183 protein-coding genes, 2 tRNA genes and 2 pseudogenes (1 of these 187 cut by a window edge) are annotated in these 230686 nt (G+C 68.6%); 97 read left to right on the top strand and 90 right to left on the bottom strand.

The genetic code is table 11. The annotated features are described in order from the left end of the window. On the top strand, positions 1-135 hold the end of the coding sequence (locus VSR71_RS05730) for a thioredoxin family protein (protein WP_342912942.1). The gene continues 396 nt to the left of window position 1, outside the view; only the last 135 of its 531 coding nucleotides appear in the window; the start codon falls outside the window, past its left edge; it ends in the stop codon at positions 133-135. Positions 136-163: 28 nt separating this feature from the next. Here the strand turns inward: VSR71_RS05730 and VSR71_RS05725 are convergent, their stop codons facing one another. Then, the gene (locus tag VSR71_RS05725) at positions 164-667 is read right to left on the bottom strand and encodes a M23 family metallopeptidase (RefSeq protein WP_342913126.1); all 504 of its coding nucleotides are present in this window, start codon (positions 665-667) and stop codon (positions 164-166) included. A 299-nt stretch (positions 668-966) separates the two neighbouring features. Between VSR71_RS05725 and VSR71_RS05720 the strand changes: the two genes are divergently transcribed. After that, positions 967-1290 (top strand): zf-TFIIB domain-containing protein, encoded by a 324-nt coding sequence (locus tag VSR71_RS05720; RefSeq protein ID WP_342912941.1) that lies wholly within the window; start codon positions 967-969, stop codon positions 1288-1290. A gap of 57 nt (positions 1291-1347) precedes the next feature. On the opposite strand, the gene VSR71_RS05715 is transcribed toward VSR71_RS05720, so the two are convergent. Further along, complete coding sequence (locus VSR71_RS05715) at positions 1348-2982, bottom strand: hypothetical protein (protein ID WP_342912940.1); 1635 nt, start codon at positions 2980-2982, stop codon at positions 1348-1350. Positions 2983-3150: 168 nt separating this feature from the next. Here VSR71_RS05715 and blaOXA point away from each other — a divergent pair, with 168 nt between their 5' ends. Together blaOXA and VSR71_RS05705 are read left to right on the top strand one after the other, a co-directional pair. Next, positions 3151-4002, top strand: a complete 852-nt coding sequence (gene blaOXA, locus VSR71_RS05710; protein ID WP_342912939.1) for an OXA-1206 family carbapenem-hydrolyzing class D beta-lactamase — start codon at positions 3151-3153, stop codon at positions 4000-4002. 407 nt (positions 4003-4409) lie between these two features. Further along, positions 4410-5126 carry a hypothetical protein gene (locus VSR71_RS05705; protein WP_342912938.1) on the top strand — a complete coding sequence of 239 codons (717 nt, stop codon included), beginning with the start codon at positions 4410-4412 and terminating at the stop codon, positions 5124-5126. Between the two features lie 3 nt (positions 5127-5129). Here the strand turns inward: VSR71_RS05705 and VSR71_RS05700 are convergent, their stop codons facing one another. Beyond that, positions 5130-5471, bottom strand: a complete 342-nt coding sequence (locus VSR71_RS05700; RefSeq protein ID WP_342912937.1) for a hypothetical protein — start codon at positions 5469-5471, stop codon at positions 5130-5132. 216 nt (positions 5472-5687) lie between these two features. Here VSR71_RS05700 and VSR71_RS05695 point away from each other — a divergent pair, with 216 nt between their 5' ends. The 9 genes from VSR71_RS05695 (at position 5688) to VSR71_RS05655 (ending at position 15840) form a co-directional block, all read left to right on the top strand. After that, positions 5688-6950: an ROK family protein gene (locus VSR71_RS05695; protein WP_342912936.1), complete on the top strand. Its 1263-nt coding sequence runs from the start codon at positions 5688-5690 to the stop codon at positions 6948-6950. Continuing rightward, the gene (locus VSR71_RS05690) at positions 6937-8538 is read left to right on the top strand and encodes a sugar ABC transporter ATP-binding protein (protein ID WP_342912935.1); all 1602 of its coding nucleotides are present in this window, start codon (positions 6937-6939) and stop codon (positions 8536-8538) included. Before VSR71_RS05695 ends, VSR71_RS05690 begins: the two co-directional genes overlap by 14 nt. A 230-nt stretch (positions 8539-8768) precedes the next feature. Further along, positions 8769-9800: an ABC transporter permease subunit gene (locus VSR71_RS05685; RefSeq protein ID WP_342912934.1), complete on the top strand. Its 1032-nt coding sequence runs from the start codon at positions 8769-8771 to the stop codon at positions 9798-9800. A gap of 26 nt (positions 9801-9826) precedes the next feature. Continuing rightward, positions 9827-10813, top strand: coding sequence for an ABC transporter substrate-binding protein (locus VSR71_RS05680; RefSeq protein WP_342912933.1), 987 nt, complete (start codon positions 9827-9829; stop codon positions 10811-10813). A gap of 58 nt (positions 10814-10871) precedes the next feature. Further along, a complete protein-coding gene (gene zwf, locus VSR71_RS05675) occupies positions 10872-12362 on the top strand; it encodes a glucose-6-phosphate dehydrogenase (RefSeq protein ID WP_428979352.1) in 1491 nt (496 codons plus the stop codon). Between the two features lie 11 nt (positions 12363-12373). Further along, positions 12374-14032, top strand: a complete 1659-nt coding sequence (gene pgi / locus VSR71_RS05670) for a glucose-6-phosphate isomerase (protein ID WP_342912932.1) — start codon at positions 12374-12376, stop codon at positions 14030-14032. A gap of 21 nt (positions 14033-14053) precedes the next feature. Continuing rightward, a complete protein-coding gene (locus tag VSR71_RS05665) occupies positions 14054-14977 on the top strand; it encodes a carbohydrate kinase (protein WP_342912931.1) in 924 nt (307 codons plus the stop codon). A gap of 143 nt (positions 14978-15120) precedes the next feature. Continuing rightward, on the top strand, positions 15121-15474 hold the full coding sequence (locus tag VSR71_RS05660) for a DUF6516 family protein (RefSeq protein ID WP_342912930.1): 354 nt from the start codon (positions 15121-15123) through the stop codon (positions 15472-15474). A 3-nt stretch (positions 15475-15477) separates the two neighbouring features. Continuing rightward, the gene (locus VSR71_RS05655; protein WP_342912929.1) at positions 15478-15840 is read left to right on the top strand and encodes a MarR family transcriptional regulator; all 363 of its coding nucleotides are present in this window, start codon (positions 15478-15480) and stop codon (positions 15838-15840) included. Positions 15841-15881: 41 nt separating this feature from the next. Here the strand turns inward: VSR71_RS05655 and VSR71_RS05650 are convergent, their stop codons facing one another. Together VSR71_RS05650 and VSR71_RS05645 are read right to left on the bottom strand one after the other, a co-directional pair. Beyond that, positions 15882-16595, bottom strand: a complete 714-nt coding sequence (locus VSR71_RS05650) for a hypothetical protein (protein ID WP_342912928.1) — start codon at positions 16593-16595, stop codon at positions 15882-15884. A 344-nt stretch (positions 16596-16939) separates the two neighbouring features. Next, complete coding sequence (locus VSR71_RS05645; RefSeq protein ID WP_342912927.1) at positions 16940-17911, bottom strand: tripartite tricarboxylate transporter substrate binding protein; 972 nt, start codon at positions 17909-17911, stop codon at positions 16940-16942. Between the two features lie 413 nt (positions 17912-18324). Here VSR71_RS05645 and VSR71_RS05640 point away from each other — a divergent pair, with 413 nt between their 5' ends. Then, complete coding sequence (locus tag VSR71_RS05640; protein ID WP_342912926.1) at positions 18325-20214, top strand: cytochrome-c peroxidase; 1890 nt, start codon at positions 18325-18327, stop codon at positions 20212-20214. A gap of 607 nt (positions 20215-20821) precedes the next feature. Continuing rightward, positions 20822-22165 carry a nucleobase:cation symporter-2 family protein gene (locus VSR71_RS05635; protein WP_342912925.1) on the top strand — a complete coding sequence of 448 codons (1344 nt, stop codon included), beginning with the start codon at positions 20822-20824 and terminating at the stop codon, positions 22163-22165. A gap of 115 nt (positions 22166-22280) precedes the next feature. Here VSR71_RS05635 and VSR71_RS05630 read toward each other — a convergent pair whose 3' ends face one another. Both VSR71_RS05630 and VSR71_RS05625 read right to left on the bottom strand, forming a co-directional pair. Beyond that, positions 22281-23609 carry an MFS transporter gene (locus tag VSR71_RS05630; protein WP_342912924.1) on the bottom strand — a complete coding sequence of 443 codons (1329 nt, stop codon included), beginning with the start codon at positions 23607-23609 and terminating at the stop codon, positions 22281-22283. A gap of 71 nt (positions 23610-23680) precedes the next feature. Continuing rightward, a complete protein-coding gene (locus tag VSR71_RS05625; RefSeq protein ID WP_342912923.1) occupies positions 23681-24850 on the bottom strand; it encodes a M20 aminoacylase family protein in 1170 nt (389 codons plus the stop codon). Between the two features lie 128 nt (positions 24851-24978). Between VSR71_RS05625 and VSR71_RS05620 the strand changes: the two genes are divergently transcribed. Beyond that, the gene (locus VSR71_RS05620) at positions 24979-25938 is read left to right on the top strand and encodes a LysR family transcriptional regulator (protein ID WP_342912922.1); all 960 of its coding nucleotides are present in this window, start codon (positions 24979-24981) and stop codon (positions 25936-25938) included. Positions 25939-26029: 91 nt separating this feature from the next. Here VSR71_RS05620 and VSR71_RS05615 read toward each other — a convergent pair whose 3' ends face one another. Further along, positions 26030-27007 carry a tripartite tricarboxylate transporter substrate binding protein gene (locus tag VSR71_RS05615; RefSeq protein ID WP_342912921.1) on the bottom strand — a complete coding sequence of 326 codons (978 nt, stop codon included), beginning with the start codon at positions 27005-27007 and terminating at the stop codon, positions 26030-26032. A 31-nt stretch (positions 27008-27038) separates the two neighbouring features. Continuing rightward, positions 27039-28538: an argininosuccinate lyase gene (argH, locus tag VSR71_RS05610; protein ID WP_342912920.1), complete on the bottom strand. Its 1500-nt coding sequence runs from the start codon at positions 28536-28538 to the stop codon at positions 27039-27041. Positions 28539-28629: 91 nt separating this feature from the next. On the opposite strand from argH, the gene VSR71_RS05605 reads away from it, so the two are divergent. After that, the gene (locus VSR71_RS05605) at positions 28630-29541 is read left to right on the top strand and encodes a LysR substrate-binding domain-containing protein (protein WP_342912919.1); all 912 of its coding nucleotides are present in this window, start codon (positions 28630-28632) and stop codon (positions 29539-29541) included. 11 nt (positions 29542-29552) lie between these two features. On the opposite strand, the gene VSR71_RS05600 is transcribed toward VSR71_RS05605, so the two are convergent. Beyond that, entirely contained in the window at positions 29553-31064 is a 1512-nt protein-coding gene (locus tag VSR71_RS05600) for a PQQ-dependent sugar dehydrogenase (RefSeq protein ID WP_342912918.1), read from the bottom strand. A 72-nt stretch (positions 31065-31136) separates the two neighbouring features. Then, positions 31137-31688: a MarR family winged helix-turn-helix transcriptional regulator gene (locus VSR71_RS05595; RefSeq protein WP_342912917.1), complete on the bottom strand. Its 552-nt coding sequence runs from the start codon at positions 31686-31688 to the stop codon at positions 31137-31139. A 94-nt stretch (positions 31689-31782) separates the two neighbouring features. Here VSR71_RS05595 and VSR71_RS05590 point away from each other — a divergent pair, with 94 nt between their 5' ends. From VSR71_RS05590 to VSR71_RS05560, 7 genes are all read left to right on the top strand, one after another. Beyond that, on the top strand, positions 31783-32769 hold the full coding sequence (locus VSR71_RS05590) for a Bug family tripartite tricarboxylate transporter substrate binding protein (RefSeq protein WP_342912916.1): 987 nt from the start codon (positions 31783-31785) through the stop codon (positions 32767-32769). Positions 32770-32788: 19 nt separating this feature from the next. Beyond that, the gene (locus VSR71_RS05585) at positions 32789-34348 is read left to right on the top strand and encodes a sulfatase-like hydrolase/transferase (protein WP_342912915.1); all 1560 of its coding nucleotides are present in this window, start codon (positions 32789-32791) and stop codon (positions 34346-34348) included. Positions 34349-34405: 57 nt separating this feature from the next. Then, the gene (rocF, locus tag VSR71_RS05580; protein WP_342912914.1) at positions 34406-35326 is read left to right on the top strand and encodes an arginase; all 921 of its coding nucleotides are present in this window, start codon (positions 34406-34408) and stop codon (positions 35324-35326) included. A 166-nt stretch (positions 35327-35492) separates the two neighbouring features. Beyond that, positions 35493-36017 carry a host attachment protein gene (locus VSR71_RS05575; protein ID WP_342912913.1) on the top strand — a complete coding sequence of 175 codons (525 nt, stop codon included), beginning with the start codon at positions 35493-35495 and terminating at the stop codon, positions 36015-36017. A 740-nt stretch (positions 36018-36757) separates the two neighbouring features. Continuing rightward, complete coding sequence (locus VSR71_RS05570; protein ID WP_428979351.1) at positions 36758-37954, top strand: AI-2E family transporter; 1197 nt, start codon at positions 36758-36760, stop codon at positions 37952-37954. 130 nt (positions 37955-38084) lie between these two features. Further along, positions 38085-38300 carry a hypothetical protein gene (locus VSR71_RS05565; RefSeq protein ID WP_342912911.1) on the top strand — a complete coding sequence of 72 codons (216 nt, stop codon included), beginning with the start codon at positions 38085-38087 and terminating at the stop codon, positions 38298-38300. A 126-nt stretch (positions 38301-38426) separates the two neighbouring features. After that, positions 38427-38636 carry a DUF3079 domain-containing protein gene (locus VSR71_RS05560; RefSeq protein WP_342912910.1) on the top strand — a complete coding sequence of 70 codons (210 nt, stop codon included), beginning with the start codon at positions 38427-38429 and terminating at the stop codon, positions 38634-38636. On the opposite strand, the pseudogene VSR71_RS05555 reads toward VSR71_RS05560, so the two are convergent. Next, positions 38633-38777: pseudogene (locus tag VSR71_RS05555) on the bottom strand (glutathione-dependent formaldehyde dehydrogenase); the annotation flags it as partial. The gene VSR71_RS05560 and the pseudogene VSR71_RS05555 overlap by 4 nt on opposite strands. 124 nt (positions 38778-38901) lie before the next feature. Here VSR71_RS05555 and gabD point away from each other — a divergent pair. Continuing rightward, positions 38902-40350: an NADP-dependent succinate-semialdehyde dehydrogenase gene (gabD, locus tag VSR71_RS05550; protein WP_342912909.1), complete on the top strand. Its 1449-nt coding sequence runs from the start codon at positions 38902-38904 to the stop codon at positions 40348-40350. 96 nt (positions 40351-40446) lie between these two features. Here gabD and VSR71_RS05545 read toward each other — a convergent pair whose 3' ends face one another. From VSR71_RS05545 to VSR71_RS05535, 3 genes are all read right to left on the bottom strand, one after another. Then, on the bottom strand, positions 40447-41292 hold the full coding sequence (locus tag VSR71_RS05545) for a hypothetical protein (protein WP_342912908.1): 846 nt from the start codon (positions 41290-41292) through the stop codon (positions 40447-40449). A 68-nt stretch (positions 41293-41360) separates the two neighbouring features. After that, on the bottom strand, positions 41361-41753 hold the full coding sequence (gene flhD / locus VSR71_RS05540; RefSeq protein WP_342912907.1) for a flagellar transcriptional regulator FlhD: 393 nt from the start codon (positions 41751-41753) through the stop codon (positions 41361-41363). After that, positions 41750-42556, bottom strand: a complete 807-nt coding sequence (locus VSR71_RS05535; protein WP_342912906.1) for a helix-turn-helix domain-containing protein — start codon at positions 42554-42556, stop codon at positions 41750-41752. The genes flhD and VSR71_RS05535 overlap by 4 nt, the downstream gene beginning before the upstream one ends. 241 nt (positions 42557-42797) lie before the next feature. On the opposite strand from VSR71_RS05535, the gene VSR71_RS05530 reads away from it, so the two are divergent. Beyond that, on the top strand, positions 42798-44777 hold the full coding sequence (locus VSR71_RS05530) for a PAS domain S-box protein (protein ID WP_342912905.1): 1980 nt from the start codon (positions 42798-42800) through the stop codon (positions 44775-44777). A gap of 135 nt (positions 44778-44912) precedes the next feature. Further along, positions 44913-45893 carry a tripartite tricarboxylate transporter substrate binding protein gene (locus VSR71_RS05525; protein WP_342912904.1) on the top strand — a complete coding sequence of 327 codons (981 nt, stop codon included), beginning with the start codon at positions 44913-44915 and terminating at the stop codon, positions 45891-45893. Positions 45894-45923: 30 nt separating this feature from the next. Here VSR71_RS05525 and VSR71_RS05520 read toward each other — a convergent pair whose 3' ends face one another. Further along, the gene (locus VSR71_RS05520) at positions 45924-46784 is read right to left on the bottom strand and encodes an IclR family transcriptional regulator (protein WP_342912903.1); all 861 of its coding nucleotides are present in this window, start codon (positions 46782-46784) and stop codon (positions 45924-45926) included. After that, entirely contained in the window at positions 46781-47716 is a 936-nt protein-coding gene (locus VSR71_RS05515; protein WP_342912902.1) for an IclR family transcriptional regulator, read from the bottom strand. Before VSR71_RS05515 ends, VSR71_RS05520 begins: the two co-directional genes overlap by 4 nt. 321 nt (positions 47717-48037) lie before the next feature. On the opposite strand from VSR71_RS05515, the gene VSR71_RS05510 reads away from it, so the two are divergent. From VSR71_RS05510 to VSR71_RS05495, 4 genes are all read left to right on the top strand, one after another. Then, the gene (locus tag VSR71_RS05510; protein WP_342912901.1) at positions 48038-48997 is read left to right on the top strand and encodes an MBL fold metallo-hydrolase; all 960 of its coding nucleotides are present in this window, start codon (positions 48038-48040) and stop codon (positions 48995-48997) included. A gap of 63 nt (positions 48998-49060) precedes the next feature. Continuing rightward, positions 49061-50779: an FAD-dependent oxidoreductase gene (locus VSR71_RS05505; RefSeq protein ID WP_342912900.1), complete on the top strand. Its 1719-nt coding sequence runs from the start codon at positions 49061-49063 to the stop codon at positions 50777-50779. Positions 50780-50822: 43 nt separating this feature from the next. Further along, on the top strand, positions 50823-51053 hold the full coding sequence (locus VSR71_RS05500) for a DUF2783 domain-containing protein (RefSeq protein ID WP_209755434.1): 231 nt from the start codon (positions 50823-50825) through the stop codon (positions 51051-51053). Between the two features lie 161 nt (positions 51054-51214). Further along, complete coding sequence (locus VSR71_RS05495; protein ID WP_342912899.1) at positions 51215-52609, top strand: MFS transporter; 1395 nt, start codon at positions 51215-51217, stop codon at positions 52607-52609. A 66-nt stretch (positions 52610-52675) separates the two neighbouring features. Here the strand turns inward: VSR71_RS05495 and VSR71_RS05490 are convergent, their stop codons facing one another. Further along, entirely contained in the window at positions 52676-52984 is a 309-nt protein-coding gene (locus tag VSR71_RS05490) for a hypothetical protein (protein ID WP_342912898.1), read from the bottom strand. A gap of 181 nt (positions 52985-53165) precedes the next feature. Between VSR71_RS05490 and VSR71_RS05485 the strand changes: the two genes are divergently transcribed. Beyond that, positions 53166-53387, top strand: a complete 222-nt coding sequence (locus VSR71_RS05485) for a DUF2188 domain-containing protein (RefSeq protein ID WP_209755439.1) — start codon at positions 53166-53168, stop codon at positions 53385-53387. A 192-nt stretch (positions 53388-53579) separates the two neighbouring features. Further along, the gene (locus VSR71_RS05480; protein WP_342912897.1) at positions 53580-53717 is read left to right on the top strand and encodes a hypothetical protein; all 138 of its coding nucleotides are present in this window, start codon (positions 53580-53582) and stop codon (positions 53715-53717) included. Between the two features lie 18 nt (positions 53718-53735). Here the strand turns inward: VSR71_RS05480 and VSR71_RS05475 are convergent, their stop codons facing one another. The 4 genes from VSR71_RS05475 to VSR71_RS05460 all read right to left on the bottom strand — a co-directional run bounded on the left by VSR71_RS05475 (position 53736) and on the right by VSR71_RS05460 (position 56260). After that, on the bottom strand, positions 53736-54062 hold the full coding sequence (locus VSR71_RS05475; protein WP_342912896.1) for a hypothetical protein: 327 nt from the start codon (positions 54060-54062) through the stop codon (positions 53736-53738). 99 nt (positions 54063-54161) lie between these two features. After that, positions 54162-54440 carry a BON domain-containing protein gene (locus VSR71_RS05470; RefSeq protein WP_342912895.1) on the bottom strand — a complete coding sequence of 93 codons (279 nt, stop codon included), beginning with the start codon at positions 54438-54440 and terminating at the stop codon, positions 54162-54164. Between the two features lie 15 nt (positions 54441-54455). Continuing rightward, positions 54456-55019: a BON domain-containing protein gene (locus tag VSR71_RS05465; protein ID WP_342912894.1), complete on the bottom strand. Its 564-nt coding sequence runs from the start codon at positions 55017-55019 to the stop codon at positions 54456-54458. Between the two features lie 98 nt (positions 55020-55117). Further along, positions 55118-56260 (bottom strand): flavodoxin family protein, encoded by a 1143-nt coding sequence (locus VSR71_RS05460; protein ID WP_342912893.1) that lies wholly within the window; start codon positions 56258-56260, stop codon positions 55118-55120. A gap of 266 nt (positions 56261-56526) precedes the next feature. On the opposite strand from VSR71_RS05460, the gene VSR71_RS05455 reads away from it, so the two are divergent. From VSR71_RS05455 to VSR71_RS05445, 3 genes are all read left to right on the top strand, one after another. Further along, complete coding sequence (locus VSR71_RS05455; protein ID WP_342912892.1) at positions 56527-56661, top strand: hypothetical protein; 135 nt, start codon at positions 56527-56529, stop codon at positions 56659-56661. Then, positions 56658-57236, top strand: coding sequence for a nicotinamide-nucleotide amidohydrolase family protein (locus tag VSR71_RS05450; RefSeq protein WP_342912891.1), 579 nt, complete (start codon positions 56658-56660; stop codon positions 57234-57236). The genes VSR71_RS05455 and VSR71_RS05450 overlap by 4 nt, the downstream gene beginning before the upstream one ends. An 81-nt stretch (positions 57237-57317) precedes the next feature. Continuing rightward, on the top strand, positions 57318-57656 hold the full coding sequence (locus VSR71_RS05445; RefSeq protein ID WP_342912890.1) for a hypothetical protein: 339 nt from the start codon (positions 57318-57320) through the stop codon (positions 57654-57656). Between the two features lie 85 nt (positions 57657-57741). Here the strand turns inward: VSR71_RS05445 and VSR71_RS05440 are convergent, their stop codons facing one another. The 3 genes from VSR71_RS05440 to VSR71_RS05430 form a co-directional block, all read right to left on the bottom strand. Further along, on the bottom strand, positions 57742-58371 hold the full coding sequence (locus tag VSR71_RS05440) for a diguanylate cyclase (protein ID WP_342912889.1): 630 nt from the start codon (positions 58369-58371) through the stop codon (positions 57742-57744). Positions 58372-58410: 39 nt separating this feature from the next. Further along, positions 58411-58848, bottom strand: coding sequence for a PA2169 family four-helix-bundle protein (locus VSR71_RS05435; protein ID WP_342912888.1), 438 nt, complete (start codon positions 58846-58848; stop codon positions 58411-58413). Positions 58849-59006: 158 nt separating this feature from the next. After that, positions 59007-59291 carry a hypothetical protein gene (locus VSR71_RS05430; RefSeq protein WP_342912887.1) on the bottom strand — a complete coding sequence of 95 codons (285 nt, stop codon included), beginning with the start codon at positions 59289-59291 and terminating at the stop codon, positions 59007-59009. A 319-nt stretch (positions 59292-59610) separates the two neighbouring features. Here VSR71_RS05430 and VSR71_RS05425 point away from each other — a divergent pair, with 319 nt between their 5' ends. The 8 genes from VSR71_RS05425 to treY all read left to right on the top strand — a co-directional run bounded on the left by VSR71_RS05425 (position 59611) and on the right by treY (position 80781). After that, positions 59611-63018, top strand: a complete 3408-nt coding sequence (locus tag VSR71_RS05425; RefSeq protein ID WP_342912886.1) for a maltotransferase domain-containing protein — start codon at positions 59611-59613, stop codon at positions 63016-63018. Positions 63019-63038: 20 nt separating this feature from the next. Beyond that, on the top strand, positions 63039-66401 hold the full coding sequence (gene treS / locus VSR71_RS05420) for a maltose alpha-D-glucosyltransferase (RefSeq protein WP_342912885.1): 3363 nt from the start codon (positions 63039-63041) through the stop codon (positions 66399-66401). Next, entirely contained in the window at positions 66398-68683 is a 2286-nt protein-coding gene (glgB, locus tag VSR71_RS05415) for a 1,4-alpha-glucan branching protein GlgB (RefSeq protein WP_342912884.1), read from the top strand. Before treS ends, glgB begins: the two co-directional genes overlap by 4 nt. A gap of 11 nt (positions 68684-68694) precedes the next feature. Next, complete coding sequence (gene glgX, locus VSR71_RS05410) at positions 68695-70935, top strand: glycogen debranching protein GlgX (RefSeq protein WP_342912883.1); 2241 nt, start codon at positions 68695-68697, stop codon at positions 70933-70935. Further along, the gene (malQ, locus tag VSR71_RS05405; protein WP_342912882.1) at positions 70932-73199 is read left to right on the top strand and encodes a 4-alpha-glucanotransferase; all 2268 of its coding nucleotides are present in this window, start codon (positions 70932-70934) and stop codon (positions 73197-73199) included. Before glgX ends, malQ begins: the two co-directional genes overlap by 4 nt. Before the next feature lie 103 nt (positions 73200-73302). Beyond that, positions 73303-75846, top strand: coding sequence for a glycogen/starch/alpha-glucan phosphorylase (locus VSR71_RS05400; protein ID WP_342912881.1), 2544 nt, complete (start codon positions 73303-73305; stop codon positions 75844-75846). A gap of 250 nt (positions 75847-76096) precedes the next feature. After that, a complete protein-coding gene (locus tag VSR71_RS05395) occupies positions 76097-78109 on the top strand; it encodes an alpha-amylase family glycosyl hydrolase (RefSeq protein WP_342912880.1) in 2013 nt (670 codons plus the stop codon). Further along, complete coding sequence (gene treY / locus VSR71_RS05390; RefSeq protein ID WP_342912879.1) at positions 78109-80781, top strand: malto-oligosyltrehalose synthase; 2673 nt, start codon at positions 78109-78111, stop codon at positions 80779-80781. Before VSR71_RS05395 ends, treY begins: the two co-directional genes overlap by 1 nt. 183 nt (positions 80782-80964) lie before the next feature. On the opposite strand, the pseudogene VSR71_RS05385 reads toward treY, so the two are convergent. Beyond that, positions 80965-81489, bottom strand: a pseudogene (locus VSR71_RS05385) (malto-oligosyltrehalose synthase); the annotation flags it as partial. A 492-nt stretch (positions 81490-81981) separates the two neighbouring features. Between VSR71_RS05385 and VSR71_RS05380 the strand changes: the two are divergent. The 3 genes from VSR71_RS05380 to VSR71_RS05370 all read left to right on the top strand — a co-directional run bounded on the left by VSR71_RS05380 (position 81982) and on the right by VSR71_RS05370 (position 83090). After that, entirely contained in the window at positions 81982-82353 is a 372-nt protein-coding gene (locus VSR71_RS05380) for a BON domain-containing protein (RefSeq protein WP_342912878.1), read from the top strand. A gap of 37 nt (positions 82354-82390) precedes the next feature. Beyond that, positions 82391-82624 carry a hypothetical protein gene (locus VSR71_RS05375; protein WP_342912877.1) on the top strand — a complete coding sequence of 78 codons (234 nt, stop codon included), beginning with the start codon at positions 82391-82393 and terminating at the stop codon, positions 82622-82624. Positions 82625-82688: 64 nt separating this feature from the next. Next, complete coding sequence (locus VSR71_RS05370; protein WP_342912876.1) at positions 82689-83090, top strand: hypothetical protein; 402 nt, start codon at positions 82689-82691, stop codon at positions 83088-83090. A gap of 118 nt (positions 83091-83208) precedes the next feature. On the opposite strand, the gene VSR71_RS05365 is transcribed toward VSR71_RS05370, so the two are convergent. The 4 genes from VSR71_RS05365 to uvrA form a co-directional block, all read right to left on the bottom strand. Beyond that, positions 83209-83973 (bottom strand): BON domain-containing protein, encoded by a 765-nt coding sequence (locus VSR71_RS05365; protein WP_342912875.1) that lies wholly within the window; start codon positions 83971-83973, stop codon positions 83209-83211. Between the two features lie 7 nt (positions 83974-83980). Continuing rightward, positions 83981-84895, bottom strand: a complete 915-nt coding sequence (locus tag VSR71_RS05360; protein ID WP_428979350.1) for an endonuclease/exonuclease/phosphatase family protein — start codon at positions 84893-84895, stop codon at positions 83981-83983. 114 nt (positions 84896-85009) lie between these two features. Further along, positions 85010-85363, bottom strand: coding sequence for an endonuclease (locus VSR71_RS05355; protein WP_342912873.1), 354 nt, complete (start codon positions 85361-85363; stop codon positions 85010-85012). A gap of 106 nt (positions 85364-85469) precedes the next feature. Then, positions 85470-91367, bottom strand: a complete 5898-nt coding sequence (gene uvrA / locus VSR71_RS05350) for an excinuclease ABC subunit UvrA (RefSeq protein WP_342912872.1) — start codon at positions 91365-91367, stop codon at positions 85470-85472. Between the two features lie 356 nt (positions 91368-91723). On the opposite strand from uvrA, the gene VSR71_RS05345 reads away from it, so the two are divergent. The 3 genes from VSR71_RS05345 (at position 91724) to VSR71_RS05335 (ending at position 94340) form a co-directional block, all read left to right on the top strand. Further along, entirely contained in the window at positions 91724-92686 is a 963-nt protein-coding gene (locus VSR71_RS05345; RefSeq protein WP_342912871.1) for a chromate resistance protein ChrB domain-containing protein, read from the top strand. A gap of 22 nt (positions 92687-92708) precedes the next feature. Beyond that, entirely contained in the window at positions 92709-93908 is a 1200-nt protein-coding gene (locus VSR71_RS05340) for a chromate transporter (RefSeq protein ID WP_342912870.1), read from the top strand. A gap of 90 nt (positions 93909-93998) precedes the next feature. After that, complete coding sequence (locus tag VSR71_RS05335) at positions 93999-94340, top strand: YciI family protein (RefSeq protein WP_342912869.1); 342 nt, start codon at positions 93999-94001, stop codon at positions 94338-94340. Positions 94341-94715: 375 nt separating this feature from the next. On the opposite strand, the gene VSR71_RS05330 is transcribed toward VSR71_RS05335, so the two are convergent. Genes VSR71_RS05330 through VSR71_RS05285 form a run of 10 tightly spaced genes read right to left on the bottom strand, consistent with a single transcriptional unit; the run spans position 94716 to position 105124 of the window. Continuing rightward, complete coding sequence (locus tag VSR71_RS05330; RefSeq protein ID WP_342912868.1) at positions 94716-95540, bottom strand: SDR family oxidoreductase; 825 nt, start codon at positions 95538-95540, stop codon at positions 94716-94718. A gap of 54 nt (positions 95541-95594) precedes the next feature. Beyond that, positions 95595-96374 (bottom strand): enoyl-CoA hydratase/isomerase family protein, encoded by a 780-nt coding sequence (locus VSR71_RS05325; RefSeq protein ID WP_342912867.1) that lies wholly within the window; start codon positions 96372-96374, stop codon positions 95595-95597. A gap of 51 nt (positions 96375-96425) precedes the next feature. Next, the gene (locus VSR71_RS05320) at positions 96426-97622 is read right to left on the bottom strand and encodes a lipid-transfer protein (protein ID WP_342912866.1); all 1197 of its coding nucleotides are present in this window, start codon (positions 97620-97622) and stop codon (positions 96426-96428) included. A gap of 20 nt (positions 97623-97642) precedes the next feature. Further along, positions 97643-99199: an AMP-binding protein gene (locus VSR71_RS05315; protein ID WP_342912865.1), complete on the bottom strand. Its 1557-nt coding sequence runs from the start codon at positions 99197-99199 to the stop codon at positions 97643-97645. A 51-nt stretch (positions 99200-99250) separates the two neighbouring features. Next, the gene (locus VSR71_RS05310) at positions 99251-99727 is read right to left on the bottom strand and encodes a Zn-ribbon domain-containing OB-fold protein (protein ID WP_342912864.1); all 477 of its coding nucleotides are present in this window, start codon (positions 99725-99727) and stop codon (positions 99251-99253) included. A gap of 4 nt (positions 99728-99731) precedes the next feature. Then, positions 99732-100256, bottom strand: a complete 525-nt coding sequence (locus VSR71_RS05305; RefSeq protein ID WP_342912863.1) for a Zn-ribbon domain-containing OB-fold protein — start codon at positions 100254-100256, stop codon at positions 99732-99734. A gap of 12 nt (positions 100257-100268) precedes the next feature. After that, the gene (locus VSR71_RS05300; protein WP_342912862.1) at positions 100269-101468 is read right to left on the bottom strand and encodes a thiolase C-terminal domain-containing protein; all 1200 of its coding nucleotides are present in this window, start codon (positions 101466-101468) and stop codon (positions 100269-100271) included. Positions 101469-101522: 54 nt separating this feature from the next. Then, positions 101523-102692: a thiolase family protein gene (locus tag VSR71_RS05295; protein WP_342912861.1), complete on the bottom strand. Its 1170-nt coding sequence runs from the start codon at positions 102690-102692 to the stop codon at positions 101523-101525. A 28-nt stretch (positions 102693-102720) separates the two neighbouring features. Then, positions 102721-104292 carry a class I adenylate-forming enzyme family protein gene (locus VSR71_RS05290; protein WP_342912860.1) on the bottom strand — a complete coding sequence of 524 codons (1572 nt, stop codon included), beginning with the start codon at positions 104290-104292 and terminating at the stop codon, positions 102721-102723. A gap of 46 nt (positions 104293-104338) precedes the next feature. Next, positions 104339-105124: an enoyl-CoA hydratase/isomerase family protein gene (locus VSR71_RS05285; protein WP_342912859.1), complete on the bottom strand. Its 786-nt coding sequence runs from the start codon at positions 105122-105124 to the stop codon at positions 104339-104341. Positions 105125-105413: 289 nt separating this feature from the next. Here VSR71_RS05285 and VSR71_RS05280 point away from each other — a divergent pair, with 289 nt between their 5' ends. The 3 genes from VSR71_RS05280 to VSR71_RS05270 all read left to right on the top strand — a co-directional run bounded on the left by VSR71_RS05280 (position 105414) and on the right by VSR71_RS05270 (position 111371). Beyond that, positions 105414-108104 (top strand): LuxR C-terminal-related transcriptional regulator, encoded by a 2691-nt coding sequence (locus VSR71_RS05280; protein WP_342912858.1) that lies wholly within the window; start codon positions 105414-105416, stop codon positions 108102-108104. 129 nt (positions 108105-108233) lie between these two features. Then, the gene (locus tag VSR71_RS05275; protein WP_342912857.1) at positions 108234-110507 is read left to right on the top strand and encodes an acyl-CoA dehydrogenase; all 2274 of its coding nucleotides are present in this window, start codon (positions 108234-108236) and stop codon (positions 110505-110507) included. Positions 110508-110993: 486 nt separating this feature from the next. Further along, entirely contained in the window at positions 110994-111371 is a 378-nt protein-coding gene (locus VSR71_RS05270; RefSeq protein WP_342912856.1) for a RidA family protein, read from the top strand. Positions 111372-111596: 225 nt separating this feature from the next. Here VSR71_RS05270 and VSR71_RS05265 read toward each other — a convergent pair whose 3' ends face one another. The 3 genes from VSR71_RS05265 to ribA form a co-directional block, all read right to left on the bottom strand. Next, the gene (locus tag VSR71_RS05265) at positions 111597-112946 is read right to left on the bottom strand and encodes a serine hydrolase (protein WP_342912855.1); all 1350 of its coding nucleotides are present in this window, start codon (positions 112944-112946) and stop codon (positions 111597-111599) included. A 74-nt stretch (positions 112947-113020) separates the two neighbouring features. Next, on the bottom strand, positions 113021-113503 hold the full coding sequence (locus VSR71_RS05260; protein WP_342912854.1) for a MarR family winged helix-turn-helix transcriptional regulator: 483 nt from the start codon (positions 113501-113503) through the stop codon (positions 113021-113023). Between the two features lie 201 nt (positions 113504-113704). Further along, complete coding sequence (ribA, locus tag VSR71_RS05255; RefSeq protein WP_063240605.1) at positions 113705-114301, bottom strand: GTP cyclohydrolase II; 597 nt, start codon at positions 114299-114301, stop codon at positions 113705-113707. A 258-nt stretch (positions 114302-114559) separates the two neighbouring features. Between ribA and VSR71_RS05250 the strand changes: the two genes are divergently transcribed. Further along, complete coding sequence (locus VSR71_RS05250) at positions 114560-115090, top strand: riboflavin biosynthesis protein RibA (RefSeq protein ID WP_342912853.1); 531 nt, start codon at positions 114560-114562, stop codon at positions 115088-115090. Between the two features lie 24 nt (positions 115091-115114). Here the strand turns inward: VSR71_RS05250 and VSR71_RS05245 are convergent, their stop codons facing one another. After that, a complete protein-coding gene (locus VSR71_RS05245; protein WP_133094482.1) occupies positions 115115-115585 on the bottom strand; it encodes an Lrp/AsnC family transcriptional regulator in 471 nt (156 codons plus the stop codon). A 151-nt stretch (positions 115586-115736) separates the two neighbouring features. Between VSR71_RS05245 and VSR71_RS05240 the strand changes: the two genes are divergently transcribed. After that, positions 115737-116099 (top strand): AsnC family transcriptional regulator, encoded by a 363-nt coding sequence (locus VSR71_RS05240; protein WP_342912852.1) that lies wholly within the window; start codon positions 115737-115739, stop codon positions 116097-116099. A gap of 9 nt (positions 116100-116108) precedes the next feature. Here the strand turns inward: VSR71_RS05240 and VSR71_RS05235 are convergent, their stop codons facing one another. Beyond that, positions 116109-117026, bottom strand: a complete 918-nt coding sequence (locus VSR71_RS05235; RefSeq protein WP_342912851.1) for a LysR family transcriptional regulator — start codon at positions 117024-117026, stop codon at positions 116109-116111. A 132-nt stretch (positions 117027-117158) separates the two neighbouring features. Here VSR71_RS05235 and metE point away from each other — a divergent pair, with 132 nt between their 5' ends. Then, the gene (gene metE / locus VSR71_RS05230) at positions 117159-119534 is read left to right on the top strand and encodes a 5-methyltetrahydropteroyltriglutamate--homocysteine S-methyltransferase (protein ID WP_342912850.1); all 2376 of its coding nucleotides are present in this window, start codon (positions 117159-117161) and stop codon (positions 119532-119534) included. Between the two features lie 87 nt (positions 119535-119621). Here the strand turns inward: metE and VSR71_RS05225 are convergent, their stop codons facing one another. Next, positions 119622-121040, bottom strand: coding sequence for a DUF1254 domain-containing protein (locus tag VSR71_RS05225; RefSeq protein ID WP_342912849.1), 1419 nt, complete (start codon positions 121038-121040; stop codon positions 119622-119624). A 264-nt stretch (positions 121041-121304) separates the two neighbouring features. Next, positions 121305-121682, bottom strand: coding sequence for a short-chain fatty acid transporter (locus tag VSR71_RS05220; RefSeq protein ID WP_342912848.1), 378 nt, complete (start codon positions 121680-121682; stop codon positions 121305-121307). Positions 121683-121907: 225 nt separating this feature from the next. Here VSR71_RS05220 and VSR71_RS05215 point away from each other — a divergent pair, with 225 nt between their 5' ends. Both VSR71_RS05215 and VSR71_RS05210 read left to right on the top strand, forming a co-directional pair. Beyond that, positions 121908-123617: an MBL fold metallo-hydrolase gene (locus tag VSR71_RS05215; RefSeq protein WP_342912847.1), complete on the top strand. Its 1710-nt coding sequence runs from the start codon at positions 121908-121910 to the stop codon at positions 123615-123617. 74 nt (positions 123618-123691) lie between these two features. Further along, positions 123692-123768 (top strand) — tRNA-Arg (locus VSR71_RS05210). 102 nt (positions 123769-123870) lie between these two features. Here the strand turns inward: VSR71_RS05210 and VSR71_RS05205 are convergent. Continuing rightward, complete coding sequence (locus VSR71_RS05205) at positions 123871-124791, bottom strand: hydrolase (RefSeq protein WP_342912846.1); 921 nt, start codon at positions 124789-124791, stop codon at positions 123871-123873. Positions 124792-125060: 269 nt separating this feature from the next. Here VSR71_RS05205 and VSR71_RS05200 point away from each other — a divergent pair, with 269 nt between their 5' ends. Beyond that, positions 125061-125300 carry a hypothetical protein gene (locus VSR71_RS05200; RefSeq protein ID WP_342912845.1) on the top strand — a complete coding sequence of 80 codons (240 nt, stop codon included), beginning with the start codon at positions 125061-125063 and terminating at the stop codon, positions 125298-125300. A 107-nt stretch (positions 125301-125407) separates the two neighbouring features. On the opposite strand, the gene VSR71_RS05195 is transcribed toward VSR71_RS05200, so the two are convergent. From VSR71_RS05195 to VSR71_RS05165, 7 genes are all read right to left on the bottom strand, one after another. Then, positions 125408-125494 (bottom strand) — tRNA-Leu (locus tag VSR71_RS05195). 130 nt (positions 125495-125624) lie between these two features. Continuing rightward, positions 125625-126911 carry an amidohydrolase family protein gene (locus tag VSR71_RS05190; RefSeq protein ID WP_342912844.1) on the bottom strand — a complete coding sequence of 429 codons (1287 nt, stop codon included), beginning with the start codon at positions 126909-126911 and terminating at the stop codon, positions 125625-125627. 102 nt (positions 126912-127013) lie between these two features. Continuing rightward, positions 127014-127736 (bottom strand): TetR/AcrR family transcriptional regulator, encoded by a 723-nt coding sequence (locus VSR71_RS05185; RefSeq protein ID WP_342912843.1) that lies wholly within the window; start codon positions 127734-127736, stop codon positions 127014-127016. After that, positions 127736-128434, bottom strand: a complete 699-nt coding sequence (gene upp, locus VSR71_RS05180; protein WP_342912842.1) for a uracil phosphoribosyltransferase — start codon at positions 128432-128434, stop codon at positions 127736-127738. The genes VSR71_RS05185 and upp overlap by 1 nt, the downstream gene beginning before the upstream one ends. A 99-nt stretch (positions 128435-128533) precedes the next feature. Then, positions 128534-129844 (bottom strand): URC4/urg3 family protein, encoded by a 1311-nt coding sequence (locus VSR71_RS05175; protein WP_342912841.1) that lies wholly within the window; start codon positions 129842-129844, stop codon positions 128534-128536. Continuing rightward, positions 129841-131079 carry a GTP cyclohydrolase II gene (locus VSR71_RS05170; protein WP_342912840.1) on the bottom strand — a complete coding sequence of 413 codons (1239 nt, stop codon included), beginning with the start codon at positions 131077-131079 and terminating at the stop codon, positions 129841-129843. The genes VSR71_RS05175 and VSR71_RS05170 overlap by 4 nt, the downstream gene beginning before the upstream one ends. Before the next feature lie 235 nt (positions 131080-131314). Continuing rightward, complete coding sequence (locus VSR71_RS05165) at positions 131315-132424, bottom strand: acyltransferase (protein WP_342912839.1); 1110 nt, start codon at positions 132422-132424, stop codon at positions 131315-131317. A 180-nt stretch (positions 132425-132604) separates the two neighbouring features. Here VSR71_RS05165 and VSR71_RS05160 point away from each other — a divergent pair, with 180 nt between their 5' ends. From VSR71_RS05160 to VSR71_RS05150, 3 genes are all read left to right on the top strand, one after another. Continuing rightward, positions 132605-132985 (top strand): BrnT family toxin, encoded by a 381-nt coding sequence (locus VSR71_RS05160; protein WP_428979349.1) that lies wholly within the window; start codon positions 132605-132607, stop codon positions 132983-132985. Further along, positions 132868-133155, top strand: coding sequence for a BrnA antitoxin family protein (locus tag VSR71_RS05155; RefSeq protein WP_342912838.1), 288 nt, complete (start codon positions 132868-132870; stop codon positions 133153-133155). Before VSR71_RS05160 ends, VSR71_RS05155 begins: the two co-directional genes overlap by 118 nt. Before the next feature lie 251 nt (positions 133156-133406). Then, a complete protein-coding gene (locus VSR71_RS05150) occupies positions 133407-133715 on the top strand; it encodes an amino acid ABC transporter permease (RefSeq protein WP_342912837.1) in 309 nt (102 codons plus the stop codon). Between the two features lie 84 nt (positions 133716-133799). Here the strand turns inward: VSR71_RS05150 and VSR71_RS05145 are convergent, their stop codons facing one another. Beyond that, positions 133800-134696 (bottom strand): hypothetical protein, encoded by an 897-nt coding sequence (locus VSR71_RS05145; RefSeq protein ID WP_342912836.1) that lies wholly within the window; start codon positions 134694-134696, stop codon positions 133800-133802. Positions 134697-134890: 194 nt separating this feature from the next. Between VSR71_RS05145 and VSR71_RS05140 the strand changes: the two genes are divergently transcribed. The 8 genes from VSR71_RS05140 (at position 134891) to VSR71_RS05105 (ending at position 143012) form a co-directional block, all read left to right on the top strand. Further along, entirely contained in the window at positions 134891-135454 is a 564-nt protein-coding gene (locus tag VSR71_RS05140; protein ID WP_342912835.1) for an HdeD family acid-resistance protein, read from the top strand. A 288-nt stretch (positions 135455-135742) separates the two neighbouring features. Then, complete coding sequence (locus VSR71_RS05135) at positions 135743-137482, top strand: glycosyltransferase family 39 protein (RefSeq protein WP_342912834.1); 1740 nt, start codon at positions 135743-135745, stop codon at positions 137480-137482. Positions 137483-137501: 19 nt separating this feature from the next. Next, a complete protein-coding gene (locus tag VSR71_RS05130) occupies positions 137502-137873 on the top strand; it encodes an EamA family transporter (protein WP_029049238.1) in 372 nt (123 codons plus the stop codon). A 95-nt stretch (positions 137874-137968) separates the two neighbouring features. Beyond that, entirely contained in the window at positions 137969-139141 is a 1173-nt protein-coding gene (locus VSR71_RS05125; RefSeq protein ID WP_342912833.1) for a DegT/DnrJ/EryC1/StrS aminotransferase family protein, read from the top strand. Continuing rightward, positions 139120-140115: a glycosyltransferase gene (locus tag VSR71_RS05120; protein WP_342912832.1), complete on the top strand. Its 996-nt coding sequence runs from the start codon at positions 139120-139122 to the stop codon at positions 140113-140115. The genes VSR71_RS05125 and VSR71_RS05120 overlap by 22 nt, the downstream gene beginning before the upstream one ends. Further along, on the top strand, positions 140115-141044 hold the full coding sequence (locus tag VSR71_RS05115; RefSeq protein ID WP_342913124.1) for a formyltransferase: 930 nt from the start codon (positions 140115-140117) through the stop codon (positions 141042-141044). Before VSR71_RS05120 ends, VSR71_RS05115 begins: the two co-directional genes overlap by 1 nt. Then, positions 141041-142093 (top strand): bifunctional UDP-4-keto-pentose/UDP-xylose synthase, encoded by a 1053-nt coding sequence (locus tag VSR71_RS05110; protein ID WP_342912831.1) that lies wholly within the window; start codon positions 141041-141043, stop codon positions 142091-142093. Before VSR71_RS05115 ends, VSR71_RS05110 begins: the two co-directional genes overlap by 4 nt. A 13-nt stretch (positions 142094-142106) precedes the next feature. Continuing rightward, positions 142107-143012: a polysaccharide deacetylase family protein gene (locus tag VSR71_RS05105; RefSeq protein WP_342912830.1), complete on the top strand. Its 906-nt coding sequence runs from the start codon at positions 142107-142109 to the stop codon at positions 143010-143012. 172 nt (positions 143013-143184) lie between these two features. Here VSR71_RS05105 and VSR71_RS05100 read toward each other — a convergent pair whose 3' ends face one another. The 4 genes from VSR71_RS05100 to VSR71_RS05085 form a co-directional block, all read right to left on the bottom strand. After that, a complete protein-coding gene (locus tag VSR71_RS05100; protein ID WP_342912829.1) occupies positions 143185-145590 on the bottom strand; it encodes a heavy metal translocating P-type ATPase in 2406 nt (801 codons plus the stop codon). A 71-nt stretch (positions 145591-145661) separates the two neighbouring features. Further along, positions 145662-146072, bottom strand: a complete 411-nt coding sequence (locus VSR71_RS05095; RefSeq protein WP_063240632.1) for a VOC family protein — start codon at positions 146070-146072, stop codon at positions 145662-145664. Between the two features lie 131 nt (positions 146073-146203). Further along, positions 146204-147655, bottom strand: a complete 1452-nt coding sequence (locus VSR71_RS05090) for a heavy metal sensor histidine kinase (protein ID WP_342912828.1) — start codon at positions 147653-147655, stop codon at positions 146204-146206. Further along, positions 147652-148353, bottom strand: a complete 702-nt coding sequence (locus tag VSR71_RS05085; RefSeq protein ID WP_209754424.1) for a heavy metal response regulator transcription factor — start codon at positions 148351-148353, stop codon at positions 147652-147654. The genes VSR71_RS05090 and VSR71_RS05085 overlap by 4 nt, the downstream gene beginning before the upstream one ends. A 217-nt stretch (positions 148354-148570) precedes the next feature. Here VSR71_RS05085 and VSR71_RS05080 point away from each other — a divergent pair, with 217 nt between their 5' ends. Next, on the top strand, positions 148571-149023 hold the full coding sequence (locus VSR71_RS05080; RefSeq protein ID WP_342912827.1) for a hypothetical protein: 453 nt from the start codon (positions 148571-148573) through the stop codon (positions 149021-149023). Between the two features lie 88 nt (positions 149024-149111). Here VSR71_RS05080 and VSR71_RS05075 read toward each other — a convergent pair whose 3' ends face one another. Beyond that, complete coding sequence (locus VSR71_RS05075; RefSeq protein ID WP_342912826.1) at positions 149112-149426, bottom strand: H-NS family nucleoid-associated regulatory protein; 315 nt, start codon at positions 149424-149426, stop codon at positions 149112-149114. 281 nt (positions 149427-149707) lie between these two features. On the opposite strand from VSR71_RS05075, the gene VSR71_RS05070 reads away from it, so the two are divergent. Further along, positions 149708-149977 carry a hydroxyquinol 1,2-dioxygenase gene (locus VSR71_RS05070; RefSeq protein ID WP_342912825.1) on the top strand — a complete coding sequence of 90 codons (270 nt, stop codon included), beginning with the start codon at positions 149708-149710 and terminating at the stop codon, positions 149975-149977. Positions 149978-150025: 48 nt separating this feature from the next. Here VSR71_RS05070 and VSR71_RS05065 read toward each other — a convergent pair whose 3' ends face one another. Next, a complete protein-coding gene (locus tag VSR71_RS05065) occupies positions 150026-150913 on the bottom strand; it encodes a 3-keto-5-aminohexanoate cleavage protein (protein WP_342912824.1) in 888 nt (295 codons plus the stop codon). Next, a complete protein-coding gene (locus VSR71_RS05060) occupies positions 150910-151887 on the bottom strand; it encodes a 3-hydroxyacyl-CoA dehydrogenase family protein (protein WP_342912823.1) in 978 nt (325 codons plus the stop codon). Before VSR71_RS05060 ends, VSR71_RS05065 begins: the two co-directional genes overlap by 4 nt. 215 nt (positions 151888-152102) lie before the next feature. Here VSR71_RS05060 and VSR71_RS05055 point away from each other — a divergent pair, with 215 nt between their 5' ends. The 5 genes from VSR71_RS05055 (at position 152103) to VSR71_RS05035 (ending at position 158272) form a co-directional block, all read left to right on the top strand. After that, complete coding sequence (locus VSR71_RS05055) at positions 152103-153047, top strand: LysR family transcriptional regulator (RefSeq protein WP_342912822.1); 945 nt, start codon at positions 152103-152105, stop codon at positions 153045-153047. Next, complete coding sequence (locus tag VSR71_RS05050; RefSeq protein WP_342912821.1) at positions 153044-155284, top strand: cation:proton antiporter; 2241 nt, start codon at positions 153044-153046, stop codon at positions 155282-155284. Before VSR71_RS05055 ends, VSR71_RS05050 begins: the two co-directional genes overlap by 4 nt. 477 nt (positions 155285-155761) lie before the next feature. After that, entirely contained in the window at positions 155762-156796 is a 1035-nt protein-coding gene (locus VSR71_RS05045) for a tripartite tricarboxylate transporter substrate binding protein (RefSeq protein ID WP_342912820.1), read from the top strand. Positions 156797-156914: 118 nt separating this feature from the next. Next, positions 156915-157952 carry an NAD(P)-dependent oxidoreductase gene (locus VSR71_RS05040; RefSeq protein ID WP_342912819.1) on the top strand — a complete coding sequence of 346 codons (1038 nt, stop codon included), beginning with the start codon at positions 156915-156917 and terminating at the stop codon, positions 157950-157952. A 143-nt stretch (positions 157953-158095) separates the two neighbouring features. Continuing rightward, a complete protein-coding gene (locus VSR71_RS05035) occupies positions 158096-158272 on the top strand; it encodes a glycine zipper 2TM domain-containing protein (protein ID WP_029046952.1) in 177 nt (58 codons plus the stop codon). 109 nt (positions 158273-158381) lie between these two features. On the opposite strand, the gene VSR71_RS05030 is transcribed toward VSR71_RS05035, so the two are convergent. Continuing rightward, entirely contained in the window at positions 158382-159206 is an 825-nt protein-coding gene (locus VSR71_RS05030; RefSeq protein ID WP_342912818.1) for a glycosyltransferase family 2 protein, read from the bottom strand. Between the two features lie 27 nt (positions 159207-159233). Beyond that, the gene (locus VSR71_RS05025; protein ID WP_209754437.1) at positions 159234-159494 is read right to left on the bottom strand and encodes a phosphopantetheine-binding protein; all 261 of its coding nucleotides are present in this window, start codon (positions 159492-159494) and stop codon (positions 159234-159236) included. Between the two features lie 386 nt (positions 159495-159880). Here VSR71_RS05025 and VSR71_RS05020 point away from each other — a divergent pair, with 386 nt between their 5' ends. The 9 genes from VSR71_RS05020 to VSR71_RS04980 all read left to right on the top strand — a co-directional run bounded on the left by VSR71_RS05020 (position 159881) and on the right by VSR71_RS04980 (position 169890). Next, positions 159881-160516, top strand: coding sequence for an acyl carrier protein (locus tag VSR71_RS05020; protein WP_428979357.1), 636 nt, complete (start codon positions 159881-159883; stop codon positions 160514-160516). A 19-nt stretch (positions 160517-160535) separates the two neighbouring features. Then, positions 160536-162263, top strand: coding sequence for an AMP-binding protein (locus VSR71_RS05015; protein WP_342912816.1), 1728 nt, complete (start codon positions 160536-160538; stop codon positions 162261-162263). Then, positions 162257-163234, top strand: coding sequence for an acyl-CoA synthetase (locus VSR71_RS05010; RefSeq protein ID WP_342912815.1), 978 nt, complete (start codon positions 162257-162259; stop codon positions 163232-163234). The genes VSR71_RS05015 and VSR71_RS05010 overlap by 7 nt, the downstream gene beginning before the upstream one ends. Beyond that, positions 163231-163926, top strand: a complete 696-nt coding sequence (locus VSR71_RS05005) for a LolA-related protein (protein ID WP_428979348.1) — start codon at positions 163231-163233, stop codon at positions 163924-163926. Before VSR71_RS05010 ends, VSR71_RS05005 begins: the two co-directional genes overlap by 4 nt. Then, on the top strand, positions 163923-166427 hold the full coding sequence (locus VSR71_RS05000) for an MMPL family transporter (RefSeq protein WP_342912814.1): 2505 nt from the start codon (positions 163923-163925) through the stop codon (positions 166425-166427). Before VSR71_RS05005 ends, VSR71_RS05000 begins: the two co-directional genes overlap by 4 nt. Further along, positions 166424-167308 carry a polysaccharide deacetylase family protein gene (locus tag VSR71_RS04995; RefSeq protein WP_342912813.1) on the top strand — a complete coding sequence of 295 codons (885 nt, stop codon included), beginning with the start codon at positions 166424-166426 and terminating at the stop codon, positions 167306-167308. Before VSR71_RS05000 ends, VSR71_RS04995 begins: the two co-directional genes overlap by 4 nt. A gap of 52 nt (positions 167309-167360) precedes the next feature. Next, entirely contained in the window at positions 167361-168563 is a 1203-nt protein-coding gene (locus VSR71_RS04990) for a beta-ketoacyl-[acyl-carrier-protein] synthase family protein (RefSeq protein WP_342912812.1), read from the top strand. Positions 168564-168572: 9 nt separating this feature from the next. Continuing rightward, entirely contained in the window at positions 168573-169409 is an 837-nt protein-coding gene (locus VSR71_RS04985; protein ID WP_342912811.1) for a beta-ketoacyl synthase chain length factor, read from the top strand. Between the two features lie 70 nt (positions 169410-169479). Beyond that, on the top strand, positions 169480-169890 hold the full coding sequence (locus tag VSR71_RS04980) for a 3-hydroxylacyl-ACP dehydratase (protein WP_428979356.1): 411 nt from the start codon (positions 169480-169482) through the stop codon (positions 169888-169890). 42 nt (positions 169891-169932) lie between these two features. Here VSR71_RS04980 and fahA read toward each other — a convergent pair whose 3' ends face one another. From fahA to VSR71_RS04960, 4 genes are all read right to left on the bottom strand, one after another. Continuing rightward, on the bottom strand, positions 169933-171195 hold the full coding sequence (gene fahA / locus VSR71_RS04975) for a fumarylacetoacetase (protein WP_342912810.1): 1263 nt from the start codon (positions 171193-171195) through the stop codon (positions 169933-169935). Between the two features lie 25 nt (positions 171196-171220). Beyond that, the gene (hmgA, locus tag VSR71_RS04970; protein ID WP_342912809.1) at positions 171221-172540 is read right to left on the bottom strand and encodes a homogentisate 1,2-dioxygenase; all 1320 of its coding nucleotides are present in this window, start codon (positions 172538-172540) and stop codon (positions 171221-171223) included. 43 nt (positions 172541-172583) lie between these two features. Beyond that, positions 172584-174293, bottom strand: a complete 1710-nt coding sequence (locus VSR71_RS04965) for an FAD-dependent oxidoreductase (RefSeq protein ID WP_342912808.1) — start codon at positions 174291-174293, stop codon at positions 172584-172586. Between the two features lie 458 nt (positions 174294-174751). After that, positions 174752-175138: a helix-turn-helix transcriptional regulator gene (locus tag VSR71_RS04960; protein ID WP_342912807.1), complete on the bottom strand. Its 387-nt coding sequence runs from the start codon at positions 175136-175138 to the stop codon at positions 174752-174754. Positions 175139-175475: 337 nt separating this feature from the next. Between VSR71_RS04960 and VSR71_RS04955 the strand changes: the two genes are divergently transcribed. The 3 genes from VSR71_RS04955 (at position 175476) to VSR71_RS04945 (ending at position 177595) form a co-directional block, all read left to right on the top strand. Further along, a complete protein-coding gene (locus VSR71_RS04955) occupies positions 175476-176081 on the top strand; it encodes a TetR/AcrR family transcriptional regulator (protein WP_342912806.1) in 606 nt (201 codons plus the stop codon). 183 nt (positions 176082-176264) lie between these two features. Then, on the top strand, positions 176265-177251 hold the full coding sequence (locus tag VSR71_RS04950; RefSeq protein WP_342912805.1) for an alpha/beta fold hydrolase: 987 nt from the start codon (positions 176265-176267) through the stop codon (positions 177249-177251). 14 nt (positions 177252-177265) lie between these two features. Then, positions 177266-177595, top strand: coding sequence for a DUF2917 domain-containing protein (locus VSR71_RS04945; RefSeq protein WP_342912804.1), 330 nt, complete (start codon positions 177266-177268; stop codon positions 177593-177595). Between the two features lie 125 nt (positions 177596-177720). Here the strand turns inward: VSR71_RS04945 and VSR71_RS04940 are convergent, their stop codons facing one another. The 8 genes from VSR71_RS04940 to VSR71_RS04905 all read right to left on the bottom strand — a co-directional run bounded on the left by VSR71_RS04940 (position 177721) and on the right by VSR71_RS04905 (position 189941). After that, positions 177721-178062: a DUF3325 domain-containing protein gene (locus tag VSR71_RS04940; RefSeq protein WP_342912803.1), complete on the bottom strand. Its 342-nt coding sequence runs from the start codon at positions 178060-178062 to the stop codon at positions 177721-177723. Continuing rightward, a complete protein-coding gene (locus VSR71_RS04935; protein ID WP_342912802.1) occupies positions 178046-179668 on the bottom strand; it encodes a PepSY-associated TM helix domain-containing protein in 1623 nt (540 codons plus the stop codon). The genes VSR71_RS04940 and VSR71_RS04935 overlap by 17 nt, the downstream gene beginning before the upstream one ends. Further along, positions 179665-179988 (bottom strand): iron uptake protein, encoded by a 324-nt coding sequence (locus tag VSR71_RS04930; RefSeq protein ID WP_342912801.1) that lies wholly within the window; start codon positions 179986-179988, stop codon positions 179665-179667. Before VSR71_RS04930 ends, VSR71_RS04935 begins: the two co-directional genes overlap by 4 nt. Positions 179989-180057: 69 nt before the next feature. Further along, positions 180058-182253 (bottom strand): TonB-dependent siderophore receptor, encoded by a 2196-nt coding sequence (locus VSR71_RS04925; RefSeq protein ID WP_342912800.1) that lies wholly within the window; start codon positions 182251-182253, stop codon positions 180058-180060. Between the two features lie 178 nt (positions 182254-182431). Continuing rightward, positions 182432-183847, bottom strand: a complete 1416-nt coding sequence (locus VSR71_RS04920) for a lysine N(6)-hydroxylase/L-ornithine N(5)-oxygenase family protein (RefSeq protein ID WP_342912799.1) — start codon at positions 183845-183847, stop codon at positions 182432-182434. Positions 183848-183871: 24 nt separating this feature from the next. Further along, positions 183872-184945 carry a GNAT family N-acetyltransferase gene (locus tag VSR71_RS04915; RefSeq protein ID WP_342912798.1) on the bottom strand — a complete coding sequence of 358 codons (1074 nt, stop codon included), beginning with the start codon at positions 184943-184945 and terminating at the stop codon, positions 183872-183874. Between the two features lie 53 nt (positions 184946-184998). Next, positions 184999-186699, bottom strand: coding sequence for a cyclic peptide export ABC transporter (locus tag VSR71_RS04910; RefSeq protein WP_342912797.1), 1701 nt, complete (start codon positions 186697-186699; stop codon positions 184999-185001). Then, entirely contained in the window at positions 186696-189941 is a 3246-nt protein-coding gene (locus VSR71_RS04905) for an amino acid adenylation domain-containing protein (protein ID WP_342912796.1), read from the bottom strand. Before VSR71_RS04905 ends, VSR71_RS04910 begins: the two co-directional genes overlap by 4 nt. Before the next feature lie 278 nt (positions 189942-190219). Here VSR71_RS04905 and fhuF point away from each other — a divergent pair, with 278 nt between their 5' ends. After that, on the top strand, positions 190220-190951 hold the full coding sequence (gene fhuF, locus VSR71_RS04900) for a siderophore-iron reductase FhuF (RefSeq protein WP_342912795.1): 732 nt from the start codon (positions 190220-190222) through the stop codon (positions 190949-190951). A 21-nt stretch (positions 190952-190972) separates the two neighbouring features. On the opposite strand, the gene VSR71_RS04895 is transcribed toward fhuF, so the two are convergent. The 4 genes from VSR71_RS04895 to VSR71_RS04880 all read right to left on the bottom strand — a co-directional run bounded on the left by VSR71_RS04895 (position 190973) and on the right by VSR71_RS04880 (position 210671). Beyond that, a complete protein-coding gene (locus tag VSR71_RS04895; RefSeq protein WP_342912794.1) occupies positions 190973-197041 on the bottom strand; it encodes an amino acid adenylation domain-containing protein in 6069 nt (2022 codons plus the stop codon). Positions 197042-197076: 35 nt separating this feature from the next. After that, complete coding sequence (locus tag VSR71_RS04890; protein WP_342912793.1) at positions 197077-200184, bottom strand: amino acid adenylation domain-containing protein; 3108 nt, start codon at positions 200182-200184, stop codon at positions 197077-197079. Beyond that, positions 200177-209470 (bottom strand): amino acid adenylation domain-containing protein, encoded by a 9294-nt coding sequence (locus VSR71_RS04885; RefSeq protein WP_342912792.1) that lies wholly within the window; start codon positions 209468-209470, stop codon positions 200177-200179. The genes VSR71_RS04890 and VSR71_RS04885 overlap by 8 nt, the downstream gene beginning before the upstream one ends. Positions 209471-209597: 127 nt before the next feature. Next, positions 209598-210671 (bottom strand): TauD/TfdA family dioxygenase, encoded by a 1074-nt coding sequence (locus tag VSR71_RS04880; RefSeq protein WP_342912791.1) that lies wholly within the window; start codon positions 210669-210671, stop codon positions 209598-209600. Positions 210672-210935: 264 nt separating this feature from the next. Between VSR71_RS04880 and VSR71_RS04875 the strand changes: the two genes are divergently transcribed. From VSR71_RS04875 to VSR71_RS04860, 4 genes are read left to right on the top strand one after another with little or no spacing between them, the layout of a single operon-like run. Beyond that, positions 210936-211142: an MbtH family protein gene (locus VSR71_RS04875; RefSeq protein WP_116321790.1), complete on the top strand. Its 207-nt coding sequence runs from the start codon at positions 210936-210938 to the stop codon at positions 211140-211142. Further along, a complete protein-coding gene (locus tag VSR71_RS04870) occupies positions 211139-211963 on the top strand; it encodes a thioesterase II family protein (RefSeq protein ID WP_342912790.1) in 825 nt (274 codons plus the stop codon). The genes VSR71_RS04875 and VSR71_RS04870 overlap by 4 nt, the downstream gene beginning before the upstream one ends. Continuing rightward, positions 211950-212687: a 4'-phosphopantetheinyl transferase family protein gene (locus tag VSR71_RS04865; protein WP_342912789.1), complete on the top strand. Its 738-nt coding sequence runs from the start codon at positions 211950-211952 to the stop codon at positions 212685-212687. Before VSR71_RS04870 ends, VSR71_RS04865 begins: the two co-directional genes overlap by 14 nt. A 54-nt stretch (positions 212688-212741) precedes the next feature. Further along, positions 212742-214166, top strand: a complete 1425-nt coding sequence (locus VSR71_RS04860; RefSeq protein WP_342912788.1) for a diaminobutyrate--2-oxoglutarate transaminase — start codon at positions 212742-212744, stop codon at positions 214164-214166. A gap of 541 nt (positions 214167-214707) precedes the next feature. Here the strand turns inward: VSR71_RS04860 and aliA are convergent. Genes aliA through badH form a run of 4 tightly spaced genes read right to left on the bottom strand, consistent with a single transcriptional unit; the run spans position 214708 to position 219172 of the window. Beyond that, positions 214708-216348, bottom strand: a complete 1641-nt coding sequence (gene aliA / locus VSR71_RS04855; RefSeq protein ID WP_342912787.1) for a cyclohexanecarboxylate-CoA ligase — start codon at positions 216346-216348, stop codon at positions 214708-214710. A 51-nt stretch (positions 216349-216399) separates the two neighbouring features. Further along, positions 216400-217551: a cyclohexanecarboxyl-CoA dehydrogenase gene (gene aliB, locus VSR71_RS04850; protein WP_342912786.1), complete on the bottom strand. Its 1152-nt coding sequence runs from the start codon at positions 217549-217551 to the stop codon at positions 216400-216402. A 31-nt stretch (positions 217552-217582) separates the two neighbouring features. After that, positions 217583-218365 (bottom strand): 2-ketocyclohexanecarboxyl-CoA hydrolase, encoded by a 783-nt coding sequence (gene badI / locus VSR71_RS04845; protein WP_342912785.1) that lies wholly within the window; start codon positions 218363-218365, stop codon positions 217583-217585. 39 nt (positions 218366-218404) lie between these two features. Then, positions 218405-219172, bottom strand: a complete 768-nt coding sequence (gene badH, locus VSR71_RS04840) for a 2-hydroxycyclohexanecarboxyl-CoA dehydrogenase (RefSeq protein ID WP_342912784.1) — start codon at positions 219170-219172, stop codon at positions 218405-218407. Between the two features lie 139 nt (positions 219173-219311). Between badH and VSR71_RS04835 the strand changes: the two genes are divergently transcribed. Together VSR71_RS04835 and VSR71_RS04830 are read left to right on the top strand one after the other, a co-directional pair. After that, entirely contained in the window at positions 219312-219833 is a 522-nt protein-coding gene (locus VSR71_RS04835) for a MarR family transcriptional regulator (RefSeq protein WP_342912783.1), read from the top strand. A gap of 239 nt (positions 219834-220072) precedes the next feature. Then, positions 220073-220366: a GYD domain-containing protein gene (locus VSR71_RS04830; protein WP_342912782.1), complete on the top strand. Its 294-nt coding sequence runs from the start codon at positions 220073-220075 to the stop codon at positions 220364-220366. Positions 220367-220455: 89 nt separating this feature from the next. Here the strand turns inward: VSR71_RS04830 and VSR71_RS04825 are convergent, their stop codons facing one another. Together VSR71_RS04825 and VSR71_RS04820 are read right to left on the bottom strand one after the other, a co-directional pair. Then, entirely contained in the window at positions 220456-221892 is a 1437-nt protein-coding gene (locus VSR71_RS04825; protein ID WP_342912781.1) for an aldehyde dehydrogenase family protein, read from the bottom strand. Then, positions 221889-222815 (bottom strand): NAD(P)-dependent oxidoreductase, encoded by a 927-nt coding sequence (locus VSR71_RS04820; RefSeq protein WP_342912780.1) that lies wholly within the window; start codon positions 222813-222815, stop codon positions 221889-221891. The genes VSR71_RS04825 and VSR71_RS04820 overlap by 4 nt, the downstream gene beginning before the upstream one ends. A 361-nt stretch (positions 222816-223176) precedes the next feature. Between VSR71_RS04820 and VSR71_RS04815 the strand changes: the two genes are divergently transcribed. Beyond that, positions 223177-224481, top strand: a complete 1305-nt coding sequence (locus VSR71_RS04815; protein WP_342912779.1) for an MFS transporter — start codon at positions 223177-223179, stop codon at positions 224479-224481. 58 nt (positions 224482-224539) lie between these two features. On the opposite strand, the gene fdhF is transcribed toward VSR71_RS04815, so the two are convergent. From fdhF to oxlT, 3 genes are all read right to left on the bottom strand, one after another. After that, the gene (gene fdhF, locus VSR71_RS04810) at positions 224540-227362 is read right to left on the bottom strand and encodes a formate dehydrogenase subunit alpha (RefSeq protein ID WP_342912778.1); all 2823 of its coding nucleotides are present in this window, start codon (positions 227360-227362) and stop codon (positions 224540-224542) included. A 9-nt stretch (positions 227363-227371) separates the two neighbouring features. Further along, on the bottom strand, positions 227372-229093 hold the full coding sequence (locus VSR71_RS04805; RefSeq protein ID WP_342912777.1) for an NADH-ubiquinone oxidoreductase-F iron-sulfur binding region domain-containing protein: 1722 nt from the start codon (positions 229091-229093) through the stop codon (positions 227372-227374). Positions 229094-229273: 180 nt separating this feature from the next. Further along, positions 229274-230593 (bottom strand): oxalate/formate MFS antiporter, encoded by a 1320-nt coding sequence (oxlT, locus tag VSR71_RS04800; protein WP_342912776.1) that lies wholly within the window; start codon positions 230591-230593, stop codon positions 229274-229276. Between the last annotated feature and the right edge of the window lie 93 nt (positions 230594-230686).

The following is a 230686-nucleotide window of genomic DNA, read 5'->3' as shown; positions in this document are numbered from 1 at the left end:
TGGCGCAACCAGTACTGGCCGGCGCTGTATCTTGTCGATGCCAGCGGCAATGTCGTCTACAAGCACTTCGGCGAAGGCAACTATGCCCAGACCGAAGCGGCCATCCAGAAGGCCCTGGCCGACGCCAAGCCCTGACCCGTCCGGCGCGCGGCGCGGTGCCCGGCTAGCGGCGCTGCGCGCTGGCCGTCGGGGGCAGCTTCAGCAGCGGATACGGGTTGATCGCGCCTGCGGCGGCATAGATGCCGTAGTGCAGGTGCGGCGGCGTGCCGCGCGCGTTGCCGGTGGTGCCGACGTAGCCGAGCACCGTGCCCGGTGCAACGATATCGCCGGCGCGTATCGCCGCGTAGTCGTCGAGGTGCGCGTAGTAATGCATCTGCCGGCCCGGTCCCATTACCCAGACCACCTTGCCGCCGAGCGAATTGGTGCCGACGCGCGAGACGATGCCTTCCGTGGCCGACAGCACCGGCCGGCCGCGCGGCGCGAAGATGTCGATGCCTTCATGCTTGCGCCCGCCGGAGCGTGCGCCATGCCAGGTATCGCGCAGCGCGCGCGCGGCGACGCCTTGCACTGGGACCGGCAGCGCGGTCGGCGCAGGGCGGGCCGCCAGCCGCGCTGCATAGATGGCGCGTTCCAGCTGGGGCTGCAGCCATGGCCATGCGGCCCACAGGGTCGCCGCCACCACCGCCACCACCGCCAGCCCTGCCAGGCGACCGGGCAGCGGCCTGCGGCGCGGCGCATCGCCGTACCGTGACGATGCGGGCGAGGCAGACGAGGCGGACGGGTCCGGACCCGGTCCGCGATGGGGATCGAATTGAGGCATATCCGCTTCGACGGCGGCGCGGCCGACAAATTCCGCATGCTGCCACGTGGCGTGCACGCCTCCGCGCCGGTGGCTGGTGCAAACCGGCGAACCATTGCCGGGCAGGCTGGTCATACTCGACTTATCGACAGCTACGAGGAGAAGGCATGGATTGTCCGGTGTGCCCGCAAACGCAACTGGTGATGTCCGAGAGACAGGGCATCGAAATCGACTATTGCCCGAAATGCCGCGGCGTATGGCTGGACCGCGGCGAACTCGACAAGATCCTGGAGCGTTCCATCGCCGCCGCACCCGCGGCACCCTCACCCCAGGCCGTGGCGCCGGCAGCGCCGCCCCAGCAGGGCTACGGCGACCGGGACCGTGGCCATGAATGGGGGCGCGCTCGCGACCATGACCGGGACCGCTATCACGACGAACGCCAGCAGAAGCACTATCGCAAGAAGAGCATCTGGCACGAGCTGTTCGACTGAACGGCGGCTGCGCGCAATACCGCGCATCACCATACCCCAGGAACGCCGGCGGCCCCGCTATCCTTTGCGCCGCCGGCGCGCAATCTCCCCCGCTGCGTCGCGCAGTTCCGGCGGCAGCGCGCGGATCTCCGCCGCAAAGAATGCCCGCTCGGCCGCGCGCAGCGCGGGCAACTGCGCGGCCAGCCGCTCCACCGCTGCGCAGGCTTTGGCCGTTGCCCCTTGCTCGTGTGTCAGGTACCAGGCCGACTCCAGCAACAGGTTGGCCAGCTGCAACGGCCCCAGGCTGACATGACCCGCGTCGTGGTCCTCCAGCGCAAAGGCGGCCACGGCAGACCAGCGCACGAAACCTTTGGCCGGAGCAAACGGCGCGTGGAAGGGGCGCAGCGCGTCAATGGCATCGGCTACGGACAGCGGGCGCTGCCGGCGAAACGCAGCCACGCTCTCCCCTCCCTTGCCCGCACCGGCATCGCCGGGCGCATCCGGCCCGCAGCTGCCGCGCGCAATGCGCAACAGGAAGATCGCGTTCCACGCGGTGCCGCCGCCCACCCCGAAGCGGTCGCAGATCCATTCCGACAATCCCAGCCAGCGCATCGCCTGGCGCTGCACCGCGCCGGCATCGAGCGCGCGGGCGGGATCGACCAGACCATGGCGCCAGAACAGCCACAGGCACAGGCCGATATTGGCCGCGGCATGTTGTACGGCGTCGACCGAATCGGCTTCGTAACCGGCTTGCAACGCCGCCGCGAAGGCATCGAGGGCACGTTGCGCCGACAGCGCCGGCGCCACGCCGCCGGCGCTGTCCTTGCCCATCGCACCGGACTTGAACAGCAACCCCTCCAGGTTCAGCACCTCGAAGCGCAGGCGCGGGTTGTAGCGCACCGCCGGGGATAGCTCCGGATCCGCGCGCAGCGCGGCCAGCCCGGCGCTGGCGCCATCGTGGTCGCCGCGCGTATAGCGGGCCCAGGCGCGCACCACGTGCGCCATCGCCGCGAAGGTGGGCATGGCGGCGCCGGGGCTGCCTGCCCGGGACAGCCGGTCAAAACGCGCCAGTGCTGCGCGGCTGTGCTCGAGGCTGCCGCAGCGGCGCCAGGCCAGGCTTTCCTTCAGCAGCGACAGCGCCTGCTGGAACGGATCGCCGGCGCTGCGCTGCGCCGCGCGGAACGCTTCGGCCACGGCGGTGCCGTGCGCGCCGGCATAGCCGTCCTGCGCGCTGCGCATGGCCTGCGTCAGTTCGCTCCAGAAGGCCATGTCGCGCATCACGTAGGCCGCGCCGTCCGGCATGCCGGACACTGGCGCCGCCGCCTCGGCAAAGCCGAGCTGCCGGGCCAGCGCCGCCGGGCCCAGCGTGCGGCCCTGCGCGACGAAGCGCAGTTGCCGGGCCTGCGCCGCCGTCATCCAGAACGGCCCGCGGCTGCGCTGCGCGGGGTTGGCCGTTGCCGGATCGCGTTGCCGGTCCGCGCCCCAGCCCAGCGTCACGCCCCACCGGGCAAAGTCCCCGAAGGCGCGCGATACCAGCATGCGCAGGTTGGCCGCAGCCGGAAAGGCGCTGCGCACGGCAGCCGCTGTCACGTCACCGCCGCTGCGCTGCGCATGCCAGGCGCGCGCCAGCAGCCAGACCGACTGGAAGCGGGCGGGCTCGCCATTGACGCGATAGGGCGCGCAGACGTCGATGCAAAGCAAGGCGGCGGGCATGGGCTGAAGCAGTAGCAGGCTGGGGGTCGGAGGCGGTGCAGCGCCGTCATGTTACGCAAGTTACAGCGTGCGCGGTTGGCGTGCGTGGGACGCTCTCCTATGCTGCGCACCACGGTCCGGGCCCGGATTGCCATCAGAAGATTTCCATCAACCCAATACGCTACTGCCATGCCTATCCGAATCGCCCGTTTGCTGTCCCCGATGGCCGTGGGAATCGCCCTGCTCACTTCCGCCCTGCCCGCCGCCGCCGCACCACAAGCCGCACCACAAACTGCACCGCTCGATGCGGAAGCGCTGTTCCGCCAGGCCGGCACCACCGGCACCATCGTCATCCACGACCTGCGCCGCGATCGCATCCTGACCTACAACGCTGCGCGCGCGGCCACGCCGTACTCGCCTGCGTCGACCTTCAAGATCATGAACTCGCTGATCGGCCTGGACAGCGGCGCCGTGGCCGACATCGACCACGACACGCTGCCGTGGGACGGCAAGGTCTGGCTGGTCGGCGGCAAGGCTGTCCTGCCCGAAGCCTGCAATGCCGACGTGCCGCTGCGCGTGGCCTTCCCCAACTCGTGCGTGCCCGCCTACCAGGCACTGGCGCGACGGGTCGGCAGCTCGGCCTACCAGCGCTACCTGACCGCCTCGCATTACGGCAATGCCGACAGCTCGGGGCCGGTCGACCGCTTCTGGCTCAATGGCAGGCTGCAGATCTCCGCCTACCAGCAGATCGATTTCCTCAAGGGGCTGGTGCAGCGAACGTTGCCGTTCTCGCCGGCCGCGTTCGATGGCGTGGACCGGCTGACGGTGATGGAACGCACCGCAAGCTATACGCTGCACGGCAAGACCGGCTGGGCCGATTCCGCGCAGCCGGCGGTGGGATGGCTGGTGGGATGGGTAGAGCGCGGCGGCGACAACTACCTGTTCGCGCTCAATCTCGACCTGATCAGACCCGAGCACGCCAAGGCGCGGATGGAGATCGCGCGCGCGGCGCTGCGGCAGGCGGGGGCGCTGCCGGATTGAGGGCACCTGAAGCGCGGCCGATCGGCGGCGGCGTTGTCGCCCGTCATGTCGGCCAGTAACTGCCAATTCCGATTTCACATTCAGATACTTCCGACGCACGTTTGCTCTTTCGGCCAGTAGCTTTGCCGGGGCGGAGGCGCAGCCAGCGCCTGCCGCAGGCAACTGCAACGGGACCCACAAGAGCCGTCCCACACACGGAGGTAAATCGAATGAAGACATTGGCAATGGCGGCAGCCGTTCTGTCAGCGACCTCACTGCTGGCCGCATGCGGCGGCGGTGACGACGGGACCAGCGAGACGCCGGCGAAAACACCGCCATCAGAGACAGCGCCGGCACCGGCACCGGAACCAGCGCCAGCCCCGTCACCCTCGCCCTCCCCAGCGCCGGATCCGGCGCCGACCGGCGAGTTGCTGCCGAGCCTGAGCGCACCGCAACCGGGCTCCACCGCCCTGGTCGGCAACGGCAGCGAAGGAATCTGGTCCAGCTTCGGCAACGCTACGCTGGTGGACGGCAGCGGCAGGTTCGTCAGCACGGCACTGCTGAGCGTGCTCGGCGGCACGTTCCAGTTCTCCGGTTCGACGTGGACGCTTGGGCCTGACACGGTCGTCGAGAACGGGTTCGTGAACCTTGCGACAGGCTCCGGCACCATTACGCCCGCCAACCGCCTTGACGGCAGCTATGCCACCACGCCGGGCGGGGCCACCAGGACCCTTGCCGCCACCTACGACCCGGCCAATGCCCTGGCCGTCGAACAGTCGTCAATCTCGGGCAGCTGGAAACAGAATGGCTTTGCCATGCAGATCGATGACACCGGCAACCTGACCGGGACCTACACGAGCGGCACGCGCGTCTGCGATCTCAAGGGCACGGTCGTGCTGGCGACGCCCGGATCGGCCAGGAACCTGTATGCAGTCAATGTCGAGCCGACCGAATCGACCCAGCCGGGCAACACCGGCTGCGCGTTGTCCACCCGCGTCCAGCACAAGGGATATGCCGCGATCCGTTTTGCGCCGGTGGATGGCGCTACGCTGGTCAACAGCGACACGCGCTACCTGCGCACGCTGCTGATGGTCGCCCGCACGGGCACCGGCGGTTATTTCATGACGCAGATGGCCAGGCAGTAGGTCTCAGGGCACCGTCCCGCCGAGCTGCCGCAACAGCTTCTTCACGATTTCATCGTGCAGCGCCAGCGCGGCAGCGAGCGTCGGTGCCCCGTAGCTTTCGTTGTCCTGCTCGCCCATCCCAGTCACGCGGGTCACGAACAGCGGCGCGTCGCCTGATGCCTGGGCCAGACCGCGAAAGCGCGTGGTCACCACGCCGCCGCTGTCCTGCAGCAGCGTGCGGCGAAACACCGGATCGTTCTCGGCCATCCAGCGTTCCCATTCCTCACGTGCCGCCTCCACCGGCCGGTTCTTCAAGTCCAGCACGAAGTAGCGGCTCCATTGGCCAGTTTCGGTGCGGGCCTTCATCTTTTCCCCTGCGTTCGGTAGTCCGGTCTCTACGCTAGCCAGCCACGCGCCAGCGCGCAAGCGAAGTGCCCCGTGAACCACACCGAGGCTGCGACAACGCTTCATCCTGCGGGTTTTCCCGCAGTTGAGTTCTGACGCCGAGTATTCTTTAATTCAATCTGAATTAATTAATACAGAGCCGGCGCCCTAACCCGCCGGCCACAGGACGGAGACAACATGACCGCATCCAAGGCAGGCCGTGGCGTGAATTCCGCCAGCTTGCGCCTGTACAACGAACGCGCGCTGCTGTTGGCATTGCGCCGCGCCGGCGAGGCGTCGAAGGCCGATCTGGCGCGGACGGCACAGCTGACCAACACCGCAGTGGGCAGCATTGTGCAATCCCTGGCCGACGAAGGCCTGGTCGAGCAGGCCGGCCGCCGCACCGAGGGCCAGCGCGGGCAGCCCGCCAGCCTGATCCGGCTCAAGGCCAAAGGCGCATTCGGGATTGGCGTGAGGCTCGACCGCGCCAGCATCGAGACCGTGATGGTGGACTTCGCCGGCGAGCTGCTCGCCAGCCATGCACACCAGCTGGTCCTGCCCCATCCCGAGCAGGCGCTGGAACTGGTGCGACGCGATATCGAGGCGATGCGCGCCCGGCTCAGCCCTGGCGAGCAGAAGCGGCTGCTGGGAATCGGCGTGGCGCAGCCTTATAACCTCGGGGCATGGCTGCGCGAGCTCGACGTGCAGGGCGAGGACTTCCAGGCGAGCTTCCGCGCCTGGGATGAAGCCGACTTCGCCGCGATGCTCAACGCCGTCACCGGCCTGCCGGTGTTCAGCGAGAACGACGGCACCGCGGCCGCGGTGGCCGAGCTGTTCTACGGGCGCCACCACGCGCAGCATTTCCTCTATGTGTTCCTCGGCCCGGCCATCGGCGGCGGCGTGGTGCTCAACGGCGACTGCGTGCGCGGCGTTTCCGGCAATGCCGGCGATATCGCCATGATGCCGGTGCCGCCCAGCACGCTGCCGTCAGCACCCGCACCTGCCGGCAGGCGGCGTGACCTGCTGTTGTCGCGCGCCTCGCTCAATGCGCTGACGCGCCACCTGCGCTACCACGGCGTGGCGGTCGACGGCCATGCCGACCTGCAGCGCCAGGCCGAGCTGGGCCATCCGGCGGTGGCGCAATGGATCGACGACTGCGTCGACGCGCTGGCGCCGGCGCTGCAATCGGCGCTGGCGGTGCTGGACGTGCCGCTGGTGATCTTCGACGCAGACATCGACGGCGGGCTGGTGCCGGCCCTGATCGAGCGGCTGCAGCGGGCCCTGAACGACAGTGCCCCTGAAGCGCGCACCCCCGCCACCGTGGTGCGCGGCTGCTTCGGCGCCAATGCCGGCGCGGTCGGCGCCGCGTCGCTGCCGATGTTCATGAACTTCTCGCCGCGTGCCGAGCTGCTCAAGGGCGCCTCGGCCATTGTCCCGGAGGCCCGCCATGCCATGGTCTGAAGCATCGCGCACCCTGCCCCAGCCCCAGCAGCAGCGCCCCAATGGCGCAGCCGCTGCCGCGCCGCTGCTGGCGCTGCGCAATATCTCCAAGACGTTTCCCGGCGTGAAGGCGCTCAGCAACGTGCAGCTGACCGTCTATGCGGGCGAAGTCCATGCGCTGATGGGCGAGAACGGCGCCGGCAAGTCGACGTTGATGAAGATCCTGTCCGGCGCCTACACCGCCGATCCCGGCGCCGAGTGCCGCATTGCCGGCGAGCCGGTCGCTTTCGGCGGCCCGGCCGCGGCACGCGAGCATGGCATCGCGGTGATCTACCAGGAGCTGAGCCTGGCGCCGAACCTGAGCGTGGCGGAGAACATCTACCTCGGCCGGCATCTGCACCGCCATGGCATGGTCGACCGCGCCGCGATGGCCAGCGCGTGCGAAGCCACGCTGGCACGGCTCGGCGCCGACTTCACGCCGAACACGCCGGTGCACACGCTGTCGATCGCGCAGCGCCAGCTGGTCGAGATTGCGCGCGCGGTGCATTTCGAGACGCGCATCCTGGTGATGGACGAGCCCACCACGCCACTGTCCACCCGCGAAACTGACCGGCTGTTCGCGCTGATCCGCCAGCTGCGCGCCGAAGGCATGGCGATCATCTACATCAGCCATCGCATGGCCGAGATCGACGAGCTGGCCGACCGCGTCACGGTGCTGCGCGACGGCTGCTTCGTCGGCACGCTGGAGCGCGACAACCTCACCCGGGCCGCGCTGGTCAAGATGATGGTGGGCCGCGACCTGTCCGGTTTCTACACCAAGACCCATGGCGAGACACGCCGGGGCGAGATCATGCTGTCGGTGCGCAATATGTCCGATGGCCGGCGCGTGCTGCCGTGCAGCTTCGACCTGCGCGCCGGCGAGGTACTGGGGCTCGCGGGCCTGGTCGGCGCCGGCCGTACCGAGCTGGCGCGGCTGATCTTCGGCGCCGATGCGCGCAGCGGCGGCGCGGTGTTCGTCGCCGGCACGCCACTGGCGATTTCGAGCCCGCGCGAGGCGATCGACGCCGGCATCGCCTACCTGACCGAGGACCGCAAGCTGCAGGGGCTGTTCCTGGACCAGAGCGTGCACGAGAACATCAACCTGATCGTGGCGGCCCGCGACGCGCTGCGCGGCGGCCGGCTCAATCGCGCCAGCGCGCGCCAGCGCACCACGCAGGCAATCCGCTCGCTCGGCATCCGCGTGGCGCATCCGCAGGTCAACGTGGGCGCGCTGTCGGGCGGCAACCAGCAGAAGGTGATGCTGTCGCGGCTGCTGGAAACGCGGCCGCGCGTGCTGATCCTGGATGAGCCGACGCGCGGCGTGGATATCGGCGCCAAGGCGGAGATCTACCGGCTGGTGGACGAGCTGGCCCGCTCGGGCGTCGCCGTGCTGCTGATTTCCAGCGAGTTGCCGGAGGTGGTCGGCCTGTGCGACCGCGTGCTGGTGATGCGCGAAGGCGAGCTGGTCGGCGAAGTGGCCGGCTGTGCCGACGCGGCTGGCATGCAGGAACGGATCATTGCGCTGGCGACAGGCGCGGGTGGGGACATTCAACACAGCACACTGCATTGACGATGCCCGCGGTTTGCTCCCCTCTCCCAAGAAGTGGGAGAGGGGCCGGGGGAGAGGGCAGGCGTGTGGCAAGCATGTCGACGCTTCACTTTGTGGATGCTCCGGCCCTCTCCCCCACCCCTCTCCCGCAAGCGGGAGAGGGGAGCAAGCAATCGGTTCGCCATCGCAAGAAATAGAACGTAGTACGCACGTCAGCCCACGCAGGCACGACGTTCCGACAAGGAGACACCATGCGCAACCCCTTCCACCCCAGCGCCCACGCCACAGCCGCGGTCGCCCCATCCACCGGCCCCGCCCTGCCCGGCGCCGCCGGCCGCGCCACCACGCAGGAACGCCTGCGCGCGCTCGGCATGCTGCCGGTGCTGGTGCTGCTCTGCTTCGGCTTCACGCTGCTGACCGACAACTTCGCCAGCCTGCAGAACCTGTCGATCATCGCGCAGCAGGCGTCGATCAACCTCGTGCTGGCGGCGGGCATGACCTTTGTGATCCTGACCGGCGGCATCGACCTCTCGGTGGGGTCGATCCTGTCGGTGTCAGCGGTGGTGGCGATGCTGGTATCGCTGATGCCGCAGCTGGCGGCGCTGAGCGTGCCGGCGGCGCTGCTGTGCGGGCTGCTGTTCGGCCTGGTCAACGGCGCGCTGATCGCCTTCATGAAGCTGCCCCCGTTCATAGTCACGCTGGGCAGCCTGACCGCGGTGCGCGGCCTGGCCCGCCTGGTGGGCAATGACAGCACCGTCTACAACCCCGACATCTCCTTTGCCTTCATCGGCAACGGCGACCTGCTGGGCGTGCCCTGGCTGGTGGTGATCGCGGCGGCCGTGGTGGCGGTGTCGTGGCTGGTGCTGCGCCGCACGGTGCTGGGCCTGCAGATCTACGCCGTCGGCGGCAATGCCGAGGCGGCGCGGCTGTCGGGCATCAAGGTCTGGGTGGTGCTGCTGTTCGTCTATGCCGTGTCCGGGCTGCTGTCAGGGCTGGGCGGCGTCATGTCGGCGTCGCGGCTGTACGCGGCCAACGGCCTGCAGCTGGGCCAGTCCTATGAGCTCGATGCCATCGCGGCGGTGATCCTGGGCGGCACCAGCTTCGTCGGCGGGGTCGGCTCGATCGCCGGCACGCTGGTGGGCGCGCTGATTATCGCGGTGCTGTCAAACGGGCTGATCCTGCTGGGCGTGTCGGATATCTGGCAATACATCATCAAGGGGCTGGTGATCATCGGCGCGGTGGCGCTGGACCGCTACCGGCAAAAGGGCTCGGCGCGGACCTGAGCCACGCCCTGACAGGAGACACACCGATGTTCAAGCCGCTTTCCTTTTCTTTTCTCAGCGCACTGGCTGCGGTCGCAGTGGCCGCGCTCTGCGCGCTGCCGGCCGCCGCGCAGTCGTCGTCGCAGCCTGCCGCACAAGCCCCGCAGCGCCAGCTCAAGAAGGTCGGCGTAACGCTGGGCTCGCTCGGCAACCCGTACTTCGTCGCGCTGGCGCGCGGCGCCGAAGCCGCGGCCCGCCAGGTCAATCCCGACGTGAAAGTCACCGTGCTGTCGGCGGACTATGACCTGAACAAGCAGTTCACCCATATCGACAGCTTTATCGTCGCCAAGGTCGACCTGATTCTGATCAACGCGGCGGATGCGCGCGCGATCGAGCCCGCGGTGCGCAAGGCGCGCAAGGCCGGCATCGTGGTGGTCGCCGTCGACGTGGCCGCCGCCGGCGCCGATGCCACGGTGCAGACCGACAACACCCAGGCGGGCGAACTGGCCTGCGGCTTTATCGCCGAGCGGCTCAAGGGGCGCGGCAACGTGATCATCCAGAACGGGCCGCCGGTGTCGGCCGTGCTCGATCGCGTCAAGGGTTGCAAGGCCGTGCTGGCGCGGCACCCTGACATCCGCATCCTGTCCGACGACCAGGACGCCAAGGGCTCGCGCGAGGGCGGCCTGAACGTGATGCAGCTGTACCTGACGCGCTTTCCCAAGGTGGACGCGGTCTTCACCATCAACGACCCGCAGGCCGTGGGCGCCGACCTGGCCGCGCGCCAGCTGAACCGCCGCGGCATTTTGATCGCTTCGGTCGACGGCGCGCCCGATATCGAGGCCGCGCTGAAGGCCGATACGCTGGTGCAGGCCTCGGCCAGCCAGGACCCGTGGGCGATCGCCCGCACCGCGGTGCAGCTGGGCGTCGGCATGATGAACGGCCAGCGTCCCGCCGCCCCCACCGTGCTGCTGCCGTCGACGCTGGTGACGCGCGCCAACGTCGGCCAGTACAAGGGCTGGGCCACGCCGCGATGAGCGGCAGGCACCCGCCACCTTTCCAATCCCTTTGCCGAACGCACCAATTCCTCCCGACATGATGGACAGCCTTTCCGCCGCGGCTCCGGCCGCTGCCCACGCGCCCGAATTCGACTTCGTCCTGTTCGGCGCCACCGGCGACCTGGCGCGGCGCAAGCTGCTGCCGGCGCTGTTCGATGCGCACGCCGCCGGCGCGCTGCACCCGCGCGGGCGCATCCTGGCGCTGGGCAGCCAGCCGCTGTCGCACGACGCCTACGTGGCCATGCTCAACGACGAGGTGCTGCCGGCGCTGGCCGGCAATGCCGCGGCGTGGCAAGGCTTCCTGGAGCGCATCGTGTACCTGCAGGTCGATGCCAACGCCGATGCCGGCTTCGATGCGCTGGCCGAACTGGTCAACGCCCGCGCCGCGCCGGTGGTGGTGTGCTACCTGGCGACCGCGCCGCACCTGTTCGCCGCCATCTGCGCGCAACTGGCGCGCGTGGGGCTCGCCGGCGAGCGCAGCCGGGTGGTACTGGAAAAGCCGCTCGGCCATGACCTGGCCTCGTCCGAAGCCATTAATGCCGAAGTGGCACGCCATTTCGCCGAGGACCGGATCTACCGCATCGACCACTACCTCGGCAAGGAGTCAGTGCAGAACCTGATGGCGATGCGCTTCGGCAACGTGCTGTTCGAACCGCTGTGGCGGCGCGAATGGGTGCGGCAGGTACAGATCACCATTGCCGAGGAGCTGGGCGTGGAGCGCCGCGGCGGCTTCTACGACGGCATCGGCGCGCTGCGTGACATGGTGCAGAACCACCTGCTGCAGCTGCTGTGCATGGTGGCGATGGAGCCGCCCACCAGCCTGTCGGAAGACGCCATCCGCGACGAGAAGCTCAAGATCCTGAAGGCGCTGCGTCCGATCCGCACCGAGGACGTGGCCGAGAAAGTGGTACGCGGCCAGTATTGCCGTGGCGCCGCGGGCGGCAACCCCGTGCCCGGCTACGCCAGCGAGCCCGGCATCGCCCCCGACAGCCGCACCGAAACCTTCGTCGCCATCCGCGCCGAGATCGCCAACTGGCGCTGGGCCGGCGTGCCGTTCTACCTGCGCACCGGCAAGCGCATGCAGTCGCGCGTGGCAGAGATCGTGATCCACTTCCACGACGTGCCGTACCCGCTGTTCCCGCATCCGCTGGGCACCATGGCCGGCAACCGGCTGGTGATCACGCTGCAGCCGGAGGAAAGCATCCGCCTCTACTTCCTGACCAAGCAGCCGGGCGACACGCAGGCGCTGCTGCCCGCGTCGCTCGACCTGCAGCTGACCAGCGCGGCGCCGCGCGTGCGGCGCGTGGGCGCCTATGAACGGCTGCTGCTCGACGTAATCCGCGGCCGGCTGGGCCTGTTCGTGCGCCGCGACGAGCAGGTGCAGGCCTGGCGCTGGGTCGCGCCGATCCTGCAGGCGTGGGAAAACACCACCGCGCCGCCCAAGCCATACACCGCCGGCACCTGGGGGCCGGCGGCCTCCAGCGCCCTGCTGTCGCGCGACGGCCAGGCCTGGCACGAAGAAATGTAGGAGCCATCGACATGACCACCACCCTTCCCGCCTGGCAAGCGCTGCGCGCCCATGCCGAGACGATGCGCCACACCCATATGCGCGACTGGTTCGACGCCCCGCATGGCCTGGCGCGTGCCGACCGCTTCACCGCCGAGGCCTGCGGCCTGACGCTCGACTACGCCAAGAACCGGATCAGCGGCGAGACGCTGCAACTGCTGCTCGAGCTGGCGGCACAGGCACGCGTGTCCGAGCGGCGCGATGCCATGTTCGCCGGCGAGCCGGTCAATACCACCGAGCGCCGCGCCGCCCTGCATATCGCGCTGCGCGCTTACCCGGAGGACGGCTACCGCGCGCTTGGCGTGCCGGTGGGCGCTGACGTCGCCGCGGTGCTGGGCCAGATGGAACGATTCGCCGATGCCGTGCGCAGCGGTGCCTGGACCGGCTTTGACGGCCGCGCGATCACCGATGTGGTCAACATCGGCATCGGCGGCTCTGACCTGGGGCCGCGCATGGTGTGCCGTGCGCTGGGTAGCGCCGACAGCGCCAACAGCGCCAACAGCGCCGGGCCGCGCATGCATTTCGTCGCCAATGTCGACGGCAGCGACCTGGCGCGCACGCTGGCGCCGCTGGACGCCGCCACCACGCTGGTGATCGTCTGCTCCAAGACCTTCACCACGCTGGAAACCATGGCCAATGCCTGCACCGCGCGCGACTGGTTCGTGCAGCAGGGTGCGTCGCGCCCGGACCTGGCGCGCCATTTCGTGGCGGTCTCGACCAACCGCGACGCGGTGGCCGCGTTCGGCATCGACCCGGCCAATATGTTCCCGATCTGGGACTGGGTCGGGGGACGCTTTTCGCTGTGGTCGGCGGTGGGCCTGTCGATCGCGGTGGCAGCGGGCTTCGCGCGCTTCCGCGAACTGCTCGACGGCGCGCGCGCGATGGACCTGCATTTCGCCAGCGCGCCCGCGGCGCAGAACCTGCCGATGCTGCTGGGGCTGCTCGATGTCTGGTATCGCAGCTTCCTCGGCGCCGGCAGCCGCTGCGTGGCCCCCTACTGCGAGCCGCTGGAACTGTTACCTGCATTCCTGCAGCAGCTGGAGATGGAAAGCAATGGCAAGTCGGTGCGGCTCGACGGCGGCAGCATCGAGGCAGGCTCGGCCCCGGTGGTGTGGGGCACGACCGGCACCAACGGCCAGCACGCCTATTTCCAGATGATGCACCAGGGCTCGCAGCTGGTTCCGGTCGACTTCATCGCCACGCTGGAGCCGGTCAGCGACCTGCCCGGGCACCATGCCAAGCTGCTGGCCAACTGCTTCGCGCAGGGCGAGGCGCTGCTGCGCGGCCGCACCGCGGAAGAAGTGCGGTCGGAAGGCGTCAGCGATGAAGCGCTGGTGCCGCACCTGGTGTTCGAAGGCAACCGGCCCAGCAATACCTTGCTGCTGCGGCGGCTGGATCCGTGGCACCTTGGTGCGCTTCTCGCCCTGGCCGAGCACCGGACCTTCGTGCAGGGCGCGCTGTGGCAGATCAATTCCTTCGACCAGTGGGGCGTGGAACTGGGCAAGAAGCTGGCCGCACCGATCCAGCGCGAGCTGGAAGGCACGGCGGCGGCGGCCCCGCACGATGCCTCCACCGCCGCACTGATCCGCCGCGCGCAGGCCGCTCTGGCCCCGCAAGGCGCCGCGGCCTGAGCTTTCCGCCGGAGATTCCCGATGTCCACGCCTACCTCCCTGCCCCGCTATGTGGTCTTTGGCGAGGCGCTGACCGACATGGTGCGCCAGCCCGACGGCAGCTGGCTGGGCCTGCCTGGCGGCTCATGCTGGAACGTGGCGCGCACCGGCGCGCGGATGGGCATTGCCACCGCGTTCGCCGGCGCCGTCAGCCAGGACCTGTTCGGCGACGACCTCGCGCGCGCCAGCGCCACGGCCGGGCTCGATGCGCGTTTCCTGCAGCGCGTGCCGCGCTCGCCCTTCCTTGCCTTCGTTGCCTCGCGCCATCCGCCGCAGTATTTCTTTGTCGGCGACGACAGCGCCGACCTGCACTTCGATCCCGCCGCGCTGCCTGCCGGCTGGCGCCAGGCCGCCGAAGTCGTGCATTTCGGCTCGATCAGCCTGGTGCGCCAGCCGCTGGCCGCACGGCTGTGCGAAGAGGCCGCGCAGGCCGCTCAGGCCGGCAAGCGCATCGCCTTCGATCCCAATTTCCGCGACCTGATGCGCATACCGGACTACGCGGCCGTGCTGGCGCATATGCTGCGCCTGGCCAGCTACGTAAAGATCTCCGACGAAGACCTGGCAGGACTGTTTCCCGGCCTCGACACCTCCACTGCACTGGCACAGGTACGCTCCATGTCGCCCGACGCTACCGTGATGCTGACGCGCGGTGCCGACGGCATGACGCTGCTCAAGGGCAGTGGCACGGTCGAACAGCCTGCGCTGCGTGTCGAAGTCGCCGACACGGTCGGCTGCGGCGATGCCGCGATGGGTGGGTGGATGGCCGGGGTGTTGTCGGGCGCGGCGCACGATCTGACTGCGCAGGCGCGACTTGCTGCGGCAGCCGCGGCAGTAGCAGCGACGCGGGCCGGGGCTTATCCGCCGTCGCGCGAGGAAGTCGAGGGCTTGATCGCAGAAGCACGGTAGGCACTGCTCGCCGTCGCAAGAAACGAACCATCGGACTGGCAAAGTGTTGCGCTAAGCCTGACCGCAATGCCGCGCGCAAGGAGCGCCGGCCAATTTAGTTGCGATCCGGCGCTGGACTCTTATCACACTGTGATAGCATACCAATGCGCGACCCTGGCCTCGACACATTGCTGGATCTGAATGGCACCCGCTTCGTTCTCGACGAAGCGGGCATTTGCTGGGTGAAGTTCGATATCAGCGTCTGCGCTGTATCGCCTGAACGCCCGCACGGTCTCAGGTATTGCCTGACCCTGCATGATCGTAGTGGCCGGCGCTTGCTTGGTTTCGATAATGCTCATGGCATCCGTGACCGATGCGGCCGCGCCCCACGTACGCGCATCGCATACGATCACCAGCATGTGGGTGCCCGCGTTCGGTTTTATCGCTACAAGGATGCGTCCAGCCTGCTGCAGGATTTCTGGACTGAAGTTGACAAGATCCTGCGGCTCAAGGAGTGAACAATGACCAGAAAACTCAAGATCGGCATCGCGTCACTGGAGGATTTCAAAGCCCGGACCATGGCCATTGCCCGCGGAGAACTCAAGCCCGGGAAGAATGAGCCCAAGGTCTGGTTTCAGTCGCTGGACGTCCTTGCCAAAGTGCTGTCGCCGGCCAACCGCCACCTGCTTGCCCTGATCGCCGAAGTCAATCCGGAATCGCTCGAAGAGCTTTCCGAACGCACCGGACGTGCCGTGTCGAACCTGTCGCGAACGTTGCGTACGATGGAAAGCTATGGCCTGGTTCACTTCGAGCAAGGGCCACGCCGCAAGCTCGCTCCACGCGTCGACTATGGCGGCATAGAGCTCGAGCTGGCCTTTCATTGAGCGGGCGATACCCATACCCGCTCCCTGGCCGGCTCCGCGCGCTACGGCAAGAACGCCGGCGACAACAACCGCAGCCCGATCGTAAAAAACCGCTCGCCGGTCCCGCCGCCGAACACATTGCCATAGGTGGTATCGACCTGCATCCGGTCCCGCACGACCCAGAAGCGCAGACCCGCCTGGAACGATGGCTTGCCGCGGTTCTCGCCGAAGGTCTCGGCCACGATGGCCACGCGTGGATGTACCTGGGTCTCGGTGCCGACACCCCAGGTCATGCGCGTCTGCCCCGCCTCGGTATCGCGGTTCGCGCCGACGTTGAGGTGCGCCAGGAAGCGGTCTTCGGCAAACGAGAACGACACCGGCAGGTTGACATAGACGTTGCCAAACAGCTTGCGCTGTTCCGCGGTCGGATGATGGATCACGCCGGCGGTAAAGGCGACGCCGTAGCCGCCGGTTTCCAGCGGCCGCAACAGCGTCTTGCCCTGGAACTGCACGTTGGTGAAATCCGTGCCGCCGTCCACACGCTGCAGCGACCCGCCCAGTGTCAGTTCGAGATTTCCCGTCGGGTTGCAGCCCGGCAACGCCCAGAACTCATTGCCGCTGGACTGCACTTGCATCCACGATTCGAGCTGGCAGGACTTGGGATCGACGATGCGGGCATCGTCGGTAATCAGCGGCCGCGCGGCGAGCGCGGGGCGGCAGGCGGCGGCCAGCAAGGCCACCGCAGCGAGACGGACAAAGATTTGGGGCCATGCCATGGCAACCCTCCTGGACACATGCAGGGACACGGCCGACGACGATACACGACGGTCGTGACACGATTTCGATGGACAGGAAAGGGACGCCGCCGGCCCAGCGACAGCGCGCGCTGCTCGCGCGCCCCCCGGGATTGACGCCATGGAAACCACTGCAGGCAGCGTTGCCGCGCCTGCAGCCACAAGACTGCAGTTGCTCAGCAAGCCATGGCGGCCCGGGGAGATCCCCTTCCGCGGGAATGACTGGAACAACTGTCCACGGATAGCTCCGCTTATCAGAACGGGGCGCAGTGTAATGCCTGCGTTGGAAGCGGGTCAACCACCCGCGCCATGGATTTCGTGGCCGGTCAGGAACCCGCCTTGTAGTTGGTTTCCTTGACGATGCGGGCCCAACGGGCCGTATCTTCGGCGATGGTGGTGGCGAACTGCTCCGGCGTGCTGCCGACTGCCTCATAGTCGATCGCCGCCAGTTTCTCCTTCATTTCCGGCAGCGCGACGATACGCGTCACCTCCTGGTTCAGCCGGTTGACGATCTCCTTCGGCGTCCCCGCCGGCGCCAGCAAGCCGGCCCACGAGTTGAACGCCATGCCGTCGAAGCCGGCCTCCTGCATGGTCGGCACCTGCGGCAGCGCCGGCGATCGCCTGGAGGCGAACACCGCCAGCGGACGCAGCTTGCCCGCCTTGATCATCGCCATCGAGTTGAATGGGTCGATGGTCATGTCTACCTCGCCCGACACCACCGCCTGCATCTGCGGGCCGGTGCCCTTGTACGAGGCGCTGACCACATCAGGAATGCCCGCGCTTGCCTTGAAGCTCGCGGCGATCAGCTCGATCATGCTGCTGCCTGCCGACAGGCTCAGCGGCCGGGTCCTGGACTTGGCCAGCGCCACGAACTCCTGCACCGTCTTCGCCGGCACCGACGGGTGCACCACCATCACGAAGCCGATATTGCTGATCAGCGAGATCGGCGCAAAGCTCTTCAGCGGCTCGTAACCGGCCTTGTACAACAGCGGGCTGAGCGTCTGCGCGCCGGCCGTGTTGAGCAGCAGCGTGTAGCCGTCCGGCGCCGCGCGCGCAACGATATCGGTGCCGATGATGCCGTTGGCGCCGGGGCGGTTCTCCACCACCACTGGCTGCTTCAGCGCCTCGCCCAGCTTCTGCGAGATCAGCCGCGCCACCACATCCGTGGCGCCACCGGGCGCAAACGGTACCACCATGCGGATCGGCTTGCTGGGATAGGTGTCGCTCCAGGCCAGCGTGGGCAGGGTGCCCAGCACGGCGGTGCACAGCAGCGCGCGGCGGCGCAGGTTGACGTTCATGGGGCTGTCTCCGGTTTGCGGACTGTGCCAGCACAACGCACGGCTCCGCTTTTATTCACAAAGGTAAATCAGATTTTATGTCCATGAATTTCGTCGTCAACTGAGGGTATGTACGGACGAAGCGCGCCACGGCCAAAGCAAAAACCTGGCCAACCACCCTGATTCAAGCTGGGTGTCGCTTCCCACTCCCAGCTTGAATCCCACCCCGTTGGCCATCGCAACGATGGCGCAGCGCCAGGCAACTCCCCGTCTCGCCTTTTGCGACAACGTTTTCCAGCGCATGACCGCGCCATCCCGGCGAACTGGCGAGCGCCATAAGTGGCTATCAGGCCTATGTGCGGCACCTCACATGGCCATCCTGGCTGCCGCACTAAGCCGTCGCGCGCACTGCACGCCCAGGTAGTTGTGATCCATTGGCGGGTCTGCGTTCGCTCAAGACCGTTACGGTCCCCGGTCCGCCTGCCGAAGTCCTGGACGAATTCGTCAAGGACAAGGCGGCCGCCATCCAGCTCGGCAAGGCGCTGTTCTGGGACATGAAGGTGGGCAGCGACAACAAGACCTCTTGCGCAAGCTGCCACTTCCATGCCGGTGTCGACAACCGCATCACGAACCAGCTCTCTCCAGGCCTGCTGGGCGGCGATAAAACCTTCCAGCTGGGCCGGCCAAACTACACCTTCAAGCCGGAAGACTTCGGGTTCACCAAGCATGTGCAGGTGAACCAGCCGCAGCCGCAACTCTCGAACGTCAATGAGGTTTCCGGCTCGCAGGGGGTATTCACGGCGAACTTCGTTGAGTTCGGCACAGGCAGCACGGGCGATGTCTGCGCCAATGTTTCCGACGACATCTTCCACGGCGGCACGGGCTTCAACATCAACGGCGTCAACACGCGCCAGGTGACCGGGCGCAATACCCCTTCTGTCATCAATGCGGTATTCAATTTCCGCAACTTCTGGGACGGGCGCGCCAACAACATGTACAACGGCGGCGACCCGTTTGGCATGCGCAATCCGGAAGCCCTGGTGTGGAAGAACGAGGGCGGCGTGGTGAAGCAAGCCAAGTTGGCCATTCCAGGCGCCTCCCTGGCGTCGCAAAGTGACGGCCCTCCCCTGAGTTCGGTCGAAATGAGTTGCAATGGACGGTCATTCATGAAGCTCGGCAAGAAGCTGCTTGGCCAGCGGCCGTTGTCCGGCCAGGTCATCGCGGCTGACGACAGCGTACTTGGCCCGCTGGTGTTACTGCGCAGCAAGGATCAGGTACCGACCTACTCCGAGATGATCAAGAAGGCGTTCCGCTCCCAGTACTGGAACTCGCCGACGCTGTTGAAGATGTCGGCTGCGGATGAGGCGAAGTTCGCCACGATGGATCTGTTGCCTCCGCGCCAGTTCAAGCGCGGTACCGGGAAATTCGAGGTAAGCCAGATGGAGGCCAACTTCGCGCTCTTCTTCGGCCTCGCCGTTCATCTTTACGAATCCACCCTGATTGCCAACGACACGCCGGTGGACCGTTACCTCGAGGGCCAGACCACAGCCCTGAATGAGCAGCAGTTGCGCGGCGCCAGAGTCTTCACCGGGGCCGGGCGTTGCGGCTTCTGTCACTCGGGTGCTGAATTCACTGCCGCCTCATTCTCCAGCGTGACCAGGCAGCGACTCAGGCGGATGCCGATGGGCGATGGACTGGAAGCTGTCTATGACAACGGCTTCTACAACATCGGCGTGCAACCGACCGCAGAGGATCTCGGCGTAGGCGGGATAGACCCGTTCGGCAATCCGCTTTCCGAAACGCGGATGGCGCAACAGGGTAAGACCCATTTGCTGGGCAACGGCTTTGATACCACTAAGGAGACGGCGGTGGGCGCTAACGAGCGTGTGGCTGTTGACGGTGCCTTCAAGGCACCAGGTCTGCGCAATCTGGAGTTTACCGGCCCGTATTTCCATAACGGCGGCAAATCCACCCTGATGCAGGTGGTCGACTTCTATAACCGCGGCGGCGATTTTGCGGACGTCAACACGGCTAACCTGGACCGGGGCATCAGGCCGCTCGGCTTGACAGAGTCGGACAAGCAAGACTTGGTGGCTTTCCTGCTTGCCCTGGGTGATGACCGCGTGCGCTATCGCAAAGCGCCGTTCGACCACCCCTCGCTGTGCTTCCCCCAAGGGCATAAGGTCAGCAATACCGGGGCCTTGCTGCAGGACGGAAGCACCGGGAACGGCGTGGACAACACGGAATGCATTGGCGCAGTGGGCGCTGGCGGCGCGAGCAGCGGCCTCAAGCCGTTCCTCAACCTTGATCCGTTCCAACGCTAGCGGAGAGCGTGTTGGGGGTCCATCCCGTGGGGTCGGGGCGGGATGGACTGCTGTCAGGCGTCGAGCCTCCAGCATGGCGTGGATAAAACGGGCCGGTCGCGCCAACAGTGGCAAGCAGGTCTTAACAATCCGGGCCAGTCCATTGTCGCCATAAATTGTCGAGGACGGCAACTCAATTTCATTGAACGACAATCCGGCAAGAAAATGTCCAATGCCGTGGCGCAGCCAGACCGGCGCTGACATTGTCACTGCAGATATATGTCGGCGTCGATTATCGATTTTCAGAACAGACTACCGGCATTGCCCACCCTGTTCACCCGCGATTCTCATCACCTCTCAACAAAAGCGGGCTTCGATTATTATCGACCGACAAACTCTTTCCGGACGATTCCTATATACACCAATTCGCGCACCAATAGCATCACGGCGTCGGAATAATCAAATGGATTGATTTTCTATTTACTTTCCGGATAGCATGCCGGGCGCGGCGCGGAAGCCGCATCGACGCTTCCGCGCTCACGCATTGCCCCTCCCGGCGGCAAACGCCGGCCGGCCCGGAACAAACGAAAAAGGTGGAAACATCCACCCGCATAAACAGGAGACGTTAATGGCACCTTTGCTGTTCAGGGTGGAAGACCGTCCGCCGCGCATCACCACCGTGCTGCTGGCGCTTCAGCATTTGCTCGCCGCTCTCGGCGGCATTATTGCGGTGCCGCTGGTGATCGGCGGGGCATTAAAGCTGCCGACCGCGGAAATCATTGCGCTGGTGAATGCCGCCTTGATCGGCTCGGGCGTGGTGACCATTATCCAGTGCAAGGGCGTGGGGCCGGTCGGCATTCGCCTGCCGTGCGTGATGGGCACCAGCTTTTCCTTCGTTGGCGCTGCCATCAGCGTTGGCGCCGAGCACGGCGTCGCCGGCATCCTGGGCTCGGCGCTGGTCGGCTCGCTGCTGATGATCGTCGGCAGCCATTTCATGCCGACCATCCGCAAGCTCTTCCCTCATACCGTCACCAGCGTCGTCGTCACCATGATCGGCCTGTCGCTGATCCCGGTCGCGGTGGACTGGGCCGCCGGTGGCCGCGGCAGCCCGCAGTATGGCGCGGTCGGCAACCTGGCGATCGCGGCTTTCGTGCTGGCGCTGGTGGTCGCGTTGGTGCAGTGGGGCAAGGGCATGATCTCGGCCTCGGCGATCGTGATCGGCATGCTGGGCGGCTATCTGCTTTGCCTAGCGCTGGGGCTGGTCGATTTCACGCAGATGCGCAATGCGCCGGTGCTGGCGCTGCCGCAGCCGCTGCATTTCGGGTTGACGTTCCCGGTGTCGGGCATCGTTGCGATGGCGATTGCCTACCTGGTGACGACGGTGGAATCCACCGGCACCTTCATGGCACTGGGCTCGGCCACGCAGACGCCGATCACGGGCAACAAGCTGTCGCGCGGCATCCTGTGCGACGGCTTCGGCTCCGCCTTTGCCGCGCTGATTTCGAGCCCGCCGCTGTCGACCTTCGCGCAGAACGTCGGCGTGGTGTCGCTGACCGGCGTCGCCAGCCGCCACGTGGTGGCGCTGACCGGCGTGATGCTGCTGCTGGCCGGGCTGTTCCCGGTGCTGGGCGCGCTGGTGGTGACGATTCCGCAGCCGGTACTCGGCGGCGCCGGCCTGATGATGTTCGCGATGATCGTCTCGGGCGGCATCAACATGCTGAGCCGGATCGAGTTCACGCAGCGCAATACGCTGATCGTGGCCGTATCGATCGGCTGCGGCCTGGCGGTGACCTTCCGCCCGGAACTGCTGTCCAAGCTGCCGCTGTTCGTGCAGGAGGTGTTCGGCTCGGGTATCTCGGTGGGATCGCTGGTGGCGGTGACGCTGAACCTGGTGCTGCCGGGCGGCAAGGCTGAACATGCCGAGGAGGCGCAGCACGAGGACGTGGCGCAGGCTTCGGGCGAACTGGCCTGAACGCATCCGCGGTGACGATGCTGGCGGGCGAGCCCACTTTGGGGCGCAGACCGCCAGCATCGCATGTGGTGCAACGGCAGTCCGGTGTCAATACTGAGCGCTCGGGGCGCTTGCCTCAATCCAGCCGCTTTCCCGCCGTCTCGGGCACCATCGCCAGCCCGGCCAGCGATATGACGCCGCAGCCGATCACATACAGCGCCGGCGCGCTGGCATTGCCGGTCAGCTCGATCAGCCAGGTGGCGATCAACTGTGCGAAGCCGCCAAACACCAGCACGCCGATGCAATAGACGATCGACAGGCCGCTGGCGCGGATGCGGCGTGGGAACAGCTCGGTGATGAGCACCACGCTAGGCACCACGTTCAGCACCAGCGGCAAGGCCAGCATCGCGACCACGGCAAGCAGCGTGCCGAGCGATGGCCTGGCGTTGAGCAGCAGGAAGGCGGGATAGACCAGCGCCAGCATGGCGACGCGAGACCACAGGATAGCGGGCTTGCGGCCGATGCGGTCGGACAGCCTGCCGGCGTACGCGGCGAATGCCACCTGCACCAGGGCGGCGACACAGCCTGCGCTCATGCTGAGCCCGAGCGGGATCTTCAGCACAGTCGCAGCGTAGCTGGTCATGTAGTGCAGCACGATATAGGTCGCGGAGGTGCCGCCAATCGTCAACAGAACGCCAGCTACCACCACGCGGCCGTGTCCGCGGAAAATCTCCGCCAGGCCGGCGCCTTCGTGGCCCGGCGCCGCTCCAGCGGCCGGCGCTTCGGCAGTTTCCTCCAGGTGGCGGCGGATGTAGAGGCCGAGCGGAATGACCAGGATGCCGATCGCGAACGGCACGCGCCAGCCCCAGCTTTGCAGCGCGTCCGGCGACAAGCCGTTGGTCAGCGACAACCCCACCACCGCACCGAGCAGCACGCTGATACCCTGGCTGAACAGCTGCCAGCTGCCGTAGTAGCCGCGGGATTGATCGTCGGCGTACTCCATCAGCAGCGCTGTCGACGCGCCGACTTCGCCGCCCAGCGCAAAACCCTGCAGCAGCCGCGCCAGCACGATCAGCATCGGCGCGGCCAGCCCGGCCTGTGCATAGGTGGGCGAGACCACGAACAGCAGCGAGCCCAGCCCCATCAGCCAGAGCGTCAGCGCCATGGCCGGCTTGCGTCCGACCCGGTCGGCGTAGAGCCCGATCAACAGGCCGCCGAGCGGGCGCGCGACGAAGCCCACGCCAAACGTGGCCAGCGACAGCATCAGCTGGCCGAGGCTGCCGCTGACAGGAAAGAACAGCTTGCCGATCAGCACCGCGAAGAAGCTGTAGACGGTGAAATCGTAGAACTCAAGGCCGTTGCCGATAGTAATGGCGGCAATGGCGCGGCGACGCGGCACGGCGCGGCCGGCCGGCTGCGCCGCGATAGCGCTGTCCAGCGGCTGCGCTGGCAGGGAAGTGGACATTCGGTGTCTCCGTGGATGAGGTGGTGCCGGCCTTGAGGGCCGGTCATTGTCGTTGGTGGCTGAGGCGCGGCTCAGCGCAGGTAGCGCTCGACCAGCCGGACCCAGTAGGTGGCGGCAAGCGGCAGGCATTCGTCGTTGAAGTCATAGCCCGGGTTGTGGACCATGCAGCCGCCCTCGCCGTCACCGTTGCCGACAATCAGGTAGCAGCCAGGACATTCCTCCAGCATGAAAGAGAAGTCTTCGCTGCCGGTCAGCGGCACCATGTCGCCGATCAGGCCGCCCTCGCCCAGCCACTCGCGGGCAACCTCGCGCGCCAGTTCCGTGGTGGCCGGGTCGTTGACCAGCACCGGGTAGCGGCGGTCGTAGTGCACCTCGGCACTGGCACCAAAGCTGTCCGCCTGGGCATGCGCCAGCGCGGTGATGCGCGCCTGCAGCAGGTCGCGCACTTCGGCCTTCAGGGCGCGCACCGACAGCCGCAGCTCGGCACTCTCGGGAATCACGTTGGACGCCTTGCCGGCTTCGATCGCCCCGACGGTCACGATAGCCATGTCAAGCGGGTTCACGTTGCGCGACACCACCGACTGCAACGCCATGACCATCGACGCGCAGGCCACCACCGGATCGACCGCCCGGTGCGGAACCGCGCCATGGCCGCCACGCCCGGTCACGCGGATGGTGACGGTATCGGAGGACGCCATGAACGGGCCGGGCAGGAAGCCGAACTTGCCGGTCGGGTGTCCGGGCATGTTGTGCAGCGCGAACACCGCATCGCACGGGAACAACCGGAACAGGCCCTCCTTGACCATCTCGCGCGCGCCGCCCATGCCTTCCTCGGCCGGCTGGAAGATAACGTGCAGCGTGCCCCGGAAGGACTTGTGCCCGGCCAGGTAGCGCGCCGCGGTCAGCAGCGTGGCAGTGTGGCCGTCATGGCCGCAGGCGTGCATCTTGCCGTCAATCTTGCTGGCATACGGCAGGCCAGTGGTTTCACGGATCGGCAGCGCATCCATGTCCGCGCGCAGGCCGATGGCAGGGCCGTCGCCGTGGCGCAGCGTGCCGACCATGCCGGTGCGGCCCAGGCCGCGATGCACGGCATACCCCCATGCCTGCAGGCACTCGGCAACCAGGTCGCTGGTGGCGAATTCCTCGAAGCCCAGCTCGGGATGGGCATGGATGCGGTGGCGCAGGTCCACCATCTCTGCTTCGATGGCGCGGATGCCGGGCAGGACGGGATCTGGATGCATGGGGTCTCCGAGGTGTTTTTGGGGCGATTGCGGGGATTGCGTGCGGCGATCTTAGGCATCGACCGCTCGTGCCGATAGCCACAAAACTGTTATCCTGACAACCACTGGTTGTCACCCAGGAATCCACCATGTCGATGAAGCTGCACCAGATCCAGGCGCTGGTCGCCGTTGCCGATGCCGGCAGCATCCGCGCCGCCGCCCGGCTGGCCGGACTGTCGCAGGCAGCGGTTACCAAGGCGCTGCGCGAGCTGGAAAGCGAAGCCCGGCTGCCCCTGCTCTCGCGCACCGCCAGCGGCGTGGCGCTGACCGAGGCGGGGCAGCGGATGCTGGGCCATGCCCGGCTGGTGGTCGGGCAACTCGCCCGCGCCAGTGAGGAACTGGCCACCCTGCGCGGCGAGGGTGTGGGACGGCTCAGTATCAGCGTCACGCCGTGGATCATGCTGACGTTCCTGCCGCGCGCACTGCTGCGTTTTCGCGAACGCATGCCTGGGGTGCAGGTGGAAATCTTCGAAGGCCTGACCGCAGTGGCGTTGCCCCGGCTGCGCGAAGGCACGCTTGACTTTGCCGTGGGGCCATTCACGGCCGCGATGTCCACGCAGGAATTCGAGTGCGAGCCGCTGCTTGCATACACCTCTTGCGTGATCTCCCGGCGCGGCCATCCATGCGCGCAGGCGCGCTCGCTGCAAGCGCTGCTGGAACAGGACTGGGTCGTCAACTACACCACGGCCAGCTATGAGCCGTTCATGCGCAACCTGTTCTGGCAGCATGACGCACGGATTGACCCGGCGCGGCTGCATTGCGCGCACTCCACCGCGCTACTGCTGGAGTTGATCCGCAATGCCGGCATGATCAGCTACTGCCCGCGGCCGCTGCTGCTGACCGAGCCGATGCGAGGCTGGGTCCACGCCATTGCCCTGGCCGAGCAGTTCGAAACCAGCCGGCTCGGCATCATCACGCGCCACAACGCGGTGCGCAGTCCCGCGGCGCAGTGCTTCACCGATTGCCTGCTGCAGGAGATCCGTCGCCGCGCGCGCTCGGCGGCGCAAAAGGACAGCGAGTTGTTCGACGAGCTGGAAGTTTTGTACTGAGCGTCGGACCTCGCGGCAGGGAGGCAGGGAGGGGGAATGGCCGGATCTGTGCGATACACGCATCCGGCCCCGCGTGGCCCTCGCTGCGGCTTCAATCCAGCGTGATGTTCGCCTTCCTGATCACCTCGCTCCAGCGCTGGGTCTCGACGCGCACCAGCGCGGCATATTCGGCGCTGGTGCCGGGCATCGGGATGGCACCCTGCGCTGCAAGGCTCTCCGCAGTCTTCTTCTCTTTCGCGATCTTGTTGATCTCGAGCGAGAGCCGGTCGACGATGGCCTTGGGCGTTCCCGCCGGTGCCAGCACGCCGGACCAGGAGTCGACCACCAGGTCAGGGATGCCGGCCTCGGCCATGGTGGGGACATCCGGCAACGAAGCCACCCGGCGCGAACCCGCGACCGCAAGCGCGCGCATCTTCCCGCCCTGGATTTGCGGCAGGACGTTAGGCAGGTTGACGAACATCAGGTCGATCTGCCCCGACATGAGGTCAACCGCCGCCGGGCCCGCGCCCTTGAACGGCACGTGCTCGAAACTGGTGCCGGTCTTGTGCTGGAACAGCTCGCCGACCATCTGGTTGACGCTGCCGTTACCTGCGGAGCCCATGAACAGCGGCTTGCCGCCAGACTTGGCGTAGGCAACGAGATCCTTCACGGTCTTCGCGGGCACCTTGTTCGAGACCACCAGCACGTTCGGCACAGCGGCGAACAGCGCCACCTGGACAAAGTCCTTGTTTGCGTCGTAGGGCAGCTTCCTGTAGATCAGCGGGTGGATGGACTGGTGCCCCGACGAAGCAAGCAGCAGCGTATAGCCGTCAGGCGGCGACTTGGCGACCAGGTCCGCCCCCAGCGTGCCGCCCGCGCCGGGCTTGTTCTCCACGATGACCTGCTGGCCCAGCGTCTCCGACAGGCGCTGCGCCAGCACGCGGCCAATGAGGTTGACGGTGCCGCCGGCGGGGAACGGAACGACGAGGCGGATCGGCTTGTCCGGATACGGGGCGGAGGCGGCGGAGGCAGCCGTGGCGACGCAGGCAGCGCTAACACCCGCAATCAGTAATCTGGCGATTAGCTTCATGGTGCTTGGGCAGGAAGAAGGATGGATTGGATCAGGCCGCTGCCAGGGCGGCGATGTCGCGCTTCATCTGGTCGCGCGCCGCATCGAGGCGCTGCCGTAGCGACATCACGGAAGCCAGCACAGTCTCAAGATGGGCCTGTTGACGCTCGATGGCAAGTGCCACTTCGGACGGCGCTGGGCCGCCGTTGCGGCGTGCATTGACGCTCTCGACGGGATCCAGGTACTGGCGCAATTTGTCCTCGGGCCATTCTATGGCGCGGCCGATCACGTCCACCGCGGCGCGGTCGAGCATGGTGCTGGTCACTTCGCCGGCAGACTGGCCGGCATCGAGGGCAATCCGCACCAGGCCTCCCACGACATGGTGAGCGTCGCGGAACGACAGTCCCGCGTCGGCGACGAGCCCGTCGGCCAGGTCCGTCGCCACTGAGAAGTCGAACCTGACCCGTTGCAGCATGGATTGCCGCCTCGGCTCCACGCTGCCGACCACCAGCTCGAACAGCGACAGGCAGCGCGCCGTTTCCTCGCAGCACTCCCAGAAGCTGCGGATGCTCTCGCGGCTGCTGTCGCCGGTGTGCGTGAAGTGCGTTCCCTTGACCGCAATCAGCGCGGTAGTCAGCAGCCCGACCACATGGGCGCTCTTGCCGCGCAGGTATTCGAGCACGGCGGGGTTCTTCTTCTGCGGCATGATGCTCGAGGTGCTCGCCACGCGGTCGGGGAAGGACAGCAGGCCGAATTCCGGCGTGGACCATACGTAGAAGTCCTGCGCCACCCTGCCCCACGTCAGCGCGACGATGGCCATGGCGGACATGGCTTCCCAGGCGAAGTCGCGCGATGCCACCGCATCCAGCGTGTTGTGCACCAGCGAACCGAAGCCGAGCGCGGCCGCCGAGACGCGCCTGTCGATCGGAAAACGCGTGCCGGCCAGCGCGCCTGCACCCAGCGGCATGGCGTCGATCCGCGCCAGCGACGCGTGCAGACGGTCCATGTCCCGCCCCAGCGCCTCGGCCACGGCGCTCAGGTAAAAGCCGAAGGTGATCGGCTGCGCCGGCTGCAGGTGCGTGTAGCCTGGCATGACCGCATCGGCGCATTCACCGGCGCGTTGCAGCGCCACCCTGCGAACGCTGCCCAGCGCCTCGATGGTATCGAGCACGATGCTGCGGGTGCGCATCCGGTCGATCGTGGCCGCGATGTCGTTGCGGCTGCGCGCCATGTGCAGGCGTCCGCCGATGTCCCGGCCGCTCACCTCCATCAGCCGCGCTTCATAGTTGAAGTAGGGATCCTCGCGGGCGGGATCCAGCGTCACTGCGTCAGGGCCTTCGGTTTCCATCTGCTGCAGGCCGCCGGCCAGCCTGCGCGCGACCTCGGGCGACACGAGGCCGGTCTTGTGCAGCATCAGCAGGTGCGCCTGGTTCACCTCGGTGAGGTAAGGGAATTGCCTGGTGAAGTCACGCGCAAGGCGCGGACCGTAAATGTGCTCGCAGATTTCTCGGGCAAGCGGCTCGTTGAGCCGGCGGCTGACTTTGGATTCCATGGTTCGTAGTGCGTTGTGTGATGAACCCAGTATCGAAGCCAGCCGCATACCGGTCAAATGACAGTTTCAAGGGGTCGCATGCATTTTTGATATGGGCATCCGGCAATGCCTGTACCATGCCGGCATGAACTTCAAGCAGATTGAAACCTTTCGCACCGTCATGCTGACCGGCTCCATGACCGTCGCGGCGAAGCAGTTGCATACCTCGCAACCGAATGTGAGCCGCGTCATCGGCAAGCTCGAAGCGGAGCTCGGCTTCGAGTTGTTCGACCGGCTGCCGGGGCGCGTGGTGGCGACCAAGGGCGCCGAAGCGCTGTTCAAGGAGGTGGAGCGCGCCTTTGTCGGACTGGACAGCCTGAGCGACTCGGCGCGCGCGATCCGCGACGCCGGCGCCGGCACGCTGCGCGTGGCGGCCGCAGCGTCGATAGCGCTGAGCGTGCTGCCTCTGGCGGTCCGGCGGTTCAGCGAAAAGTACCCGCAGGTGCGCATCGTGTGCGACACCAGCGAGTCCTACGTGATTGCCAACTGGATCGCAACGCAGCACTGCGACATCGGCTTCGTGTCGAACATCTCCGACAAGCCGGGGGTTGTGGCATCCGTCATCCATACCGAAAGCGCGGTGTGCGTGGTGCCGGCGCGCCACCGGCTGGCGAAGAAGAGGCGGCTCGTCCCGGAAGACCTCGCCGGCGAGCGCTTTATTTCCTTGCCCGGCGGCAGTTCGTCTCGACATGCAATCGACGCCGTGTTCCGCGACGGGGACCGCATCATGGCGCTAGAAACGCCCTTCGCCGCGACGATCTGCAGGATGGTCGGCGAAGGGCTCGGCGTGAGCCTGGTGAACCCCATCGTCAGCCGGACCATGAAGTACCCGGGCGTGGCCGCCATTCCGTTCAAGCCCGATATCCCGTTCCGGAGCTATATGCTGCGCGCGCAGCTGGCGCCACGCGACACGCACGTCAACCATTTCGTTGCCTGCATGCGAGCCGCCTTCGACGCCGTGTGACCGAGGGCGGCTTACTGCCCGCCGACGGTCGCATCGATGCGATACACGGCACCACTGGCCGCCGACGTCCCGCCGTCAGCCAGTACATAAAGCGCCTGCGCGGCATCCACTCCGAAGGAATACACGTTGCCGGGGATCGTGACGTTCCAGTCGACCTGCTCGGCCGCGCCACCGTCGCGGAACACGAAGCTCGACAGCCTGCCGGTGCACAAGTCTGAATGGAAATAACGGCCTTGCAGCGCAACCAGCGCATTGCCCCGGTACACATAGCCGCCGACGATGGCGCAGCGGCCGGCATCGTGGCCGTACTCGAATACCGGCAGCGTCAGCCCGGCCGTATCGCAGGTAGCGGCGCCCACGCACGCGGCGCCTTCCATGCGGTCCCATCCGTAGTTCAGCCCGGCGCTGGTGGCCTCGGCGACGTCGACTTCCTCGCGCTGGTCCTGGCCAACGTCCGCGATATACAGCCGTCCGGAATCGAATGAAAACCGCCACGGATTGCGCAATCCGAATGCCCAGATCTCGCCCCGCCTGCCGCTCTGGCCGGCAAACGGATTGCCGGAGGGAACGCCATAAGGCTGCCCCGACGCGCCGCTGACATCGATGCGCAGCACTTTACCGAGCAGCACCCCGAGATTCTGCGCATTGCCGGACGGATCTCCGCCACCGCCGCCATCGCCGGTGCCGACATAGAGCATGCCGTCCGTGCCGAACGCCAGCTGGCCGCCGTTGTGGTTCTGGAAGTTGCTGTGCGGGATCGACAGCAACACCGTGCCCCTGGCGTCGGCAATGTCGGGATTGCCCGCCGACACCTGGTAGCGCGCGATGGTAATGGCGCCGTTGTTATCCGTGTAGTAGACGTAGAAGCGGCCGTTGCTGGCATAGCCGGGATCGAATGCCATCGACAGCAGGCCGCGCTCGCCGTCGGTGGTGGTCAGCGCATCGATATCGAGGAAGGGCGTGCCCAGCAGCGCGCCGTTGCGCACCACGCGGATGCGCCCGGCGCGCTCCACGATGAACAAGCGCGCGTCGCCCGCGGGCGCGGTGAGATAGATCGGCTCGGCCAGGCCGCCGGCGACTTGCGTCAGCGACAGGCGCACCGACTGTGGCGAGCCATAGACGACGTTAGCCGTGGCGCCACCGCCGGCGCCGACAGTCACCGACTGGGCCGGCGGCTGCGGCTGGTATTGGCTGGTGCCGGCGAGCACGTCGGCGGCGCTGACGGTGTAGGTGCCGGTGGCAAGGTTGGACAGGGTTGTCGACTGGGCGACGGACTGGCGGTATTGACCCGGGCCAGTCACCGTGAGCGACGCCGGAGTGCCGGACGGCAGGCCGGTTACCGTCAACGACAGCGATCCCGGGCCGCCGCCGCTACCGCCGCTACCGCCGCTACCGCCGCTACCGCCGCTACCGCCTGAATTGCCGGAACTGCCCCCATCGCCGCCGCCACCGCCGCACGCCGCCAGACCGAGGCAGCAGGCAAGAAACCATTGGCACAGCGAAGATCGTAGTGAGACTGACATGATGCACTCCTGCCACCCCGGCGCCTGCTGCCACGCAAGAACCGCTCCATGCCATGGCAAGGTTTGCCTGTCTTACCCCTTGCCGCCCCGCCAGACCTGCAGCGGATCCCAGCGCGGCGCGGCGCCTTCCGGCTGCGGCAGATCCTGCGCTTCTGCCATCATGGCCTCGGCCCGCGCCTGCAGCTTGTCCAGGCAGCGTGACAGCACGCGCGCTTCCTCGGTGCTCAGGCATGCCGCCAGCTCGCGGTTGAAGGCGCGCGCCTGCGCAAAGGCGCGCCGGTAGACCGCTTCACCCTCTTCCGTCAGCGTGAATGCGGCGGCGCGCCGGTCCTGCGCACGCGCCTCGCGCCGCACCAGTCCGCGCTCGACCAGCGCGTGCACGGCGCGGCTGGCAAGCACCTTGTCCAGGCCAGCACTTTGCGCCAGCTCGGTCAGCCGCGTACCCGGCTGCTCGCCCAGGAAGGCAATCATGCGCCATTCGCGCCGCGTCACGCCGGCCGTGGCGCGCAGGTGAAGCCCCGCGGCCCCCAGCGCCACGCGGTTCAGGTGATAGACCCGGTAGTTGATGAAATCGCCCAGCCGCCTGGGCCGCTGCAGCCGGCTGCCGCCGTCGTCGTGTGCCATGCCCTGCCCGCGAATTAGTTGACTTTGTCAATTATATCGACGGGTGTTAGCGTGCCACCCATACCAAACGACAACCCGGAACCGAGGAGACACCGTGAGCCCCCGCAACTGCCTTTCCCGACTTGCCGCCTGCCTGGCGGCCACTGCCACCGCCTTCACCGCCTGGGCGCTGCCCGCCGGCGCGCAGTCGGAGCGCCCGCTGCGCATCCTGGTCGGCTACCCTGCCGGCGGCACCGCCGACCTGGCTGCGCGCCTGGTCGGAGACAAGCTGCGCGAGACGCTGAACCAGAACGTGGTGGTGGAGAACAAGCCGGGCGCCGGCGGCCGGCTGGTGATGGACTATGCCCGCACCCAGCCTGCCGACGGCCATACGCTGGTGGTGGCCAATTCGGCCGTGATGACGATCGCACCGCTCGTCTACCGCAAGCTCAACTACGACATCCAGCGCGACTTTGTCCCGGTGGCGCAGGCGGCCAACTTCCAGCTGGCCCTGGCCACCGGCCCGGGCAGCCCGGCGCGCTCGCTCAAGGATTATGTGGCATGGCTCAAGGCGGGTCCGCAGAACAACTCCTACGCCTCGCCGGCGCTGGGCAGCATCCCGCATTTCTTCGGGCTGATGATCGGCAAGCAGGTCGGCGTGGAGATGCTGCATGTGCCGTTCAACGGCTCGGCGCCGCTGATGAGCGCGCTGGTGGGCGGGCAGGTGCCGGCCTCGGTCGATACGCTGGCCGACCTGACCGAGATGCACCGCGCCGGCAAGGTGCGCGTGCTGGCCACTTCCGGCACGCAGCGCTCGGTGGCGCTGCCCGATGTGCCGACCTTCACCGAGCTGGGCTACAAGGGCATCGAGGGCGAAGGCCGCTACGGCGTGCTGGCGCCCGCCGGCACGCCGCGGCCGGTGCTGGACAAGCTCAACGCCGCCATCGTCAAGGCAGTGACGTCGCCCGACGTGCGCGACAAGTTCCTGAAGCTGGGGCTGGAACCGGCCACCGGCACGGCTGACGCGTTTGCCGGCCTGCTGAAGGCGGACGCCGCCAGGTGGGCGCCGGTGGTGAAGGCCTCCGGCTATACCGGCGACTGACAAGCCGCAGCGAGCCACCATGCCGATCCGCAACACCCTGTTCATCATGTGCGACCAGTTGCGCCGCGACCACCTGGGCTGCTATGGGCACCCCACGCTGCGCACGCGCAATATCGACGCGCTGGCCGCGCGCGGCGTGCGTTTCGACCGCGCCTTCGTCACCTCCGGCGTCTGCGGCCCCAGCCGCATGAGCTTCTACACCGGCCGCTACGTCAGCAGCCACGGCGCCACCTGGAACCGCGTACCGCTGTCGGTCGGCGAAGTCACGCTGGGCGAATACCTGAAGGACAGCGGCCGCGCGCTGGCGCTGGCGGGCAAGACCCACGTGATGCCCGACAACGCCAACCTCAGGCGCCTGCACCTCGACGGCGGCACCGAGCTGGAGGCCTTGCTGCGCAGCGGCCATTTCACCGAGGTCGACCGCCACGATGGCCATCATGCCGAGCCGCGGGGCGCCTATGCGGACTGGCTGCGCCGGCACGGCTACGACAGCGCCGACCCCTGGACCGACTACGTCATCAGCGCCGAGAACGCGCAAGGCGAGATAGTTTCCGGCTGGCACATGCGCAATGCCGGCCTGCCCGCGCGCGTGGCCGAGCCGCATTCCGAGACGGCTTACACCGTCGACCAGGCCATGCAGTACATCGGCGCGCGCGGCGACGAGCCGTGGGTGCTGCACCTGTCGCTGGTCAAGCCGCACTGGCCCTACCTTGCCCCCGCGCCCTATCACGCCGCATACAAGCTCGACGACTGCCTGCCGCTGCGCCGCCACGCCGCCGAACTGGAAGACCCGCACCCGGTGCTCTCGGCGTACCGCACGCAGGAAGAATGCGCCAATTTCATGCGCCAGGAAGTGTCGGATACGGTGCGCCCCGCCTACCAGGGGCTTATCCAGCAGATCGACGACCGCCTCGGCCTGCTGTGGGACCAGTTGGAACGCCTTGGCCGCTGGCAGGACACGCTTATTGTCTTTACCGCCGACCATGGCGACTTCCTCGGCGACCACTGGCTGGGCGAGAAGGAGCAGTTCTACGACACCGTGCAGAACGTGCCGCTGATCGTCTACGACCCCTCGCCCGAGGCCGATGCCACCCGCGGCAGCGCGCCGCAGGACATGGTGTCGGCGGTCGACGTGGTGCCGACGGTGCTCGATGCGCTGGGCTTGCCGCCGGCCGGCCATCGCATCGAAGGCCGCTCGCTGCTGGACCTGACCCGCTCGCGCGATGCGGGGCAATGGCGCGATTTTGTCGTTTCCGAGCTCGACTACGCCTACCGCGGCGCACGGGTCGCGCTCGGCCGCCATCCGGGCGAATGCCGGGCCTGGATGGTGCGTGACGCACGCTGGAAATACGTCCACTGGCAGGGCTTCCGGCCGCAGCTGTTCGATCTGGAAGACGATCCGGACGAGTACTTCGACCTGGGCGCCGACCCGGGCCATGAAACCGTGCGCAACGCCATGCGGCTGCGGCTGCTGGACTGGTTCTGCACGCTCAAGCCGCGCGTGACCGTGACCAACGAGGAGGTCGCGGCCAAGACCAACGTGTACAAGCAGGCCGGCGTGTTTTTCGGCGTGTGGTGAACGCGGCGGGTACGGAACCTGCAAACGCATGGGCGTCCGCATTCACCGCACCCCGCCATGAAACCTGTCACGCTGATTGGTGCCCCCACCGACGTCGGGGCCGGCACGCGCGGCGCCTCGATGGGCCCCGAGGCACTGCGCGTCGCCGGCCTGGCGCAGGCGCTGGCACGCAACAACCTGCTGGTCGAAGACACCGGCAACCTGGCCGGCCCCGCCAATCCGTGGCAACCGCCGCAGGACGGCATGCGCCACCTCGACGAAGTCGTGGCGTGGAACCGCGCCGTCTATGACGCGTGCCTCGGCACGCTGCAGGCGGGCCGGCTGCCGCTGCTGATGGGCGGCGACCATTGCCTGGCGATCGGCTCGATCAGCGCCGCGGCGCGCCACTGCCGCGATACCGGCAAGACCCTGATGGTGCTGTGGCTCGATGCGCACGCCGACGCCAATATCGGCACCACCACGCCCACCGGCAACATGCACGGCATGCCGGTGGCCTGCCTGTGCGGACACGGCCCCGCGCCGCTGACCACGCTGGCCGGCCCGGCGCCGGCGGTGGAGCGCAGCGCGATCCGGCAGATCGGCATCCGCAGCGTCGATGCGGAGGAAAAGCGCCGCCTGCACGAACTGCAGCTGGCCGTGTTCGACATGCGCTACATCGACGAGAACGGCATGCGCTACACCATGCAACAGGCGCTGGCCGGCATCGACGCGCAGACGCACCTGCACGTCAGCTTCGACGTGGATTTTCTCGACTGCGTGATTGCGCCTGGCGTGGGCACCACGGTGCCGGGCGGGCCGACCTACCGCGAGACCCAGCTCTGCATGGAAATGATCGCCGACACCGGCCGTCTGGCATCGCTCGACGTGATGGAGCTGAATCCGGCCTGCGACGTGCGCAACCAGACCGGGCAACTGGCCGTGGACCTGGTCGAAAGCCTGTTCGGAAAATCGACGCTGTGGCGTCCACCGCCTGCCTGAAAAAGTTGCACGGCGTGCCTGTCGATACTGCAACGCCATGCCCCATGCGGCACCCCGGGGCCCGCGAGGCGCGCGAACCGGCGCCGCCGCGGGCCGGCGGCCGGTGGCGTACCCCTTGCAACACCGGTAGTCAGGCCCACTGTTCGGGCCGGCAACCGGAGCGATCATGAAGAACATCTGGATCCTGGTGGCGGACGAATCCGTTGCCCGTGTCTTCGCCTCGCATGCAAACGCCGCCCCGCTGGCGGTGGTCGAAGAAATTACCGATGCCGCCGCGCACGCCGACCGCGCCGACCTGCGCCGCGACGCCTATGGCCGGCGTGGCCACGCCGCGTCGCAGGGGGATGCTGGCCATCCCGGCGCGCATCAGGTCGGCCCGTCCACGGTTACGTCGTCCGCGGGCGAGGACGAACTGCACCAGGAAGCGCAGCTGTTCGCGCACCGCGTCGCGGATTTACTCGCGGACGCCCGCAACAAGCAGCGCTATGAAGAACTCGTGCTGATCGCGGCGCCGCGCTTCCTCGGGCTGCTGCGCAAGACCTTGCCTGCTTCCGTTACCGACTTGGTGACGCGCGAGATCGACAAGGACTTTATCCACGTGCCCAACAACGACCTGCAGCAACGGCTGGCGGACGAGGGCGTGGTACCTGCGCGCCGTGACGAGCGCGTGAATACAGGAAGGGATCGCTAGAAGGGGCGCTCAGTCCTGCAAGCGCGCCAGGGAAGCGGCCGCCGCACGTGCGTGCGGGCGGCCGCGCGAGCGTGCGGGCGTTCAGCGCGCCGTGCCCGAGCCGCTGGTCGAGCCGCTGGAGCCGCTGGACGTGCCGGCAGGGCTGGTGGTGCTGGTCGCGCCGGACGTGCCGGTCGAAGTGCTGGAACTCGGCGAGCCATAGCCGCTGCGGCTGCGTTGCTGTTCAGACACCGAGCCCGAACCCGACATCGATCCCGACCCGCTGGTGCTGCCGGTTGCGGTGCAGCCAGCCAGGATGCCGAGCGAGGCGAGCAAAGCAGTGCCAATGCGTAGCGTCGTTTTCATATGATCCTCCGTCTTGCAGGTTGCGACCGGGCCTTGCATCGATCACCGGCCGGCGAGCGCGCTGGAATCGCCGCTCCGCTGCGTTATCACGCAACTGACGTACCAGTAGCCGGCGGCGAAGCCGGCAATGGGCCTGCCGTTGCCAACCCTGCGCCGGGAAAGGACCTGTCTGCGGGCTTGCTGCAGTAGGAAGTGCGCGGCGCGCGTAAAACTTACCGCGCGGCCCGGGCGCTGGTAGTGCAGCGCTTACAGAAAAACGCTGCCGCACACGCCGGGCGTATCCATACGCCGGCCTGCCGCCCTTGTCTGACACCAGCAGTCGGCGGCGTCCGACAGCCGCGCGCCACCAGGCAGCTATCTTTCAAAGACAGCCCTTTATGCCGAAGCGCCCGGCTATGTTGCCCGTACCCGACTCCACTCCTCCGATGCCACATGCCGAGCCGCCCGCCCCCGCCGAAGTAGCCGGGCCGGCAGCGCCGCCCGACGCCCCGATGGTGGCGGTCGCGCCTCCCAGCGTTTCCGCGGCGCTACAGCGTGCCAGTACGGCGCTGGTCGTGCTGGCCGCGCTGTTCTCGCTCTATGCCGTGCATCTCGCCCGCGATTTCCTCGTGCCAGTGGTGATCGCGATCGTGCTCGCTTATCTGCTCGACCCGCCGGTATCCGCGCTGCAACGGCTGGGCATGCCGCGCGTGGCGGCCGGCACGGTGGTGCTGCTGGCATTGCTGTGCGCGCTGCTCAGTGGCGCCTATCTGCTGCAAGGCCAGGTGGAGTCCATCGTCAACAGCCTGCCCGAGGTAGCCAGCAAGCTGTCGCGCTCGGTCGGCGCCCTGCTGAGCGGCGACGATTCGATGTGGCAGAAAGTCCGGCGCGCCGCCACCGTGCTCAGCGGCGCCGGGCAGCCGCCGCCGCCGCGCGTGCCGCATGTGGTGGTGGACCATTCGGGGGACCAGCTCAACACCATGCTGCTGGCCGGTTCGGTCAGCATCTTCACGATGGCCGGCCAGGCGGTGGTGGTGGTGTTCCTGCTGTATTTCCTGCTGCTCGCGGGCGATACCTTCAAGCGCAAGTTCATCAAGATGGTCGGCAATACCATCTCCGAAAAGAAGATCAGCGTGCACATGCTGGACGAGGTCAACCGCTCGATCCAGCGTTACATGGGCATGCTGCTGGTGACCAATGCGGCGCTGGGCGTCTGTACATGGATGCTGCTGAAATGGCTGGGAGTCAATAACGCGGGCAGCTGGTCGATTGCCGCGGGGGCGCTGCACCTGGTGCCCTATTTTGGCGCTATGGCGATCGCGGTGTGCCTGGGCATGGTGACGTTCATGCAATTCGGCACGCTGGGCATGGCCGCGGCGGCCGCGGGCGGCTCGCTGTTGATCGCCACGCTGATCGGCTCGCTCGTCACCACGTGGATGATCGGGCGCATGGCCAGGATGAATGCCGTCGCGGTGTTCGTGGCGTTGCTGCTTTTCACCTGGCTCTGGGGCGTGTGGGGGATGCTGCTCGCGATCCCGCTGATCACGATCGCCAAGGTCGTGGCCGATCACATCGAAGGACTGGAAGTGGTGGCGGAGTTCCTTGGCGAATAGTCAGTTCGCTTTCGCACGCGCCGGCCCAACACCGGCCCGGATCCGCGCTTCACCCCAGCACCTATACTCAATCCACCGATGCTGCACCACAGCATTTTCCTGCTGCGGAATTCGTGCTGGAGGAACCAACATGCCTTTGTGCGACCTTTGCCTGTCGCAGCTGGACCGGCCGGGCCATTTCCCCCCACATGCGCGCCTGCTGAAGTCGGCGACGCTGCTCACCACCAGCGGCCAGAACGCTTTCGTGTATCGCTGCGGCGATTGCGGCGAAAACCTGCTGCTGGCCTCGGCCGACGGCGAGGCGCCGGACCGGTGGACACGACTGGATGCCGATGGCTGGCGCTGAAGATGGAAGCGGCGGTGGGCAGGTCAGCCGTTGCCCTTCGGGCTGCCTTGATCTGGGGCAAATCTGCATTGGATCGCTGCCCGGATAATTTTGCTCAAGCCGCCCTTTCCGCCGACCAACCACGCCATGGCCAAGAAATTTCCGTTGCACCCCACCCATCCCGAGCGCGTCTGCTGGGGTTGCGACAAGTACTGCCCGACCGACGCCATGGGATGCGGCAACGGCTCCAGCCGGACGCAGCACCCCATCGAACTGCTCGGCGACGACTGGCTCGACTACGGCGACTGGGGCATCGAGGCCCCGGACACTGCTGCGCGCGAACGCGCTCCGGCCTAGCCGACGCGCATCACCACTTTCACGCACCCGTCCTGCTTCTCCCGGAACGTCTGGTACATCCCCTTCCTCCGGCGTGCAACGATGGCTGATCACGAATGAGGGATCGAATTCGCCTTGCTGGATGCAGCGCAGCAAATCGTCCGGGCACGCGCGGCAGGCTCCCGGACGATTTGCACGCGATGGCGGCAAGAACTACAACGCGGGCGGGATTAAAATCGCCTTCACGGCTACTCTGCCTTTCCCCCACAGCCCCCACGGAACCATCATGCTGAACCTCCAGGATTCTTCGCTGCTGCGGCAGCAGTGCTATGTCGACGGCCGCTGGATCGATGGCGAGCGCCGCATCGACGTGACCAACCCCGCCACCGGCGAACGCGTCGGCCAGGTGCCGCAGCTGGGCGCCGATGAAACCCGCCAGGCCATCGAAGCCGCCAATCGGGCCCTGCCGGCCTGGCGCGCGCGCACGGCCAAGGAACGTTCGGCGCTGCTGCGCAAATGGTTCGAGCTGATCCTGGCCAGCCAGGAAGACCTGGCGCGCATCATGACCGCCGAACAGGGCAAGCCGATCGCCGAGGCACGCGGCGAGATCGCCTATGCGGCCTCGTTCATCGAATGGTTTGCCGAAGAAGGCAAGCGGGTCTATGGCGACACCATTCCCGCACCGGCCACCAACCAGCGCATCGTCGTCACCAAGGAGCCAGTCGGCGTGTGCGCGGCGATTACGCCGTGGAATTTCCCGGCGGCGATGATCACGCGCAAGGCCGGCCCTGCGCTGGCGGTCGGCTGCACGATGGTGCTCAAGCCCGCGTCGCAGACGCCGCTGACCGCGCTGGCGCTGGCGGCGCTGGCCGAGCGTGCCGGCATTCCGGCCGGCGTGCTGTCGGTGGTGACGGGCTCGGCGAGTGCGATCGGCGGCGAAATGAGCAGCAACCCGCTGGTGCGCAAGCTGACCTTCACCGGCTCGACCGAGGTGGGCCGCGTGCTGATGGCGCAGACCGCATCGACCATCAAGAAGGTTTCGATGGAGCTGGGCGGCAACGCCCCCTTCATCGTGTTCGACGATGCCGACCTCGACGCCGCGGTGGAAGGGGCAATCGTGTCGAAGTACCGCAACGCCGGGCAGACCTGCGTTTGCGCCAACCGCATCTATGTGCAGGCAGGCGTGTACGAGGCCTTTGCGAAGAAGCTGGTGGCGGCGGTCGCCGCGCTCAAGGTCGGCAACGGCATGGATGACGGCGTGCGCATCGGGCCGCTGATCGACGACAAAGCCGTGGCCAAGGTAGAGGAACATATCGCCGACGCCGTGGGCAAGGGTGCGCGCGTGCTGCATGGCGGCCAGCGCCACGCGCTCGGCCATTCGTTCTTCCAGCCAACGGTGCTGGCCGATGTCGCGACCGGCATGCTGGTCGCGCGCGAGGAAACCTTCGGGCCGCTGGCGCCGCTGTTCCGCTTCGAAACCGAGGATGAGGTCGTGGCCATGGCCAACGATACCGAGTTCGGCCTGGCCAGCTACTTCTACGCGCGCGACCTGGGCCGCGTCTGGCGCGTGTCGGAACGGCTGGAGTACGGCATGGTGGGCGTCAATACCGGGCTGATCTCGAACGAGGTGGCGCCATTCGGCGGCGTCAAGCAGTCGGGCGTCGGCCGCGAGGGTTCGCACTACGGCATCGACGATTACCTGGTCATCAAGTACACCTGCATGGCCGGGATCTGACCCCGTGGCGGCGCCTGGCGCGACCAGCGCGCGCTGAACGCACTAGTCGCACTAGTCGCACTAGTCGCACTAGTCGCACTAGTCGCACTAGTCGCACTAGCGTCCGCCCCGCGACCCTGCCGTGCTGCTCTCGCAGCCGGGGCCACAGGGCTGTTCCGGCGAGCACGCCAGGCGGAAGCGCTCGATCTGCTGGCGGAAGCGCTGCATCTGCTCGAACTGGTAGCGCGCATGCTCGGCGCCGTATGGCTTGCCTAGCTCATGCAGCGCACAGTCGGCGTCCCGCGACAGCGCATCGAGCGCCTGTGCCAGCGCCCGCCCTTCCACGCTGCGATGGCGGCGCAGGCGCCACGACAGCGCTTCCTGGCCCTGGCCGAACAGGCTCTGGTCGAGATGGCCAAGCCGGTCGGCGGTGGCTTGCGCATCATGAAGCGCCGCCAGGTAGGCACAGACGGCCGACAGCCGCTGGTTGATCTCGCCGCCGCGGTACAGCAGCTCGCCGGCGCACTTGCGCAATCGCTCCGCCGCGCCATGCTCGCCCGCCGGCGGGCCGTCGGGCACATAGGTGCCGAGCGGCCGCACCGACAACACCAGCCCCGGTGGCAGCACGCTGGTACACAGGCTGGCCAGCTGGCGCTGCAGCGCGCCATCGAGCTCGCAGCAGGCCACCACGTCGGCCTCGATGTAGAAGTCCAGCGACGCCTGCCGGCCCTGCCCGCTGTACACCACCGTGCGCACCGGCTGGTGTCCGGCCTGTACCAGCACGCGAAGCGCGGCCTCGATGCAGCGCTGCGCGATGCCGTCGCCCGGCAGCGCGCGGAACAGCGCGTGCGCGTAGGGCATGCCGGTGATTTCCGTGCGGGTCGGCAGGAACGCGCCCGGCTGGCTGGGGTTGCCGGACAGTCGCAGGCTGGTCTCGACGTAGCTCGGGGCAGTACACGTCATCAATAACTCCATGGTTGATTGCTATGCCCGTGCGGGCGGTGGCGGGGCGCGCAAGTGCCAGGCTGGCATCAGCGCGTCCCGCCGGCAGGCTGCGAGGCCATCACGATCGCCGCATGCATGCCCCGCAGCGGATGCCGCGCCTCGGCCTCCGTCAGCGATGCCAGCACCTTGCAATCGTCCAGCCGGAAGCGGCACAGCAGCAGGTTCGAGCGCGCCAGGGCCACCATCTGCGCCGGGGCCAGCGCGGCCAGAGCGCGCCCCAATTCCTGCCGCATGCCAAGCCGGAACAGTCCCTCGGCTTCGTGCTCGCGCAGCAGGCGCTGCGCCAGCATCAGGTATGACAGGTTCAGCTGCTGGATCTCGCGCAGGATGTCAGCTCCTGCAACGCCGCGGTCCGCCGCGCACGGTGTCGTGCCTGCGCTCGCATCCGCGGCGTCGGCGTCCTCTGGCTTGCGCGTCATTGGATGGGTGTCGTCCCAATGGCGGTTTCGGCGAAACCGGCGGCGGTGTCCTGGGCGGGCCGCGTCGAGATTGCCGGGCGTTCTGCGATGGCGCGCAACGCGGGCTTGTTCAGTAATTCGACGCAACGGCGCCGCACGCGGATCAGCCCGATCCCGGCCAGCCGCGAGAACTGGCGGCTGACCGTCTCCAGCGTCAGGCCGACATAGCTGCCGATTTCCTCGCGGCTCATGCGCAGGATGAACGCCGACGATGAAAAGCCGCGCGCCGCGAAACCGTCGGCCATCGACAGCAGGAACGTCACCAGCCGCTCCTCGGCGGTCATCAGCGCCAGCATGGTCTGCATGGCCCGCGCGCGCTGGGACAGGCAGTCGAGCGCCAGGAACAGCGGTATGGCCAGCGCGGGCGCTGCGGCCGTGGTGGCACTGTCCAGATCGACCGCTATCATGCACAGCCTGGTATCTTCCAGCGCCGTGGCATACGACGCGTAGCGAGCGCGCACGAGGCTGTCGAGCCCGACCAGTTCACCCGGAAAATGGAAGCCAACCACCTGTGTGCGCCCGTCTGCGGTGGTGACATGGGTCTTGACCGTGCCGACGCGGATCGCATAGAGCGCAGTGACCGGATCGCCGATCAGGTACAGCGGCTGCCCCTTGCGCAGCCGGATGCTGCGCTGCGGCTGCGGACCGGCAGCGGGATGCGCATGCCGTGCCAGGCCGGCGCCGTGGCAGCCATGGGCGTGGGGGCAACTGTCGCAGCAAGGCAGCGCGTCGGGCGGCGCGGACCAGTCTCTGGTCGGTGGCAATTGCATTGTTTCGTGACAAAGATTGACGGCGTATAAAAGCTGTGACCGATTTTATGGATCGTGCACCGCGTAACAATCTGTATCTTCCGAATCGTCGTCGCGAAGGTTCGGACCACTCAGGCGCCGCAGCCGCCTGCTTGGGCGCGGGGCGCGGTATCCTTATGTCATGCGCAGCGCCGCGCGGCGGCGCTCGCTTCCGGACATCGCCGGCAAACCGGCAGCAGCGAACCCAGATTTCGCCATGAAAAAAGCCCCCGCCGGCGCCGACGGCCCGGCCGCACACGCGTCACTTCGCAAGTCGCAGGGCAATGCCCCCGGCGACGCGACTCCCGACGCACCCTACCGGACCCTGGTCGAGTCCGTGCAGGACTACGCCATCTTCACGCTCGACGTGACCGGGCATGTGTCGAGCTGGAACAAGGGCGCGGCGCGCATCAAGGGCTATACCCGTGAAGAAATCCTGGGCAAGCACTTCTCGACCTTCTACACGCCCGACGCCGTGGCACGGCGCTGGCCGGATGCCGAGCTCAAGGCCGCCGCCGAGTTCGGGCGCTTCGAGGACGAAGGCTGGCGCGTGCGCAAGGATGGCAGCCGCTTCTGGGCCAATGTGGTGATCACGGCCCTCAAGGATCCGGACGGCAAGCTGATCGGCTTCGGCAAGGTGACGCGCGACATGACCGCGCAGCGCCGCACCGCCGAAGCGCTGCGCCAGAGCGAGGAAACGCTGCGGCTGCTGGTAGAGGGCGTGAAGGACTACGCGGTCTTCATGCTCGATCCCGCAGGCATTATCGTCAGCTGGAATTCCGGTGCCTCATACATCAAGGGCTATCGCCGCGACGAGATCCTGGGCCGGCATTTCTCGGTGTTCTACCCGCCCGACGACATTGCCGCCGGAAAGCCCGCGCGGCTGCTCGAACAGGCCCGGCGCGGCGGCCGCGTCGAGGACGAAGGCTGGCGCGTGCGCAAGGACGGTTCGCTGTTCTGGGCCAATGTCACGCTGACCGCCGTCTACGACGAATCGCGCGCGCTGCGGGGCTTTGCCAAGGTCACCCGCGACATGAGCGAGCGCCGGCGCCACCAGGAGCTGGAGCGCTCCAGCCAGCGCATGAGCGAATTCCTGGCCACGCTGTCGCACGAGCTGCGCAATCCGCTGGCGCCGGTGCACAGCGCGCTGGCGGCGATGCGGCTGGCGCCCGACGACCCGGCGCTGGCCAACAGGAGCCTGAGCCTGATCGAACGCCAGGTCACGCACCTGAGCCGGCTGGTCGACGACCTGCTCGACATCGGCCGCATCAACTCCGGGCGCATCGAGCTGCGCACCGCGCCGCTTGAATTCAACGAAGTGATTGCGCTCGCCACCGAGGCGGCACGGCCATCGCTCGAGGCAAAGTCGCAGCACGTCGCGGTGCAGACCCACGCCGCCGCGATCCCGATGCACGCGGACAAGATCCGGCTGGCGCAGGTGATGCAGAACCTGATCCTGAATGCGTCGAAGTTCTCGCCGGCTCAGACCACCATCAGCATCGTCACCGCCGTACAAAAACGTACCCTTCTGGTACAGGTGATCGACCAGGGGCGCGGCATCGCGCCGCAATCGCTGGAAGACATCTTCAACATGTTCGTGCAGGAAAGCCGCCCCGGCACCGATGCACATGGCGGCCTCGGCATCGGCCTGTCGCTGTGCCGCGCGCTGGTGGAACTCCATGGCGGCACCATTGCCGCGGCAAGCGCCGGGCCGGGCATGGGCAGCACCTTCACGTTGCGGCTGCCGCTGCCGGTGGCGCAGGAAACCGCCACGATGCAGCCCCCGGGGCAGGCCGCGGCCGGCGGCCATGCCAGCATCGTGCAACAGGCACAGCGCATCCTGCTGGTCGACGACAACCGCGATGCCGCCGACAGCCTGGCGATGCTTCTGGAAATGTGCGGCCACGACGTGACCATTGCCTACGACGGCGCCGAAGCGCTGCACGTGGCGCCCCGCTGCCGCCCGCATATCGCGCTGATCGACCTGGCCATGCCGGGCATGGACGGTTTCGAGGTGGTGCGCGCCATGCGCGGCGTGGCCGGCACCGATCAGACCCGCTATGTCGCGCTGACCGGCTTCGGCCAGCCTGCCGACCGGCAGCAGAGCGAGCGCGCGGGGTTCGATGCGCACCTGGTCAAGCCGGTGGAGCTGGAGACGCTGTTCGGCACCATCGCGCGCCTGCAGCGGCGCGAATAAGTTCCGCGCGACCGCCCCGCTGCGATCTGCGCAGGCGGCGGAAGGCCACCTTCGCCAAAGCCAAACCCGCGCCGCCGCGCGCTGCGACACACTGAGGCCCGTTCCATCGCCAGAAAACACATGAAGGAGACAGCGATGCAGGGTTGGATCAGGCGTGCAGCCAGCGGGCTGCTGTTCGCACTCGCCGCCACGGCGGCAGGCACGGCACTGGCGGACTACCCGGACAAGCCGGTCCGGCTGGTGGTGCCCTTCCCGCCCGGCGGCGCGACCGACCTGCTGGCGCGCGAGATCGGCAATGCCCTGTCGGCGCGGCTGCAGCAGCCGGTGGTGATCGACAACCGGCCCGGCGCCGGCGGCAACCTGGCTGCCGTCGCCGTGGCGCGCGCGCCCGCCGACGGCTACACGCTGCTGTTCGGTACCTTCGGCTCGCTGGCGGTCAACAAGAGCCTCTACGCCAGGCCCGGCTACGACCCGCTCAAGGATTTCGCCCCGGTCGCATCCGTGGCCTACCTGCCCAACGTGCTGGTGGTGCATCCCTCGGTGCCGGCGCGCAACGTGCAGGAACTGCTGGCGCTGGCGCGCAAGGAGCCGGGCAAGCTGACCTATGGCTCGTTCGGCAACGGCTCGTCGTCGCACCTGGCGGGTGAGCTGTTCACCCATCTCGCCGGCGTCGATATCGCGCATATTCCGTACAAGGGCAGCGCCGCGTCGATGACCGACCTGATCGGCGGGCGCATCACGATGATGTTCGACAGCGTTTCCACCGCGTTGCCGTATATCCGCGACCACCGCGTGCGCGCGCTGGCGGTGACCACGCAGAAGCCCTCGGAACAGTTGCCGGGCGTGCCTACGCTGGCCGCCGCGGGCGTGCCCAACTACGAACTGACGGCATGGTTCGGCGTGGCGGCGCCGGCCGGCACGCCCAAGGCAGTCGTCGACCGGCTCAACGGCGAGATCGTTGCCGCGCTGAAGCAGCCGGAGTTGTCGGCGAAGCTCGCGAGCCAGGGCACGGTGCCGTTCCCGGCCACGCCCGCGCAGTTCGGCAGCTATATCCGCGCGCAGTACGAGAAGTGGGACGGGCTGATCAAGTCCGCCAATATCCGGCTGGACCAGTAAGCGGCCAGTAAGCGGCCAGTCAGCTCCCAGTCAGCCGGCCGCGCCGCGCAACGCGCCGAAGCGCCACGACAAGCGCCGTGCCGCCTGCCGCACCAGCGCGGCGGGCGCGCCTTCGGTGCCGCTGTCGAAACTGCCGCTCGACCCCATCACCGCGATCACCAGCGCCAGGCTTCCGGTATGGTCGAACACCGGCGCCGCCAGCGTATCGATGCCCGGCACCGGGTGGCTCAGCGCGTTGTCGATCTGCGCCGCGCGCACCTTTGCCAGGCGGGCGGCGTAGTCGGCCGCAGGCATTCCGTCTTCCCCCAGCACCTGCCCGACGGCAGCGCCGGCCATGCGCAGGTAGTCGGTTTGCAGCAGCCCGGCGAGCACGTTGGCCGGCAGGTGCGCGGCCACGGTGCGGCCGATCGCGGTGTGGACCAGCGACAGCACCGTGCCGACGCGCAGGCTGACATGCTGCGGCCGCGCCGATTCCTCAAGCCTGACCACGGTCGGACCCATCGGGCCCAGCACCGCCATGGCCACGCTCAGGCCGGTGGTGCCGGCAAGCTCGATCACTTCAGGCTCGGCCTCGCGCGTCGGCGACAGCCGCTGCAGCGCAACCAGTCCGAGCTCCAGCCCGAGCGGACCGCACAGGTAGTTGCCGGCGGCGTCGCGCGCGAGCAGCCCGGTCTTCTGCAGGCTGACCAGGTGCGGGAATGCCTTGGCGGCGGGCATGCCGGCAGCCAGCGCGAGGTCGCGCAAGGCCAGCGGACGGCCAGCGGCGACCAGCGCGCCCAGCAGCTGGCCGGTGCTGTCCAGGGACTGGATGCCGCGCTGCGGCTTGCCGCCGTCGGCGTCGGCATCCGGGCTGGCGATGCCGGCCGGGTCGGGTATGCGGTTCGGGGTCATGCCTGGTTTTCCTCTTCGGCGCCTTCCGCACCTTCCGCACCTTCCGCACCTTCAGCACCTTCAGCACCTTCAGCACCTTCAGCACCTTCAGCACCTTCAGCACTTTGCGCACGCAGGGTCGCTGCGATATCGGCCGCTGCCGCCATCAGCGCCCGTGCGGCGGTGCCGTTCCAGTCGACGTCGATGGCGCCGGTCGAGCCGACCAGCGTCAGCACCAGCCGCAGCGCCCCGGCAGCGTCCAGCACCGGCACGCTGAGGCTGCTGACCGCGGGGCTGGGCGTGTCGATGCTGCGCTCGATGCCGCGCTCGCGGATGACCTGCAGCGTGCCGCCGAAGTCCTGCAACTGCGCCGCCAGCTGCGCTTCCGTGGCGTCCGGCTGCTGCGCGCGCCACAGCGGCTGCCACTGCGCCGGTGGCCGGAACGCGCAGTAGACGCGGCCGGTGGCGGTGGCCGCCAGCGCCATCACCGTGCCCACGTGCAGGTTCACATGCAACGGCGCGCTGGCGGGCACGTAGCGCACGATGGTCGGCCCCTGCGGCCCGGCGATGCTGATCGCCACGCTGAAGCCCGACGACCGCGCCAGCGCGTCGACGCGCGGCAGCGCGGCGCGGTAGGCCGGATCCTGCTCCAGGCGCAGCATGCCCAGCTGCAGCGATAGCGGGCCGGGTTCGTAGCGGCCGGAGACATGGTCGCGCTTGAGCAGGCCCAGTCGTGTCAGGCTGACTAGGTAGGCGTGCGCCTGCGCCGGCGCCAGCTGCGCGGCCTCGGCCAGCGCGGCCAGCGGCATCGGTACGCGCGCCGCCGCCAGCGCGGCCAGCAGCCGTCCGCCGACTTCCACGCTCTGAATGCCGCGCTGGGCCTTGTCAGCCTTTTCCGGCTTCCCGTCCCTTTCAGCCTTGCCGGCCGCGCCGGTTGCCTTGCCCCTGGCCATTGCCACCCTGTGTGATCGGAAAACCCGGATATTAATCGAACGCCTTCCGCGCGCCCTCGAATCGGGGTAAACCCGCAACCCAATCAGCCGCTCGATCCACTTGCCTCGTGGTGCCGCTAATTTGTTTTAGACAAATGAATTAGCTATTGATTAATTTGGCGGACTTTCCTAAGATGGCACTACCCCGTCGCAACACGCAGGCATCGCCGCGTGGAAGACCCATAGAAACGGGGGCGAGACAGCCCGTGCCGCCAGACCCGAACTGCGGCATGCCCGCCATGCGCACGTGCCGTCTTGCTCCCCCTCACAAAGGAAGACGCCATGTCCAAGGCATTTGCATCCCAAGCCGACCTCGAAGCCAAGCAAGTCACCTTTACCCAGCTGTCCGAGAACGCCTGGGCCTACACCGCCGAGGGCGACCCCAATTCCGGCGTCGTGATCGGCGACGACGGCGTGCTGATCGTCGACACCACCGCCACGCCGGCGATGGCGCAAGACCTGATTGCGCGCATCCGCACCATCACCGACAAGCCCATCAAGTACGTGGTGCTGTCGCACTACCACGCGGTGCGCGTGCTGGGCGCATCGGCCTACTTCGCCGAAGGCGCGCAGCAGATCATCGCCAGCCGTGGTACCTGGGAAATGATCGTCGAGCGCGGCGAGGCGGACATGAAGTCCGAGATCGAGCGCTTCCCGCGCCTGTTCGCCGGCGTCGAGACCGTGCCCGGCCTGACCTGGCCGACGCTGGTATTCGAGAAGGAAATCACGCTGTTCCTCGGCAAGCTGGAAGTCCGCATCGCCCACCTGGGCTCTGGCCACACCAAGGGCGACACCGTGGTCTGGCTGCCGCAGCAGAAGGTGCTGTTCTCCGGCGACCTGGTCGAATACGACGCCGCCTGCTATTGCGGCGATGCCCAGCTGGAAGAATGGCCCGCCACGCTCGACGCGCTGCAGGCGCTCAACCCCGAGAAGCTGGTTCCCGGCCGCGGCCCCGCGCTGACCACGCCGGAAGATGTGAAGAAGGGCCTCGCCTATACCAAGGACTTCGTCACCACGCTGTTCCAGTCCGGCAAGGAAGCAGTGGCCGAAAAGCTCGACCTGAAGGCCGCGATGGCGCATACGCGCCAGGCCATGGACCCCAAGTTCGGCCATGTCTTCATCTACGAGCACTGCCTGCCGTTCGACGTCTCGCGCGCCTATGACGAGGCCAGCGGCATCCGCCACCCGCGCATCTGGACCGCGCAGCGCGACAAGGATATGTGGGCCGCGCTGCAGGACTGAGCGGACGAAGACCCATAACAAGTCGGGCAACGAAGCAACACAGAGTGGGATGGAGAGACAGGCATGAGCAGCATCGACTACCAACGGATGTCGTTTGAGTACCAGCCCTGCGCGGAACAGCGCGGGACGCAGGCGGATGGCCCGGTCCATCCTGTCGTGGTGGTGGGGGCCGGTCCGATCGGGCTTGCCACCGCCATCGATCTGGCGCAGCGCGGCGTGCGCGTGGTGCTGGTCGACGACGACTGCACGCTGTCCACCGGTTCGCGCGCCATCTGTTTCGCCAAGCGCACGCTGGACATCTTCGACCGGCTGGGCTGCGGTGAGCGCATGGTGGACAAGGGCGTGAGCTGGAACGTCGGCAAGGTGTTCCTGCGCGACCAGCAGGTGTACAGCTTCGACCTGCTGCCGGAGAGCGGCCATCGCCGCCCGGCGTTTATCAACCTGCAGCAGTACTACGTCGAGGGCTTCCTGCTGGAACGCGCGCAGGCGCTGCCCAATATCGAGATCCGCTGGCACAACAAGGTGGTCGGCCTGGAGCAGCGCGCGGACGGCGCGGTGCTGACCATCGAGACGCCCGAAGGCTGCTACCCGCTGGCCGCTCGCTACGTGGTGGCCGCCGATGGCTCGCGCAGCCCGATGCGCAAGCTGCTCGGCCTGGACAGCAAGGGCCGCACCTTCCGCGACCGCTTCCTGATCGCCGACGTGAAGATGGAAGCCGACTTCCCCAGCGAGCGCTGGTTCTGGTTCGACCCGCCTTTCCACCCCAACCAGTCGGTGCTGCTGCACCGCCAGCCGGACAATGTCTGGCGCATCGACTTCCAGCTCGGCTGGGACGCCGACCCGGTGCTGGAGAAATCCCCCGAGCGCGTGATTCCGCGCGTGCAGGCATTGCTCGGCAAGGACGTCAGGTTCGAGCTGGAATGGGTCAGCGTGTACACCTTCTCGTGCCTGCGCATGGACAGCTTCCGCCACGGCAATATCCTGTTCGCCGGCGACTCGGCGCACGGCGTATCGCCGTTCGGGGCGCGCGGTGCCAACAGCGGCGTGCAGGATGCCGAGAACCTGGCGTGGAAGCTGGCCTACGTGCTGCAGGGCCACGCTGCCGACAGCCTGCTCGATACCTACGCCAGCGAGCGCGAATATGCCGCCGACGAGAACATCCTGAACTCGACCCGCGCCACGGACTTCATCACGCCCAAGAGCGCCGTCAGCCGCGTATTCCGCGATGCGGTGCTGACGCTGTCGAAGCGGCATGCCTTTGCCCGCGGCCTGGTCAACAGCGGCCGACTGTCGGTGCCAGCCGTGCTGCACGGCTCGCCGCTGAACACCGGCGACGCCGATGACGGATATGCCGGCGGCATGGTGCCAGGCGCGGTCTGCGCGGACGCGCCGGTGTCCGGGCCGCAGGGTGCCGGCTGGCTGCTGTCGCACCTGGGGCAGGATTTCACCGTGCTGCTGTTCGGCAATCCCGATGCCATCGACGCCGCCACGCTGGCCGACCTGTCCGCGCTCGGCCAAGGCAACGTACCGCTGCGGCTGGTCTACGTCACGGACGCGGCGCAGCCGGCGATGACCTGTTCCAACGCCACCGTGCTGCGCGACGACCAGGGCCTCGCCGCCGCCCGCTACGGCGCCGCGCCCGGCACCTGCCACCTGGTGCGGCCCGACCAGCATGTGTGTGCGCGCTGGCGCCGTGCCGACCCCGCCGCGATCCGCGCCGCGCTGGCGCGCGCCACCGGCGCCGGCCTGGCCGCGCCGGCCCCTGACCGCATCGCCGCCTGAAGCGGACCGCATGCCGCAACGCACTCGAACAGGAGCCGACAACATGCCCGCCACCCTCAATACGCAACCCAACCTCACCCGGCCCGACGATTTCTACGAAGCGCTGATCGAGATGCACCGCGATCTCGACGACGCCCAGAGCCAGGCCGCCAACGCGCAGCTGATCCTGCTGCTGGCCAACCATATCGGCGACCACGACGTACTGCTGGCCGCGCTGCAGGCCGCGCGCGAAGGCGTGGCCGACATGCCGGGCGCCGCAGCGCCGGCAGCCTGACACGGCACGGGCGCGGCCAGGCCGCGCCCCGCTCCGCTCTTTCCCTGGCCTGACCCAGCTCCGCCAGACAGCGCGCAACAGACGCGCCCGGCGGCGCCATTCCTGGCTGCAACCCACCCCGACGCAACACCCGCAGCCACCACCATACGGAGACAAACAGCATGAGCCATCCGGTCTCAGGGGATCTTGCGTCCCTGCATCTGACGCCCGCCAACACCACTGCCCTGCCAGCGCTGCCGGCGCGAGAGGAAGACGCGCTCTACCGCAAGGTGTGGCTGCGCATCATCCCGTTCCTGTTCGTCTGCTACGTGGTCTCGTTCCTGGACCGCATCAATATCGGCTTCGCCCAGTTGCAGATGAAGCAGGACCTTGGCTTCAGCGACGCCATGTACGGGCTGGGCGCTGCAATTTTCTACGTCGGCTACGTGCTGTGCGAGGTGCCGAGCAACATGCTGCTGGCGCGCTTCGGCGCGCGCCGCACCTTCACGCGCATCATGGTGCTGTGGGGGCTGGCCTCGGTGGGCATGATGGCCGTGTCGACACCGGCGCAGTTCTACACGCTGCGATTCCTGCTGGGCGTGTTCGAGGCGGGCTTCTTCCCCGGCATCGTGCTGTACCTGACCTACTGGTTTCCGGCGCGGCGCCGCGCCGCGGTGATGGCGATATTCTTTGCCGGCGTGGCGGTGGCGGGCGTGCTCGGCGGCCTGGTCTCAGGCTGGATCATGCGCGACATGGCCGGCGTGCTCGGCCTGCAGGGCTGGAAGTGGATGTTCGCGATCGAAGGTGCGCCTGCGGTCTTGCTCGGGCTGATTGCCGCCCGCTGCCTGGTGGACGGTCCGGAACAGGCCCGCTGGCTCGGCGCCGGCGAGCGCGCATATCTGATCCGCGCCGCCGCAGGCGAGGCGGCCAGCGCCGCCGATGCAGCGAAAGACGGCCATTCGCTGCAGGCGCTGCGCCGGGTGCTGCGCAACCCGCGCGTGTACCTGTTCGCGTTTATCTATTTTTCGCTGACTTGCGGTTCGCTCGCGCTGAGCTTCTGGATGCCGCTGATCATCCGGGATTTCGGCATCACCGACGTGATGTCGGTCAGCCTGTATTCGGTGGTGCCCAATGCCGTCGGTGCGGTCGGGCTGATTCTGATCGCGCGCCATTCCGACCGCACCGGCGAGCGCCACCGGCACTTCCTGCTGTGCACCGCAGGCGGCGCGCTGGCACTGGCCGCGCTCACGCTGCATCCGTCCAGCCTGGCCATGATGCTGGCGATCCTCTCGGTTGCGGCGGTGCTGATCTTTGCCGCGCTGCCGGTGTTCTGGTCGCTGCCGCCCAGCTACCTGCCCGCTGCGGGGGCCGCGGCCGGCATCGCCATGATCAGCAGCGTCGGCATCACCAGCGGCATCGTCAGTCCGTGGGTGATCGGGCAGATCAAGACCCGCACCGGCAGCCTCGACCATGCGCTGTTGCTGCTGGCGGCGCTGCTGCTCGCCAGCGGGCTCGCAATGTGGCTGGGCGTGCCGCGCCAGCCCGTGCAAGGGTCCCGCCAGGCCCGGCAGGATTAACCTGCAGGAAGGGCCTGCAGCGGGGTTCGTCAAACCGGAAGGTCCGCACCCGCACGGGTGCGGCGTTCAGTGGGACCGGCCGCAGGGAATGACCTGCGCGATCTCCTCGTGCATTACCTCGACCACATCGTCGATCTCCAGCCCTTCGGCCGTCACCAGCACGTCCTGTCCGCGGCCGATCGCGTAGACCACGCCGCGCCAGCGGCCGGGCTCCACGGCCTCGCACAGGCGGATATTGAATTCGGTGTCCTGGTCCTGGCTGTACACGGTCACCAGGTCGCCAATCTGGGGAGCCTGTACCGCTTCTCCGTCGAACGCCCGGGCCACCACGGTTACCGGCGACTGCGTCAGCCCCCTGGCAAATCTCGCACGCATGGTCCGCTCCTCTAATGCGATCCAAGTCCAGCTTACAAGAGGGGCGCCAAATAACCAGAAATTTCCATGAAAAAGTCGGGCTTGCTGCCCTCCGCGCAGTCCGGCCTGTCAGACGCTGCCGGATAGACAGCCGCCGTACATCGCCCACAATAAAGGCATGGACAGCCAAGGAGATAGCAAAATGGGCACGAGCATACACGTTGTGCCGCATCGGGATGGCTGGGATGTCATCCATGAAGGCGCCCGCTACGCGGAATCCCACCACGCCACCCAGGAAGAAGCCATCGCCGCCGCGACCACGCAGGCGCAGCGCGAGCATGTTGAACTGCTGGTCCACGGCCGTGATGGCCAGATCCGCTCGCGCAACAGCTTCGGCCACGATCCACGCACCATACCGGGCTAACCCCGCGGGCTAACCCGGCCTCGCCGGACAACGCTTCCGGCGCCCCACCCTGCGCAGGCGCATCCATACCACCGCACCGGGACGAACTGCAGGCAGCAGCCGCCATCGCAGCCGCGGCGGTGCCGCTGCCGCAGGTCGATGACCCCGCCCAGAACCCCTTCTCCGGACCCTTCCCCAACTCACTCTCGAGGATTGCAGAGCCACTATGCGCGCGCGGCACTGCCGCGGCAGTTCGATGCGCTGCTGTGGTTCGACCGCACGCGTGCGGTCCCGGCCTTGCCGGCCAGCCCGGCGCCGGGCGCGCCGGAGACCTGGCCGTCCGGGCTGTAGCGAGGGCTATAGCGCGGGCTATAGCGGCTGCTTGCGGGATTTCGGCGCCTTCGGCTCTGACGCCGGATAGTCATACCGCTGCGCCGACTGCGGCCCCTCGTTCACCGCTGGCGATGCCGGCGTGGCGGGCGTGGCCGGCGTCGCGCGGCCGCCGCTGGTGGATGGCGATGCAGGCGTGGCCGGCGTAGCCGGCGTGGCGCGCCGCGTATCGCCCTGCCCCGGCATGACATCGGACGCGGAAGTTCCTGGGGCACGGGTGTCGGCGCCTGGCCGCGTGGTCGTGGTCTGGGCCCAGGCCGGAACGCTCAGCAGCGCGGCCAGTGCAAAGCTTGCAAGATGCTTCATGGAATCTCCTTGTTTCCGTGGATAGCCGGCCTCATTGGACAGCCGGCCGCGAGTCCGTGGCCGATGCGAAAGTCGTGCCATGCGGCGCTCGCTGGCGCCTCACCCGCCGGTACGGTCCGGCGCCACGCTGGCGTGGTTGATCACCTCCCGAACGCCACCGGCCGATCGAATGCTGGCCTCGACCGCCGCGCGAGCCTCCTGCGTGCCGACCGCGCCTTCGATGGTGACGCGCCCGTCTGCGACATTCAGCGCGATCTCGCTGACATCGAGGCCGCTGTCCCACAGCCGCGCGCACAGCGCGGCCTGCAGTTCGACGTCAGCGGCGGTGACTGCGTTGCCGCGCGGATTGGCTGGCTGCGTATTGGATGAATCCTGCATGCGTGGCCCCCGGCGTCAGTACATGCGCATGCCGTGGCCCGGATGCGCAGCCGTAGCCTCGCCCCGCGCCACGCGCAGGTGGTTCACCACCTCGGTGACGCCGTAGATCTCGTCCGCGATATCTTCGATCCGGTACTTCTGCTGGCGATGCGGCACGCAGCCCTCCAGTGTGACCACGCCCTGCTCCACCCGCACCTCGACATCTTCCACCTCCAGCCGGGCGCTGCGCGCAAGCTGCTCGCACAGGTCTTCCAGGATGCGCGCGTCGCTGCGCTGGTAGTTGCGCGGGCCTACGGGGCGTACCGAGCGCGCCTGGCGCGGTCCACCGCGATACAGGTCCATGCGCTCGTTGTAGCCGGTAAATTGCCGGTAAGGATCCCGCCCCCGCGGCGCTTGCCGGCCGCGTGCGTCTGATGGGTTGACGGACTGCCAGCCCTGCGAGCCCACGAACTCGCCGGGGTCCACCGGCTCGTCATAGTCGTAGACGCCATAGGCGCCAACGTAGTGGCTGCGCATATCGGTTTCCGGCACGGCGTTTTCGTGCCAGGGTGGTCCGCGCCGGTTGTCTCTACGGTCCATTGTCGTCTCCGCTTTCCGTGCCGGTCATTGCAGCGCCGCTATCTGAGGCGCCATCATCTGCGGCGCCACCATCTTCGGCGCCACCATCTTCGGCGCCGTTACTTCTGCCGCGGCGGCACCAGGCCGCGGTCGGGATCGCTGAGCTTGCCGGCGCGCAACTGCTGCACCGCGCACGCCAGCGCACGCGCCACGTTGTCCACCTCGCCGAATACGCCCTCATCCTGGTCGAGTTCCACATGGCTGGTGGCATAGGGCTTGTAGTAGCCGATGAACCGGTCCAGCCTCGCCTGCGGGCCGGCATCGATCAGGCCCATCCAGTCGAGCCAGTCTGACAGCGCGCGGCGCACGCCTTCGATGCCGGCCACGTCGCCGTGGACCACCAGCCCGTAGGTACGGCCTGCCAGGTGCTTGGGATAGTCCCACCCCGCCAGCTCGATCGCCTTGGCACGCACCGCGTCCTTGCCCTGCGTGCTGGTCGGATCGGGGTTGCCGCCGTCGGCGCAGACCAGCCGGTCCATCATCAGCTTGAGCGGGCTGCTGGCCTGGTACCAGTAGACCGGCGTGACGATCAGCACGCCATGGCAGCCGGCCCAGCGCGGATAGATGTCGTTCATCCAGTCGTTGACCTGGCCGAGCGCGTGGTTGGGGTAGCAGCTGCAGGGCCAGTGGCATAGCGGCATCGAGGTCGAGACGCAGCCCTTGCACGGATGGATGCGCAGATCGGCATCCGAGGTAAGCAGGCTCAGGTCGAGCATATCGATCTCCATGCCCTGCGCTTCCAGCGTTGCCCGCGCGCGCTGCGCCAGCCGCCATGACTTGGACATCTCGCCGGGGCAGGTGTAGTCGTTGCGCGCGGCGGCACAGACCAACAGCACGCGCGAAGGCGTGGCAGGGTCAGCCTGCCGTTGCTGCGCCACGCGGACCGCCTCGCTGGCCGCGCGCCATTCGTCGGACAGCTCGTAGTCCGGATCGGCGTAGCCGGGCCCGGCCTTGTGCTTCAGCGGCGCCTTTCGGCCCTCGTGATAAGCCTCCCACGCAATGCGCTCAAGCCGCACCAGGGCGTCGTCCTCATCCCGGTACGCGGGGTCGGTGAAGCGCGCCATGAAGCGCTGCCGGAAAGTTTCGCGCGGCAGCGGCTCGCTCACCTGGCCCTTGCGGACATCGCCGGGATCACCGGGATAGCGCTGCTTGCGGGGTGCATCCGGCGCCGGCTGGTTCGGCTTGCGCGTCGGGTCTGGCATAGGTGTCTCCGTGGTCGAGTCGCCGTGAACTCTGCGATGTGTGTGCTGGTACAGGACATGCAAGATAGGCGCCATCGTTCAGCGCCGTGTATAGCGCCCGCGGCCACGCAGCTTTTACAAGGCCGCTGCTGGCGCTGCATGTACTTTTTTCCTCGCTTGAGGGGCTGGCGCGACGCTGTGACGACCGCTGTGCGGAGCCTCGCGGGTACCGCCGCGCTGGCACGGAAACTGCCGCCGCTGCCATCAATTCCTTTCCGGATGCCGTCATGGACGTCATGGAAATCCTGGTCGATGTGATGCGCAGCGCCGTGGGCGAAGGCGATGACCTGCAGGGGTGGCAAGGCGCGTTGCGCGCCGCGGTGATATTCGCCGGTACGTGGTGGCGGAGTTCGCGCCGATGATCCAACGCGACGCAATCGCAGCCTCGGGCGATCACCGCAGCGTCGCCCTTTATCTAAGGCGCCACGGCATCCATGTGGTGACTGCGGAGTCCTGTACCGCTGGCCTCATTGCCTCGCGCATCGCAGAAGTGCCGGGCTGCGGCGATGTCCTGTACTGCTCCATCGTCGCGTACTCACCATCGGCGAAGGAGCAGTTGCTGCGCGTGCCGACGGAAACCATCCGCCGCTACGGGCTGACCAGCGAAGAAGTGTCGCTCGCGATGGCGCTCGGCGCGATGCAGCTCACCGGCGTCGACCTCGCGCTGGCGAACACCGGCGTGGCCGACGACGGCGGCGACGGCGACATCCCGGCCGGCACGCAATGCTTTGCATGGGTCTTCCGCCGACCCGGCCATGCCGGCCGCTCCCTTCTGGCAGCGCCGGCGGGCGCGGCGCACTTCACGGAGACCCGGCGCTTTCCCGGCGAACGCAATGCCGTACGGGAAGCCGCGGCGGACTGGGCGCTGGCCCGGATCTGCCATTACCACGAACTGGCGCGCCGCGGCGAAGGCAACCGCACCGCGGCGCACGACTGAATTGCCGGACACGCCCCCGGGCGCAACGGCATATCCGAGGGCCCTGGGCCCGACCGACGTAGTCTTGCAATGGAGACCATCATGAAACGCACCCTCGCCACCACGGCACTGGTCGTCGGCACCGCGCTCTGCCTGCCGGCCTTCGCCCAACAGGCTCCGGCCTCGCCTACCGCGCCGAATCCGAGCGCGCCGCCGATCGAAGGCGCCGGCGCCTCGCGCAACCAGCCGGCCGCCACCGACATGACCACGACGCCGACCGACACCACCAAGGACACCGCCAAGCCGAAGTCGAAATCCGGCAAGCAGACCAACACCGCCCGCAGCAAGAAGCCGCGCGAACAAGGCACGCCGCCGGCACCGACTGCCGATGCTCCGAGCGGCCCCAAGGGCGACACGCCGGACCCGGCGGTCAAGAAGTAAAGCGCATGCCGTTGCGCACGCATTAAGCATCGAACGCGATCGCGGCGGGCCTTCCGCGGACGGGCTCCCGCCCGACCGGTGCTGCTCAGATATCCCCGCGCAGCGCCCGGGTCGCCTGCGCCAGCGCGGCGTCACGCTCGCGCTTGCGCCAGCGGTGGCAGCGCCACAGCTCCTCCAGGTAGGGCAGGCCGGCGAGCAAGGCGACCGCGATGAGCAGTCCGCCCAGATAGCCCGGCGGCAGCGCGACGGGCTTCCACGCCAGCGCCAGGCGCGCCGGCTCGCTGCCCGCGCCGAACAGCGCCAGGAACTGGCCCCAGTACATCACCACCACGTAGGAGGCGGCAGCCATTGGCAGGACTTCGAGCAGGCTGTGCATGTGCTGCTCGACCGGCGCGATATGGCGGCGCTTGCTGGCGTACTGCACGTCCCACCACGCCGTGGCCTCGTGGATCACGAGCGCCACCAGCACGACGGCGATCATCAGCGCATTGACCTCCAGGAACAGCACCATCAGCAGCGGCAGGCCGACCTCGGCCAGCATCAGCATGTGCAGCAAGGATTCGCGCACGCCCGCGTTGCGCTCGATGTGCGTGACGCGGTGGCACAACCAGTCGCCTGCGCCGGCCAGCAGCCACAGCGGCACCAGGCCGTACATCAGCACCAGGCGCGCGGCATGCTCGAAGGCTTGCAGGTCGGCAGAGGCGGCAGTGGGCATGGTGGGAGGGTGTCCCGACGATGTTCCGGCAGCAACCGGTTACGCGCGCGCCGCCTGCGCACGGTATTGCTCGCGCAGCACGCGGAACAGCTCATGGCTGACCTGTACGCCGCGATACTGGCGCCGCACTAACGCCCGCACGCGCGAGCCCAGCACGTGCGCACGCAATGCGCGCGCGTAGCGCCGTTGCACCGCCTGCTCGCCCTTGCTGACGGCGTGCAGGATGGCGCGGTCCGAGCGGTGCTTGCCAGCCCGGCCGCGGCATGCCGCCGCCGGCATGGCTTCCGGCACCTGCCCGAGTTCCAGCAGGCACCCCTGCAGTTCCTGCGCCGCCAGCGCGAAGGCATTGGCGCGGCTGGTCAGCAGCGACTTGAGATGCGGGTTGGCGGCGGCGTGTGCCGCGCGCCGGCAATCGTCCTCGCCCTCGCGCGAGATCGCGATCAGCGCGTTGAGCACCAGGATCTTTTTCTTTGCCATCGCACACCTGCCTGGTCCGCGGCCGGACCCGTAGAGTCATCGATCGGGACCGCCGAGGCCGGCGGTTGCTGGCGGGCGCCCCGCACATGGCGCATGTCGGTGCGGGACAAGGATAGCGGCTCGGCGCCTGCGCTACCAGTGCTGGCTACCAGTGCTGGCTACCAGCGCTGTCGCGCGCCGCCAAAGGCCCGGCGCGATGACGCCTGCCAGGCCTTTCGTGCTTCGCGCATGCCGCGCAGGTTCATGACGACCAGCGCCAGCTGCAGCACGATCAGCGCATACGCATCGCCGTGCCATCCCCACGCGATCCACAGCACATTGCTCGCCAGGAACACCCAGAAGCCCGCGCGACGCCGTCCAATGGAGCGCGATCCCACCAGCCAGGTGGCCAGCACCGTCACCACCATCGCCGGCCATTGCGCGGCCTCCAGCCACCAGTCCATGCACGTTTCCCCGGTTGTCCATCCAAACCTTGTGGCAAGAAGCGTACCGGGCCGTGCGCCTGCGCAACGCCGCATGCCTGGCGAAGGGCCGCTTCTTGCCATTGGTCATGGCGTACCCGGTACTTTTTACAAGCGGTATCGTCAGGCGCACATTGCCATTCGCCGGAAATCCTTTGGTGCGGCGCGGCTCCACCGCATATCTTTTATCGAGCGGGCGCGCTGGCACGCACTTCGCATGGGTGTGCCATCCCACCCGGCTGGCCCTCTGGCGCCGGATGGGTGATTGTTGCTCCGCCGGAGCTGAAACCGGGAGGATTTTGTGCGGATCTGCCAGATCGACCTGACCGGGACCCCGGACGCCGACGAACACGCCTTGCAACGCGTGGCGGCACTGGGCTTCGACCACGTACTGATCGGCGGCTGGCCGCAACTGTCCGGGACTGACACGCTGGCGGCGTGCGCCCGGCATGGGCTGGCGCCGCTGCTCGACATCTCACTGGACCGCTACAGCGCCGATGGGGAAGGCGCTCCCGATCCCGACTGGATCGACGCCGCGGCCCCCGCCTTCGCCCCGCACGAAACCGACAACCATCTGCCCGGCGCACGCCTGCGCTGGCATGACCCGCAAGTCGCCAAGGCACTGGTGCAATGGTGGGCCGCGCGGCTGCGGCTGGCATGGGCCTCGGGCGCAGCCGGCTTCTGCTGCCGCGCCCCGGCACGCGTGCCCGGCAGGCACTGGGCCGCGCTGGCCGATACCCTGCGCAACGACGCCGCGCCGCCCGAAGCACGCGGCACGCCGCTGCTGCTGGCATGGACGCCCGGCCTGACCCCCGCACAGCTGGACGACCTTGCCCCGGCCGGCTTTGATGGCGCCTTCTGCTCGCTGCCGTGGTGGGACTTCCGCAGCGCCTGGCTGACCGAGGAAATCGCGCGGCTGCGCCGCTTCGGCCGCGTGCTGGCGCCTCCGGCGCTGACGCCTGCCAGCCAGGATGCGCTGAGCGCACGCCGTGCGCTGTGGACCGCGGCCGCCATCGGCGACGGCATCCTGGTGCCCGCGGGCTTCGAAACCGGCGGGACGCTGGCGCGCGACCCGCTCGCCCCGGATGGCAATAGCCAGGACGGGGCACCTTACGACATCACGCATGAACTGCTCGAAGCGACCACCTGGCTCGCCTCGCGCGACCCCGCGCCGGCGCTGGCGGTGCGGCTGCTGAGCGGGTCCGAGGCACCATTGACGGTGCTGGCGCGCCTGCCCGCGCCGAACGGCCTGTGCGCGGACCCCGCCACAGGCAACGGCTTTGCCACGCCCGATGACGCCGCGGCGTTGATGGTGGTGGTCAATCCCGACCCGATAGAGCCCGGTACGCTTGGCGCCGACCGCGTGCTGAGCGCGCTGCCGCATGCCAGTGCCCACCTCGAAGCCACGCCGGGCGGACCCGGCGGCACGCTCGACGCCAGCCACCGGCTCGATGCGTTGGGGTCGATCACGCTGGCACCCGCCGACATCCGCCTGTTTGAAGCGCCGCCGGTGCCGCTGACCCGGCCCGGCCTGCCGCGCGCCGACGCGCGCGCGCCGCACGGGCACGAGACCCTGGCCGCGACCGGGCTGGGCAGTGTGGTCGCCGCCATGGAAGCGCCGCGCGTCGCCATCGAGCGTGTCGAACCCGCGTGCGACGACGGCCGTTTCGCGGTTCGGCGCATCGTGGGCGAGCGCGTGGAAGTCAGCGCCGATATCTGGATGGACGGTCACGACAAGCTGGCGGCGGTGGTGCTGTGGCGTGCGCCTGGCGAGACGGACTGGCACGAAACGCCCATGCGGCACGTGATCAACGACCGCTGGCAGGGCAGCTTCCCGCTGGTGGCGCTGGGCCGGCACGAATTCACGGTCGAGGCCTGGCGCGATCCCTATGCCAGCTGGCTCGATGAAATCGGCAAGAAGCGTGCGGCAGGCCTCAACGTCAGCCTGGAGACCGAGGAAGGCGCCCGGCTGATTGCCGACGCGCTGCTGCCGCCCGCAGGCAGGAACGGCAAGAAAGGAAGCAAAGGTAATGGCCGGAAAAATGGCCAGGCCTCGCCCCCGGACAGCGAACTGTCCGCCATCGTCGATGAGCTGACCGCCGCCGCGGGCGACGACGAAAGGCGCCTGGAACTCCTGCTGTCCACACGCACCGCGGCCACCATGCAGGCCCACATGGCCACGCCGGCCGGCCGGCAGTTCGCCTCGCGCCACCCGGTGGCGCTGCCGGTGGAAGCCGACCGCCTTGCCGCCCGCTACGCCAGCTGGTACGAGCTGTTCCCGCGCTCGCAAAGCAACGACGAGCAGCGCCACGGCACCTTTGACGATGTCATCGCGCGGCTGCCGGCCATCCGCGCGATGGGTTTCGACGTGCTCTACTTCACGCCCATCCACCCGATCGGCCGCACGCACCGCAAGGGCCGCAACAACAGCCTGCGCTCTGAGCCCGGCGAGCCGGGCAGCCCCTACGCCATCGGCGGCGAGGAAGGCGGGCACGATGCGTTGCATCCGGAGCTAGGCACGCTCGACGATTTCCGCCGGCTGTGCGGCGCCGCCGCCGCGCACGGGCTCGAGATCGCGCTCGACTTCGCGATCCAGTGCTCGCCCGACCACCCGTGGCTGAGAGACCACCCCGAATGGTTCGCGCACCGCCCCGACGGCTCGCTGCGCTACGCCGAGAACCCACCCAAGAAGTACGAGGACATCGTCAACGTCGACTTCTACGCCGCGCCGCCCGCCGGCGCCGCGCTGTGGCAGGCGCTGCGCGACGTGGTGATGTTCTGGGCCGACCACGGCGTGCGCATCTTCCGCGTCGACAATCCCCACACCAAGCCGCTGCCGTTCTGGGAATGGATGATCGCCGACGTGCGCGCGCACCACCCCGACACCATCTTCCTGGCCGAGGCCTTCACGCGGCCGAAGATGATGGCAAGGCTCGCCAAGCTGGGCTTCAGCCAGTCGTACACCTACTTCACCTGGCGCAATACCAAGTGGGAGCTGACCGAGTACCTGACCGAACTGACGCAGAGCCCGCTGCGCGAATTCTTCCGCCCGCATTTCTTCGTCAATACGCCGGACATCAATCCCTATTTCCTGCACCACGGCGGCCGGCCCGCGTTCCTGATCCGCGCCGCGCTGGCCACGTTGCTGTCCGGGCTATGGGGCATGTACAACGGCTTCGAGCTGTGCGAGAGCGCGCCCTTCGTGCTCGACGGCAAGGTGCGCGAGGAATATCTCGACTCCGAGAAATACCAGCTGCGCGCGCGCGACTGGCACCAGCGCGGCAATATCGTCGCGGAGATCTCTCGTCTTAACGAGATCCGCGCCGGCCATCCCGCGCTGCAAAGCCACCTGGGATTGCGCTTCTACCATGCCGGCAGCGATGCCGTGCTGTGGTTCGCGCGCTTCGTTCCCGGTAGCGACTACCTGTTCGGCGACGACGTGCTGCTGGCCGCGATCAACCTGGACCCGCGCAACGCGCACGAGGCCGATATCGAAATGCCGCTGTGGGAATGGGGCCTGCCCGACCATGCGCGCGTGGCCGTGCATGAACTGATGCGCGGCCAGCGCTTCGAGCTGCAGGGCAAGCACCAGCGCATCCGCCTCGACCCCGCGCAACTGCCCTTCACGGTGTGGCACGTTCGCCCGCTGGACCGGCCGGCGCCGCGCCCCGCCGCCGCCCCGGCATCGACGGACCCGCATGGCGCCTGACCGGCATACGTGGAGACACGATGAAACGCCTCACCGAAACCGCCAGCGCCGCGCTGCTCAATGCCGACCCGCTCTGGTACAAGGATGCGGTCATCTACCAGCTGCACATCAAGTCGTTCTTCGATGCCAACGGCGACGGCGTGGGCGATTTCGCCGGGCTGCTGGCCAAGCTCGACTACCTGGTCAATCTGGGCGTCGACACCATCTGGCTGCTGCCGTTCTACCCGTCGCCACGCCGCGACGATGGCTACGACATCGCCGACTACCGCAACGTCCATCCCGACTACGGCACGCTGGCCGAGGCGCGCCGCTTAGTCACCGCGGCCCATGCGCGCGGGCTGCGCGTGATCACGGAGCTGGTCATCAACCACACCTCCGACCAGCACCCGTGGTTCCAGCGCGCACGCAAGGCCAAGCCCGGCTCGGCCGCGCGCAGGTACTACGTCTGGTCCGACCATGACCAGTCCTACGCCGACACGCGCATCATCTTCTGCGACACCGAGAAATCCAACTGGAGCTGGGACCCCGTCGCCGGCGCGTACTTCTGGCACCGCTTCTACTCGCACCAGCCGGACCTGAACTTCGACAACCCGCAGGTGCTCAACGAAGTACTGTCGGTGATGCGCTTCTGGCTCGACATGGGCATCGACGGGCTGCGGCTGGACGCGGTGCCGTACCTGGTCGAGCGCGAAGGCACCAGCAACGAGAACCTGCCCGAGACGCACGCCGTCATCCGCAGCATCCGCGCGCACCTGGACCAGCACTTTCGCGGCCGCATGCTGCTGGCGGAGGCCAATATGTGGCCGGAAGATGCGCAGCAGTACTTCGGCCTGACGGGGCCCGAGCCGGAAGGCGACGAATGCCACATGTGCTTTCACTTCCCGCTGATGCCGCGCATGTACATGGCCATCGCGCGCGAAGACCGCTTCCCGATCACCGACATCATGCGGCAGACGCCGGAGGTGCCGCCCAACTGCCAGTGGGCCATCTTCCTGCGCAACCACGACGAGCTGACGCTCGAGATGGTGACCAGCAGCGAGCGCGACTACCTGTGGGAGGTCTACGCCACCGACCGGCGCGCGCGCATCAACCTGGGCATCCGCCGCCGGCTGGCGCCGCTGATGGAGCGCGACCGCCGCCGCATCGAGCTGATGAACAGCCTGCTGTTCTCGATGCCCGGCACGCCGGTGATCTATTACGGCGACGAGATCGGCATGGGCGACAACATCCACCTGGGCGACCGCGACGGCGTGCGCACGCCGATGCAGTGGTCGCCGGACCGCAATGGCGGCTTCTCGCACGCCGACCCCGAGCGGCTGGTGCTGCCGCCGCTGCAGGGCCCGCTGTACGGCTACGAGGCCGTCAACGTGGAGGCGCAGGCGCGCGACCCGCACTCGCTGCTCAACTGGATGCGCCGCATGCTGGCGCTGCGGCGCAAGCATCGCGCGTTCGGGCGCGGCACGCTGCGCTTCCTGTTTCCCGGCAACCGCAAGATCCTCGCGTACCTGCGCGAGTTCGAGGGCGAACACATCCTGTGCGTCGCCAACCTGTCGCGCGCGCCCCAGGCGGTGGAGCTCGACCTGTCCGCCTTCAACGGGCGCGTGCCGGTCGAGATGATGGGCGCCACGCCCTTCCCCGCGATCGGCACGCTGACGTACCTGCTGACGCTGCCGCCGTATGGCTTCTACTGGTTCGTACTGAGCGAGGAGGCGCAGCCGCCGTCATGGCATGTGGAGGCGCCTGAACAGATGCCAGACCAGATCACACTTGTGATGCAGAACATCGGCCGCCCCGAGCTGACCGATGCGTCGCGCCGCGCCCTCGCCACCGAGGTGCTGCCCCACTACATCGGCCGGCGCCGCTGGTTCGGCGGCAAGCACGAGCGCATCGAGCGCGTCGGCATGGCGTACCTGCTGCCCTTCACACGCGGCAGTAATGGCGAGGAAGTCTACCTCGGTGAAGTCGAGGTGGCGCTGTCCGGCCGCACCGAGCGCTACCAGTTGCCGGTGGGCATCCTGTGGGACCGCGAGAGCGCCGACGGCGTGTCGCAGCTGGCGCACGGGCTGTCGATGGCGCGCGTGCGCCAGGGCAGCCGCGTGGGGCTGGCCACCGACGGCTTCGTGGTCGAACCGTTCGCGCGCGAGGTAGTGCAGGCGCTGCGCAAAAGCGTGGAGCTGCAGGCCGGCCCGGACCGGATCCGCTTTCGCGCCGAACCGGGACTGGCCGCGCTGGAACTGGAACGCGACCCGATCGAGTGGATGTCGGCCGAGCAGTCGAACAGTTCGCTGTCGTACAACAATGCCGCGGTGCTCAAGCTGGTGCGGCGCCTCTCCGGCGGCATCCATCCCGAGGCCGAGATGACGCGATACCTGACCGCGCAGGGCTATGCGCACGCGGCGCCGCTGCTGGGCGAGGTCGTGCGCACCGGCGCCGACGGCGTGCCGCATACGCTGATGCTGCTGCAGGGCTACATCCTGAACCAGGGCAACGGCTGGGACTGGACACTGGACTACCTGGGGCGCGCCATCGACGATGCGCTGCCGGCCAAGGAAAGCGAAGACGAGTTCGCCGAGGCCATGAACGGATACGCCGCGCTGGCGGGCACGCTGGGGCGGCGCCTGGCCGAGCTGCATGCGGTGCTGGCGCGCCCGACCGACGACGAGGCATTCGCGCCGGTGCCTGCCACCGAGGCCGACGCGCGCGACTGGGCCGCGCAGGCGCTGCAGGCGCTGGAACGCGCGCTGGCGCTGGTCGACAAGCGCGCCGACAGCGTCCAGGGCTCGGTGCGGCAGGCGTTCGAAGCCGACGTGCAGACGCTGACGGCCGCGCGCGGCGCGCTGCCCGCGCTGGTAGAGCAGCTGGCCGCGGCGGCGCCCGGCAGCCTGCAGACGCGCTTCCACGGCGACTTCCACCTGGGCCAGGTGCTGATCGCGCAGAGCGACACCTACCTGGTCGATTTCGAGGGCGAGCCGGGCATGCCGCTGGACTGGCGCCGGCGCAAGACCTCGCCGCTGCGCGATGTGGCCGGCCTGCTGCGCTCGCTCGACTATGCCGCCGCCACGGTCGGCACCGACCGCCAGGAACGCACCCATACCGAGCTGCCGCCGCAACTGGCCGAACGCCGCGCGCTGCTGCTGGAGCGCTTCCGCGCCACCGCCAGCGAAGCCTTCCTGCATTGCTACCGCCAGCATATGGAAGCTTCGCCCGCACCCTGGGTCGACGCGGACCAGCTGCAGCCGCTGCTGGACCTGTTCCTGCTCGAACGCGCCGCCTACGAGGTCGACTACGAAGCCGCCAACCGCGTGGCGTGGATCGATTTGCCGGTGAGCGGACTGGCACGCCTGCTGCGCAAGCTGCTGGCTCAGCCGGGAGGCCAGCCATGAGCCCCACGACCACCGCAACCCACGACACGCCGCGCACCGGCATGCTGCCGCAACATGAACTCGATGCACTGCTCGGCGCGCGCCACCACGACCCGTTCGCGGTGCTGGGCCCCCACCGTGACGGCGGCGGCGACGGCGACGGGCTGCTGGTGCGCGCCTGCCTGCCCGGCGCCGTGGCGGTGCAGCTGGCCGCCGCCGACGGCGCCACGCTGGCCGAGATGGAACGGCTGCATCCCGGCGGCATTTTTGCCGCGCGCCTGCCCGGCAACGCGCGGCGCGCCACGGCAACGGACTACCGCATCCGCGTGACCTGGCCGGACGGCACCGAGCAGTGCAGCGCCGATCCCTACGCCTTCGACCTGCTGCTGGGCGAACTGGACCTGCACCTGATCGCCGAGGGCCGCCACTTCGAGCTGGGCGAGTGCCTGGGCGCGCAATGGCAGCGCGTGGACGGCATCGAAGGCGTACGTTTCGCGGTGTGGGCGCCGAATGCGCGGCGCGTGTCCGTGATCGGCGAATTCAACGGCTGGCACCAGGCACGCCATCCGATGCGGTTGCGCCATCCCAGCGGCATCTGGGAGCTGTTCGTGCCGGCCGCGCTGGGTGCCGAGCCCGGCAGCCGCTACAAGTACGACCTGCTCGACCCCGACGGCACCGAGCTGCCCGACAAGGCCGACCCGCTCGCGCTCGCCACCGAAGCGCCGCCGGAGACCGCCTCGGTCGTCACCGCGCCGGGCCAGGGCGCGCCGCCATTCGCCTGGCACGACGACGACTGGATGGCGCGCCGCAAGGCCGCCGATCCCTACGCCCTGCCGATGTCGGTCTATGAAGTCCATGTCGGCTCGTGGCTGCGCGCCGCCAACGACAGCCGCCACGGCTGGGACATCCTGGCCGAGCGGCTGGTGCCGTACGTGCAGGAACTCGGCTTCACGCATATCGAACTGCTGCCCATTACCGAACACCCCTTTGGCGGCTCGTGGGGCTACCAGCCGCTGTCGCTGTATGCGCCGACCGCGCGGCTGGGGCCGCCGCAGGCCTTCGCCGCCTTTGTCGACCGCTGCCACCAGGCCGGCATCGGCGTGATCCTGGACTGGGTGCCGGCGCACTTCCCGACCGACCCGCACGGGCTCGCACGCTTCGACGGCACCGCGCTCTACGAGCACATGGACCCGCGCGAAGGCTTCCACCAGGACTGGAACACGCTGATCTACAACCTCGGCCGCAACGAGGTGCGCGGCTTCCTGCTGGCCGGCGCGCTGCACTGGCTGGAGCACTTCCATGCCGACGGGCTGCGCGTGGACGCGGTCGCTTCCATGCTCTACCGCGACTACAGCCGCGAGCCGGGGCAATGGGTGCCGAACCGCTACGGCGGCCGCGAGAACCTGGAAGCGGTCGCGTTCCTGCGCGAACTCAACGCCGTGGTCCATGAACGCTGCCCCGGTGCGCTCACCATCGCCGAGGAATCCACCGCCTGGCCCGGCGTCACCGCCAGCGTGGCCAGCGGCGGGCTGGGCTTCGACTTCAAGTGGAACATGGGCTGGATGCACGACACGCTGCGCTACCTCGGGCATGAGCCGGTACACCGCGCCTGGCACCACCAGGACATGACCTTCGGGCTGGTCTATGCGTGGTCCGAGGCCTTCGTGCTGCCGCTGTCGCACGACGAGGTCGTGCACGGCAAAGGCTCGATGCTCGGCAAGGTGCCCGGCGACCACTGGCAGCGCTTTGCCGGCCTGCGCGCCTACTACGGCTTCATGTGGACCCATCCCGGCAAGAAGCTGCTGTTCATGGGCAGCGAGCTGGCGCAGTGGCAGGAGTGGAACCATGACGCCGAACTCGACTGGGCGCTGCTGGACCACCCCATGCACCGCGGCATGCACGCGCTGGTGCGCGACCTGAACCGGCTCTACCGCGAGCTGCCGGCGCTGCACGCGCTCGACCACAGCCCCGAAGGCTTCCAGTGGGTGGTCGGCGACGACAACCACAACAGCGTGTTCGCGTGGCTGCGCCGCGCCGCGCCGGGCAGCCGCGAAGTCGTGCTGGTGGTGGTCAGCATGACGCCGGTGCCGCGCCGGGGCTACCGGCTCGGCGTTCCCTTTGCCGGGACCTGGCAGGAATGCCTGAACACCGATGCCGAGTGCTACGGCGGCAGCAATGTCGGCAACGGCGGCACGGTGACGGCGGTGGATGTGCCCTCGCACGGCCAGCCGGCCTCGCTGGCGCTGACGCTGCCGCCGCTGGCCACGCTCGTGCTGCGGCTCGACCATGCCGAGGGTGAATAAGGCGCAACGACATGACCCGACCCTTCGCGGACCGGCTGCTGCCGGGCAGGCCGTACCCCCTGGGCGCCCACTGGGACGGGCTGGGGGTCAATTTCGCGGTGTTCTCGGCGCATGCTTCACGCATCGACCTGTGCCTGTTCTCCGAGAATGGCCGCAAGGAACTGGCACGCATGCCGCTGCCGGAATGCACCGACGAGATCTGGCACGGCTACCTGCCCAACGCTGCGCTCGGCACGCTGTACGGCTACCGCGCGCACGGCCCCTACGATCCCGCGCACGGGCACCGCTTCAATCCGCACAAGCTGCTGCTGGACCCGTACGCGCGCCAGTTGAGCGGCCCGGTGCGCTGGGCCGATGTGCTGTTCGGCTACCGTCTGCAGAGCGCGCGCGGCGACCTGACCCCGGACCGCCGCGACAGCGCCCAGAGCATGCCCAAGGCGGTGGTGATCGACGAAAGCTTCCACTGGGGCGACGACCGTCCGCCCGCGGTGCCGTGGCCCGCCACCGTCATCTATGAAGCCCACGTGCGTGGCCTGTCGATGCTGCGCGACGACCTGCTGCCCAACCTGCGCGGCTCGTTCGCCTCGCTGTGCGACCCGCGCTTTATCGACCACCTGGTGCAGATGGGCATCACCACCGTCGAGCTGCTGCCGGTGCATGCCATCCTGCAGGACCGCTTCCTGCTGGAGCGCGGGCTGCGCAACTACTGGGGCTACAACACCATGGCGTACTTCGCCCCGGAACCGGCCTACCTGGGCACCGGCCAGCTGCAGGAATGCAAGGTGGCAATGCGGCGCCTGCATGCGGCCGGCATCGAAGTGATCCTGGACGTGGTCTACAACCACACCTGCGAGGGCAACGAGCTGGGGCCGACGGTATCGTGGCGCGGCCTGGACAACGCCAGCTACTACCGCCTGATGCCGGGCGACGAGCGCCACTACATCAACGACACCGGCTGCGGCAACACGCTCAACCTGTCGCATCCGCGCGTGCTGCAGATGGTGATGGACTCGCTGCGCTACTGGGTGCAGTGCTACCACGTCGATGGCTTCCGTTTCGACCTGGGCAGCACCCTCGGGCGCGAGGGCAACGGCTTCGACCAGGGCTCGGGCTTTTTCGATGCCCTGATGCAGGACCCGGTGCTGAGCCGCGTCAAGCTGATCTCGGAGCCGTGGGACCTGGGCCCCGGCGGCTACCAGCTCGGCAACCACCCGCCCGGCTTTGCCGAGTGGAACGACAAATTCCGCGACACGGTGCGCCGCTTCTGGCGCGGCGATGCCGGCAAGCGCGGCGAGCTGGCCGCGCGGCTGGCCGCATCGGCCGACCTGTTCGACCGGCGCCACAGGCGCCCGTGGGCCAGCGTCAACTTCATCACCGCGCACGACGGCTTTACGCTGGCCGACCTGGTCAGCTACGGCAGCAAGCACAATGAGGCCAACGGCGAGGACAACCGCGACGGCACCGATGACAACGCCAGCGCCAACTGGAGCCCGGACGGCAGCGTTGAGGGCCCGACCGACGATCCGGAGATCCTCGAGCGCCGCGGCCGCGTGGCGCAGGCCCTGATGGCCACGCTGCTGCTCGCGCAAGGGACGCCCATGCTGACCGCCGGCGATGAATGGGGCCGCACCCAGCACGGCAACAACAACGCCTACTGCCAGGACGACGAGATTTCGTGGCTGCACTGGAAGCAAGCCCAGACGCCTGGTGCGCAGCCGCTGCAGCACATGGTGCGACGCCTGCTTGCGCTGCGCCGGCGGCTGCACGCGCTCACCGGCGACCGCTTCGCCCATGGGCGCCACGAGCCTGCGCGCGGCATCGCCGATATTGCCTGGTTCGATACCGACGGCAAGCCGCCCACCCCGGAGGAGTGGGCCGACCCGGAGGTCCGCACGCTGGCGCTGCGCCGCGCAGCGCCGCCGCCGCAGCCTGAACGCCCGCTACTGGGCTCGCTGCCGGAAGAGGAGGAAGATGAAGACGTTGCGCGCACGGTGCAGGTGACACTGCTGCTGCTCAACGCCGGCGAGGCCGAAGCGTCGTTCCTGCTGCCGGAGCCCAGGTTGGCCTGGACCCTTCTGTTCGACAGCAGCCGGCCCGAAGCCACCGAAGCCGAGCTTGCCGGCGAGCCGGTGAGCGAAAGCCAGGTGGTGCCGGGCCATTCGCTGGTGCTGCTGGCTGCCCCGGCGCGCAGCCGCGAGAACCCGCACCAGGAGAGCCCGCCGCTGGGCGCGCCGCAGGAGACACAGGAATGACCCGACGCACGCACCGCGGCGCCGCGCCACACCCCGCGCCACACCTCACGCCACTGCAGAAGCTGGCGCTGCGCGCGGACCTGCAGCCGCATTGGACGGATGCCTGGGACCAGCCCCGGACCGTCTCCGACGGCGCGCTGCGGCGCGTGCTGGACGGCCTTGGCCTGCCCTGCGCCACGCCCGCCCAGTGCGAGGCCTCGCGCGCCTGGCTCGCGGCCGATGATGCCGCCCACACGCTGCCGCCGCTGGTCACTGCCCAACGCGGCCAGCCGGTGGCGGTGCCGTGGCCGCACACGCTGCCGCAGCGCGCGTACCGGCTGACGCTGGAAGATGGCGCCATCGTGAGCGGCACCGCGGTTCGCGCGCACGCGGACGGCAACCCCGCCGGCACAATGCTGCTGCCGCCGATCGACGTCTGCGGCTACCACCGGCTCGAACTGGGCGATGCGCAGACGGTGCTGGCGGTGGCACCGGCGCGCTGCTATGGCGTAGCGGACGCGCTACGCCACGCCGGCCGCGCTGCCGTTGGCGCCGGCGCACGCCCATGGGGGCTGGCGGTGCAGCTCTACAGCCTGCGCCGCGGCGCCGACTGCGGCATGGGCGACCTGACCGCGCTGGCCCGGTGCTGCGCCAGCGCCGCCGCCCTGCACGCCGACGTGGTCGCGATCAACCCGCTGCATGCCGGCTTTGCCGCGCTGCCGCAGCGCTACAGCCCGTATGCGCCCTCCAGCCGGCTGTTCCTGAACCCGCTATACGCCGATCCCGCTGCGGTGTTCGGCCAGCAAGCGCTGGACGCGGCCATCGCGGCGCTCGGCATCGGCGAGCGGCTGGCGGCGCTGGAAGCGCTCACGGAGATCGACTGGATCGCGCTGGCGCCGCTGCGCTACGCGGTGCTGCACTGGCTCTGGCAGCGGCGCGAGACGCTGCTGCCGCGCGCGGCGCTTGACGACTGCGCCGCCTTTCGTGCCCGCGGCGGCACGGCACTGCATGCGCACGCCTGCTATGAAGCGATCCAGGCGCAGCGGCTCGCCACGGCAAGCAATGGCATGAACCACGCCGCGGCGCCGGACTGGCGCTGCTGGCCGGTCACGCTGCGCTCGCCCGCCGACGCCGCGGTGGCAGCCTTTGCCCGCGACCACGCCGACGACGTGGCCTACCATGCCTTCCTGCAATGGCTCGCCGCCGATGGCATGGCGCGTGCGCAGCGCGCCGCGCACGACGCCGGCATGGCGATCGGCGTGGTCTGCGACCTGGCGGTCGGCGCCGACCCGGGCGGCAGCCAGGCATGGACCCGCCAGCAGGAGATCCTGGCCGGCTTCCATGCCGGCGCGCCTCCGGACCTGTACAACCCGCTCGGCCAGGACTGGGGCGTGGCGGTGTTCTCCCCGCGCGGCCTGCGCCGGCAAGGCTACGCCGCCTTCCTTGAAATGCTGCGCGCCAACCTCTCGCATTGCGGCGGGCTGCGCATCGACCACGTGCTGGGCCTGGCGCGGATGTGGCTGGTGCCCGCGGGCGCATCCGCCAGCGACGGCGCCTACCTGCGCTACCCGCTCGAAGACCTGCTGCGGCTGGTGGCGCTGGAATCCTGGCGACACCGCGCCATCATCATCGGCGAGAACCTCGGCACCGTGCCCCCCGAACTGAACGCGGCGCTGGCCGCTCGCGGCGTGCTCGGCATCGACGTGCTGTGGTTCCAGCGCGAAGAAAAGAGCACGGTGAACACGGCAAGCGCGGTGAGTACGGCCGAAGCCGAGGCAGCGGCCGATCCGGCGCCGTTCCAGCCACCCGCGCAGTGGCCGCCCGAAGCCATTGCCACCACTTCCACGCACGATCTGCCCACTGTCGCCGGCTGGTGGGCCGGACGCGACCTCGAATGGCGCGACCGGCTCAAGCTGCTTGCGCCCGGCGAAACCCTGGCGCAGACCCAGGCAGGCCGCGCCCGCGAGCGCAGCGCGCTGTGGCGGGCGCTGAATGACGCCGGGCTGTGCCACGGCCCGGAGCCCGGCCCGGCGCACGCACCGCTGGATGCCGTGCTGGCCTGGCTGGGCAGCGCGCGCACGGCACTGCGCGTGGTGCCGCTGGAAGATTTGCTGGGCGAGGCCGAGCAGCCCAACCTGCCCGGCACCACCAGCGTCCATCCCAACTGGCAGCGCCGGCTCGAACCCGACGTACGCGCGCTGGCCGAAACGCCGGCGCTGCGCGCCCGCGCCCAAGCCGTTCGCAGTGGCCGCCACGGCACCCTGCATCCGCCGCCGCGCAGCTAGCCGCCATCGAGGTGGCGCCTACCCCACCCGCGCCGCGATCCGGGCGCGCACTGTTCCCTCATCCGCTAAGCTTGACCCACCAGCATGCGCAGGAGGTTCCGCCATGAAGGAAGTGACCCGGCCCGAGCACGCCGACGACACCCGTACCGCCCTGTCCGGCGCCAGCCTGCGCCGCGCGTTCCTGGACCACGTGTTCCATACCCAGGGCAAGCTGCCCGGCCACGCCAGCCAGAACGACCTCTACCAGGCCGCCGCGCATACCGTGCGCGACCGCCTGGTGCAGCGCTGGATCAGCACCGCGGAAGCGTACCTGGGCCAGCCTTCGCGCACCGTGGCCTACCTTTCGGCCGAATTCCTGATGGGCCCGCACCTGGGCAACAACCTGATCAACCTCGGCATCTTCGACGAAGTGCACGAGGCCATGGCGGCGGCGGGACTCGACCTCGACCGCATCCTCGAGCAGGAAGTCGAGCCGGGGCTCGGCAACGGCGGCCTGGGCCGGCTGGCGGCGTGCTTCATGGATTCGCTGGCGACGCTGGAGATCCCGGCGCTCGGCTACGGCATCCGCTACGAATACGGCATCTTCCAGCAGACCATCATGGACGGCATGCAGGTGGAGAAGACCGATACCTGGCTGCGCAACGGCAACCCGTGGGAGATCCAGCGCTCCGAATGGGCGGTGCAGGTGCGCCTGGGCGGCCACACCGAGCACTACACCGACGACCGCGGCCACTACCGCGTGCGCTGGGTGCCGGCCAAGACCGTGACGGGCGTGCCCTTCGACTCGCCGATCCTGGGCTACCGCGTCAATACCGTGAACACGCTGCGGCTGTGGCGCGCCGATGCCACCGAGGCCTTCGATTTCCATACCTTCAACCGCGGCGACTATCTCGGCGCGGTGAGCAAGAAGGTGACGTCGGAGAACCTGACCAAGGTGCTCTATCCCAACGACGAAACCGCGCAGGGCAAGGAGCTGCGGCTGGAGCAGCAGTACTTTTTCGTCGCCTGTTCGCTGCAGGACATGCTGCGGCTGCTGGCCGTCGACGGCATTCCGGTGACGCGCTTCCACGAAAAGTTCGCGGTGCAACTGAACGACACGCATCCGGCGGTTGGCATCGCCGAACTGATGCGGCTGCTGGTCGACGAGAACGACCTGACATGGAACGAGGCCTGGGACATCACCCAGCGTGCCTTCGCCTACACCAACCACACGCTGCTGCCCGAGGCGCTTGAGCGCTGGCCGCTGCCGCTGTTCCGCCGCGTGCTGCCGCGTCACCTGGAAATCATCCTGGAGATCAACGCGCGCTTCCTGGACGAGGTGCGCATCCGCTTCTACGGCGACGAATCGCGGCTGTCGAGGCTGTCGCTGATCGACGAGCACGGCGAGCGCCATGTGCGCATGGCCAACCTGGCGTGCGTCGGCAGCCACGCCATCAACGGCGTGGCCGAGTTGCACTCGCGGCTGATGCGCGAGGACGTGCTCAAGGACTTCCACGCGATGTGGCCGGAGAAGTTCACCAGCATCACCAACGGCGTCACGCCGCGGCGCTGGCTGGCGCTGTCCAATCCGAGGCTGACGCGGCTGGTGACGGACGCGATCGGCGATGGCTGGATCTCTGACCTGGAGCGCATCCGCGTGCTCGAGCCTTATGCCGACGACGCCGGCTTCCGCCGGCAATGGCAGGCGATGCGGCGCGCCAACAAGGAAGACCTGGCGCAGCTGATCCGCGACACCACCGGCGTGGTGGTGGACCCGTCGTCGATGTTCGATGTGATGGTCAAGCGCATCCACGAGTACAAGCGCCAGCATCTGGCGGTGCTGCACGTAATCGCGCTGTACCACCGCATCAAGTCAGACCCGGGCGCCGAGATCCAGCCGCGCACCTTCCTGTTCGGCGGCAAGGCCGCGCCCGGCTACGAATACGCCAAGCTGATGATCCGCTTCATCACCTCGGTCGCCGACGTGATCAATCGCGACCCGCAGGTGCGCGACCGGCTCAAGGTGGTGTTCCTGCCCAACTTCAACGTCACCTACGGCCAGCGCATCTACCCGGCGGCGGACCTGTCCGAGCAGATCTCGCTGGCGGGCAAGGAAGCCTCCGGCACCGGCAACATGAAGTTCGCGATGAACGGCGCGCTCAACATCGGCACCATGGATGGCGCCAATATCGAACTGCGCGAGGCGGTCGGCAACGACAATTTCTTCCCCTTCGGGCTGACCGCGCCCGAGGTCTATGCGCTGCGCGCGAGCGGCTACGATCCGGCCGCCTACTATCACAGTAACCCGCAATTGCGCGCGGTCATCGACCTGGTGCAGCAGGGGTTCTTCTCGCGCGGCGATCCGATGTTGTTCCGCCCGCTGTTCGATCCGCAGGCGGGGCACGATCCCTACCTGCTGCTGGCGGACTTCGCTTCCTATATGGAATGCCAGCAGATCGTCTCCGACGCCTTTGCCGACCCGGATCGCTGGCAACGCATGTCGATTCTGTCGTGCGCGCGTTCCGGACGTTTTTCGTCGGACCGCGCCATCCGCGAATACTGCGAGCGCATCTGGAATGTCGAGCCGGTGCCGGTGCGTTTGCTGCACCGTGCCAGCGGCGCGCCGTGGCAGGTTGATCCGGGCGCACGGGGTCCGCGCGCCGCATAGCCATGCACGCGCAAGCACACTCGAGACGGGCAAGCAGTGTGCGGTATCGCATGCGCGGGGCCCCGCATGCCGGGCAGTACTTTCTACAATCGCCCATGTAACAAAGCTGTCGGCCCGGCCGCCCGCCTGCCCGCGCGCTGCGCCGCAAAAACGCCGTTCTGCTGGCATGGAGTTCGCATTGCGCTAGGGCCGCCGCAAGGCAACTTTCCAGTCCGCAGACTCAGACGCCAGCCGATGGCAGGAGCCGAATTTGAACGCGAACCCGTTTCTGCTCGCCCCGGGTGCCAGGTCCGTCCTGCCAAGCCTGAGCCCGCTCGATTGCTTTGCCGCGCCGTCTTCGCGCGCCTTTTCCTCCAATGACGAACAAGCCCCGGACTACTTGTTCGGGCCGGCCTGGCTGCCCGACGGGCGCGTGCGCTTCCGCCTGTGGGCACCCGATGCGGCTGCGCAAGGCCACGCCGTGCGGCTGGAGATCGCGGGCCTGGGGCCGGTCCATATGGCGGCGGGGCCCAATGGCTGGTTCGAGGCGATCGTGCCGTGCTGCGAAGGGGCGCGCTACTGGTTCCGTCTCGACGACGGCACCACCGTGCCCGACCCGGCCTCGCGCTGGCAGGCCGACGACGTGCACGGCCCGAGCATGGTGCCGGCGCGCGACGCCGCCGCGGCGTTTGCATGGACCTGCCCCGACTGGCGCGGCCGGCCGTGGCATGAAGCCATCGTCTATGAAATGCACGTCGGCCTGTGCGGAGGCTTCGCGGGCGCCGCGCAGCAATTGCCGCGGCTCGCCGCGCTGGGCTTCACCGCCATCGAGCTGATGCCGGTGGCGGAGTTTCCCGGCGGACGCAACTGGGGCTATGACGGCGTGCTGCCGTTCGCGCCGGAGTCCAGCTATGGCACCCCGGACGAGCTGCGCGCACTGGTCGACCGTGGGCACGCGCTCGGGCTGATGGTGCTGCTGGACGTGGTCTACAACCACTTCGGGCCAGAGGGCAACTACCTGCACCGCTATGCCAGTGCTTTCTTCCGCTCGGACCGGCAGACCCCGTGGGGCCCGGCCATCGATTTCCGGCGCCCGCAGGTGCGGCGCTTCTTCACCGAGAACGCGCGCTACTGGCTGGAACAGTTCCGCTTCGACGGACTGCGGCTCGACGCGGTCCACGCCATCGAGGACGAAGGCTGGCTCGCGGCGCTGCCTGGCGAATTGCGCACCATGCTGGCCGATGGCGCTGGCGGCGAGCGCCACCTGCACCTGGTGCTGGAGAACGACGACAACGACGCCGCGCTGCTGGCACAGGGCTTCGACGCGCAATGGAACGATGACGCACACCATGCGCTGCATGTGCTGCTGACCGGCGAGGACGACGGCTACTACCGCGACTACGCCGGACCCGCCGGCGCCGGCGGCGCCGCGGTCGAAGCGAGCGATGCGGGCGATGCGGGGGGCCGGCCCGCGCTGCGCCATCTCGCGCGCGTGCTGGCCGAAGGCTTCGCCTACCAGGGCGAGCCGTCGCTGCACCGCTCAGGCGACTCCACCGCCGCCACCGCCACCGCCGCCGTATGCCGCGGCCAGCCCAGCGCGCATTTGCCGCCCGCCGCCTTCGTCAGCTTTTTGCAGAACCACGACCAGACCGGCAACCGCGCCTTCGGCGAGCGGCTGGCCAGCCTGGCCGACCCGCGCGCGCTGCGGGCCGCGGTGGCGCTGCAGCTGCTGTGCCCTCAGGTGCCGTTGGTGTTCATGGGCGAAGAGACCGGGGCGCGTGAGCCATTCCTCTACTTCACCAGCCATCCGCCGGAACTGGCCAGGGCTGTGCGCGACGGCCGCCGCCGCGAATTCGCCGCCAGCGCGGCCTTCGGCGACGATGCGCGTGCCGCCGCCATCCCCGACCCCAACGACCCGGCCACCTTCGAAGCGTCGCGGCCGTCGCTGGCGGACGACGCCGACTGGGCCCCTTACTACCGCGAGCTGCTGTCGATCCGGCGGCGCGAGCTGCTGCACCGGCTGCCGGGCTGCCAGTCCGCCGGCGTCGATATCCTCGGCCCCGCGGCGCTGTGCGCGCGCTGGCGCCTGGTGGACGGCATGGAGCTGAGCCTGTGGCTGAACCTGGGCGACGAAGCGGTGCCCGCCAGCCACCCCTGCCGCGACCAGCACATGGCGCTGCACGAGAGCACGCCCGGCGCTGCCGCCGAACTGTCCTCGGGCATGCTGTCGCCACTGGCCTGCGTCGCCACACTGTGCGAGCCCGCCGCGGCGCGCCCCAGGTAATGCCGGCCACGGCAGCCACCGCGCCTGCAGCCGCGCGCGGCCTGCCGCACGCCACCGCACGGCTGCAGCTGCATCCTGGCTTCACCTTCGCCGATGCCGCCGGCGTGGTCGACTACTACGCCGCGCTTGGGGTCAGCCATCTGTACCTGTCGCCGGTCTGCGAGGCCAGGCCGGGCTCCACGCACGGCTACGACGTCACCGACTTCACCCGCGTGCGCGCGGAACTGGGCGGCGAGGCGGGCCTGAAGGCGCTGGCTGCGTGCGCGCGCAGCGCCGGCCTGGGGCTTATCGTCGATATCGTGCCCAACCACATGGCGGCGGACTGCACCCATAACGGCTGGTGGCGCGACGTGCTGGCCCACGGACGCGCCAGCGCCCATGCCGGCTGCTTCGATATCGACTGGACGCCGCGCGACCCGGCACTGCATGGCAAGGTCTTGCTGCCGATCCTTGGGCAGTCGTACTGGGATGCGGTCGTCGCCGGCGAACTGCGGTGGGTGCCGGCCAGCGGCGACCAGCCGGCCCACGTACGCTACTTCGACCATGTGCTGCCGCTGGCGCCGGACAGCCCTGACGCAGAGGCCACCGCCAACGCCGGATGGTACGACACCGCCCAGCACGCCGGACGCACCCGGCTGCACGCGCTGCTGGAACGCCAGCACTACCGGCTGGCCTGGTGGCGCACCGCGGCCGCCTCGCTGAACTGGCGCCGCTTTTTCGAGATCAGCGACCTGGTCGGCGTGCGCGAGGAAGACCCGCAGGTCTTCGACGCAGTCCATGCGCTGCCCCTCCGCCTGCTGCGCGAAGGCTGGATCGACGGCGTGCGCGTGGATCACGTCGACGGGCTGGCCGATCCCGCCGGCTACTGCCGCCGCCTGCGCGCCGAGCTCGACCGTCACGCCGCCGCGCGGCCGCCGCTGCTGCCGCTGCAGCGCCCCTGGCTCGTGGTCGAGAAAATCCTCGGCAGCGGCGAACGGCTGCCGCCGGACTGGCAGGTCGACGGCACCACCGGCTACGACTTCATGGACGACGTGGCAGCGGTGCTGCACGACGAGGCTGGCGAAGCCGCGCTGACCGCGCTGTGGGCCATGACCAGCGGCGACGCGCGCCCGTACGCCGCGCATGTACGCGCGGCCCGTTGCCTGGTGCTGCGGCGGCACCTCGTCGCCGAATGCGACGGCGTGACCGCCCTCCTGCACGCCACCGCGCAGCAGGAGCCGGGCACGCGCGACCTCACGCCGGCGGCGCTGCGGCATGCGCTGATGGCGCTGATGGCGGCCGTGCCGGTCTACCGCAGCTACTACGACGCGCAGCCCTCCGCGCGCGACGCCGCCGCCGCGCATGCCGATGACGCCATGGTCGATCAGGCGCTGCAGTCCGCGCGTGGCAGCCTGGCGCCGGACGAAGCCGTGGCGCTGGCATTCATCGCCGGCTGCCTGCGCACGCAGGCAGCGCCGGAGAGCGACACCGGCGTGCTGCGCCGCCGCCTGCAGCAGCTGATGCCGGCACTGGCGGCCAAGGCCGGCGAGGACACCGCCTTCTACCGCTATGGCCGCCTGCTGTCGCGCAACGAGGTCGGCAGCGACCCGGCGCAGCTGGCCATGCCGCCGGCGCAGTTCCACGCCCGCATGGCGGCGCGCCGGCTGGCCAGCCCGCATGCGATGCTGGCCACTGCCACGCATGACCACAAGCGCGGCGAGGACGCACGCATGCGGCTGGCCGTGCTGAGCGAGCTGCCGGGCACTTTCGCCGACGCGGTTGCCGCATGGGAACGCGACTGCGCCTCGCTGGTGGCCACGCTGCCGCGCGCGCCCGACGCGGCTGACCGGCTGATGCTGTACCAGGCGCTGGTGGGGGCATGGCCGATGGAGCCGATGGACCATGCCGGCGAGGCGATGCCGGTACCTGAAACCCTGCTGGCGCGGATTTCCGCGTGGCAGGTAAAGGCCATCCGCGAAGCCAAGCGCCATGGCAACTGGACCTGCCCCGACGCCGGATACGAAGCCGCATGCGAGGCATTCCTGCGCGGCATCGCAGCGGCGTGGCCGCAAGGCGTGCTGGCGCAGATCGGCCGCTTCGCCCAGCGCATTGCCACCGCCGGTGCCGTCAACAGCCTGGCGCAGGTGCTGGTGCAACTGACCGCCCCCGGCATTCCTGACCGTTACCAGGGCACCGAAGGCTGGGACCTGAGCCTGGTCGATCCGGACAACCGCCGGGCGCCAGATTACGGCCGGCTGCAGGCGCGGCTGGCGTGCGGCGCGGGCTGGGCGCAATGGCTGGCGCACTGGCGCGACGGCCGGCTCAAGCAGCAGCTGGTGCGCCATGTGCTCGCGGCGCGCAGCGCCGACCCCACGCTGTTTGCCGACGGCCAGTACAGCATGCTGGCCGCACAGGGCACGCTGGCGCAGCAGGTGCTGGCGTTTGCGCGCAGCACCGACTCGCGCCAGGCCATCACCGTGGTCACGCGGCTGTCCGCGGCGCGGGTCGACCCGGCGTTGCCGCGCATTCCGCCGGCGTGCTGGGGCGACACCACGCTGAACCTTGGCGCGCCGCAGCCCGGCCGCTGGATCGACGCGCTGACCGGCCACCGGCTCGAAGCGCCCGCCGGGCGCCTGCGGCTGCGCGACGTGCTGGGCGGGCTGCCGGTGGCACTGCTGCTGCGCGAGCCCTGAAGCCGCGCGTCACAAGCTGGGCATTTGCCGAACCGGGGCTCGCGAAGCGATCGGGGTCAGCGGCGGGCGCGGAGTGCCCGGCGCCGCATACGGTCCAGGCTGTCCATGCGGTCCATGCGGATCCTGCAGCCCGTGCGGATGATGCGGGTCCGCCTGCCCATGATGGAATGGCTCCGCTCCCGGAGGCGGGTCGCGCTGCGCCTGGCTGGGCGAGGCGCTGCGGTCCTGCGGCAGGTAGGGCCGGATCACGACGGCGACGTAGTCGTCTTCCTTCGGCGTCACCACGATATAGGCAAGCCCGGACATGACCAGCCCCACTTCTCCGAGTTCGGTGGCAATGCGCGCCACGATAAAGCGCTGCAGCAGCAGCGGGTTGACGCTGTCGTCGATCGCAAGCGCCGCGGTGCAGATGGTCAGGAAGCAGCGCTCGACTTCGCGGCAGACCACCACCACTTCATCGAGCGCATAGCCGGAACGGCTGGCACGCACCAGGACCGAAACGCCGGAACTCGGCGCGGCTCGGTGCCAGCCGGGCTTGATCTTGAAACTGGGCAGCGTCAACCCCGAGCCCGTGTCCTGCGCGACCGTATTGAAGCGCTGGGCGAAGTCCAGCGGGGTGATCGCGAGCAGCTGGCGTTCGACCGGCGCTGAGGAAACCGACACTGACGAAGCCAGGATGACGGTGGACAGGATGCTGGCGAAATTCATTTCAACCCTCGCAACAGGATGTGCCGCTCCCCCCGGCCGGCTGCGCTGATAGGCCCGTTGGCACGCGGCAAACGGGGCCGCCGCGGCGTAGGGCCGGCGTGGCGGGTTGTGCTCGGCGGCACATGCCGTACGCCAGTTGTGGCCAGCATTGCTTTCACTATAGACAGGTCCGCACGCAAGCACACGACGGTACGCAAGCGGCGCGCCACCGGTCCGCGTGCCTGCGCCGAGGGCGGTCCTGCCGGCACCATTTACGCTCGCCGCGAGACACATGCACTTTCTGCAGCTACTGTAAAAAGTACGGCGCCCGCCGTCAGCGAAGCGACGCCGGATGGTCCGCCACGCTGCGGCGCAAGGCGCACAACAGGTACCGCATGCACTTCCGTGGCGGCGGGAACGGAGCTTGCAGGTCTGGGAGCAGGTGCGGGCAACGTTGCGCAGCCCGCCGCTCATGCAGTACGGTGCGCCGTACAGGAGGACAGGAGGATCGCCATGAAATTACGTACTCGCTCCCGCATTCGCCGCCTGGCGCTGCCGCTGGCGGTACTGGCCATGGCAGTTGCGCCGGCAGTGTCCGCCGGCCCCGCCGATTCCCCGGCGGCCCCATCCTCGACGGGCCGCACCGCCGCGCCGCGCGACACCGAGATCGCCAGCGACCGCGCCATTACCTCGGAGGTCCGGGCACGCCTGGCGAACGCCCGCACGCTCGACCCGGCAAAGATCCGCGTGTCGACCATGGACGGCGTCGTCAAGCTCGAAGGCTCGGTGCGGGACGACAAGCAGCGCGTCATGGCCATGGAGCTGGCGCGCTCGGTACGCGGCGTGACCGCGGTATCCGACGAACTGCGTGCCGGTACGGATTAACGACGCAGATACCGGCATGAATTGCCCTGGAGACGCCATGAGCACCCATCGCCAACCCGACCATGACACCACCCGGCGCCGCAGCGAGCCACGGCCTGACCCGCACAAGGGCGGGCCCGACACCGAGCACGAGCGCGGCAAGCCGGGACGCGACCGCCGCCACGACGTCGAGCACGAGCACGACATTCCCGACGAGAACGGCGAGCCGCCTTCCGTCAAGCGCCAAGGCGGCAATCCGGAGGAAAGCGAACCCCCGGTGGAGAACACCTGAGCGCTGCCGCGAGGCCACACTGGACCGCGCGGGAATGACCCAGGCAGAGCCTCAAGGAGAGAGCATGAGCAAGACCATACGTACCGGCGCCCGCCACGGGAACCGTGTCGGCAGCACCAGCGGCACGCGGCGCGACGGCGCGCAAGCTTCCGCCGGCGGCGACCGCCCGCGCGACAAGACCGCGACGGGCGCCGCGCGGGCGCAGGCCGGCAATATCCCCAGCACGCTGGATCCGGACCTCGAGCAAGAGACCAGCGACATCGAAAACCACATGGAGAGCGAGATCCGGCAGCGCGACGAAGAAGCGCACATGCCGCCGGAAGACGAAATCCCGGAAGAAGAGATTGCCGACGAAGTGGTGCGCGCGGCCGAAGGACTTCCGGCCGAGGTGCCGGTCGACAAGGCCGACCGTACCGACGATCGCGAAGAGCACCCGCCGCACCCGCCCCGGCGCACCGAGGACTAAAGCACAGGCCAACCTAAACCCGGCCCAACGGAAGAACGGCGGCGGCGCAGAAAACCTGCGCCGCCGCCCGCGCCCTCGTCCTTCCGCTGCGCCCTTATTCTGCAGCGTTCCCCCGGCCTTATTCCGAAGCCAGCAACCCGTAGCGCTGCACGCGGATGTGGTTGATCACGTCCTGCACGCCGAACACGCGCTCCGCAATGTCTTCGATATCGTATTTGGTGCGGCGGTCGTTGACCTTGCCTTCCAGCGTCACCACGCCCTCCTGCACGCGGACTTCGACGTCGCTGACATCGAGCTCGTCATCGCGCGCCAGCCGGTTGCAGACCTCGTCGTGAATGCGGTCGTCGTCGCGCCGGTAGTTGCGTGGGCCGGCGGGACGGCGCTGCGAGGCAGTGTCCCACTCGTTGCCGATGTCGCCATACCCGCGCGCTTCGCGCTCATAGCGCTCGTCCTGCCAGCGGTAGCCATAGCGCTCAGGCTCGCCATAGCCCCCGCCAAAGTCCCTGCCATAGCCACCATAGGCGCCATAGCCACCATCGCGGTCATCGCGCTCGTAGCGGCCGCGGCCCCCGCCCGCCGGCCTGCGCCGCGACCACTCATCCTCGTAGCGGCCGTCGTCACCGCCACTGCCGGCATAAGTGCGCTCGGCCGGCCAGCGCCATTCTTCGACGTACAGCCCATACCACTCTTCATCGCCTGGCGTCACGTCCTGGGTCTGGTCGCGCGGCAACCGCTCTGCGGCATTGCCGTAGCGGCCACCGCTGAGTTCTCGCTGGCGCCGGTTGCGCGACTGGGCCGGAATGCCGCTGTAGCCCTGTTCGTTGCCGCCATACTGCTTGTCGGCGCGCCTGCGCAAGTAGTTGTCGTCGCTCTGTCTCATCATCGTGCTCCTATGTTTGCCGTGTGCTTGCCGATGCTTCGGTACGGCTCCCCGGGGCCGCGGCGGCGGAAGACGCTTCTGCCAGCGGCACCTCAAAGCAGGCCAGCAGCGGCAGGTGGTCCGAGGCAACGCGCGCCAGCGGCGAGCGGTGGCTGGCCACCGACACCAGGTGCGCGCGCGGCGAAACCCAGATCCGGTCCAGCGCGAATATCGGCATGCGCGAGGGAAACGTCGCCGTGTGCGGAGTATGTTCGAAATACGCGTGCAGCCAGCGCAGCGGACGTCCCCACAAGAACCACTCGTTGACGTCGCCCAGCAGGATGGTGGGCAATGGCGGCGCCGCGGCCACGTAGTTCAGCAGTTGCTGCACCTGATGGCGCCGTTCGCCGGGGCGCAGGCCCAGGTGGGTGGCAATGACGCGCAGCGCGCTGGCGTGCCCCGATGCGGTACAGGCAAGCGTGACGTCGATCGCGCCACGCGCCTCGCAGCCCTTCACCGTGAGGTCGATCTGGTTGACCGCCTGCGGCGCGAAGCGCGTGAGCAGCGCATTGCCAAAATCCGCATTGCCGCGCACGCGGGTAAAGCCCGACACCACGTGCATGCCGGTGTGCCCGGCCAGGTATTCGAGCGTGTGGTCGTTGCTGCTGCCCGACTCGACTTCCTGCAGCGCGACGATATCGGCGCCGAGTTCTTCCAGCACCGCGGCGATCCGGTCGGGCCGGTAGCGGCGGTCGGTGCCGACGGCGCGATGGATGTTGTAGCTGACCACCGTCATGCGCGCGAGCCCTGTGGACGGCACGGGGCCGCAGTGCAGGGCCTCTCTGGCATCCGGCACGCTCAGCTGGTCGTTGGCCGCTTGCGCGCTGTGGAGTCCACGCGCTTGCGCAGGAATTACAAGAGGCGGTAAGTCCGGTTGCATTCGCATTTTGCCGCGACCTCCCGACTGGGAAGGCTGGAAAGGCCCTTGCCCGTGCGGCGGCATGTTGCCGCGCACGTGGCAAGCGGCCGTTGCGAAAATCGCCTTGTCAGGCGCTCGAGATCAGGCACCGTCCAGGAACTGGCTGCGCGGGCCGAGTCGGCGGCCCAGTTCCGGGCTGACCCAGCGCGTCCCTTCCATGTACGGATCAGGCGCGCGCTGCATGGGTTGGGTGGCTATGCCAGGCTGCGCCGGCACGGTAGAAGGCTGGGCCTCGGGCGCGGGCGCGAGGTCCTGGCGCGTAGGAGCGTTGGCGCCCTGCGTGTATGGATCGAATTTGTCGGTGCTGCGCGCGCCTTGCGAATAAGGATCATAGGTGCCGCGCGGCGTGCCGGGCGTCATCTGCGCCATGGCGGGAATCGCAGCGGCGGCGAGCGCGACGGCGGCGAGGAGTCGGCTGGGTCGGATATGCTTCATGGTTACCTCCGTTCAGGGCGCGATGTGCGCGCCAGCAACCATGAGCAAGCGAAAGGCGTGCCCGTGCCGGTGGCCCGGTCTACACCCCTCGCTCGCGGCAAGCGGCTCAGGCCATGCTGACCTTGCCCCGCGCGCCGGCCTGCTGCGTGCCGGCCTTGCCACGCGCCAGCACCGGCACCAGCGCCGCGCCGGTATGGCTGGCCTGGATCCGCGCCAGCGACTCCGGATCGGCTGCGCCGACGATGGTGCCGCCGCCCGCGCCGCCTTCCGGCCCCAGGTCGATGATCCAGTCGGCCTCGGCGATCACGTCGAGGTCATGCTCGATCACCACCACGCTGTGGCCGCCGTCGGTCAGGCGGTGCAGCACGCGGATCAGGCGCGCCACGTCGGCCATGTGCAGGCCGACGGTGGGCTCGTCCAGCACGTACAGCGTATGCGGCGCCTTCTGGCCGCGGCGCGTGATGTCGTCGCGCACCTTGCTCAGTTCTGTGACCAGCTTGATGCGCTGCGCCTCGCCGCCTGACAGCGTCGGCGACGGCTGGCCCAGCGTCAGGTAGCCCAGCCCCACGTCCTTCATCAGCTGCAGCGGGTGCGCAATATTGGACATCGATGCAAAAAATTCCACCGCTTCGTCGATCTCCATGGTCAGCACATCGCCGATGTTCTTGCCGCGCCAGGTGACAGCGAGCGTCTCGGGATTGAAGCGCTGTCCGTGGCAGACGTCGCATGGCACTTTCACGTCCGGCAGGAAGCTCATGCCGATGGTACGCACGCCCTGCCCTTCGCACGCGGGGCAGCGGCCGTCGCCGGTGTTGAACGAGAAGCGCGACGCGGTATAGCCGCGCGCACGCGCCTCCAGTGTATCGGCGAACAGCCGGCGGATCGTGTCCCATACGCCGATATACGTGGCCGGGCACGAACGCAGCGTCTTGCCGATCGGGGTCTGGTCGACTTCAAGCACGCGGTCGATCGGTTCCCAGCCGGTGATGGCGTCGCAGCCATACCAGTCGTGATCGACCTTGAGCGGCGTCCTTGCCACCGACTTGCCCGCCTTTGCCTCCTTGGCCTCTTCCTTCGCCGCATTGCGCGCGCGGCGCGTGGCCGGCGACGACAGCACCGAACGGCCTACCGCGTCGAGCAGGTTGGTCATCAGCACGTCGCGCGCCAGCGTCGACTTGCCCGAGCCCGACACGCCGGTGATCGCCACCAGCCGCGACAGCGGGATACGCGCGGTCACGTTGCGCAGGTTATGCAGCGAGGCGCCGTGCACGGTCAGCCATTGCGCCGGATCCGCCGGCTTGCCGGCCGCCCCCGGCTGCACCGGGCGACGCGCCTGCAGCGGGTGGATGATCGGCTGCGCCAGGAACTGGCCGGTGGTCGAAGCCGGCGCCGCGGCAAGCTCCGCCACGCCGCCCTGCGCCACCAGCGTGCCGCCGCGCTTGCCCGCCCCGGGGCCGATGTCGATGATGTGGTCGGCGCGGCGGATGGTGTCTTCGTCATGCTCGACCACCACCAGCGTGTTGCCCTTGTCGCCCAGCTTGCGCAGCGCGTCGAGCAGGATCTGGTTGTCGCGCGGGTGCAGGCCGATGGTGGGCTCGTCCAGCACGTAGCAAACGCCCTGCAGGTTGCTGCCGAGTTGCGCCGCGAGGCGGATGCGCTGGGCCTCGCCGCCGGACAGGCTCGGCGCGGCGCGGTCCAGGCTCAGGTAGCCCAGTCCCACTTCTTCCAGGAACTGCAGCCGGCTGCCGATCTCGCTGACCACGTCGCGCGCGATCTCGGCGTCGCGGCCGGCCAGGCGCAGGCCGTCGACCCAGCGGCGGGTATCGGACACGGTCCATTGCGCCACGTCGACAATGGCCTGCGTGTCGAACGTGACCGCGCGCGCCACCGGGTTCAGGCGCGTGCCGTGGCAGTCGGGGCATGGCGCTTCGCCCACGCCTTCCGGTTCCAGCTCCTCCGACGGCAGGCTCTGCTCGCGGCCGCGGTTGTCGTCGGCCAGCACAGTATCGTCGAACGCCGCGCGCTGCTCGCGCGTCAGCGCCAGGCCGGTGCCGACGCAGCTGCCGCACCAGCCGTGCTTGCTGTTGTACGAGAACATGCGCGGGTCGAGTTCCGGATAACTGGTGCCGCACTCGGGGCAGGCGCGCTTGGTCGAGAACACCTTGACCTCGCCCACGTGCGCGGTGCCGCCGTTGCTCATGGCATGGTCCAGCCCATCGAGCGGCGCGAGCAGGTGCATCACGCCCTTGCCCGCTTCCAGTGCCTGCGCCAGCAGTGCGCGCAGTTGCTGCTCGTTCTCGGGCGTGATGACCAGGTCGCCGACCGGCAGCTCGATGGTGTGCTCGCGGAAACGGTCCAGGCGCGGCCACGGATCGACCGGCAGGAACTCGCCATCGACACGCAGGTGCGTATTGCCACGCGCCTTGGCCCATTTGGCCAGGTCGGTATAGACGCCCTTGCGGTTGACCACCAGCGGCGCCAGGAATCCGACGTGCTGCCCGCGATGGTCGCGCAGCAACTGCGCGGCGATCGATTCCGGGCTCTGCGACGTCACCGGCGCGCCGTCATGCACGCAGTGCTGGATGCCCAGCTTGACATACAGCAGGCGCAGGAAGTGCCAGACTTCGGAGGTGGTCGCCACCGTGCTCTTGCGGCCGCCGCGCGACAGGCGCTGCTCGATCGCGACGGTGGGCGGGATGCCGTAGACCGCATCGACCTCGGGCCGGCCCGCCGGCTGCACGATCGAGCGCGCATAGGCGTTGAGCGATTCCAGGTAGCGGCGCTGGCCTTCGTGGAACAGGATGTCGAACGCCAGCGTCGACTTGCCCGAGCCAGACACGCCGGTGACGACGTTGAACTTGCCGTGCGGGATATCGACGTTGAGCGACTTCAGGTTGTGCTCGTGCGCGTTGACGATGCGCACCACGTCCTCGCCCTCGATCTCGCGGCGCGCGCGGCGTGCCTGCAATACCGCCTGCAGCGGCACGCCTTCGGATTCGGCGCCGGCGGCACGTTCGGCGGCAAGCGTGCCGGCTTCGCCGAGCGCGGCGTCATAATGGATCAGCGCCTGGCCGGTATGCGACCCGGCGCAGCCCTTCACGTCTTCGGGCGTGCCGGTGCAGACCACGCGGCCGCCGGCATCGCCGCCTTCGGGGCCCAGGTCGATCAGCCAGTCGGCGGCGCGGATCACGTCGAGGTTGTGCTCGATCACGATCAGCGAATGGCCGCTGTCGAGCAGCTTGCCGAAGGCCAGCATCAGCTTGGCGATATCGTCGAAGTGCAAACCCGTGGTCGGCTCGTCGAACATGAACAGACGGCGCGGCAGCGTGTTGCCGCGGGTGCGCGACGGCGTGGCCTGCGCGGCTTCGGCAAGGAAGCCGGCCAGCTTCAGGCGCTGCGCCTCGCCGCCCGACAGCGTCGGCACGGGCTGGCCCAGCTTCATGTATTCGAGGCCGACATCGACAATGGGCTGCAGCACGCGCAGCACCGCGGCATCGGCGGCGAAATAGGACGCCGCTTCGCTGACGGTCAGTTCCAGCACGTCGGCAATGCTGAGCGCGCGCGGCGGCTGCCCGGCGATGGCGCGCTCGATCTTCACCTCCAGCACTTCGGGACGATAGCGGGTGCCGTCGCAATCCGGGCAGCGCAGGTAGACGTCGCTGAGGAACTGCATCTCGACGTGCTCGAAGCCCGAGCCGCCGCAGGTCGGGCAGCGCCCGTCGCCGGAGTTGAAGCTGAACGTGCCCGCGGTATAGCTGCGCTGCAGCGCCATCGGCGCCTTGGCGAAGATCTTGCGTATCTCGTCGAACGCGCCCACGTAGCTGGCCGGGTTGGAGCGCGCGGTCTTGCCGATCGGCGACTGGTCGACGAACACCACGTCATCGACCAGGTCCGCGCCGGTCAGCTTGCGGTACGCCCCCGGCGCTTCCGTCGCCTTGCCGAAATGCCGCGCCATCGCCGGATGCAGCACGTCCTGCAGCAGCGTGGACTTGCCCGAGCCGGACACGCCGGTCACGCACACCAGCCGCTGCAGCGGGATCTCGACGGTGACGTCCTGCAGGTTGTGCTCGGTCGCGCCTTCCAGCACGATGCGCGGCAGCGCGTCGTCGACGGGGCGGCGTTGCCAGTGCGAGGCATCGGCCACGCGGCGGCGCCCGCCGAGATAGGCACCGGTCAGCGTGTCGGCATTGCGGATATCGGACGGCGTGCCGTCGAAAATGATGTTGCCGCCGCGCTCGCCCGGGCCGGGGCCCATGTCGATCAGGCGGTCCGCGGCGAGCATCACCGAAGGATCGTGCTCGACCACCACCAGCGTGTTGCCCGCGTCGCGCAGCCGGTGCATGGCCTCGACGATGCGGTTCAGGTCGCGCGGGTGCAGGCCGATGCTGGGCTCGTCCAGCACGAACAGCGTGTTGACCAGCGAGGTGCCGAGCGCGGTGGTCAGGTTGATGCGCTGCACTTCGCCGCCGGACAGCGTGCGGCTCTGGCGGTCCAGCGTCAGGTAGCCAAGGCCGACGTCGCACAGGTACTTGAGCCGCGTGCGCACTTCGGCCAGCAGGAGCTTGAGCGCGTCGTCCAGCATCGCGCTGGGCAGCGTCAGCTCGTCGAAGAAGCGGCGGATGCGCTCGATCGGCAGCAGCATCAGGTCGTGCACGGTCAGGCCCGGCAGCGCTTCAAGCTGGCTGCGGTCCCAGTCGACGCCGCGCGGCAGGAAGCGGCGTTCCGTGGCGAGCACGGCGTCGGCATTGTCCTTCGAGCCGAGGCGCCACAGCAGCGATTCTGTCTTCAGGCGCGCGCCGCCGCAGGTTTCGCACGGGGTGTAGCTGCGGTACTTGGACAGCAGCACCCGGATGTGCATCTTGTACGCCTTCGACTCCAGATAGCTGAAGAACCGCATCACGCCGTACCACTGCTTGTTCCACTGGCCGTTCCAGTCGGGCGAGCCATGGACGACCCAGTGGCGCTCGGCCTCGGTCATGTCGGCCCAGGGCGTGTCGCGCGGGATGCCGGCCTTGCCGGCGTAGCGCATCAGGTCGTCCTGGCACTCTTTCCAGGCCGGGGTCTGCATCGGCTTGATCGCGCCATCGCGCAGCGACTTGCGCGCGTCGGGAATGACCAGCCCGAGGTCGACCCCGATCACGCGGCCAAAGCCCCGGCAGGTTTCGCAGGCGCCGTAGGCGGAGTTGAACGAGAACAGCGCGGGTTGCGGGTCGGCATAGCGCAGGTCGCTTTCCGGGCTGTGCAGGCCGGTGGAGAAGCGCCACACCGGACCATCGTCGCCATCGGCCAGCACATAGATGTTGACGCGTCCGCCGCCGCGCTTGAGCGAGGCTTCGATCGCCTCCACCACGCGCACCTTTTCGGCGTTGCCGATGCGGAAGCGGTCGGCCACCACGTCCAGCAGCTTGCGCGCCCCGGTGGGCGACTGCACCACGCGCTGCGCCTGCACGCGCGTGTAGCCGCTGACGGAGAGCCACTGCTGTACCTCTTCCTCGGTCGTCGATTCCGGCAGTTCCACTGGGAACGTCACCACCAGCCGCGCATCGTGGTGCGGCTGCCCTTCCGACGTGCGCGCCAGCAGTTCGGCGTAGATCGTCTCCGGCGAATCGTGGCGCACCGGCAGCGCGGTCTGCTTGTCGAACAGTTCCGCCGCGCGCGCATACAGCAGCTTCAGGTGGTCGTTCAGCTCGGTCATCGTGCCAACCGTCGAGCGCGAGCTGCGCACCGGGTTGGTCTGGTCGATGGCGATCGCCGGCGGCACGCCGTCGACGCGCTCGACCTGCGGGCGATCCATCCGGTCCAGGAACTGGCGCGCGTAGGCACTGAAGGTTTCGACGTAGCGGCGCTGGCCTTCGGCATAGAGCGTGTCGAACACCAGGCTGGACTTGCCCGAGCCGGACGGCCCGGTCACCACGGTCATCTCGCCGGGGCGCAGGTCGAGGTCGACATCCTTGAGGTTGTGCTGGCGGGCGCCGCGAATGCGAATCAGCTGCTTGCTCGACACGTTTTTTTCTTTCGGATCAATGCGTTAAGGGAGGGACAGGCGTGGACGCGGGGCGGCGAAGGCTCAGGCGGGCCTGGAGCAAACCACCATAGCACAGCGGTCGGGCAGGTTCGGGAAGGTGTAGCCCATGCACTGTACATCCATACAGTATAACAGTTTGGAAAAGAATTCGTATCGGTCTGGAACAGGCAGTGCCGCCACTGGCTTGCCGCTGCCTGAGCCTCCGCCGCCAGATCGGCAGCGTCGCGGCTGTCGACAATAGCCAGGCCATCCCCACTCCTGACCGGCTCCCAAACTTTTTTTGTAGAGATATCTACATTATTGAAGTATGCGTTATGGGCTTTTAAGATGCGCTCATGACCGCCTCCCCTGATTCCTGGGCCCTGCTGATCGTCACACTGCCCACCTCTGGTGCCACCGCTCGCATGCGCATCTGGCGCGCGATCAAGACTCTCGGTTGCGCCGCGCTGCGGGACGGTGTTTATCTTCTGCCCGGGAAGGCGGAGCAGGTCGGCCAGTTGCGCCAGCTCGCCGACGAAACTCGGCAGGAAGACGGCCAGGCCTGGCTTTTGCAAGTCAGTGCCACGAATCTGGAAGAAGAAACCGCGTTCCGGACCTTGTTCGACCGCAGCGCCGACTATGGCGAACTGCAGGCCACCCTGTCCGAAGCGCGTAACGCGCTCTCCGATCAGGACCGCGCCGAACTCAGTCGACTGCTGCGCCGCCACGGGCGCGCATATGAAGCGATCCGCAGGATCGACTTCTTCCCCAATGAGGCTTCGACCCGCGCAGAAGCGCAGTGGCATGACTTGCGCCGAGCCGTCGAGGCACTTCAGTCGCCAGGCGAGCCCCAACCCCTCACACGAATGATCCCGCGCCGCGATGCCGCCCAGTATCAGGGGCGGCGTTGGGCCACGCGCCGCAACCTGTGGGTGGACCGCGTGGCGAGCGCCTGGCTGATCCGGCGCTTCATCGATCCCCATGCGCGGTTCCTCTGGCTGGAGAGCCCGGCCGACTGCCCGGACGACGCGCTGGGCTTCGACTTCGATGGTGCGACCTTCACGCACGTGGGCGATCGCGTTTCATTCGAAGTGCTGCAGTCGAGCTTCGGCCTGGAGACCAACCGCGGATTATGCCGGCTCGGCACTATGGTCCATGCGCTGGACGTTGGCGGCATCTCGGTGCCTGAATCCAGCGGCTTCGAAGCCATGCTGGCCGGTGCACGCGCGCGCCTGCAGGATGACGATGCCGTGTTGGCGGAAATCAGTTCGGTGCTGGATTCGCTCTACGCGCATTTCTCGGCAAACACGAGATCCTGACTTCAACCTCTCCGGTATCCCCATGCCTCGTACGCAACAAGCCGCCGTGACATCGCAGCAACCCGAGCAGCCTGGCTACACGCTCTCGCACCTCGTGGCCTACTTCCTCCGGCTGGGCACACTTGGATTCGGGGGCCCCGTAGCACTGGCCGGCTATATGCACCGCGACCTGGTAGAACGACGGGGATGGATCAGCGACGGCGACTACAAGGAGGGGATCGCGCTGGCACAACTGGCGCCGGGGCCGATGGCGGCGCAACTGGCCATCTACCTCGGCTATGTGCACTACCGCATCGCAGGCGCGACGCTGGTTGGCCTGGCCTTCGTTCTGCCGTCCTTTCTGATGGTGCTGGCGCTGGGATGGGCCTATGTGCGCTTTGGCGGGCTGTCCTGGATGCAGTCGGTGTTCTACGGCGTGGGTGCCGCCGTCATCGGCATCATCGCCATCAGCGCGTATAAGCTGACCACGAAGAGCGTAGGCAAAGACAAGCTGTTGTGGGCGATCTACCTGACCCTGGCCGCGGTGACGGTCATCACGGAATCCGAGATCGCCTGGCTGTTCCTGGCCGCCGGCGCGTTGGTCTGGTTCTGGCGCGCCCCACCCAAGTGGCTGCGCCAAAGCGGCGTCAACGCCCTGGCCGTCACTCAGGTGCCGGCCGCGAGCGGCTTGTTCAGCGCACTGGACTGGTCGCTGCTAACGCAACTCGGCGTATTCTTCGCCAAGGCAGGCGCCTTTGTATTCGGCTCGGGGCTCGCGATCGTGCCATTTCTCTACGGCGGCGTAGTGACTGAATACCACTGGCTCAACGAAAAGCAGTTCGTCGATGCGGTAGCCGTCGCCATGATCACACCCGGCCCCGTCGTCATCACGGTCGGATTTATCGGTTACCTCGTGGCCGGCGTGCCTGGCGCCTGTGTGGCGGCATTGGCAACCTTCCTGCCATGCTACCTGTTCACGATACTGCCTGCTCCTTACTTCAAGAAGTACGGCAAACTGCCCGCCATCCTGGCCTTTGTCGATGGGGTCACGGCGGCGGCCATTGGCGCTATTACCGGTGCTGTGATCGTACTGGCCAAGCGTTCGATCATCGATGTTCCAACCATCCTGCTGGCGCTTGGCACGGCCGCGCTGCTGCTGAAGTTCAAAAAGCTGCCTGAGCCGGTCATCATCACCGGCGCCGCGCTGATCGGCCTGGCCGTCTTTCCGGTGCTGCACCACTGATCCTCCACGGGAGCAAGCTGGCGACCGTCCCGTGGGGAGCCGAATATCCGATGATGGGGCAGCCACCGACCTCAACCGAAGGACCGAACGATGACGAAATACCTTATCTCCTTTCCTGGAACGGCGATGAAAGTCCCCGCCGAGGACTTTGCCGCCGTGGGCGAAGCTGCGCGCGAGGTCATACGCGAGGCGAAGGCTGCAGGCGTGTACGTGTTCGGTGGTGGTATCAACGCGGACGTCGCGCCACTCATGGTCGCCTCAGACGGCACGGTCACAAACGAAACCTATCCTCAGACGAAGGAGTTCGATGGCGGCTTCTGTGTCCTGCAGCTCCCGTCGCGCGAAGCCGCCATCCTGTGGGCTGCAAAGATCGCCAAAGCTTGCCGCTGCTCGCAGGAACTCCGCGAGTTTGGGTATGACCCCGAGAGCTGACGGGCAGGGCCTTTTCCTCAGTCGGTGGATCCGAACCAACCGCCAGTTCTGTCGTGCGCTGGCGGAACGCTGGACCTTCGTCGGAAAGCGGCCGCGACGCGGTGCAAGCCGTTCGCTGGCGGCACCTTTGATGCCCTATAACTAGCAAACACAAGTGGGGCGTGCGCTCCGGGACCCGGAATGCAACCTGCCCGGTCCGGCGTGCTGCTATCGGTATGGCTGGAGGGAAGGACACATGTCTGAAACAAGCAAAGTAATCCTGGTCACAGGGGCTAAAGGGCGCCGGTCGAAAATCGTCATCATTTCCGCTATTACCTCCGTGCAAGCCCTACCTCAGAAAACGCTTGCGCTGCGGAAGTCGCCGGAGAGTGCCCTTCAGGCCGGCTTTCCAGTCGCCGCTGCCGCACGGCCCGCCGCTTCGAGTGGCGGCTTGACGCTCTCCAGGGCACCACCGCCGTCGCACGGCACAAGCGCGCCCGAGATGTACCCCGCATAGGGCGATGCCAGGAACAGCGCAAGATTGGCGATATCGTCCAAGGTGCCAAAGCGCTGCATCGGCACGCTGGATTGCGCGGCGGCGCGCTCCGCCTCGGTGGGCGCCATCAACCGCCGGAAGCCCTCCGTACCCTCGATCGGCCCTGGCGAGATCGAGTTGATGCGGATGCCATCACCGCCCCATTCGAGCGCGAGCACGCGCGTCAGTTGGTCGACCCCCGCCTTGGCGGCACTGGCATGCGCCTGGTAGCGCATCGGCACGAACGACTGTGGCGCCGTGATATTGATCACCGCCGCGCCCGGCTTGCGCAGGTGCCCATAGGCCTGGCGCAGGACGTTAAAGGTGCCGACGAGATCGATGTCGACCACCACGCGAAAGCCGTTCGACGACATGTCCTTCGCCTCGCACAGGAAGTTGCCGGCGGCGCCAGAGACCACTACATCGACAGGGCCGAAGCGTTCGACCGCTTCGGCGAACGCCCGGCCTACCGCATCGAAATCGCGCACATCGGCGCAGACCCCAAGGACCGGCCCGCCAAACTGCGCGAGCTGCCGGTGCGCGGCATCGACGTTCTCCTGCTTGCGGCTGGCCACGGTCACGCTGGCGCCTTGCCTGGCGAACGCCTGGGCGATGCCGAAGTTGATGCCGGTGGTGCCGCCGAACACGAAGACGTGGCGGCCGGTGAAATCGAGATTGACTTGCATTGACTTACCTCGTGAAGAACGCCACCAGGGCCGGAGCGGCCTGGCCTCCCGTTGTCATTTGAACCTGGGTGGCCGCCTTTCGGTAAAGGCGGCAATACCCTCGGCGGCATGAGCGCCGGCAGCGGACTCGACCATCAGGCTGTGCTCCAGATCGAGCTGCGCAAGCAGTGTTCGTTCGTGCGCGCCGTCGACCAGTTGCTTGATCCGCCCCAGCGCTGCGGTCGCGCCGAGAGCCAGTGTTTCAGCCAGCGTATCCGTACGTGCCAGGAGCTCCGCATCCGGGACCACCTCGCTCACGATCCCCATCTCCAGGCATTGCCGGGCCGAAAGCACCCCATTGGTGAAGAAGAGTTGCTTGGCGCGCATGGCACCCACACGGCGTGCCAGGAACCACGACGAGCCGGCATCCGGCGTGAGCCCGATGGCGGAATAGCCGCCGCGCAACTTCATCGACTCGGCCGCCAGCACGATATCCGCGCAAAGTGCCAGGCCAATGCCGCCGCCGCCGACCGGCCCGTTGACGGCGCTGATCACCGGAACCGGCAAGGTTGCGAGCTTGTACAGCGCCGCATGCAGCGGGCCAAGCAGTTCGTCGAGCATGGACGGCAGGCTCGCGCCGGCGTGGAGGAAGGCGTCGATGTTCCCACCGGCGCAGAACTGCCGCCCCACAGCACGCAGCACGACCGTGCGTACCGCCGTGTCGGCTGCCAGCTCGTCGATGCACCCGATCAGCGCGCGCGCCGCCTCGGTGTCGATGGCATTGCCCCGCTCGGGCCGGTTCAGCGTAATGGTGGCGACGGCACCTTGCCGCGTCAGAAGGACGGGTTGGTCCATGTCAGGCTCCCGGAGATGATGGCCAGTGGTCGAGATAAGCCGATCCGCGGCTCAGCCCTGGCGCTGCAGGATCGCGACGGATACCGCAGTGCCCAACCCGCCGTTGTGCTGCAGCGCCGTGCGGGCGCCCTCGACCTGCCGCTGGCCGGCGCTGCCACGCAATTGGGTGGCGAGCTCGGTGATCTGCGCCAGCCCGGTCGCGCCCAGCGGGTGCCCCTTGGACAACAAGCCACCTGACGGACACACCACCACCTGGCCGCCGTAGGTGTTGCGACCCTCGACAACGAACCGCTCAAGGTCTTGCTCTTCGCAGAAGCCCAGGCATGCGTAGGTGAGCAATTCGTTGCTGACGAAGCAGTCGTGCACTTCCGCCACGTCAATGTCCTGCGGCTCCACGCCGGCCATGGCGTATGCGCGGTCGGCCGTGCGCCGCGCCGCGCCCCGGCTCAGCGCATCGGGCACGTTGGGCGGATCGAGGTCGGCAGAAATATCACTGCCTATTTCGTGCGCGAGGATCGCCACATCGGTACGCAGCCCGTGGCGTCGCGCAAACGGCTCGCTGCACACGATCACGGCGGCGGCGCCACAGCTCGGCGGGCAGGCGTAGAGCTTGCGCAGGCGCCCCCAGACCGTGGGGGCGGCCAGCACCTCTTCGACTGTGAGCGGGTCGCGGAAGATCGCGTAGGGATTGTGCCTGGCATGCGCGCGCGCCTTGACTGCAATGCGCGCGAACACCTCGTCCGGGATATGCAGTTCGCGCGCCGTCCATTCGAGCTGCGAGCCGAACATCATCAGCGCTGGCGGCAACGCGCGTTCCGCTTCGCCAAAGCCCATCGCCGCCGCCACGCTCTCGCGGTGGCGCTCCAGCGGATCGGCATGGCCTGGAAACACCCGGTCCAGCGCGCCGGGCTGCATTTGCTCAAAGCCGACCGCAAGCGCGCATTCCGCCGCGCCCGCCAGCACTGCCTGCCGCGCCAGATACAGCGCCGAAGAACCCGACGCACAGTTGTTGTTGACGTTGGTGATCGGGATGCCGGTCATGCCGACCCGGTAGAGCGCGCGTTCCCCCGAGCACGAGTCTCCGTAGACGAAGCTCGCGAAGGCCTGGTCCACCAGGCTGTATTCGATGCCGGCATCGGCCAGCGCCGTGCGCACCGCGTTTTCGGCCATCACGTCATAGGGGTCGCTCTGGCCGGGGCGCCGGAACGGCACCATCCCGACGCCGGCGATCAGTACATTGCTGCTCATGGATCTCCTCGTCCCTGTCATCAGATGCTGCGATTCTGCGCGGTCCAGTACGGCGTGCGCAGGTCCTTCTTCAGCACCTTGCCGTTGGGGCTGCGCGGCAGGGTGGCGACGAAATCCACCGACTTCGGTGCCTTCACGCTGCCCAGCCTTTCCTTGCACAGCGCAATCAACTCCTCGCCGCTGACGTCCATGCCCGGGTTCAGTTCGACCACGGCCTTGACGGCCTCGCCCCAGGTGGCGTCCGGCACGCCGATCACCGCACAGTCCTGCACCGCGGGGTGGGCCCAGATCACCTGCTCGACTTCACTGGGGTACACATTGAAGCCCCCCGTGATGACCATGTCCTTCTTGCGGTCCGTGATGCGCAGGTAGCCGTCGCCATCGATGTGCCCGATGTCGCCGGTGTGCAGCCAGCCGTCGACGATCGCCTCGGCCGTCTTCTCCGGCGCCTTGTAGTAGCCCTTCATCACCAGGTCGCCGCGCACGCAGATCTCGCCGGTCTCGCCGGTGGCAAGCGGCTCGTTGCGCGCGTTCATGATCGCCACGCGCACCAGCGGGCCTGGGCGGCCGCACGACAGCAGCCGGGCTTCGCCGGCGATCTCGCCGCCGGAGAAGTTTTCCTCGGGCCGCTTGATCGCGATCGATCCTGGCGCCTCGGTCTGGCCGTAGGCTTCCATCATGACCGGCCCGAACACCGCCATCGCACGGCGCAGCTTTTCGGCCGACATCGGCGCCGCGCCGCAGATGAAGTACTTCAGCGAGGAGTAGTCGTGCTCCCCGATGCCCGGCATGTCGAGCAGCCGATAGATCACGGTCGGCGGCAGGAAGAACTCGCTGACCCGGTGCTTCTCTATTGCCCCGACCAGCGCGGCAGGATCCGGCTTGGTCAGTACCACCACCGTGCCGCCACGCGCGGTACACGGCAGCGACAGCACACCCGCCGTGTGCGTCATGGGCGCGGCGGCCAGGTTCACGATCTTCTCGTCCGCGCGGTAGCTGCAGGCGATCATGAACTGCGCGCAGAAGGCCTGGAAGCTGCGATGGGTGTTCATCACTCCCTTGGGCAGCCCCGTCGTGCCCCCGGTTGGCATCACGGCGATCGTGTCATCCGGCTCGTACGAAACCTCCGGCCTGGTCGCCGGTTGCCCCGCAATCCAGTCCGGGAGTCCGCTCGCGCCTGGCACGGCTTCTTCGATGCAGACATAGAGCCTGACCTTGGGCAGCTTCGGGCGCATTGCCTCTACCACGGGCGCGAACGCCTTCTGGAAGAACAGCACTTCGCAGTCGAAGCCGTCCAGCAATTGCTGGTTCTCTTCCGTCGAGCCGCGCGGATTGACCGGCATCCACGCCATGCCGGCTCGCCACAGGCCCAGCGTGCAGGTCCACGCGGTGGGATGGTTAGCGCCCAGCACCGCGCCGGTCTTGCCGCGCCCCATGCCCTCCGCGAGCAGCGCGTGTGCGATGCGGCATGAGAGCTTGCCCACCGCCTCGAAGGTGAACACCTCGTCATCCATCACGTAGGCCACAGCATCGGGATCGATCTGCCAGCCGCGGTCGAAGAAATCGATGATCGCCATATCTTGTCTCCTGAGGCCCGGCTTGCGCGCCCGAGCGCCGCCGGATCTCGATCAGGCACTGTCGCCGACCGGTTTGAAGTAGCGGATGTCCCAGATGTTGCCCATGCGCTCGTCCGCCAGCACCGCGCACACGCGCATGCCGGTCTTCACGGCCTCGGTGTCGACTTCGCCGAGGTAGTGCATCAGGGCCGTATCGGCACCATCGAGGCGGATGAGCCCCAGGACATATGGGCGGACCACCGGTTGCAGCATCCCGGGCTCGCGCACGATGGTGTAGGACACCAGCGTGCCGGTGTCGCTGACGTCGACCCAGTCGCGCAGTTCGGCAAAGCACTCGGGGCAGGACAGCCGCGGCGGCACGTAGGTACGCGCGCAGGCGGTGCAGCAGGTCGCGGTGATCCTGCCGTGGTCGCGCAGCGCGGCGAAGAAGCGGCCGTTGGTCTCGCCCACGTCGTAATTGATGTCGGCATAAAGCACCGGCTGGCGCAAGATCGCGGGTTCCGCGTCTTCCAGGTATGCGGGATACATGGCCTTAATCTCCTTGTGTTGTGGCAGGTTCTCGCACCGGCTCCCAGTAGAGGATGTCGGTCATCAACCCCTTGCGCTCGGCTTCGGGCCGGAACACGGCGCGTACGCGCATGCCGTTGTGCACCTTGCTCGGATCGGTTTCGCCGATGTAGTGCCACAGGAAGCCGGCATTGCGGCCCGGCGAATCGACCATCAGCACGCCGACTGGATAGGCGCTTGACTGCACCGACAGATCGTTGGTGTCGATGAATGGCATGTTGAACGACATGAAGCCCGCCACCGTGGCCTCGGGCCCCATCTCCACCCATTGCGGATCCTCGAAGTTCTCGCCATGGCAGACGCTGCAAACGGCCTGCGGCGGCAGCATGCTGAAGCCGCAATGGCGGCAGACCATGCCCATGAGGCGGCCGTTGTCGCGCATTTCGCGGGAGAACCTGCCATTGAACAGGCCCAGCGGGTACTCCATGAAGAAGGGCGTGCGCAGGCGCGTCGGCGGCACGGGAAGGGTTTCGGGTTGCTCGGTGCTCATTGCCTATCCTCCTTACTTGTCCTTGGACAGCAGCATCAGCGGCGTCCAGCCGGTGCCGCCAAAGCCGGTGGCCAGGCCCAGCCTGACATCGCGCGGCACCTGGTGCTCGCCGGCATCGCCGCGGATCTGCAGGGCCAGTTCGCCATAACGCAGCAGGGTCGAGGGAACCCCCGGGTTGGTACACGTGACCCCGCCCGATGGATTGATGGGCAGTTCGCCGTCGATATCGGTCGCGCCGGTGCCCATCAGCTTCCAGGCCTGGTTCGGCTCGCACAGGCCCATGGTTTCCATCCACACCAGTTCTGCCCAGGTGCAGGGCTCGTACATCTCGACCACATCGAGCTGTTTGGCGGGATGCGTGATGCCGTTGCGCTTGTAGAGCACTTCGCACGCCTTGGCCAGGCTCGGCAGCACGCAACGCTCCCTGGGGGCGATGAAGTCCTGCAGCGCGGCCCAGTGCTGCGCGGAGTGGATGGTGACCATGTCCTTCACCCATACCGGCTTTCTGGTGAGCTTGTGCGCCACGTCCTCGCTGGCGAAGATCATCGCCGCCGAGCCTTCCGTGATCGGGCACATATGGAGCTGGCGCATCGGCGCCGTCAGCATGGGCGAGTTGAGCACGTCTTCCACGGTCAGGTGCTCGCGCAGATGCGCATAGGGGTTCTTCAGCGCGTTGTTGGCGGCCTTGACCCGGGCGATGGCAACCGCTTCCTCGGTGCAGCCGGACAGCTTTACATAGGAGCTCGCCATCAGAGAGAAGGTCCCCACGGCGCCCACGCTGCACCATTTTTCGGTGAGCGCGTGCAGGCCGGAATTGATCGCCGCCTGCAGGAACGGCCCGCGCGGCAGCGTGCCTGGCGGCGGGCCGACGAACTTCGCCGTTGCCGACACCAGCGCAACGTCACAGGCACCGGCTGCGATATGGTGTACGGCCGACAGCGCCGCCGACCCGCCCACGGTGCCGCCAGTCTCGATCTTGACCACGGGCTTGCGGCGGTGCCCGACCCAGTCGGCCAGCTCCATTTCCGATTCAGCGGTTCCCGACACGTAGTCGATGTCGGCCAGCACGATCTCGTCGACCTGCTTCATTGTGATCTGCGCATCTTCCAGTGCCCGCCGCACGGCCTGGTTGGCCAGCTCCGCCTTGCTCAGCGGGCTACGCGCCATCATCTCCGTCTGGCCAAAGCCGACGATTGCCACTCTGCGATTCATACAGTTTCTCCGTTGCCGCGACGTCTTGCGTCGTCCCGCGTCACCTGCCGGACCTCAGGGCGTGGTGCCCAGGACCATGACCTGCTGCAATTGCCCGCAAGGCCCGGAAGCCAGATGCGCAAGCCCCGTGCGGGCACCGTCCACCTGGCGTGTGCCCGCCTCGCCGCGCAGTTGCAACACGATTTCGGCAATACGGCCCATGCCGATGGTGGTATGGGAACAGCCGGACAACGCGCCACCGGAAAGGTTGACGGGCTGATGGCCACCGCGGTTGCTCATGCCGGATTCCAGCCAGCGGCCGCCCTGGCCGGCGTCACACAGGCCTAGCCCCTCGTAGGTCATCAGCTCCTGGTAGGAGAACTCGTCGGTCACTTCGAGCAGATCGATCTCCTTGCGCGGATCGCTGATGCCGGCCATGCGGTAAGCCTTCTTCGCCGCGATCGTCAGCACCTCGGATTCCGCGAGGTCGCGATCCCCCAGGTAGTAGCCGTCGCAGCAATTTGCCTGCCCCTTGATCCAGACGGGCTTGCTGGTCAGTTGCCGGGCCCGCTGCTCGCTGGCCAGCAGCATCACGATGGCGCTGTCGCCGAACGCACGCGTCTGCAGCGCCGTGATCGGATCCGACAGGGCTTTCGAGCCGAGCACGTCGGCAACGCTGTAGTCGCCCGCCCGCAGCGCCAGCGGGTTGTCCTTCGCGTGGCGCAGGTTCTTCACCGACACCCCCGCGCATTGCTCGGGAGAGACTCCGTACTTCTCCATGTAGCGGTTTGCCTGCAGGGCGGCGGCCTGCAAGTTGTCGAGACCGAGCGGCCGGCAGAAGAAGGGATCGAAGACCTTGTTCTCGATTGCATTACCCGCGCTGCGACTGGTGGAGTCGTGGCATACAGCGACCACGAGCACCGTTTCAAACTCGCCGGAGGCGATCTGCCAGGCCGCCTCAAGGACGCCGACGGCGCCGTCCTGGTCGATCTTTTCATCGGGACGCAGGTTCGCGCCGGCAACGTCCACCACCAGCGAGGCCGAGAATGGCCGCGCGATGCGCGAGTGTTCGTGGCAGATCAGGCTTGCGTCGATCCCGCCCTTCTCATAGGCCGGCAGGAACCGCAGGCCGGTCTCCTGAAGCACCGGACGGATTGCCTGGTAGGCCAGCTCCTCGGGCGAACACGCCCGATTCTCGTTGTAGTTGACTTGTGCCATCGAGACGATGGCGACACGGTTTGACATGCTCATCTTGTTGCCCTCGAGCTGTTGGCTAGTTCACCTTGCGCTGCTGATCGGCCCAGTATTTGTCGCGCACTTGCCGGCGCAGCACCTTGCCGATCACCGTCATCGGGAGCTGGTCAACGATGGTCACCGTCTTCGGCGCCTTGTACCCGATGCGCTCTTTGCAGAACGCGACGATCTCGGCCGGATCGGCCACATGGCCTTCCTTGAGCACCACCTCGGCGTGCACGGATTCGCCCCACTCGGCATGCGGCACGCCCACTGCCGCCGACATCAGCACGGCGGGGTGCGCATTGAGCGCGGCCTCGACCTCGATGGCGTAGACGTTGAAGCCGCCGCTGATGATCATGTCCTTCTTGCGATCGACGATGTACACATAGCGGTCTTCGTCGATGTAGCCGAGGTCACCGGACTTCCAGAAGCCGTCCTGGAATTCGGCTGCAGTCGCTTCCGGATTCTTGTAGTAGCCCTTGATCACGCCTGGTCCGCGGATCCAGAGTTCGCCGGTCTCGCCGACCGGCAGTTCGTGGCCTTGTTCGTCCATCACCACGATCTCCGTTTCCGGCAGCGCGATGCCGGTAGAGCTCAGGTGCCGGTTGCTCTGGCCGGGCGCACACAGGTGCTCCGCCTTGCTCAGCACGGCCACGGGTGCCAGCGCTTCGCTGCTGCCATAAGCCTGGATGAAGATGTTGCCGAACTTCTCCTGCAGCAGCGCGAGCTTGGCCGGACTCATCGGCGCCGCCGCATAGAGGATCGTGCGCAGGCTGGACAGGTCAAATTGCTCGTGCAGGCCAAATTCCAGGAAGCGGTAAAGGATGGTCGGCACGAGGTGGCTGGACGTGATCCGCTCGTTCTGGATATTGGCGCAGAACTGCTTGAGATCCGAAGCGTTCATCGTCACATGGCAGCCGCCCTTGAAAGCAAGCGTCGTGGCATAGGCCGCGGACCCGTGGCTCAGCGGCGTAATGCTCAGGTGACGGGCGTCGTAGCCGAACATGTCGTCCGGCATCGAATAGAAGTAGCGGTGCAGCGCCAGCCAGTTGTTCAGCGTGTACATGCAGCACTTGCCGCGGCCGGTGGTGCCGCCGGTGAAGCGCAGGAGCATCGGTTCGTCGGCGTCCAGCTCGATATGCGGCTCCGCGTCCGACACGCCCTCCAGCAGGTCCCAGAAACAGGACACACCATCGCGGGGCGCCGCGAGCGGATCCATGCACACGATCCGGATGCCGCGCTGGCGCAGCGTGTCGTAGTACTTGTCCAGCAGTGCGGTTTCGAGGAGTACCACCTTGGGCTCGACCCAGTCGATCTGCCAGAGGTGTTCGTCGAAGGTGTCCCGAAAGTTGCACCATGCCGCCTTCACGTCCGCCTTGGCCAGCGTGCAGAAGGTCAGCAGGCTCATATTGTCGTTGTCGAGGATGGTCAGGTACAGGTCGCCCGCTCCAAGGTTGAGCCGCTCCTTGATCATGCGAGCGATCTGGTTGGTGAGCCGGTGCAATGCCAGATGCGTATAGCGGCGATTGCGCTCGATATTGACCAGGGCTTCGCGCTGCCCGAAGCGCGAGGCGGCATTGAGCGACCACCTCGAGAAGTCGATCTTCATCTTTGTCTCCTTTAGTTCTTGGCCTGCCCTGGGGCAGTTTGGATGGTCAAATGCCGCGGAACGCCGGCGGGCGCTTCTCGCTATAGGCAGCGAGACCCTCGCGGAAGTCATGGGACCGCGTGTGCTGCTGGCACACCAGCAGCTCGTCGCGCAGCGCGGCATCCCGCGACAGGTCGACCGAGCGGTTGGCCACTTCCTTCATGCGGCGCAGCACGAGACTGCTCCTGGCCGCCATCCGCTCTGCCAGCGCCGCCACCGCCGGCAGCAGTTCCTCGTCGGGCAGCACCTCGTTGAGCAGGCCCCAGGCCTGCATCTGCGCCGCGTCGGCAAGGTCTCCCGTAAACAGCAGCTGCTTGGCCCGGCTGAGGCCGACGCGGCGCGGCAGCACCGCTGCGCCGCCACCGCCAGGAAACACGCCGAAGTTGGCATGGCCGTCGCCGATCCTGGCGCTCGCCGCGCCGACCAGGATGTCGCAGCACATCGCCAGTTCCAGCCCGCCTGCGATGGTCAGCCCGTTGATGGCAGCGATGACTGGCTTGGGCATGTTGCGCAGCAGCGAAAGCGTGGCCAGCGTGCGATCGGCGAAATTCGGCTCGCCTGGCGCGGTGTGAAGGCCGGCGAGCAGCGCCTTGAGATCGGCGCCGGCGCAGAACGCGCGGCCGGATCCGGTCAGCACCAGTACGGCCTGGCCCGCGTCGGCCTGCACTGCGGTGAGCGCATCATGAAGCTCCTCGAGCATGCGCTGGTTCACCGCATTCAGCTCGGCGGGCCGGTTCAATGTGATCCACGCGACTGGCCCCCGCTGTTCATGGATAATGGTTTCGTAGTGCATTGCGCTGTCTCCTTGCGAGGCGAGATGGCAGCGTCCCAGCGTGCCCCGGCCGCCCGGCTTCGGTCGAGTCCGGATCTGGCTGTCCCTTCGCTTCTGGTTCAATGATGGGATGCCGGCCGGGTGGGCGCACCACACTTATCGGGTGTAATCGGGTGTGACAGGGCCAGAGCTGTGCGCCGAAGATCCATCGTGCGGGGTCGCGCGAGGGAAACAGCCTCCAGGCGGCCGCTTAGACCTTCCGCGGCACTTCCGATAAGATGCCGTTCGCATGTCAGCAGGAGACCCTGGCTTGGCCCCCGATCGCCTTCTCATCCCTACCAAGTTCGCGCCGCCGCGCATCAGCCCGCAGTCAACGCCGCGGGCCAAGCTGCTGGCGCGGCTGCGGGATTCGCGCGACAGCCGGCTGACGCTGGTGTGCGGCAGTGCGGGCTTCGGCAAGACGACCTTGCTGGCCCAGTGGCGCCAGCAGTTGCTCAAGGACGGGGAACTGGTCTGCTGGCTGTCCCTGTCACCGGACGAGCGGCACTTGCCGCAGTTCCGCGCCTATCTGACCGGCGCACTGCAGCAGGCAGGACTGCCGGTCGATGACGGGACTGCCCTTGCCTCTGAGGTGCGGGCCGATCTGCCGGTTGCAGGACTGGTCGCGACCATCATTGACGCGGTGTGCCAGCGACGCCAGGAGGTGTTCCTCTTCATCGACGACTATCATCACGTCGACGACAGCGACACGCATGCGCTGATCCAGGGTCTGGTGGATCACGGGCCCGAGACCCTGCACCTGATCCTGGCCTCGCGGACCCATCCACCGCTTGCCATCAGCCGCCAGCGCCTGACCGGGGAGCTGTCGGAGATCTCCTTCCCCGACCTGCCGTTCGATTTTGCGGAAACGCAGGACTTCCTGGCCAAGCACCTCGGCGACGTGGTGCCTGACGATGCGCGCCTGATCCACGACATCACCGACGGGTGGCCGGTTTGCCTGCAGATGATCTGCATCCGGCTCAAGCGCAGCCCGGCCAAGCGGGACGTGCTGTCTCAGATGCTGCATCGGCGCACGGATCTGCAGCGGTATCTTTCCGAAGACGTGGTGCGCCATCTGGCGCCAGACGTCTCCGACTTCATCGAGAAGCTCTCGGTCTTGCGCCGCTTCAATGCCGATCTGGCGCAACACGTCACAGGCAATGCACGGGCCCCCGCGCTGCTCGACCAGATCGAGCGTGAAAACCTCTTCCTGCTGCCGGTCGAGCTCGACAGCGCCCTGCCCTGGTACCGCCTTCATCCGCTGTTCGCCAGCTTCCTCCAGGACCGGCTGCACCAGCGCGATCCTGCGCTGGTGCGCGAGATCCATGCGCGGGCCAGCCAGTGGTTCGAGCAACGCGGCCTCCTGATTGAAGCGCTGCGTCACGCCTATCACGCGCACGACACCGAGGCCGCCGTGCACCTGGTCGAGCGGGCTGACCTGCCGATCCGCAGCATGAGCTTCTTCAGCACGCTGCAACACTGGATGGACGAACTCCCATCCGATGTGCTGCTGGACCATCCCCGGCTGCTGCTCCTCGGCTGCTGGGCGCTGGTGGCCGCAGGCCGCTGGCGCGACGCGCAGGGCTGGCTTGAGCGGCTGGAGAAGACGCCCGGCACGCTGGCGCCGGAGCATGCCTTGCACGTGCTCTACCTGAGGGCCAGCATCGCGCTGCAACGCGACGACACCGAAGCCGCATTGGCCCTCGTGGCGCCGTCGGACTTCGAAAGCCTGGCCGATCGCTTCCTGCGCCAGGCGCACCTGGCTGTGCTCAGTTTTTCCTATTGCGCGGCCGGGCGGTACGAGGACGCCCGCTCGCTCCACGAGCACATCGCACGTTTGCCACGCTCCGAGCTTCAGGACGACATGGCCCTGGTGGCCGAATCGACACTGCTGCTCAGCCACCTGCTCGAGGGCAACAATCGCGAAGCCATCCGCACCGGCAGCGCCCTGGTGGCGCGCGCCGAGGCAGCGCACGGCCGGCGGTCGGTGTCCGCCGTCAACAGCGCGGCATTCCTCGCCAACGCGTATTACGAGGCCGACCTGCTGGCCGAGGCAAACGACGTGCTGGCCAACCGGCTGGATTTGCTGCGTCTCTCCTCGCCCGAGCCGATGACGCTTGCAATCATCGTCCGCAGCCGCCTGATGGCGGCACAGGCATCGGCAGCGCAGGCACTGCACGCGCTGAGCGAGGAGGAAGTCCGCTGCCGCGAGCTGGCATTGGATCGGCCTTTAGCCTATGTGCTGGCCGGACAAGCGCGGCTGGAGCTCCAGTTGAACCATCAGGATGCCGCCCGGAAACTGCAGACCGAACTTGACCGATTGGCCAGCCGCTATCGCGATGGAACCGGTTTCCTCGCTGAGATCGAGGCGATCGCGGCCCTGACCGGAGCCCGGTTGGCGCTGGCCAGCATGGACTGGAACGAAGCGCTGGCGCGCGCAGAAACGCTGCGCAGCTACGGTAAGGCATACGGGCGGCAAAAATGCGTGGTGCAGGCCGACTTGCTGGCGGGTACCGCTCTTGCAGAAATGGACGAGGCCAGCGAAGCCATGCGCCTTCTGCGGGCTGCTGTCGAAACAGCCCAGAGGCTAGGGCTCGTTCGCACGTTGCTCGATGAAGGCGAGCGCGTCCGGCAGGCCTTGCAGCAACTGCAGCCCACCCTTGGCCCCGGCTCCGGTGGCGACTATCTGGTCGAGGTCCTGCGCCGCCGTGTCGCGGCGCATACGGCGGTTCAGCAGGCCGGTGAGCCCGACGCGCAGGCGAACGGCCCCGAGCTCAAGCCGCGCGAGATTGAAATCCTGCGCCTGGCCGCGCAGTCCATGTCGAACAAGCGGATCGCACTAACCCTCAACCTCACGTTGGACACAGTGAAGTGGAACATGAGGAACGTGTTCGAAAAGCTGGGGGTGCCGAGCCGCTACGACGCGGTGATCGCCGCGCGCAGGCGTGGCCTGATCGACTGACGGCGCGGTCACTCCATCGCCCGCCCGACACCCGGAAAGTGTGGTGACTGTATGGCAGCGGCGCACCAGAATCTCCTGGCAAGGCATCCATCACGGCCGCATCGCGGCTGATGCCGCACAGGAGACATCATGACCCAGGCGCAAACGACATTCCCCTCCGCAGCAATGCTGCCAAGTGACGAAGAGCGGCTGATGCTGCAGGAGAGCCTGCGTCGCCTGCTCGCGCGGAGGTGGCCCGCCGAGCGGGCCGTGGAGCTTGCCGCAGACCCGCAGGCGCTGACGTCGATCTGGCGAGACCTGGCGGAGCAAGGCCTGACCAGCTTGGGGAGCAATCCGCAGGAAGGCGGCATGCAAGAAATTGCCGTGGCGCTTGAAGAACTGGGGCGCGCCGCCTGCCCGGCGCCGCTGATCGGTGCCGCACTTGCCAATCTCGCCCTGTCACCGCATCTGCCCGGGCGTCCCGCCTCCGACGAGTCGGCAGCGCTGCTGAGCGCGCTGCATCGCGGCGACGCCAGCGTGAGCTTCGCTTTCGGCGGCTTTGATGGCGACCGGCAGGCTGGCGGCGCGCGGGTCACCAACGGCAAGCTGCACGGGCGCATTGCCTTTATCGAGGCAGGAGCGCATGCCACCCACCTGCTCGTTCTGGCCGAGCCGGGGCCGGTACTGGCCATCGTACCGCGCGGCGCGGTCGGCCTGAGCGTGACGGAAACACCTGGGTTGGCGGCACCACCGCTGGCAGTGGCAAGCTTCGATCACGTGCCCGCGCCAATGTTGCCGCTCCCGACCGGGCTGGCCGAAGACCTGCGTCGGATCGGCGCGCTTGCGCTGCTGGCGCGCGCGCTCGGCGCCGCCCGGCAAGGCTTCGACACGGCCGTTGCCTATGCCAAGGATCGGCAGCAGTTCGGTCAGCCGATCGGGCGCTTCCAGGCGATACAGCACAAGCTTGCCAACTGCCTGATGGCGCTGGAGGCCGCACGACTGATGCTCCACAACGCTGCCAGGACGCATGACCTCGGCTCCGGGAACTGGCGGATCCTCGGCGCGGCCGCCCGCGCCTTCGCCGGCCCCGCGCTGCGTCAGGTATCGCTCGAAACGCATCACACCTTCGGCGCCATCGCTTACTCGGAGGAACATGAGGCGCCGCGGCATTTCCGGCGCACGCATGCGGATCTGGCCCGCCACGGCGGCGTACGCCAGGCGCGTGAGGAGCTCGCCGGGGCGCTGCTCGAGCACGGCGCGATGCTTCCCGAGCACGATCTCGGCCCGGCCGGAAATGCGTTCCGCGATGAGGTACGGGCCTGGCTGAAGGAAAACTGGTCCGGCGATTCGCCCAGACACGAACCAGACCATGCCTACGAAGAGTGGGGCTACGACACCCGGTTCACCAGGCTGTTAGGCAGCAAGGGCTGGAACACGATGAGCTGGCCCAGGGAGTATGGTGGCCAGGGACGCACGCCCTACGAGCAACTCGCATTCATGGAAGAGATCCAGCAAGCCGGTGCACCCATGGGCGGCCGCGGAGACATCCAGGCGCATGCACTGATGGCGTTCGGCACGGCCGAGCAACAGGCCGAGTTCCTGCCCAGGCTCGCCCGCGGCGAGATCACCTTCTGCCTGGGCTACAGCGAACCAGGGTCGGGCTCGGACCTCGCATCGATGCAGACGTCCGCCGTGCGCGACGGCGACGAGTGGGTCATCAACGGCCAGAAAATCTGGACCACGGCCGCCGAAAAGGCGGACTACATTTGGCTGGCCGCCCGCACCGACCGGAATGCAGTGCGGCCTCACGCGGGCCTCAGCATCTTCATCGTTCCAATGAACAGCCCGGGCCTCACCGTCAGACCATCGATGGCGATGTACGGTCACACGTTCTGCCAGGAGTTTCTGGACAATGTCCGGGTGCCCGCCGGTGCGTTGGTCGGGAAAGTCAACGACGGCTGGACAATCCTGACATCGGCGCTTGCAACGGAGCGCATGATGATGGGAAGCTTCATCGCCAATGCCCGTGCGGAGTTCGAACGACTGGTTCGTTGCGTCCGCGACAAGACGGTGCTGGCCAATGATGGGGCGGTTCGCGACCGCATTGGCGCTCTGGCGGCCGAAGTGGAAGCCGGCCGGCAGTTGTTCATGAAGAGTATCGCCATGGCCGAGCAAGGCAAGGTCCCCACTCATGAAGCGGCCATGAGCAAGGCCTTTATGGGCGAGTTGATGGAACGCCTGGGCCAGGCGGCGCTCGATATCCTCGGCACCGGAGCCACCTTGTCCGAGAACGCCGAAGGCGCAATCGCCAGCGGCAGGTTCGAACAGTTGCTACGGTACGCGATCCTGACTGTCATCGGCGGCGGCACTGCGGAAATTCAGCGAAACCTGATCGCCCAGCGTGGGCTGGGGTTACCTCGCTGAAGACCGGATGCAGATGCCCCCTTCAGCCCACGCAAGTTCCCCGTGTCATTGCCTCGTGCTATGAGCGTTTCCGGCTTCACTGGAGCAATCCCAAGCCTGGCTCATTGTGTCGTAACCCCCCTTACGCTAGGCTATCCTTGGCCTTTCATGGAGCGCCTTGCAATATGCGTCTCAGATCCGTGCAAGTACTCGCCGCCCTGACCCTGCTGGGCGCTTGCGCCTCGAACACCGACGGCACTCAGCCCGGGAAGTCGGCCTTAGGCGAGCGCCCTGGCGTGCCAGTCGGCCCCACGCGTGACTGCCAGGCAGAGGCCGACGCGCTTCTCGGGGCCGCGCCTCTGTCTGTTGTGCGGGCCGTATTTAATTCCTGCACGGCGGAGAACCAGGGTAGCGAGCCAGGCAAGTGAGGTCTTGGCCTATTCGTTCTGAAAGCGCCTGCTTGATCGAAGCACGGATGGGAGAGTGCATTTTAGGGAGGTGACTCAAATGACGATGGAGCATTTTGCTGAGAGCAATCCGGGCACACGAACCCTGCCACGCTCGCTGGCGGTGAAGGCCGGCGACTTTGTGTTTGTGTCCGGCCAGGTAGCCAGAGATGACGACGGCAGCATCGTTGTTGGCGGGATAGAAGCTCACACACGTCGGACGCTGAAGAACGTCGCCAATGTACTCGCCCTCGCGGGTTGCACGCTCGAGGACGTCGTGAAGACAACAGTTTGGCTTGAAGACGCTAGCGACTTTGATCTATTCAATCGCGTTTATGGAGAGTTCTTCCGGGAAAACAAGCCATCACGGTCGACGTTGCAGGGGAAGAACATGGCAGGCACCAAAGTGGAAATCGAGGCTATTGCTTATAAGCCTTGACACTCGACCGACTGCATCAGGTCGGCTATCGCCGGACTAGGCGCTAGCCGAATATCAAACGAACAAGCCGCAGTTTCACTGCAAGGGACGGTCGCCGACAAAGCCCAAGGACTCTTGTGCCGTCGTCACGCACCTCGTTCCAGCCTTGCCAAGCGGAAACACGGGGAAAACCAGGAGACCAGAATGCCCGGGGCGGCGCTGCCACGCTGCCACCCCGGCATTCCATTACCGCGACAACGTCTCCGCCAGCGCCCGGAACGCGCGGAACGTGATCGGGTTGTTGGCAGCGTTCGCCGCCATCGGATGCGACGCATAGCGGACGATCGTCATCTCGGCCTTGGGATCGATGTAGATGCGCTGCCCATGGATGCCGGCTGCCTGGAACATGCCGTGGCTGTCATGGGACACCCACCACATGTCGCGGTAGCTCCAGCCCGGCAGCACGGCGCCGCTGCCCGAGCGTGCGAACTGCCCGCGGTCGCCGCCGCGGCGGATATCGGTCACGACCGATGCCGGGATGATCTGCTTGCCATTGAAGCGCCCGTTGCCGCGGATGGTCTCGCCGAAGCGCGCGAGGTCGCGCAGCGTGGTGTTCAGGCCGCCGCCGCCCGATTCCGTGCCGATGCTGTCGACTGTGAAGTAGGCATCCTGCTCGGCGCCCATCGGCTGCCAGATCCGTTCCGACAGCAGCCTGGCCAGCGACTGGCCCGAAGCGCGGCGCACGATCCACGCGAGCACCTCGGCATTCACCGTCTTGTAGGCAAAGACATCGTCGTGTCCGCCTTCCTTCTGCAGCGTCTTCAGGAAGTCGTAGAACGTTCCCGGCCCGTTGTATCCGGCAGGCCGGGCGAGCATGCCGCCCGCGCGCGCATAGTCCCAGACCTCGGCCTTGGGATTGGCATAGTCCTCCGAATAGCGGACGCCGACGGTCATGTCCATAACCTGGCGCACCGTGGCATCGCCGTAGGCGGTGCCGGCCATTTCCGGCAGGTAGCGCGTGACCGGCGCCGCCGGATCGAGCTTGCCGTCGGCGGCCAGCATCGCCGCCAGCGTGCCGACGAAAGACTTGGTCACCGACATGGCGATATGGGACGTGTGGCCGTCCAGTACGCCGAAGTAGCGCTCATAGACGACCTTGCCCTTGTGCATGACCAGGATGCCGTCGGTATAGGTCAGCGCCAGCATCTCTTCGAAGGTCCGGTGCGTGCCGTCCGCATCGGTGAACGGCACCGAGCCGATATCTCGCTCTGTGCGCGGCAGCGGGCTGGGCGGGCCGCTGCCGCGCCAGACCGACGCGGTCGGCACCAGTTCGCGGATATGCGAGAACAGCCAGCGATTGCGCGGGAATTTCTCGGCGCCCGGCGCGTGGGTGATCTGCTTCTCGGGCGGCGGCGGAAAGCCTTGCATCCAGCCTAGCCGGACCGGGTCGCTTTCCAGCGCGGCGACCAACGCCGGCGCCGCGGGCGCGGCGGCGCGGCCCGCGTCCTGGCTCCAGGCCGGCAAGGCGGCGGCGCACAGGGCGCCGCATGCGATGGCGCGCCATTGGCGGCGCTTCCGGATGTGGTTGGGCAGCATGTCGTCTCCTCGTTGTTGTGTTGTTGTGTTGTTGTGTTGTTGTGTTGTCGTGCCGTTTTGCGCTCGCCGCCCTGTTATTTAGCCGGCGGCTCGATACCCCGCTGATGCGCCTCGAGCGCCGTGGTCAGCTTGCCGATGCACCGGTCCAGCGTCTGGATTTCGGCTTCGGTCAGAATCGACAGGAACATCTTTTCCAGGACATCGCCGCGCTGGTAGGTCTGAGCGACCAGCGCCGTGCCGGCCTGGGTCAGGAACAGGTTCAGTTGCCTGGCATCGGCCGCGCCCACCTCACGGCGCAGCAAACCCCGCTTCGCCAGCGCGGTGACGAGCTTCGAAGTCACCGTTTTCTCCAGCAGCACCAGCTCGATCAGGCGCGTCAGCGTCAGGCCGGGCTCCAGTCCGGCAAAACGCAGCACGCGCAATTCCCTCAGGCCGATGCCGAATTCCTGCTCATAGAACCCGGAGGCAGAGTCCTTGGTCATTTCACAAAGGCGGTTCAGCCGGAACGTCAGGTATTCCAGGATCGAGCCGGTGGTGGTGTTTGCGGAGTCGGGCATCAGGGCAAAAAGCTTGCGGACGGCGAACAGATTCTAATGGCAATAGTTGCCGTCGGCAACCAATTAGCCGCAGTTCCTCCCGCGCAGTGCCCGCTTGCGGATCAACCCGGAATCATGTGAGGAAAAAAGCCCGTCCACGCAGTCGTGACAGGCCCCCGAGGGTAGCCGGGCGGCTACCCGGCAATCCACGGCCAGCCGCCATCAGTCGAGCAGGTGCCCCATGCGCGTGCGCTTGGTCGCGAGATATTTTTCGTTCTCGGCGTTGGACGGCACGATGTGTCGCAGTTGCTCGTTGACCCTGATGCCAGCCTTTTCCAGCGCGGCGGCCTTGAGCGGGTTATTGCTCATCAGCCGCACCGACGTGACGCCCCACTGGTGCAGCAGGTCGGCCGCAAAGGCGTAGTTGCGCGCGTCGATGGCCTGGCCCAGCGCCAGGTTGGCGTCGACGGTATCGAGCCCGCCGTCCTGCAGGCGGTAGGCGCGGATCTTCTCCGCCAGGCCAATGCCACGGCCTTCGTGGCCGCGCAGGTACAGCAGGATGCCGCGGCCTTCGGCAGCGATCTTTTCCATCGCCAGTTCCAGTTGCGGGCCGCAATCGCAGCGGCAGGAACCGAAGACATCCCCGGTCAGGCATTCGGAGTGCATGCGGATCAGCACGTCGTCGCCTGTCACCTCGCCCACACTGAGGGCCAGATGCTCGATGCCTGAGTGGGCGCCCTTGAAGGCGTGTGCCGTGAAGTCGCCAAATCGCGTCGGCAGGCGTGCCGAATCGATCAGCTCAATTTCTGTGTCGTTCATACCGGAATTCTGTTCAATGGGCGCGGGGCGGCCCGGCACCGGCGACATTATGAGCGGAATTGCGCGTTCGCGCTTGATTCGGACATGGAACGCACCGTTGCGCTTCGTCGCCATCTTCGTCGGCATATTCCTACAGCAGGGTGCGCAACAGACTTATGCAGCCGCCTTAGTGCAGTTCCTAGACTGGAATAGAGGGACGGAAGCCAGGCGCCGCCACGACATGGCGGATACTCGGCGTCGCCTCCTCAGGAGTTCGCCATGACCCGGAATCCACTGATCGGCGATGAAGCCAGCACCGGGATTGCCGCGTTGTTCGATACCAAATCGGCAGCGAACAACGCCGCCGAGCGGGTGTGCTACGAGGCGCACCTGAAGCGCGGCCAGGTCCGGCTGGTTCATCCTTACGAAGCACAATTCGGGCGCAAGCTGGAGCCCGACAACGACGCCATCGTGCGCACGGTGGTGCGTTCGCATCTGATGATGGGTGCCCTCGGGGCGGTGATCGGCCTCGCGGTGGTCGGCATCCTGCACCGGCAGGAGATCGATGCCGTGGTCCAGAACGCCGGCCCCGCCGCCGGCGCGGCGATTTTCATCGGCATCGTGCTTGGCATGCTGCTGGCCGGCCTCGTGACCGCCCGCGCCGACCGTCAACTGGTCATCACGCCGGTGCGCGAGGCGGTGCAGCATGGCCGCTGGGCACTGCTGGTCCATCCCTCCTCCTCCCGGCAATGCGACGATGCCATGCGCGCGCTGCGCAACACCACGACGGAAGTGATGCGGACGGCATAATACCCTGCTGCGCCGGCTGGCGGCTCAGGGTTCGACCGAGGGCTCGCGCTTCAGTGTGCGCAGCACGAAGGTCGAGCGGCTGTGCCGCAGCCCGGGCAGCTTGTACAGCTTGTGCCGCAGGAACTCCTCATAGCCTTGCGTGCCCGCCACCGCGACCTTGATCAGGTAGTCGTAGTCGCCGGTGAGCAGGTAGGCCTCCATCACTTCCGGCAGCTCCGCCAGCGCCTGGCCGAAGCGGTACAGCATGTCGTCGTCGTGGCGCTCCAGGGTGACCTCGATCAGGACCGTATCCGGCAATCCCAGCGCCTTCTGGTTCAGCAGTGCGGCGTAGCCTTCGATGACCCCGCTTTCCTCGAGTGCGCGCACCCGGTTCCAGCAGGGTGTGGCGGAGAGGCCGACCTGCTCGGCCAGTTTCGCGTTGGACAGGCGGCCGTCGCGCCGGAGTTCGCGCAGGATGCGGCGGTCAGTGTCGTCGAGCTTGGGAGGTTGCACCATGGTCTGCGGCGTTTTTGGAAGAACAATCTACATATTCTGCCATATGTAGATGATCCTTTTTCATTTCTACCAATACCGCAGAAAATTAGGAAGCTCATTTTGCGCTCCGGCTGGTAAATTGACCAACCAGTAGATCCGCCGGAAACACCACATGCCTGCCACCCGCCTTCCCGCACTGCGCCTTTCCCTTCAACTCGACGGCACCGACCCGTTCGGTGCGATGGAGTGGGTGTTTGCCAGCGCCCGCCGTACCGGGCTGGCGCCCGAACAATTGCGCTTCGACCCGGCCCGCGTCGAATCGGCAAGTCAGCCAGTGCTCCATGCCACCTTGACCGCGGCCGATGCGAGCCTGCTGTGGCTGTTCCTGCGCCGGCTGGAAAGTGGCATCGACATGGCGGTGCTGGGCGCGGACGTCGACGATCCGGACAGCGAGGCACAATGCGAGCCGACTCCCGCTCCGCGCACCGTTGCCCCGCAGGTCCGCAGTGACGCAGGATTGGCACTGCCGGCCTAGCCGGCCGCGCTATGCCGGCAGCAGTTCGATGCCATCGAGTTGCGCGGCGCACGTATCCCGCACGATCGCGACAAAGTCCGCCACATAAGGCCGGCGCGCCAGCGGTGCCGGCACCGTGGCATAGAGCTCGCTCCACAGCCCCCTAGCGCCGATCCGCTTGGCCAGCACGTAGTCGTGGTCGACGTAGTTCTTCACGCCCCAGTTGGGCAATGCGGCCACGCCGCGCCGGCTCGCCACCAGTTGCAGCACAGCCACGGTCAGCTCCGCAGTGCGCCGCTGCAGCCGGATGCCGGCTGGTTCCAGCACTTCGCGGATCAGGTCGATGCGCTGCTCCGGCACCGGATAGGTGATCAGCGTCTCGCCGGCCAAGTCGGCGGCTTCGATGCGGCGCTTGTTGCGCAGCCGGTGCTCGTTGGCGATGACCGCCAGGATCTCGAAGCGGAACAGCGGTGCCACCTCGAGCCCGCGCCGCACGGCCGGCTGCGAGCCGATCACCATGTCGGCGCGGCCTTCGCTGAGCAGCGAGATCGGGTCGGCATGGAAGCCAGCCACCAGGTCCACCTCCACCTCGGGCCAGCGGCGGCGGAACTCATCCATCACCGGCATCAGCCAGTCGAAGCAGGTATGGCACTCAAGCACCACGCGCAGTTCGCCGCGGGTGTCGCCTTTGAGCCGTTCGATATCGCGGTCCGCCGCGCTGACCGAGGCCAGCACCTCGCGCGCCAGTGCCAGCAGGCGTTCGCCCGCCGGCGTGAAGCGCAGTCCCTGCCGGGTCCGGTCGAACAGCGGCAGACCGTAATGCGCTTCAATCGCCTTGATCTGGTGTGACAGCGCCGACTGGCTGACATGCACGCGCTCGGCCGCGGTGGCGAGCTTGCCGGATTCGGCAATGGCGACCAGCGAGCGGAAATGGCGGACCTCGATCATGCCCGGGCCGGGGCGCGGGCCCGCCTCTCTGTCGTATGAAATGCATTCATATGTTGTTTAAAACTTGTCGCTTGATTCATTTTACGGGGAAACCGACACTGTGCGCCAGTCATCTTCCGGAGCAAGTTCCCCATGGCACGCACCCATATCCTCGGCTTTCCCCGCATCGGCGAACGCCGCGAACTGAAATTCGCGCAGGAGGCCTTCTGGCGCGGTGAAAGCAGCGAAGCCGCGCTGCGCGAAGTGGCCGCGCAACTGCGCCGCCGCCACTGGCAACTGCAGGCCGAGCACGGCCTGGACACCGTGGCCACCGGCGACTTCGCCTACTACGACCAGATGCTCAGCCTGACCGCGCTGCTGGGCGCCTTGCCGCGCCGCTTCGGCTTCGAGCCGGCGCAGCTGACGCTGACGCAGTATTTCGAGCTGGCGCGCGGCAACCGCGAACAGCCGGCAATGGAAATGACCAAGTGGTTCGACACCAACTACCACTACCTGGTCCCCGAACTGGATGCCGACACCACCTTCGACGGCGGTCCGGCGTGGTTCTTCGAGGAAACCGACGAAGCGCTGGCGCAAGGCCTGCGCGCGCGCCCGGTGCTGGTGGGCCCGGTCACCTACCTGTGGCTGTCCAAGAGCCACGTGGCCGGCTTCGACCGCCTCTCGCTGCTGCCGAAGCTGGTACAGGCCTACCGCCGCATCCTCGGCCAGCTGAAGGCGCGTGGCATCGAGTGGGTACAGATCGACGAGCCCGCGCTGTGCCTGGACCTGGAGCCCGCATGGCTCGACGCTTTCGACAGTGCCTACGCCGGCCTGCGCGACGCGGGCCCGAAGCTGCTGCTGGCGACCTACTTCGACACCGCCGCCGACCACGCCGCGCGCGCCGCCGCGCTCCCGGTCGACGGCTTCCATATCGACCTGGTGCGCGCACCGGGCCAGCTGGCCGCATGGCAGGCCGCGCTGCCGGCGCACGCAGTGCTGTCCGCCGGCGTCATCGACGGCCGCAACATCTGGCGCACCGACCTGCGTCGCGTGCTCGACACGCTGCGTCCCGTGCACGCGGCGCTCGGCGAGCGCCTGTGGCTGGCGCCGTCCTGCTCGCTGCTGCATGTGCCGGTGTCGCTGGAGCATGAAGTGCGCCTCGATGCCGAACTGAAGTCGTGGCTGGCCTTCGCCACCGAGAAGCTCGGTGAACTGCAGCTGCTGGCACGCGCGCTCAATGAGGGCGATGCCGCGGTCAGCGCGCAGCTGGCGGCGTCCGACGCCGTGCAGGCCTCGCGCCGGCAATCGCGCCGCGTGGTCAACCCGCGCGTGCAGCAACGCCTGGCCGGCGTGACCGCCGACATGGCGCGCCGCGCCAGCCCGTTCGCACAGCGCATCGAGCGCCAGCGCGAGGCGCTGCAACTGCCGCTGCTGCCGACCACCACCATCGGTTCGTTCCCGCAGACCGCGGCCATCCGCCAGACCCGTGCGGCTTTCAAGCGCGGCGACATCGGCGCGCTGGAGTACCTGGAGCGCATCCGCGCCGAAATCGCGCTGGCCGTGCGCAAGCAGGAAGCGCTGGGCCTGGACGTGCTGGTCCACGGCGAGGCCGAGCGCAACGACATGGTCGAGTATTTCGGCGAGCAGCTGTGCGGCTACGGCTTTACCGCGAACGGCTGGGTGCAGAGCTATGGCTCGCGCTGCGTCAAGCCGCCGGTGATCTACGGCGACGTGTACCGTCCGGAGCCGATGACGGTAGACACCACCCGCTACGCGCAGTCGCTGACCGAGCGGCCGATGAAGGGCATGCTTACCGGTCCCATCACCATGCTGCAATGGTCGTTCGTGCGCGACGACCAGCCGCGCGCCACCACCGCACGCCAGCTCGCGCTGGCCATCCGCGACGAAGTGTGCGACCTGGAACAGGCCGGCATCCGCGTGATCCAGATCGATGAACCCGCGCTGCGCGAGGGCCTGCCGCTGCGCCGCGGCGACTGGGACGCGTACCTGGACTGGGCAGTCACCGCTTTCCGCCTGTCGGCGAGCGGCGTCAGGGACCAGACCCAGATCCATACGCATATGTGCTACGCCGAGTTCAACGACATCCTGCCGTCGATCGCGGCGCTGGACGCCGACGTGATCACCATCGAGACCTCGCGCTCGGCAATGGAACTGCTGGAAGGCTTCGGCGACTTCGACTACCCGAACGAGATCGGGCCCGGCGTCTACGACATCCACTCGCCGCGCGTGCCGTCGGTGCAGGCGATGGAGCGGCTGCTCGACCGAGCCTGCGAAGTGGTGCCGCCGCAGCGGCTGTGGGTCAATCCTGACTGCGGCCTGAAGACGCGCGGCTGGGAAGAAACCGAGGCGGCGCTGGCCAACATGGTCAGTGCGGCGCGTGCGCTGCGCGAGCGCTGGTCCAGCCCCGGCACGATGGCGTGGAAGCGGGTCGGCAAGCCGGCCGGCCATGTCGCCGCGGCGCCCGCAGGCGGCACCGCCTGCACCGCGTGCGCGACGCACGCGCACTGATCAACCCGCGCAACCCGCGCAGTCAAACAATAAAGGCCGCATGCCATCAGGCATGCGGCCTTTATTGTTTGCCAGGGCAGCGCCGCGTCAGTTCATGCGCATCACCGCCGGCGGCATCCAGCTGCCGTCGAGCAGCGCCTGCTCGGGCCAGTACGCGCGCAGCATCATGTTCAGTCCATCGGGCGGCGCCGGCAGCCAGTTGGCGGCCCGGGATCCCGCCGGGCGTTCGTGCTGGATATAGATGTCGAGCGAGCCGTCGCGGTTGTAGCGCAGCCGGTCGCGGCTGCCGATGGCGTAGCGCTGGATCGGGTTGGGAATAAACGCCTGGCGGTCGTTGTAAAGCGTCAGCGACCAGAACGCCCGCGCCGGCGGCAACTGATCCTTGTCGAAGTGCAGCACGTAGCGCGCCCCGCCCTGCAGCGGCGTGCCATTGGCATCGGTGCGTGTCGACGCGTAGATCGCATCCTCCGGCAGGTTGGCGCCCAGCCCCACCCACGCGGTCACCGCGCGGCGGGCGTAGTTGGTGCCATAGTTGCCGAGATCGCGGTGCATGACCCAGCCGTTGCCCGCATCGGCATTGCCCTTGCGCGCGCCCTGCGCTATCGCCGCCAGCGCCGCGGTCGCGCCCTCCTGCACCGCGCGCGCGGTCGACGGTTCCATCACCGTGGTCTTGAACGGCACGCCGGGGCTGATGCCCATGCGGCGCAGTTTCTCCACCATGGCGCTGTCGGCCTGCGCCGGCAGATTGGCCGGCAGCAGCGCGGCGAAACGCGTGAAAAAGGCCTGTGCGTCCATTGCCGCGACCTGCTCCACCGGCGAACTCTGCGTGTCGACCGCAGCCGCGCGCGGCGCGGGCCGGTCAGGCACGCGACGGACGCCGCCCCACGCGGACAGCGGCGTCAGCCGGTACTGGTCCTGCAGCCGGTGCACGGCCGGAAGCTCCTTCGTGCCGTTGACCTGGGTACGGCCGATCAGCCAGACCATCGACGTCGGCGAGCGGATTTCCTGCACGCCCTTGGGCAGCGTGCCGCGCCAGTCGGGCCCGGTAATGGCGAAATTGCCGCGACGGGTACCGGTGGTGCGCTTGCCAGGCGAGGCAAACACATTGGTCCACGCATCCATCAGCGGCATCAGGTAGTAGCGCCCCTGGGTGTCGGGCACGGACAGGATCACCGGCTCGCGAGACAGGTCCAGCCACGCCGACGAATACAGCGTATCGGCATTGGGGCTGACCACGTCGGTGAAGCTGGCGTCCGGGAACGTGCGCTTGTGGGCGAAGGTGTTGACCGGCGTGCGCAGCGTCATCAACTCGCGCGTCACGTCCATCAGCACCAGCGGATAGGCATAGGTGAAGACCTCGGCCGACAGGGCCTTCATGGCCTGGTCGGACGGCGGCTGTTCGGCGGCGGCGGCCTGGACTGTGGCTGTATCCGGCGCGCTGGCGCAGCCAGATAGCATGACGGCGAGCGTGACCGCGCTCGCCATAAGACGAAATGAAGGCTTCATGACCCCGTTCCCAATTCTTGCGACCTGTCCGGGCGTTGCGGCTATGACTGCCGGCATGTCGTCCCAGAGGCGCATGTGTTTGCTCCCGCATCTTGTGCCTCACCTTGCGCCGTGTCAATTCCTAGCACGCAGGTGAGCGAGGGCGATCACACTAAAGGTGGTTGCTGGTGTGAAACATGGATGATAAAGCACCGCCACAGCGGGAGGGAATCACCCGATCGGAAGCCGGGATCAGTGCTCGATCCCCGCCTCGGTAGCCAGCGCTCAATACCGCATCTGCACATCGTCAACCTTGCCCGTGCGCCCGTTGTACAGGCAGGCATAGTGGAAACCGATCGCCGACGAGCTGTCGTCGGGCTCGAACACACCTTCGCCATTGACCGAAGTCTGCGCGTTCGGACGCGGGTAGTACTGCTCGCGGTCGGACATCAGCATCACGCTGCCCGGCTGCGGATAGCGGCGCTTCAGTGCGTCGGCGACGGCCGGCTCACAGGCGACGGAGGCCGCCCTGGACACGGTCTGGGCATCGACCGTGATGCGCGTGGTGGCGGGCGGGACGGGGCGCGGCGCGGTTTGCGGCGGCGTCTCGCAGGCGGCCAGCAGGCACGCCAGCGGCAGGCACAGGATTGAAGCTCGGATCACGCGGACCTCCCCCAACGGAAGCGCGCACTGGCGCCCTCCCAAAAAGTGAAGCGGAGCTATCAGATTAATGCCTTCCAGCGGAAAAGCCAAAGCCGGCCGTCCCGGGCAGCCCCCAGGCGCCTCCGGATTTGCCCGCGATTGCGAATCTGGCAACGCGGCTACACTATCGGCTCCCGGCGCCGGCGCGCAGCGCGCGGCGCCGCAAGACACCACGATGCCGACACAATGACAACCACAGAGACAAGCGGCGCACGCCCTGCCACCACCGCCATTCCCGCGCCATTGCTGCGTAACGCCGCCAGCCTGCTGGTCGTGCGCGACGCGCCCGCCGGCATGGAAGTCCTGCTGGTCCGCCGCGTCGAGCGCGCCAACGACCGCAGCAGCGGCGCCTACGTGTTCCCCGGCGGCACGCTCGACGCCCTGCACGACAAGGCGCTGCACGCGCATGCCCACGGCCTCGACGATATCGCCGCGAGCGAGCGCCTCGGGCTGCCGTCTGGCGGACTGGACTTCTATGTTGCCGCGGTACGCGAATGCTTTGAAGAAGCCGGCCTGCTGTTCGCCTATGGCAGCGACGGACGCCTGCTGCCCCCCGATGCCCTCGACGCCGAACAACAGGCGCTGCTGCGCGCCGCCGTGCAGCGCGGCGGACCCGGCCTGGCGCATGCCTGCGAGCAACTCGGGCTGCGGCTGGCAGCCGACCGGCTGGCCTACCACAGCTACTGGCTCACGCCGCCGGGCCTGCCCAAGCGCTTCGATACGCGCTTCTTCGTCGCCATCGCGCCGCAAGGCCAGGAGGTAATCGCCGATGGCAACGAGATCGTCGAACACCGCTGGATCCGCCCGGCCGAAGCCGCCGATCCCGCCAGCGGCCTGCCGATGATGCACGTCACGCGCCGCACGCTGGCGGCGATCGCGCAATTCGAGAACGCCGAGGCCTGCTTCGCGTACGCGGCGCAACAGCGCGGCATCGCCTGCATCATGCCGCGCCTGGCCACCGGCGCCGCGGGCGTGCGGCCGGTGATGCCCAACGAGGCGTGCTATGCCGAGATCGGCCGCATCGATCCCGAAGGCCTGCACCATGGCCGTTACGAGCTGTGCCCCGGGTTGCCGGTGCAACTGTCCGAGCGCGTCTGGCGCGTGACCGCGAACAACGGCAGCGTGATGACCGGCCCCGGCACCAACACCTACCTGGTCGGCGGCGGCGCGCGCAACGAATGGGCCGTGATCGATCCCGGCCCCGACGACGCCGAACATGTGCGCGCCATCCTGGCCGCGGCGCCGGGTCCGATCCGCTGGATCTTCGCCACGCATACGCATCTCGACCATTCGCCCGCGGCCGCCGCGCTGCAGGCCGCCACCGGGGCGACCGTGCTGGGCCGCGGCGCACCGGCGGGCCAGTGGCAGGACGCGAGCTTCGCGCCGCAGCGCGAACTCGCGCACGGCGAGCGCATCGCCATCGGCGACGGCTGCACGCTGCGCGTCTGCCATACGCCGGGCCACGCGTCGAACCACCTGTGCTACCTGCTCGAAGAAGAGAAGACCCTGTTCACCGGCGACCACGTGATGCAGGGCTCGACGGTGGTGATCGGACCGCCTGACGGAGACATGCGAGCCTACCTCGATTCGCTGGCCGCCTTGCAGGAAGAAGACCTGGACTGGCTCGCTCCCGGGCACGGCTTCCTGATCGCGCGCCCGCAGGACGCGATCCGCCTGCTGGTCCGCCACCGGCTGCAGCGTGAAGCCAAGGTCGCGGCCGCGCTGCGCGAACTGGGGCCCGCGCCGATCGAAGCGCTGGTGCTGCGCGTCTATGACGACGTGCCGCCGCGCATGCACCCGGTCGCGCAGCGCTCGCTGCTGGCGCACCTGCTCAAGCTGCGCGATGAAGGCAAGGCACGCGAATCGGACGGGGACTGGTCGGAGGTGACGGCATAAGGCGGCGCCGCAAAAATTTTTTCGCGGACCCCTTGCGCAATCCCGAAATTCCGCTACAATTCGGCCTCTCGTGTGCGGCTGTAGCTCAGTTGGATAGAGTACTTGGCTACGAACCAAGGGGTCGTGGGTTCGAATCCTGCCAGCCGCGCCACCTATGCAGAAGGGAAAAGGGCTTCCGGAAACGGAAGCCCTTTTTTCATGGCGGCGAGGATGCGCCCCATCCTGCGCGCAAGCGCTCGCCGGCACTCTGAAACTACCACCGGTACCTCGCGCCGACCGTACCGCCCGGATTGCGCCCCGCCCTCACCTTGAACCACAGCTTCACGCCGGTTGCCGTGTTGCCGTGCGCGCCGATGTTGAACGAGAACAGTCCGCGCAGCAGGTCGGCATCGATCTTCGTGCCATTGATGTTGATGCTTTGCTTGCGGCTCTCCTGCCACCAGTCGGCCTCGACGAACGGATAGATGCCGGCCAGGCGTGTCGGCTGCGCGCCATAGAGCCGTACGCCGATGCCGGTCGCGCTGGAATCGCCGGGCATGCCCTGCGCCTGCACGCCGCTGACCGGCGACATGCCGGGCTGATAGGCCAGCTGCAGTCGCGGCTGGATCGTCAGGCCGCCTGCGCGCGGCACCACTGCATCGACCGCCAGCGCCATGGTGCGCACGCGGCTGTCGACAAAGCCGCCGGCGCTGGTGACATCGTCCATGTGCAGCGTCAGGCGACGCGGGCGATCGGCCACGGCGACAAGATCGCGTTCCACCGCGGCCAGGCCCGGCGCGTCATCGTCCGGCCCGGCTCCCCTCGCCAGCGGCAATGACGGCGGAGGCTCCGGTGCTCGCGTCGCATAGTCGATAGTGACTGTTTCGGGGGCACTGCTGAAGAATGCGGCCGCAGCGGCGGGCATGTCGGCGCCGGCCACCAGCGTCTCGGGTGCCTCGGCGACCGGCGCTGGCGCGGCCTGCAGCGGCTGGTCCCAGCCGGAGACGCCCTGGCTGTCGGCAATCCTTTCCGGAACCGCATCATCCGCGTGGGCCAGCGCACACATCAGCACGGCCAGGATGCTGCAGCATTGCAGGTGGTGCAGGATCGGACCCGGATGCGCGGCACACGGGTGCCAACCGGGGCAAGACCCCGCCTCCTCCCTCTCGCTCGATGATGACAAGACCATAGTCATGGCAACCACCTTCGGACGTTATATCTGCCTGCCCGATGAGCTTGAGCATAGGTCAATCCGACCGCTTGCGTAAGCGTGGAATGTTGGCGAGCGCGCGGTGGCAATGGGCGCGCGCGGAAGGACAGCGACGCGCGCGGCTGCCCACTTGCGGATCGCGACATGGAAGCGATCCGCCAGGCCATCGAAAGCATGTTCGACGTCGTCGACAACTGCAGCTCGTCATCGCCCGGCCCTACGCCGACACGAATCCCCAGTTTTTCGGACAGGGCATGGCGATGATCGACAGCCTGGTCGCGCAAGGACGCGTGTCGGGCCATTACTCGATGACGCCCGAGGAACTGACGAATCGCTACGTGCGCACGCTGGAGCCGCTGGAGCGGCTGCGCCGCGTGTTCCTGGACGAGGTAGTCGCGCATTTCGCGGCCGATGCGGCGATGTACCGGGCCAAGGCGGAGGGGCGCAATTGCGTGCGCGAAGCGCAGAGCGAAGAAGGGGTACCGGCGGCGTGAGCCCGCGGGCGGAATTTTGATCGGCGGGACATCTGCGACCGGGACCAACGACGGAGTCCGACGCCGTAAACGACGAAAGGCTCGCTTGCGCGAGCCTTTCCGAATATTGGTGCCCAGAAGAGGACTCGAACCTCCACAGTGTTGCCACCGCTAGGACCTGAACCTAGTGCGTCTACCAATTCCGCCATCTGGGCTTCGTTTCGCTGCATTGCTGCTGCGATGCGAAGAACGAAATTATGCAGCCCGCACCCGACGCTGTCAACACCCTCAAGCAAAAATCTTCGCAGTCATGCTGCATGAAGCTGCCGCAAACCCGGCGCAAACCTATTCAGTGCTACCCCCGCGCATGAAATCCACCTGCGCCGGGCGCCCGGGCAATTGCAAAGCCGCCGTCGCCGGCGGCGTACTGGCGATGGTCTTGCCGGCACGCAGCACGCGCAGCCGCGTGGCGCGCAGCCGGATCGCCTCGACCGGCTCGCGCGCCTGCAGCAGCACCAGGTCGGCCCGGCAGCCCGGCGCAATGCCGTAGCCGTCGAGGCCAAGGATTTGCGCCGGCGTCGCGGTCACCGCGGCAAAGCAGGCACGCATAGCCTCCTGCCCGGTCATCTGCGCCACGTGCAGGCCCATGTGCGCGACCTCGAGCATGTCGCCCGAGCCCAGGCCGTACCACGGGTCCATCACGCAGTCGTGGCCGAACGCGACCGGCACGCCCGCCGCCAGCAGTTCGGGCACGCGCGTCATGCCGCGGCGCCTGGGGTAACTGTCGTGCCTGCCCTGCAGCGTGATGTTGATCAGCGGGTTGGCGATCGCCGCGACGCCGGCCTCGCGCATCAGCGGGATCAGCTTGGACACGTAGTAGTTGTCCATCGAGTGCATCGAGGTCAGGTGCGAGCCCGCCACGCGGCCATGCAGGCCGAGCCGCACCGTCTCGCTCGCCAGCGTCTCGATATGGCGCGACAGCGGATCGTCGCTTTCGTCGCAATGCATGTCGACGCGCAGCCCGCGCTCGGCCGCCAGCTCGCACAGCAGCCGCACCGATTCCGCGCCCTGCGCCATGGTGCGCTCGAAATGCGGGATGCCGCCGACCACGTCGACCCCCATGTCGAGCGCGCGCGTCAGGTTCTGCATCGCGTCGGGCGCGCGCAGCACGCCGTCCTGCGGGAACGCCACCAGTTGCAGGTCGAGGTAAGGACGCACGCGCTCGCGCACGTGCAGCAGCGCTTCCACCGCGAGCAGGCGCGGATCGCAGACGTCGACGTGCGAGCGGATCGCCAGCAGCCCGCGCGCCACGGCCCAGTCGCAGTAGGCCAGCGCGCGTTCGACCAGCGCTTCCTGCGTCAGCATCGGCTTGAGTTCGCCCCACAGCGAAATCCCTTCGAGCAGCGTGCCGGACTGGTTCACGCGCGGCAGCCCGTACGACAGCGTCGAGTCCATATGGAAATGCGCGTCGACGAACGGCGGCGCCACCAGCTGGCCGCCGGCATCGATTTCCTCGGCGGCCCGCGCGGCCAGCGCGGGTTCCACCGCGGCGATGCGGCCATCGGCAATGCCGATATCGATGCCGGTGCGCCCGTCGGGCAGGTTGCAGTGCCGCAGGATCAGGTCGAGCATGGCGTCTCTTGACAGGAAGGGTTCAGACGAAAGGCACGGCGCATGATCGCATGGCCGCGCGAGGCGCAGGCATCGCGCGTGCGGAGGGTACGGACGAGGCGCTCACCCCTGCCCGTCAGCCAGCACCTGCATGGTCATGGCCTCGGGCGCGAGGCCGCAGCCGCGCAGCAGCAGCGCCACCAGGTGTTCGGTCGCCTGCGCATAGTCCTGCCGCCCCAGCCGGCTCACGCCGAGCACGGCGCAGACCTGCGACTCGAAATCGGCATAGGTCTGCGTTGCGGCCCAGATGGTGAAGAACAGGTGTTGCGGGTCCACCGGCGCCATCTGGCCGCTGTCGATCCAATGCTGCACCACCGCGGCCTTGCGCGCCACCAGTTCGCGCAATGCATGGCGCAGGATCTCGCCGATCTCCGGCGCTCCGTGCAGCAGCTCGTTGGCAAATACGCGCGAGGCATCGGGATGGCTGGCGGACAAGCGCATCTTGGCGCGGATGTACTGCTCCAGCGCCACCTGCGGCGGAAGTTCGGCGCGAATGATATCGGTCTCGGACAGCCACAGCTGCAGCGTGTGGGCCAGCACGGCACGGTACAGCGCCTGCTTGGTGCGGAAGTAGTAGTGCAGGTTCGACTTGGGCACGCCGGCGCGCGTCGCGATCTCGGCCATGGTGGCGCCGGCAAACCCGGCGCGCGCGAACACGTACTCGGCCGCGCGCATGATCATGGCCTGGTTCTCCTGCCGGATGCGGCCGGCGGGACCTTCGTGCGCAAGCTGCGCGCCTTGCATAGGCAGCGGCCGGCGCGATGGGGCGCTGGCGCGCGGGTCCATCAGCGTGTGCCGTAGAGGCGGTCGCCGGCATCGCCCAGGCCGGGCACGATATAGCCGTGCTCGTTGAGCGTCTCGTCGATCGCGGCGGTGACGATCCCCACTTCGGGATGCGCGGCACGCAGCGCGCGCAAGCCCGGACGCGAGGCGATCAGGCACACGTATTTCATGGTGGTGACGCCCGCCTCCTTCAGCCGGTTCAGCGCGGCAATGGCCGAGTTGCCGGTGGCCAGCATCGGATCGACCACGATGACCATGCGCTCCTGGATATCCTCCGGCATCTTGAAGTAGTACTCGATCGGCTCAAGCGTCTCGGGGTCGCGGTACAGCCCGATATGGCCGACGCGCGCCGCCGGCAGCAGCTCCAGCATGCCGTCGATGAAGCCATTGCCGGCACGCAGGATCGACACCAGGCACAGCTTCTTGCCCGCCAGCACGCGCGACTGCGTCGGCGCGATCGGGGTGCGGATGGCGATGGTCTCCATCGCCAGGTCGCGCGTGGCTTCGTAGGTCAGCAACTGGCTGATCTCGCGCACCAGGCGCCGGAAATTGTCGGTGGTGGTTTCCTCGCTGCGCACCAGCGTGACCTTGTGCTGCACGAGCGGATGGTTGACGACCAGCACGCCGGGCATGCCTTCGGCGTCGTCGTCGCGGGTGGCTACAACGGGAACAGCAGCGGGAACAGCGGACATGTCGTTCATGGGGAGGCTCCTGATGCCATGTTTGATGCCACGTTATCCAACGCAAACCTTGCCGATTGCGGACGCAATCGCGGCGGGCGCACGGGGCGCCCGCCGTGCTCAGAACACGGTGCCGTCGCTGATGATGCTGAACGGCGGCGCACCGCCCGGACGCCGCTTGGCGGCAATGCGCCGGCCCGCGGCCCAGGTGCCGCCTTCCAGCACGCGTGCCAGCGGGAAGTCGGCTTCCGCCAGCCCCAGCGCCTGGCGCACGCCATCGGCCACCAGGTCCAGGCCAGTCACGGTCAGCGCGCGCCATTCGACGATCACGGGCTCCTCCACCGCATGCGGCTCGGCGGCAAAGGACGCATCGCGCGGCACCATCAGTTCGAAGTCGAACAGCAGGCCGCCGTTGCGGTATTCGGGCAGCCCGGTCAGCGCATCCAGCCCGGTGACCGTCAGGCCCGCGTCCTCCAGCGGCTCCAGCAGCGAATAAGTCAGCCACTGCGTGAGCTTGTGGAATGGCACCAGCCCGCCGGGCGCGGCCGGATGGCGCCAGCAGTCGCCCAGCGACACACCCTCGATCACGATGCGCCCCGGCCACACCGGTCCCAGACCCACCAGCAGCGTGCGCAGCAGGAAGCTGGCATCGAGCCGGTCGTTGACCGCATGCGCCTTCAGGTAGTCGAACAGGTTGCCCAGCCGCGCGGGCCGCCCGAACAGCGCCGGCGTTGCTTCCATCACCTCGCCCAGCCGGCGCAGCAGCCCGGCGCGGCCTTCGAGTCCCACCAGCGGGTTGTGCTGCGCCACCTGGAAGGCGTGGGCGATGCTGTCGGCATCGATGCGCTGCAGCCGCTCGGCATCCGCGCGCAGCGGATCGCCGGGCGCCGCGGAGAAGCCCCCGCGTGCGAACAGGACGAAGCTGGCCACGCCCAGCCCCTCGGAGCGGGTCAGCACCAGGTCACTGGCCGGATCGCGGTAGCGCCAGTCGGGGCCAGCACCGGCGTCGAGCAGTACGCTCGGGATCACCAGGTCGATGCCGATGCGCGCGCGCTCTTCGCGGTGCTCGGGGCCGCTCAGGCCGGCGCGCTCACACAGCACCTGCCAGCGGTCGACGCCGCCGCTCTCGAAGTGGCGCCAGCGGCTGTGGTAAGGCACCTGGAGGTCCGGATAACGCTGCCGGATGGTGCTGGCCACGTAGTCTGCGATCGCGTGGACGCGGTCGGGGTGCCAGGTAAACAACTCGGACGCGCCACTGTCCACATGCTCGGTGACCGCCGCGCAATGCGTGCGCACCGCTTCCGCGCACAGCAGCGCGGAAGCGGGATGCCCTTCCGGCACCGGGCTGAGCCAGCCCCCGCCCGGACGCATTTCCTCGCCTGCTCCCCGACGGTCCATGCCGCCACGATCCTCTTCGGGATACATTGTCATTCGTTCAACCCCCTGCCCTTTGCCAGGGCCAGTTCATCGGCATCCGGCGGCGTATAGTGCGTAAAGTAGCCGGCCGCCACCTTGGCGTCGATCTCGACACGGGCGTCCGCCGGGATCAGGGCTTCGGGGATCGCCACCTGCTCGACCACCTCGATCCCCTGCGCCACCAGCGCGCCATGCTTCATGTTGCTCATCGACGCCCAGCGGTCGATGCGGCGGATGCCCAGCCAGTGGAACACATCCGGCATCAACTCCTGGAAACGCATGTCCTGCACGCCTGCCACGCATTCGGTGCGGGCAAAGTAAGTCTCGGCGCGGTCGCCGCCGGCCTGCCGCTTGCGGGCGTTGTAGACCAGGAACTTGGTCACCTCGCCCAGGGCGCGGCCTTCCTTGCGGTTGTAGACCACCAGCCCGACACCGCCCTGCTGCGCCATCTCGATGCACACCTCGATGCCATGTGCCAGGTACGGCCGGCAGGTACAAATGTCTGACCCGAACACGTCGGATCCGTTGCATTCATCGTGCACGCGGCACGCCACTTTTGTCTCGGGCTTGCCGAGTTGAGTGACGTCGCCGAAGAAGTACAGCGTCATGCCGCCGATGGGCGGCAGGAACACTTTCAGGTCGGGCCGCGTGACCAGTTCCGGGAACATGCCGCCGGTCTGCTCGAACAGGCCGCGCCGCAACGCGCTTTCCTTGATGCCGAAGCGCGCCGCCAGTCCCGGCAGGTACCAGACCGGATCGACCGCCGCCTTGGTCACGCGCACGTCGCCATTGGCATAGAGGATGCTGCCATCGGGCGTCAGCCGGCCCGCGGCCATCGCCGAGAGCAGCTCGGGCATGTTGATGTGCGCGCGCGTGATCGCAATGGTCGGGCGGATATCCACGCCCGCGGCGATGCGGTCCGCGAAGACGGAGGAAACGAGGTGGCCCCAGGGATCGAGCGAGACGATCTTTTCCGGATCGGCCCATTGCGGGTGCGGGCCGATCGACTCGGCGGGAGCGGTATCGGTCAGGTCGGGACGATGGTCTCGCTGCAGCGCCCCGGAGGCCACCGCCAGCGCGCGATAGATGGCATAGGCGCCGGCATGGGTGCCGATCACGTTGCGCTGCGCGGGATTCGCCAGGCTGGCGATCACTGGTCCGCGTTCCGCGGCGGTGGGTGCACCCCAGTGGATCGGCTCGGCCGGCTTGTCGCGGCGCGCGTGCGAAGTGAGGACGATATGGTCGGACATGGCACCCTAGCTTCCCGATGGAATCCTGACCAAACGGTCAGGTTTACGATTCCATACTAGGCAACGTCCATGCCATCGCCCAATGCCTGTTTACGCGAGTTCTGCCGTGCTCTGTATGGCGCCGTACGCAAGCGCAATGGCATACATGCACGCAAGGCGTGCCGGCAGCATGACATCGCTGGTGCGCGCGCACCGGCAGGAGGCATGCTGCCGGTGCGCGCAGGGGTTGCAAGCCTTACACAGTGGGACGGCTCGCCGAGCTGCGCGAGTCGGACAGCCATGCCCACGCCGCGCGCAGCGCCGCCAGCGGGCTTGCGCTTTCCACGTAGCGATGGAACAGCGCGCCGGCAACGTTGCTCAGCGCCCACGCGGCCGCCATGCCCAGCGCATTCAGCACCGGCTGTCCCGGCGCAAGGTTCGACACCAGCGCATTCACCAGCAGGCACACCGGGAAGTGCACCAGGAAAACCGAATAGGAAATGCGGCCGAAGAAGCCGACCACATGGCCGCGCGGCCAGCGCTCCATCCAGCCGCCGCGGCGGGCCACCGCCAGCAGCAGCGCGGTGGCCAGCGCCACGGCGATACGCAGGCGGAAATCGACGATCAGCGCGGCCAGCGCTACCGCGCCGAGCACCAGCAGCGGGATCGCCGATCGGCCCGGGTTCGAGGCCCACCATGCCAGCGTGCCCATGCCATAGGCGCCGAAGAAGTACACCGCCCAGATATCCCAGGCGGCATCGCGGTTGAACCAGAACAGCGACGCGACCGCCAGCAGCGCGACCACGCCGATGCCGGCAGCAGCGCCCGGCTGCGCGTGGCGCGGCGCCAAGGTGCGGGCGGCCCAGAGCGCCACCAGCAGCAGGCCGAACAGCTGGAGGTCGATCGCGACATACCAGACGCCGGCCGAGAGCGCATCGACATCCAGCACGTTATGCAGCAGCGTGAGGTGCGCCAGGAACTGCGTCAGCTGCGGAGGTGCCGGGATCGATTCATGGCTCATCCACTGCCGCGCCAGCGCGGCGCCCGCAATGCTCAGCAACAGCGCCGCGGCGAACGGCACCACCAGCTTCAGGTAACGGCGCCACAGCATCGCCAGCGGATGCTCGCGGATTTCCAGGCGGCCGTGCGGCGCCAGGCTGCGCGCCGCGAGGAAGCCGCTGATCACCAGGAACACCTGGACCGCGATGCGGGCATAGTCGTACAGCCAGTCCACCAGCCCTGGGGCGAGGCGGTATGCCGTGTCGGACATCGGGCCGTAGAAAGCGAGATGGTGCAGCACGATCAGCTGGGAGCTGACCGCCTTGAGCGCGTCGATGCAGGGCAGGCGTGACGGACGGGGGCTCATTGTTCTTGGAATATGACAAAGGGCACGGAAGGCGGGATTCTACCTGTTTGCCCTGATTGACATGTGGCGCAATATCCACAAATTGCAGATTGGTTACATTCTTCCCTAAGGACCAGAGTTAGATTTGTAGCTACGAAAAAACTCTTGCGCCCCAGAATATCCGTAGCTACGATTATTCGTATGGACATCAGCTTTGATGCAGCCAAGGACACCACGAATCTTGCCAAACACGGCTTGTCGCTACGTCTGGCCGCTCAACTGGACTGGCCAACGGTCATGGCGGGAGTTGATGCCAGACGGGATTACAGGGAGGTCCGCGAAATCGGCTTCGGCGTGATTGCCGATCGCCTCTATTGCGTGGTGTTCACCCAGCGCGGGGATGCGATGCACATCATCAGCCTGCGCAAGGCCACGCAAGGCCAATCAACGCGAGGTACGAAACTATGTCGAGCAAACCTAGGATCGTCATGCCGACCGACGAAGAGGACGCGGCAATCAACCGCGGTATCGCGGCCGATCCGGACACCTATGAAGTGTCGACCAATGAGATGGCGGCGATGAAGCCACTTGGCCAACGCGGCCGGGGCCGGCCAAGACTGGGCACGACCAAGGAGCTGGTCAGTATTCGTTACGATGCCGAAGTTCTTGAGGCCTTCCGTGCGAGCGGAGAAGGCTGGCAGACACGGATGAACAGCGCACTAAAAGACTGGCTTCGCACGCACAGGCCGTAAGGTGCGTAGCGCGCCCCTTCGCCCGGGTACACCCTTGAATCTTCGCCGCACCGAGTAACCCCAGTGACACCCGCAAGGCCCCGACCGCAACCGGTCCGGGGCCGCAATTCAGGGTTTCCATGAGCGTGCCGCGCCGGGCAAGCCCCAAGTTGACAGCGACAAACAATGTTGGCGACACTGGCCCGAGCCATCCCCGCGTGGGATAGGCCACATACTCGACCGCCGGACGGCGGCATTTCTCAGGAGAAACCATGAACAAGTTTGTCGCGACCTCGATCGCGCTCTGCCTCGGCGCTGCCTCGCTTGCCGTTCACGCGCAGGGTACCGGCAAGAAGCAGTTCGATCCGTATTCCCAGGGTGCCAAGTCGGGCGAGAAGTTCGACCCATACTCGCAGGGTGCCAAGGCCGGCGACAAGTTCGACCCGTACAGCCAGGGCGCGAACAAGAGCACGCGCAGCGACCTGAACCCCGCCGCACCGGCCACCGAGCCGAAACCGGCCAAGAAGTCGACCAAGCAGAAGGCCAAGAAGAAGGCCGCTCCGGCGCAAGCCACCAGCTGAACGGCAACGGCTCCGGCAAAAAAACCCGCCTCGGCGGGTTTTTTGCGCCCTGCGCGCAAGCCAAAAAGCCGGTTCAGAACCTGTTCAAGGCGCCTGCGTGTCGCGCTCCAGCGCGGTGACGTCGATGCGCTGCACATTGCCATCCTGCCGCACCTCGGTGCGCAACACGAAGGCATCGGACGGGCAGTACCAGTCGGTCACATGCATCACCGAGGGTTCGACCTGCACGACTTCCTCGCCCACGATCACCGGCCCCAGTGACGTGCGCTTCTCATAGGTAATCGGCAGGCACTCCTTGCGTCCCATGACGGTCTCGATCATCTGGCGGCGGCCAACCTGGCGCGAACCGATATGGATCGATGCATGCTGCGCGCGCATGGAGCTGACCACTTCGTCGGAGCCCAGGGGGTAGACCTTGAGCGATACGCTGGACTGGAACATCTCGCCATCGAGCGTGCTGCCTTCGCGCAGGTCCATGCCGGCGTAGTTGAAAACGCCCTTGCCCCGAAACGAGGCTTCACCGTACATGCGCGCATAGCGCGCGCGGGCATTGATGATGGCATGCTGGCTTTCGATGCTGGTCTGGTCATTTGGCGTGCGCCGGTCGATCACGACCTCGTGCACCTGCTCCATGATCACCGGCGGCCCCATCAGCGCCGACATCGCGGACTTGGAACTGACCGTCAGTTGCGCGCGGCACCCGGATGCGCTGCGACCCACGTCGCGCAGCGTCATGCGGATCGACATCGGCAGCGCGCCGTCGCCCTCCATCTGCACATGCGAGCCGGAGCGGAACCACGGCGCGTTGCAGAGCACCGCCGCTGCCGACGCGGCCATCTGCGTGACCTGCGTGGCGGCGCTGACCGCGTTCGCCGCTGCACCAGTGGACGAGGCCTGCTGCGCCGCCGCCGGCAGGGCCAGCAACAGGCCTGCCAGCGTGGCGAGGTTTGCAAGCCGGTATTGCTGCGCCTTTGTCTTCACATGAATCCCTGTCTAGAATGTTCTGGCGCCCCCGATCGCGCCCGGCCTGCCAGACGTCCCCTGGCCATTCAGATTATTCGTGTTTTTCGTGCAAGTGGCTATCTCGCGGACCCTTGGCGGTGGCTTGCGCCACCGTCTGCGACCGCCGGGCTGTTCCCGTGTACCGGCCCGCGCGCGGGCCCAGAGGAGGTTCCATGCTTCAGTACTACGCGAAACTGTGGTGGGTGGTCGCCCTGCGCGGCCTGTTTGCACTGGTATTCGGCGTCTGCGCGTTCTTCGCGCCGATCGCCACGCTGGCCGCGCTGGTGATCGTGTTCGGCGCGTTTGCCGCGGCCGACGGGCTGATGGCGCTGGTCATGGCCATCTCCGGCAAGGACCGCGAGACCAGCGACCGCTGGATCCTTGCGCTGCAGGGCCTGCTCGGTCTCGGCGTGGGCGCGCTGACGTGGTTCAGCCCGGCGATCACCGCGCTGTCGCTGCTGGTCTATATCGCGGTCTGGTCGCTGGCCACCGGCGTGCTGCAGATCGTCGCCGCGATCCGGCTGCGCAAGGAGATTCCCAACGAGTGGTGGCTGATCCTGACCGGCCTGGTCAGCATCGCCTTCGCCTTCCTGGTGCTGTGGCAGCCGCTCGCCGGGGCGCTGGCGGCGCTGTGGATGATCGGCGCGTGGGCCATCGTGTGCGGAATCCTGCTGATCGGCGTTGCGTTCCGCCTGCGCCGCGCGCGTCCCGCCGCGGCAGGCATCCAGACGGCCTGAACTCCATCCAGCGGCCCACCGGCGCCCGCCCGCCGTCAGATCGCGGCGACTCGGGGGCCACCCCGCCGCCGTGCTACCATTGCCCGCCGCGCGTGGCCCTGCCCGCCTGCGGCGTCCCGGGCGCCCGGCAACGGCCATCGGCGTGGCCATCCCGCATGGTTTTCGGCTTGCCTCGGCCAGGCAGCCGGCTGGCTGTCCACCAAATGACGGCGCGATGCGTTGTGATGGCTTACCGTCGTCGCGCACCCACGCAAGACCATCCCAATCCGTCGTTTTTCCAGGAGTTCTATGCGTAGTTCATCGACCTCGCGGTATGCCGGGCTGTCCGTTGGTGCCACCACCACCAGTGCTGTCTTGCTGGTCAGCCTCGCCATCCTGCTGGTCTGGTTCGGCACGCTCGACATGCGCCACCTGCTGCGCTCCGACGAGGGCCGCTACGCCGAAATCGCGCGCGAGATGTTTGTCACCGGGGACTGGGTGACGATCCGCTACCACGAATTCAAGTACTTCGAGAAGCCGCCCTTCCACCTGTGGGTGACCACGCTGGCCTATACGCTGTTCGGCGTCGGCGACTGGCAGGCGCGCCTGTGCGTGGCGTTGTCCGGCCTGCTTGGCCTGAGCGTGACCATGCTGGCCGCGGCGCGGTGGTATGGGCAGCGCGTGGCGCTGCTGGCCGGGCTGGCGCTGCTGGCGGCGCCGATGTGGAATGTCGCCGGGCACTTCAATTCCCTGGACATGACCCTGGCCGGCGCGATGGCGTGCGTGCTGGCCTGCATGATGATCGCGCAGCACCCGGACGCCACGCCGGCAGCGCGCCGCAACTGGATGCTCGCATGCTGGGCCGCCATGGGCGTGGCGGTGCTGGTCAAGGGACTGGTCGGGCTGGCGCTGCCCGGGCTGGTGCTGGTGGTCTATACCCTCGCCACGCGCGATCTTGGCCTGTGGCGCAGGCTCCATCTGCTGGCCGGCACGGCGGTGCTGCTTGCGGTCACCGTGCCGTGGTTCTGGCTGGTGTCGGTGCGCAACCCTGAATTCCCGCACTTCTTCTTTATCCACGAGCACTGGCAGCGCTATACCTCGCATGTCCACCAGCGCGACGGCGCGATCTGGTTCTTCGTGCCGCTGTTGCTGGCCGGATTCCTGCCCTGGCTGGGGCTGGCGCCACAGATGTGGCAGGCGGTGCGCGAGCGCGCCGGCGTCGCGCGCGGCACTTCGCCGCGGCCTTTCCAGCCCGCGCTGCTGGCGGCGCTGTGGGCGGTGGCGATCTTCGTGTTCTTCAGCCTGTCGGGTTCCAAGCTGCCGGGCTATATCGTGCCGATCTTCCCGGCGCTGGCGCTGCTGGCAGGCGTGGCGCTGGATACGGTCACGGAACGCGCGTGGCGCTGGCAGGTCAACGCCGTGATTGCGCTGAGCGTGATCGGGCTGCTGGCGTGCCCCTTCGTTGCCATGCTGGACAAGCCGAGCACGCCCAATGCCGTGTACCGCGAATTCACCCTGTGGATCGCCATTGCCTTTGCCATCATGCTGGCCGGGGCCGTGGCTGCGCGGCGGCTGCTGCGTACGCGCGGCGTATTCCCGAGCATCGTGGTGTACGCGCTGGCGATGTTCGCCTGCTGCACGGTGGCGCTGCGTGGCCACGAGGCGATGGGACGGCCCAGTTCCGGCGCGGACCTGGTGCCGGCGATCAATGCGGTGCTGACGCCGCAGATGCCGCTGTACAGCGTGGGCATGCTGGACCATACGCTGCCGTTCTACCTGCGCCGCACCGCCATCATGGTCGCGCATCGGGACGAGCTGGAATTCGGCATCGGGCAGGAGCCGCACAAGTGGATCCCGACCATCGACGGCTTTATCTCGCGCTGGCAGGACGGCCAGCGCGCCGTGGCGATCATGATGCCCGAAACCTACAAGATGCTGGCGGCGCGCGGCGTGCCGATGCACCGGATCGCCGGCGACCGCCGGCGCGTGGCGGTCGCCAACTTTGCACTGCCGGGCGAAGGCCCGCGCGCGCCATCCCAAGGACAGTAACCCTGCACGACCCGGCGCCATGACGCTTTCGACTTTCCTGTTTATCGTTACCGGCGTGCTGCTCAATGCGGCCGCCCAATTGCTGCTCAAGGCCGGCGTCAACGCCATCGGCGCAATCACGCTGGATCGCGGCACGCTGCTCGTCACGGCACTGCGCGTGCTGACGCAATGGCCGGTGCTGGCCGGCCTGACGCTGTACGTGGTCAGCGTCGGCGTGTGGATCGTGGGGCTGTCGCGCGTGGACGTGTCGGTCGCCTACCCGATGCTGTCGCTCGGCTACGTGGTCAACGCGCTCGCTGCCTGGTGGCTGTTCGGCGAGATGATCGGCCCCTTGCGCGTGGCCGGCATCCTGCTGATACTGGCTGGCGTCTTCCTGATCGCCCGATCCTGAGCGGGCCGCCCTGCTTGCCTGCCCCACCTCGCCGACCGGGACCGATTCTTTACGGATTTTTCGCCGATTTTTCGTCGATTGTCGTTTTTTAGACCATGACCGCTCCTGCTTCCGACTTCCTGCCCTTTGTCCGGCCTGAGATCGATGCCGCCGCCATTGCCGACGTCGGCAAGGTGCTGGCGTCCGGCTGGATCACCTCCGGGCCGAAAATGCAGGCCTTCGAGGCCGCGCTGTCGGACTTGTTCGGCGGACGCCCGGTGCGCACCTTCGCCAACGGCTCGGCGACGATGGAAATCGCGCTGCGCATTGCGGATATCGGCCCCGGCGATGAAGTCATCACCACGCCGATCACCTGGGTCGCCACCGCCAACGTGGTGATCGCGGTCGGCGCGCGCCCGGTGTTCGTCGACATCGACCCGCGCACGCGTAACCTGGACCTGGACGCGGTCGAGGCGGCGATCACGCCGCGCACGCGCGCGATCATGCCGGTGTACCTGTCGGGCCTGCCGGTCGACATGGACCGGCTCTACGCCATTGCCTCGAAACATGGCCTGCGCGTGATCGAAGACGCCGCGCAGGCCATCGACTCGCGCTGGCAGGGCCGGCGCATCGGTGCCTTCGGCGACCTGGTCAGCTTCAGCTTCCAGGCCAACAAGAACATCACCACCATCGAGGGCGGCTGCCTGGTGATGAACACGCCGGAAGAAGCGGTGCGCGCCGAACGACTGCGGCTGCAGGGCGTGATCCGCACCGGCATGGACGGCATGGACGTGGAAGAACCCGGCGGCAAGTTCAACCTCACCGACGTCAATGCCGCCGTGGGCCTGGCCCAGCTCGGCAAGCTCGACACCATTACCGCGCGCCGCGCCGAACTGGCCGAGGCCTACTTCCGCTGCGCCGCCGACCACGGCCTCGCCGGGCTGGGCATCGAACTACCGCAGCCGCTCGATGCGCAGGCGGCCACCACCAACTGGCACATGTTCCAGGTGGTGCTGCCGACCGGGCGCCTGCAGGGCGGTCCGGCGCAGGCGCGCCAGCAGGTCATGGAAGCCCTGCGCGAGCGTGGCATCGGCACCGGCGTGCACTACCCGCCCATCCATCTTTTTTCCTACTACCGCTCGCTCGGCTGGCGCGAGGGCATGCTGCCGCATGCCGAACGCATCGGGCGCGGCATCGTCACGCTGCCGCTTTTCCCCGCGATGCAAGCCGCCGACGTCGAGCGGGTCTGTGCAACCCTCAGCGAAACATGCAAACGTCTCTCCAAATGAGCCCGGTCGAGGTTTCGGTAGTCATCCCGGTCTACAACGAAGAAGACGGGCTGCAAGCCCTGTTCGACCGCCTCTATCCGGCGCTGGATGGCCTTGGCGACTCATACGAGATCATCTTCATCAACGACGGCAGCACTGATCGCTCGGCGGCGCTGCTGGCCGCGCAGTTCCACAAGCGCCCGGACGTGACCCGGGTGGTGCTGTTCAACGGCAACTTCGGCCAGCATATGGCGATCCTGGCGGGCTTCGAGCATACCCGCGGCAAGATCGTGATCACCCTCGACGCCGACCTGCAGAACCCGCCGGAAGAAATCCCGCGCCTGGTTGAAGCGATGCGCGCGGGCCACGACTACGTCGGCACCATCCGCCGCCAGCGCAACGACACCGCGTTCCGCCGCTACGCGTCGCGCGCGATGAACCGGCTGCGCGAGCGCATCACCAAGATCCGCATGACGGACCAGGGCTGCATGCTGCGCGCCTATGACCGCAACGTGATCGACACCATCAACGCCTGCCGCGAGGTCAACACCTTTATCCCCGCGCTGGCCTACACCTTCGCGTCGAATCCCATCGAGATCGAGGTCGGCCACGAACAGCGCCATGCGGGTGAATCGAAGTATTCGCTGTACCAGCTGATCCGCCTGAACTTCGACCTGGTGACCGGCTTCTCGATCGTGCCGCTGCAGTGGTTCTCGGCAATCGGCACGATCCTGTCGCTGTTCTCCGGGGTGCTGTTCGTGATGCTGCTGCTGCGCCGCTTTGTGCTGGGCTCGGAAGTACAGGGTGTGTTCACGCTGTTCGCCATGAACTTCTTCCTGATCGGCATCCTGCTGTTCGGCGTGGGCCTGCTGGGCGAGTACGTCGGCCGCATCTACCAGGAAGTGCGCGGCCGCCCGCGCTACCGTATCCAGGCGGTGCTGGAAAAGGCTGACCCTGTGCACGCCACACCGGTCCGCACGGGCCTGGAGCCATGATGCGCGCCGTCGTCTTCGGCTACCACAATGTCGGCGACCGCTGCCTGCGCGTGCTGCATGCGCGCGGCGTGGAAGTGGCGCTGGTCATCACGCACCGCGACCGTCCCGACGAGAACATCTGGTTCCGGCGGGTTGCGGATACCGCCGCTGAGCTGGACCTTCCCTTTATCTACGGCGAGGATCCCGCCGATCCCGCGATCGCGCAGGCAGTGCGCGATGCGCGTCCGGACGTGATCTTTTCCTTCTACTACCGCGCGATGATTCCGGCGGCAGTGCTGGCGCTGGCCCCTGGCGGCGCCTTCAACATGCACGGCTCGCTGCTGCCGAAGTACCGCGGCCGCGTGCCGGTGAACTGGGCAGTGCTGCACGGCGAGACCGAAACCGGCGCCACGCTGCATGCCATGGAGGCCAGGCCCGACGCCGGCTATATCGTCGACCAGACTGCCGTGCCGATCCTGCCGGACGACACCGCCGGCGAAGTCTTTGAAAAGGTCACGGTGGCCGCCGAGCAGACCCTGTGGCGTGCGTTGCCGGCGATGATCGCCGGGCAGACGCCGCAGCGGCCCAACCGGCTTGCGGAAGGCAGCTATTTCTCCGGGCGCAAGCCGGAAGATGGCCGCATCGACTGGAACCAGCCGGCTGCCAGCGTCTACAACCTGATCCGCGCGGTCGCGCCGCCCTACCCCGGCGCGTTCACCGAGGTAGCCGGACAGCGCTTTATCGTGGCGCGAGCGCGCCGCCTCCAGCCCGGCAGCGCCGCCGCCGGCTTGCCACCCGGCCTGCATGCGCATGACGGCAGGCTCCTTGGCCTGTGCGGAGATGGCGGCGCGGTGCTCGTGACCGAATTGCTGGCGCATGACGGGGCGCCGGTCACGCCCGATGCCTTTTCCCATATTCTCAGAAAACAAAGCAACGAGGAAAACCGATGAAAAAGGTCCTGATTCTCGGCGTCAACGGCTTCATCGGCCATCACCTGACGCGCCGCATCCTGGAAACCACGCCGTGGGAGGTCTACGGCATGGACATGAACACGGACCGCCTGGGCGATCTGGTCGACCACCCGCGCATGCACTTCTTCGAAGGTGACATCACCATCAACAAGGAGTGGATCGAGTACAACATCCGCAAGTGCGACGTGGTGCTGCCGCTGGTCGCCATCGCCACGCCGGCCACCTACGTGCGCCAGCCGCTGCGCGTGTTCGAGCTGGATTTCGAGGCCAACCTGCCGATCGTGCGCGCCGCGGTCAAGTACGGCAAGCACCTGGTGTTCCCGTCGACCTCGGAGGTCTACGGCATGTGCAGCGACGAGGAGTTCGACCCCGAAGCCTCGCCGCTGGTCTACGGCCCGATCAACAAGCCGCGCTGGATCTACGCCTGCTCCAAGCAGCTGATGGACCGCGTGATCCACGCCTATGGCATGGAGCAAGGGCTGAACTACACGCTGTTCCGGCCCTTCAACTGGATCGGCGCGGGCCTGGACTCGATCTTCGAATCGAAGGAAGGCTCGTCGCGCGTGGTGACGCAGTTCCTCGGCCATATCGTGCGCGGCGAGCCGATCAAGCTGGTCGACGGCGGCGCGCAGCAGCGCGCGTTTGCCGATATCTCCGACGGCATCAGCGCACTGATGCGCATCATCGAAAACCCCAACGGCATCGCCAGCGGCAAGATCTTCAATATCGGCAATCCGGCCAATATCCATTCGGTGCGCGAACTGGCCGAGATGATGCTGAAGATGGCGGGAGACTATCCCGAGTACGCCGACGAAGCGCGCAAGACGCAGATCGTCGAAACCTCGTCGGGCGACTTCTACGGCAAGGGCTACCAGGACGTGCAGCACCGCGTGCCGAAGATCGACAACACCATCGAAGAGCTGGGCTGGAAGCCCGAGGTCAGCATGGAGCAGTCGCTGCGCCGCATCTTCGAGGCGTATCGCTGCAAGGTGGTCGAAGCCCGCACGCTGGTCGACTCGGCCAACTGAGCGCGCACCGCAGATGGCACGCATTGCCCTGAAGGTCGACGTCGACACGCTGCGCGGCACGCGCGAAGGCGTGCCGAAGCTGTTGTCGATGCTGGACGCCGCGCAGGCACAGGCCACGTTCCTGTTCAGCCTCGGGCCCGACCATACCGGCTGGGCGCTGCGGCGCGTGTTCCGGCCGGGCTTCCTGAAGAAGGTGTCGCGCACCTCGGTGGTTTCGAACTACGGCTTGCGCACGCTGATGTACGGCGTGCTGCTGCCGGGCCCGGACATCGGGCGCAAGGGCGCGGCGGAAATGCGCGCGGCCCGCGCCGCCGGCCACGAGTGCGGCATCCACACCTGGGACCACGTCTACTGGCAGGACAACGTGCGCGAGCGCGACGCGGTCTGGACCCGTCGCCAGATGCAGCAGGCGTTTGCGCGCTACACCGAGATCTTCGGCGAAGCGCCGCCGACGCATGGCGCGGCGGGCTGGCAGATGAACGAGGATGCGTTCCGCCAGATCGACGACTGGGGCATGGCCTATGCGTCGGACGGGCGCGGCACGGCGCCTTATATCCCCACCATCGACGGCGTGCCGTGCCGGCACGTGCAGATGCCGACCACGCTGCCGACGCTGGACGAACTGATCGGCACCGACGGGCTGACCGAAGACAATGTCCATACCGCGCTGCTGCAGCTGACCGCAGGCCCGGGCGACCATGTCTTTACGCTGCATACCGAACTGGAAGGCGGCAAGCTGGCGCCGGTATTCGAGCGGCTGCTGGCGGGGTGGCGCGAGCAGGGGCACGAACTGGTGTCGATGGCGGCGTGGTATCGCGGGCTGGAGCGAACCGGGTTGCCGCAGTTGCCGGTCACGTGGGGGGAGATTCCGGGGCGGAGCGGGGAGTTGATTATTCAGCCGCAGGTTGTATCGCGCTGAACCGTAGCCAACATCGTATGTAGCAGGCTCCCCTCTCCCGCCCGCGGGAGAGGGGTGGGGGTGAGGGCAAGAGTATCCACGAAGTGCAAGCTTGTCGTGCTTGCCATGCGCCTGCCCTCACCCCCGGCCCCTCTCCCGCAAGCGGGAGAGGGGAGCAGACCGTCAGCAGTGGTTACGCTTCGCGCCGCGATCCCACCCGCAGCCCATTGAACACCACCAGCAGGCTCGCTCCCATATCGGCGAACACCGCCATCCACATCGTCCCCAGCCCCATCACCGTCAGCGCCAGGAACACCGCCTTGATGCCCAGCGCCAGCGTGATGTTCTGCACCAGGATGCGCGAGGTGCGGCGCGACAGCCGGACGAAATCCGGGATCTTGCGCAGATCGTCGTCCATCAGCGCCACGTCGGCGGTCTCGATGGCGGTGTCCGTGCCGGCCGCGCCCATGGCGAAGCCGATATCGGCGCGCGCCAGCGCCGGCGCATCGTTGATGCCGTCGCCGACCATGCCGATGCGGCCGCCGCGCGCATGCGCGGCGTCGGCCAGCGCGGCGATGCCGTCGGCCTTGTCCTGCGGCAACTGGTTGCCGCGCGCCTCGTCGATACCGACCTCGGCCGCGATGGCCTGCGCGGTATGCGGATTGTCGCCCGACAGCATCAGCGTCTTCACGCCTAGCGCATGCAGTTCGGCAATCGCCTGCCGGCTGGTCTGGCGTACCGTGTCGGCCACCGCGAAGAGCGCCAGCGCGGTGGCGGCACCATTGCCTTCGACGCGCGCCAGCAGCACCACGGTCTTGCCTTCGCGCTCGATCGCTTCCAGCCGCGCCTCCAGCGCCGGCGAGCAGGCGCCGAGGTCATGCACCAGCCGGTGGTTGCCGAGCCGGTATTCCACGCCCTGCACCGTGCCGCGCGTGCCGCGCCCCGCCAGCGCCTCGAAATCGTCCACCGGCAGCGTCGCAATGCCCTCGCCCGCCGCCGCGGCTGCCACCGCGCGCGACACCGGGTGGTCCGAGCGCGCCGCCAGGCTGGCGGCAATGGCGCGCGCCTGCGGCGGCGCGTCGGCCAGCAGCGCATGGCCGGTCTGCACCGGCTTGCCGTGCGTGATCGTGCCGGTCTTGTCCAGCGCCACCCAGGCCAGGTGCCGGCCCTGCTCCAGGTAGACCCCGCCCTTGACCAGGATGCCCCGGCGCGCTGCCGCGGCCAGGCCGCTGACGATGGTCACCGGCGTGGAGATCACCAGCGCGCACGGGCAAGCGATCACCAGCAGCACCAGCGCCTTGTAGATCCAGTCGGCCCAGCCGCCGCCGGCCAGCAGCGGCGGCACCACCGCCACCGCCACGGCAATCGCGAAGACCGTGGGGGTGTAGATGCGCGAGAACTGGTCGACGAAGCGCTGCGTCGGCGCGCGGCTGCCCTGCGCGGCTTCGACCGCGTGGATGATGCGCGCCAGCGTGGAGTCGCCGGCCGGTGCGGTCACGGTGTATTCCAGCTCGCCCGACTGGTTGATCGAGCCGGCGAAGAGCGGATCGCCCTCGGCCTTGTCGACCGGCACGCTTTCGCCGGTGATGGGCGCCTGGTCCAGCGCCGACTGGCCGCGCACGACCGTGCCGTCCAGCGCCACGCGCTCGCCGGGGCGCAGCCGCACCAGCGCGCCGACGGCGACGCTGGCCGCCGAGACGGCTTCCCAGCTGCCGTCGTCGCGGCGCACCGTCGCCTGCTCCGGCGCCATCGCCATCAGCCCGCGGATTGCATTGCGGGCGCGGTCCAGCGAGGCGGCTTCGATGCGCTCGGCCAGCGCGAACAGCACCATCACCATCGCCGCTTCGGGCCATAGGCGCAGCAGCAGCGCGCCGGTAACGGCGATGCTCATCAACGCATTGATATTCAGGTTGCCGTTGCGCAGCGCGATCCAGCCCTTGCGGTAAGTGGTCAGGCCGCCCAGCGCCACCGCCGACAGGGCCAGCGCGGCCGGCAGCCACGGCAGGCCGAGCGCCAGCCATTCGGTCGCTTCCGCGCCGACCGCGGCCACGCCCGCCAGCGCCAGCGGCCACCACGGCTTGCGCGCGGTGGTCTCGGGCAGCACCTGCTGCGCGGCTTCGGCATCCAGCGGCACCGCCTGCATGCCCAGGCCGCGGATGGCAGCGACCACCGGCTCGGGCGACGGCAGCGTATGGTGGACCGTCAGCACCCGCTGGATCAGGTTGAACTCCAGCGCCGCCACGCCGGCCATATTGCCCAGCTTGTTGCGGATCAGCGTTTCCTCGGTGGGGCAGTCCATCGCGTCGATGCGATAGGCGGCCGTGCGGGCGCCGGCCGGCACCTCTACCGGCTCGGCCGGCGTGGCCGGCGTGGCCGGCGTCAGGGCAATCGTCGACGAGCAGCCACCGCCGCAGCAGGCGTGCGCCGCGGCGGCCGCAGCGGCCTGCGAAGGACCGTGATCGTGATCGTGGGCATGAGCGTCGCCATGATCGTGATCATGGGCGTGATCGCGCCCATGCTCATGGCGGTGTCCGGAGTGATCGTGCCCCGGGCGCGCATGATCCCGGGGCAGTGCGTCTTCAGGTGACGTGCGAGCCATCTCTTGTTGTTCGCGTGGTTTGACCTGATGACATTGAAGACCCTGTAGCGGCTACAGAGTCAAGCGGGCTCTCAGTGCTCGCAATTGACCATCCACGACATGCCGAAGCGGTCAACCAGCATGCCGAAGCCTTCGGCCCAGAACGTCTTCTGGTACGGCACCACCACCTGCCCGCCTTCGGCCAGCCCGTTGAAGATGCGCTCGCCCTCTTCCTTGCTGACCGCGCCGACCGACAGGCTGAAGCCGCTGAAGGCCGGCCGCTCGCCGGGGCGGCCGTCGGACGCCATCAGCTGGGTCTCGCCGAACTGGATATTGGCGTGCATCACCTTGTCCTTCCAGTCTTCCGGGATCTGCATGCCCTGGTCCGGCGGCGCCTCCTTGTAGCGCATCGCGAATGTCACCTGCGCGCCCAGCACCTTGCCGTAGAACGCCACGGCTTCGTCGAAGCGGCCGCCAAAATCCAGATAGGGTTGCACCTGCATGTCACTCTCCTTGTGGGTTGTGATCCTGGTTGCGTATGGATGCGCCGGCCGGAGTTGCCGCTGCCGGCACGCGCGCCATTATGCGCGCGTGCCGGGCACATGCAAGCGCGGCGGGCCCGCGGCGGGCCGGTTCAGGCCACCGTGGCGGGAGCCTGCACCGCGGCGGCCGAGGTTTCGGCCGGAAATTGCAGCGAGAACACCGTTTCGCCGTCGACGCTGCGCACGGTCACGCTGCCGCCGTGCAATCGCATGATGGTGTCGACGATTGCCAGCCCGAGGCCGGTCGAGGTGGCGGAATTGCGGCGCGACGGGTCCGCGCGGTAGAAGCGGCCAAAGATATGCGGCAGGGTGTCCGGCGGGATCGCCGGTCCCGCGTTGCTGACGCGGATGCAGGTGTTGGCCGCCCCGCCCGGCGCGGGCACGCGCGTGGCATCCAGCCGCACCGTGGTTCCCTCGGGCGCGTGTCGCAGCGCGTTGTCGAGCAGGTTGGTGACCGCGCGCCGCAGCAGCGTCTGGTCGGCCTGCACCAGCGCGTGACCGCCAACCGCCAGCGTGACGTCGCGGTCGGCCGCGACCGCCTCGAAATACTCGGCCATCTTGTCGAGTTCTTCACGCGCGTCCAGCGTGCGCACGCCCAGCGCCACCTGCGCATGGTCGGCGCGCGCGAGGAACAGCATGTTCTCGATCATGCGCGCCAGCCGTTCGTACTCTTCCAGGTTCGATTCGAGCAGCGTCTCGTATTCCGCCGCGCCGCGGCTTTGCGCCAGCGTCACCTGGGTCTGGCCGATCAGGTTGCTGATCGGCGTGCGGAAATCGTGCGCCAGGTCGGCCGAGAACTCTGACAGCCGCGAGAAGCTGTCCTGCAGCCGCGCCAGCATGTCGTTGAGCGCGGCCGCCAGCTCGCGCAGCTCGGCGGGCGCACTGCCCACATCGAGCCGCGTGGCGAGCCGGCTGGTAGTCACCGCGGCCGCGTCGGTTGCCATGCGTCGCAGCGGCCGCAGCCCGCGCCGCGCCAGCACGAAACCGAGCCCGGCCGCCACTGCCGCGCCGCACAGCGTCGCCCACAGCAGCCGGTAGCGGTATTCGCGGATCAGCGCCACGCGGTAGCCGGCATCGCGCAGCACCACGATCTCGACCGCCTTGTCGGAATCGCCGAGCTGGCCAAGCGCGGCAATGCCGCGCGAGGCCACGCCGTTGCGCGGATGCCAGGTCTGCAGCATGTCCTTCTCGGGCTGCGTGCCGGCCGGCAGCACGCGCAGCGGCGGCACGGTCTCGTTGCGCGGATTGAGCGTGACCAGCGGCTCGCCCTGCCGCGAGCGCACCACCAGGATCAGCCCTTCATGGCCCATGGCGATATCGGCGAACCGGTGTGTATCGGCGCGGATCTCAGCCTCGCTGCGCACTTCGCGCAGCAGGTGGCGCACCAGCAGCACCTCGCCGACCAGCTCGCTTTCATCGCGGCCCTCCAGCTGCGCCGACAGCGCGCTGGACAGGTAGGCAGCCACGCTGACCAGGATCGCGGCCGTGGCCAGGCCGTATGCCAGCGCCAGCCGCGTGGTCAGGGACGACGGCAGCCGCATCATGCCGCGGCAGGCCCGAAGCCATCGCTGTCCTCGCCATCATCCAGGACATAGCCCATGCCGCGCCGGGTATGGATCAGCTTGCGCGGAAACGGGTCGTCGACCTTGGCGCGCAGGCGCCGGATCGATACGTCGACCACATTGGTGTTGCTGTCGAAGTTGACGTCCCACACCTGGGACGCGATCAGCGAGCGCGACAGCACCTCGCCGCGGCGGCGCGCCAGCAGGTACAGCAGCGCAAATTCCTTGGAAGTCAGGTCGATCTTCTGGCCCGCGCGCACCACGCGGCGGCGGATGGCATCGATCTGCAGGTCGGCCACTTCAATGAATTCGCTCTCGCGCAGCGGCCCGCGGCGCAGGATGGTGCGGATGCGCAGCACCAGCTCCGCGAAGGCGAACGGCTTGACCATATAGTCGTCCGCACCAAGCTCCAGGCCCTTGAGGCGGTCGGACAGCTCGTCGCGCGCGGTCAGGAACAGCACCGGCGTGTCGCGCTCGCGGCGCAGCTCGCGCAGCACCTGCCAGCCGTCCAGGTTCGGCAGCATCACGTCCAGCACGATCAGGTCGTAGGGGTGCTCGCGCGCATGGGCCAGGCCGTCGACGCCGTCGCGCGCCAGGTCCACCACGAAGCCGGATTCGGTGAGGCCCTTGAGCAGGTAGTCCCCCGCCTTGGGTTCGTCCTCGACAATCAGGATACGCATGTGTCAGTCACTTTCCGGCGGCACCAGTGCCGCCATGGCGTAACGCTAGCCGAGGATGGCCGGAAATGGGCAAAGATTTCAGAAATGTCATCGCAAAGACGGCTTTTTGCGGGTAAAAGCCAGTAAAATGCGCGGTGACCGCCGGCCTGGCCGATGGTTCCCCCGCGCGCCGCGCGCTTTCCTGTCTGCTTTCCGCCCCCTAGCCTTCGCCCGCCTGATGAAACGCCTGCCGCGCCTGAGGCGCCTGCCGAATTCCCTGCTGCTGTCGCTTGCCCTGCTCGCGCTGCCCGTGTCCGGTGCCGCCGCGGCCGTGACGACCGTCTGCAGCACGGTGCAGGCCGCCGGGATGTCGCTCCCGGAACGGCATGCAGCGGCCAAGATGGAAGCCGAGGCCGCACTGGGCGGCGGCAGCGCAGGCAGTTGCCTCGGCGGCGCCGTGCAGGTCATGGCGGAACCCGGCGGACAAGGCGTGCCGCTGCAATGGCAGGACGCCGGGTCGCCGCAGCCATCGGACGACGACACTGCAACGCTGCCGGCGCAGCCCGCCGCCGCGGCAGGCGAACTGCCGGAACTGCCCCCCGAGGTGATGGCCCACTGGGCGCATATGGCCCCGATGGCGACACCGGCGGCATTCAACGATCTGCTGCTGCCGTTCGCCACGCGCTGCTGAAGCGCCACGCCGCGCCTGGCGGCCGCCTGATAGCACTCTGACTGCTACCCGTTGGCCACCACACAGCCCCCGGCACCGCGCGTGCGGCTTATTCGACGCGGAAGAACTCGATCGATTGCCCCGCATTGACCGCGCGCTGCAGCCAGTCGGGGTATTCGCCCTCGCCGTCCCAGCTCTGCCCCATGGCATTGCGGTAGAGCGGACGCGGTGCGCCGTTGGCCTTGGCGCTGGCTACATTGGCGCCGGTCTCGGGCGCGGCCTTGCGAGAGGATTCCACGGCGGGCGCCGGGACCTTGTCGAAGCATCCCGCGGCGACCAGGTCGTCAAGCGTCAGCGCATGACGGTCCATTTGCTCGCGGATCCACGCCACCGCAGCGAGTTTGGCTGAATCAGACTCGGACATGACTATCGTGAGAGGCCCGCTGCATTTCCGCGGGCAATGAAGACCGGCGATGGAACCGCTGGCCGGTCGGATAGCCATGATTCTACAGCCTTGCTGGCGCTGCCGGCGTTTTGCGCGCGACGGCGCGGCGCATTTCCTTGCAATTGCCCTGCGCTTGCCGCGCAGGCCAATGCTGCATGACGGCAATGTCATGCGGGCGTCATGCTGGCGTGGATGGCCAGTGCCTAGACTTCTCTCTACCGCCACCCGTCCCGGGCTGGCACTCTTACGGAGAAGCATCCATGCAAGCACTCAGGCAAGTCTTTGTCGCCACCGCACTGGTTGCGACCGTGGTCGGCACTGCGCAAGCTGCACCGCGCAGCGTCGATCCGTTCAGCGACGGCGCGCACAGCGTCACCGGCACGCGCAGCGCCTTCACCGACGGCGCGCGTACGGCCACCGGCACCCGCAGCAGTTTTACCGATGGCGCCCACACCGGCACGCGCAGCACCTTCACCGACGGCGCGCACAACCCGAACGGCCCGCGCGACAGCTTCAGCGACGGCGCCTGACCTCCGCCGCCCGCCACGCGGCCGCCACGCCGCGCACGCGGGACAGCATCAGCGCACCGCGCCGTAGATCCGGCGCGCATCCGCGGCGTCGGCGATCGGCCGGCCCAGCGTGAGCCCGCCCTGCACGGCCTGCGCCACCAGCGCGGCGTTGCCGGGCGCGCGGCTGCCGTCGCGCAGCAGCAGATTGTTCTCGAAGCCCACCCGCACATGGCCGCCGAACGCGGCGGCCGCGGTCACGCAGGCATTCTCCTCGCGGCCGAAGGCGCAGATCGCCCACGGCAGCGCATCGTTGCTTTCCGCGGCCACCTGCAGGAACGGCAGCAGGTCGTGTGGCGACGAGACCTGCCCCGCCGAATAGCGCCCCAGCACATACAGCAGCGACCACGCGCCCGCCGGCACCAGCCCGCGGGCACGCAGCGCCTGCCAGCGGCGCACGTCGGCCGCATCGTACAGGATCACCTGCGTCATCACCTGTTCGCGCGCCAGCCAGGCGAAGAACGCGGCCAGCTCGCCTTCCGGGATCTCCGGCACCGCCACCTCGCGCAGGCCCACCGACACGGCTTCGGGCCGCAGCTCGCGCACCATCGCCATCTGCGCGGGGGCCTTGTATACGCCGGCGGCTTCGCTGGTCACCTGCACCAGCAACGCATCTCCGACCGCCTGCCTGACGGCGGCCAGCGCGTCGCGGTAGGCCTGCACATCGAGCGAATGGCGGCCCTGCGCGTCGCGCACGTGCATATGCATCATGGCGGCACCGGCCTCGAGGCAGGCGCGCGCTTCCTGTGCCAGCGCCGCCGCGGTCAGCGGCACCGCGGGATGGTCGGCAGCCTGCTTGTAGGCGCCATTGGGCGCCACCGTGACGATCAGCGGCGAATCGGCCAGCGCCGCGCGGGTGGCGGCGGAAGGTGCCGAGGCGGATGGATTGGCTTGGGTCATGGCTGGATCTCGGGCAATTCAGGGGCGATCAGGTCGAGGCCGGCGCGCAGCAGGCGGTCGTAGCGCGCGCGCTCGGCGGCAATGGCTGCCGGGCTCCAGACATAGAAGCCCTCGCCGCGCTTCATGCCGTGGCGGCCGTCGGCGGCGCGCTCGGCCAGGCAGTGCGCGGGATGGTCGTCGTTGCAGAAGCTCGGGTACATGGTGGCACCGGCGGCGGCATGCACATCGATGCCGGCATGGTCGCGCTGCAGCACCGGGCCCGCGGCCAGGAAGCGGAAGCCGAAGCCGAAGCGCACCGCCGCATCCACGTCCTCGGGCGAGGCGATGCCGCGGTCGATCAGGCTGAAGGCCTCGCGCGACAGCGCGTGCTGCAGCCGGTTGGCGAGGAAGCCGGGCAGGTCCTTGCGCACTTTCACCGGCACCATCGCGCAGCGGCGCATGAACGCGATCAGCGCGTCGGCGCAGCCTTCGTCGCTGTCCGCGCCCATCACCACTTCGACCAGCGGCACCAGGTGCGCCGGCATGAAGAAATGCAGGCCCAGCATGCGCTGGCGCGTATCCAGCCCGGCGCCGATCGCGCTGATCGGGAAGCTGGAGCTGTTGCTGGCGAGCACCGTGTCCGGCCGCGCGCGCCGGACCAGGTCGGCGAACAGTTGCTGCTTGAGTTCCAGGCGCTCGGGGATGCATTCGATCACGAGGTCGACGGTCTTCCAGTCGACCTGGTCCAGCGTGGCGGCAACGGCCAGGCATGAGGCGCCTTCGGCGCGGCCGATGGCGGCCAGGTTGTCGCGCACCCGCTCGGGCAGCGCGGGGCCGCGCGTGGCGTCGGGCTCGATCACGGTGGTGCGGCACAGGGCGCGGGTCAGCACCACGGCGACGTCGGCGCCCATGGTGCCGCCGCCCACTACTACCGCATGGGCGGCGCCGGGACGGCCCAGCGGGCTGGCAGTGACCGGTTCGGTCGGGTTCGGCATAGGTACTCCGGGGAATTCCTGCTGGATCGGCGGGCTGCCTGGCGGCCGCAGTGGCACGCCGGACAACGGAATCCCGGCAGTGTAGAGAACTCGCTTTGATTGATGAAGTCGATTCTATGGATAAAATGATCCACAAATCAGATCAATCGCACGTTCAGACCTGTCGTGCCTCTCATGTTCTCCGCGGCGCACACAGCGCCCGCGACTGCCTGACCATGAAAATCAACCTGTCCATGCGGGACATCGAGACCACGCTGGTGCTCGGCCGTACGCTCAATTACCGCCAGGCCGCCAGCCAGCTGCACCTGTCGCAGTCCGCCCTGTCCACGCAGATCCTGCGCATCGAGGAATCGCTCGGCGTGCGCCTGTTCGACCGCACCACCCGCACCGTGCGCCTGACCGCCGCAGGCCAGGTCTTCATGCAGCAGGCCGCGCTGCTGCAGGCCGCCTTCCGCGGCGCCATCGACGCCGTCACCGGCATTGCCAGCGCCGAGCGCGGCCAGGTGGCGGTGGCCGCGCTGCCGTCGCTGGCGGCCCGCATGCTGCCACGCGTGCTGATGGCCTACCACCGCGCGCGCCCGGAAGTGGCGCTGAAGGTGATCGACACGCTGTCCGGCCCGGCCTTCGACCTGGTGCGCGCGGGCGAGGTGGACTTTGCGCTGACCGCGGCCGATCCGCAGCAGGCGGACCTGCATTACGAACCGCTGCTGTCCGACCGCTTCGTGCTGCTGATCCCTTCGGCGCACCCGCTGGCGCGCAGCAGCGGCCCGTTGCGCTGGGCCGATACCGCCGCCGCGCCGCACGTGTCGATGACGCATCCCAGCAGCGTGCGCCAGTACGCCGAATGGGCCTTCCTGCAGAACAAGATCCGCTTCCAGCCGGTGTTCGAGGCCGAGCATCTTGCCACCATCGCGGCCATGGTCGAATGCGGCTTCGGCGTGGCGGCGCTGCCGGAGATCGCAGCCGGCACGGTGCGCCAGTCCGGCATCGTCGAGCGGCTGCTGACCGCGCCCGTGACCGAGCGCTCGATCGGGCTGGTGACCTCGCGCAACCGCACGCTGTCCCCCGCGGCCGCCGAACTTGCCGCGGCGGTGCGCGCGCAGCTGGCGCATCCCGCGGCTGCCGGCGCCGGCGCCGGCGCCACGGAGGCCAGCGCATGAGCATCATCGTCGATATCCTGATCCTGGCCGGCGCGCTGCTGGCCATCGTCGCGGTGGTGCAGGTCGCGGCGGCGCGGCTGGTGCTGCCGGAATCGACGCTGCTGTCGGCGATCGGCATCGCCATCGGCGCCGGCTACGTCGCCATCGACGCCGCCCACCCCGCCTTCGCGCAGCATTTCCTGCATCCGCTGATCGATCCCGCGCTGCCGCCCGAGGCCTACCTGTGGATCTTCCTGCCGCCGCTGCTGTTCCACGCGGCGCTGACCGCCGACGTGCGCAGCATGCTGCCCGATGCGGCGCCGATCCTGCTGCTCGCCGTGGTGGCGGTGGTGGTGGCCACCGTGATGATCGGCGTGGCAATGGCTGCCGCCAGTGGCATGCCGCTGGCGGTGTGCCTGCTGCTGGGCGCGGTGGTCGCCACCACCGATCCGGCCGCGGTGATCGCGATCTTCCGCGACGTGGGCGCGCCCGCTCGGCTGATCCGGCTGGTGGAAGGCGAAAGCCTGCTGAACGATGCCGCAGCCATCGCCATCGTCGGCGTGCTGGTGGCGATGCTGACCGGCCACGGCGCGGAGGCGACGCTCGGCGCGGGCCTGCGCGAGCTGGCGTGGTCGTTCGCCGGCGGCGTGCTGTGCGGGGTGCTGGCCGGGCGTTTGCTTGCCGACCTGCTGCCGCGCCTGGCCGGCCTGGCCATGGCGGAAAGCGCGCTCACGCTGGCCCTGCCCTACCCGCTGTACCTGCTGGCAGAACAGGCGCTGGGCGTGTCGGGCGTGGTCGCGGTGGTCTGCGCCGGCCTGATGGTCAGCGCGCTGGGGCCGACGCGCCTGAACCCGCCGAACTGGCGCCACCTGCGCATGATGTGGGAGCAGTTCGCGGGCATTGCCGGCGCCATGGTGTTCCTGCTGGCCGCCGTGCGGGTGCCGTCGCTGCTGGCGGGCGTGACGCGCCACCACGGCGTGCTGCTGCTGATCCTGGTGGCCGCGGCGCTGGCCGCGCGTCTGGTCACGCTTTTCGGGCTGCTGCCGCTGCTGACATGGATGCGCGCGAGCGCCCCCATCGACAATGCCTTCAGGCTGGCCATCGCCTGGGGCGGGCTGCGCGGCGCGGTGACCCTGGTGCTGGCGCTGGGCATTGCCGAGAACACCAGCCTGAGCCACGAAGCGCGCCACTTCGTCGCCATCCTGGCGACTGGTTTTGTGCTGGTGAGCCTGCTGCTGAACGGCACCACGCTGCGCAGCCTGATCCACCGGCTGGGGCTCGACCGGCTTTCACCCCAGGAACGCGCGCTGCAGCAGCAGGCGATCCGGCTGTCGACCGAGGAAGTCGAGGCCATGCTCGCGCGCGTGGCCGACTCGTTCGGCCTGCCGCCGGCCGCCGCGCGCGATGCCGCGCAGCATTACCGGCACGGCATCGAGCTGGGCTCGGCCGAGTTCGACTTCAATACCGCGCTGTCCGAACGCGACCGCCTGACCATCGGCCTGGTCACGCTGGCCACGCGCGAGCGCGAGCTGATCCCGGAGTATGGCGACGGCGTGATCTCGGTCGCCAACCTTGACGCGATGATGCGTAATACCTCGCAGATGATCGATGCCGCGCGCGAACAGGGGCGCATCGGCTACAACCGCGCGGCACGCCATATCCTCGACTATCACGCGGGTTTTCGCGTGGCGCTGTTCCTGCACCGGCGGCTGTCGATCGACCGGCCGCTGGCGCGCGCGCTGGCCGATCGCTTCGAGCTTCTGATCTGCCGCCAGACCGTGCTGGACCGGCTGCGGCGCTACAACCGTTCGATGCTGACGCCGGTGTTCGGCGCGCGCATGGCGACGGTGCTCGACGGCGTGCTGGAGGACCGGTTCCAGGCCGCCGGAGAAGGCCTGGCCGAGATGCGGGAGAAATTCGGCGACTACACCGACGCGCTGGAACGGCGCCTGCTGATGCTGTTTGCGCTGCGCAAGGGCAGGCTCTCGCTGGAAACGATGCGCGAGGAAGCGGTGATTTCCAAGCAGGCGTTCAACCAGATCGCCCAGGTGATACAGCAGGCATGGCAGGCCAACCTGCTGCGTCCGCCGCTGCAAGGCGTGCGGCACGGGCGCCAGGACAGGCCCGGCACGCAGCCGGGCCCGCAGGCTTCAGGAAGGGTCTTTGGTACGCGTGCGGGAGACGGCCATCATGATGCCCACGCCGAGCACGATCAGGCAGGCAATGCCGATATAAACCGTAGCGAGGCCGGCCGTTGACATCGCCCAGGCGATGCCGCCGACCAGGACCAGCAAGCCAATGATGTATAGCGCGAATGACATGAATCGGCTCCTTGCGGTGGTGACGCTGCTTCCAATGTAGGCACAGGCACGCGCGCAAGGGATAGGACGATGGCGGACGGCGGCGTAGGCGGGTTCTGACTTCACTGTGTTGCGGCTGCCACGCGGCGCAGGGCGCGACTGCCCGTACGCGGCGTGCATGTGGCTACCCCCCTTATATTATTGATAATCTATTGACAGAAGCCTGGCGGCCATTGGGGCATGGCGCAGGTCCGGCATCGCGCTGCGTTAATTAATTCAATTCAGAGATCAGTCGATAGAAAAATACGGATTCATCAATCAAGCGACTCGACCTACACTTGGCCCCGATAACGAGCCGGGCGTCATCCGCCGGCGGCCACCCGCCGCCCGCCGATCCATTTCCATTCCAACGATTTCCCGGCACAGGAGACCCACATGCCTGGCATTACGCCCACGGCCGTCCGCGCCGCCACCGCGGCGCGCCGCACCCTTCGTCGCTCCATCCTGGTCGCTTCTCTCGCATTTGCCGGCATGCTGCTCGCCCCGGTATCGGGCATGGCCGCGGACGCCTATCCCGCCAAGCCGATCCGGCTGGTCGTGCCCTATCCGCCCGGCGGCGCCACCGACGTGATTGGCCGCACGCTGGCACAGCGCCTGTCCACTACGCTCGGCCAGCAGGTGGTGGTCGACAACCGCGCCGGCGCCGCGGGCAATATCGGTGCCGAACTGGTCGCCAAGTCGCCCGCCGATGGCTATACCCTGCTGATGGGCGCGCTCACCAGCCACGCCATCAACGCCGCGTTGTACAAGGCCCGCGTGCCGTACGACCTGGAGAAAAGCTTCGCGCCGGTGGCGATCGTCGGCACCGTGCCGCTGGTGTTCGTGGTCAATCCTTCGGTCAGCGCCAGCAGCCTGCCGCAACTGATCTCGCTGGCGAAATCCAAACCCGGCGCCATCACCTTCGCCTCGGCAGGCAATGGTTCCCCGCAGCACCTGGCCGGCGAGATGTTCAAGCGCATGACCGGCGTGGAGATGCTGCATGTGCCGTACAAGGGCAGCGGACCGGCCATGACCGACCTGATCGGCGGGCAGGTGCTGAGCATGGTCGAGACCGTTCCGGCGGCCCAGGCCTATGTGAAAAGCGGCAAGATCCGCGCCCTGGCGGTGGCCTCGTCCGAGCGCGTCAATGCGTTGCCCGACGTGCCGACCGCCACCGAGGCCGGGCTGAAGGATTTCGAAGTCAGCTCGATGTTCGGCATCGTCGCTCCGGCCGGCACGCCGGCGCCGGTGATCGACCGGCTCAGCGCAGACCTGAAGAAGATCCTGGCCGAGCCGGAGGTCCAGGCCATCCTGCTCAAGCAGGGGGCGATTGCCACGTGGACCACGCCAGCGCAGGCGAGTGCGCGGATCAAGGCGGAGGTCGCCAGGTGGAATACGGTGATCCGGGAGGCGGGGGTGAAGCCGGAGTAGCCATTGCTCGAAAGCGGGAGCAGGCAGGAGCCATACCGCCTGCTCCCGCGGGTCTCGGACATGAGGCCTCATGCAGTCCGGATACCCATGACATGGGTATTTCCGATCTGGCAGTGACATGGGCATAAATGCCTCCCTGGTCACTCTGTTATGCACCCCATTCCGACCCGCTGTATCTGTGCCCCGCCTGCTCTGGCCCGTATACTCTGGGACCCGGCGCAGCCCTGGCCCGCGCCCTCACCGATTCCACAAACAGATCAAGCAACGGAGCAGCAGCATGCGTGTCGCATTTCTCGGCCTGGGCGTCATGGGTTTCCACATGGCCGGCCACCTCGCCGCCAAAGGGCACGAGGTCACGGTCTACAACCGCACCGCCGCCAAGGCGCAGGCCTGGGTCGGCCAGTTCGGCGGCAAGGCGGCAGCGACGCCGGCACTGGCGGTGCGCGATGCCCAGCTGGTGTGTTCCTGCGTCGGCAATGACGACGACCTGCGCGCGGTGCTGACCGGCCCTGACGGCGCCTTCTTCGGCGCGCCGAGCGGCTGCATTTTCGTCGACCACACCACCGCCAGCGCCAATGTCGCGCGCGAGCTCTACGCCGCGGCCGGCGAGCGCGGCCTGCACTTTGTCGACGGCCCGGTCTCGGGCGGCGAAGTCGGCGCGGAAAAAGGCATCCTGACCATCATGTGCGGCGGCGATGCCGACGTCTATGCGCGCGCCGAGCCGGTCATCGCCGCCTATGCCCGCGCGGTCACCCGCATTGGCGAGGCCGGCGCCGGCCAACTGGCCAAGATGGTCAACCAGATCAGCATCGCCGGCCTGATCCAGGGCCTGTCCGAGGCCATTGCCTTCGGCGAGCGCGCCGGGCTGGACATGCGGCTGGTGCTGGATGTCATCAGCAAGGGCGCCGCCGGCTCCTGGCAACTGGAAAACCGCGGCCCGACCATGATCGACAGCAAGTTCGATTTCGGCTTCGCGGTGGACTGGATGCGCAAGGACCTGGGCCTGTGCCTGGACGAGTCGCGCCGCAACGGCGCCGCGCTGCCGGTGACGGCGCTGGTCGACCAGTTCTATGCCGACCTGCAGCAGATGGGATGCGGCCGCGCCGACACCTCGTCGCTGATCAAGCGACTGCGCCAGCACGCGAAGGATGCCTGACATAGCGCCTGCGCCACCTGTCGTCGTCCGATTCCTACAGCGTTTTCGGCGCGTGCCTGAAAGGCCGCCGGCCGGACCGTGCCTAAGCTGGACGCATGGGCCGCTCCACCCCGGCCGGCCCGGCAACGATGCAGGAGACCATCATGTGGAAACTCGCAGGCGCGCTCCTGATAGGCGCAAGCATGGCGCTGGCTGGTTGTACCGCAGCGGGCGCAGTGGCCGGCGGCGTGGCCGGCCATGAACTGACCGACGGCAGCACGGCCGGTACCATCGGCGGTGCCGTGGTTGGCGGCGTGATCGGGCACGAACTGGGCAAGTAACCGCTTGACAGTCTCGCGCCGATCGGCAAGGCAACATCGGAAAGGCAGGAAGGCCGCATTGCGCGGCCTTCCTTGCATCGGCATGCATGCCCGGTGGCAGTGCTAGGCGCTAGTGCCGGGGCGCCGCCTTGCCGGCAAGGCGCAAGCGCCGCCACAGCAGCACCGGCAGCCGCACCACGCAACCCGCCAGCAGCCGCAGGTGCATCCCGGTCAGCAGCAGGTTGTCACGCAGGTAGCGGAAGTGCGAGACGCCGCCTTCGCCGCGTGCAAAATAGCGGACCGGTGCGGCCACATTGATGGGGCGGACACCGCGCCAGGACAGGCGGACCGCCGCTTCGGGATCGAAATCGAAACGCCGCATCCAGCGTGTCTCGCGCATCACCGCGCGCAGCGGCGCGATGGGGTAGACGCGGAAGCCATAGAGGGAATCGCCGATGCCGGCCCAGAGCGTCTCGACATCGGTCCAGAAATTGGACATGCGCCGCCAGTAGACCCGTTCGCGGGGCGCGCTGGCGTCGAATACCGGCCGGCCCAGCACCATCGCGTCCGGCGCGCGCTGCGAGAGGGCCATGAACTCGGTGATCAGGTGGGCGGGATGCTGGCCGTCCGAATCCATGACCAGCACATGGGTGAAGCCCTCGGCCGCCGCGGCTTCGATGCCGTGAAGCACGGCCGCGCCCTTGCCCTGGTTGGTGGGCAGCGTCAGCACGCGCAGCGCCGGGTCGGTGGCGGCTTCGGCCCGCAGCCAGCGTTCGCTGCCATCGGTGCTGCCGTCGACCACGACCCATACCGGCGCCCACGCCGCGCGCGCCGCCTGCAGCGTGCCGTGCAGGCGGTTGCCGGGGTTGTAGCTGGGGATCAGCACCAGGTGGGAGCGGTGCGCTGCGTCGGCGCCCGGCGCGGTCGCCGGACGTGGCGTGGCATGCTGGGGCATGTCGCGCTCCGGTGCCGGGTGGCGGGCCTAGCTGGCGCGCTGCGCCGCGACGTAGGCGGCGAGGCTGCCCAGCGACGCGAAAATGGTCTTGTTGTCGGGGTTGTCCGAACGCAGTTCGACCCCGTACTTGCGCGACACCAGCAGCGCAATCTCCAGGATGTCGATGGAGTCAAGCCCGAAGCCTTCGCCGTAGAGCGGCGTGTCGGCAGTGACGTCTTCCAGTCGCAGGTCTGCGATGTCGAGTTCGTCGATGATCAGGCGGGCGAGTTCGGTTTCGAGTTCGGTCATGTTGCAGCAGAGGGGCCGCCGCGGCACGCAGCCGGTCCGGATCGTCCCGGCGCGCCGTGGGGGCAGCCGATGCTACCAAAGGCCCCGATGGCGGGCTAGCCGAGAGAAGTTTGGTAACAACATCAACAGGGCTTTGGGGAATCCTGGCACCGCGTACCGGGTCTTTTAAGGTATAAAGCGTTCGCTTCGGCAGCCTGGCGCACACTCGCGGATTTGGGTTTCGCCAATCTTGGGCAGCCAACTGAAGCGCCGTTTGCTACACATGATAACGACTAACGATGTCCTCGAGCCAATCTTCTTTTCTCCGCGCCCAGTCCGCCAAGGACCAGCCGATCGCCAGGCCCGGTACGCCGCAGGCAACCCCTGTGGCGGCCGGCCGGGGATGGATGCTCGGGGTCGCCGGGTTCGTCGCCTATGAATGCAGCCTGCATTATGCCGCCCATCGACCGGGAGCCGAAGTCGCCGCATTGTTTCTTGGCGCCCTTCCGTTCCTGGCGATCGGTTTCCTGACGGCGCTGCGCACGGCAGGTCGCAAGCCGGCGCTGTTCGCGCTGGTTGCGGCATGCGCTGCGCTCTGGCTCTGGCGTACGCCGCTGTCGCACCATTTCGGCTGGACTTACCTGATGCAGCACGCCGGCGTCAACGTCGCGCTCGGGCTGATGTTCGGCCTGACCTTGCGCGCCGGCCGCACGCCGCTGTGCGCGCAGATCGCCGCCGCGTTGCAAGGCGAACTGACGCCGTCGCACGCGCGCTATGCTCGGCGCGTGACGCAGGCCTGGACCCTGTTCTTCGCGGCCATGGCGGGCACCTCGACGCTGCTGTTCGTGCTGGCCCCGGTGGCGACATGGTCGAACTTCGCCAACCTCGGCACGCCATTGCTGATCGCCGCGATGTTCGCCACCGAAGCGGCATGCCGCCGCATCGCCTTCCCCGGCATGCGCCACGGCGGCCCGCTCGACGCGGTGCACGGCTATCGCGCCGTGATGGCGGCGCGGGCGGCCCGCACCGGGATGACGCGCTGAGGCGCGCCACACTTCCGCCATGACTGCGATTCCGCTTATCGCGCACACCTCGCCCGCGGCCATCCTGGCGTGGGTACAGGGCCGCCCCGTCACCGTGCGCAAGTTCCTGGCCGACGTGGCGCTGTTGGCCGCCGCGCTGCCGGAGGGAGGCCATGTCTTCAATGCCTGCGCCGACCGCTACCGCTTCACCGTCGGCCTGTGCGCCGCGCTGCTGCGCGGCAAGGCCACGCTGCTGCCGTCGTCGCAGACCCCCGAGACGGTGCGCCAGCTCTGTGCATTCGCACCAGACGTGTTTTGCCTGCAGGACCAACCGGCCCCGGCAATGGCCATGCCGGTGTTCGACTATCGCCAGGGCGTCGCCGCGGACGCGGATGCGGACGCTTGGGCCGCCGATGTGCCGTCGATTCCCGCCGACCGCGTCCTGGCCTACGTCTTCACCTCGGGCTCGACCGGCACCCCGGTGCCGCACCGCAAGACCTGGGGCGCGATGGCCCGGGGCGCGCGTGCCGCGGCGCAACGGCTGGGCCTGTGCGACGGGCGCGCATGGACCCTGGTCGGCACGGTGCCGCCGCAGCATATGTTCGGCCTGGAAGCCACCGTCATGCTGGCGCTGCAGGGCGGCGCCGCGCTGGCGTCGGCGCCGGCGTTCTACCCGGCCGACGTCCGCGATGCACTGGCCGCGGTGCCCGCGCCGCGCGCGCTGGTCAGTTCCCCGGTACACCTGCGCACGCTGGTGCAGGCGGAGATGCCCATGCCGGCAGCCGACCTGCTGTTGTGCGCCACTGCCCCGCTCGGCCGGGAACTGGCTGCCGCAGCGGAAGCGCTGTTCCACGGCCCGCTGCGCGAAATCTACGGCAGCACCGAGACCGGCCAGCTTGCCACCCGCCGCACCGCGCAGGAAGACACCTGGACGCTGGTGCCCGGCGTCCGGCTGCAGCCGCGTGCGGCGGACGGCGATGAAGACACCATCACATGGGCCGAGGGCGGGCATCTCGAGCAGCCGGTGGCGCTCGGCGATGCCATCGAACCGCTGGATGCCGGGCACTTCCTGCTGCACGGCCGCAAGGGCGACCTGCTCAATATCGCCGGCAAGCGCACCTCGCTGGCCTACCTTGACCACCAGCTCAATGCCATTGACGGCGTGCAGGACGGCGCCTTCTTCATGCCCGGCGACAGCCACGAAGGCGATGCGCACGGTCACGTGGTACGCCTGGTGGCAGTCGTCGTCGCGCCGGGCGTGACCTCGGCGGCGATCCTGCAGGCGCTGCGCGAACGCATCGACCCCGCCTTCCTGCCGCGCCCGCTGATGTTCGCCGAAAGCCTGCCGCGCAATGCCGCCGGCAAGCTGCCGCGCGATGCGCTGGCGGCGCTGGTGGCGCAGTTGTCCCGCGCGCGGGACGGCGCACCTGCCCTGCCCGCCCTGCCCGCCTTTGTCATCGACGCCGGCCACCCCGCCATGGCGGGCCATTTCCCCGGCAATCCGATCGTGCCCGGCGTGGTGCTGCTCGACCACGCCTTGCTCGCGCTCGGATCCGCGCTGGGGCGGCCGCTGGTGCCTTCGCAGGCCGGGACGATCAAGTTCCTCAGCCCCGTGCGCCCCGGAGAGCAGGTGGAAATCGAACACGACGCCGAGCCGGCCACGGACGGCAGCGAACGCCTGCGCATCACGCTGCGCAGCGCGGGACGCGAAGTGGCCACCGGCACGCTGCAGCTGCGCGCCTCTGTGTCGGAGGGCGCGCCATGCTGACCTGGCTGTGGAAACGGCAGGCGCCGGTGCAGGCCACGGACTGGTCCCGGCGCAAGGAACGCAGCAACCTTCCGCTGCTGCGCGTCATGACCTGGATCTCGCTGGCGCTGGGACGTCCGGCCGGGCGCGTGGTGCTGCGCTTGATCGCGGCCTATTTCACGCTGTTCTCGCCGGCGGCGCGCCATGCCTCGCGCGCCTACCTGGACCGCGCGCTGGGCCGCGAGGCCAACTGGATCGACGGTTACCGGCATGTGTTTACCTTTGCCTCGACCATTCACGACCGCATCTACCTGCTCAACGGCCGCTTCGACCTGTTCGACATCCGCCTCCATGGCGAAGGCTTGCTTGAAGCCGCCATGGCGCGCGGCCGCGGCGCGATCCTGCTGGGCGCGCACCTGGGCAGCTTCGAGGTCGTGCGCGCGCTCGGCCGGCAGCACCCTGACATGGAAGTCGCCATCACCATGTACGAGGAAAACGCGCACAAGCTCAACGACGTGCTGCAGTCGATCAATCCCGCAATGCGCCAGGACGTGATCGCGCTGGGCCGCTTCGACACCATGCTGCGCGTGCGCGACTACCTCGACCGTGGCTACATGATCGGCATGCTGGCCGACCGCACCTTGTCGCAGCGCGCCACAGACCCGGTGCAGCAATGCGATTTCCTCGGCGCGCCCACCGGCTTCCCGACCGGGCCGCTGCGCATGGCCGCCATGCTGCGCCGGCCGGTGTTCTTCATCACCGGCCTGTATCGCGGCGGCAACCGCTACGATGTCCATTTCGTGCCGCTGGCGGACTTCTCGCAGACCGCGCGCGGCCAGCGCGAAGCCGCGGTACAGTCGGCACTGGACGGCTATGTGCGGCTGCTGGAGAAATTCAGCCGCAAGGCGCCGTACAACTGGTTCAACTTCTATGACTTCTGGCACGCCGGCCCGCCGCTCTCCGAGCAGCCGCCGCCGGGCAACGAGCCATGAGCCCCTCGAGCGTTTTGACAGCCTTCGACACTGATCCGATCTGGTCCGTCCGGCGCCTGGTCCGCCCGCTGCTGCCGTTGCTGTTGGCTGGCGCTGCGTTAGGCATCGCGGTACCAGGCCGTGCCGCGGCACCACCCGCGCCTGCCGCGCCTGCCGCGCCTGCCGCGGGACAGGCCGCGCCCGCCTTCGGCGTCGACCAGCTGATGTCCACGCTGGCGCAGCGCAAATCAGGCCGGGTCCGCTTCACCGAGACCAAGTACCTGGCAATGCTGGCCAGGCCGGTGCAGTCTTCCGGCGAACTGCTCTTCACCGCGCCCGACCACCTGGAGAAGCGCACCATAACGCCCAAGGCCGAAAACATGGTGCTCGACGGCGACATGCTGACGGTGGAGCGCGACGGCAAGCGCTTCACCATGCCGCTGCAGAACTTCCCCGAGCTGGCGGCCTTTATCGAAAGCATCCGCGGCACGCTCGCCGGCAACCGCCACACGCTCGAACGCTACTACAAGCTCGGCCTCGAAGGCCGCGCCAGCCGCTGGACGCTGACGCTGACGCCGGCGGACTCGCGCATGGCGGCGGTGGTCAGCCAGGTGCGCATCGACGGCAGCCAGGACGCGCTGGACCGCGTCGAGATCCGCCAGGCCGACGGCGACCGCTCCGTCATGACGATCCGCCCCGCCGGCCGCCCATGAGCGCAGCCCCCCGTACTCCCCCCTCCCCCCCCTCGCCCCCCTCGGCCCCGCGGCGCTTCACGCTGCCCGGCGCGCGCCTGGCGCTTGCGCTGTGGCTGGTAGCGCTGCTGGCGTGTGCGGCGGTGGTCAGCCGCACCAGCTTCACCGCCGACCTGTCCGCCTTCCTGCCGCGGCTGCCAAGTGCCGAGCAGCAGTTGCTGGTCAGCCAGCTGCGCGACGGGCTGGTATCGCGGCTGATCCTGGTCGGCATCGAAGGCGGCGACGCCGATGGCCGCGCCGCGGTCTCGCGCGCGATGGCGGCGCAATTGCGACGCGATCCGCGCTTCACCGCGATCCAGAACGGCGAGCCGCTGAACCAGGACGCCGACCGCAAGTACGTCTACGAACACCGCTACCTGCTCAGCCCGACGGTCACGCCGGAGCGCTTCAGCGAGCAGGGACTGGCGCGCGCCGTGAACGATTCGCTCGAGCTGCTGGCCTCGTCGGCAGGCCTCTTCACCAAGGCGCTGTTGCCACGCGACCCCACCGGCGAGGTCGCGGCGATGCTGACGCAGCTCGACGCCGGCCAGCGCCCCCCGCTGCATGCCGGCGCCTGGGCCTCGCGCGACGGCAAGCGCGCGGTGCTGCTGGCGCAGAGCGCGGCCGCGGGTTCGGATACGGACGCGCAGGCGCAGGCCATCGGGGCAATCCGCGATGCCTTCGCCAGGGCCGCGGCAAATGGCCCTTACCAGCTCGCGATGACCGGCCCGGGCGTGTTCTCGGTCCAGTCGCGCGACACCATCCGGCACGACGTCGAGCGCTTGTCGACCATCGGCGTGGCCATCATCGTCACGCTGCTGCTGGTGGTCTACCGCTCGGTGCCGCTGCTGGTGCTGGGACTGGTGCCGGTACTGAGCGGCGCGCTGGCCGGCATCGCGGCGGTGAGCCTGGGTTTTGGCGGCACCGTGCACGGGCTGACGCTGGGCTTCGGCACCACGCTGATCGGCGAGGCGGTTGACTATTCGATCTACCTGTTCGTGCAGTCGGCGCAATACACGCGCAACGGCCAGCGCGACAACCGCGCCTGGCTGGGCGGGTTCTGGCCCACGGTGCGGCTGGGCGTGCTGACCTCGGTCTGCGGTTTTGCCTCGCTGCTGCTGTCTGGTTTTCCGGGGCTCGCGCAGCTCGGGCTGTATTCGATCGCGGGGCTGGCGACGGCGGCGCTGGTGACGCGCTTCGTGCTGCCGCAGCTGGTGCCTGCCACGCTGCACCTGCGCGACGTGACGCCGCTGGGACGCCGCCTCGCGTGGCTGGCCGGCCGCGCCCACCGGCTGCGCTGGCTGGTGCTGGTGCTGGTGGTCGCGGCAAGCACTGTGCTGGCGACGCATCGCGGCACGCTGTGGGGCCGCGAGCTGGCCGGGCTGAGCCCGGTGCCCGCGAGCGACCAGGCCCTTGACGCGTCGCTGCGCGCCGACCTGGGTGCGCCCGACGTGCGCTTCCTGGTGGTGCTGTCCGGCCCCGACCAGGAAAGCGTGCTGCAGGGCGCGGAGCGCGTGGCCCACGAACTCGACCCGCTGGTGGCGCAGAACTTCATCGGCGGCTATGAAAGCCCCGCGCGCTACCTGCCCAGCGACGCCACCCAGCGCGCGCGCCAGGCCAGCCTGCCGCCGCCCGCCGAGCTGGCGCAGCGGCTGCGCGCGGCCGTCGCGAGCCAGCCGGTGCGCGCCGACCTGTTCGCACCGTTCCTGGCCGAAGCCGGGCAGGCACGCACCGGCCCGCTGCTGCGACGCGAAGACCTGCGCGGAACCTCGATGGCACTGGCGGTCGATGCGCTGCTGACACACCGCGACGGGCGCTGGAGCGCGACGCTGCCGCTGCGGGCCCCAGCCACGGCGAACGCTGCGCAGGGCGGCGACGGCGTCGACAGTGCCGCGGTGCGCGCCGCCGTCGCCCGCGCCGACGTGCCCGATACGCTGTTCGTCGACCTCAAGGGCGAGTCCGACCGCCTCTACGCCGGCTACCTGCGCGAGGCGCTGCTGCTGTCGCTGGCGGGACTGCTGGCGATCGTGGCGCTGCTGGCGGTCGCGCTGCGCTCGCCGCGCCGCGTGGCGGCCACGGTACTGCCGCTGGCGGCCGCCGCGGTGGTGGTGCTGGGCGGGCTGGCAGCGCTGGGCCAGCCGCTGACGCTGCTGCACCTGGTGGGCCTGTTGCTGCTGGTGGCAGTGGGCTCGAACTACGCGCTATTCTTCAATGGCGCCGCGGCGGGCCAGCCTGGCGCGGCCCATTCCCCGCACACGCTGGTCTCCCTGCTGCTCGCAAACCTGACGACGGTGGCCGCTTTCGGGCTGCTGGCGCTGTCGAGCCTGCCGTTGCTGCAGGCGTTCGGCCTGACGGTCGGCCCCGGCGCCATCCTGGCGCTGTGGTTTTCGGCGATCCTGGCGCGGCCCGCGGCCGCCGCGAATGCAGGGAATGCCGGGCATGCCGGGACCGCCGGAACCGGGCAGGCCGGGAGTACGACATGAACCGCTTTTCCGCATCCGGCGGCGCCTGGCGCGACACGCCGCCAAGCCGCCCGTGGCGACCCAGCCCGCTGCTGTACGGCGCAGCCGCGGTCCACGTGGCCGGCATCGGCGCCATGCTCACGTATCCCGGCAGCATGGTCCCGGCACTGGCAGGCATTGCCGCCACCCACGCGGCGCTGTGCGCCGGCGGCTTGTGGCCGCGCAGCACGTGGCTGGGGCCCAACCTGCTGCAGCTGCCGCCGTCAGCGCAGGATTGCGTAGCGCTGACCTTCGACGATGGCCCCAATCCGGCGCTGACGCCGCACGTGCTCGACCTGCTCGACCAGCACGGCGCGCGCGCCACCTTCTTCTGCGTCGGCGAACGCGCCGCGGCGCATCCGGCGCTGGTGCGCGAGATCGCGCGCCGCGGCCATGCGGTGGAGAACCACAGCATGCATCACCGGCTGCATTTCTCCCTTTTCGGACCGGGGCGGATGCTGCGCGACATCAGCGCGGCCCAGCAGGTGCTGAGCGACATCACCGGGGAGGCGCCACGCTTTTTCCGCGCGCCGGCCGGGCTGCGCAACCCGTTCCTGGAACCGGTGCTGTGCCGCCTCGGGCTCCGCCTCGCGGCGTGGACGCGCCGCGGCTTCGATACCCGCTCCGGCGACTTCGCGGCGCGCGTGGCGCAGCGCCTGACCGACAAGCTCGCGGGCCGCGACATCCTGCTGCTGCATGACGGCAATCCCGGCGTCGATCCCGCCGGCAATCCGCACTGCACGACAGTGCTGCCGGACCTGCTCGCCGCCATCGACCGCGCCGGGCTGCACTGCGTGACGTTGCGCGCAGCGGTGGAATCAGGGCATGCCGACAGCCGTACCGGACAGTCGCCGACAAGCTGACCGGCCGCGGCTTGTTACAATTAGCCCACTCCCCCCAAGATCGCGCAAAGCCTTGTCTCCGCTACTGTTTTCTCACTTCACGGCCACCAGCTGCATCGGTACCGGCGCAGACGCCACTTTGTCGGCGCTGCGCGAACGGCGTGGCGGCCTGGCGCCCTGCCGCTTTGGCGATGTGCGCCTGGACACCTATGTCGGTGAAGTGCCGGGACTGGACGCGGTGACCTTGCCAGCGCATCTGTCGCACTTCGACTGCCGCAACAACCGCCTGGCATGGATTGGACTCGAAGCCGATCGTTTCGCCGAGCGCGTACGCGAAGCCGCGGACCGCTATGGCGCGGACCGCATCGGTGTCTTTCTCGGCACCAGCACCGCCGGCGTGCTGCAGACGGAACTGGGTTATCGGCAGCGCGATCCCGATACCGGCGCGCTGCCGGCGGGCTTCCACTACGGCGGCACGCATAACCCCTATTCCCTGCCCAACTTCGTGCGCGAGTATCTCGGCCTGGGCGGCCCGGCCGCCGCGGTTTCGTCGGCATGCTCGTCCGGTGCCAAGGTCTTCAGCTCGGCCCGGCGCATGATCGAAGCAGGATGGATCGATGCGGCCATCGTCGGTGGCGTCGATTCGCTGTGCCACACCACGCTGTATGGCTTCAATTCGCTGGAGCTGCTGTCGACGCGGCCGTGCCGCCCGTACGATGTGGCGCGCGATGGCATCTCGATCGGCGAAGGCGCCGCGTTCGGGCTGCTCGAGCGCGCCCCGGACGCGCCGGATGCCGATGCCATCCTGCTGGCCGGCATCGGCGAGTCGAGCGACGCGCACCATATGTCGACCCCGCACCCGGAAGGACTTGGAGCCCGGCTGGCCATGGAACAGGCGCTGGCCAGCGCCGGCATCGCCGCGGCGCAGGTGGGCTACGTCAACCTGCACGGCACCGCCACGCGCAGCAACGACGCCGCGGAGGCGCTGGCCATGGCCGCGGTGCTGCCGGGTACGCCGTGCAGTTCGACCAAGGGCGCGACCGGCCATGCGCTCGGCGCCGCCGGCGCACTGGAGGCCGTCATCTGCGCCCTGGCATTGCGCCATGGCCTGCTGCCGGCCGGCATCAACACCACGCAGCCGGACCCGGCGCTGGGCGTGAACTACCAGCTCGTGAACCGCGACGCGCCGCTGCGCTATGCCATGAGCAATGCGTTCGGCTTCGGCGGTTCCAACTGCAGCCTGCTGTTCGCGCGCGCGGACGCGGCGTCCCACTGAGCCAGCGCCATGCCGCAACCCGCTTTGCAGCCCGCTTTGCAGCCCGTCTATATCGAAAGCATCGGCCTGCTCGGCCCCGGCATGAATGGCTGGGATGCAGCCCGCGAGATACTGGCGGGCCGCGCTCCCTACACACACGCGCCGACGGAACTGCCGCCGCCCGCCGGCCTGCCGCCCGCGGAGCGCCGGCGCACCGGCCCGACCGTGCGCCTGGCGCTGGGCGTGGGCCAGCAGGCCGTCGCCGCCAGCGGCCGCGATGCCGCACAGCTGCCGACGATCTTTACCTCGTCGAGCGCCGACGGCCGGAATTTCCACGCAATCTGCGAAGCGCTGGCCGAGCCGGACCCGCTGATGTCGCCGACGCGCTTCCACAACTCCGTCCACAACGCCACCGCGGGCTACTGGGCGATCGCGGCCGGCGCGATGCGCACCTCCAACGTGCTGTGCGCGATGGACGGCAGCTTCGGCGCCGGCCTGCTCGAATGCGCGCTGCAGGTGGCGGGCGATGCCGAGCCCTGCCTGCTGATTGCCTACGACACCGGCTACCCCGAGCCGCTGCACAGCCATCGGCCCATCCCCGACCCGTTCGGCGTGGCGCTGCTGGTGACGCCGCAGCCGACGCCGCGGACGCTGGCGCAGATCGAGGTCTCGCTGACGCAGGCAAGCGCCGATACGATGCCGGATGCCGCGCTGGAAGCGCTGCGCAAGTCGGCACCGGCCGCGCGCGCCCTGCCGCTGCTGGCCGCCATCGCACGCGCAGACACCGGCGCGGTGGTGCTCGACTACCTGGACCGGCTGCAGATCCGGGCCAACGTGGCCAGCCTCGGCACCGCCGCCGCGGCCTGACACCGTGACGCTGCCCGCACCCGTGCGCGACCGCGACTGGATTGCGGCGCGCATTCCGCACCAAGGCACGATGTGCCTGCTCGACGGCGTGCTGGACTGGGATGAGAACGTGGTGCGCTGCGTGTCCGGCACGCATGCACGGGCGGACAACCCGCTGCGGGCGCACGGGCGGCTGGCGGCGGTCTGCGGCATCGAATACGCGGCACAGGCGATGGCCGTGCACGGCGCGCTGCTGGCCGCGCAGGAAGACAGCCCTTCGCGCCCACGCTCCGGCTATCTGGCGTCGGTGCGCAAGCTCGAACTGCTGGTGGAAAGGCTGGACGATATCGACGCGCCGCTGCTGATCGAAGCGCGGCGCGTCAGCGGCGAAGGCGCCAGCGTGCTGTACGCCTTCACCGTCAGTGCGGAGGGCCGGACGCTGCTGTCAGGCCGGGCAGCGGTGATCCTCGATGCCGCCCGGCATGGCCCGCACGCTGGCTGAAGAGCCGGCTGTAGTGCCAGCTGTAGTGCCGGCTGCCGAAGCTTAGCGCGCGGGCAGGATCTTGCCCGCGACCGTGCCGAAGCCGACGCGGTAGCCGTCGCCCTGGCAGTAGCCGGTCATGATCACGCTGTCGCCGTCCTGCAGGAAGCCGCGCTGGCTGCCGTCGGCAAGCGTCACCGGCTCGGCACCGTTGCGGGTAATCTCCAGCATGCTGCCGTAGGAGTCCGGCGTGGTTCCGGAGATCGTGCCCGAGCCCATCAGGTCGCCCACGCGCACATTGCAGCCCGACACCGTGTGGTGCGCCAGCTGCTGTGCCATGGTCCAGTACATCGCCTTGAAGTTGGTGCGGCAGATCGTGCTCGGCGCGGGCGCGCCTTCCGGCTGCAGCGACACTTCCAGCGCGATGTCATAGGCGTTCTTGTCCTGCTGCTGCAGGTACGGCAGCGGCTGCGGCGATTGCTCGGGATTGTCGCGGCGGAACGGTTCCAGCGCGTCCATCGTCACCACCCACGGCGAGATCGAAGTGCCGAAGCCCTTGCTGTTGAACGGCCCCAGCGGCACGTATTCCCACTGCTGGATATCGCGCGCGCTCCAGTCGTTGAGCAGCACCATGCCGAACATATGGGCCGGCGCGTCGGCGGTGCTGACGGGCTCGCCCAGCGCCGATTCCTTGCCGACGATAAAGCCCATCTCCAGCTCGAAATCCAGCTTGCGGCAGGCGCTGAACACCGGGCGCGCTTCGTTCGGCAGCTTGATCTGGCCGTTGGGGCGATGCAGCGGCGTGCCGCTCACCACCACCGAGCTGGCGCGGCCGTTGTAGCCGATGGGGATTTCCAGCCAGTTCGGCAGCAGCGCGTTGTCCGGGTCGCGGAACATGCGGCCGACATTGGTGGCGTGTTCCTTCGACGAATAGAAATCCGTGTAGCCAGGGATGTCGACCGGCAGGTGCAGCGCCGCGGCGGACATTGGCACCAGCGCCTTGTCGCGCAAAGCGGCGTTGTCGCGCAGCGCTGCGTCTTCGCCGGACAGCAGCGCGGTCAGGCGATTGCGGGTTTCGGTCCACGCGGACTTGCCGAGGGCGATGAAGCGGTTCAGGGTCGTGCCGGCGAAGGTGCCCTTTGCCGCGGCGGGCAGCAGGCCGGCGTCATCGAGCGCGGCCAGGTCGACGATCTGGTCGCCGATGGCAACGCCGACGCGCGGCGACTGGCCTTTGACGGAGAACACGCCGTAGGGCAGGTTCTGCAGCGGGAAATGGGTCTGGCCGTCGTTGGCGCTGTCGATCCAGCTGGTTTGGGGGGCGGTCATTGGGTCACTCCAGGATATGTCGGGTTCAGCGGACGTTCGGGTTGAAATGCTTCTTCAGGCCTTGCCAGCAGGTGTAGTACTCCTGCTGCAGCGAGGCCGACTGCGCCGCGTATGGCGTCGGGCGGATCACGCCCGGCGTCTCGAACATGAAGGCCATGGTGTTTTCGACGTGGTGCGGTGTCGAGGTATCGGCCGCGCTGGCCTTCTCGAAGGTCTCGGCATCGGGGCCGTGGCCGCTCATGCAGTTATGCAGGCTGGCGCCGCCCGGCGCGAAGCCCTCGGCCTTGGCGTCGTAGACGCCGGTGATCAGGCCCATGAACTCGCTGGCGATATTGCGGTGGAACCAGGGCGGGCGGAACGAGTCCTGCATCGCCAGCCAGCGCGGCCCGAAGATGACAAAGTCGATGGTGTCCACGCCCGGGGTGTCCGACGGCGACTGCAGCACCAGGAAGATCGACGGGTCCGGATGATCGAAGCTGATCGAGCCGATGGTGTTGAAGCGGCGCAGGTCGTACTTGTACGGCGCGTAGTTGCCGTGCCAGGCCACCACGTCCAGCGGTGAATGGCCGATCCCGGCGCGCCACAGGTTGCCCTGGAACTTGGCCACCAGCTCGAAATCGCCCTCGCGGTCTTCATAGCTGGCCACCGGCGAAAGGAAGTCGCGCGGGTTGGCCAGGCCGTTGGAGCCGATCACGCCCAGGTCGGGCAGCTTGAACAGTGCGCCGTAGTTCTCGCAGATATAGCCGCGCGCCTCGCCATCCGGCAACTCAACGCGGAAACGCACGCCGCGCGGAATCACGACGATCTCCTGCGGCTCCACTTCCAGGCGGCCCAGTTCGGTCACCATCAGCAGGCGCCCTTGCTGCGGCACGATCAGCATCTCGCCGTCGGCGTTGTAGAAGAAGCGGTCGTGCATCGACTGGTTGGCCAGGTACAGGTGGATGCCACAGCCGCTCATCGCTTCCGGCCCGCCATTGCCGGCCATGGTGACGATGCCGTCGACGAAATCGGTCGGCACCGACGGCATTGCCGGCGGGCTCCAGCGCATCTGGTTGGGCGACGGCGGCACCTGGTCGAAGCGGCTCAGGAAGCGCGACTGCTCGACCTGCGTGAACGGCTGGTGCATCGACGCCGGGCGGATGCGGTACAGCCACGAGCGGCGGTTGTGCGCGCGCGGCGCGGTGAAGGCGGTGCCGGACAGCTGCTCGGCATAGAGGCCGTAAGGCGCGCGCTGCGGCGAATTCTGGCCCACGGGCAACGCACCGGGCAGCGCCTCGGTGGCGAATTCGTTGGCGAAGCCGGACATGTAGCCGTGCTCGGCGAGCTGGGTGTGCGTGAGGTTCATGGTGTCGTCAGCGTTGCGGTGTCGGTCGGGGGTTCAAGGTTCTCTAGTGAATCTGGCCGTTGGCTGGCAGGCACAAGGCGCGCAACAGCGCGGCCAGCACGGCTTCGGTATCAAAGTCTCGCCAGCGGGCACAGACGTGCTGGTCGGGACGGATCAGATAGCAGGTGCCCGGACGGCCGTCGTAGCGGCTTGCGGCGAGGCCTTCGGCGTCGCTCACATGGCGCGAGCCATCGGGCGGTGTAGCCGGCTGGCCCGGCGGCACCACGAACAGCAGGCGCACCGGCACCGCGGCGGTTGCCAGCCGGCGGCGCGCATCGTCCGGGATCGCGCTGCCGTCGCCAAAGACCAGCAGCGTGAAACCGTTGCCTGCTTCGTCCAGTTCGCCCAGCAACCAGCTTGGCTGCGCGTCGCCGTGGCGCTGCAGCGGCGCATCCACGCACGGCGCACCCGGCACCATCGCCCCCGCGAACACATCGCGATCCGGCGTGTTGAGCAGCGAATCCCGCAGCACCGTGGGCAGCGACAGCCGGCCGCTGTTGACCAGCTGGCGCGCGAACGCATGGCGGCGCGCCAGGCGCAGCACCGCATCGCGGAAGGTGCGGCTCACAGCGCTCTTGGGCGTGATGAAATCGGTGGAGCGCGTCGAATGGCGGATGTTCTCGTCGGCGGCGGCCTCGCGCTCGCTGGCGTAACTGTCGAGCAGCGCATCGCCAGCGCTTCCGGCCAGCACCAGTGCCAGCTTCCACGCAAGGTTCTCGGCATCCTGCACCCCGCTGTTGGCGCCGCGTGCACCGAACGGCGAAACGCGGTGCGCGGCATCGCCGGCGAACAGCACGCGGCCGTGGCGGAAGGCATCCATGCGCTGGCAGCAGAAGGTATAGACGCTGACCCACTCCAGCGTGAAGGCCACGTCATCGCCCAGCATGGCGCGAATGCGCGGGATCACACGCTCCGGCTGCTTCTCGGTTTCGGGATCGGCGTCCCAGCCCAGCTGGAAATCGAGGCGCCAGACATCGTCGGGCTGCCGGTGCAGCAGTGCGGAGCGGCCCGGATTGAAGGGCGGGTCGAACCAGAACCAGCGCTCGGCCGGGAACGGCGCCGCCATCTTCACATCGGCGATCAGGAAACGGTCGCGGAACACGCGGCCCTTGCTTTCCAGGCCAAGGCACTGGCGCACAGCGCTGTGGGCGCCGTCGGCGGCCACCACGTAGCGCGCCTGCAGCAGGTAGTCCCCGTCAGGCGTCGAGACCGTCAGCGCGACCTTGTCCTGGCCCGGCGCCACGCCGGTAACGCGATGCCGCCAGCGGAGCTCGACGCCGGGCAACCCGGCGGCGCGTTCGACCAGGAAGCTTTCCAGGTAGTACTGCTGCAGGTTGACGAAGGCCGGCCGGCGATGGCCGGCCTCTGGCAGCAGGTCGAAGCGGTACACCTGCTCGTCGCCGAAGAACACCTTGCCGACATGCCAGCTGACGCCCTTGGCCGCGACCCGTTCGCCGCAGCCGAGGCGGTCGAGGATATCGAGCGTTCGTTTGGCAAAGCAGATGGCGCGCGAGCCGGCGGCAAGCGTGTCGTCGTCATCCAGCACCACCACGGGAACGCCGCGCTGCGCCAGGTCGATCGCCGCGGCAAGTCCGACCGGCCCCGCGCCCACCACCGCCACCGGGCGGATCGCAGGCGCGGCCGCCGGCTGCGAGCGTTGCTCGGCGCCGGGCTGGTACGCGAAGGTGCGTTGCGGGTTGGTGGTGGTATCCACGGCGTCTCCATGCGGCGCTGCGCTGGCGCCCCGGGGAACCCTTTGGCGGGCCCTGCCGGTCTGGGTGAGTTCGGCACGGAATTACGTATTCCGTAATTCATTTACCATATCGTAATCTGACAAAACAGGCGTGTCAAACCCGCGCCGGCGAATGCGCAAGGCGGTGCACCCACTGGTGTTGTAGGCCGGAACCGGAAAAAGGGAAAAGTGTGGCCTTCAGCGCGCGTCAGGCATGGGACGCGGCGGTCTCAAGAAAGTCGGGTAGGGAAACGCAGTCACTCACCGCTCGGCAGGCACCGCGACGGCGTGATGGAGGCGCCGGGCGGCGCAGGCAGCGCCCGGTCGATAACAACCGGCGCGGAGCGAGGGCCGCACCGCGCCGGTTGCTGGATGGTGGTCTGGAACGCCATCCGCCTGCGCCGGCCCGTGCAGACGTGGCCGGCCAGGCAGCGGCCGGATCAGACCGGCTTGTGGCCTTCGCCCGTGCCGGAGCCGAAGCCGCTGCCCTGCGCCGGTGCCGCGGCGGGTGCCTGCGCACTGCCGGCGGCCGGCTGGCCGGCCATCGAGGCTGCCGTCACGCCGCCGTTGCGGCTGGCGATAAAGGCGTTGACGTCTGCTGCGAGATGCTGCGGGGCCAGCACCACTTCCAGGCCCAGCGCCTCGCAGGCAGCGAGGAATGTCGACATGCGGGGATCGGCTTGCCCCGATTCTGCCCGCAGGTAGGCTTCCCGCGAGATGCCCGCTTTGCGGGCGACGTCCTCTTGCTTGAGCTTGCGCGCGCGGCGCAGCGCCCGCAGTTGCCGGAACGGTTCGCTAGCGCCTCTTGGCACGGCTGTACTGTTCATGTCGGTCTCCAGTCACCAATGAAAAAAAGTGCGCGGACGTGCATTCGAGTATAGAGCACGCAAAGCGTTCCGTATGTAACCGCCGAAACACTTTGTGCAGATTTCTTCCAAGTCCGCAATTCGCCTCTTGCCCCGGCCGGCAAACGGAAGGCAAAAGGCCGCATCCTGCACAACATCGTCGCACCGCAAAGAGACTAACGACCCTTGTCGGTTTGCGTTGACGTCACACGCCCCAGGTATGACGTTATGGCCTTCGCTGCACAACTTCGCAAGTCGGGGCAACTACCATGCATCCGGTTTCGTTGACAAACCGACCGGTCGTGCTATTCTGGACAACATGCAAAAGGGACAACTCACCCGTCACGCCATCATCCAGCAGGCACTGGATACCGCGGCCAAGGTCGGCTTCGAGCAGCTGTCGCTGGCCACCCTCGCCGCGGACACCAATATGTCCAAGAGCGGCCTGTATGCGCACTTCAAATCCAAGGAGGCGTTGCAGCAGGCTGTGCTGGACCTCGCCATCGAACGCTTCGGCGAAATCGTGGTGCGGCCGGCAATGCGCCAGCCGCGCGGCATGCCGCGGCTGCAGGCCATGTTCGAGGGCTACCTGGAGTGGCTGGGCGGGACGGTGACGCAGGGCCGCTGCCTGTTCATGGCACTGGGGCAGGAATACCGCGACCGGCCCGGCACGATCCGGGACCTGGTGGTGCAGTCGCTGAAGGACTGGCACAGCAGCGTGGCGCGCCTGGTGGCCGATGCGATCGATGAAGGCCAGTTCGGCACGGGCGTGGAGCCGCGGCAGTTTGCCTTCGAGCTGTCAGGCATCGGCATGGCGTTCCAGCAGTCGTTCAAGCTGCTGGGCCGAGCCGATGCCGAGGCCATGGCGCGGCGCGCGTTTGGCGCGCTGGTGGCACGCGCCGCCGTGGGCGCGACGCCGGGCTGACGGAAGAACCGGGAAACACATTGGCGCCGGCACTATCCCGCCGGCGGGCAACAACCTGCCGGCGGCTTTTTTAATCCAAAAAAAGCACGACTGGTCGGTCTTAAAAATGCGGCGGAGAGCCGCCCGCTGGCGCCGGCCCCAATGATGCCGCGCCAATCCAGCAACCGATTGGAGGTGCAGGTCGTGACGCAAGCAGTCTCTTCTCATTCCCCGGCGAGTTCCGCCGTCCCGGCGCCCGTCGCCAGGACACCGGGTAACCGACCCGCCGCGCTGCCCGCCTGGCAGCGGCTGCGCTGGCAGGCGGGCAGCCTGGTATCGCCCTCCGCGACCGCGCGTGCGCTCGAGCGCCTCTGGTTCACGCCGCCGCGTGCCGCCCCGACGTCGGCTGCGCGCCGCTTCCTGGGCAGCGCCCGCAGCGACTGGGCCCTGGTCACCGGTCACGGGCCCAGCCGCCGGGTGCGCGTCTACCGTTGGGGCGATACCGGCCCGGTGGTCTTGCTCGCCCACGGCTGGGGCGGCCATGCGGGGCAATGGCATGAGGTGGCCGGCAGCCTGGTGGCAGCCGGCATGCGCGTGGTGGCCTTCGATGCGCTGTCGCATGGCGCTTCCGATGCTGGCACGCGCGGCGCGGCGCAGACTTCGGTGCTGGAGATGTCGCGCTCGCTGCTGGCCGCCGCCTGGCACGCCGGCCCGGTCCACGCCGTGGTGGCGCATTCGCTAGGCGGCGCGGCCACCGCCCTGGCGCTGCGCGAGGGCCTGCCGGCACGCGCCGCGGTGCTGGTCGGCTCGCCGGCCGACATGCATGCCGCATGCGCGGCGCTGGCCTGGCAGCTCGGTATCGCGCCGGCGGTCCTGGCACGCATGCAGCGGCAGAGCGAGCGCTGGCTCGGCATGCCGTGGTCGGCGTTCAACGTGCCCGAGATCGGGCGCTCGCGCCTGGTGCCGCCGACGCTGGTGATCCATGACCGGGGCGACAAGGAAGTGCGCTGGGAAGACGGCGCCGCGATCGCCGGCGCCTGGCCCGGCGCGGAACTGGTCACAACCGAGGGGCTGGGCCATCGCCGCATCCTGCAGGATGCGGCGGTGATCGACCGGATCGCCGCCTTTGTCCGGCCCAGGGCCGCCGCGGGCACGGTGACAGCCCCGACGGCCGCCCTCGCAGTGAATTGACCCCGGAGAGCATCATGTTCCTGGTAAGCAACGATATGACCGCCACCCTGCCCGCACGCAGTTCGCTGCGGCTGGTGGCCGATCCGGGCGAGCACGTCGCGGTGCGCTGTACCGAGGGCGAGCTATGGCTGATCCGTGACGGCGATCCGAAAGACACTTCCATCGCGGCCAGCGAATCGTTCACGGTGCCGGACGCTGGCACCGTGGAGCTTTATGCCGTCACCCGGGCCAGCGTGCGCGTCACGCGCTGCAGGACGGGAGCGGCGGGCGCGCGCGGCTGGCGGCACTGGCTTGCCCGCTTACTGTCGGCGCAACGTGCCGGTTATGCGGGTACGCGTCGCTGAGCCCCGACCACTCGGTTTGCCGGCACGTACGCGCATGCGCGCTGGTGGACGGGGTTGATTTCTGGCGGTTAATTGCATTATTGAGCACGAACGACATACCGCCCGTATCCGGCTCCCGCTCCGGCTCAGATCCGCAGCGCCGTCAGCATCCCGCGCGCGATCGGCTGCAGCCAGCCGCGTTGCCATGTCAGCGTGAAGGCGACCGCCATCGCGCCGGCCATCATCGCCAGCGCCCACAACAGCACGCCAAAGCCAGCGCCGTTGCCCGGCAATGCGGCCGTGGCGCCCAGGGCCACCAGCGCCCAGGCCGCGCCACGCAGGCGCCGGCGCGACCGGTCCGGCAAATCGCCGCCCTGCCCCGACAGCTCGTTCCAGTGCCGCTCGCTGGCGCAGGCAAACAGCACGAAGGCGCCATACGCGCACAGCGCCAGCGCGATCAGCAACAGGTGGTCAAGCACGCTCGGCATGATTTGCCTCCTCAAGGTCTGCTGCAGTCGCCGCGCGCGCCGCTTCCACTCGCCTGACGCGGCGTGCCGTCGTCAGGGCCAGCGCGCCGGTCAGCAGCAGCGCGATATCGACACCCGCCACGGCAAACTGCCCGCGGGCCAGCGCCAGCGGCAGCCAGTCGCCGGTGGTGAGGCCGTTGCACACCGGCGCCGCCAGCGCCAGCACGGCGATCGCCAGGCATTGCTGACGCCACGGCACCAGTGTGCGGCTGCCTGGCCGCATCGCCACGCGCGCGTGGATGGCCGTGGCCAGCCAGACCAGGAAGAACAACCCGGCCTCGATGAACTCGCGCGACGGCAGCGTCATCGGCAGCAATCGATTGGCCACCATCATCGCCAGCGTCGCGATCACCAGTCCAGTAGTCATGGCCGCTGTGACCGCGGCGGCCAGGCGCACGCCGCGCTCGCCATGACGTGCATGGCGCTTGTCGAGCCAGTACAGCTGCCCCGTGCCGATCAGCACGCACCCGGCCAGTCCGCCAAGGAAATACAGCCAGCGCAGCGGCCAGTGGTCGAAGGCGATGAAGTGCATGCCGGTCAGGAAACGCTGCGTGGCCGCCGCTGGCTGCAGCGGCGCGTGGTGCAGCAGCGCCCCGGTGGCGCCGTCGAAGTAGGCGGCGTCGTCCGCCAGGCTGACGCGATCGCCCACCGAGCGGCTGACCTTGACCACCGCGTTGGCATCGCCCGGGTTCCAGACACGGATCGCGGCAGGCGCCGCCCCGCCCCAGCGCGCGCGCGCGGCCTCGACCATCGGGCCGAGCGGCGCCATCGGAGCGGCCACGCCCGCCGCCGGCCGCGAATAGCCCGACAGGGCCTGGTCGTAGAAGGCATTAGGCTGCTGGTACAGCGCGTTGATGCCGGCCGGGATCAGGATCATGTAGACGATGCAGATGCCGGAGAAGGAAATCACCGCATGGAACGGCAGCGCCAGCACGCCGGTAAGGTTGTGCAGGTCGAGCAGGCTGCGCTGCAATTGCTTGCGTGGCCGGAAGGTGAAGAAATCGCGGAAGATGCGCACATGCACGATCACGCCGGACACGATCGCCGCCAGCATGGCCATCGCCGCCAGACCCACCAGCCAGTAGCCGATGTTCCAGACGCGCAGGTGCAGGTTGTAGTGCAGCGGGTAGAAGAAGGACGATGCCCCCAGCGTGCCGACATCCGGCAGCAGCGCGCCGGTGCGGGGGTCGGCCAGCCGGATCTGTCCGCCGGCGGCGGCATAGCGCACGCGCGCGATCATCGCCGGCGTGCGCGCCTCGGGCAGCGTCACGGCCCATTCGCGCAGCGACTTGCCGGCGGCCAGCGCCTCCACCGCGCGCGGCACCACGGTGTCAATATCGATAGCGGGCGGTGCGGCCTCGATGCGCGTGGCCGGCATCATCCAGCGGTCGATCTCGCGGTCGAACACCGCGACCGATCCCATGAAAAACGCCACCATCAGCACGCCGCCGAGCAGCACGCCGATCCAGGTATGCGCCCAGGTCATGGCCTGGCGCAGCCCGCCTTCGTGGGCGGCAGTCTTGCCCGCCGCGGCGCGGCCATTGTTCTTGCGTACCGTCTTGCTCACGCCAGCCGCTCCCCGAGCCATTGCGCCACGCCGGCGCCGATCGCCGCACCCGCCACCAGCACCAGCCACACGCGCCACAGCCGCCGCGTGACCAGCGCCCACAGCGACATCATCGGGAACAGCAGGAATGCGAGCATCGAAAACCAGAGCACAGCTTCGCTGCGCGCCAGACCCAGGCGCCAGCCAAGCACCGCGCCACCAGCGGTGACACCCCAGGTGAAAGCGTAGCTGCCGGCCAGCGCGGCCAGCGCGCGGGCGGTCATCGCCAGCGCCGGACCCAGGGCGCCGCGCGACGGCAGGGATGAGGGACTATTGTTCATTGGAATATCCTGCAACACGCGGCCGGCATGGCGGTGCGATGCTGACGCACCGCCATGCCGGCATCGCGCTTACATCTTCATGCGCACGGTGAACATCGCCGCGCGCGGCTGGCCATAGATATTGCCTTCGCGCGGGTTGTTGATCCGCGCGTAGTAGCTGCGGTCGAACAGGTTGGTCAGGTTCAGGTCGGCCGAGACATGCTTGTTGAAGTCATAGCCGATCGCCGCATCGAAGGTCGCATAGCCGCCGCGGCGCAGCGTGACCGCGCCGATCGGTGCCGGGAACAGCGCGGTGTTCTGCACGTGGCTGACCGCCGTCATGCCGCCGCCGATGCGCCAGCGCTTGAAGTCGCCGGGCAGGCGGTACTGCGTCCACAGCTTGAACAGGTGCTTGGGCGCGATTGCCGAGAACGCCGTGTTGAGCTGGCCGGTGCGGTCCTGCAGGTCGGTGGTGACGTTGAAGGTATAGCCGGCGTAGACGGTCCAGTTCGGCGTGATGCGGCCGCTGGCCTCAAGCTCGAAGCCCTGGCTCTTGGTCTCGCCCTGCGACACGTAGAACGGGTTGCTCGGGTTGGTGGTGTTGACGTAGTCGACCGTGGCGCGGCCGGTCTCGCGCACCTGGAACAGCGCCACCGAGGTGTTCAGCGCACCTTCGAAGAATTCGCCCTTTACGCCCACTTCATACTGCTTGCCCTTGATCGGATCGACCAGGTTGCCGCTGGCGGTGAAATACTCGTCCTGCGGCTGGAAGATCTCGGCGTAGCTTGCGTAGGCCGACCAGTGCTCGGTGAAGTCGTAGATCAGCCCGGCGAACGGGGTGAACTTGGCGTTGATGTTGTCTTGCTTGGTCACGCTGGCGGTCGGCGTGTACTGGCGCGCATTGATATCCCACCAGCTCAGGCGCCCGCCCAGCACCAGGGTCACCGGGTCCAGCAGCGAGAAGCGTGCGTCGCCGTAGACGCCGTATTGCCGGGTGCTGGTCGTGGTGCCCGAGCCATTGGGCGTGAAGACCGGCTTGGCGAAGTCGCTGCGCGGGCTGAAGACATTCACGACCTGCGAGAAGGGCGTCGACGAGTACCGCGGGTCGCGCCGCTCCGAATCCGAGAAATTGAAGCCGATCAGCGCCTTGTGCCGACGCCCGAGCAGCGAGAACGGACCATTGGCATAGACGTCGAAGCTGGTCTGCTCCTGCGTATAGGTCTGCTTGGCCGCAAACAGCGTGGTGGTGTTGACGCCCGGAATGACCGGCGCGTAGGCGTACGCCTGCTCGCGATGCATCTGGTTGTTGAGGTAGCGCAGCGCGCCCTTGACCTGCCAGCCGCTGTCGAACGTGTGCTCCAGCTCGGCAAAGGCCGAGGTGGTATAGAAGTGGTCGCTGTTCCAGTCGGCACCGAGGTAGGTCGAGCGCGGCACGTCGAGCAGGCTCGCCTGGCGCGTGACCGGGTTGTAGTAGGCCGGCAGCGTCCACGGCTGGCGGCCCTCCGAGTCCTGGTAGCTCGCGCCCACAGTCACCATGGTGCTGGGCGTGATGTCGTACTCGACCACGCCATAGAGCGCGCCGGTGCGCATATTGGCCTTGTCGATGAACGAGTCCTTGTCCTGGAAGGCGCCGGTCAGGCGCGCGCGCAGCGTGCCGTCGGCGTTCAGCGCACCGCCGGCGTCGATCTCGGCGCGGTAGTTGTTCCACGACCCCACCGACAGCGCGCCCTGCACCTGCGTCTCGCGCGTGGGCTTCTTGCGCACCAGGTTGATCGCGCCACCGGTCTTGCCGGCGCCGGACAGCAGGCCGGACGGGCCCTTCAGCACTTCGACGCGCTCGATCATCGACAGGTCGGGCTGCACGGTGTTGCGCCAGTCATACTTGGTCGGCACGCCATCCAGCAGGAAAGTGTCGATCTCCAGGCCGCGCGAATAGTAGATGGTGCGTTCCTGGTCGCGCTTTTCCACGAACACGCCGGTGGCCTGCGCCAGCGCGTCTTCCAGCGTCACCAGGTTCTGTTCCCTGATGCGTTCGCTGTTGACCACGGTCACCGATTGCGGGACTTCGCGCGCGGTCAGCGGCACCTTGCTGCCGGCCGTCGTCGGCGGGTTGATCGGATTTTCGCGCACACCGTTGACCGTCACCGCCGGCAGCGCATGCTCCGAGGGCTTGGCAGCGCTGCCGGAAGCGGCAGCGGTGGTTGCCGGCGTCGTTCCCGTGGTGGCTTCCTGTCCAAAAGCCGACGCGCTGAAGACCAGGCCGACCGCGGCCGGGATCCAGCGCATGGCGGTGCGGCACGACGTTGCGGCCCCGTTCCGTGCTGCCCGCGCGCGTGCATTCGCGCGTCTGTTGCTGTGTTTCATGCCCTTCTTACTCCCCTGCTCTGTTGTTGAATGAAATTGGCCATGCGAACCGGCAGGCGGACCGATGGCCCGCCTCCGCTGTGCGTTCTTGTTGTTGTATTCAGTGCGTGCCAGCGTGCGCCACCCGCGCGGGGCGGCTTCGCGCCGGCTCCGGCGCCAGTACGCGTGCCTCGCCCTCGCCAGTGCCGAGCACCGCCGCGGCGATTTCCTGCGCGCGCACCGCCAGCACCGACAGCAACGTGTCCGACAGCCCGTGCGTCGCTTCGCAGCAGCCCTGCAGGAACACGCCGGCCTGGCAGCCCGGAGCCATCTGCAGCCGGTAGTCGCGGTCAGCCTGGAAGCCCTTGGCGTCGTCCAGGTAGGACGCCAGCGGCGCCAGCAGCGACTGGTGCAGCTCGCGCCGGTAGCCCGTGGCGAGGATCACTGCGTCATAGCGCTGCAGCTGGTGCGCGCCGTCGTCGCGGCGCGCGATGTCGAGCCGCACGCCGTCGGCGTCGGCCTCGGCGTGGCGCGCCTCGCAGCCGGCCAGCAGGCGGTGGCGCACCTTGCCGGTGACCTTCTGCTGGTACAGCACTTCATAGATGGCTTCGATCAGGTCGGTATCGACCACCGCGTAGTTGGTGTTGCCGAATTCGCTCAGCAGCTGCTCGCGCTCGTTGGGCGCGCGCGAGAACAGGTAGTCGATATAGCGCGGGTTGAAGATCTCGTTGACGAACGGGCTGTCGTCGGCCGGCTTCAGCGCCGGCGCCCGGCTGACCAGGTCGACCTCGATATTGCCTTCGCGGCCGTGCAGGTCGAGGAAGATCTCGGCGGCGCTCTGCCCCGAGCCGATCACCGCGACGCGGCGCACCCGGCCCGACTGCCCGAGCCGCTCCAGCGACTCCAGGTAGTTCGACGAATGGAACACGCGCGCATGTCCGCGCAGCGGCACGAAGGTGTCGGGAATGCTGGGCGCGCCGCCCACGCTGACCACCACGTTGCGCGCGCGGCGCACCGTCAGCGCGCCATCGGCCGCGCGCGAGGTCACGCGCAGGCACGCCAGCGCGCCATTGCCGCGATTGGCGCCGGTGCTCTCGGGCTCGACCGAAACCACTTCCTCGCCGTAGTGGCAAGTGTCGGCAAAGTCAGCCGCCACCCACGACAGGTAGTCGTTGAATTCGTAGCGGCTCGGGTAGAAGGTGCGCGTATTGATGAAGTCCAGCAGCCGCTCGCGCTCGTGCAGGTAGTTGATGAAGGTGTAGCGGCTGGCCGGGTTGCGCATCGTGACCAGGTCCTTCAGGAACGAGATCTGCATGCGGCTGTTGTCGAGCAGCATGTTGCCGTGCCAGACGAAGCCGGGTTTCTTCTCGATAAAGCCGAAGCGGAACGGCGCCTGCTGCGGCAGCATCTCGCGCAGCGCCACGGCCAGCGCGAGGTTGGACGGGCCAAAGCCGATGCCGAGCAGGTCCAGCACGGGCGGTGCGCCGGTACCCACGCGGGCACCGTTCGCGGCGAAAGTCGAAGCTGAGTAGAGCATTGGGGGTCTCCTTGCGCGGCGGGTTCAGGCGGCAAGCGCGGCGAGTTCTGCGGAGGCCTGCGCCGGCACGTCTTCCTGCGGCACCCACAGGCGCTCGCCGAAGAAGCGTTCGCGCAGCAGCATCACCAGCATGGCGCGCTTGTGCGGGAAGTCGAAGGCCTTGACCTTGGCGAACCCGGAGCGGTCGAGGTTGCGGATCTGCTGCACGTGGTCGATGCGCGGCTCGCCGACGATGCGCTGCGTGCGCGGATCGTCGAGGAAGATGTAGTGCATCAGCGACGGCAGCCAGGCGCTGATGTATGCCTTGCCGCGGATCTCGCCGTCGCCGATCAGCACGTGCCAGCCGCGGTCGAAGTCGTCGGCGTCGTAGTACGGGCCGATGCGGTTTTCCCTGGCCCAGTACACCTCGAAGTAGGCGAAGGGCTTGCCGTCCAGGCAACCGATCAGCGGGATCGTGTGCGGGTCATCCAGCTGCGCCTGGAGGTAGTCGCGATGCCTGGCGAGGTCGCCCTCCTCCTGCCAGAACACCGCCACGCGCGGGTCGTTCATCCACCCATGGAAGCACTGCAGGTCGGCATCGAGGTCGGCAACCCGCATCGAGAACACCTGGTCGAGCCAGGGAATATGGCGCGCGTAGACCTGGCCGGTCGGCTTCGGCGCGCGCAGCGGATGGCGCTTGCCCGCGCTCATGGCGTACTGCAGCGGGAAATCGCGACCGGAGGTGCCGGTGTGCCACAGCGCCGGCAGCTGCCACAACTGCTCGACGCGCGATACCAACTGGCCGCTCGCATCGCGTACGGCGCTGCCTTCGCGCAGCATGGCGGTGGCGAGGGCCTCGGGGATGTCCAATGCGATGGCCCCGGCGGCAGGCGTGCGCGCCAGTGCCGCTTCGCAGGCGGCGAACGTGGCGGCGCGTGCCAGCGGGTGGTCCGATGCGGTGCCGGCAAGCGCGAGACGGGGCTGCGCGCCCGGCGTGAACTGCCACGCCTGCAGCGGCGCGCCGTCCAGGCTGAGCTGCAGCGTGGCACCTTCCCAGCGGCTTTGCAGGGTGGTGGTGTTGGCGGACGACCAGGGCTGGCCGGCGACGGCGTGGGTCATCGAAGACGCGTTGCTTTGCATTTGAGCTGACTCCCTCTGAATGTTGGCGCGCGTCATGCGGCGGCCTGTTGTTCGTTGTGTTCGTTGTCGCCGGCATCGGTGCCGGCGTTGGCGCTGTCGGCGCTGTCGGCGCTGTCGGCACGGATCACGCCGCTGTCGCAGCGGATCACGCGGTCGGCCACGTGGAAATAGCGGTCGTCGTGGCTGACCGCGACGATGGTCTTGCCGCTGCGCTTGAGTTCCGGCAGTAGCGATTCATAGAAGTAGGCGCGGAATACCGGGTCCTGGTCGGCGGCCCACTCGTCGAGCAGCAACACCGGCCGCGCCTCGACATAGGCCGCCAGCAGCGCCAGCCGCTTGCGCTGGCCCTGCGAAAGCTGCGTGGTCGACAGCAGGTCGTCTCGGATCGAGACCTTGTGGTCCATGTGCAGCCGCTTCAGGAAGGCATTGGCCACCGCGGCGTCGAACTTTCCGTCCGGGCCAACCAGCCGCGCGAACAGATGCGCGTTGGAGAACACGGTGGCGAAATGGCTGCGATACCAGGGCAGTTGCGCCGCCCCTACCGTGGTGCCGGCCAGCGAGACGCTGCCGTCCGTGGGCTGGTACAGGCCTGCCAGCAGCTTCATCAGCGTCGATTTGCCGCTGCCGTTGCCGCCCACGATGAACACGGTCTCGCCGGCGGCCAGCGTCAGCGACACCGGACCCAGACGGAAGCCGCGCTCGTCGCCCTGCCCCGGGTAGTCGTAGCGCACCTCCTGCAGCGCCAGCAGCGGCGTGCCCGGGGCCGGCGCCGTGGCGGCGGCGTTGTGGCTGGCATGCAGCGCAAAGTCCTCCGTGTACGGCGCCAGCCGCAGCGTGTCGATCTTGCGCAGCGCGACGTTGCCGGTCATCAGGATCGGCAGCGTGCCGACCAGGTCGTTGAGCGGCATGCGCAGGAACATCAGCACCAGCACGAAGGCGGTGATGCGCTCGCGGGCAATGCCCAGCGCATCGCCCGCGATAAAGATCGCGCAGGCCAGCCCCAGGATCAGCGCTGCGGTGAACGACAGGCTCAGCACCCAGTAGCGGTCGGCGCGGACTTCATGCGCGCGCGCAAACTCGGCGGCGGGCTCGAAGTCGCGCTGGTAGAAGCTCTGCTTGCGCCAGGCGTTCAGCGCGAGCTCATAGCGGCCATCGATGGCGCCCTGGTAGCCGGCGTAGAGGCGGTCGTCGGTGTCGCGCACGGCCTTCATCAGGCCGCGCATGCGCAGCACCCAGCGCTGCGCCAGCAGCACGCCGCCGCCCAGCACCGCGGCACCGAGCACGAACAGCTGCCACGACAGCCAGCCCAGGTACAGCAGTCCGCCCACCACCAGCACGCCGTTGTAGAACACGAACGGCACGCGGTTGAAGGCCATGCCGATCGAGGCGATGTCCTTGGTCAGGGTGGCATAGACGGTCGGGCCGCCGATGGCTTCGAGGCGCTCGACGTCGGTATCGAGCACGCGCTTGAGCATGCGCATGCGCATGTCGTAGACCACGCGGTGGCCCAGCGCGGTCAGCAGCGCCTGCGAGCCGAAGCCGCAGCCGAACAGAACCGCCAGCAGCCCGAGCAGGATGCCGATACGGCTGGCTTCCAGCACCGCCGGCGCGGCGATCATGCGGTTGATCTCGGCGATCAGCGCGATGCCGGCGAGCGCGCTGCAGGTACCCGCGGCCAGCGCCAGCAACAGCAGGCCGCCAAAGCGGCGGCGCAATGACAGGAACAGGTTCACAGGGTCTCCAGCAGGTCGTTCATGAAGGCGAGGTCGGCGTCGGCATCGCGCCGTCCGGCCTGGTCGATCGCCGCGGCCATGTCGCGCAGCACCGGCGCGGCGAACAGTGCCGGCAGCGCCAGCTCGCACGCCAGCTGCTCGCGGATGCGGGTCTGCAGCCGCACCAGCAGCAGCGAATGGCCGCCCAGCAGGAAGAAGTCGTCGTCGGCGCCGGCCTTGGCCACGCCCAGCACCGCGCACCACAACTCGGCCAGCGCGTGCTCGGTCGGCGTCGACAGCGCGGCCGCGGCGCGCGGCGCTGCCGGCTCCGGCAGCGCCTGGCGGTCGACCTTGCCGTTGGCATTGAGCGGCAGCGCGTCGAGGCGCGTCAGGCTGGACGGCACCATGTAGCCGGGCAGCTGCTCGCGCAGGCGGGCCAGGATGGTGTCGTCGGTCGCTTGCGCACCGGCCACGTAGTACGCGCACAGCCGCGCCATGCCGTCCGGGCCGGGGCGGGCCACGCACACCGCGTGCTGCACACCCGGGCAGGCGGCCAGCACCGCCTCGACCTCCCCTGGCTCGACGCGGAAGCCGCGCACCTTGACCTGGTGGTCACGGCGGCCGAGGAACTCGACGATGCCGTCGGCACGCTTGCGCGCCAGGTCGCCGGTGCGGTAGAGCCGGTCGCCCGCCATGGCGCCGGGCGAGCCTTGCGGGAACGGGTTGGGCACGAAGGCCGCGGCGGTGCGCAACGGATCGGCGGCATAGCCGCGCGCCAGGCCGGCACCGCCGATATAGAGCTCGCCGGCCACGCCCGCGGGCACCGGCTCCAGGCGTGCGTCCAGCACGTAAAGCTGGTTGTTGGCGAGCGGATGCCCGACCGGCGCCACCGCCCACGCGGGCATGCTTTCACCCTCGCCCGCCAGCGCATGCGCGGCGGACCAGACCGTGGTCTCGGTCGGGCCGTAGACGTTGCAGACCCTGGCGCCGCGCGCCAGCAGCGCCGTTGCCAGCTCGCGCCCCAGCGCCTCGCCGCCGCACAGCACGCGCAGGCCCTGCCATGCGGGCGTGGGCTGCGTGACCAGCATCTGCCAGGTGGCCGGCGTGGCCTGCATCACGGTGATGCCGTGGGCGGACATCAGCGCCGCCAGCCGCGCCGGATCGCGCGCGTCGTCGCGCGTGGCGATCACCACGCGCGCGCCGCTGGCCAGCGGCAGGAACAGCTCCAGCCCCGCGATATCGAAGCCCAGCGTGGTCACCGCCAGCAGGCGGTCGTTGCCGTCCATCGGCACCACCGGCGTCATCGCGCGCAGGAAGTTGGCAAAGGCCGCGCGCGAGATCTGCACGCCCTTGGGCGTGCCGGTCGAACCGGAGGTGTAGAGCGTGTAGGCGAGCTGCGCCGGATGGCAGTCCGGCGCGGGGGAGATTGCGGGCGCCGCATGCCACGGCGGCAACGGCGACGTCTGGCCGTCGACCAGCACCACGCCGGCGCTGTCGCCCAGCGCGGCACGCGTGCCTGCCGCCGCCAGAATCAGGCGTGGGCTGGCGTGGCGCAGGATGTGGGCGTTGCGCGCGGGCGGATGATGCGCGTCGATCGGGAGGTAGGCGGCGCCCGCCTTGAGGATGCCCAGCAGCACCGCTACCAGTTCCGGCGTGCGCGGCAGGCAGACGCCGACCAGGGTGTCGGTGTCCACCTGCTGCCCGGCCAGCCAGTGCGCGATGCGATTGGCGCCGGCTTCCAGCTCCGCATAGGTGAGGCTGGCACTGCCGTCGGTGATGGCGATGGCGTCCGGCGTGGCCGCGGCGGCGCGCGCGATGCGGGCCACCACGTCGTCGGCGGCGTCGAGCGCCAGGCCGGTGCCGTTGGCACTGGCAAGCATCCGGGCGCGCTCGCCTGCGTCCATCAGCGGCAGCGCGTCGAGCGGCACGTCGGGACACGCCAGCATTGCGCCGAGCAGATGCTCGTAGTGCCGAGCCATGCGTTGCGCCGTCGCTTCGGCGAACAGCGCGGCATCGTATTCGAGCGTGGCCGACACGCGCTTCGCGCTGGCCTGCAGGTCGAGCGTGACGTCGTACTTGGCGCTGTCGTCGGGCACCGGCAGTGCGCTCGCCTGCAGGCCGGGCAGTGCAAACGACGCGGCTTCGCCCATCTGCAGGTTGAACATCGCCTGGAATACCGGCGTGCGGCTGGGGTCGCGTGCCGGTGCGAGCTTGTCGACCAGCAGTTCGAACGGCAGGTCGGCATGGTCGAGCGCGGCGCGGGCGTCGTCGCGCACCTGCTGGCACAGTGCGCGGCCAGTCAGGCCGGGCGCCAGCCGTGCGCGATAGACCTGGGTGTTGATAAAGCAGCCGACCAGGTCGTCGAATTCTTCATGGGTGCGCGCGGCGTTGGGCACGCCGACCGCGAAATCGGACTGGCCGCTGTAGCGCGCCAGCAGCGCCTGCCAGGCCGCCAGCAGCACGGCGAACGGCGTGGTGCGGCCGCCGCCGGCAGTGCCGCTGCAGTAGTCGCGCAGCGCGGCCGCCACGCCGTCTGGCAGCGTCCAGCGGATGCGCCCGCCCTTGCCCGCCGGGCGCGCCGGACGCGGTGCGTCGAGCGGCAGTTCCAGCGCGGGAATGGCGGTGCCCAGCCGCTGCGCGCAGCGCGCCAGCGCGGCGTCGAGCGCGGGACCGGCCAGGCGCTCGCGCTGCCAGGCGGCGTAGTCCGCGTATTGCACCGGCAGCGGTGTCCAGCCCGGGTCGGTGCCGTCCAGCGCGGCGCCATAGGCGCGTGCCAGGTCGCGCGCCAGGATCGGGTTGGACCAGCCGTCGGAAACGATGTGGTGCATGGCCAGTACCAGCACGTGGGCGCCGTCATCCAGCCGGGCCACGGTGACCTGGAAAGGCGCGGCGGCATGCAGGTCGAACACGCGCGCGGCTTCGCGGCGCAGCAGCGCATCGACCTCGCCCGCGGGCAGGTCAACCCACTGCACGGGTGGCGCCATATTCGCCATATTTGCCATATCGCCGACCAGCTGGCAGGGCTCGCCGTCGCCGGACGAGAAACGGGTACGCAGCACAGCGTGGCGCGACGTCACCAGCGCCAGCGCCCGCTCCAGCGCCGGCGCCGACAGTGGCCCGTGCAGGCGCCACGCGCGCACCAGGTTGTAGGCGGTGCTGTCCGGCGCGTAGCGCTGCAGGAACCACAGCCGCTGCTGGGCGAACGAGAGCGGCGCCGGGCCGTGCGCGGCGCGCGCGCGGATCGTCAAATCGGGCTGCGTCATCGGGTCTTCTCCGGAGCGGCGATGCAGGCGCTGCTGGCCTGGCTGCCTCGACCCACGCAGGCCCGCCGTGGACTCGGCATGGCCGCAAGCGCTTCGCCACCGCGGCGTTGCCACTGCCGACGATGAGGAAAACGCCCGGGTACGGGATTGTCTCTACAAATGTAATTGCGAATATACCTGATAATCATTCTCATCTTCAACTTGAAAGATGGCGTTGAATGCACAAAAACAACGCCGTTCAGGGCTGTCTCTTGTCTGCTCTACTACCGCTACCGCTGTTGCTTGAACTGTTTCCGGGGCCGCTGCGCCAATACGCCGAAGCCGTGGCGGCAGGCCCGCCCGCGCCTGCCGACATCACCATCGCCGCGCTCGGCTCCTCGTCCGCAGGCACCCTCGCCGGGGCGCTGCAGGCCAGCGCCGCGCACCACGGCAGCATCGACTCGCGCGTGACCGGCTCGGTCTGGGCGCGGCATGGCTTTGCGTCGCTGCTGCCCGGCGTGGTCGCCGCCGCCGCGCTGGCGCACCACGTGCTCCCGCTGCGCGACGCAGCGATCCGGGTCGACCGGCACGGCCGCGCCGTGACACTGTTGCTGCCGCATGGCGGCAACGCACTGCACCGAGCGCCCCCGCACCAGCGCTACGGCCCGCTGCTGGACGACCTGCTGGCACCGCTGGTACAGGCGCTTGCCGCGGCCAGCGGCGCGTCGCCGCGGCTGCTGTGGGCCAATGCCGGTGCCGTCATCGCCGAGGTGTTCCGCCATGCGCCCGGCCTGCTGCGGCCGGGCCTGCCGGCCACCGAGGCCACGCTGGCGCACGATGCGGCGTGGCTGATGGACACCCGCATGCGCCCCGACGGCAGCGACAACCCGCTGCATGCGCCGATGCGCGCGCACCGCGTGACCCGCGACGGCAGCACCACCACGCTGTGGCTGCGCCGGCTGTGCTGCCTGCGCTACCGGCTGCACGGCTTCCCGTTGTGCGGCGACTGCCCGCGCCAGCTGCTGCGCTGAAACCATCGCCTCCTGCTCCCCTTACGCCGCCAGCGCGCTGGCCCGGCCTTCGCCGCCGCCGGCGATGCGTGCCGGCAGCTCGGCCAGCGTCGCCTCGGCCAGTGCCGGCAGTGCCAGCAACAGCGCCAGGCATTGCCGTGCGAGGTCCTGCGCCGCGGCGTCGTCAAGCGCCGCCGTGTCGTATTCCACGCGCAATGTCAGCGTTTCGCGCGGGATCACGATGGCGGTCACCGGGTAGCTCATCTGGCCGCGGTTGTCGACATCGCTGAAACGCAGCGCGCCGCGCTCGGTTTCGCGCAGCGTGCTGTCGACCGGGTAGTTCTCGTAGATCAGCATGGTGTCGAACGGCGCCTGTGCCGTGTCGTCGCTGCCCGCGGCCCAGGACTGCAGCCACGCCGGCGGCGCGTGCTCGGTCTCTCGCAGGGCCAGGTTGTCGGCCTGCAGCGCCGGCAGCCACTCGGCCACGCGCAGCGTGTCGGGCAGGTCCTGCACCAGCGGCAGCGTGCTGGCCAGCAGGCCCATGATGTCTTCGATGCCGGGCAGCTCCGCCGAACGCCCCGAACCCACCACCGCCATGCCGACCGTGCGGGCACCAGTGGCCTGGCGCAGCGCCAGCAGCCAGGCAGCCTGCACCAGCGTGTTGACGGTGACATGCTGGCGGCTGGCAAAGGCGGCCAGCGTGCGCAGCGCGTCGGCCTGCACCACTTGCTCGACGGCGCCCATGCGCTGGCCGCGCTGCGCGGGCGCGATCTCGCGGGTGATGCGCACCGGCTGCCGCTGCAGCGGCGCCAGCCGCGTCTTCCAATGCTCGTCCGCGCCGGGCTGCGCCTGCTGCCACGCCACGTAACGGCGCAGCGACGAGGCCGCCTGGGCAGGCAGTTCGCCGTCGTAGCCGCGCAGCACTTCACCCAGCAGCCGCGACATGCTCCAGCCATCCAGCAGCAGGTGGTGCCAGGTCCAGAGGAAACGCCACGCGTCGTCGGCAATGCGCACCAGCGTCAGCCGCATCAGCGGTGCGCGGCACAGGTCGAAGGGTTGTCGGAACTCGGCCTCGCATAGCGCCTGCCATGCCTTATCGTCGGCGGCGGACTGCGGCCGCTTGCCCCGGTCGCCGCGGCCGCGCCAGTCGTGGCGGGTGACCGGTAGCTGCGCCTGGACCGGCACCACCAGCAGGGGCTCGGCCCCGTCAGGGCCCGGCAGCCAGGCCACGCGCGCGCGCAGCACCGGATGGCGCCGCAGCGCAGCCTGCCATGCCGCGACCATGCGCTCGACGTCGAGGCCGTCCATGGTCGCCTGCACCTGCACCATGTACGCCGGCGATGCCGGATGGCGCGCGCCATGGCGCACCATGCCGCGCTGCATCGGCGTCGGCCGCCAGATGTCCTCGATCTCGTCGGCGGCCAGCGCCAGCGTATCCAGCTGCGACTGCGACAAGCCGCTGGCCGGCACGTCCGACGGCGTCAGCCGCGTGGCGGGTTGCGCCACACAATGCGATGCCACGTCGCGCAAGGCCTGGGCGATGCGCGCCAGCAGTGCGTCGATGGTGGCCTCGCGGAACTGGCCGCCGCGATACGTGCAGCGGAACTGCAGGCAGCCATGCTGGACCCGGCCGTCGAAGGCCAGCGGTGCCGGCAACGGGATCCCGGCGGACACGCCGCTGCCGGTGTCCTCCGCCGCCGCCTGCCAGCCGCCCGCGTCGGCACGCAGGCTGCCGTCGAACTGGCCCAGGTAGTTGAACAGCACCTGCGGGGCCGCCGCGGCGGTCCCGAGCACGCCGTAGCCCAGCCCTTGCCGCGGCACCGCGCGCAAGGCTTCCTTGACGCCCGCGATGGTGTCGCCAAGGTCATCGACGCTGGCCAGGCGCACCGGCCAGATGCTGGTGAACCATCCGACCGTGCGGCTGAGATCGAGCGCGGTGCCGGCCGCTTCGGCTTCGCGCCCGTGGCCCTCGACATGGATGCGGACCTCGTCGCGGCCGGTGAAGGCGCACAACGCGCGCGCGAAACCTGCCAGCAGCACGTCGTTGACGCCGGTGCGGTAAGCGGCGTGGGCGCGCCGGAGCAAGGCGTCGGTGGTGGCCGCGTCGAGCGCGAAACTGGCCGTGCGGGCGCCTTCGGCGCGAGGCTGCGACGCGTCGGGTGCATCGGCGGGCAGGTCCAGGTCGCCCTTTGCCACCGCTTGCCAGTAAGCGCCTTCGCCGGCAAACAGCGCGCGCGCCGGGCCGGCCAGCGTGCGGCTCCATGCTGCATAGCTGGCGGCGACCGGAGCCAGCGCCGGTGCCTGCCCGGCCAGCCGCGCGGCGTACGCCGCCTGCAGGTCTTCCAGCACGATGCGCCACGACACGCCGTCCACCGCAAGGTGATGGCAGACCAGGAACAGCCGCTCGCTGCCGTCCGCAACGTGAAGTTGCAGCGCGCGCAGCAGCGGGCCGTGCTCGATATCCAGCTTTCCCTGCTCGGCATCGCAGGCAGCGGTGATGGCCGCCGCGTCGGGCGCTGCGAGCGTCGTCAGCACGAACGCATCGGCGGCTTCCGCAACGGCCTGTTGCCGCCAGCCGTCTTCGGCATGGCTGAAGCGGAAGCGCAATGCCGCGTGGTGGCCGACCACGTCAGCCAGCGCGGCGCGCAACGCCGCCGTGTCGATGGCCCGCCCGGACTGCAGCAATACCGACTGGTTGAAGCGGTTGCGCGCGGCCGCGGCCAGCGGCTGCCCCAGGAACGCGCGCTGCACCGGCATCAGCGGCGCCGCGCCGTGTTCCGCCGCGTCATTGGCGGCATCCTCCGCCGTCACGTCCACGCGCTGCGCCACTTGCGCCAGCGTGGCCACGGTCTGGTGCTCGAACACTTGCCGGGGCGTCAGGCGCCAACCCTGGAGGCGGGCGCGCGCGACGATCTGCAGGCTGAGTATCGAGTCGCCGCCAAGCGCGAAGAAGTTGTCGTGCAGGCCCACCTGCGCGACGCCGAGCACGTCCGCCCACACCGCCGCCAGCATCCGCTCCGGTGCCGACACCGGCGCGGCGTAGGCGGCCTCGGCCTGCCACTGCGGCTCAGGCAGCGCGCGCCGGTCGAGCTTGCCGTTGGGCGTGACCGGCAGGCTGTCGAGCCGCAGCACCGCGGCCGGCACCATGTAGTCGGGCAAGGCCGCGGCGAGCGCGCTGCGCAGCGCATCGGCCTGCACCGTGGCGGGCGCGGCCACGTAGCCGACCAGCCGGGTGCCGGCCGGCGTCTCGTGCGGCAGCACCACCGCCTGGCGCACCTCGGGGTGGGCCAGCAGGTGCGCCTCGATCTCGCCCAGCTCGATGCGGAAGCCGCGGATCTTGACCTGGTGGTCCTGGCGGCCGAGATATTCGATGCAGCCATCCGGGCGCCAGCGCACCAGGTCGCCGGTGCGGTACAGGCGCGCGCCGGCCGCGCCGAAGGGATCCGGAATGAAGCGGTCGGCGGTCATGCCGGCGCGGCCGAGATAGCCGCGCGCCAGCCCTTCGCCGCCGAGGTAGAGCTCGCCCGGCACGCCGACCGGCACTGGCTCCAGCCGGCTGTCCAGCACGTGCGCGCTGCGCGTGCCGACCGGCCTGCCGATCGGCGCATAGGCGCCGGTCACCTGCGCGGCGGCCTCGCCTGCGGCGGCCTTCCACACCAGCGGCGTCACCACGGTTTCGGTCGGACCATAGCCGTTGATGATGTGCTGCGGCCGCAGCGCCTGCGTCAGCCGTTCCACGCCGGCGCGAGGCATGGCCTCGCCGCCGAAGGAATAGAGCCACAGCGGCGGCGGGTTGCCTTGCGACTCGGCCCACGCGGCCAACTGGTGCAGGTAGCGCGGCGGAAAGCCCGCGTGCGTGACGGCGTGGCGGCGCAGCGCGGCGTAGGTCTGCTCGACGCTCCACAGCGTGTCGTCGCGCAGCACGATGCTGGCACCGCTGGCGAGGGGCACCATCCAGCGCTCATGCGCGCCGTCGAAGCTGAACGACAGGAAATGCAGCTCGCGGCTGGCCGCGGTGATGTCGTAGCAGGCGGCCGTGGTGACCACGTGCATCGCCAGCGGACCGTGTGCCACGGCCACGCCCTTGGGCCGGCCGGTCGAGCCGGAGGTGTAGATGACGTAGGCAAGCTGTTCGGCATGGATCGCCACGCCTGGGTCATGTTCGGGCCACGATGCATCGCCGCCGTCGTCGGCGAGCAGCACCGGCAGGTCCGGCGCGACCGGGAAGGCATCGCCCAACGCACGCTCGGTCAGCAGCAGCCGCGGCGCGGCATCTTCCTGCATGTCGAGCAGGCGCCGTGCCGGATAGGCGGGATCGAACGGCACGAAACAGGCACCGGCCTTGAGCACCGCCAGCAGCGCCACCAGCATGCGCGGCGAACGGTTCAGCGCCACGCCGACGCGACACTCGGCGCCGATGCCTTGCGCGATCAGCCGGTGCGCCAGCCGGTTGGCCTGGCGCTCGAGCTCGCCATAGGTCAGGACGTCATCGCCATAAAGCACTGCCGGCGCAGCTGGCGCGCGGCGCGCGTGCGCGGCCACCTGCGCATGCACTGCCACGAACGGCGTTGCCGGGCAGTCGGGCCGGCTCCAGCGTGCCAGTTCGGCGCGCTCGGCGTCGGCGAGCAGCACCGCGATGCCGGGTGTCGTCGCCGGATCGGCCGCGAAGGCCTGCAGCAGGCGCACATAGTGCCCCGCCATGCGCGCCACGGTGGCCGCATCGAACAGGTCGGCCGCGTAGGCAATGCGGCCGCACAGGCTGCCATCGGCCAGTTCGGCCGTGGCCAGGCTCAGCTCGAAGCGCGAGGTGGTGACCGGCAGCTCCAGCGGCGTGACGCGCAGCCCCGCCAGTTGGGGCAGTGCCGCGGCGCCGGCGGTGCGATGGTCGAAGGTGACGTTGAACAATGCCGGCTGGCCGAGGCTGCGCTCGGGCTGCAGCGCCTCGACCAGCAGGTCGAACGGCAGCGACTGGTGCTCCTGGTCCGCGGCGGCCTGCGTGGCGAGCCGTGCCAGCAGGTCGGTGAACGGCTGGTCCGGGTCGACCTCGGCCCGCATCACCTGCATGTTGACGAAGCAGCCGATCAGCGCCTCGGTCTCGCTGCGCTGGCGGTTGGCCACCGGCACGCCGATGCGCAGGTCGGACTGGCCGGTATAGCGGCCCAGCAGCACCGCGTAGGCGGCCAGCAGGGCCATGTTCAGCGTTGCGCGGCGCGACGCGGCGAGCGTGCGCAATGCTTCGGCCACGGCGGCAGGAATGGTGAACACGTGCTCGGCGCCCTCGCCGCTGCGCGCGGCGCGGCGCGGGCGGTCGGCGGGCAGGTCGAGCGCGGCGCCAGTGCTGTCGCCCAGGCGACTGCGCCAGTAGCCGAGCTGGCGCTGGGCCTCGCCGGCCTCCATCCAGTTGCGCTGCCAGGCCGCATAGTCGGCGTACTGGACCGGCAATGGCGGAAGGCCCGCTTGGGTGCCCGCATAGCAGGCGGCCAGTTCGGCAGCGAGGCGGATGATCGACGCGCCGTCGGCGACGATATGGTGCAGCACCACGACCAGCACGTGCGACTGCTCGCTCTCGCGGATCAGCGCCACGCGCCACAGGGGTCCGGCAACGAGATCGAACGGCTCATGGACTATGCGATCGACCGTTGCGTCGAGGCCGTCCGGATCGGCGTCCATGACCGCAAAGGGCGGCGGCAGGCCTTCATGCACGTGCTGGCAGGCAACGCCGGCAGCATCGGTCGGATAGGTGGTGCGCAGCACTTCATGGCGTGCACCGATCTGCGCGAACGCGCGGCGCAGCGCCGCGGCGTCGAGCGGGCCTTCGAGCCGGTAAACGCCCGGCATGTGATAGGCGGTGCCGAGGGGCTCCAGCTGCTGCAGGAACCACAGGCGCTGCTGCGCATACGACAGCGGCAGCGCGCCGGCGCGCGGCGCCGGCACGATGGGCAGCGTGGAAAACGCCACGCCTTTGCCGTGCAGCGCGGCCAGGAAGGCGGCGCGCTGCGCCGGCTCCAGCCGGGCGAAGCGTGCGGCGACTTGCGCGGCGGCTTGCGCGGCGGCTTGTGCGGCGGCTTGTGCGGCGGCTTGTGCGTGCGCGGTACTCAATGCGTCTGACATGGGGGCGGGATCGGTCAATGGATTTCAGGGAGCGCTTATGCCACCATCGCGCCCGGCACCGCGGCCTGCGAAGGCGGTGCAGCAGCGGCCAGTGCCGTGTGCGCCAGCGTGTCGAGGTCGTTGTCCGCGGCTTCCTGCCTGATGGCAGCGGCCAGCGCGTGCGCGGTCGGGTGGTCGAACACCACGCCGGGTGCAATCTCCACCTGCAGCCGGCGGCGCAGCCGGGCCACGAGCTTGATCACCAGCAGCGAATGGCCGCCGAGGGCAAAGAAGTCGGCGTGCGGGTCGACCTGGCCCTGTTCCAGCAGCTCGGCCATCAGCGCGCACACCAGGGCTTCCACCGCGTCGGATGCGGGCGCCGCGGCCGGAGCTGGCGCACAGTCGGCGGGGACCAGCTCGCGCAGCGCGACGCGGTCGGTCTTGCCGTTGGGCAGGCGCGGCAGCGCTGGCAGCGGAACGAAGCGCGCCGGCACCATCGCGTCGGGCAGCATCGCGGCCAGCGTGTGGCGCAGTGCGGCGGCGTCGATGGCGCTGCCCGCTGCCGGCACGAGGAACGCACACAGCACGGCTTCGCCACCGGGACCCGCCACCGCGCACACCGCTGCCTGCGCGACCGCGGGCTGGGCCAGCAGCGCGGCTTCGACTTCCGCGGGCTCGACGCGGATGCCGCGGATCTTGACCTGCTGGTCGGCGCGGCCCAGCAGTTGCAGCCCAGCGGGCGTGGCGCGCGCGAGATCGCCGGTGCGGTACAGGCGCTCGCCGGCAGCGAAAGGATCGTCGACGAACGCCGCCGCATCGAGGTCCGCCCGGCCGAGGTAGCCGTGCGCGAGTTGCGGGCCGCCGACGTAAAGCTGCCCGGCTACGCCAGCCGGCACCGGCCGCAGCGCATCGTCCAGCAGGCGCACGCGGGTCGCACCCAGCGCGCGGCTCAGCGGTGCCGTGCCGGCCGGCCACGCCGGCAACTCCTTGTCCAGCGCATGGACCATCACGCCGATGGTGGTTTCGGTCGGACCGTAATGGTTGAAGATGCGGCAGCCGGCCGCGTGGCGGCGCAGCGTGTCGACCAGGCTGGCGGGCAACGGCTCGCCGCCAAGGATGACGGTGGCCGGCACCGCGGGCGCTTCCGTTTCCAGCAGCGCCGCCAGGTGCGACGGCACGATCTTGATGGCATCGACCACGCGGCCGCGCAGGTAGCGGGCAAAGGCCGCGGGATGGGCCATGTCGTCATCGCTCGCCACGACCAGACAACCGCCCTGCCACAGCGCGGCAAACAGCGTGGTGTTGCCGAGGTCGGCCGCCACGGACGATGTCAACCCGAAGCGTTGGCACGACGACAGCGACAGCGCATCGCAAGCCGCCGCGGTGTAGTGGCTGATCTGGGCATGGCCGATCACTACGCCCTTGGGCTCGCCGGTGGAGCCGGAGGTGAACAGTACGTAGGCGGGGGCATCGGGATCGACCGTCACCGCAACCTCTGCTGCTGATGCAGCTGTGCCCAGCAACGCATCGGCACTGACCACGGTATCGTCGTCCGGCGACGCCTGTTGCGCGATCGTCAGCACCGGCGCTGCCTGCGCCAGCACGCTGCGGCGCCGCGCCTGCGGCCAGGCCGGGTCGAGCGGGACATAGGCGCCGCCGGCGGCCCATACCGCCAGCAGGCTGGCTACCAGTGCGCCGCTGCGCGGCAATGCCAACGCCACGCGCGTGCCGGGGCCGACGCCGAGCGCGCGCAGCCGTTGCGCGGCGGCGTGCACCGTCCGCTGCAGGCCGGCATAGTCGAGCACGAGGTCGGCGGCATCCAGCGCAGGCGCCGTCGGCGTGCTGCGTGCATGCTGTGCGATCCGGTTCAGGAGCGAGTCGCCCGCCGCGGCCGGCTTCTCGCCGGTCCAGCATTGCGGCACGCGCAAGGTATCGTCAGCCGGCCACCATAGCGACGGCAGCGGCGCGTCCAGTGCGGCCGGCAGCGTGCCCATCAGCGCGGCGAGATGAGACAGCAGCCACGGCGCCACCCGCGGATGCAGCGCGCCGGCTTGCGCATGCAGCGCCAGCGCGGCCATGCCCTGCCCGTCGTCCAGTGCCTCGCACACCAGGTCGAAGCCGGGCCACGCCGGGCTGGCCAGCGCGATCCCTCCGGCGGGCAACGGCGATACCGCAAACCCGATGCGCGGGCCGGCATCGCCGGGCAGCCACGCTTCCTGCCACGCGGCATGGCCATCCAGCGTCGGCAGCCATGCCTGCCAGTGGTGGCGCAGGCTGGCTTCGTCATCCCATTGCATGCCAAGCGGCAGCGCCTTGACGAACACGCCGGCGGCGCCGGCCATCACGTCATAGTCGCGGCGGCAGTCGTGCAGCCACGTGGCGCTGAATGCCGGCTGCGCGCACAGGCGCGCCAGCATGGTCCACCATGCGGCCTGCAGCACGCGCTCGGGCGTGGTGCCGAGCTGGCGCGCGGTCGCCTCCAGTGCCTGGCGGTGCGCGGCGTGCAGCGTGTGGCGCCAGCTTTCGCCAGACGTGGCGGACGTGGCGAGCGTGGTGGAAACGCCAGCGAGCGCGTCGGGCAGGCGCAGCGGCGCGGGCAGGCCGACCGCCTGTGCCTGCCAGTAGCCGCGGCCGGCGTCGCCGGTACCGTCCTCGCCCAGGCGCGCGCCTTCCTGCCAGTCGGCGTATCGGGCGTATTGCAGCGACTCGGCGTCGTCCGCGGCAGGGGCCTCCAATGCGCCGCGTACGGCTTCGGCGAGGCGCAGCACGCTGTTGCGGTCCGCCGCCAGCGGACTGACCAGCAGCCACAGCATGGCACCGCCGCTGGCCAGCGGGCACAGGCAGGCGCGCACCACATCGCCCTGCGCCGGATCGAGCACAGGCAGCGCCGGCGCTGCGCCGTCCGCGACGACGATCGTCGCCGCGCCGCTGCCGCTTTGCGGCACACACGCCACCAATTGGCTGCCATCGTCGATGTAAGCCATGCACAGCACGTCGTGGCGTTCGCGCAGCACTGCCAGCGCGGCGTCAACCGCGGCAGGCTCGGGCTGGCAACCTAACGCGATGCGCACCACATGCGCTTGCGGCGCCGGCGCATTGCGCCATTGCTGCCAGGCGGCCTGTTGTTCGGGAGTAGGACTCCAGGCGTCATGCATCTCAGGCATCGGCGTTCTCCTGCGGGCGCACGGCGGCGGGCTCGGCGTCCAGCTGCTTGCGGTCGAACATGTCGCCCATCGCCACAACGATCTTGCGCGGGCCTTCATAGGGATCGCGCGCATGCGCTGCCAGCATGTTGTCGAGCATCACCACGTCGCCGCGCTGCCAGTCGAAGCGCACGGCGCAGGCTTCGTACAGCTCGCCGATCAGGGCCATTGCCTCGTTGGGAATCGGCGTGCCGTCGCCGAACATCACGTGGCGCGGCATGCGCTCCAGGCCGACCATCTCGAGCAGGTCTTCGCGCACGTCGGCCTCCAGGCACGAGACGTGATGCAGCTGCACCTGGTTGAAGAAGCTGCGTTCGCCAGTGACCGGATGGCTGACGATGGCCGGGCAAACGGTGCGGGTCTGCAGCACGTCGCCATCCAGCCAGCGGCAGTCGATGCCGGCGGCGCGGCAGCGCGCCTCGACTTCGGCGCGGTCTTCGGTCTTGTAGAAGTCGCGCCAGTCCACGTCCAGACGCGGCGTGAAGGTGCGCACGTACATCAGCTGCTTGCGGGCGAATTCTTCCGCCAGCGCGGACGGCAGGCGGCGCAGCAGTTCGCGGCAGTCGACGATCGGCGTGGCGCCGCCCACGGCCGAGGGCAGCTCGCAGAAGAACCACTGCTTGCGCGGCCAGCGCTCCAGGTGCGCGCTTTCGTTGTGGTACAGGATCATCTGGCGCTCGGGGTACGGCGTAGAGCGGTAGGTGTTGCGCCCGCCCTCCTTCTTGGGCAGGTCGCCATAGCTGCCGTACAGGCCGGGGTGCATGGCTTCGGCGAAGGCTTCGAAGGCCTGCGGGTTGGGCAGGTCGAAGCCGCGGAAGACAATGCCTGCGTGCCGGTGCAGCGTCGCGGCGACCAGCTCGCGCGAGCGCGCGGCCCATGCCACCGGGTCCAGGCCCGGCACCGCCGGCTCGATCACGATGGGGAAGACTTCGCCGGCGCGCAGCGGGCGCAGCCGCACCTGGCCGGCCGGGTCGGCTGCGCTCGCCTGCGGCACCGGCGCTGCAGCCGCGGGAGCAGCGGCGGCCGGGCGTGGCCTCGCCAGCGACTTGAGCTGGTCGAGCTTGGCCGCCATGCGTTGGCTGGTTTCCATGGTTCGGGACTCCTCGGGTTTCGGTTGGGACGGGCGCGCGGCGCCCGGGACGTGCGCGGTGACGCGGTCGGCGGGCTGGTCCGGCGCGCGCAGCAGCGCTTCCAGCATGGCCAGCCATTCGGCGGCGAAGCGCGCCACGGTGGCGGATTCGAACAGCGCGCTGGCAAAGACCCAGTCGCCGCGCAGCGGCGCCGCTTCCTGTTCGCTCTCGGGTTCCAGGAACAACGCCATGTCGAACTTCGACGTGCGTTCGATGGGCGGCAGCATCGCGGCCTCCACGCCGGGCATGCCGAACTGCCCTACCGGGGTGTTCTGCAGCACGAACAGCGCCTGCACCAGCGGATTGCGGCTGCGGTCGCGCGGCACGCCCGCCGCCTCGACGATGCGGTCGAACGGCAGGCCGTCGTGCTCGAAGGCGGCCAGCACGTCGCGCCGGCACGCCGCCAGCACGTCGCGGAAGCTGGCGCCGGCGATGCGGCGCGAGCGCAGCGGCAGCACGTTGACAAAGAAGCCGATCAGCGGCTCGAGCGCGGCATCGTGGCGGCCGGCGACGTCGGTGCCGAGCACCAGGTCGTCCATGCCGGTCCCGCGGTGCAGCCAGCACTGGAAGCTGGCCAGCAGCACGATGAATGGCGTGACCTGCTCGGCGCGCGCCAGCGCATGCACCTGCCCCATGCGTTCGCCGCCGATCCGCAGCGCCACGGCGTCGCCTTCCATGCGCGCCACCGGCGGGCGCGCCCGGTCGGCCGGCACTGCCAGCGCCGCCGGTGCGCCGGCAAGCGCGCCGCGCCAGTAGGCGGCGAGCCGCTCCAGCGCGGCGCCACGCAGCCAGTCGCGTTGCCACGCGGCATAGTCGGCGTATTGCAGCGCCAGCGGCGGCAGCGGCGCGACCTGCTGCGGCGCCAGCGCGCGCCGGTAGCCGTGGGTGATCTCGTTGACCAGCAGGCCGACCGACCAGCCGTCCGACACCAGGTGATGCATGGCAACCAGCAGCACGTGTTCCTGCGGCGCGCAGCGCAGCAGCGTGGTGCGCCACAGCGGCGCGCGGCCAAGGTCGAACGGGCGCGATGCGTGTTCCTGCATGGCCTCGCGCAGCGCCGCTTCGCGTACTTCGGGCGCCAGCGCCTGCAGGTCGATCACGGGCAGGCCGGTGTCGGCGGCGGCATCGATGCGTGCGTAAGGCTCGCCATCGTCGTCGGGATAGGCGGTGCGCAGGATCTCGTGGCGCGCCGCCACGGCGGCCAGCGACTGGCGCAGCGCGGCCAGGTCCAGCGGCCCGCGCAGGCGCAGCGCGCCGGCCATGTTATAGGCCGCGCCGGCGTTGCCCTGCAGGCGTTCGACCAGCCACAGCCGCTGCTGCGCCAGCGATACCGGCATGCGCGCGGTACGTGGCACCGGGATCAGCTCGGGCATCGCCGCCGCAGGCGTGGCACCATCCAGCCGTGCTGCGAAGTCGCGCAGCACCGGCGCCTCGAAGACATCGCGCAGCGTAGCCTGCGCATGGCCGGCGGCGCGCAGCCGCGCCACCACGCGCGTGGCGACCAGCGAATGGCCGCCCAGGCGGAAGAAATGGCTGTCGCGGCCGATGCGCACGCCCGGCAGCAGCGCTTCCCAGATGCCGGCGACGGTCTGCTCGGTGGGCGTGGCGGGCGCCGCGCCCTCCTGCGCCAAGACCTGCGGCGCGGGCAGCGCCTTGCGGTCGATCTTGCCGTTGGCATTGAGCGGCCACGACGGCATGCAAACCCATGCGGACGGCACCATGTACGCGGGCAGCCGCGACGCGACGCTGGCAGACAGCTCGGCTTCCAGCCCGTCATGCGCGGGTTGCGCGTGGCCGGCCTGCGGCTGCCAGTACGCGGTCAGCCATTCGGTGCCGGCGGCACGGTGCACCGTCACCAGCGCCTGGCGCACCGCCGGATGCGCGGCGAGCACGGCTTCGATCTCGCCCAGCTCGATGCGGTAGCCGCGCAGCTTGACCTGGAAGTCCTTGCGGCCGAGGTATTCGAGCACGCCGTCTTCGCGCCAGCGGCCCAGGTCGCCGCTCAGGTAGCGGCGGCTGCCGGGTGCGCCGCTCGGATCGGGCACGAAGGCCGCCGCGGTGCGGCGCGGATCGGCGAGGTAGCCGCGGCCGACGCCGGCACCGGCCACCGCGACCTCGCCCACCACGCCGGGCGCGGCGAGATTGCCGTCGGCATCGAGCACCTGCAGCACGGCATTGGCGGTCGGACGGCCGATCGGCACGGTGTCCGTGGCTTGCGCCGCCTGCGCCAGCGCGTCGGCGCGCAGGGGATGGAACGCCACGTCGTCCGAGCATTCCGCCGGCCCGTAGGCATTCATCAGCGGCACGCCCGGATAGCGGCCCAGCCAGGCATGCGCGGTGGCAGGCGGCAGCGCCTCGCCGGTGGGCAGCACCCAGCGCAGCGCGGGCAGCGATGCCGGCAGCGACGCATTATGGCCTTCGGCGTCCTGGCAGTCGAGCATGGCCTGCAGCAGCGACGGCACCGGCTCGAACAGCGTCACGCCGCGCTGCGCCAGCAGCGCCGTGAGTGCGGCGGGATCGCGCACCACGTCGTCGGCGATGATCTCCACGCGTGCGCCGAATACCGGCGCGGCCAGCGCCTGCCAGACCGAGATATCGAAGCACGGCGGCGCAGTCTGGGCGATCACGTCGCCCTCGCCCAGCCCCAGCGGCACGACCTTGGCCAGCATGTTGTTGAGCATGCCGGTGCGCGTGACCATCGCGCCCTTCGGCACGCCGGTCGAACCGGAGGTGAACAGCACGTAGGCGAGCTGTGCGGGATGCGGGGGCACGTCTGCAGCAACCGCCGCCCCGGCTTCCAGTGCAGCCAGCGTGGTGGCACCGGCAACGCCGGCGGCGTCCAGCGCGGCCACGCCGCAGGCGTCCGTCAGGACCTGGGCGGGCCTGGCCTGCGCCAGCACCTGCTGCCAGCGTGCCGCGGGATGGCTGATGTCAAGCGGCACCCACGCCGCGCCGGCGCGCAGGATGCCGGCCAGCGCGACCAGCCAGTCCAGCCCACGCGGCAGCAGCACCGCGACGAGATAGTCCGGGCGCACGCCGGCGGCGCGCAGGCCGCCGGCGACACGGCCGGCGCGCTCCCACCAGTCGCCATAGCTCAGCGCCTCGGTACCGCTGTGCGCCACCACTCGCTGCGGATGCGCGGCCACCTGGCGCGCGACCCGCTGCACGTAGTCGTCCTGCAAGGCGGCGCGCGCCACGCTGGTGTCGTCGCTCGCGCTCCATGCCTGCAGCCTGGCACGCGTGGCGCCATCGAGCATGTCGACGGCGCCCACGCACGCGGTGCCGGCGGCCAGCGACGCCAGCACGGCGGCGTAGGCGTCCATCCATTGCGCCAGCCGGTGCGCGTGGATACGCGAGGCATCGCAGGTGAAGCGGATGGTGAAGCGGCTGTCGGGCATGACCTCCAGCGTCAGGCCGTAGTGGGTCTGCTCGATGTTGTCGTGCTGGCGCAGCCGCAGGCCCGCGACCTCACGCGCGCGGTCGCCCAGGTCGGGCAGGTTCTGGAACACCATCAGCGTATCGAACAGTGCGCCGCCGATGCCTGACTGGGCCTGGATCTCGGCGAGCGCCGCGTGCTCGAAATCGCGCATCGCCACGGCCGCCTGCTGGGTCGCCTGCAGGTAGTCCGCCACCGCCAGCGCGCCTTGCGGACGCAGCCGCAGCGGCAGGGTGTTGATGAACACGCCCAGCATGCGCTCGGCGCCCTCCAGCCCCGCGGGGCGGCCGGCCGAGGTCACGCCGAAGACGATATCGTCGCTGCCGGCGTGGCGCGACAGCACGATGCCCCACGCCGCCTGCATCACGGTGTTGAGCGTGACGCGGTGCGCGGCGGCCAGCGCGCGCAGGCTGGCGTCGAGGCCGGCCGGCAGGACCAGGTCGCGGCACAGCGGCACGGCTTGCCCGTGCGCGGCAGCGGATGCAATGCCCGGCAGCACGGTGGGGCCGGCCAGGCCGGCGAATGCCTCGCGCCAGAAAGCCTGCCGCGCGGATGCGGGCTGTGCCGCGAGCCAGGCGATGTAGTCGCGGTACGGCCGGCGCGGCGCCGGGGCATGCGCCGGATCGGCATAGCGGGCCAGTGCCTCGTCGAGCAACTGCACCGAGCCCCAGCCGTCGACGATCAGGTGGTGCCGGCTCCAGACCAGCCACCAGCCCGCGTCGCCGTTGCGCAGCAATGCCAGCCGCATCAACGGCAAATCGGCGGGGTCGAAGCCGCGCGTGCGGTCGGCCCGGCACCAGTCCGCCAGTTGCACGGCCTGCGCGTCGGCGTCGGCGCCGCGCCAGTCTTCCACGGTCACCGGCAACGTGGCGCGCGCATGCACGCATTGCAGCGCGCGGTCGCCGCCCGCTTTGCCTGCCGCGGCAAAGGTGGTGCGCAAGATCGGGTGGTCGTCCAGCAGCGCCTGCCAGGCGGCGGCCATGCGTTCGGTGTCGAGCGGACCGTCGACCTGCAGCACCAGCTGGTTGACATAGGCACCGTTGCCGCCATCGCGCAGGTGGTGGAACAGCAGGCCCTCCTGCAGCGGCGACAGCGGGTAGGCATCTTCGATGCTGCCGTGCGCGCTACGCAGTTGCGCCAGCGCCTGCGCGTCGCAGCCGCTCAGCGCAAACGGCTGCGGCGCCGCGGGCGTGGCGGACGCGCTGGCCGGCTTTGCGCGGCCGGCAAGATGGGCGGCCAGGCGTGCCAGTGTCGGATGCGCGAACAGGTCCTTCGGCGCCAGCACCAGCTGCTGCGCGCGCGCCTTGGCGACGATCTGCAGCGCCAGGATGGAATCGCCGCCGAGCGCGAAGAAGTCGGCGTCCCGGTCGATCTGCTCGCGGTGCAGGATTTCGCGCCACAGTCCTGCCAGCGTCTGTTCAATGGCAGCCGCCTGCGTGTCGGCTGGTGCCGCGTTCGCACGCAGCACGGCGGCCAGCGCCGCCGGGGTGGGATGCGCAAACAGCAGCGTGGGGGTCAGCGGCAGGCCCGCCTTGCGCGCCTGCGCGACCAGCTGCAGTCCCAGGATGGAGTCGCCGCCGAGCGCGAAGAAGTTGCCGTCGGCGCTTACGCTTTCACGTCCGAGCACGCCCGACCACAGGCGCGCCAGTATGGCCTCGGTCTCGTCACGCGGGGCCGCCTGCGCCGGTGCCGCGGCCTCGCCGGGCACCGGCGGCAGCGCCTTGCGGTCGATCTTGCCGTTGCGCAGCCGCGCGAAAGCGTCGCACGGCACGAACACCGCAGGCAGCATCGGCGCCGGCAATGCGGCGGCCATGGTAGTGCGCAGCGTATCGAGATCCAGGCCGGCGTCCGACACCAGGTAGGCGACCAGCCGCAGCCCTTCACCTGCCGGCGACGGCGGCGCCAGCACCACAGCATCGCGCACGCCCGGCGCCTGGCGCAGCCAGGCTTCGACTTCGCCGGGCTCGACGCGGAAGCCGCGGATCTTGACCTGGGCGTCGGCACGGCCGAGGAACACGATGGCGCCGGCTTCGTCCATGCGCACGCGGTCACCGGTGCGGTAAAGGCGGCCGCCCGGCTGGAACGGGTCTGGCACGAAGCGCTCAGCGGTCAGCGCGGGACGGCGCAGGTAGCCGCTGGCGACGCCGGCGCCGCCGATATAGAGCTCGCCCACCGCCCCGCGCGGCACGCGGTTCAGGTGGCGGTCGAGCACGTAGGCGCTGACGCCGGCAAGCGGCTGGCCGACGGGAATGGCACCCGTCGCAGCGGCGTCAGGCACCGCCTGCGTCAGGCACCCGACCGTGGTTTCTGTGGGACCGTAGTGGTTGACCGCGCGGCATGCCGGGCGCAGCGCCTGCACGCGCGCCACCACCGCCGCATCGAGCGCCTCGCCGCCGAACACCAGGCACTGACGCGGCAACAGCCGCGCCGGATCGGCCACGGCCAGCAGCGCGCGCAAGTGCGACGGGACGATCTTCAGGCAATCGACCGGCCGCGCTGCCAGGGCTTCGGCGAGCGCTTCGGGGTCGTCGGCCAGCGCGTCGTCCAGCACGCGCAGCGTGTGGCCGCCGAGCAGCGCGCCGAACCACGCGGTGTGGCCAAGGTCGGCCGTGACCGAGGACAGGGATGCCAGCGACGACGCTGCCGGCAGCGCCAGCGCATGCAGCACGCCGGCCGCGTAATGCGCGAGGTTGCCTTGCGTGACGACCACGGCCTTGGGCGTGCCGGTCGAGCCGGAGGTGTAGATCAGGTAGGCAGGCTGTGCCGGAGCGGCGGCAGGCCATGCAGCAGCGCTGGCTGCGTCATCGATCGCGAGCGAGGCGACATGCCAGGCCGCGCCCGGCATGGCTTGCGCCAGCCACTGCGGCCGCGCGCCCTCTCCCACCACGGCGACGAGGCCCGCATCGGCGGCCAGTTGCGCCAGCCGCGCCGCGGGCAGGCCGGCGTCCAGGCACAGGAAGGCGGCGCCGGCCTTCCATGCGCCGAGCATGGCGGCGGCCATGCGTGCGCCGCGCGGCAGCAGCAGGCCGACCACCTCGCCGGGTTGGACTCCACCGCCGCGCAGGCTTGCGGCGAGCGCGCCCGCGGCGCGATCGAGCGCGGCGTAGCTGCATTGCGCATCGGCGGCATCGACCGCGAGCCGCTCGGGATGCGCGCGCACGCCGGCCTCGAAGGCCGCCAGCGCGGTGGCGTGCCGCGCGATGCTGCCCGCACGCATGTCGGAGAGCAGCGCCGCCTCATGCAGCGGCAGGTCCCCGACACGCGCGTCGGCGTTGTCGAGCACTGCGTCCACCGCTGCGCGCAGCGTGGCGACCAGGCGCTGGACTGTCTGTGCGTCGAACCGGTCGGCGTCATAGCGCCATTGCCCGCGCAGGCGCTCGCCTTCGTCCTGCCAGCGCAGGTTCATGTCGTTGGCCGCACCGCGCTGCGTGGCGAGGTATTCGCGCAACAGGTAGCGGCCCAGCACATGGCGCGGCCCCACCGGCACAAAGGTGGTCATATGCCGGAACAGCGGCCCCTCCCCGCCCATGCGCGCCAGTGGATACTGCTGGTGGCGCAGCGCGCCGCGCATCTGCCGGGCGCAGTCGCGCACCACCGCGGCAAAGGCCGGATTGGCGGAGAAATCTGCGCGCAGCGGCACCGTGTTCAGCGTAAAGCCGATCAGGTCGGCGGACTGCGCGCCAGAGCGGCCGGCGGTCGGCGTGCCGATCAGGAAGTCGTCCTCGCCGCTGGCGCGGTGCATGACGGTCTTGAACAGCGCCAGCATCACCACGAAGACGCTGACCTCCAGCCGCGTTGCCAGTTCGCGCAGGCCGGTGGTCTGCTGCGGCGTGAGGTGGAATTCGAGTTCGGCGCCGCGGTGGCGCGCTTCCGCGTTCAGCGTGCCGGGCAGCGCCGGCGCCGCGGGCGCGTCTTCGAGCACGCCCTCCCAGTGCGCGCGCAGCGAGGCGCCGCGCGGGCCCGCCAGCAGCTGCCGCTGGCGCGCCAGCCAGTCGCGGTAGCGGCCGGCTTGCGACGCCATCGGCGCTTCGCCGGCGCACAGCGCATCGTAGGCGGCGAAGATCTGGTCGCAGACCAGTTCGAAGCCGAGGTAGTCGCCGGCGATATGGTGCATGCCCGCACACATCCACATGCGCTCGGCGCCGCCCGCCTGGCGCGAGACCATAAAGCGGAAACGGCAGACCTGCCCCGCATCGGGATCGAAAGGCTCGTCGGCTTCGCGCTCGAACCAGGCGTGCAGGCCGGCTTCATCGAGGCCGTCGGCGCGGGTCAGCGACACCTCCGCGGCAAAACCCGCGGGGCGTGCCATCACGATCTCGCCGTCTTCCTCGATAAAGCCGCTATGCAGCGCCTCATGGCAGTCCACCACGTGGCGCACCGCCTGTTCGAGCCGTTCGAAGCGCAGGGCAGCCGGGATCTCGATGGCGAACACCATGTTGTAGGCGGCGCTGTGCGGATGGCGGCGATGGAAGGCCAGCAGCGCGAGCTGGCCGGGGCCGGCGGAATAGCGGTCGAAATAGCCGGGATGCGCGGCCAGCCAGGCATCGGCCTCGGCAGCCCGGGTGGCCAGCAGCTCGGCCGCGGCCTGCTGCGCAGCGGTGCCGGCCGCGCTGTCGCCAACCACACGCCAGCGCCCGTCCTGCAGGCGCAGGCGCACGCCTTCGGCGCGCAGGGTTCGCATCAGGGCGCCAGTTTCGGCCGGCAAGGGAGCTTCGGAAGACGACATGGCGAAAACGTTGGAGATGACGGATCCCCGCCGCGCAGTCGCAAACCTGCACGGCCGGGAGTGATCAGAAGGGAAACGCGCCTCAGCCCAGTCCGGGCGGCGCGGGTTCGGCCATGGCGACGATCACGCGGCGCGCGCCGGTGAAGGTGCCGCGCCCGTGGGCGGCAAGCATGTTGTCGAGCATCAGCACGTCGCCCTGCTGCCAGGGGAAGCGCACCGTGCATTGGTCCAGCGTGGCGCGTATCGACGCCAGCGCATCGTCTTCCAGCGGCGCGCCGTCGCCGTAGACGACATTGCGCGGCAGCTCGTCGACGCTGCCGACTACGGCCAGCAAGGCCTCGCGCACATGCGGCGCCAGGTTCGACACATGGAACAGGTGGGCCTGGTTGAACCACACCATCTCGCCGGTCACCGGATGGCGCGCGACCGCCTGGCACAACTGGCGCGTGCGCAGCTCGCCGTCGGGCTTCCATTCGAACTCGATCTGCTGCGCGCGGCAGAAGCGTTCCACCTGCGCCCGGTCTTCGGTGTTGAAGGCGCGCTGCCAGCTCAGGTCGAGGCCGTTGCCGTAGTTGCGCACGTACATCAGCCGGCGTTGCGCAAAGCGCTCGCGGATGGCGGGGTCGAGGCGCTGGTAGACCAGGCGGCTGTCGGCGATCGGCGTCTCGCCGCCGGTTTCGCTCGGCTGCACGCAATGGAACCAGATCTTCATCGGCCACTGCAGGGTGTACGACTGCTCGTTATGCAGCGGGATCACCTGGTGCGCCGGGTATTCGGTCGAGGTGTAGACGCCCTCCCTGACCTGCGAGCGCGGCGTGGAGCCGAACTCGTAACTCAGCAGCGGATGGCCGAAGGCGCTGGCGAAGGCGCGGAACGCGGCATCGTCGTCGAATTGAAAGCCGCGGAACAGCACGCCGCCGACACGCGGCAGATGCTCCGCGGCAATCGCCGCCATGGCGTGGAACCGGGCGCGCCAGTCGGTGCCGCCGTCGGGCGTGACCACCAGCGGCAGCGCGCCTTGCGCGGACAGCGGGGCGGTACGAAGTCCGCCTGCGCTGGCGGCGCTGATCGAGGCGGCTGAGGTTGCGGCGGTAGCCACGCCGGCAGCGGCGCGATGGTCCGCCCGGAGGTCGGCGATGGTACTGGTCGTGTCCATATCCCTGTTGCCTCTACGGGTGCGTTCGCGAAGCCGGTTCCGGCCTGAGAGTCAATGGAGGCCAACGGGGGCAGCCACGCGAACAATGTCTGCACATTGAAAGTGTGAAGCGAGTGTAGCGGAATTATTTACGAATGGAAATACAAATCATTATCATTTACGATGTCGTTCCACGAGTTGTCTCGACTGTTCGCAACGCCGTCGCGGCGTACTGGCTTGCCTGCATCGCGATGGCGTTTCCACACCACCAGAAGGAGCATTGCCATGAGCTGGGACCATCCCGACACGCGTTTCCATGTCGTCCGCAATGAAGAAGGCCAGTACTCGATCTGGCCCGATTACAAGCCCGTCCCGGCAGGATGGGAAAGCACCGGCTTCCAGGGCAGCCGCGATGAGTGCCTGGCGCATATCGACACGGTCTGGACCGACATGCGCCCGCTCAGCCTGCAGCGCGCGCTGGCCGGCGCATGAGCGCGCCGCTGCCGGTGCGCGAGCGCTGGTTTGCCGTGATGCCCGGGCGGGCAAGCGATGCCGCGCATGCCGAGGCCGCGCGCGTGCGCCTGTACTGCCTGCCCTATGCGGGCGCCGGCCATACCGCGTACCACGGGTGGCGCGACGCGCTGCCCGCGCAGGTCGAGCTCGCGCCGGTATGCCTGCCCGGACGCGGCATGCGCACGGCCGAGGCGCACGCGGCTTCGATCGAGGAACTGGCCGCGGCCCTGGCAGCGGCGATCGCGCGCGCGGCGCGCACCGAGGCGCCGCGCTTTGCGCTGTTCGGGCACAGCATGGGCGCGCTGCTCGGCTTCGAAACCGCACGCGTGCTCGAGACCGTGCACGGCCTTTCCCCCGCGGCGCTGGTGGTGTCCGGGCGCGGCGCGCCGTCGCTGCCGTCGGCGCGGCCCCCGTTCAGCACGCTGCCTGACGGCGCCTTCGCCGACGTCATCGCCGCGATGGGCGGCATGCCGGCGGAGATCCGCGAAACCCCGGAAGCGCTGGCGTTCTTCCTGCCGGTGTTGCGTGCCGACATCGCGCTGTGCGAGCGCTGGCGCTACGCCCGCGGCCCGCGCCTGGGCTGCCCGATCACCGTGCTGGGCGGCCAGGACGATGTTCATGCGCCGCCGGCGACGCTGGCGGCCTGGCGCGACGAATCCCTGCACGATTGCCGCCAGCAAGTCTTCGCGGGCGGGCATTTCTTCCTGCACGACGCGGCGCCCGCGGTGCTGGATGCCATTGCGCAGGCCGTGCTTGGCACCGCGGCGCTCAGCGGAGAAGCCGGCCATGCCCTTGCCTGAGCTCGCCGCGCCGCCGCACGGCGACATCCACGTGTGGCACGTAGCGGCCGATGCGCCGGCGGATCCCGCCGTGCTTTCGGCCGCCGAGCACGCGCGCGCGGCCGCGTTTCGCCAGGCCGCCGACCGCAACCGCTTTACCGCGGCGCGCGCGGCGTTGCGCACGCTGCTGGGCGGCTGCCTGGCGCTGCCGCCCGCCGCGGTCCCGCTGGCCGCCAACGCCTTCGGCAAGCCCGTGCTTGCCACGGCCCCGCAGGACCCGCCCCTGCACTTCAACGTCAGCCACAGCGGCGCGCGCGCGGTGATCGCGCTGTCGCGCGTGCCGGTCGGCATCGACATCGAAGCCTGGCGTGCCGGCATGGCCTGGTCGGACTGGCGCGACAGCGCCGCCGTGGCCTGCGCGCCCGATGAAATGCACTGGCTCGCCGGGCTGGCGCAGCGGCAGCCGGAGCACGCCATGCTCGGCTTCCTGCGGCTTTGGACCGCCAAGGAAGCGTGCGGCAAGGCGCTCGGCACCGGCCTGTCGGCGTCGCCGCAAGCGGTGCGCGTGGCGCTGCCCGGCAGCGCCGAATGCGTGCCGCCGCTGGCGCGCGCCGGCGCCGGTGTCTGGCATCTGCACGATGCCGGCGGCGGTTCGCGCTATGTGGCATGCGTGGCCACGCCGCTGGCGGCCGCGCGCGTCGTGCACCGCCAATACCCGCTGCGCTCCGCCAGCGCCAACCCTTGATCCAGTCCTTGCAGTCAACGCCCCTGTACAACGCCCTCCGCTAGGAACGACACCATGACGCCTCCCTCGCTCGCCACGCTCGCCCACGGCCACCCCGCGCCGTTCTCGGCAGGCGCCTTTGCCCGGCAAGCACCGATCCGGCTCGACGACAACGCTTACCTGCAGCGCCAGTGCGCCCGCGAATCCAATGCCCGCTCCTACCCGCGCCGCATCCCGCTGGCGCTGGAACAGGGCTACGGCGTGTATCTGCGCGATACCAGCGGCCAGCTCTTCATCGACTGCCTGGCCGGCGCCGGCACGCTCGCGCTCGGCCACAACCACCCGGCGGTGGTGCGCGCGCTGCGCGACACGCTCGACAGCGGCCTGCCGCTGCATACGCTGGACCTGGCCACGCCGGTCAAGGACCGATTCATCGACGACCTGTTCGGCCTGCTGCCGGCCGAGTTCGCCGCGCGCGCCCGCATCCAGTTCTGCGGCCCGACCGGTGCCGACGGCATCGAAGCCGCGCTCAAGCTGGCCAAGACCGCGACCGGCCGGCACACCGTGCTGAGCTTCGCCGGCGGCTACCATGGCATGACCCACGGCACACTGGCGCTGATGGGCAACCTTGGGCCCAAGGCGCCGCTGGGCGCGCTCGGCGCCAGCGTGCAGTTCCTGCCGTACCCGTACGACTACCGCTGCCCGTTCGGCCTGCGCGGCGAAGCCGGCATCGATGCCGGGCTGCGCTACATCGAGCAGATGCTGTCGGATCCCGAGTCCGGCGTGTTGCCGCCGGCCGCGGTCGTGGTGGAAGCGGTGCAAGGCGAAGGCGGCGTGATCCCCGCACCGGCACGCTGGCTGCGCGAACTGCGCCGCATCACGCGCGAGCGTGGCATCGCGCTGGTGCTGGACGAAGTGCAGACCGGGCTGGGCCGCACCGGGCGCACCTTCGCGTTCGAGCATGCCGGCATCGTGCCTGACGTACTGGTGCTGTCCAAGGCGATCGGCGGCGGGCTGCCGATGTCGGTGGTGATCTACGACGCCGCGCTCGACGCGTGGCAGCCGGGCGCGCATGCCGGGACCTTCCGCGGCAACCAGCTGGCGATGGCGGCGGGCTCGGCCACAATCCGCACCATCGCGGCGCAGGGGCTGGTGGCGCATGCCGCGGGCATGGGCCAGCGGCTGGCAACCCGGTTGCGCCAGCTGCAGCCGGACTTCGCCGCAATTGGCGAGGTACGTGGGCGCGGGCTGATGTTTGGGGTGGAACTGGTGGATGAACGTGCCGAACCTGACGTGGTCGGCGCGTACCCCGCCGATGGCGACTTCGCGCGTACCGTGCAGCGCGAATGCCTGCAGCGCGGGCTGATCGTCGAGCTTGGCGGGCGCCATGGGGCAACGGTGCGGTTCCTGCCGCCGCTGGTCATCGACGAGGCTGAGGTGGATCTGGTGGGTGAATTGTTTGGCGAGGCGCTTGGGGCGGCAACAAGGCTGCTGCGCTAAACGTGCTTGGCACGCGCATGCCCTCACCCCCTGCCCCTCTCCCGCAAGCGGGAGAGGGGAGCGAACCGGCCGTGGATCAACGATGACGCCCGCACTTGCCGCAGGCACTGGTGCATGCTCCTTCTCTCCCGCAAGCGGGAGAGAGAAACAAACCGGCCGTGGATCAACGATGCCGCCCGGGCTTGCCGCAATCACTCGTGAACGCTCCCCTCTCTCGCGTAGTGGGAGAGGGGTGGGGGTGAGGGCCGGAGCGTCGACGGGTGCTGCGAGTCGGCATGACCTCGGCCTGCCCTCACCTCCTGCCCCTCTCCCGCAAGCGGGACAGGGGCGCAAACCGGCAGCAAATCAACGATGTCGCCTGGACTTGCCGCAATCACTGGTGAACGCTCCCCTCTCCCGCGTAGTGGGAGAGGGGTGGGGGTGAGGGCCGGAGCGTCGACGGAGTGCAGCGGGTCGGAATAGCCACCGCGCCCTCTCCCCCTGCCCCTGCCCCTCTCCCGCAAGCGGGAGAGGGGAGCAAACCAGCGCCTATGGCACAGTTTTACGGCGCGTCCCGCAACAGATCGCGCAGCCTGAACTTCTGGATCTTCCCTGCCGGCGTCGCCGGCAAGGCGTCGCGCACGACCAGCTTTTCCGGGATGTACTGCAGCGCCATCTTCTGCCCCTTGAGCCAGTCCACCATCGCCGCGTGGTCGAAGTCATGCCCGGCGCGCGGCACCACGAAAGCGCAGGCACGCTCGCCCAGCCGTTCGTCGGGATAGGCGACGATCGCCACCTGCGCCACCGCGGGATGGCGGTACAGCAGGGTCTCGACCTCCAGCACGGGAATGTTCTCGCCGCCGCGGATGATCACGTCCTTGCTGCGGCCGGCGATGCGCAGGTATCCATCGGCATCGAGCCGGGCCAGGTCGCCGGTGTCGAACCAGCCGCCGGCATCGGTGCCGTTCAGCTGCGGGCGCTTCAGGTAGCCGCCGAAGTTGGAGCAGGCGCGCACCAGCAGCCGGCCGGTCTCGCCAACCGGCACGTCCTCGTCGGCGCCGTCGACGACGCGAATTGCAACCCCGGGAAGCGGGCGGCCGTCGGTCGTCGACGCGCGTTCGTCGCTGTCCTCCGGCAGCGTCGTGGTGACCGCGCCGTTCTCGGTCATGCCCCATGCCGATACGATCTTCGCGCCCAGCGCATGCCGCGCCTGCTCGACCAGCGCGCCCGGAATCGGCGCGCCTGCGCACAGGAAGATGCGCAGGCTCGGCACGGCCGCGCCGGACTCGGCCACCACGCGCGCCAGGTCCGTGAGGAAAGGCGTGGAGCCCATGGTAAAGGTCACGCCCTCGTCGCGGATCAGCGCGGCGGCGCGCGCGGGGTCCCAGATGTCCTGCAGCACCGCATGCGCGCCCAGCACCACCGGCATCATCAGGCCGTACATGAAGCCGGTCTGGTGTGCCATCGGCGACGCCATCAGCACCACGTCGTCGCCGCCGAGATGGAGCCGGCCGGCATAGGCGACGATGTTGGAGAACAGCGTGTTCGCGGTATGCATCACGCCCTTGGGCTCGCCGGTGGTGCCGGAGGTGTAGATCAGCTGCGTGACGTCGTCCGGACCAGGGCGGCTGCGCAGCAGGATGGTGGCGGCATCGGGGGCATCTTCCCAGGACGGCCCGCTGAGGAGCACCTCGAAGCTGTCGTCGCCATCGCCATCCGCCACCACGATATGGCGCAGCGCGGGCAACGCATCGCGCAAACCCCGCAGCATCTGCGCATGGTCGAAGCCGCGGAACATCTTCGGCACCACCACTACCTTGCTTTGCGCGTGCGCCAGCATGAACGACAGCTCGCGCTCGCGGAAGATCGGCATCACCGGGTTGAGCACCGCGCCCAGGCGCGCGCAGGCCAGGTACAGCACGCTCAGGTGCCAGCCGTTGGGCAACTGGCATGAGACCACGTCGCCCGCGACGATGCCAAGGCGGGAAAGACCGACCGCCACGCGGTCTGCCATGCGCGCCAGTTCCTGCCAGGTGAAGCGCGTCACGTGTTGGCGGTCGATGCTGAGCGCGGTCAGCGCGGGCGCGTCGGGCCGGTCACGCACGCATGCGGCAAGATGGTCGTTGATGGTGCGGTCGTGCCAGTGCCCTGCGGCAATGCTGGCGGCACGGCGCGGCGCGATCAGTACTGCATCGAAATCCATGGCGGTCTCCTCGTTGTTGTGTGCTGCCAGTCATTGCGACTGGCGCGCGCGTCAGGCCGGTACCGCTTCTCGCCCCGCGCGCGTGCGCGCGATGATCGTCTTCATGATCTGCGCGGTGCCGTCGCCGATCTGGAAACCGAGCACGTCGCGCAGGCGCTGCTCCATCACGCCGCGGTCGTAGCCGCCGTGGCCGAACGACAGCAGGCACTGGTGCACCACGTCATACGCCAGCTTGGGCGCCCACCACTTGCACATCGCAGCTTCGGCGGTATGCGGCAGGCCACGGTCCTTCAGCCACAGCGTCTGCAGGCACAGCAGGCGCGCGCCCTGCACCTGGGTCTCGAAGTCGGCCAGCGGGTGCGACACGCCCTGGAATGCCGACAGCGGCTTGCCGAAGGCCTGGCGCTCGGCCACGTAGCCCCAGGTCTCGTCCAGCGCCACCTGCGCCACGGCCAGCACCTGCAGGCCGATCAGCGCGCGCGAAAAGTCGAAGCCCTGCATCACCTGCACAAAGCCCTCGCCTTCCCTTCCCAGCAGATGGCTGGCCGGCACGCGCACGTTCTCGAAGAAGATCGAGCCGCGCCCGATGGCGCGCTGTCCATGACAGTCGAAGCGGTTGCGCGTGACGCCCGGCAGGTCCATCGGCACCAGCAGCGCCGACACGCCGCGCGCGCCCGCCTCGACCGGGCCGCTGCGCGCGAACACCACCGCGGCATCGGCCTGGTCGGCGGCGGAGATCGAGGTCTTCTCGCCGTTGAGCACGTAGTGGTCGCCATCGCGCTCCATGCGCAGGCGCAGGCTGGCCGCGTCCGAGCCGCCGCGCGGCTCGGTCAGCGCGATCGCCAGCAGCGCTTCGCCGCGCGTCAGGCGCTGCAGCCATGGGCCGGCGACCTCCGGCCGTGCATGGTGCGCCAGGATCTGCCCGTTCAGCGAAGCCAGCAGGTTGATATACGACAGGCTCAGGTCGGCGCGCGCCACCGCTTCGTGGATCACGCCGGCCGCGAGCGAGCCCATGCCCTGCCCGCCATACTGTTCCGGCAACTCGGGCGCGATAAAGCCCATCTCGCCCATTTCGCGCATCAGCGCGCGGTCGAGCACGCGGGTACGGTCTCGCTCCAGGTAGCCGGGCGCGACGCGCGCGTCGGCAAAGCGGCGGGCGTGTTCGGCCAGCGCCGACAGGTCTTCGTCAAGGTAGGGGTTCATGGCTGTCTCCGCTGTCTCCGCTGGGTTCCGCTCACTTCGCGTACTTGCGGAAGTCCGGCTTGCGCTTTTCCTGGAAGGCGCGCACACCCTCGCGCGATTCCTCGGTGTCGTAATAGAGCTTGAGCGCATACATGCCCATGCCCGCAATGCCGCCCTGGTGCGCGGTGTCCATGTTGAACGAGCGCTTGGCGATGGCGATCGCGGTCGGGCTCTTTTCCAGGATCTCGTCGCACCACTTCTGCACTTCGGCGTCGAGCTGCCCGTGCGGCACCACGGCGTTGACCAGCCCCATCGCCAGCGCCTCGGCGGCGGGATAGCGGCGGCACAGGTACCATATCTCGCGCGCCTTCTTCTCGCCGACCACGCGTGCGAGAAAGGCCGTGCCATAGCCCGGGTCGACCGAGCCGACGCGCGGGCCGACCTGGCCGAACACGGCCTTTTCCGAAGCGATGGTGAAATCGCAGATCGTGCACAGCACGTTGCCGCCGCCGATGGCATAGCCCTGCACGCGCGCGATCACCGGCTTGGGCACGTCGCGGATGGCGTTGTGCAGCTCTTCCATCGGCAGGCCGATGGTGCCGCGGCCGTCGTACTGGCCTTCGTGCGCGGACTGGTCGCCGCCGGTGCAGAAGGCCTTCTCGCCGGCGCCGGCCAGCACGATGGCGCCGATCTCGCGGTCATAGCCGGCGCGGTTGATGGCGTGGATCAGTTCGTCGCAGGTGCGGCCGCGGAAGGCGTTCATCTTTTCCGGGCGGTTGATGATGATCCAGGCCGCGCCGTTGCGCACTTCATAGAGGATGTCGTCGTATTGCATGGTGGTCTCCGTTGTTCGCTTGAGTTGGTATGGCCGCGCTCAGCCGTTCATGGTCAGGCCGCCCGACACGCTCAGCACCTGGCCGGTGATGAACGCCGCGTCGTCGCTGGCGAAGAACAGCACCGCGCCGGGCAGGTCATCGGGCTGGCCGATGCGGCCTAGCGGGATCGAGCGGGTGAAGGCTTCGACCAGCTTCTCTGGGTTGCCCGCGCCCTGCTTGTAATCTTCGAACAGCGCGGTCTCGGTCGGCCCCGGGCACACCACGTTCACGGTGATGCCGTGGCGCGCATGCTCACGCGCAATGGTCTTGGAGAACGACACCAGTCCACCCTTGCACGCGGCATACACCGCTTCGCCGGAAGACCCCACGCGCGCGGCATCGGAGGCGATATTGACGATGCGCCCGCGCTTGCGCGCCACCATGCCGGGCAGCACCGCGTGGTGCATATGCAGGGCGCCGGTCAGGTTGATGGCGATCAGCCGCTCCCACTGCGCCGGCTCGGTCTTGACGAACGGGCGGAACACGTCCCAGCCGGCGTTGTTGACCAGCACGTCGATGGGGCCCAGCTCCTGCTCCACCGCAACCACCGCCGCGTCGACGCTGGCGCGATCGGTAATGTCGCAGCGCATGGACAACGCGCGGCCGCCGCCATCGCGGATCTGCGCCGCCACGCGTTCGCCTGCCTCCGGGTTCAGGTCGAGCACGCCGACCGCCGCGCCGGCGCGCGCAAAGCGCAAACAGGTTGCGCCGCCGATACCGCCACCGCCGCCGGTCACGATGACCGTCTTGCCTTCGAGTCCTTGCACAGCCGTTCTCCTTTCAGGGTTCCGGTGCTATCGTGCCGGCGGTGCCGCCGCCACATGCCCCGTCAATTACGTAAATATGTTGACGTATAATAGGTGCGACCGGCACCGGGCGCAAGGCATCAATCCTTTGGAAACGACTATGGTTAACCCCGATCGGGGAGGCGAACTCCCCACTAATGCACGCATGGAGCTGGCCAACCGGCTGTTCTTTCGCCTCTACCAATGCGCAAACATGTTGCATAAAACGGGATCGCGGGCGGTGGAAGCCGAAGGCCTGACGACGCAGCAGTGGGCGGTGCTGGGCGCCCTGTCGCGACCGGAAGCGGCCGACGGCATGAGCGTCGGCGACCTGGCGCGCTACCTGATGGTGAGCCGGCAGAATTTGTCCGGCCTGGTCAGCCGGATGGAACGGGACGGCCACGTGACGCTGGCGCCGGACGGGCGCGACCGCCGCTCGCGGCTGGTGCGGATGAGCGAGCCGGGCCGCGAAGTGTGGCTGCACCAGGCGCAGCCGAAGATCCGGCAGTACTATGAGCACGCGCTGGACGGGTTCTCGACCAACGACCTGACGCATACGCTGCATTACCTGCTGAAGCTGCTGGACAACATGCGCGCGCTGGATACGCCGGACGGCGGCGAAAGCGGCCCGACGCAGGACTGAGGCGGACCGCTGTCTCACGGCTGATACACACCGGGCCGCCACGCGGTGGCCGGCGCAGGGCATCGTCCGCTACGCGGCGCGCCACGGCGGCTGGCGCGCGATATGCATCGACATGGGGTTGCTCAGGCACCCCAGTACTGCGCCGGGAAGTCCTGAACCGCTGCCCCGGCTCGCCGCGATGGGTTGCCTGCGCGCGGCCGGGACGACGTTCGATCAATCCCGTTACCGGAGATCCCGCCATGACCCGCTACATCGTGCTAGCCAACTTCACCGACCAGGGCATCCGCGCCGTCAAGGACACCACCAAGCGCGCCGCCGCGGTGCGCGAGATGGGCGCGCGCTTCGGGGTGCAGCTGAAAGACATCTACTGGACACTGGGCAAATACGACGTCGTGCTGACCGTCGAGGCCCAGGATGATGCCAGCATGACCGCCTTCGGCCTGGCGGTCGGCGCGCTCGGCAACGTGCGCACGCAGACGCTGCGGGCATTCGATGTCGACGAGATGCAGGCGATCCTCGGCAAGATGAGTTGAGCCGCCCTGGCACTGTCCCCGCAATGCAGAACGCCCGCCGTGGTCCTGGCGGGCGTTGTCGCTTGTGGTCTCTGCCTGTTCTCTTGCGCCTACAGCCGGATGATCACGGACTTGAGTTGCGTGTAGTGCGCAAGCGCCTCCACCCCTTGCTCGCGACCGTAGCCGCTCTGCTTGAAGCCGCCGCAAGGCGTCTGCACAATGCCGCCGCTGTACTCGTTGACGACGATGCGGCCCGCTTCCAACTCGCCCGCGACGCGATGGACGCGGCCGATATCGCGGCTCCAGATTCCCGCGGCCAGCCCGTAGTCCGAGTCGTTGGCGATGCGCACGGCATCCGCCTCGTCGTCGAACGGGATCACGCAAAGCACCGGGCCGAAAATCTCTTCGCGCGCGATCTCCATGTCATTGGTGACGCCCAGGTAGACCGTCGGCTCGATATACCAGCCACCCTCGCCGCCCTGCACCTGCACCTGCGCCAGGCGGCCGCCGGTCGCCGGCACCAGCCCGAGCCGCCGCGCCGTTTCGAAGCTCTCCTGCACCTTGTCGAACTGCGCACGCGTCGTCATCGGCCCATACGTCGCGTCATGGTCGGCACCGACGCGAACGCCTGCCACCGCGGCCAGCAGCTTGTCGACAAAGGCATCGTGGACCGATGACTGGACCAGCAGGCGCGTGCCTGCCGCGCACCACTGGCCGCCGTTCCAGGTGAAGGCGGTGGTGCAACCCCTGGCTGCGGCATCCAGGTCGGCATCGGCAAAGACGATGTTGGCGGACTTGCCGCCCAGTTCCAGCGTCAGCGGCAGCATGCGGTCTGCCGCGAGGCGCCCCAGTTCCCTGCCCGCGCGCGCGCTGCCGGTGAACGAGATCTTGCGCACGTCGCGATGCTCGGCCATTGCAGGTCCCAGCACCGGCCCGGATCCGACCACGACGTTCAGCACGCCCGGCGGCAGGCCTGCCGACTCCGCCAGCCTGGCGAAGGCCACCAGCGAGCCGGAGGTGAACTCAGACGGCTTGGCCACGACCACGTTGCCGGTGGCAAGCGCCGGCGCGATCGCACGGGCAGCCTGGTGCAGCGGTGCGTTCCAAGGCAGGATCACGCCGATCACGCCGAAGGGGTCGCGCCGCGTGTAGATATGGTAGTCCGGCCCGGCGTTGATCAGCTCGCCGTCCATGGTGTTGACGATGCCGCCGTAGAACTCGAAATACTGCGCGACCAGCGCCATCAGCTGCGGCATCTCGCGGCCAGGCTTGCCGGTCTCGATGCTTTCGAGGCTGCCGAGCGTTGCCACGCTCTCGCGCACGGCGCGGCCGATCGCGACCAGGATGCGGCCGCGTTCGGCGGGACGCATGGCGCGCCAGGCCGGCAGCGCCGCCGTTGCCGCGGCCACGGCAGCGTCCATCTCGGGCTTGCCGCTGTCGGCCACCCGGCACAACGCCGCGCCGGTGCGCGGGTCGGCTTTCGCGATGAATCGGCCCGTCGATGGCGTCATGTCTTTGCCGCCGATGTGGTTCAACACCTTGTTCATTGCTGCTCCTTGATATGGCCTTGCGCGGCGGCCGGCCCGATGGTCGCGCCAGCCAGCTTTTCCAATTGCTGCACGACGCGCGTCATGTCGTCGCCGCCGGCGCCGTCGGCCACCGCCGCATCGAAGAACTGCTTGACGACCGAAGTTGCGAACATCGGCGCGCCGACCGCCTCGGCCTCGCCAAGCGCCAGCCGCAGGTCCTTGCGCATCAGGTCCATGCGGAAGCCGAAGTCGAACCTGCGCGACAGCACCTTGTCAGCCAGCAGGGTCTGCACGGCAAAGCCGCGCGCGGTCGTGCTGCCGGACAGCACCTGCAGGATGGCCTCCGCCGGAATGCCGGCCTTGACGCCGAACAGCACCGCCTCGGCGGCTGTCACCAGCGCCGATCCCGCGATCATGTTGTTGATGAGCTTGAGCGTCTGGCCGAGGCCCGGCTGTTCGCCCAGGTAAGAGATGTTGTGCGCGAAGGCCTCGAAGGCCGGCCGCGCAGTGGCAAAGGCCGCGGCATCGCCAGAAGCCATCACGCTCAGCGATCCCGCCTCGGCACCCGCCACGCCGCCGGCCAGCGGTGCATCGAGCGCATGGATGCCATGCCGTGCCAGCACGGCAGCGATCCGGCGTGCCACGCTCGGGCCGGTGGTCGAATGATCGACGAAGACCTTCACGCCGCGCGCAGCGGCGATGCCCTCCGCGCCGATGGCAACCTGCTCGACCACATCGGGCGTCGGCAAGCAGGCCATCACCACCTCGGCGCGATTTCCCACGTCGCGGACGTTCTCGCCACGGATTGCGCCGCCGCGGACAAGCTCATCGACCGCGCTGGCATTGCTGTCGCATACGGTCACCGCCAGGCCGTGGTTCAGCAGGTGCCGGGCCATGTGCCGGCCCATGGCGCCGAGCCCGATAAACCCGAATGTCGTCATGCGTGTCTCCTTGTTGTTGCTGCTGGCGCAGCGTCGAACGGCATCAAGGGCACCGACTCCGCCTCTGGCCGCGCCCCTGACAGTGCACCGGATACTAGGAGCGCGGCCGGGCGGCTTCAAACGACTTTTCCGGACGCGAGGGTTGAGTTTTTTTCAACCTGCGACGCGCTGCCGGCATGAGTGGCCAGTACCCGCTCGCTTGATGAAAACTCAATCGTCGCGGCCAAAATACTCGTTTGAACGCCCAACGCTCGCGCTACTACGATGCGCGGACGTGTCGGGGCGGCATACCGCCAGGCACGCCGATGCGCCCTGCCTGCATGGCGGCGCAATGCCAAACAAGACGATGCAAGGAGACGGCATGGAAACGACCCTGCCAGCAGATGATGCAGCGGACCGACCGGTCCCGCTGACGCGCGCGCAGCGCAAGGCGATTGCGGCGGCGACGCTCGGTACCATCGTGGAGTTCGCCGACTGGGTGATCTACGCCACCTTCGCCTCGCTGTTCTCGCGGCATTTCTTTCCGGCCCACAACGAGATGGTGTCGCTGCTGTCGGCATTTGCCGTGTTCGCGGTCGGCTTCATCATGCGGCCGGTCGGCGGCGCCGTGCTGGGCGCGTATGCGGATCGCCATGGTCGCAAGAAGGGACTGACGCTGTCGGTGGCGCTGATGGCGGGCAGCACCGTGGTGATCGCGCTGTGCCCCGTCTACGAGACCATCGGCATGGCGGCACCGGTGATCCTGGTGCTGGCCCGGCTGGTGCAGGGCTTCGCTGCCGGCGGCGAGTTCGGCTCGGCGTCGACCTACCTGGTCGAATCGGCCGCGCCTTCGCGCCGGGCCTTCGCGGGTTCCTGGCAGTACTTCGGCATCAACGCCGGCGTGCTGGTCGCGGCCCTGATCGGCTACCTGCTGACGCGCACGCTCGATGCGCAGGCGATGGCGGCATGGGGCTGGCGGCTCGGCTTCCTGATCGCTGGGCTGATGGGCCTGGTGGCGCTGTGGATCCGGCTGTCGGTCGCGGAAACGGAGGCTTTCACACGCAAGGTCGCGCACCATGCCGCCGCGCACCCGTCGCTGCTGGTCGTCACCCGGCACTGGCGCGAGTCGCTGCGCGTGATCGGCATCGCCATGGCAGGCAACCTCACGCTTTACCTGTGGCTGGTGCTGTTCCCGACCTTCGCGCATGTGCGCACCGGGCTGAGCCTGCAGGACGCATTCAGCGCCAGCGTGATTTCCATCATCCTGTCGCTGTTTGCGATCCCGCTGATCGGCAAGCTCGCGGACCGCATCGGCCGCAAACCCGTGCTGATGGCGTTCGCGGGCGGCTCGGCGCTGTTTGCCTGGCCCGGGCTGCATTTCCTTGCAAACAATTTCTGGGTGGCGACCACGATCGTCAGCATCGGCATGCTGCTGTCATGCGGCTATGCCGCTACCGCCGCGGCGGTCATGGCCGAGCAGTTCCCTTCCGAAGTGCGCGCGACCGGCGTGGCGCTGCCGTATGCGATCTCGGTCACGTTGTTTGGCGGGACCCTGCCTTACATCATGACGTCGATGTCTGGCGCGGGCTGGGCGGACTATAGCTGGGTCTATATCGCCGCGGTGTGCGTGACGGGGTTCCTGGTGTATGCGTTCATGCCGGAGACGAAGGGGAAAGCACTGGCGTAGCGCAGGGTCACGGTGGTGCTTCGCCCGCCGCGCAGGCGAAACACCACCATTCTTGCTGCTAGACGGAAGCGGGCTCCAGTATCTGCCCGCCCCCATAGCTCGACTGCACCGGCACCTGCCCGCCCACCGTCATCCTGATCGCGCAGTACTTGAACTCCGGGATCTTGCCGAACGGATCCAGTGCTGCGTTGGTCAGCTTGTTGATCGCCGCTTCGTAGTAGCAGAACGGCACGAACACGGCGCCGCGCGGCGTGCCGGCATCGGCGCGCGCATACAGCGTGACTTCGCCGCGTCGCGACGACAGCGTGACCACATCCCCGGGCTTGCCGCCCAGTGCATCGAGATCCAGCGGATGCACCAATGCTACCGGGTCCGGCTCGATCGCATCGAGCACGCCGGCGCGACGCGTCATGCTGCCGGTATGCCAGTGCTCCAGCTGGCGCCCGGTGATCAGCACCATCGGGTAGTCCGCATCGGGACGCTCCGCGGCCGGGATGATGTCGGCGGGAACAAAGCGGCCCCGCCCGGAGGCCGTCGGGAAGCTGTCCGTGAAAATCACGGGCTCGCCCGGATCGCCCTCTTCCATGCATGGATAGGTCACGGCGTGCTCGCGCTCCAGGCGCTCCCAGGTCATGCCGCCAATGCTCGGCATTGCCTTGCGCATCTCGTTGAACACGTCCACCACGCTGTCGTAGTGCCACTCCAGTCCAAGCTGCGCCGCCATCTGCCGGATGATCCACAGGTCCTGCCGCGCCTGCCCGGGCGGTTCGAGCGCCTGCCGCCCGAGCTGCACGGTGCGGTCGGTGTTGGTGAAGGTGCCGGTCTTCTCCGGGAACGCCGATGCCGGCAGCACCACGTCCGCCAGGTACGCCGTCTCGGTCAGGAAGATGTCCTGCACCACCAGGTGATCGAGCGACGCCAGCGCCTCGCGCGCATGCTCGGCGTCAGGGTCGGACATCGCCGGGTTCTCGCCCATGATGTACATGCCGCGCACTTCGCCGCGCTCGATCGCCTGCATGACCTCCACCACGGTCAGGCCCGGCTGGCGGTCCAGCGGCATGCCCCAGAGCGCTTCGAAACTGGCAATCGCCACCGGATCGTCGACGCGCCGGTAGTCCGGATACATCATCGGGATCAGCCCCGCGTCGGAGGCACCCTGCACGTTGTTCTGCCCGCGCAGCGGATGCAGCCCGGTGCCGGGCCGGCCGATCTGTCCGGTCATCAGCGCCAGCGCGATCAGGCAGCGCGCGTTGTCGGTGCCATGCACGTGCTGCGAAACGCCCATGCCCCACAGGATCATCGAGCCCTTCGAAGTCGCATAGAGGCGGGCGACTTCGCGGATGGTTTCGGCGTCGATGCCGCAGATCGGCGCCATCAGCTCGGGACTGTACGCGGCGACATTGCGCTGAAGTTCGTCGAAGCCGATGGTGCGGCTGTCGATGAAGTCGCGGTCGACCAGGCCCTCGTTGACGATCACATGCATCATCGCGTTGAGCAGCGCCACGTCGGCATCGGGCTTGAACTGCAGGAAGCGCCAGGCAAAGCGCGCCAGGTCCGAGCGGCGCGGATCGGCCACGATCAGCTTGGTGCCGTTCTTCACCGCGTTCTTGATCCAGCTTGCCGCGACCGGATGGTTCACGGACGGGTTGGCGCCGATCACGATCACGACCTCGGCCTTGTCGACATCCATCACCGGGTTCGACACCGCGCCCGAGCCGATGCCTTCCAGCAGCGCCGCCACCGACGAGGCATGGCACAGCCGCGTGCAATGGTCAACGTTGTTGCTGCCAAAGCCGGTGCGCACCAGCTTCTGGAACAGGTAGGCCTCTTCGTTGCTGCCCTTGGCCGAGCCGAAGCCCGCCAGCGCGCGCTTGCCATGCGTGTCGCGGATCTGCGCGAGCTTGCCGCCGGCGAGCGCCAGCGCCTCTTCCCAGGTGGCTTCGCGGAACACGTCCATCACGTGGTCCGGGTCCATGACGAAATCGCCGCGCTTGGGCACGCCTTCGCGGCGCACCAGCGGCACGGTCAGCCGCTGCGGGTGCTGCACGTAGTCGAAGCCATAGCGCCCCTTCACGCACAGCCGCTGGTGATTGGCGGGGCCGTCGCGGCCTTCCACGAACAGGATGCGGTTGTCCTTGACGTTGTAGGTCAGCTGGCAGCCCACGCCGCAATACGGGCACACCGATTCGACCTGCTTGTCGGGAACGGCCAGGGCCACGTCGCGCGCGGGCATCAGTGCGCCGGTCGGACAGGCCTGCACGCATTCGCCACAGGCGACGCAGGTGGAGGCGCCCATGGGATCGTCCATGTCGAACACGATGCGGGCCTGATCGCCGCGCAACGCCAGGCCGATGACGTCGTTGACCTGCTCGTCGCGGCAGGCGCGCAGGCAGCGGGTGCACTGGATGCAGGCATCGAGGTTGACGGCGATGGCCGGATGCGACAGGTCCGCCGCCACGCGCTCGCGCGGGGCAAAGCGCGGCTTGCCGACTTCCAGCCTCGCCGCCCACTGGTCGAGTTCGTTGTGGCGCGTGTATTCCGCTTCAGGCATGTCCGACTGCAGCAGCTCCAGCACGGTGCGCTGGGCGCGGCGGGCGCGCTCGGATTCGGTCTGCACCTGCATGCCTGCGGCGGGATAGCGGCAGCAGGATGGGGCCAGCACGCGCTCGCCCTGGATCTCGACCATGCAGGCGCGGCAGTTGCCGGCGGGCTCGAGGCCGTCCTTGTAGCACAGGTGCGGGACGTCGAAGCCCTCGCGCTGCGCCACCTTGAGCAGGCTTTCGCCGGGCTGCGCGGTGACTTCGCGGCCGTTTAGCGTAAAGCTGACGGCCGGCTCGGCGGATTCGACAAGCGCGCGTTCGGCGCGGGTCAGTGCATTCATGTCAGTCTCTCACGCGAGTTCGTGCGGGAAGTACTTGATCACGCAGTCGACGGGATTGGGCGCGGCCTGCCCCAGCCCGCAGATCGATGCATCGCGCATCACCGCGGACAGGTCGTCCAGCGCTGCGAGGTCCCACTTCTGCTGATGGATCAGGTCGAGGGCCTTGGCCGTGCCGGTGCGGCACGGCGTGCATTGCCCGCACGACTCATGCTTGAAGAAGTGCATCAGGTTGCGCGCTGCCTGCGTGGCGCTGTCGTGGTCCGACAGGATCACCACCGCGGCGGAGCCGATAAAGCAGCCGTACGGCTGCAGCGTGTCGAAATCGAGCGGGATATTGCCCATCGACGCGGGCAGGATGCCGCCCGACGCGCCGCCCGGCAGGTAGGCGTAGAACGCGTGGCCGTCGAGCATGCCGCCGCAGTATTCGTCGATCAGCTCGCGCACGGTGATGCCCGCTGGCGCCAGGTGGACGCCCGGCTTCTTCACGCGGCCGGATACCGAGAACGAGCGCAAACCCTTGCGCCCGTTGCGCCCCTGCGAAGCGAACCACTCCGCGCCCTTCTCGATGATGTCGCGCACCCAGTACAGCGTCTCGAAGTTGTGCTCGAGCGTGGGCCGGCCGAACAGGCCCACCTGCGCCACGTATGGCGGACGCAGCCGCGGCATGCCGCGCTTGCCTTCGATCGATTCGATCATCGCCGACTCTTCGCCGCAGATATACGCGCCCGCGCCGCGGCGCAGCTCGATCGCCGGCAGGCCGGTGGGCAGGCCGGAAAGCGGCGGGTCATCGCGCAACTGCTGCAGTGCCTCGGCCAGCAGCGCACGGCAGCCGGCGTATTCGTCGCGCAGGTAGATGTAGATCGCCGATACATTGACCACCGTCGCCGCGATCAGCATGCCTTCCAGGAAGCGGTGCGGATCGCGCTCCAGGTAGACACGGTCCTTGAAGGTGCCAGGCTCGCCTTCATCGATATTCACGGCCATCAGGCGCGGCGCCGGTTCCTTGCGCACGATGCGCCATTTGCGGCCGGTGGGGAAGCCCGCGCCACCCAGGCCGCGCAGGCCGGAATCTTCCATCGTGCACAGCACGGCGTCGGCATCGAGGGTGCCGTCGGCAAGCGACCGCAGCAGCCCATAGCCGCCGCCCGCACGGTACGCACCGTAGCCGATATGGGGCTCGGGCTCGTGACGCACGGCCCCGGCCTGGACCGCTGCGGCAACCGTGTCGGCGGTCGCGCCGTCCACGGGGTTCTGCCCGACCAGCGCCGCCGGCGCCTTCTCGCAACGGCCAATGCACGGCGCGGCGATCACGCGCACGTCGGTGCCGAGCAAGGCGGGCAGCTTGTCGATCAGCGCGCGGGCACCGGCCAGTTCGCAGGCAATGCCCTCGCATACGCGCACCGTCAGCGCGGGCGGCGCGGCGATCTGTCCGTCCGCGTCCTCGCGCACCACGTCGAAATGGTGGTAGAAGCTGGCGACCTCGTACACCTCGGTCATCGACAGCCTCAGCTCGCTCGCGAGCGCCACCAGGTGCGGCATCGCAAGCTGGCCGTAGCGGTCGTTGATGCAGTGCAGGTGTTCGATGAGCAGGTCGCGGCGGCGTGGCATGTCGCCCAGCGCCACGCGCACTTCGGCCAGCGCGGCCGCGTCGACCTGACGGCCCTTGGGCTGGCGGCGCTTGCGCTGCCGGCCGAGCCCTGTCGCCTCAAGAGGGATGACAACCTGGTTCATGGCGGTGCCTGGATCTTTTGTGGATGTCGGATGGCCGATCAGGAAGGTGCCTCGCGGGCCACCCTCCTGTCGTGCTTCATTTTTCTCGTATTGTGCTACCGGGGCGGGAGGCCGTGCAGGCATCGCGGCCGTCCGCCCCGGATACTGCCGGCGCACGCGGGCGCCGCAAGGCTTTCTTCATCAGCTCAGGTCTTCCTGCACGGTACGGTAGCCCATCGGTGCCGAGGCATTGGCATGGACATACTTGCGGGCATGGGCTTCGCGCATCGGCTTGAGCACGAACAGGGCCATGATCGCAGTCAATGCCGCCATGCCCGAGGCCACCATGAAGACCGCATGCCAGCTGCCCGTGGCGGCCGTGATCACGCTGGAGAACGGCACCAGCAGCGCGGCCGTGCCCTTGGCGGTGTACAGCAGGCCCGCGTTGGTCGCGGCAAACTTCGGCCCGAAGGTGTCGCCGCAGGTGGCCGGGAACAGGCTGTAGATCTCGCCCCAGGCGAAGAACACCACGCCGGTCAGTATCACGAAGGCAACCGGATGATGGCCGTACTTCGACAGCAGCAGGATACCGACGGCCTCGACCCCGAAGGCAAAGAACATGGTGCGTTCACGGCCGATATGATCGGAGATCCAGCCGAAGAACGGGCGCGTCAGGCCGTTGAGCACGCGATCGATGGTCAGCGCGAAGGTCAGCGCGGGCAAGGTCAGGCCAAGGATCGAGATCGGCGCCTCGTGCAGGCCGAAGTCCTTGGCGATCGGGCCGAGCTGGGCGGTGGCCATCAGGCCGCCGGCGGCCATCATCACGAACATCGCGTACATGACCCAGAAGATCGGCGACTTCAGCACCTCGCGCGGCGAAGCGTTGTAGGTGGCGGCAGCCTTCAGCGTGGACTTGACCTCGCTCAGGATCTTGGTGGACGGCGGGTACAGGGCCATGCCCAGGATGAATACGATCAGGCCCTGGCCAAGACCGAACCACAGGAATGCGGCTTCATAGCCCGACGTCTTGATCATGTTGGCGATGGGCACCACGGTCAGCGCGGAGCCCGCGCCGAAGCCGGCCGCCGTGATCCCTGCCGCCAGCCCCCGGCGATTGGGGAACCACTTCAGCGCGTTGCCGACGCAAGTGCCATACACCGCGCCCGCGCCCAGGCCGCCGATTGCCGCGGCGACGTACAGCATCGGCAGCGAAGACGCCACCGAGTTCAGCGCCCACGCGACGGCGCAAAGCAGGCCGCCACCCACCACAACCGGGCGCGGGCCGTACTTGTCGACGAGGTAGCCCTCGATCGGTACCAGCCAGGTTTCCGTCACGACGAAGATGGTGAATGCCACCTGGATCGCGGTGCGGCCCCAGTGGTATTTGTCGTCGATCGGGTTGACGAACAGCGTCCAGCCGTACTGCATGTTGGCGATCATCGCCATGCAGATCACGCCGAAGACCAATTGCACCCACGGCGACGCAAAGCGCGACGTGGACTCCCTTTGCTGCAGTTCCATGATGTCTCCTTATAGCGGCAAGCCGCCAAGGTGGAAGATTGGGCGCCTGAAGACGCCTCTGCGTGACTCTCGGTCTCGAACAGCTTAGCCGTT

This window comes from Cupriavidus oxalaticus, from assembly GCF_038900635.1.
GTDB classification, from domain to species: Bacteria; Pseudomonadota; Gammaproteobacteria; order Burkholderiales; family Burkholderiaceae; genus Cupriavidus; species Cupriavidus oxalaticus_B.
This window is presented reverse-complemented; position numbering and strand designations above follow the sequence as displayed.

Bases quoted from the DNA above. Each gene is read 5' to 3' on its own strand.
- VSR71_RS05720 (WP_342912941.1), top strand. From the start codon at position 967: ATGGATTGTCCGGTGTGCCCGCAAACGCAACTGGTGATGTCCGAGAGA.
- VSR71_RS05715 (WP_342912940.1), bottom strand. From the start codon at position 2,982: ATGCCCGCCGCCTTGCTTTGCATCGACGTCTGCGCGCCCTATCGCGTC.
- blaOXA (WP_342912939.1), top strand. From the start codon at position 3,151: ATGCCTATCCGAATCGCCCGTTTGCTGTCCCCGATGGCCGTGGGAATC.
- VSR71_RS05700 (WP_342912937.1), bottom strand. From the start codon at position 5,471: ATGAAGGCCCGCACCGAAACTGGCCAATGGAGCCGCTACTTCGTGCTG.
- VSR71_RS05695 (WP_342912936.1), top strand. From the start codon at position 5,688: ATGACCGCATCCAAGGCAGGCCGTGGCGTGAATTCCGCCAGCTTGCGC.
- VSR71_RS05690 (WP_342912935.1), top strand. From the start codon at position 6,937: ATGCCATGGTCTGAAGCATCGCGCACCCTGCCCCAGCCCCAGCAGCAG.
- VSR71_RS05685 (WP_342912934.1), top strand. From the start codon at position 8,769: ATGCGCAACCCCTTCCACCCCAGCGCCCACGCCACAGCCGCGGTCGCC.
- VSR71_RS05680 (WP_342912933.1), top strand. From the start codon at position 9,827: ATGTTCAAGCCGCTTTCCTTTTCTTTTCTCAGCGCACTGGCTGCGGTC.
- zwf (WP_428979352.1), top strand. From the start codon at position 10,872: ATGATGGACAGCCTTTCCGCCGCGGCTCCGGCCGCTGCCCACGCGCCC.
- pgi (WP_342912932.1), top strand. From the start codon at position 12,374: ATGACCACCACCCTTCCCGCCTGGCAAGCGCTGCGCGCCCATGCCGAG.
- VSR71_RS05665 (WP_342912931.1), top strand. From the start codon at position 14,054: ATGTCCACGCCTACCTCCCTGCCCCGCTATGTGGTCTTTGGCGAGGCG.
- VSR71_RS05660 (WP_342912930.1), top strand. From the start codon at position 15,121: ATGCGCGACCCTGGCCTCGACACATTGCTGGATCTGAATGGCACCCGC.
- VSR71_RS05655 (WP_342912929.1), top strand. From the start codon at position 15,478: ATGACCAGAAAACTCAAGATCGGCATCGCGTCACTGGAGGATTTCAAA.
- VSR71_RS05650 (WP_342912928.1), bottom strand. From the start codon at position 16,595: ATGGCATGGCCCCAAATCTTTGTCCGTCTCGCTGCGGTGGCCTTGCTG.
- VSR71_RS05645 (WP_342912927.1), bottom strand. From the start codon at position 17,911: ATGAACGTCAACCTGCGCCGCCGCGCGCTGCTGTGCACCGCCGTGCTG.
- VSR71_RS05635 (WP_342912925.1), top strand. From the start codon at position 20,822: ATGGCACCTTTGCTGTTCAGGGTGGAAGACCGTCCGCCGCGCATCACC.
- VSR71_RS05630 (WP_342912924.1), bottom strand. From the start codon at position 23,609: ATGTCCACTTCCCTGCCAGCGCAGCCGCTGGACAGCGCTATCGCGGCG.
- VSR71_RS05625 (WP_342912923.1), bottom strand. From the start codon at position 24,850: ATGCATCCAGATCCCGTCCTGCCCGGCATCCGCGCCATCGAAGCAGAG.
- VSR71_RS05620 (WP_342912922.1), top strand. From the start codon at position 24,979: ATGTCGATGAAGCTGCACCAGATCCAGGCGCTGGTCGCCGTTGCCGAT.
- VSR71_RS05615 (WP_342912921.1), bottom strand. From the start codon at position 27,007: ATGAAGCTAATCGCCAGATTACTGATTGCGGGTGTTAGCGCTGCCTGC.
- argH (WP_342912920.1), bottom strand. From the start codon at position 28,538: ATGGAATCCAAAGTCAGCCGCCGGCTCAACGAGCCGCTTGCCCGAGAA.
- VSR71_RS05605 (WP_342912919.1), top strand. From the start codon at position 28,630: ATGGGCATCCGGCAATGCCTGTACCATGCCGGCATGAACTTCAAGCAG.
- VSR71_RS05600 (WP_342912918.1), bottom strand. From the start codon at position 31,064: ATGTCAGTCTCACTACGATCTTCGCTGTGCCAATGGTTTCTTGCCTGC.
- VSR71_RS05595 (WP_342912917.1), bottom strand. From the start codon at position 31,688: ATGGCACACGACGACGGCGGCAGCCGGCTGCAGCGGCCCAGGCGGCTG.
- VSR71_RS05585 (WP_342912915.1), top strand. From the start codon at position 32,789: ATGCCGATCCGCAACACCCTGTTCATCATGTGCGACCAGTTGCGCCGC.
- rocF (WP_342912914.1), top strand. From the start codon at position 34,406: ATGAAACCTGTCACGCTGATTGGTGCCCCCACCGACGTCGGGGCCGGC.
- VSR71_RS05575 (WP_342912913.1), top strand. From the start codon at position 35,493: ATGAAGAACATCTGGATCCTGGTGGCGGACGAATCCGTTGCCCGTGTC.
- VSR71_RS05570 (WP_428979351.1), top strand. From the start codon at position 36,758: ATGTTGCCCGTACCCGACTCCACTCCTCCGATGCCACATGCCGAGCCG.
- VSR71_RS05565 (WP_342912911.1), top strand. From the start codon at position 38,085: ATGCCTTTGTGCGACCTTTGCCTGTCGCAGCTGGACCGGCCGGGCCAT.
- VSR71_RS05560 (WP_342912910.1), top strand. From the start codon at position 38,427: ATGGCCAAGAAATTTCCGTTGCACCCCACCCATCCCGAGCGCGTCTGC.
- gabD (WP_342912909.1), top strand. From the start codon at position 38,902: ATGCTGAACCTCCAGGATTCTTCGCTGCTGCGGCAGCAGTGCTATGTC.
- VSR71_RS05545 (WP_342912908.1), bottom strand. From the start codon at position 41,292: ATGACGTGTACTGCCCCGAGCTACGTCGAGACCAGCCTGCGACTGTCC.
- flhD (WP_342912907.1), bottom strand. From the start codon at position 41,753: ATGACGCGCAAGCCAGAGGACGCCGACGCCGCGGATGCGAGCGCAGGC.
- VSR71_RS05530 (WP_342912905.1), top strand. From the start codon at position 42,798: ATGAAAAAAGCCCCCGCCGGCGCCGACGGCCCGGCCGCACACGCGTCA.
- VSR71_RS05525 (WP_342912904.1), top strand. From the start codon at position 44,913: ATGCAGGGTTGGATCAGGCGTGCAGCCAGCGGGCTGCTGTTCGCACTC.
- VSR71_RS05520 (WP_342912903.1), bottom strand. From the start codon at position 46,784: ATGACCCCGAACCGCATACCCGACCCGGCCGGCATCGCCAGCCCGGAT.
- VSR71_RS05515 (WP_342912902.1), bottom strand. From the start codon at position 47,716: ATGGCCAGGGGCAAGGCAACCGGCGCGGCCGGCAAGGCTGAAAGGGAC.
- VSR71_RS05510 (WP_342912901.1), top strand. From the start codon at position 48,038: ATGTCCAAGGCATTTGCATCCCAAGCCGACCTCGAAGCCAAGCAAGTC.
- VSR71_RS05505 (WP_342912900.1), top strand. From the start codon at position 49,061: ATGAGCAGCATCGACTACCAACGGATGTCGTTTGAGTACCAGCCCTGC.
- VSR71_RS05500 (WP_209755434.1), top strand. From the start codon at position 50,823: ATGCCCGCCACCCTCAATACGCAACCCAACCTCACCCGGCCCGACGAT.
- VSR71_RS05495 (WP_342912899.1), top strand. From the start codon at position 51,215: ATGAGCCATCCGGTCTCAGGGGATCTTGCGTCCCTGCATCTGACGCCC.
- VSR71_RS05490 (WP_342912898.1), bottom strand. From the start codon at position 52,984: ATGCGTGCGAGATTTGCCAGGGGGCTGACGCAGTCGCCGGTAACCGTG.
- VSR71_RS05485 (WP_209755439.1), top strand. From the start codon at position 53,166: ATGGGCACGAGCATACACGTTGTGCCGCATCGGGATGGCTGGGATGTC.
- VSR71_RS05475 (WP_342912896.1), bottom strand. From the start codon at position 54,062: ATGAAGCATCTTGCAAGCTTTGCACTGGCCGCGCTGCTGAGCGTTCCG.
- VSR71_RS05470 (WP_342912895.1), bottom strand. From the start codon at position 54,440: ATGCAGGATTCATCCAATACGCAGCCAGCCAATCCGCGCGGCAACGCA.
- VSR71_RS05465 (WP_342912894.1), bottom strand. From the start codon at position 55,019: ATGGACCGTAGAGACAACCGGCGCGGACCACCCTGGCACGAAAACGCC.
- VSR71_RS05460 (WP_342912893.1), bottom strand. From the start codon at position 56,260: ATGCCAGACCCGACGCGCAAGCCGAACCAGCCGGCGCCGGATGCACCC.
- VSR71_RS05455 (WP_342912892.1), top strand. From the start codon at position 56,527: ATGGACGTCATGGAAATCCTGGTCGATGTGATGCGCAGCGCCGTGGGC.
- VSR71_RS05450 (WP_342912891.1), top strand. From the start codon at position 56,658: ATGATCCAACGCGACGCAATCGCAGCCTCGGGCGATCACCGCAGCGTC.
- VSR71_RS05445 (WP_342912890.1), top strand. From the start codon at position 57,318: ATGAAACGCACCCTCGCCACCACGGCACTGGTCGTCGGCACCGCGCTC.
- VSR71_RS05440 (WP_342912889.1), bottom strand. From the start codon at position 58,371: ATGCCCACTGCCGCCTCTGCCGACCTGCAAGCCTTCGAGCATGCCGCG.
- VSR71_RS05435 (WP_342912888.1), bottom strand. From the start codon at position 58,848: ATGGCAAAGAAAAAGATCCTGGTGCTCAACGCGCTGATCGCGATCTCG.
- VSR71_RS05430 (WP_342912887.1), bottom strand. From the start codon at position 59,291: ATGGACTGGTGGCTGGAGGCCGCGCAATGGCCGGCGATGGTGGTGACG.
- treS (WP_342912885.1), top strand. From the start codon at position 63,039: ATGAAACGCCTCACCGAAACCGCCAGCGCCGCGCTGCTCAATGCCGAC.
- glgB (WP_342912884.1), top strand. From the start codon at position 66,398: ATGAGCCCCACGACCACCGCAACCCACGACACGCCGCGCACCGGCATG.
- glgX (WP_342912883.1), top strand. From the start codon at position 68,695: ATGACCCGACCCTTCGCGGACCGGCTGCTGCCGGGCAGGCCGTACCCC.
- malQ (WP_342912882.1), top strand. From the start codon at position 70,932: ATGACCCGACGCACGCACCGCGGCGCCGCGCCACACCCCGCGCCACAC.
- VSR71_RS05400 (WP_342912881.1), top strand. From the start codon at position 73,303: ATGAAGGAAGTGACCCGGCCCGAGCACGCCGACGACACCCGTACCGCC.
- treY (WP_342912879.1), top strand. From the start codon at position 78,109: ATGCCGGCCACGGCAGCCACCGCGCCTGCAGCCGCGCGCGGCCTGCCG.
- VSR71_RS05380 (WP_342912878.1), top strand. From the start codon at position 81,982: ATGAAATTACGTACTCGCTCCCGCATTCGCCGCCTGGCGCTGCCGCTG.
- VSR71_RS05375 (WP_342912877.1), top strand. From the start codon at position 82,391: ATGAGCACCCATCGCCAACCCGACCATGACACCACCCGGCGCCGCAGC.
- VSR71_RS05370 (WP_342912876.1), top strand. From the start codon at position 82,689: ATGAGCAAGACCATACGTACCGGCGCCCGCCACGGGAACCGTGTCGGC.
- VSR71_RS05365 (WP_342912875.1), bottom strand. From the start codon at position 83,973: ATGATGAGACAGAGCGACGACAACTACTTGCGCAGGCGCGCCGACAAG.
- VSR71_RS05360 (WP_428979350.1), bottom strand. From the start codon at position 84,895: ATGCGAATGCAACCGGACTTACCGCCTCTTGTAATTCCTGCGCAAGCG.
- VSR71_RS05355 (WP_342912873.1), bottom strand. From the start codon at position 85,363: ATGAAGCATATCCGACCCAGCCGACTCCTCGCCGCCGTCGCGCTCGCC.
- VSR71_RS05345 (WP_342912871.1), top strand. From the start codon at position 91,724: ATGACCGCCTCCCCTGATTCCTGGGCCCTGCTGATCGTCACACTGCCC.
- VSR71_RS05340 (WP_342912870.1), top strand. From the start codon at position 92,709: ATGCCTCGTACGCAACAAGCCGCCGTGACATCGCAGCAACCCGAGCAG.
- VSR71_RS05335 (WP_342912869.1), top strand. From the start codon at position 93,999: ATGACGAAATACCTTATCTCCTTTCCTGGAACGGCGATGAAAGTCCCC.
- VSR71_RS05330 (WP_342912868.1), bottom strand. From the start codon at position 95,540: ATGCAAGTCAATCTCGATTTCACCGGCCGCCACGTCTTCGTGTTCGGC.
- VSR71_RS05325 (WP_342912867.1), bottom strand. From the start codon at position 96,374: ATGGACCAACCCGTCCTTCTGACGCGGCAAGGTGCCGTCGCCACCATT.
- VSR71_RS05320 (WP_342912866.1), bottom strand. From the start codon at position 97,622: ATGAGCAGCAATGTACTGATCGCCGGCGTCGGGATGGTGCCGTTCCGG.
- VSR71_RS05315 (WP_342912865.1), bottom strand. From the start codon at position 99,199: ATGGCGATCATCGATTTCTTCGACCGCGGCTGGCAGATCGATCCCGAT.
- VSR71_RS05310 (WP_342912864.1), bottom strand. From the start codon at position 99,727: ATGTATCCCGCATACCTGGAAGACGCGGAACCCGCGATCTTGCGCCAG.
- VSR71_RS05305 (WP_342912863.1), bottom strand. From the start codon at position 100,256: ATGAGCACCGAGCAACCCGAAACCCTTCCCGTGCCGCCGACGCGCCTG.
- VSR71_RS05300 (WP_342912862.1), bottom strand. From the start codon at position 101,468: ATGAATCGCAGAGTGGCAATCGTCGGCTTTGGCCAGACGGAGATGATG.
- VSR71_RS05295 (WP_342912861.1), bottom strand. From the start codon at position 102,692: ATGTCAAACCGTGTCGCCATCGTCTCGATGGCACAAGTCAACTACAAC.
- VSR71_RS05290 (WP_342912860.1), bottom strand. From the start codon at position 104,292: ATGAAGATCGACTTCTCGAGGTGGTCGCTCAATGCCGCCTCGCGCTTC.
- VSR71_RS05285 (WP_342912859.1), bottom strand. From the start codon at position 105,124: ATGCACTACGAAACCATTATCCATGAACAGCGGGGGCCAGTCGCGTGG.
- VSR71_RS05275 (WP_342912857.1), top strand. From the start codon at position 108,234: ATGACCCAGGCGCAAACGACATTCCCCTCCGCAGCAATGCTGCCAAGT.
- VSR71_RS05270 (WP_342912856.1), top strand. From the start codon at position 110,994: ATGACGATGGAGCATTTTGCTGAGAGCAATCCGGGCACACGAACCCTG.
- VSR71_RS05265 (WP_342912855.1), bottom strand. From the start codon at position 112,946: ATGCTGCCCAACCACATCCGGAAGCGCCGCCAATGGCGCGCCATCGCA.
- VSR71_RS05260 (WP_342912854.1), bottom strand. From the start codon at position 113,503: ATGCCCGACTCCGCAAACACCACCACCGGCTCGATCCTGGAATACCTG.
- ribA (WP_063240605.1), bottom strand. From the start codon at position 114,301: ATGAACGACACAGAAATTGAGCTGATCGATTCGGCACGCCTGCCGACG.
- VSR71_RS05250 (WP_342912853.1), top strand. From the start codon at position 114,560: ATGACCCGGAATCCACTGATCGGCGATGAAGCCAGCACCGGGATTGCC.
- VSR71_RS05245 (WP_133094482.1), bottom strand. From the start codon at position 115,585: ATGGTGCAACCTCCCAAGCTCGACGACACTGACCGCCGCATCCTGCGC.
- VSR71_RS05240 (WP_342912852.1), top strand. From the start codon at position 115,737: ATGCCTGCCACCCGCCTTCCCGCACTGCGCCTTTCCCTTCAACTCGAC.
- VSR71_RS05235 (WP_342912851.1), bottom strand. From the start codon at position 117,026: ATGATCGAGGTCCGCCATTTCCGCTCGCTGGTCGCCATTGCCGAATCC.
- metE (WP_342912850.1), top strand. From the start codon at position 117,159: ATGGCACGCACCCATATCCTCGGCTTTCCCCGCATCGGCGAACGCCGC.
- VSR71_RS05225 (WP_342912849.1), bottom strand. From the start codon at position 121,040: ATGAAGCCTTCATTTCGTCTTATGGCGAGCGCGGTCACGCTCGCCGTC.
- VSR71_RS05215 (WP_342912847.1), top strand. From the start codon at position 121,908: ATGACAACCACAGAGACAAGCGGCGCACGCCCTGCCACCACCGCCATT.
- VSR71_RS05205 (WP_342912846.1), bottom strand. From the start codon at position 124,791: ATGACTATGGTCTTGTCATCATCGAGCGAGAGGGAGGAGGCGGGGTCT.
- VSR71_RS05200 (WP_342912845.1), top strand. From the start codon at position 125,061: ATGGCGATGATCGACAGCCTGGTCGCGCAAGGACGCGTGTCGGGCCAT.
- VSR71_RS05190 (WP_342912844.1), bottom strand. From the start codon at position 126,911: ATGCTCGACCTGATCCTGCGGCACTGCAACCTGCCCGACGGGCGCACC.
- VSR71_RS05185 (WP_342912843.1), bottom strand. From the start codon at position 127,736: ATGGACCCGCGCGCCAGCGCCCCATCGCGCCGGCCGCTGCCTATGCAA.
- upp (WP_342912842.1), bottom strand. From the start codon at position 128,434: ATGAACGACATGTCCGCTGTTCCCGCTGCTGTTCCCGTTGTAGCCACC.
- VSR71_RS05175 (WP_342912841.1), bottom strand. From the start codon at position 129,844: ATGACAATGTATCCCGAAGAGGATCGTGGCGGCATGGACCGTCGGGGA.
- VSR71_RS05170 (WP_342912840.1), bottom strand. From the start codon at position 131,079: ATGTCCGACCATATCGTCCTCACTTCGCACGCGCGCCGCGACAAGCCG.
- VSR71_RS05165 (WP_342912839.1), bottom strand. From the start codon at position 132,424: ATGAGCCCCCGTCCGTCACGCCTGCCCTGCATCGACGCGCTCAAGGCG.
- VSR71_RS05160 (WP_428979349.1), top strand. From the start codon at position 132,605: ATGGACATCAGCTTTGATGCAGCCAAGGACACCACGAATCTTGCCAAA.
- VSR71_RS05155 (WP_342912838.1), top strand. From the start codon at position 132,868: ATGTCGAGCAAACCTAGGATCGTCATGCCGACCGACGAAGAGGACGCG.
- VSR71_RS05150 (WP_342912837.1), top strand. From the start codon at position 133,407: ATGAACAAGTTTGTCGCGACCTCGATCGCGCTCTGCCTCGGCGCTGCC.
- VSR71_RS05140 (WP_342912835.1), top strand. From the start codon at position 134,891: ATGCTTCAGTACTACGCGAAACTGTGGTGGGTGGTCGCCCTGCGCGGC.
- VSR71_RS05135 (WP_342912834.1), top strand. From the start codon at position 135,743: ATGCGTAGTTCATCGACCTCGCGGTATGCCGGGCTGTCCGTTGGTGCC.
- VSR71_RS05130 (WP_029049238.1), top strand. From the start codon at position 137,502: ATGACGCTTTCGACTTTCCTGTTTATCGTTACCGGCGTGCTGCTCAAT.
- VSR71_RS05125 (WP_342912833.1), top strand. From the start codon at position 137,969: ATGACCGCTCCTGCTTCCGACTTCCTGCCCTTTGTCCGGCCTGAGATC.
- VSR71_RS05120 (WP_342912832.1), top strand. From the start codon at position 139,120: ATGCAAACGTCTCTCCAAATGAGCCCGGTCGAGGTTTCGGTAGTCATC.
- VSR71_RS05115 (WP_342913124.1), top strand. From the start codon at position 140,115: ATGCGCGCCGTCGTCTTCGGCTACCACAATGTCGGCGACCGCTGCCTG.
- VSR71_RS05110 (WP_342912831.1), top strand. From the start codon at position 141,041: ATGAAAAAGGTCCTGATTCTCGGCGTCAACGGCTTCATCGGCCATCAC.
- VSR71_RS05105 (WP_342912830.1), top strand. From the start codon at position 142,107: ATGGCACGCATTGCCCTGAAGGTCGACGTCGACACGCTGCGCGGCACG.
- VSR71_RS05100 (WP_342912829.1), bottom strand. From the start codon at position 145,590: ATGGCTCGCACGTCACCTGAAGACGCACTGCCCCGGGATCATGCGCGC.
- VSR71_RS05095 (WP_063240632.1), bottom strand. From the start codon at position 146,072: ATGCAGGTGCAACCCTATCTGGATTTTGGCGGCCGCTTCGACGAAGCC.
- VSR71_RS05090 (WP_342912828.1), bottom strand. From the start codon at position 147,655: ATGATGCGGCTGCCGTCGTCCCTGACCACGCGGCTGGCGCTGGCATAC.
- VSR71_RS05085 (WP_209754424.1), bottom strand. From the start codon at position 148,353: ATGCGTATCCTGATTGTCGAGGACGAACCCAAGGCGGGGGACTACCTG.
- VSR71_RS05080 (WP_342912827.1), top strand. From the start codon at position 148,571: ATGAAACGCCTGCCGCGCCTGAGGCGCCTGCCGAATTCCCTGCTGCTG.
- VSR71_RS05075 (WP_342912826.1), bottom strand. From the start codon at position 149,426: ATGTCCGAGTCTGATTCAGCCAAACTCGCTGCGGTGGCGTGGATCCGC.
- VSR71_RS05070 (WP_342912825.1), top strand. From the start codon at position 149,708: ATGCAAGCACTCAGGCAAGTCTTTGTCGCCACCGCACTGGTTGCGACC.
- VSR71_RS05065 (WP_342912824.1), bottom strand. From the start codon at position 150,913: ATGACCCAAGCCAATCCATCCGCCTCGGCACCTTCCGCCGCCACCCGC.
- VSR71_RS05060 (WP_342912823.1), bottom strand. From the start codon at position 151,887: ATGCCGAACCCGACCGAACCGGTCACTGCCAGCCCGCTGGGCCGTCCC.
- VSR71_RS05055 (WP_342912822.1), top strand. From the start codon at position 152,103: ATGAAAATCAACCTGTCCATGCGGGACATCGAGACCACGCTGGTGCTC.
- VSR71_RS05050 (WP_342912821.1), top strand. From the start codon at position 153,044: ATGAGCATCATCGTCGATATCCTGATCCTGGCCGGCGCGCTGCTGGCC.
- VSR71_RS05045 (WP_342912820.1), top strand. From the start codon at position 155,762: ATGCCTGGCATTACGCCCACGGCCGTCCGCGCCGCCACCGCGGCGCGC.
- VSR71_RS05040 (WP_342912819.1), top strand. From the start codon at position 156,915: ATGGGCATAAATGCCTCCCTGGTCACTCTGTTATGCACCCCATTCCGA.
- VSR71_RS05035 (WP_029046952.1), top strand. From the start codon at position 158,096: ATGTGGAAACTCGCAGGCGCGCTCCTGATAGGCGCAAGCATGGCGCTG.
- VSR71_RS05030 (WP_342912818.1), bottom strand. From the start codon at position 159,206: ATGCCCCAGCATGCCACGCCACGTCCGGCGACCGCGCCGGGCGCCGAC.
- VSR71_RS05025 (WP_209754437.1), bottom strand. From the start codon at position 159,494: ATGACCGAACTCGAAACCGAACTCGCCCGCCTGATCATCGACGAACTC.
- VSR71_RS05020 (WP_428979357.1), top strand. From the start codon at position 159,881: ATGCTCGGGGTCGCCGGGTTCGTCGCCTATGAATGCAGCCTGCATTAT.
- VSR71_RS05015 (WP_342912816.1), top strand. From the start codon at position 160,536: ATGACTGCGATTCCGCTTATCGCGCACACCTCGCCCGCGGCCATCCTG.
- VSR71_RS05010 (WP_342912815.1), top strand. From the start codon at position 162,257: ATGCTGACCTGGCTGTGGAAACGGCAGGCGCCGGTGCAGGCCACGGAC.
- VSR71_RS05005 (WP_428979348.1), top strand. From the start codon at position 163,231: ATGAGCCCCTCGAGCGTTTTGACAGCCTTCGACACTGATCCGATCTGG.
- VSR71_RS05000 (WP_342912814.1), top strand. From the start codon at position 163,923: ATGAGCGCAGCCCCCCGTACTCCCCCCTCCCCCCCCTCGCCCCCCTCG.
- VSR71_RS04995 (WP_342912813.1), top strand. From the start codon at position 166,424: ATGAACCGCTTTTCCGCATCCGGCGGCGCCTGGCGCGACACGCCGCCA.
- VSR71_RS04985 (WP_342912811.1), top strand. From the start codon at position 168,573: ATGCCGCAACCCGCTTTGCAGCCCGCTTTGCAGCCCGTCTATATCGAA.
- VSR71_RS04980 (WP_428979356.1), top strand. From the start codon at position 169,480: ATGTGCCTGCTCGACGGCGTGCTGGACTGGGATGAGAACGTGGTGCGC.
- fahA (WP_342912810.1), bottom strand. From the start codon at position 171,195: ATGACCGCCCCCCAAACCAGCTGGATCGACAGCGCCAACGACGGCCAG.
- hmgA (WP_342912809.1), bottom strand. From the start codon at position 172,540: ATGAACCTCACGCACACCCAGCTCGCCGAGCACGGCTACATGTCCGGC.
- VSR71_RS04960 (WP_342912807.1), bottom strand. From the start codon at position 175,138: ATGAACAGTACAGCCGTGCCAAGAGGCGCTAGCGAACCGTTCCGGCAA.
- VSR71_RS04955 (WP_342912806.1), top strand. From the start codon at position 175,476: ATGCAAAAGGGACAACTCACCCGTCACGCCATCATCCAGCAGGCACTG.
- VSR71_RS04945 (WP_342912804.1), top strand. From the start codon at position 177,266: ATGTTCCTGGTAAGCAACGATATGACCGCCACCCTGCCCGCACGCAGT.
- VSR71_RS04940 (WP_342912803.1), bottom strand. From the start codon at position 178,062: ATGCCGAGCGTGCTTGACCACCTGTTGCTGATCGCGCTGGCGCTGTGC.
- VSR71_RS04930 (WP_342912801.1), bottom strand. From the start codon at position 179,988: ATGAACAATAGTCCCTCATCCCTGCCGTCGCGCGGCGCCCTGGGTCCG.
- VSR71_RS04925 (WP_342912800.1), bottom strand. From the start codon at position 182,253: ATGCGCTGGATCCCGGCCGCGGTCGGCCTGGTCTTCAGCGCGTCGGCT.
- VSR71_RS04920 (WP_342912799.1), bottom strand. From the start codon at position 183,847: ATGCTCTACTCAGCTTCGACTTTCGCCGCGAACGGTGCCCGCGTGGGT.
- VSR71_RS04915 (WP_342912798.1), bottom strand. From the start codon at position 184,945: ATGACCCACGCCGTCGCCGGCCAGCCCTGGTCGTCCGCCAACACCACC.
- VSR71_RS04905 (WP_342912796.1), bottom strand. From the start codon at position 189,941: ATGACGCAGCCCGATTTGACGATCCGCGCGCGCGCCGCGCACGGCCCG.
- VSR71_RS04895 (WP_342912794.1), bottom strand. From the start codon at position 197,041: ATGTCAGACGCATTGAGTACCGCGCACGCACAAGCCGCCGCACAAGCC.
- VSR71_RS04890 (WP_342912793.1), bottom strand. From the start codon at position 200,184: ATGCCTGAGATGCATGACGCCTGGAGTCCTACTCCCGAACAACAGGCC.
- VSR71_RS04885 (WP_342912792.1), bottom strand. From the start codon at position 209,470: ATGCGAACCCTGCGCGCCGAAGGCGTGCGCCTGCGCCTGCAGGACGGG.
- VSR71_RS04880 (WP_342912791.1), bottom strand. From the start codon at position 210,671: ATGGACACGACCAGTACCATCGCCGACCTCCGGGCGGACCATCGCGCC.
- VSR71_RS04875 (WP_116321790.1), top strand. From the start codon at position 210,936: ATGAGCTGGGACCATCCCGACACGCGTTTCCATGTCGTCCGCAATGAA.
- VSR71_RS04870 (WP_342912790.1), top strand. From the start codon at position 211,139: ATGAGCGCGCCGCTGCCGGTGCGCGAGCGCTGGTTTGCCGTGATGCCC.
- VSR71_RS04865 (WP_342912789.1), top strand. From the start codon at position 211,950: ATGCCCTTGCCTGAGCTCGCCGCGCCGCCGCACGGCGACATCCACGTG.
- VSR71_RS04860 (WP_342912788.1), top strand. From the start codon at position 212,742: ATGACGCCTCCCTCGCTCGCCACGCTCGCCCACGGCCACCCCGCGCCG.
- aliA (WP_342912787.1), bottom strand. From the start codon at position 216,348: ATGGATTTCGATGCAGTACTGATCGCGCCGCGCCGTGCCGCCAGCATT.
- aliB (WP_342912786.1), bottom strand. From the start codon at position 217,551: ATGAACCCCTACCTTGACGAAGACCTGTCGGCGCTGGCCGAACACGCC.
- badI (WP_342912785.1), bottom strand. From the start codon at position 218,365: ATGCAATACGACGACATCCTCTATGAAGTGCGCAACGGCGCGGCCTGG.
- VSR71_RS04835 (WP_342912783.1), top strand. From the start codon at position 219,312: ATGGTTAACCCCGATCGGGGAGGCGAACTCCCCACTAATGCACGCATG.
- VSR71_RS04830 (WP_342912782.1), top strand. From the start codon at position 220,073: ATGACCCGCTACATCGTGCTAGCCAACTTCACCGACCAGGGCATCCGC.
- VSR71_RS04825 (WP_342912781.1), bottom strand. From the start codon at position 221,892: ATGAACAAGGTGTTGAACCACATCGGCGGCAAAGACATGACGCCATCG.
- VSR71_RS04820 (WP_342912780.1), bottom strand. From the start codon at position 222,815: ATGACGACATTCGGGTTTATCGGGCTCGGCGCCATGGGCCGGCACATG.
- VSR71_RS04815 (WP_342912779.1), top strand. From the start codon at position 223,177: ATGGAAACGACCCTGCCAGCAGATGATGCAGCGGACCGACCGGTCCCG.
- fdhF (WP_342912778.1), bottom strand. From the start codon at position 227,362: ATGAATGCACTGACCCGCGCCGAACGCGCGCTTGTCGAATCCGCCGAG.
- VSR71_RS04805 (WP_342912777.1), bottom strand. From the start codon at position 229,093: ATGAACCAGGTTGTCATCCCTCTTGAGGCGACAGGGCTCGGCCGGCAG.
- oxlT (WP_342912776.1), bottom strand. From the start codon at position 230,593: ATGGAACTGCAGCAAAGGGAGTCCACGTCGCGCTTTGCGTCGCCGTGG.